This is a genomic window from Sphingomonas sp. BK580, assembly GCF_014194975.1.
Lineage (GTDB): Bacteria > Pseudomonadota > Alphaproteobacteria > Sphingomonadales > Sphingomonadaceae > Sphingomonas.
Map to the genome: position 1 here is coordinate 1 of NZ_JACIAY010000008.1, position 218549 is coordinate 218549.

A 218549-nucleotide genomic window follows, 5' to 3' on the forward strand; every position below is an offset into this window, starting at 1 on the left:
CTGCTCCGATCCTCCCCGCTCGCGGGGAGGATCGGGGAACCCGGCGCCGCCCGCCCCGGTTCTCGCTCGCGTCGCTGCAGGAGCGTGTGAGATGGCGAAGCAGAGCAAGGCGCAGCAGGAGACGGTCGAGCGCGTGATGCACGAGTTCGCCGAGGGTGAGCTGGAGACCAGCGCCGGGCGCAAGGTCACCAGCCGCAAACAGGCGATCGCGATCGGGCTGAGCGAGGCGGGTGCGTCGAACCAGCAGACTCCCGCGCAGAACGAGCGCCGCAAGGGAGAGTCGGAGCGGCGCGAGCGCGGGCAGCAGCCGAGCAAGGCCGAACTCTACGAGCGTGCGAAGAAGGCGGACGTGCCGGGCCGCTCGACCATGACCAAGGCCGAGCTGGAGAAGGCGCTGGGCTGAGGGCGCTGGGTTGAGGTGAGCTGCCCGGCCGCTTTCTCCCCCCGACACACACACCGCTATCATCCCGGACTTGTCCCGGGCTCCATTGCACCGCGGAAGCGGCCGCCCGAGGATGCGCGGTATCGTTGCTCCCGGAACGAGCCCGGGACGACGTCGAAGCGGCGCGGCTGTGTTCCGCTGATGTGCGCCGCCGCGCTAGAGCTGCGTCCGCCTCCTCAGTACGCCGCGGTGAAGCGCGCGCGCGCGTGGCGGTGCTGCTCCAGCTCGTCGACCATCGCGATCGCATAGTCCGCGAAGCTGATCCGGCTCTGCCCCTCGCCGTCGACCACCAGCGCGTCGCCGCCGAGCCGGAAGCGGCCGGTGCGCGGCCCCTCCTCGATCAGCGCGGCGGGCGAGAAGAAGGTCCAGTCGACGTCCTCCACCCCGCGCAGCGCCTCAAGGAAGCGCACCCCGCCCATCGCCATGTCGCGCCACGCCGCGGGGAAGTCGGGCGAGTCGATCAGCCGGCCGCCGTCGGCGGTGCGCAGGCTCGCCGCGCCCCCGGTGACCAGCAGCCGAGGCACCCCGGTGGCGCGGAGCGCGCCCAGCAGCGTCTCGGCGGTGACGTCGAAGTGGAGCGCGCTGATCACCGCGTCATGGCCGCGGACCAGCCCGGCCAGCGCGTCGGCGTCATGCGCGTCGCCCGCGACCGCGGTGACGCCCTCGGCCGCGGGGATCGCCTCCGGGTGGCGCGCGACCGCGGTGACCTGATGGCCGCGCCGCGCCAGCTCCTGCGTGATCTCCTTGCCCGCGCGACCGCTCGCGCCCAGCACCGCTACCCTCATCTCGTCCTCCGTAGGTGGTTTCCTACGGTGACCTACTTGGCTAGGGCGAGGCGCCATGCAAGACGGCACTTCCATCTCACCTGGTCACCCCGGCGATACCGCGCGGGGTGACGTCTATGCCGCCGACTGCCCGACGCGGCGCCTGCTCGATCGCGTCGGTGACAAATGGAGCGTGCTGATCCTGCTGCTGCTCGGTGACTCACCGCGGCGATTCAGCGAGCTCAAGCGCCGCATCGCGGGCGTGTCGCAGAAGATGCTGAGTCAGACGCTGCGCTCGCTCGAGCGCGACGGGCTGGTGACGCGCGAAGTCGAGGCCAGCGTGCCGATCAAGGTGGTGTATCGCGTCACGCCGCTCGGGCGCGAGCTGCTCGGCGCGCTGCGGCAGATGATCGACTGGGCGGAGACGCGGATGGGCGCGGTCGCCGCGGCGCAGGCGCGCTACGACGCGCGCACCGAGACCGCGGCGGAGATGGTAGCGCTCCCCGAATGATGCTGTTAACCCTCTGATCCACGGCGCCGAAAGCGTCGACAGGAGAGGGAGAGGGACATGCGCGAGGCCGACCGTCGCACGATCATCACCGGGCTGGGGATGGGGCTCGCCGTCGCCGCGAGCGGCGCCTGCGCCGCGCCGCCGCGCGACCGCAAGGTCGGCTATGCCGTGGTCGGACTGGGTCGCTACGCCGAGCTGATCATGTCCAAGTTCGCGGAGTGCGACCATTCGCGGCTGGTCGCGCTGGTCAGCGGCACGCCCGAGAAGCTCGAGAAGTTCGGGACGCAGTACAACATCCCCAAGACGCACCGCTACAGCTACGCCAACTTCGACACGATCCGCGACAATCCGGACATCGACGTCGTCTACGTGATCCTGCCCAATTCGATGCACGCCGAATATGTCGTGCGCGCCGCGAAGGCGGGCAAGCACGTGATGTGCGAGAAGCCGATGGCGGTCTCGGTGGCGGAGTGCGAGACGATGATCGCGGCCTGCCGCGCCGCCAAGCGCAAGCTGATGATCGGCTATCGCTCGCGCTTCCAGCCGCACAACATGCTCGCGATCCAGCTGGCGCAGAGCGGCTTCGTCGGGCCGACGCGGATCATCACCTCGGAGCACGGCTTCGACGCCAAGCCCAACCAGTGGCGGCTCAACCGGCCGCTGTCGGGCGGCGGCTCGCTGATGGACATCGGCATCTACAGCCTCAACGCAGCGCGCTATCTCGCCGGCGAGAACCCGGTGGAGGTCAGCGCGATCGAGTCGACGGACCGCTCCGACCCGCGCTTCCGCACGGTGGAGGACCGCATCTCGTTCCTGCTGCGCTTCCCCTCGGGGATCGAGGCGACCTGCGTGTCGAGCTACAGCTCGAACCACAACGCCTATCGCGTGATCGGCACCAAGGGCTGGATCGAGCTCGAGCCCGCCACCTCCTACGAGGGGCAGAAGATGCGGATCAACCGCGACGGCCGCACCGAGCCGCGCGACCCGCCCGCGGGCAAGCCGCAGCACGCGGCGCAGCTCGACCATCTCGCCGAGTGCATCTTCGACGACAAGCAGCCGTTGGTCGCGGGCGAGGAGGGGCTCGCCGACATGCGCGTGATCGAGGCGATCTATCGCTCGGCGCGCGAGGGCCAGCGCGTGCGGCTGGTATGACCGCGCTCACCCGGCGCGGCGCGCTCGCCGGGCTGGCGGGGCTGGGCGCGCTCGCCACCGGCGCCGCGCGCGCGGCCGAGCCGCCGCCGATGGGGGTGCTGCGGCTCGACCCGCGGCTCGACTCGATCATCCCGCCCGGCGCGACGATCGAGACGCTCGCCACCGGCTATCGCTGGGCCGAGGGGCCGGTGTGGGTTGCCGAGGGCGAGTATCTGCTCTTCTCCGACGTGCCCGCCAACGTCGTCCACCGCTGGTCGCGCCGCGGCGGCGCGCGACCGTTCCTCAATCCCTCGGGCCTGCAGACGCCGATCCCGCCCGCGATCCGCGAGGCCGGCGCCAACGGGCTCGCGCTCGATCGCCGGGGCCGGCTGATCGTCGCGGACAGCGGCACGCGCGCGATCGTGCGCGTCGACCTCGCCACCAGGAAGCGGACGGTGCTGGCCGAGCGTTACCAGGGCAAGCGCTTCAACAGCCCCAACGACGTGGTGGTGGCGCGCTCGGGCGCGATCTACTTCACCGACCCGACCTACGGCTTCGCCGCCGGCCCCGACTCGCCGCTGCGCGAGCTCGACGTGATGGGGCTCTACCGACTCGACCCCGACGGCACCGTCACGCTGCTCGACGGCGCGCGGCGCTTCCCCAACGGCGTCGGCCTCTCGCCCGACGAGCGCACCTTGTACTTGTCCTGCTCGGACGACGCCGCGCCGCTGGTCTGGGCCTATGCGCTCGACGCGCGGGGCCGGCCGACCGGCTCGCGCGTGTTCAGCGACATGCGCGCGGACAAGGCGAAGGGCTGGGCCGGCGCGCCCGACGGCATGGACGTCGCGGCGGCGGGCCATCTGTTCGTCAGCGGACCGGGCGGGATGCACGTGCTCAGCCCCGCGGGCGAGCCGCTCGGCATCATCGGCAATGGCAAGCCGATCGCCAACGCCTGCGTGGGCGAGGGCGGACGCAGCCTGTTCCTCACCGCGTCGGACCGGATCTGCCGCGTGGTGCTGGTGGGGTGATCCCGCCGCGTTCGTGCGCGCGGGGAAGTCGGACCTCACGCGCTGCCCATCGCCGCGGCAGGTAGCCTCAGCGTTCGGCGATCATGCCTATGATCGCGCCACCTGCGCGTCTGGATCCCCGCCTGCGCGGGGATGACGGAAGAGACAGGCGACGGATCTCACCACTTCGATCCGTCATCCCCGCGCATTTGATCCGTCATCCCCGCGAACGCGGGGATCCAGACGCGCTGTCGCGAGCGGGGGAGCGCGTCGCTCGCCGCACTGTGGCGCAGAAACAACCCTTCTCCAGCAATGCTCTACGTCGGCCCATGCCACGTCGACACGAGTCCGCGCGCGACTTACATTCGTGGTTAACGGCGCCGCCCGAGCGCCGCAGCAGAGGGAGAAGAAGCATGCGGTCCACCCACGCCACGCGGCTGCTCACCGGCGCCGCCACCGTCGCGCTGACGCTGCTCGCCGCGCCCGCGCTCGCCCAGACCGGCGCCGCGCCCGACCCCGCGCAGGACACCGCGCAGCGCTCGCAGCCCGACACCGGCATCGTCGACACCACCGCGCCGAGCGGGGACGACATCATCGTCGTCGGCACCGCGGGCGGCGGCACGCGGCGGCAGGACGCCGCCTTCGCGGTCACCACGCTCAGCGACGACGCGATCGAGCGCGCCGCGCCCAACAGCACCGCCGACCTGCTCCGCACCGTCCCCGGCGTGATGGCGGAGAGCTCGGGCGGGCAGAACGGCGCCAACATCTTCGTGCGCGGCTATCCCTCGGGCGGCGACGCGCAGTTCGTCACCTTCCAGCTCGGCGGCGTGCCGATCTTCCCGCCCTCGACGCTGTCGTTCCTCGAGAACTCGCAGCTGATCCGGCTCGACGAGACGGTGCAGCGGGTCGAGGCGGTGCGCGGCGGCACCGGCTCGCTCTTCTCCAACGGCCAGCCCGGCCTCACCGTCAACGTCGTGCCGCGCACCGGCGGCAGCGCGCTCCACGGCCTCGGCAAATTCTCCTACACCGACTACGACGAGGCGCGCGGCGACGCCTGGGTGTCGGGCCCGCTCGGCGAGAACACCGGCTTCATGATCGGCGGCTTCTACGCGCAGGGCAACGGCATCCGCGACCCAGGCTTCCGCGCCGAGAAGGGCGGTCAGGTCACCGCCAACATCCACCATGATTTCGAGGGGCGCGGCTCGGTCGAGGTCTACGCGCGCTACCTCAACGATCGCGGCCAGTGGCTGCTGCCGATCCCGGTGATCCAGGACGGGCGCAAGATCAGCGCGTATCCCGGCTTCGACGCGGGCACCGGCACCCTGCTCGGGCCGGAGACGCGGCTGACGCGCAACGTCCAGGGCAACACCGTCAACCTCGAGAACGGCCGCGGCGCCGACGTGATCAACACCGGCATCACCTTCGACTATGAGGTGGCCGACGGCCTGCGCGTGCGCGAGCGGATGAGCTATCTCGGCGGGCGCGCGGACACGGTCGGGCTCGTCCCCGACGGTCCGCCCACCGCCGCCTCGGCGATCGCGACCGCGCTCGGCGGCGCGGGCTCGACCGTCGCCTCGCTCAGCTACGTCAACGGCGGCGGCGCGGTCGCGTCGGGCGCGGAGACGCAGGTGATGCGCGCGGGCATCTGGAGTGTGCAGAAGAAGATCACCTCCTTCGTCGCCGACACCGCGCTCGAGTGGAAGGCCGGCGGCAACAAGCTGACCGGCGGCTTCTACTACGCCGATTACACCACGCGCGACCAGTGGGCGCTGGGCAACCAGGTGCTGCTCACCGCCGAACCGCGCGCGCGGCTGCTCGACCTGACGCTCAACGGCGGGCGCACCGCGACGCAGAACGGCTTCACCAGCGGCGACGGCTTCCTCGTCGACGCCTATTACAAGGGGTCGGACCTCGCCTTCTACGCGGTCGACGAGCTGCAGCTCACGTCGCAGCTGCGCGTCGACGGCGGGCTGCGCTATCAGAAGCATATCGTCGACGGGAACCTGCGCACCCCGGCGGCGACCCCGGTCAACCTCGACGGTAACCCGAACACGCTGTACGACAACGCGGTCAACGTGTTCGGCGACCGCCGCGCGCTCGACCCGTTCCGCGAGGGGCGCTGGTCGTGGACCGCGGGCGCCAACTACGACTTCACCTCGCAGGTCGGCGTGTTCGCGCGCTACAGCCGCGGCCACAGCTTCCCGCAGTTCGACAACCTGCGCGAGGGGCTGACGATCGTCGCCAAGGTCGACACCTACGAGGGCGGGCTCAAGGTCTCGATGCCGTGGCTCAACCTCTACGCCACCGTCTTCCACAACAAGTTCGACGGGCTGGCGACGACGCAGCTGATCAACAACGTCGCGCTGAGCCAGGTCGGCGGCGCCAAGGCGACCGGCGTCGAGCTGGAGGGCGCGATCCGTCCGTTCGCGGGCTTCAGCCTGGCGGCGGCGGGGACCTTCCTCGACGGCACCTACCAGGACTTCTTCACCGGCGGCGGCGCGATCGACAATACCGGGAACCGCGTCCAGCGCCAGCCGCGCTGGATGTGGCGCGTGACCCCGTCCTACGAGCTGCCGGTGGGGAGCCTGCGCCCGTCGCTGTTCGCGACGCTGCAATATACCGGCGACCGCTTCTCCGATCCCGAGAACCAGCAGCTGCTGCCGCGCTTCTACCAGCTCGACGCGGGCGTGTCGGTCGAGGTGGCGGAGCGTATCCGGCTCCAGGTGACGGGCAACAATCTCACGGACGAGATCGGGCTGACCGAGGGTAACCCGCGCATCATCGGCTCGCAGGGGACGGGACCGGTGCTGGCGCGCCCGATCCTGGGCCGCTCGCTCCGCTTCAGCGCGGCGCTGAGCTTCTGAGGGGGAGGCGGAGACCCTTCTTCCTACCGTCATCCCGGCCCCTTCGATGCCGCCTGCGGCGTCGCTCAGGACAGGCTTGAGCCGGGATCCATGGTGCCGCGAGAACAACGGTCCGGGTGTACGCTGCACGGTGGATCCCGGGTCAGGCCCGGGATGACGGTAGAAGGGTCAAGGTCGGCTCACGAGATCGGCCGACCCGTCCCGCCGGCCATACGTCAGCGCCGCTAACGTATCGGCTTGCCCCGCCCCCCGACGTGCCGCATACAATAAGATAATTGCTTTCGAATGGCGCGACTCCCGGTGCTCAGGCCGGAGCGCGGCACGACGGCGGTGAGCGCGCAAGCCTCTGCAACGACGCACGCGAAGGAGAGACGATGACGATCAGCGAGGGGATCAGCCGCCGCGCGTGGCTGGCCGGGGCTGCGGCCACGGCGATGGCAGGGGCGCTGCCGGGCGCCGCGCAGGCGGCGCGGCGCCGCAAGGCGGGCGACAAGATCAACATCGCGGTGATCGGCGCGGGCGGCATGGGCGCCGCCAACGCCTCGCGGCTGACCGGCGAGAATATCGTCGCCGCCTGCGACGTCGATTTCGACCATGTCGCCAAGTCGCTGCTCGGCCGTGACGGCAACACCAACCCCGAGCGCGTCGCGCTGCGCGCCGCCTATGACAAGGCCGAGCGCTTCAGCGACTATCGGAAGCTGTTCGACAAGCGCAAGGACATCGAGGCGGTCCTCATCGCCACCCCCGACCACCATCACGCGGTCGCGGCCAAGATGGCGATGGAGCGCGGGCTCCACGTCTATGTCCAGAAGCCGCTGACCTATACGGTCGCGGAGAGCCGCATGCTCGCCGAGCTGGCGCGCAAGAACCCCAAGCTCGTCACGCAGATGGGCAACCAGGGCCACTCGGGCGACGACGGTCGCCGCGTGGTGGAGCTGCTGCGCGGCGGCGCGATCGGGAACGTCCGCGAGGTCCATGCCTGGACCAACCGCCCGATCTGGCCGCAGGGCATCGCCCGCCCCGAGGCGGTGGCCAAACCCGCGAGCCTCGACTGGGACCTGTGGCTCGGGCCGGCGTCGGTCGACTGGGGCTACAACCCCGATTACGCCCACTTCAACTGGCGCGGCTGGACGCCGTTCGGCACCGGCGCGCTGGGCGACATGGGCGCGCACCTGCTCGACTTCCCAGTGTGGGCGCTCGAACCCGGCCTGCCGACCCGGGTCGAGACTCGCCACTCGCGCTGGGCGTCGCGCGACCAGCCGGCGCAGCCGGGCAGCTGGCCGCTGGCGGGGCTGACCTTCTTCGAGTTCGGCAACGCCAAGGGCGGGCCGATCAAGCTCACCTGGTACGACGGCGGGCTGATGCCGCCGACGCCGCACGATTTGCCCGCCGAGGTGACGATGACGCCCGACGGCGGCGTGCTCTACGTCGGCGACCAGGGCATGCTGATGCACGAGACCTATGGCGAGAAGCCGGTGGTGTTCGGCGCCGGCGCGGCCGAGCGCGCCGCGGCGGTGCCGCGCTCGCTGCCGCGGATCGAGGGCGGGCTGCAGGGCCACGAGCGCAACTGGCTCGCCGCGATCCGCGGCGAGACGCAGGCGTCGTGCCCGTTCGCCTATGCGACGACGCTCAACGAGACGATGCTGCTCGGCATGGTCGCGCTGCGTGCCGGTCGACCGATCAGCTACGACGGCAGCGCCGCGCGGATCACCGACGCGGCGGACGCGAACACGCTGCTGACGCGCGACTATCGGAGCGGGTGGACGATCTGAGGAAGGGGGCGCTCAGGTCCGGTGGACGAGCCTGGCGGTCCCAACCAGCAGCGGCCGATTGCATGTTAGGTGACTGTGTTCCGGCGAAAGCCGGAACCCAGAGCCAAGCAAAACGACATCTGACGATGCACGAGGCTCTGGGCTCCTGCCTGCGCAGGAGCACAGAAAGGAACGTCGCAACGATCCTCTCGGAGGAAGGACCTCTTCACTTCCTCACGACGCCCGCACCGCGCCGGGGACGAGATACCACGCCCCGTCCACCAGGATCACGCGCGACGCCGCGCCGTCGTGCCCGTCGGCCGCGCGCGGCGCGCCCGCCGCGGCCACGCGACGACGCGGCACGCGCTCGGTCAGGAGGATGTCGTACGACTTGATCAGGCGGTAGAGCGTCGTGCGCCCGATGCGCAGTCGCTGCGCCGCGTGGGTCAGATTGTTGTCAGTGGCGAGCAGCGCCGCCAGGATCGCGTCGCGCTGTGCCGCGGCCATCGTGCCGCTGATCTGCCAGTCCGGAACACTCATTCGAGCACCTGTCACCGCACCGGAACGGCCCCGCGGGGCGCGTCTATAGCCGGCCATCAGGGTAAGCCGTGCCATACGTCAGATCAACGCGCTATTAATCACCATTTCACGTAAAGTTCAGGTCGGGGGAGGGGAGGTGAGCCGCCGCTCAGCAGCAGCGCCCGGTCCCGCCGCGATAGCGCGCCGCCTCGCGCTCGCGGAAGAATTGCGCGCGGGTCATGGCCTCGCGCTCGGGATGATGCTCGGCGAGATGGCGGCGATAGGCGTCATAGTCGGGCTGGCCGACCATCAGCCGCGCCGTCTGCGCCAGCCGGCGCCACAGCGCGATCACGCCGCCGCTTCCATGCTCGCCGGGGGGATCTCGCTGACGCTGGGTCGGTCCAGCCGCCGCACCGCGAGGCAGGTGCGGACCGCGTAGACGAGGATCGCCGCCACCACCGCGAGGAACAGCGCGCACAGCGCCGCGTCGATCCGGTCGTTGAGCACGATCCGGTTCATCTCGGTGAGCGTCTTGGCGGGCTTGAGCGTTTCGCCGCGCGCGGCGGCGTCGGCGAAGCGGCGCGCGTGCGCGAGGAAGCCGATCGCTGGATCGGGATGCGCCAGTTTCATCACCCCCGCGGTGCCGGTGCACAGCACCAGCCAGGTCGCGGGCAGCACCGTCACCGCCGCGTAGCGCGCGCGCTTCATGCGGAACAGCACGACGGTGGCGAGCAGCAGCGCCACCGCGGCGAGCATCTGGTTGGAGATGCCGAACAGCGGCCACAAGGTGTTCACCCCGCCGAGCGGGTCGGTCACGCCCTGGTAGAGGAAGAAGCCCCAGGCGCCGACGCACAGCAGCGTCGCGACCAGCCCTGGCACGAAGCCGCCCGTGTCCTTGAAGCGCGGCACCGCGAGCGCGAGCAGGTCCTGCAGCATGAAGCGCCCCGCGCGCGTGCCCGCGTCGACCGCGGTGAGGATGAACAGGGCCTCGAACAGGATCGCGAAATGATACCAGAAGGCCTTCATCGCGGGGCCGCCGATCGCGTGCGAGAAGATCTCGGCCATCGCCACCGCCAGCGTCGGCGCGCCGCCGGCGCGGCTGATGATCGTGGTCTCGCCGACCTGGCGCGCGGTGTCGGTCAGCGTCTCGGGCGCGATCGGGAAGCCCATCGCGGTCACCGCCGCGGCGGCGGTGGCGGGATCGCCCGCGGTGATCGCGGCGGGGGCGTTCATCGCGAAATAGATGCCGGGATCGAGGATGCACGCCGCCACCAGCGCCATGATCGCCACCGCGCTCTCCATCAGCATCGCGCCGTAGCCGATGAAGGCGGCGTCGCCCTCGCTCGCGATCAGCTTGGGCGTGGTGCCGCTCGCGATCAGCGCGTGGAAGCCCGACACCGCGCCGCAGGCGATCGTGATGAACAGGAAGGGGAACAACGGCCCGGCCCAGACCGGCCCGCGCCCGGTCGCGGCGAAGTCGGTGAGCGCGGGCATGCGCAGCGGCGGCGCCAGCAGCACGATGCCGATCGCCAGCGCCGCGATCGCGCCGATCTTAAGGAACGTCGAGAGATAGTCGCGCGGGGCGAGCAGCAGCCACACCGGCAGCAGCGACGCCACCGCGCCGTACGCGATCAGCGCGACGCACAGCGCCACCGGCGTGAGCGTGAACCACGGCGCGAGCGTCGCGCTCGTCGCGACCGACTGGCCGAGCAGGATCGCGGCGACCAGCCCGACGACGCCGATCACCGACACCTCGCCGATCGCGCCCGGCCGCAGCCAGCGCGTGTAGCCGCCCATCACCAGCGCGAGCGGCACGGTCGCGACCACAGTGAACAGCCCCCAGGGGCTCTCCGCGAGCGCGCGCACGACGATCAGCGCGAGCACCGCGAGGATGATCACCATGATCATGAAGGCGCCGACCAGCGCGATCGTGCCCGGCACCGCGCCCATCTCCATCCGGATCAGCTCACCGAGCGAGCGCCCGTCGCGCCGCATCGAGATGAACAGCACCATGAAGTCCTGCACCGCGCCGGCGAGCACCACGCCGGCGAGGATCCACAGGGTCCCCGGGAGATAGCCCATCTGCGCGGCGAGCACCGGCCCGACCAGCGGCCCGGCGCCCGCGATCGCCGCGAAATGGTGGCCGAACAGCACGCGCCGGTCGGTCGCGACATAGTCGAGCCCGTCGGCGCGGCGCACTGCCGGGGTGGCGCGCGCCGGGTCGATCGCGACGACGACGCGCGCGATGTAGCGGGCGTAGTAGCGATAGGCGACGAGGTAGACCGACACCGCCGCGGCGACGATCCACAGCGCGTTGACCGGCTCGCCGCGCACCGATGCGACCACGCCGAGGCAGGCGGCGCCGGCGAGCGCGAGCAGGATCCACGGTAGGTGCCTGGTCATCGTCGCTCGCTCCCCGCCTGTCCGTCGCTTGTTCCCGCCGCTATGCGCGCTCAGGCCCGGCGCGATCAACGGGGCAAGCGTCAGAAGCGCAGCCCCAGCTCCAGCCCGATCGTGCGGCGCTCGTTGAAGAAGCCGCCGACCCCCACCAGCCTGGTATATTCGCGATAGAACAGGTGCTGCTCGTCGAACAGGTTGCGACTCCACAGCGCCAGCTCGACCGCGGCGCCGGGCGAGACGGCAAGGTCGGTCAGCGCGACGCGGCCGTTCACCACCACGTCGGCGGCGCCGCGCGGCTGGCGCACGTCGCGCTCCGGGTCGTTGTAATTGGCGTAGAAACCCGAATCGGCGTTGGCGTCGAGATGCGCGCGCAGCGTGCCGCCGGGCACGTCGGCGTGATAGTCGAGCGCGCCGCTGATCGCGTCGCGCGGGGTGTAGACCGGGTAGAGCCGCACCGGTGCCGTCATCACCAGGCCGTCGGTCTGGGGGAAGGGGTTGGCGGTCGACGGGACGCGCACGTCGGTCCGCGCGTAGGAGGCGGTGAGCGTCAGGCCCGCCACCGGCGCGAGCGTGAGATCGGCCTCGGCGCCGCGCAGCCGGCCGCGGCCGGGCGCGTTGAACGTCTCGGTGGTGGTGCGGGTCGACTCCAGCACGCGGCCGGCCTGGTCCTTCTGCAGGTACTTGGCGGTGAAATCGACCTGGATGTCGGCGTAGCTGCCGGCATAGACCGCGAGGTTGAGCCGCGCGCGGCGATCGAACCACTCGCTCTTGGTCCCGAGCTCCCACACCGACACGCTCTCGGGCGCGAACGGCGCGTAGGTGAGCGAGCGCGAGTTGGCGCCGCCCGAGCGATAACCGGTGCTCCACTTGGCATAGGCGTGGAGGTAGGGCCCGGCATCGGCGGCGAGCGTCGCCATGGGATCGACGCGCGACCAGTGCGCGTCCAGCCCGCGCGGCGCCACCACGCCGTCCACGCTCGGTGTCCTGTTGTTGACGATGTAGAGGCTGCCCGCCTTGGCGTCGCGCGACCAGCGCAGCCCGCCGGTGAGGTGGAGCCACTCGTCCGTCGACGCCGGCGTCCAGGTCGCCTGGCCGAAGGCGCCGAGGCTCTCGGTCGTCACCCGGCTCGCGCGATCGATCGGCTGCGCCGCTGGCGTCAGCGCGAGCACGGTGGCGGCGGTGCCTCCCTCGTTCCAGCGCATCGTGTTGAACGCCTGCGCCTGATCGCCCACCCGCTCGCGATAGTAGAGCGCGCCGGCGAGATAATGGAGCTGCGGTCCCGCACCGATCAGCTGCACTTCCTGGCTCCACTGGCGCTGGTCAAACGTCGCCAGGCTGTAGCGCGCGAAGGCGCCGCGCGGCGTGAACACCGACTTGGCGGCCGAGCCGTTGTCATATTGCGACTGGTCCATGGCGCGCAGCGCGGTGATCGACTTCAGCTCCAGCCCCGGCGCGGCCTGCCAGTCGAGCGTGAGCCGGTGACCATGGGTGTGGCCGACGCTGTCCTGCTGCGGCACGCCGACCGCGGCGACCCGCACCCGGCGGGGCGTGATCGGCTGCGCGGGGGCCTGCGGCCTCGTGTCGGTGGTGACGGTCTGATAGTAGAACGGCGAGGAGCCGTCATAGGCACTGTCGAACGCATACTCCGCGCTGAGCCCCACGGACGGGTGCCACAGCGCCGCCAGGTGCGCGCCGCGTCGATCGTAGGAGTCGAAAGGGATCTGGCCGGTCAGCGGGTTGCGGACCAGCCCGCCGCGCGCGGTGACGAGCCCGTCGAGCTTCACCGCCACCCCGGCGAGCGCGGGCAGGTCGAGGTGCACCTCGCCGCTGTAGGCGCCCGCGGTGCCGACCCCGGCGGCGGCGCGCAACCCGAGTTCGCCGCCGGGCGACCGCGTGACGACGTTGACCGCGCCGCCCTCGGTGTTGCGGCCGAACAGCGTCCCCTGCGGCCCCTTGAGCACCTCCAGACTGGCGACGTCGTAGAGCGCGGCGCCCAGCCCCTCCGCGCGACCGAGATAGACGCCGTCGACATAGACGCCGACGCCCTGGTCGCGCGCGGGCTGGTTGCTGTCGGCGAGCACGCCGACGCCGCGGATGTTCACGATCAGCGCCGAGTTGCGCGAGTAGAAGGGCGCCACCCGCAGCGACGGGATGGCGCCGTCGTGTAGGTCGCCCAGCGACTGGACGTGGCGGTCGCGTAGCGCGGCCGAGTCGAGCACCGACACCGCGATCGGCGTCTCCTGCAGGTCGGTGCGGCGACGCTGCGCGGTGACGATGACGTCGCTGAGTGCGGGTGCGGCGCTCGCGTCGGCCGTCTCGCCCGCGGGAGTCGGGGCGGTCGGGGGCGTCTGCGCCGCCGCAGGGGCGCACAGCAGCGCGCCGGCGATCGACAGGAGGAAGGCGTCGTTACGGTAGAAGATGGTCATGGTGCACACCCCAGTTGCGGGGCGGGAGCTAGGTCGGCTCGGCGACACATGGGTGACCGGGTTGGGCAGTTGGCCGGGGTGGGTTACCCACTTTGCTCGGGCCGACGCGGGGGCCCTGCATGGCTCGTGCCCCGGCGAAGGCCGGGGCCCAGGTGGGGAACGGCAGCGACCTGAACGCGACCACAGTCCAACTGGGCCCCGGCCTTCGCCGGGGCACGAGGATGTCGTCCTCAGGTCACCGGGGCTGCCGTACCCTCGCTCAGCACGCCACCCGCAGCGGCTCGGGCGCGCAGTCTGGGGCAGGGGCAGCGCGCGCCGGGCCGCGCGGGTCGGTGCCGTACCGATTGGCGCCGCGCGTACCCGGCAGCAACAGCAGCGGTGTCGCGACCGGGAGAAGCAGCCACCAGCCCGAGCGATCGGCGTCATGCAACCGGCGCGCGTGCACCGCGATGCCCGGGGCGGCGCCGAACAGCAGCACGAAGCCCAGCGCTGCGAGCAGCACGCCGCCTCGCGCCATCTCGGGGCGCAGGTCGAGCGCGGCGAGCCAGGGCGCGGCGAGATCGGGCGCGTGCCAGGCGAGCGCCAGCGCGGCGAGCAGCGTGAGGTCGAAGCCGGCGAGCTCGCGCCGGGTCGCGCGCCCGGCGAGCTCGCCGTAGAGCCGCCACGGCCGGGTGAGATGCTCCATCGCTCGCCTCCCTCGACGCGCCTGCGCCGTAAGGGAATCGTAGATGGCGAAGGGGAGGGGCGGCGTAGTCGAGCGGGGCGATGCCCCATTACGGCGAATGAATACGGTCGATCCTGGGAGGCTGATCCGTCCAGGTCGGCCCGTGCTCCCGCGCACGCGGGAGTCCAGAGCGACAGACGGCGACGTCGGTGGCCCTGGGTTCCCGCGTCCGCCGGAGCGCGCTGACGGTTCGGGGGAGGTGGATCAGCCCGCCGTGGGCCTCATCATCCGCGTTGCCCTCGCTCCCGCTTACCGCTGCTCAGTCGCGCCGCACCCCCACGTCGCGGAAGGCGCGCGGCTCGATCGGCGGGATCGCCGAGTCGTTGAGCGCGCACTGCCACAGGCCGACGTCGATCCAGCGCCCCTGCTTGTAGCCGACCTCGCGATACACGCCGGCGCGGCGGAAGCCGACCGCCTCGTGCAGCGTGATCGAGGCGTCGTTGGGCAGCGCGATCACGCCGATCGCCTGGGTGAAGCCCTGTGCGCGCAGCGTGTCGACCAGCGCCTCGTACAGCAGCCGCCCCACGCCCTGGCGCTGGGTCGCGCCGGCGGCGTAGATCGAGCTCTCGACGACGTAGCGATAGGCCGGGCGGTCGCGGAAGCGCGTCGCATAGGCGTAGGCGAGCACACCGCGCTCGCCGCCGTCCTCGCCGCGCGAGACCGCGACCAGCCAAGGGTAATAGCCGTCCGACTCCTCGATCCGCTCGCGCATCGCCGCGGCGTCGGGCGCCTCGCTCTCGAACGAGACCGTCCCCTGCAGCACGTAGGGCGCGTAGATCGCGGCGATCGCGGCGGCGTCGCCCGCGGTGGCGGCGCGGATCGCGATCGGGCCGGGGGGCATCAGAGCCCCACCTTGGCGAGCACGAGCTGGAGCAAGGTCCGGTCCGCCGCGCTGGCGCGCACCGGGCCGAGCCCGGCGCACTCGAGGCACTGCGCGCGCACGGTCGCGCCGGTCAGCATCCGCTGCGCGTCGCCGAGCGCGACCGCGAACGCCTGCTGGCGCTGCCACGCCAGCTGGCCGACCGCGTCGGCGGGGGCGCCGGCGTCGTCGTCGTCCTCCTGGCTGGCGAGCTGCTGCGCGATCTGCGCGGCGAAGCCCGGCTTCTTGTCGAGATAGACCACCGGCGGCTTGTCCTGGTCGAGCTTGGCGCGGCGCGCCGCCTCCTTCACCGCGGCGTCGAGCCCGCCGAAGCGGTCGACCAACTTCAGTTGGTGCGCGATCCCGCCGACCCAGACGCGGCCCTGGCCGATCTCGTTGACTCGCTCGACCGGCAGCTGGCGCGACTGCGACACGCGCGTCAGGAACTCGCGATAGCCGTGCTCGATGCCCGACTGCACCACCGCGTCGAGCTGCGGCGTGGTGCCGGCGAGCAGGTCGGGCTGGCCGGACAGCGGCGTGGTCTTCACCCCGTCGGCCGAGAGCCCGATCTTGCTCAGCGTGTTCTCGAAGGTGGGGATGATGCCGAAGATGCCGATCGAGCCGGTGATCGTGCCCGGCTCGGCGAAGATCACGTCGCCCGGGGTCGACACCCAATACCCGCCCGAGGCGGCGAGCCCGCCCATCGACACCACCACCGGCAGCCCGCGGCGCTTGGCCTCCATCACCGCCAGCCGGATCTTCTCCGACGCCAGCACCGAGCCGCCCGGCGAGTCGACGCGCAGCACCAGCGCCTTGAGCTTGTTGTCGATCATGCCCTGATAAAGGAGCTTGGCGATCGTGTCGCCGCCGGCCCGGCCGGGCTGGGCCTCGCCGTCGACGATCTCGCCCGCGACGGTGAGCACGCCGATCTGCCCGGTCTTGGGCAGCGGCGCGGCGTCGACATAGGGCTGGTATCGGATCGTGCGGAACCAGCCGGCGGGCTTGCCGTCGTCCCCGCCGGCGAGCTGCGCGACGCGGCGCCCGAAGGCGACTCGGTCGCCGAGCTTGTCGACCAGCCCGGTGGCGACGTTCGCCTGGGCGACGTCGCCCTGCGCCTGCTGGACGAGCTGCGCCGGCTGCGCCAGCCAGGGCGCCACCTGCGCCTTGGGCCGCGCGCTCGCGATCGACTCGCGCCACTGCTGGAACAAGGTGCCGTACAGCTCCTGGCTGGCGGCGCGCGCCTCCGGGCTCTGGTCGGTGCGGGTATAGGGCTCCACCGCCGACTTGAACTTGCCGACCCGGTAGACGTGCGCGTTGACCCCGATCTTGTCGAGCAGCCCCTTGTAATAGAGCTGGCTGCCGCCCGGCCCGGCGAAGATCGTGCCGCCCAGCGGGTTCATCCAGATCTCGCTCGCGGCCGAGGCGAGGCGATAGCCCGCGTCGGTATAGGCGGTGGCATAGGCCAGCACCGGCTTGCCCGCCTTGCGCGCGCGCAGCAGCGCGTCCTGCACCTCGCCGAGCGACGCCGGGTAGCCGCCGCCGAACTTGTCGAGATCGAGCACGATCGCCTTGACCCGGTCGTCGCTGGCGGCCGAGTCGATCGCGCGCAGCAGGTCGCGCAGGCGATATTGCTTGCCGATCTGCTGACCGCTGAGCAGCGCGGTGGGCTGGATCTCCTCGGGCTGCTCGACGATCGGGCCGTCGAGCGCGAGCAGCAGCGCGCCGTCCCTGATCGCGCCGGGGCGCGAGCGCGCGTTGAGCGCGGCGAACAGCAGGGCGAAGAACAGCAGCATCGCCGCGAGCACCAGCGCGTCCTTGATGCCCACCAGCAGCTTCCAGGCGCCGCGCACCAACTTCATCGTTCCAATCACCTTTTGCGGGAGAATCTCGCCAGTGGAGCGTAGCCCGGCGTGTATCAAGTGAGCAATACGCTTTGGGCGGGGCGAAGAGGCCAGGACGCCACGTCGCAGGTCAGTGGCGCGTCGGCCCGAACGGCGGCGACCCGCGCGCGACGTCTCGCCCCCGCTCGCGTCGGGGAGGGACCGGCCCGCCGAGCCCCGCCCCGGATCGCAGCCACGAGGCTGCCGCCGGCGTTCGTCGGCCGCCAGACCACGCCCCGCGTGCACCGCCGCGCAATCTCCTCTACGGCACGCCGCGATGCACGGCGCCGCCACCCTCCACCCGCTGACCGAGCGCGCGCCCGCCACCTGGCAGCGCGAGCTGCACGCGCTCGCCGCGCTGGCGGGGCCGCTGGTCGGCGCCAACCTGCTCCAGATGGCGGTGTTCGCGATCGACGTCGTGTTCGTCGCGCGGCTCGGCCCGGTCGAGTTCGCCGCCGCCACCTTGGGCGTGTTCCTGTTCAACCTGCTCGCCTTCGCGTTGGTCGGGCTGGTCGGCGCGGCCGAGCCGCTGATCGCCGCTGCGCTGGGGCGCCGCATCGGCGCGGTGCGGCAGGTGCGGCGCTCGTTCCGCATGGCGCTGTGGCTCGCCGCGGCGGGCTCGCTCGTCGTCATGGCGCTGCTCAACCTCGCGGAGCCGATCCTCCGCCTCGCCGGGCAGGACGTCGCGGTGGCGGCGCGCGCGGGCAGCTTCTGCCGGCTGCTGTCGCTCGCCGCCCCCTTCGCGGTGGCGGCGGCGCTGATGCGGCTCACCGCCGCGGCGCTGGGGCGGCCGGGCTGGGCGCTGGTGGTGACGCTGCTCGCGCTCGGCGTCGCGGTCACCGCCAACTGGTGCCTCGTCTTCGGCAACGCCGGCTTCCCCGCGCTGGGGCTGGAGGGCGCCGCGATCGCGAGCGTGCTCACCTCGCTCGCCACCTCGGCGAGCTACGCGGTGATCCTGTCCACCGATCGTCGGCTGCGCCGCTTCCACCTGTTCGGCAACTGGTGGCGCACCGAATGGCCGCGGATGGTCGAGATCGCCAGGCTGGGCGCGCCGATCGCGCTCGGCTGGATGGCGGAGGGCGGGCTGTTCGGCGGCGCCGCTTTGCTGATGGGGCTGATCTCGGTCACCGCGATCGACGCGCACGCGGTGGCGCTCAACATCGCCGCGATCGCCTTCCAGATCCCCTTCGGGCTGGCGCAGGCGGCGACGATCCGAGTCGGGCTCGCCTACGGCGCCGCCGACCCGCGCTGGGTCGGGCGCGCGGGCGGCGTCGCGATCGTGTCGGGCATCGCGGTGATGGTGGTCAGCGCCTCGATCCTGTGGGCGGTGCCCGGGCTGCTGGTGCGAGCCTATGTCGACCCGGCGCGCGAGGTCGCGGTGGCCGCGCTCGCGGTCGAGCTGCTCGGCGTCGCCGCGGTGTTCCAGCTGGTCGACGGCGCGCAGGCGGTCGCCGCCGGGGTGCTGCGCGGGGTGCAGGACACGCGCGTGCCGATGATGATCCAGGTGTTCGGCTATTGGGTGATCGGCTTCGGCATCACCGCGCTGCTCGGCTTCGGCGCGGGCTGGGGCGCCATCGGCATCTGGTGGGGGCTCGCCGCCGGCCTCGGCGTGGTCTCCGCGCTGCTGATCTGGCGCTGGTCGGCACGCGCGCGGCTCGGCCTTCTGCCTGACCCGGCCGCACGCACGGCCTGACGCACGGTTCCCGAAAAATCGCGCGCCCCCGGTTGACCGCCGCGGACACGCCCCACATATGCGGGGCGCTGGCACTCGCCCCTGGGGAGTGCCAAAAATCTGTCACATGCCTTCAGAGAGGTAAGAGCAATGAACTTTCGTCCGTTGCACGACCGCGTTCTCGTCCGCCGCGTCGAGGCGGAAGAGAAGACGGCCGGCGGGATCATCATCCCGGACACCGCCAAGGAGAAGCCGCAGGAGGGCGAGGTCGTCGCCGCCGGCACCGGTGTCAAGGCCGAGGACGGCAAGGTCACCCCGCTCGACGTCAAGGCCGGCGACCGCATCCTGTTCGGCAAGTGGTCGGGCACCGAGGTCAAGGTCAACGGCGAGGACCTGCTGATCATGAAGGAGTCGGACATCCTCGGCGTCATCGCCTGAGACCGTCCGGCCGACTCAACTTTCTCAACATTCGTTCATCTGAAAGGGTAGCCACATGGCAGCCAAGGACGTGAAATTCGGCCGCGACGCGCGCGAGCGCATCCTGCGCGGCGTCGACATCCTCGCCGACGCGGTGAAGGTCACTTTGGGGCCCAAGGGCCGCAACGTCGTGATCGACAAGAGCTTCGGCGCGCCGCGCATCACCAAGGACGGTGTGTCGGTCGCCAAGGAGATCGAGCTCAAGGACAAGTTCGAGAACATGGGCGCGCAGATGGTGCGCGAAGTGGCCTCGAAGACCAATGACATCGCGGGTGACGGCACCACCACCGCCACCGTGCTGGCGCAGGCGATCGTCCGCGAGGGCATGAAGTCGGTCGCGGCCGGCATGAACCCGATGGACCTGAAGCGCGGCATCGACCTGGCGGTGACCAAGGTCGTCGCCGACATCCAGGCGCGCTCCAAGCCCGTCTCGGGCTCGCAGGAAGTCGCGCAGGTCGGCATCATCTCGGCCAACGGCGACCGTGAGGTCGGCGAGAAGATCGCCGAGGCGATGGAGAAGGTCGGCAAGGAAGGCGTCATCACCGTCGAGGAGGCCAAGGGTCTCGAGTTCGAGCTGGACGTCGTCGAGGGCATGCAGTTCGACCGCGGCTACCTGTCGCCGTACTTCATCACCAATCCGGAGAAGATGCAGGTCGAGCTCAACGACCCGTACATCCTGATCCACGAGAAGAAGCTATCGTCGCTCCAGGCGATGCTGCCGATCCTCGAGGCGGTGGTGCAGTCGGGCCGTCCGCTGCTGATCATCGCCGAGGACATCGAGGGCGAGGCGCTCGCCACGCTCGTCGTGAACAAGCTGCGCGGTGGCCTCAAGGTGGCGGCCGTCAAGGCGCCGGGCTTCGGCGATCGCCGCAAGGCGATGCTCGAGGACATCGCGATCCTCACCAAGGGCGAGGTCGTCAGCGAGGATCTCGGCATCAAGCTCGAGAGCGTCACGCTCGGCATGCTCGGCACCGCCAAGCGCGTGACGATCGACAAGGACAACACCACCATCGTCGACGGTGCGGGTGATGCCGAGTCGATCAAGGGCCGCACCGAGGCGATCCGCCAGCAGATCGAGGTGACCACCTCCGACTACGACCGCGAGAAGCTCCAGGAGCGTCTGGCGAAGCTCGCGGGCGGCGTCGCGGTGATCAAGGTCGGCGGCTCGACCGAGGTCGAGGTGAAGGAGCGCAAGGATCGCGTCGACGACGCGCTGCACGCGACCCGCGCCGCGGTCGAAGAGGGCATCGTCCCGGGCGGCGGCACCGCGCTGCTGTACGCGTCGAAGGCGCTCGAGGGCCTCACCGGCGAGAACGACGACCAGACGCGCGGCGTCGACATCGTCCGCAAGTCGCTGACCTCGCTGGTCCGCCAGATCGCGCAGAACGCCGGTCACGACGGCGCGGTGGTGTCGGGCAAGCTGCTCGACGGCAACGACACCTCGCTCGGCTTCAACGCCGCGACCGACACCTACGAGAACCTGGTCCAGGCCGGCGTGATCGACCCGACCAAGGTGGTGCGCACCGCGCTCCAGAACGCCGCGAGCGTCGCGGGCCTGCTGATCACCACCGAGGCGACCGTCTCGGAGCTGCCCGAGGACAAGGCTCCGGCCATGCCCGCCGGCGGTGGCATGGGCGGCATGGGCGGCATGGACTTCTAAGCCGCTGACGGTCCCGCGCCGGCGCAGGCCGGTGCGGGGCAGTCACGGTCGGTCCGCCGATCCGTCTCGCACGAGACGAGCGACACCCGGGCAGCACGCGCTGCCCGGGTGTTGTTGTTTGGGGGTGGGGGCGGGATTCTCGAGCGCGGCGTCTGGCGCTTATCACCACCCCGGCGCACGCCGGGGTCCAGGTGGGAGGACCGCCGTGAGTCTCATCGACGTCCCCCAACTGGACCCCGGCGTGCGCCGGGGTGGTGCTGATCGGATCGGCGAGCGATGCGCCCGATCTGTCGCCTTCACGCCACCCCGAACGGCACCACCCGGTTCGCCTGCGTATGCCCCACCTCGGCGCGACCGAGATACGGCACGCCGAGCTCGCCGCACCAGCGCGTCATCATCGCGTCGAGCGGCTCGCCCCAGGCGGGGTCGTTCTCCTTCACCGCGGTCACCGCGCCGAGCCGTACGCCCGCCAGGCTGCGCAGCTGGGTGGCGTTGCCGAGCGTGAACAGCATGCGGTCGATCGCGTACAACGCCTCGGACACCTCCTCGACGATCAGCACATGGTCGGCGAGATCGGGGAGATACGGCGTGCCCACCAGCGCGGCGAGGATCGAGAGGTTGAACGCCGCCGCGGGGCGGCCGTCGAGCCCCGGCTCGAGCCCGGCGCGGTCGCGCCGCGCGAACCAGCCGAGCGCGCGCGCCACCGTCGCGTCGCCGCCGTGGCGCCGGATGTCGCTCGCCATCGGGCCGTGCACCGGGTGGCCGATCCGCCGCGCGTAGAGCGCGCCGAGCAGGAAGCCGACGTCGGAATAGCCGAGATAGGTCTTGCGCCGCGCCGCCTCGCCCAGCCGCGGCATGATCGTCGCGAGCAGCCGGTTCGAGCCATAGCCGCCGCGCAGGAACCAGATGCCGTCGAACGCGGGATCGTTGGCGTACTCGAGGAAGGCGGCGGCGCGCACCGCGTCCGATCCGGCGAAATGCCCCTCCTGCGCGTAGCATTGCGGGTGGAAGACGAGGTCGATCTCGGGGAAGGCGAGCGCGGCGAAGGCCGAGACCGGCGCGATCACGTCCGGGTTGGCGACGCTGCTCGCCGCCAGCACTCCGATCCGCATCGCACACACTCCCGCTTGCCACCCGCCCGGTGAAGGGGGATAGCCCGGCGCCATGCATGACGGCAACGTGGCGGACCAGCGTTTCTTCCTGGTGGGTATCGGCGGATCGGGGATGATGCCGCTGGCGATGATCCTGCGCGGGCGCGGCGCGACCGTCGCGGGCAGCGACCGCGGGCTCGACCAGGGCCGCGTGCCCGCCAAGTTCGAGGCGCTGCGCGCGCTCGGCATCGACCTTTTTCCGCAGGACGGCAGCGGCGTCACCGCGCCCGAGCAGATCGTGGTCGCCTCCGCCGCGGTGGAGGAGACCGTGGCCGACATGGTCGCGGCGGCGCGGCTCGGCTGCCGGCGGCTGTCGCGCGCCGAGCTCAACGCGCGGCTGTTCAACGCCAGCGCGCTGCCGATCGGCGTCGCGGGGACGAGCGGCAAGTCGACCGTCACCGGCATGATCGCCGCGATCCTCGGCGCCGCCGGGCGCGACCCGACGGTGATGAACGGCGCGGTGATGAAGCATGTCGCGCGCGCCGACCGGCCCTTCGCCAGCGCGCTGGTGGGGCAGGGCGACGCCTATGTCAGCGAGGTCGACGAGAGCGACGGCTCGATCGCGCTCTACGCGCCGCAGGTGGCGGTGCTCAACAACGTCAGCCTCGATCACAAGTCGCTCGACGAGCTCAACGCGCTGTTCGGCGACTTCCTCGCCAAGGCGCGTCACGCGGTGGTCAACGCCGACAATGCCGACGCCGCCACGCTGGCGCTGCGGCTGCCGCCCGCGCGCGTGACTCGCTTCTCGCTGCGCGACGCGGGCGCGGATCTGTATGCCGGCGGGATCGAGGAGGCGCCGTTCGCGGTCCGCTTCGCGCTCCACCATCGCGGCGAGCGCCGCGCCGTGGCGCTGCAGGTGCCGGGGCACCACAATGTCGCCAACGCGCTGGCGGCGATCGGCGCCGCGCTGGCGGCGGGGGTGTCGCTCGACGTCGCGGTGGCGGGGGTCGAGCAGTTCGCGGGCCTGCGCCGCCGCTTCGATCTCGTCGGCAGCGCCGCGGGCGTGACGGTGATCGACGACTTCGGGCACAACCCGGACAAGATCGCGGCGACGCTCGACACGCTCCACGCCTTCCCCGGGCGGCTGATCGTGCTGTTCCAGCCGCACGGCTATGGCCCGCTCAAGGTCATGCGCGCCGAGCTGGCGGCGATGTTCGCCGGCCGGCTGGCGCCGGACGACCTGCTGGTGCTGCCCGACCCCGTCTACCAGGGCGGCACGGTGACGCGCGAGGTGACCAGCGCCGACGTGGCGCGCGACGTGGGCGTGGCGGGGCGGCAGGCGATCCATATCCCCGATCGCGCGAGCGCGGCGGCGCACTGCGTCGCGGTGGCGCGGCCGGGTGACCGCCTCGTGGTGATGGGCGCGCGCGACGACACGCTGTCGCTGCTCGCGGCGGAGATGGTGGCGATGCTGGCGGGGAGAGAGCCCTAGATCCTCCCCGGCACGGGGAGGGCGGTCCGCCGCGCCTAGCGCGATGGTGGAGGGGGCTCTCCACCAAGCACAGCGCCGGTGGAAGCTCCCTTCCGCCAGCCTTCGGCTGTCGTGCCGGGGCTATCGGCCTCCGCCAGTTCCAGCCATGTCGGGGGATTGGCGACCCGCACGATCCTCCCCATGCCGGGGAGGATCTGACTCTCACTCCAGTGCCGCGCGCTCCACCATGCGCGCGTCGGCCATGTCGCCCGCGCTCGCCTCCGCCAGCGCCAGCTCCGCCGCCAGCTCGTGCTCGAGCGCCGCCCGGCGCGCCACGCGTGCCGCATTGTCGAAGGCCTGCGCCGGATTCTTCGAATAGGTCGCGAACAGCTCTCCCGCTGTCACCGCCTCCAGCCAATCGTCCGTCAGCGGCAGCGCCAGCTGCCGCGCCGCCGCCCTCAGCACCTCGCCGGGTGTGGCGAAGAAGCGCTCGGCGTCGAGCGAGCGCGCGTTCGGCCACGCGGCCAGCGCCGCGGCGAAGCACGTCATCTGCGCCGACCACAGCCGCGCCGCCCGCATCGCGTCGGGCGCGCCCGCGAGGTCGCCGAGGTGCGGCGCCAGGTCCGTCGTCACGCGGCGCAACCAGTCGCGGTGCGAGTCGCTGCGCAGGATCGCGAGCGCATAGTCGCGCAGCGGCAGGTAGAGCAGGATCGCGCGCGCGTCCGGTTGCGCGGCCGCGAGCGCGGGCAGCAGGAAGTTGACCGGCACGTTCGCCTTCACCAGCGTCGGTGCGTCGTCGCGGTAGCGCCGCCCCAGCATCGCGCCGACCAGCGCCAGCCGCGCCGGATCGGGCACGAGCGCGGTCTGGCGCAGCGCCTGCGGCTCGCGCAGCACCAGCGGACCTTCCAGCGAGTCGAGCGCGCGCGCCAGCAGCGTCGAGCCGCAATGCGCGACGTGGAAGATCCAGGCGGTCGCGCGCGGCGCGGGGGGCTCGCGCAGCATCGCCACGGGCAGCCGCAGCTCCTGCGGCGCCGCGGGGCTGATCCGCGCGTCGAGGAAGATCGAGCGGTGATAGGCGGCGCGGTCCATCGGCACGAACACCGCCGCGTCGCGCTCGAAACGCTGGAGATAATGATCGGGCGAGGCGTAGAGGGCGGCGAGCGTCAGGGCCATGGCGCGCTATAGCGCGCGCGGTCGCTCGTCGCTAATCCCGTGACTTATGCCGCATGTCACGCCGCCGGGGCCGGGCCGCCCCCATGTCCTGATCGAGGCCGAGGGCGCCGAGCGGCTCGCCGCGCTCGATCGCGACCGGATCATCGACCTCTATCGCACCCATGGCGCCCTGCTGTTGCGGGGCTTCGGCGCGGACGTCGACTCGTTCCGCGCGTTCGCCGAGCGCTTCTGTCGCACCGCCGTGGTCAACGAGAGCCCGGGGCGGCGCCCGATCGATCCCGCCGCCAACATCCACACCGTCGACGGCGGCACCGGCGCCTTCGCGCTCCACCCCGAACTGTCGCGCGAGCCGTGGAAGCCCGACGCCGCGTTCTTCGCCTGCCTCTCCGCGCCGACGCGCGGCGGGCAGACGACGATCTGCGACGGCGTCGCGCTGGCGCGCGAGCTGCCCGAACCGGTGCGCGCCGGCCTGCTGCATCGTCGCTTGTTGTACATCAAGCCGGTCTGGCCCTCGCTGCTGCGTTACTGGCTCGGCACCGAGACGCCGAGCGACGCGCAGCTCGCCGCGCCGCCGCCCGCCTGCCCCTATCAGTTCCGGCGCTTTCCCGACGGCACGATCGTGCGCTTCTTCAGCCGCCCGGCGCTGCACACACCGATGTTCGCCGACGCGCCCGCCTTCGGCAATTTCCTGCTGTTCGCGCGCTTCAACAACAACCGGCCCGATCACCCCGTGCTCGACGACGGGCATCCGGTGCCCGAGGCGTGGCTCCAGGCGATCAAGGCGGTCGGCGACCGGCTGATGGTACCGGTCGAGTGGCGGAACGGCGACGTGCTGATGCTCGACAACACGCGCTTCCTCCACGGCCGCACCGCGATCACCGATCCCGGCGAGCGGCTGATCGCGACCTATTTCGGCTACGTCGACTTCGCGCGGCCCGATCCCGAGGAGCCCGCCGACGCGATCTGGCGCCGCGAAGATTTCGCCCCGCCGCTTCCGCCCGATCACCCGCGGCTGCGCGAACAGGGGATGCGGTAGGTCGAAACGGCTTCAGCTAACGCGCCTTAGCTCCTCCCCCTGTAGGGGAGGGTCTCTTCCTGCCTGCCTCAGAACAGCCCCAGCGCCGCCACCTCCTCCTTCGCCAGGTCGATCCCGAACATCAGGCTGAGCCGCATGCGATAGACGCGCGGGTCGGTGATCTCGCCCTCGGCGATGTTGCCCGCGGCGCGGCGGCGGTAGCTGCGGTCGGTCAGCGCCGCGAAGCCGTGCGGCAGCACGACGCTCACCACCGCGCGCTGCGTGAAGCGGCTCGCCGGCGCGCTCATCGCCCAGTGGTTGGCCATCGCCAGGTCGCTGTCGTGCACCGCCTCGGTGGTGAAGCTGTACTGCGGCTGCCAGCTCGTGCCGTTCCACCCCGGCGCGGTGCGCCCGTCGGTGCTGACCGGATCGCCGTCGCGCAGCAGCAGCCAGCCGCCGTCCTCCTCGCGCGCCAGCCGGAAGCGCGCGCCGTCGGGCGCGGTCGCCTCCTGGTCGGCGACCAGCGGCATCACCGGCGCGTAGCTCGCGCCGAAGCCGGTGTCGGCGATCCACTCGGCGCCGTCGATCGTCACCAGCGACAGCGCGTGGTTGCGCGGCGGGGTCGCCTCGGCGCCGAGCCACACCCGCGCGAGCAGCGGGCGCGCCGGCATCTCCAGCGCGGCGAGCGCGTCGAGCAGCAGCCGGTTGTGCTCGAAGCAATAGCCGCCGCGGCGCGAGCCGACGAGCTTGGCCGCGACCGACTCGCCGTCGATCGCGATCGCCCGGCCGAGCCGCACGTCGAGATTCTCGAACGGGATGGTGAGCCGGTGCGCGAGCTGGAGCCGCGCCAGTCCCGCGGCGTCGCGGGTGGGGCGCGCGGGCAGCTCGATGCGGGCGAGATAGGCGTCGAGGTCGAACATGCCGCCGCGCTACCTCAGCCGAGCGCGGATGAGAACGGATTTGACCGCAAACCTTTGCACCGGCATCCCCGGCCTCTGACACGACAGGAGGCGAGGATGGACGAGGTGACCGGGCTGGAGCTGCGCTCGACCGTGGACGAGGGCGGCACGCTGACACTGTCGCTCGAGCCGGTGACGCTGTCGCCGCCGCAGGGCGACGAGCTGATCGTCCGGGTCGAGGCGGCGCCGATCAACCCCTCCGATCTCGGACTGCTGCTCGGGCCCGCGGACGTCGCCACGCTGGAGATGGGCGGCAGCGCCGACCGGCCCGAGCTGCGCTTCCAGGTGCCGCGCGAGCGGATCGGCGGGGTGCGCGCGCGGCTCGGCCAGTCGCTGCCGGTCGGCAACGAGGGCGCGGGCACGGTGATCGCCGCGGGTCCGGAGGCACAGGCGCTGATCGGGCGCACGGTCGGGATGATGGGCGGGGCGATGTACGCCCAGTATCGCAAGCTGCGCGCGCGAGACGTGGTGCCGCTGCCCGACGGCGCGAGCGCGGCGGACGGCGCGGCCATGTTCGTCAACCCGTTGACCGCGCTCAGCTTCGTCGAGACGGCGCGGCAGGAGGGGCATCACGCGATCGTCCACACCGCGGCGGCGTCGAACCTCGGGCAGATGCTGCAGAAGATCTGCCTCGCCGACGGCGTGCCGCTGGTCAACGTGGTCCGCAGCGAGGCGCAGGCGGCGCTGCTGCGCGACATCGGCGCGACCCACGTGGTGGACAGCCGCGCCGAGGACTTCCGCCGCCGGCTCACCGACGCGATCGCGGAGACCGGCGCGACGATCGCCTTCGACGCGATCGGCGGCGGCACGCTCGGCAGCGACATCGTCCAGGCGATGGAGCAGGCCGCCAACCGCCGCGCCACCGAGTACAGCCGCTACGGCTCGAACGTGTTCAAGCAGCTGTACATCTACGGCGCGCTCGACACCGCCCCGACCACGCTCAACCGGCTGGCGTTCGGCTTCCAGTGGGGCGTCGCGGGCTTCCTGCTGACGCCGTGGTTGCAGAAGGCGGGGCGCGAGACGGTGGCGCGGATGCGTCAGCGCGTGGTCGACGAGCTGACCACCACCTTCGCCAGCCGCTACACCCGCACGATCGGCCTCGCCGAGGCGCTCGATCCCGAGGTGCTGCGCGCCTATGAGCGCAAGGCGACCGGGGAGAAGTATCTGATCGACCCGACGCGGTGAGGCGGCGGGGCGCGGCGATAACGGCGCCATGCCGCACTTACTGCCGTCATCCCGAACTCGTTGCGGGATCCACCATGCCGCACACCCAGGTGTCGGGGCGTCTGCAGGACGGTGGATCCTGAGACGAGCTCAGGATGACGCCGGCTGGGGGCCAAGGCGTGACCTCAGGCTGGTTCATGATCGCCCCACCCCTTCAGGGGAGGAGTTGGGGTGGGGCCTTTCCGCGAGGGCGGCCCACGCGGAGGCGCCCCACCCCCGGCCCCTCCCCTACAGGGGAGGGGAGAGGACGCTCGCTTTTACCGAACGGATGAGCTTGCTCGTCCCTACCGCAGCAACTCGTCCCGCACCCGGATCGCGTGGATCGACAGCCGCACCTCCACCATGAAGGCGACGAAGGCGGCGATCAGCAGCGACATCGCCAGGATGAAGCTGAACGCCACCCACTGACCGATATGGTAATGCGTCAGCGCGCCGACGAAGAGCATTCCCACCACGGTGCAGGTCGCCACCGCGCTCGCCACCGCGAGGAACAGCGAGGCGTTGATCACCTTCATCCGCCGCGCGAGGCGGCGCAGTTCGTCGGCGGCGCGGGTACGGTCGTCGCGCTGGAGCGCGGGGTGGCGCTCCTCCAGCACGCGCGCGCGGTCGATCACGCGCGCGAGCCGCCCGGTCAGCACGTTGAGCAGCGCGCCGATGCCGGTGAGCATGAACACCGGGCTGAGCGAGGCCTGGATCGCCTCGGCGATGGTGGGCAGGGCGGGGGCGTAGGGCATCGCGCCCGACTGTGCCGCGCCGCCGCGGCGCGCACAACCGTCAGCACTGGCGTCCCACCGGAGTCGCCCGACGTCGTCCTGCCCCGCCGCCAGCAACATTGGCCGTATCGCCTGTGAGAAAACATTGCGCCCGCGGCCGGCTTCGTTGAAGCGGGCGCCCACGCCCTCATCTCGGTGATGCCACCGGGCAGCATGGCCCGGGGCAGCGCAAGGAGAAGACCATGTACGTTCCCCTCATCGCCGGGCTCGCCCTGGCGCTCACCGCGACCGAGCCGGTGCCCGCTGCCGCCCCCGACACCGCCCACCAGGTCCAGCTCGACCATCGCGGGCAGCGCGTCGACGTGACCTACCGCAGCGACGTCAGCGTGACTCACCGCCAGGTCGGCGCGGTCGGCGCGCCGGGCCGCCCCAGCGCGCTGCGCTGCGCCTGGCAGGCCTCGGTCGCGGTGCAGCGCGAGGCACGCCATCCCGCCGGCCACGTGCTGGCGCGCACCGTCAGCGCCGACAAGCCGCTGACCGGCTCTCGCCCCGGCTGGTGCGCGACGCAGAAGGACGCGATCGCGCAGGACGTCGCGGCGCGCAGCGGCGCGATCCGCGAGCATCTGCTCGCCGTGGCCGCGCGCGACCAGGACTCGCTGGTCGCCGAGCTCGACGCGGCGCATGACCGGGTGCGCGGCTGAGTGCGGCAGCATCCCTATCTGCTGGCGGCGCTGACCGGCGCTGCCCTCGTTTCCCCGGCGGCGGCGCAGCTCGCGCCGCACGCCGGCGTCGAGGTGGCCACCGACGAGCGACGCCGCGGGCTGAGCTGGAGCGACTCGCAGCTCGCTCCCGCCGCCTGGGCGCGGATCGACCTGCCCTCCGGTATCGACCTGGGCGCGCGGGTCACCGGCACGCGGGGCGACCCGCGCCACGGCGGCGCCGACGCGGTGATCGAGCCGACGCTCGGCTACAGCAGGCTGGCCGGCGGGTTCCGGCTCGACGGCTTCGTCACGGGGCATCTGTTCACCGGCGCGCGCGGGTCGCTCGACTATGGAGAGATCGGCGCCGGCGCCAGCTACACGCTCGGCCCGGTCGAGGCGGGCGCGGAGGCGCGCTACGCGCCGTCGCAGGGCGCGATCGGCGGCGACAATCTCTACCTCGGCGTGCGCGGGCGGGTCGGCATCCCGGTGACGCCCTGGTCGCTCACCGCCAGCCTGGGCCGCTCCTCGGGCAGCGTCGACGATCCGATCCGCGCGGCGCGGCTGCGGCCGACCGGCAGCTACCGCGACTGGTCGGTCGGGCTCGAGCATATTACCGGACCGCTGACCTTGGCGCTGGTCTACACCGGCACCGACATCAGCGACGACGCGGTGGTGATCTCGCCCTACGCCGCGCTCGACCACGCCGGCGACCGGATCGCGGCGCGGGCGTCGATCGGCTTCTGAGCGCCGCGCCGTTTCGCCGGCGGGCTCTTCGGCGCTAGGAAGCCGGGCGACAGATCGGATCGTTCCTTCCCTTCCCTTCCCTAAAGGGGGAGGATCGACTGCCGCGCCGGAGACTCGATGGACCTGCTCGCCCTCGCCGACTTCACGTTGGTCGCCCGCCACGGCGGCGTCGGCCGCGCCGCGCGCGCCGCGGGGCGGCCGAAGGCGACGCTGTCGCGCCGCGTCGCCGAGCTGGAGGCGGCGCTCGACCTGCGGTTGTTCGAGCGCGGCGCGCGCGTGCTCAGGCTGACCGAGGAGGGGCGGGCGCTGTACGAGCGCACCGCCGCGCTGCTCGCCGAGCTGGACGAGACCGCCGCGGCGGTGGCCGCGGGCGGCCGGTCACCGCGCGGCCGGCTCAGGGTGAGCGCGCCCCTGCTCTTCTCGCAGACCGCGATGGGGCGGCTGGCGGCCGGGTTCGCGCTGGCGCACCCCGAGGTGCGGCTCGAGGTGACCAGCGAGGACCGCGCGGTCGACATGATCGAGGAGGGCTATGACCTCGTCATCCGCGTCGACCCGGCCCCCGACGCGGCTCTGGTCGGCCGCCCGTTCCTGCGCGACCGGCTGGTGGCGGTCGCCGCGCCCACCATGGCGCCGCCTTCGCCGGGCGAGCGCGCGCCCGCGGTGGTGCGCGGCGGCGTGGGCGATGGAAGCGAGTGGCGGCTCCGCCCGGGCGGCGTGGCGGAAAGCGTCGCGGTGGCGCCGGTGCTCGGCCTGTCCTCGCTGGTGATGGTGCGCGACGCCGCGCTGGCGGGCGTCGGCGCGGCGCGGCTGCCGATCTCGCTGGTCGCGCGTGACCTCGCCGCGGGTCGGCTGGTGCGGTGGGGCGAGCTCGACGCCGCCCCGATCCAATTATGGGCGCTGTACCCGACGCGGCGCCTGCTGAGCGCGCGCGTCGCCGCCTTCCTCGACCACCTCCGCGCCGCTTTCCCGACCGGCAGCGCGGACGAGCTCGCCGCCTATCTCGCCGACTGAAGGCCGCTATCGCGCGGCAGGATAAGCCTCTACAGCCGACGCGGGGGAAGGGGAGGAGCAGGACCGATGGCGCGACCGCCGCAGCGCGACCTCACCGCCGGGCCGATCGGGCGCACGCTCCTGCTGTTCGCGCTGCCGACGCTCGGCTCGAGCGTGCTCCAGTCGCTCAACGGCTCGATCAACGCGATCTGGATCGGGCAATTCCTCGGCGAGCGCGCGCTGGCGGCGACCACCAACGCCAACATCATCATGTTCCTGCTGATCGCCGCGGTGTTCGGCTTCGGCATGGCGGCGACGATCCTGATCGGCCAGAACATGGGGCGGCGCGACCTCGACGCGGTGCGGCGCGTGCTCGGCACCTCGCTCGGGCTGTTCGCGGGCGTGTCGGTGGTGACTTTGCTGGTCGGCTGGTTCGCCGCGCCCGCGATCCTGCGCGCGCTCGCCACGCCGGCGGAGGTCTACCCGCTCGCGCTCGCCTATCTGCGCGTGATCTTCGTGGCGATGCCGCCGGGCTTCCTCTCGGTGCTGCTGACGATGGCGCTGCGCGGCACCGGCGACTCGGTCACGCCGCTCAAGTTCATGGCGCTCGGCTCGGCCATCGACGTCGCGCTCAACCCGCTGCTGATCCGGGGATGGGGGCCGCTGCCGGCGCTGGGGATCGAGGGCTCGGCGCTGGCGACCCTGCTGGCCAACACCGTCTCGCTGCTCGCGCTGCTCGGCTACATCTACCGCCGCGACCTGCCGGTGCGGCTGCGCGGGGCGGAGTGGCGCTACGTCGTGCCAGAGCCCGCGCTGCTGCGCACCATCGTCGCCAAGGGCGTGCCGATGGGGCTGCAGATGCTGGTGGTCTCCACCTCGGCGCTGGCGATGATCGGGCTGGTCAACCGCCACGGCACCGCCACGACCGCGGCGTACGGCGCCGCCAACCAGTTGTGGACCTACGTCCAGATGCCCGCGATGGCGGTCGGCGCGGCGGTGAGCGCGATGGCGGCGCAGAACATCGGCGCGGGGCGGTGGGACCGGGTCGGGCGGATCACGCGCACCGGGATCCTCACCAACCTGGCGCTGACCGGCGGCCTGGTCGCGCTGCTGACTCTGCTCGACCGCCACCTGCTCTGGCTGTTCCTCGGGCAGGACGGCGGCGCGGTCGACATCGCGGTGCGGATCAACCTCATCGCCGGGTGGAGCTTCGTGCTGTTCGGCGTGTCGATGGTGCTGTCGGCCACGGTGCGCGCCAACGGCGCGGTGATCGGGCCGCTGGTGATCCTGGCGGTGGCGATGTTCCCGCTGCGTCTGGGCCTGGCGGCGGGACTGTCGCCCCGGTGGGGCGCGGACGCGATCTGGTGGAGCTTCCCGGCCGGCTCGGTCGGCTCGATGCTGCTGATGATCGGCTTCTATCTCCGCGGCGGCTGGCGTCGCGGCCGGCTGCCCGCCACCCCGGACGAGGCTCAGGAGAGAGCGCTGGCGCACGCCGAGCCGACCGCCAAGTCGATGCCGGTGGGGTGAGGTGGCCTCTCTCGACTCACATCGGGTGACACCCCTCCGTCAGCTCTCCGGGCCGACCCTCCTCCTGCAGGGGAGAACCTTCTCTCATCCGCCCCTGCGAGGGGAGGGGCACCACCCGGCGCAGCCGACAACGAGGCTCAGGGAGGATTCCGCCCCGGTCGATCTCCGCTCAGGTCACGGCACCGCCGCACTCTCGCGCGCGAGCTGGCGACGGTCCGCGGCCCAGGCGCGCATCATCGACTGGGTGCAGCCCGTCTGCCCCCCGGTGCCCACCGCCGAGCAGGTGTCGGGCAGTCCGCCGGCGACGCGGCCGACCTCGTCCATGGTCGCGACACGATTGACCCAGCTCTGGTTCTTCGCCGCGATCTCGGCGTGGCGGAGCGGTTTGGGGATGCGATAGGGTTCGTCGAGCGGGGCGCAGACCACCACCTCGTCGCCGGCCGGCTTGGGGCAGGTCTCGCCGGGGGCGAGCGCGACGCTGCGCACGCGCTGCGGAGGCGATGCAGGCGCCGTCTCGGGCGCGGTGCCGGCGACAAGGACCGCGGCGAGCAGAAGGGTCATCATCGTCTCCTCCCCGCCGCGGTCGAGTAAGGCGCCGCCCGCCCACCGGGAGGAGAAGCGGGCGACGCGAGGCGGCGGACAGCACGGGAACGCCGCCGCCTCGGCCCCGTCATGACGGCGGCGGCGCACCGCGCGATTGCGGCATGTGTCGGCGCCGCAACGTTCGACCGGGCGACCGGGCGAGAGGAATCGACTCCACGACCAACCTGTGTCAGCCTCACGTCCGTACGAGGGCACTGCCGTCGGCGTGAGGGTGACGGTGTCGGCGGGCCGGGGGGCAAGCTGGGGGGCTGCACATGAATCGTCGTGATGTCCTATGCTCGTTGGGCGGCGCCGCGGCGTTGTCGTGGCCGCTGCGCGCGCTCGCCGCCGCCGACGCGCCGCCAGCGGCGAAGACGGTGGACGCGGTCGACCGCCGGCTCGGCTACACGCTGCGCGATCCGTATCGCTGGATGGAGGATCCGCGCGATCCCGACTGGGCGCCCTGGATGCGCGCCCAGGGCGAGTATGCGCGGCGCGCGCTGGACGCCTTGCCCGAGCATGACGCGCTGCTGCGCCGGATCGGCGAGCTGACCGGTGACCTGCCGGTCGCGACGCGGCTGCAACGCGCGGGTACCGTCACCTTCCTCGAGTTTCGCCCGAGCGGCGCGAACGTGCCCAAGCTGTACGTCGTCGAGCGGCCCGGCGCGGCGCAGCGGCTGCTGATCGATCCCGAGGCGATGACCGGGGCCGGGGGGGCGCACATGAGCCTCGACTGGTGGCGCGCCTCGGACGACGGGGCGCTCGTCGTCTACGGCCTGTCCGAGGCGGGTTCGGAGGAGTCGGTCGCCCGGGTGATGCGGGTGGCGGACCGCGGCCATTTCCCCGAGACGATCGACCGCGCGCGTTTCGCCAGCCCGCAATGGCTGCCCGACGGCTCCGCGTTCTTCTACACGCGCGGCCGCGAGGGCGCGGTGCGCGGCGCACCCGATTACCTGCTCAATCGCGTCGCCTGGCTCCACAAGGTGGGCACCGATCCGCGCGATGACGTGCGCATCGCCGCCGGTGGCGACACGATCGACGGCTACACGCTCCTGCCGATCGACTTCCCCTTCGTCGTCGTCACGCCCGGCTCGGACATGGCGCTGCTGCTGCCTTACGGTGGCGTGCGGCGTGAGAATGGGCTGTACGTGGCGCCGCTGGCGGAGGCGGTGACGGGGCGGGCGCGCTGGCGCACGGTGGCGCGGCTGGCGGACCAGATCACCAGCTTCGCGCTGCGCGGACGCGACATCTATCTCGTCTCGGAGCGCGACGCGCCGCTCGGCCGCATCCTGCGGGTCGATGCCGCCGCCCCCGACCTCGGCCGTGCCGCCGCGGTGGTGCCCGAGGCGGCGACGCCGATCGAGACGACCGACGCGGGTCTGGTCGCCGCGCGCGACGGGATCTACTTCGCGCGCCAGAACGGCGGGCCGATGACGCTCCATCGGCTCGCGCCCGACGGCGCCGTCAGCGACATCGCGATGCCCTATGACGCGGGCGTCTACGCGCTGTTCGGCTCGACCGACCAGGACGGCGTCGACGTGCGCCTCTCCGGCTGGGTCGAGCCGCTCGCGATCTACCGCTACCTGCCCGGCGGGCGGCTCACCGACACCGGGCTGAGCCCGCGCCCGAGGTTCTCCACCGCCGCCTACGAGTCGGTGCGGCTGATCGCCACCGCGCGCGACGGCACCAAGGTGCCGGTGTCGATCATCGCCAAGCGCGGGCTGCGGCGCGACGGCACGGCACCGGCGCTGGGGCAGTGTTACTCCAGCTATGGCATCTCCGCCTCGCCGGTCTTCTCGCCGCGCTCGATCGCCTTCCTCGAGCGCGGCGGCGTGCTCTTCGAGGTGCACGCGCGCGGCGGCGGCGAATATGGCGCGCCGTGGTGGCGTGCCGGGCAGAAGGCGAGCAAGGCCAACACCTGGCGCGACTTCATCGACGGCTGCGCGGCGGTGGTGAAGGCGGGCTGGACCGCGCCGACGCGGCTGACGATCATGGGCACGTCCGCGGGCGGGATCGCGGTCGGCAACGCCTTGGTCGAGCGGCCCGAGCTGTTCGCCGGCGCGATCGACAACGTCGGCTGGACCAACACGTCGCGCGCCGGCGTCGAACAGAACAGCGCGCCCAACTTCCCCGAGTTCGGCGACCCCTCGAACGAGGCCGAATATCGCGGCCTCGTCGCGATGGACGCCTATCAGAAGATCCGCGACGGCGTGCGCTACCCCGCCGTGCTGGCGATGACCGGCATCTCCGACCCGCGCGTCGCGCCGTGGCATCCCGCCAAGTTCGCGGCGCGGCTGCAGCGCGCCTCTACCGGCGGACCGGTGCTGCTCCGCGTCGACTTCGACGCGGGTCACGGTGTCGGCTCGACGCGGCAGCAGACCGACGCGCAATGGGCCGACGTCTTCGCCTTCGCTTACTCGCGCGGTAAGGTCGGCGGCTAGGCCCGCGGCGGGCGCCGCGCGACAAGGTGTTGGACAGCGCCCCGGCGCGCCGTACAACGGCGCGCGACACGCGACGCGCGGCGGATGGGGGAGAGACACGGGTGCAGCTTGCCACGATCGACGTGCTGGTGGTCGTCGCCTATGCCATCTTCATCTTCGCGCTGGCGCAATGGGTCAGCCGCGATAAGGCGGGCGCCGGGCCGAAGAACACCACCGACTATTTTCTCGCCTCCAAGAACCTCCCGTGGTGGGCGATCGGCGCGAGCCTGATCGCGGCCAATATCTCGGCCGAGCAGATCGTCGGCATGTCGGGCTCGGGCTATGCGATCGGTCTGGCGATCGCGTCCTACGAGTGGATGGCGGCGCTGACGCTGCTGATCGTCGGCAAGTTCTTCCTGCCGATCTTCCTGCGCAACGAGATCTACACGATGCCGCAGTTCCTCGAGCGGCGCTATGGCCCCTCGATCCGGACGCTGATGGCGCTGTTCTGGCTGGCGCTGTACGTCTTCGTGAATCTCACCAGCATCATCTGGCTCGGCTCGATCGCGGTGACCAAGGTGGCGGGCGTCGACCAGAACATCGCGCTCGTCGTGCTCGGCGCCTTCGCGCTGCTGTACCAGCTCAAGGGCGGGCTGAAGGCGGTGGCGCTGACCGACATCGTGCAGGTGACGCTGCTGGTGCTCGGCGGCCTGATCATCGCCTATCTCACGCTCGGCGAGCTGGGCCAGGGCGCCGGCCTCGCCGCGGGCTTCGCGCGGCTGACGCGCGAGCTGCCCGACCATTTCGAGATGATCCTGTCGCGCGACAACCCGCATTACATGGATCTGCCCGGCCTGTCGGTGCTGATCGGCGGGATGTGGATCGCCAACCTCAGCTACTGGGGCTTCAACCAATATATCATCCAGCGCGCGCTCGCGGCCAAGTCGCTGGCGGAGGCGCAGAAGGGCGTGCTGTTCGCGTCCTTCCTCAAGCTGCTGATGCCGATCATCATCGTGTTGCCGGGCATCGCCGCGGTGGTGCTCGCGCCCGGGCTGGCCAAGCCGGACGAGGCCTATCCGACGATGATGCGGCTGCTGCCGACCGGGCTGCTCGGGCTCGTCTTCGCCGCGCTGGTGGCGGCGATCGTCGCCTCCACCGCCTCCAAGATCAACTCGATCGCCACCATCTTCACGCTCGACGTCTGGGCCAAGTTCAAGCGCCGCCCGTCCGCGGCCGAGGACGGCGCGGCGGACGACTCGCGGCTGGTGCTGGTCGGCCGCGTCGCCGCGATGGTGGCGACGGTGATCGCGATCCTCACCGCGCGGCCGCTGGTGGGTTCGTCCGAGCAGGCGTTCCAGTTCATCCAGGAGTTCACCGGCTTCTTCACGCCGGGCATCACCGTCATCTTCCTGCTCGGTTTGTTCTGGAAGCGCGCCAACGAGGCCGGCGCGATCAGCGCCGCGGTCGCCTCGGTGCTGCTGTCCTGGGGGTTCAAGCTGCTGCTGCCTGGGCTGCCGTTCATGGACCGGATGGGGCTGGTGTTCCTGATCGCGCTGGCGCTGGCGGTGGGCGCCTCGCTGGCGACGCCGCGGCGCGACGACCGCGACACGATCGTCACCGGCGACGTCGGCTACGCCACCAGCGCGGCGTTCAACGTCGGCGCGCTGGCGCTCGTGCTGATCCTGGTGGCGCTGTACGCGACCTTCTGGTGAGGGGCTTGGGGGCGAGCCTGGGGGTGCCATCCCCGCGATAGCGTCATCCTGAACTCGTTTCAGGATCCACCCCGCCGCGCTCCCATGCGCCGGTGGTGCTCGCGGCACGGTGGATCCTGAGACGAGCTCAGGATGACGCCAACGAGGAGGGGACGGGCGACCGCGAGCGCGGTGCAGGCCACCCTCCGCTGGCGCCGCCGCGCGCGATCCGCCATGCTGCTTCGACGCGCCACACGGGAGCCGGCGCGGCAGGGAGCGCGCCGTGACCTTCTTCGAGAGCCTGCTCGCGCTGCTCGGCGTCGCGGTGCTGCTGCTCCAGCTCGCGCGCCGTACCAGCATACCGTACCCCGCGCTGCTCGCCGCCGCGGGCGTGGCGCTCGCCTGGCTGCCCGGCGCGCCGACGATCGCGCTCGACCCGCACACCGCGCTGGCGCTGTTCATCGCGCCGATCCTGATCGACGCCGCGTTCGACTTCCCGGTCGGCACGGTGATGCGGCTCTGGCGCCCGCTGACCGCGCTCGCGCTGGTGGCGGTGCTGCTGAGCGCGGGCGCGGTGACCTGGCTCGGCGTCGCGCTCGCGGGGCTGCCGGTCTATGCCGCGCTCGCGCTCGGCGCGATCGTCGCCCCGCCCGACGCCGCCGCGGCCACCGCGATCTCGGGCAGCGTGCGCATGCCGCGCCGCACCGTCGCGGTGCTCAAGGGCGAGAGCCTGCTCAACGACGCCTCCGCGCTGCTGCTCTACACCGCCGCGATCCTGGTGGAGAGCCACGGCGGGGTCGACGGCGGACTGGCGCTGCGCGTCGGCGTCGCGGTGCCCGGCGGGGTGCTGCTCGGCTATCTGCTCGCGCTGGCGATGAAGCGGATCCAGCCGCTGGTCTGGGGCACGCTGAGCGGCAACATCTTCCAGTTCGTCTCGGGCTTCGCCGCCTGGCTGGTGGCCGAGCGGCTGGGCCTCTCCGCGGTGCTGTGCCTCGTCACCTTCGCGATGACGATCGCGCGCTCGGCCGGGCTGGTGACGCCGCCGCGCGCGCGGCTGCACGACTTCGCGGTGTGGGAGACCGCGGTGTTCCTGCTCAACGTGCTGGCCTTCCTGCTGATGGGCTTCCAGGCGCGCACGATCGTGGGCAGCATGGTGCCCGAGCGGCTGCGCGAGGCGGCGGTGTTCGCCGCGGCGGTGGTGGCGTGCCTGATCGTCGTCCGCATGGCCTGGGTGCTGATCTACAACCGGCTCGCCTTCCACTTCCCCAAGCTGCGCGGCGATTACCCCGCCACCGGGCTCGCGCAGAGCGTGGTGGTGGGCTGGTGCGGCATGCGCGGCATCGTCACGCTCGCCACCGCCTTCGCCTTGCCCGGCCACTTCCCGCAGCGCGACCTGATCGTGCTCACCGCCTTCGCGGTCGTGCTGGCGACGCTGGTGGTGCAGGGGATGACGCTGGCGCCGCTGGTGCGCCGGCTCGGGCTCGACGGCGACGACGGGCTGGGCGAGGAGCTGGCGCGCGCGCGAGTCGAAATGGCCGAGGCGGCGTTGGCGCGGATCGGCGACACGCCCGGCGCGGCGGCGGACCATTGGCGCTACGGCCTCGCGACCAAGCGCGACGCGATGCGGGCGGGAAGCGACGCGCGCGCGGGCGAGGAGAAGCGTCAGCTCGGCCTCGCCGCGGTGGCGTGCCAGCGCGAGCGGCTCGAGGAACTGCGCGAGGCGCAGGAGGTGGGCGCGGACTCCTTCCTGGTGCTGCAGGAGGAGCTCGACTTCACCGAGATGAGCCTGCGCACCGAGGAGGAGCGCCGCATCGAGGAGGCCTGAGCGGGGCGCGACTCGCCCTGGCGCGAAAGCGACTCGGTTGGGCGCGAACCGCGGGCAGGCGGATCGTGCTGCCGTGGGCGCGGGCGCGGTCCGGGCGTACGCTCGGGGCGGGGACATAACAGAAGGGGCCCGACCGTGCGTTTCCAGCAGAGCGCGCCCGTCGCATCGATCACCGGGGCGCTGTTCATCGCCGCGTTGCTCGCGGGCTGCGCGCGACATGCCGCGCCGCCGCCGACCGCCGCGGCCGCGCCACCGCCGGTCGTCGCGATGGTGCCCGCGCCGCTGCCCGCGGGCGCGCGCCCGGGGATGAACGTCCCCGCGCGCCTGCCCGACGGCAGCTATCCCACGCCCAACCGCGCGCTCAGCGGCGCCGGCGCGTTGTGGCACCTGCGCAGCGCGCTCAACGTCGCCGCGCTCGCCTGCCGCGGCGCGCAGGAGGCGACGATCGTCGCGCAGTACAATGCGATGCTCGCGGCGCGGAAGGCGGAGCTCGCCAACGCGCAGGCGACGCTCCAGGCCGAGTATCGCGCCGGCGGCGGCGACTGGCAGGACCGGTTCGACGACCAGATGACGCGGCTCTACAATTTCTTCGCGCAGGACCTCGCGCGCGACGCCTTCTGCGCCGGCGCGGCGGACACGCTGGGCGCGATCGCGACGGTGCCGGCGGCGACGCTGCCGAGCTTCGCGGCGGAGCGGCTGGCGGCGCTGGAGCGGCCGTTCACCGACTTCTTCGCCGCCTATGATCGCTGGCGCGCGGGCCAGCTCGTCCCCGCCACCGTCGCCGCCGCGAGCGCGCCGCCGCCGCCGCCGCGGGCAGTCGCCGGGACGGCTGGGTAGGCGCAGGCTTCGCCGGTTGGGCGCGCGCCATCACGCTGCGGTCGCCGCCGGGAGGATTGGGGGCCGCGCCGGCGTCGCACTGGCAGCACTGGCCGATGAAGCGCCACCCTCTCACCGGCGTCATCCTGCACTCGTTTCACGATCCACCGTGCCGCGTAGGATCAGCCGCGGCATTCGCGGGTCGGTGGATCCTGAGACAAGCTCAGGATGACGGCAGGAAGTGGGGGAATGGCGCTCTAACCAGCCCTTTAATCGCCTCGCTGGCCGCCGTCCGTGCCACGCCACCGCTTGCGAAGCCGTCGCGTGCCTTCTACCCAGACAACCATAATACCAACATGATACCGGAGCGCGACATGACACGCACGCGGACCCTTCGCTCCCTGTGGCTCGCCGCCGCGCTCGCCGGCACCGCGGCGGCGCCCGCCGCGGCGCAGGTGCCGACGCTCCCCGCGATCTTCCCCGCACCCACGTCGATGGCGCTGACCGGCGGCCGCATCGCGCTCGGCCGCGCCGCGGTGCTCGTGGTCGCGCCCGGCACCGCACCCGAGACGGTGGCGCTGGTGCGCGCCGCTCTCGCCGCCGCGGGCGTCACCCAGGTCACCACCGCGAACCGGCTGCCCGCCGCGCTGGCGACGCTCCACGTCGTCGTCGGCACGAGCGACGTCGCGGCGGTGCGCGACTCGCTCGCGCGCGCCGGTGCCACCGCGGACGACCGGCCCGAGGGCTATACGCTCGCCGCGCGCCCCGACGCCGCGGGTGGCGGGCTGATCGCGCTGGCGGGACACGATGCCGACGGGCTGTTCCACGCCGCGCAGACCTTTCGCCAGCTCGCGCGGCGCGGCGAGGTGCCGGGGCTGGTGATCCAGGATCATCCTTCCATGCCGATCCGCGGCACGATCGAGGGCTTCTACGGCAAGCCCTGGACGCAGGAGGACCGGATCCGCCACCTCGACTTCCTCGCCAGCGTCAAGGCCAACACCTACGTCTACAGCCCGAAGGACGATCCGTACGCGCGCGACCGCTGGCGCGAGCCGTATCCGGCGGCGACGCTGGCCGAGCTGGGCACGCTGGCCGCGGCGGCGAAGCGCGACCACGTCAACTTCGTCTACGCCATCTCGCCGGGGCCGACGGTGTGTTTCTCCGAGCCCGCCGACGCCGCCGCGCTGGAGCGCAAGTTCGACGCGCTGCGCGGTATCGGCGTGCGCAGCTTCTACGTGGCGCTCGACGACATCGAGTATAAGAAGTGGAACTGCGCCAAGGACGAGGCGGCGTTCGGCGCCTCGGGCGCGGCGGCGGCCGGCACGGCGCAGGCGCGGCTGCTCAACGCGGTGCAGCGCGACCTCGTCGCGAAGGACCGCGCCGCGCCGCCGCTGATCATGGTGCCGACCGAATATTACGACGCCAAAGAGACGCCCTACAAGGCCGCGCTGCGGCGCGAGCTCGACCCGCGCGTGGTGGTGCAGTGGACCGGCACCGACGTGGTGCCGCCCGCGATCTCGATTGGCGACGCCAAGACCGCGACCACCGCGTTCGGGCGCAAGACGCTGCTGTGGGACAATTACCCGGTCAACGACTATGCCCAGACCACCGGCCGGCTGCTGCTGGCGCCCTATGCGCGGCGCGAGGCCGGGCTGGCGGGCGAGCTGAGCGGCATCCTCTCCAACCCGATGAACCAGGAGGCGCCGAGCCGCGTCGCGGTGGCGGGGGTCGCGGCCTTCGCGTGGAACGATCGCGGCTACGACCCGGCGCAGGGCTGGCGCTTCGCCGCCGACGCGCTGTCGGGCGGCGACGCGCGCACCGCGGCGGCGCTGCTCGACTTCTTCGACACGCAGCATCTCGCCCCCACCTTCGGCAGCCAGCCTTGGCAGGAGCAGGCGCCGCGGCTCAAGGCGCTGCTCGACGGCGTCCGCTTCGCGCTGGCGGACGGCGACGACGGCGCGCGGCGCGAGGCGATCGCGGCGCTGGCGGCGCGCGCCGACGCGCTGGCGGCGGCGCCCGACACGATCCGTGCCGGCGTGACCGACCCCGGCTTCGCGGCGCAGGCGGCACCGTGGCTCGAGGCGACCGCTCTGTGGGGTCGCGCGCTCCAGCTCACCGCGACCGGGCTGGGCGCGGCGCTCGATCGCAGCGCGGCGGCGTCGCGCGACTTCGCCGCGGCGGGGCAGCTCGCGGCACAGGCGGCGGCGGTGAAGACGATCCCCGGCGCGACGCGGTTCGACGGCACGGTGAGGGTGGCCGACGGCGTGCTCGACCGCTTCGTCGCCGACGCGCCGCGACTGGTGGGCGTGGCGCCGGCGGGGGAGTAAGGGTGTAGGGAGTTGGAGGGCTAGCTTCTCCCCTCCCCTGAAGGGGGAGGGGCTGGGGGTGGGGCATCGCCGCGGGCGCGATGTTGGTGGACAGGCCCCACCCCAACCGCTCCCCTGGAGGGGAGGGGCTTATACTTTCCCCTCCTCAGCCCCGCGCCACCTCCGCGTAGGGCATCACCAGTGTCCCGTCGGGCGCGGCGGTATAGGTGGTCTGCGTGGGGTAGGCGATGCCGATCTTCTCCGCGGCGAAGCGCCGGATGATCGCCACCATCAGCCGGTCGCGCGTGGCGTGCGCGGTCGCCCAGTCGTCGCCGGGCGTGTCGACCTGGAGCGCATAGTCGAGGCTCGACGCGCCGAACGTCTCGAAGCCGCAGCGCGCCACCTTGGCACCCTCCGCCTCGACCAGCTCGGTGAGGATCGCGGGCACGCGCGCGAGCGTGTCGGCCGGCGTCTCGTAGGTGACGCCGATCGTGTACGACACGCGAATGTGGTCGCGCAGCGAGGTGTTCTGGATTTCCTTGTCGAGCAGGTTACGGTTCGAGATGATGCGCAGCTCGCCGGTGAAGGAGCGGATGCGGGTCGACTTGAGCCCGATCGACTCGATCACGCCGCTGGTGGTGCCGTAGCTGACCTTGTCGCCGCGGCGGAACGGGCGGTCGAAGATGATCGCCAGCGCGGCGAACAGGTCGGCGAAGATACCCTGCGCGGCGAGGCCGATGGCGATGCCGCCGACGCCGAGACCCGCCACCAGGCCGGTGACGTTGACGCCGAGATTGTCGAGCACCACCACCAGGGCGATCGCGAACACCGCGACGCTGACGAGGAGGCGGATCAGCCCCATCGCGCTCATCAGCGCCTCGCCGGTATAATGTTCGCCGCGGGTGCGGTGCTCGATCGCGCCGAGGATCAGCTCGCGCGCCCAGATCGCGCCCTGGAAGGTGACCGCCACTTTGAACAGGAAGGCGATCGTCGCGTCGAGCTCGGGCGGGGTCGCGGCATAGCCGCTCACCAGCCGCGCCGAGAGCATGATGATGAAGAAGGCGTTGGTGCGCTCCACCGCGCGCCCCAGCACCGCCGACCAGCCCTTGCCCGAGGCACTGCGCCGTGCCAGCCGCGGGCCGAAGGCGCGCAGCCAGAACAGCAGCAGCGAGATCGCCACGCCGATGCCGAGCGCGATCAGGATCTGCAGCCAATGCTGCTGGAGCCAGGTGAGGCTCGCGCGGAGCAGCGCCTGAAGCTGGTCGCCGACGCGACCGGCGTCGATCGACACGGCCGGCTTGGCCGCCGCCTTGCTGTCGCTCATCTCAGGCCGCCTTCAACTCGCACGCACCGGTCTGCTCGAGGAAGGCGATCAGCCCGCGCTCGGTGCGGGTGAGATACTGGCTGGCGCGGGGCAGCCGCAGCGTCTGGCGGAACGCCGCCTGCGCGGCCTTGTCCTTGCCGAGCTCGATCAAGGCGGGATGGACATAGGATTTGCGCGCGATCGCGGGCGTGTTGCCGAGCCGCTCCACCACCGGCTCGAGCATCGTCTTGAGCCCGATCGGCGCGGGTGCCTCGACCAGCGCCTCGAACGCGACCACGCTGGCACCCCAGGTGCGGAAATGCTTGGCGGTGAAGCCATCGCCCATCGCCTCGCGGAGATACGCATTGACGTCGGACGAGGTCACCGCGTGCGGCGCGCCGTCGTCGCCGACGTATTGAAACAGCTTCTGCCCCGGCAGGTCCTGGCACTTCTTGACGAAGCGCGCGAGGCTGCCGTCGGTGATACGCAGTTTGCGGATCTTGCCCGACTTGGCCTTGTACTGGAGCGCCAGCGTGCTGCCCTTGATCTGCGCGTGGCGGTCGCGCAACGTGGTCAGGCCGTAGCTCTTGTTGGTCTTGGCGTAGGTCTCGTTGCCGATGCGCAGCGCCGCCATGTCGAGCAGCTTCACGATCGCGGCGACGGTGCGCTCCTTGCTGTGGGTGCGCTTGTCGAGATCGGCCTCGACGCGCGCGCGCAGCTTGGTCAGCGCGCGGCCGAAAGGAGCGCACAGGTCGTATTTCGCCGCTTCCTGCTGCGCGCGGTAGTCGAGATGGTAGCGATATTGCTTGCGCCCCTTCTCGTCCCAGCCGACCGCCTGGATATGGCCGGTCGGGTCGGGGCAGAACCAGGCGTCGGTATAGGCGGGAGGCAGGCCGATCGCGTTGAGCCGGTCGATCTCGTCGCGGTCAGTGATTCGCGCGCCGTCGGAGTCGTAATAAGCCCAGGCGCCGTGCCGCGTCTTCTTGCGCGTGATGCCTGGCTCGCCGTCGTCGAAATAGACGATATGGCAGCCGTTCCCGGTCGTGCGCTCCGCTTCTACGCTCATGTCGCGGGAAATGCGCGGGCTGCCGCATCGTTCCGGAACGGGCGCCCTGCGACGGGGTTGGGACCGCGTCGAACCGACACCTATCAGGAGATTTCCCATGGCCGACCTGTCGCAAGCCCGCGTGCTGATGCTCGCCGCCGACGGCTTCGAGACGGTGGAGCTGTTCGAGCCGCGCCAGGCGCTGGAGGCCGCCGGTGTCACCGTCACGCTGGCCTCGATCAAGCGCGACCCGATCCAGGGGATGAAGCAGGACATCAACCAGGCCGAGACCGCCACGCCCGACCTCACGCTCGACGAGGTCGAGGTCGACGATTACGACGCGCTGGTGCTGCCGGGCGGCGTCGCCAACCCCGACAAGCTGCGCGTCGAAGCGAAAGCGGTGCAGATCGTCCAGGACTTCATGGACGAGGACAAGATCGTCGCCGCGATCTGCCACGCGCCCTGGCTGCTCGCCGAGGCCGACGTGATCGACGGTCGCCGGCTCACCGGTTTCGAGTCGATCCGCACCGACCTAGAGAATGCCGGCGGCGAGGTGGTCGACGAGGAGGTCGTGATCGACGACAATCTCATCACCAGCCGCAAGCCCGACGACATCCCCGCCTTCAACAAGGCAATCATCGCCGCGCTGACCGAGGAGCTCGGTGCCGACGAGGAGGAGGAAGAGGAGGCGTAACGGAGGTAACTTCCTCCCTTGCAAGGGAGGTGGCAGCGCGTCAGCGCTGGCGGAGGGGTGACCCGGCGGGCGAATGTCGCTGAACTCACCACCGGCGGTATCCCTCCGGCGGCGCTTGGCGCCGCCACCTGCCCATGCACGGGAGGATCTTGGATTACGCCCCCACCGCGTCGGCCACGCTCGCGAATCCGTCACGCGCGAGGCACGCCGCGAGCTCGGCGACGATCCGTCGCGGCAGCCTCGGCCCGTCGTAGATCAGCGCGGTATAGACCTGCACCAGGCTCGCTCCCGCGCGGACGCGCGCATAGGCCTCCGCCCCGCTGTCGATCCCGCCGACCGCGATCAGCGGCAGCGCGCCGCCGGTGGCGCGGCGGAAGTCGGCGAGCCGCTCGGCCGCGAGCGACCGCAGCGGCGCGCCCGACAACCCGCCGGCCTCGCCCGCGTGCGCGCTGTGCAGCGCCGGGCGACTCACCGTGGTGTTGCTCACGATCAACGCGTCCACCCCCGCGTCGAGCGCGGCGCGAGCGATCGAGTCGACCAGCGCGGCGTCGAGGTCGGGTGCCACCTTGAGGAACAAGGGCGTGGTGCCGCGCGCGGCGACGCAGGCGGCGAGCAGCTCGGCCAGCGCGGCGCCGTGCTGGAGGTCGCGCAGCCCCGGCGTGTTGGGCGAGCTGACGTTGATCGTGACGTACTCCGCGACCGGCGCCGCCGCGCTCACCCCCGCGACATAGTCGGCGACGCGGTCGGCCGCGTCCTTGTTGGCGCCGACGTTGATGCCGAGCACGCCGCCGTGCCGCCGTGCCGCCGCGGCGCGCGCCACGCCCGCGGCGAGACCGCCGTTGTTGAAGCCCATGCGATTAATGATCGCACGGTCCTCGGTCAGCCGGAACAGCCGCGGCCGCGGGTTGCCGGGCTGCGCGCGCGGCGTGAGCGTGCCGACCTCGACCGAGCCGAAGCCGAGCCGCATCAGCCCGGCGACCGCGCGCGCGTCCTTGTCGAGTCCGGCGGCGAGCCCGACCGGGTTGGGGAAGTCGACGCCGGCGACCCGCGTCGTGAGTCGCGGCATCGCGCCGCCCAGCGGTCCGCCGAGCGCGCCCCAGCGCGCCAGCGCGCCGAGCGCGACGTCGTGTGCGCGCTCGGGCGGCAGCGCCAGTGCGGTGCGGTGGAAGAGGGAGGAGATCGCCATGTGGCGTCTGTCGTCGCGTCCCGAAGCGAGATCAAGTCGGTCGACTTGTAAAAAATCGACTTGAGCGAGATGAATCTATCCAATCCTTGCGCGACGAGTCGTGCGCATAACGCGACTGCGACCCGAAGGGCTTCCGAACGGAAGTTCTTTCCTCAAGGGCCCGGCAGCCACTGCCGGGCCCTTTTTTTACCTCGACCGCGGTTGATTTCGCCCGGCCGGGCGGCCACATGGCAATCGGAACGATCTACTCCGATTTGAGAGTCGATCGCAACTACCGAATGTGGGACGATGCGCCTCTCGAGCCTTACCGACTATGCCGTGGTGCTGCTCACCGCCGCCGCGCGCCACTGCGGCGGGCTGGCGCGAATGAACGCGACGCTGCTCGCCGAGGAGACCGGCGTGCCGCTGCCGACCGCGCAGAAGCTGGTCAGCCGGCTGGCGGCGGCCGGGCTGATCGACAGCACGCGCGGCACCGGCGGCGGGATCCGGCTGGCGCGCCCGCCCGCGACGATCACGCTGGCGGACGTGGTCGAGGCGGTGGAGGGGCGGATCGCGCTCACCGCCTGCGTCGACGCCGCCGAGCACGACTGCGCAATCGAGGGCAATTGCCGGGTCAAGCCGCACTGGAACGCGGTCAATGAGGCGGTCCGCGGCGCGCTCGCGGGGGTGACGCTCGCGTCGCTCGCCGCCGCGCCCGCGCGCGAACAGATGAAGGTTGAGGCATAACATGGCCACGAAGAACGCCGAGGCCCATGCGGCCGTCGCCAAGAAGTACGAGTGGGGCTTCGCCACCGACATCGAGCAGGACTTCGCGCCCAAGGGGCTGAGCGAGGACACGGTCCGCTACATCAGCGCCAAGAAGAACGAGCCCGAGTGGATGCTCGACTGGCGGCTCAAGGCGTTCCGGCTGTGGCAGACGATGCAGGCGCCCGACTGGGCCAAGCTCAACGTGCCGCCGATCGATTATCAGGACGCCTATTACTACGCCGAGCCCAAGCAGAAGAAGACGATCGCGTCGCTCGACGAGCTCGATCCCGAGATCCGTCGCACCTACGAGAAGCTCGGCATCCCGATCGCGGAGCAGGAAGTGCTCGCCGGTGTCGAGGGCGCGCGCAAGGTCGCCGTCGACGCGGTGTTCGACTCGGTCTCGGTGGCGACCACCTTCCGCGAGGAGCTCAAGGCGGCGGGGGTGATCTTCCTCTCGATCAGCGAGGCGATCCGCGAGTACCCCGACCTCGTCCGCAAGTGGCTCGGCAAGGTGGTGCCGCAGCGCGACAATTACTTCGCGACGCTCAACTCGGCGGTCTTCTCCGACGGCACCTTCGTCTACGTGCCCGAGGGCGTGCGCTGCCCGATGGAGCTCTCCACCTATTTCCGCATCAACGCCGAGAACACCGGCCAGTTCGAGCGCACGCTGATCGTCGCCGACAAGGGCGCGTACGTCAGCTACCTCGAGGGCTGCACCGCGCCGATGCGCGACGAGAACCAGCTCCACGCCGCGGTGGTCGAGCTGGTCGCGCTCGACGACGCCGAGATCAAATATTCGACCGTGCAGAACTGGTATCCGGGCGACGAGAACGGCGTCGGCGGTATCTACAATTTCGTCACCAAGCGCGCGCTCTGCCAGGGCCGCAACAGCAAGGTGAGCTGGACCCAGGTCGAGACCGGCTCGGCGATCACCTGGAAATATCCGAGCTGCGTGCTGGCGGGCGAGAACAGCGTCGGCGAGTTCTACTCGGTGGCGGTGACCAACAACCGCCAGCAGGCCGACACCGGCACCAAGATGATCCACCTCGGCAAGGGCTCGCGCTCGACGATCGTGTCGAAGGGCATCTCGGCGGGGCGGTCGGACAACACCTATCGCGGGCTGGTGCGCGTCGCGCCGACCGCGGAGGGCGTGCGCAACTTCACCCAATGCGACTCGCTGCTGCTGTCGGACCAGTGCGGCGCGCACACCGTGCCCTACATCGAGGTGCGCAACCCCTCGGCGCAGATCGAGCATGAGGCGACGACCTCGAAGATCAGCGAGGACCAGCTGTTCTACGCGATGTCGCGCGGGCTCGACGCCGAGGCGGCGGTGGCGCTGATCGTCAACGGCTTCGCGCGCGAGGTGCTGCAGCAGCTGCCGATGGAGTTCGCGGTCGAGGCGCAGAAGTTGCTGGGCATCTCGCTCGAGGGGAGCGTGGGGTGACGCCGAGGGACGAGAACCGGCGCCTCAACTCCCCTCCCCTTCAGGGGAGGGGGCGGGGGTGGGGCTTCTCCGCGAACGCTATCGCCGGCGTTCAGGCGAACGCCCCGGCCCTGCGCAACAACCCCACGGAGCCTGAGAAGCGCCTCTGGTCCGCGTTGGCCCGCGCGCAGCTCGGCGGCTTCAAGTTCCGGCGCCAGGCCGCGATCGGCCGCTACATCGCCGACTTCCTCTGCCCCGCGGCAAGGCTGATCGTCGAGGTCGACGGCGACACCCATGCTGACTCCGCCGCGGACATGGCGCGTGACGCCGACCTGCGCGCGCTCGGCTATCGCGTCGTCCGCTTCGCCGACGCGGACGTGATGCGCAACCTCGACGGCGTGCTCGCCACGCTGCTCGCCCAGCCTCAAGCCGTCCCCCCGCGGCGGCGACCCACCCCAACCCCTCCCCTGCAGGGGAGGGGCTTCAGGAACGACGATGCTCACGATTGAAAACCTTCACGCCGAGATCGACGGCAAGCCGATCCTCAAGGGTCTCACGCTCGAGGTGAACGCGGGCGAGATCCACGCGATCATGGGCCCCAACGGCGCGGGCAAGTCGACGCTCGGCTACGTTCTCGGCGGGCGGCCCGGCTATGAGGTGACCGCGGGCTCGGTCACGTTCAACGGCGAGGACCTGCTCGAGAAGGAGCCGCACGAGCGCGCCGCCGCCGGCGTGTTCCTCGGATTCCAGTATCCGGTCGAGATCCCGGGCGTGTCGAACGTCCAGTTCCTGCGCGAGAGCCTCAACGCGCAGCGCGCGGTCCGCGGCGAGAAGCCTCTGTCGGGGGCGGAGTTCCTCAAGGTCGCGCGCGCGCAGGCCGACGCGCTCGGGCTCCAGCAGGACATGCTCAAGCGCCCGGTCAACGTCGGCTTCTCGGGCGGCGAGAAGAAGCGCAACGAGATGGTGCAGATGGGCATCATCGATCCGCAGTTCGCGATCCTCGACGAGACCGACTCGGGCCTCGACATCGACGCGCTGCGCGTGGTCGGCGACGGCATCAACCGCATCATGCGCCGGCCCGACAAGGCGGTGCTGCTGATCACCCACTACCAGCGGCTGCTCGACTATGTCCGCCCCGACCGCGTCCACGTGCTGGCGGACGGGCGAATCACGCGCTCCGGTGGGCCGGAGCTGGCGCAGCAGCTCGAGCGCGAGGGCTATGCCGAGGTGGCGGCGTGATGACGGGGTTCACGCGGGGCCGGGCGAGGGCGATGGCGTGCTCCTGCGCACGCAGGAGCCAAGGGTCACGAGCGATGGCGTCTGCGGCCCTGGGTTCCTGCGAGCGCAGGAACACGGTGGCCAGCGTCCAGGAGGATGCCGCATGAGCGTGCTCGACCTCCCCTCCAACCGCGAGGAAGCGTGGCGCTGGGCCGATCTCGGCGGGATCGCCGCGGCCGCCGCGCTCGCCCCCGTCGCGCGCCCCGACGCGCAGTTCCTCGACCTGCCGGGCGCGAAGCTCCTGTTCGTCGACGGTGAGCTGGACGAAGGCGCGAGCGAGCTCCACCGCGTCAGCGTCGGCGCGATCGCCACGAGCGACCACCCGCTCGGCCGCCGCGCCGCGCGCGGCTGGACGCTCCGGCTCGACCCGCGGGCGGTCGCCGATCCGGTCCAGGTCGTCCACGTCGCCACCGGCGCGGAGAACCACCTCGGTGCCGTGATCGAGCTCGGCGACGACGCGGTCGCGCACCTGGTCGAGACCTTCGTCGGCGCGGGCTGGTCGAACCGCGCCACCAGTGTCCGGCTCGGGCGCGGCGCGCGGCTGTCGCGCGCGGTGCGGCTGACCCAGGCGGCGGGCTTCGTCTCGCTGCGCGACGAGATCGTGCTGGGCCAGGCGGCGAGCTTCACCGGGACCGTGCTCGCCGCGGGCGACCAGGGCGCGCGCGTCGACGCCGCGCTGACGCTGGCGGGCGAGGGCGGCTATGCCGAGTTCGGCGGCGCCTTGCTCACCCGCGACCGGCTCCAGCAGGAATGCGCGGTGCGCGTGCGCCACGCCGAGCCCAATGGCCAGTCGCACCAATTGTGGCGCGCGGTGGCGGCGGACCAGTCGCAGGCGAGCCTCGCCGCCGCGGTGGAGGTCGCGCGCCACGCGCAGAAGACCGACGGCGAGCAGTCGCTGCGCGGGCTGCTGCTCGACCGCACCGCGACGGTGAACCTGAAGCCCGAGCTGGAGATCTTCGCCGACGACGTGAAATGCGCGCACGGCGCGACCGTGGGCGAGCTCGACGCGCGCGCGCTCTTCTACATGCAGAGCCGCGGCATCCCGGCGGCGCGCGCCAAGGCGCTGCTGACGCATGCCTTCGTCGCCGACGCGCTCGACCGCATCGCCGACGAGACGGTGCGCGCGGCGTTCGCGGCGGATGCCGCGGCCTGGCTGGAGCGCGCGCTGTGACACTGTCCTACGCGCGCGTCCGGTGCGAAGGGGCGGGGGTGGCGACTCCCTTGTCCTCGAACGCCGGCGCGCGCGTGGGGCGCGGGCGACTCAACATTCACGAGGCGAGCGGGCCGTGCCTCACCTCCACCCGTCATCCCGGACTTGCCCCGGGATTCACTGGTCCGCGTCTCCATGGGACTGAGAGTGTGCGGAACGATAGGCCTCGGAACAGGTCCGGGGTGACGGGGAGGGCGCGTCGGGTGGCGGTTTCGCATCGCCCCGCACCGTCCTCCCGATATGACATTCGCAACATTCGCGAGGGCAGCGACGCTCATCCCACCCCCAACCGTCATCCCGGACTTGTTCCGGGATCCACCGGTCCGCGCCGCCAGCGGCCTGAGAGTGCAGGGCAGGGTGGGCGCCGGAACGAGTCCGGGGTGACGATCGTGGCGCGTCGGGCCGCGCGCCCCGCACCTTCCTCCCGACTCAACTTACTCAACATTGGGGAGCGCGCATGACCGTCCTGACCGCCGATCCCGCCGCGCGCCCGCTCGACGTCGTCGCGGATTTCCCCGCCATCCCCGCGGGCTGGGCCTATCTCGACACCGCCGCGACGGCGCAGAAGCCGCGCGCGGTGATCGACGCGATCACGCGCGGCTACGATACCGATTACGCCACCGTCCACCGCGGCGTGTACCAGCGCTCGGCCGACATGACGCTCGCCTATGAGGCCGCGCGCGAGACCGTCGCACGCTTCGTGAACGCCACAGCCGACGAGATCGTCTTCGTCCGCGGCGCGACCGAGGCGATCAACCTCGTCGCCCAGTCCTTCGCCGCCACGCGCCTCAAGGCCGGCGACCGCATCCTGCTCTCCACGCTCGAGCACCACAGCAACATCGTGCCGTGGCAGATGGTGGCCGAGCGGGTCGGCGCGGCGATCGACGTCGTCCCGCTCACCGCCGACCAGCGCATCGACCTCGACGCCATGGCGCGCATGCTCCGCCCCGAGCACAAGCTCGTCGCGCTCGCGCATGTCTCGAACGTGCTCGGCGCGACGCTCGACGTGCGCCGCGCCAGCGAGCTCGCGCACGCGGCCGGCGCGACGATCCTGATCGACGGCTGCCAGGCGGTGGCGCGGCTGCCGGTCGACGTGCGCGCGCTCGGCTGCGACTTCTACGTCTTCTCCGGGCACAAGCTCTACGGCCCGACCGGGATCGGCGTGCTGTGGGGCCGGCGGGAGCTGCTCGACGCGATGCCGCCCTACCAGGGCGGCGGCTCGATGATCGACCGCGTGTCGTTCGAGCGCACCACCTACGCGCCCGCGCCGACCCGCTTCGAGGCGGGGACGCCGCACATCGTCGGCGCGCTCGGGCTCGCCGCCGCGATCGACTATGTGCAGGGGATCGGGCTCGAGCGCATCCACGCGCACGAGACCGCGCTGGTGGCGCAGGCGCGCGAGGTGCTCGCGCGGATCAACTCGGTGCGCGTGCTCGGGCCGGCGGACAGCGCCGGGATCGTCTCCTTCGCGATGGAGGGGGTGCATCCGCACGACATCGGCACCATCTTGGACGAGTCGAAGGTGGCGATCCGCGCCGGCCATCACTGCGCGCAGCCGCTGATGGCGGCGCTGGGTGTCGAGGCGACCGCGCGCGCCAGCTTCGGCGTGTACAACGGCCCCGATGACGTCGCCGCGCTGGCCGCGGGGATCGAGCGCGTGGCCCGGATCTTCGGATGACGGTTTTGGATAGGGACGAGGGACGATGAGCGACCCGATCAAGGTCGAGGAAGTCGAGACGGTGCAGGCACCGCCGCGCGCCAAGGTGTCCGACGCGGTCGAGCCCGCGGGCGGCGAGGGGCGGCAGCGCGACTATCTCGCCGGCTTCCTGGCGCAGCAGCCCGCGGGCGGCGAGGCGCCGCACGAGCCCGGCGGCGCGCTGTACGAGGGGGTGATCGACGCGCTCAAGGAGATCTACGACCCCGAGATCCCGGTCAACATCTACGACCTGGGCCTGATCTACGCGGTCGAGGTTACCGACGCCGGGCAGGCGACGGTGACGATGACGCTGACCACGCCGCACTGCCCCGTCGCCGAGTCGATGCCGGGCGAGGTGGAGATGCGCGTCGCCGCGGTGCCGGGGATCGCCTTCGCCGATGTCAACCTGGTGTGGGACCCGCCGTGGGACCCGCAGAAGATGTCGGACGACGCCAAGCTCGAATTGGGGATGCTGTGATGGCCACCACCCTGCGCGCGCGCCCCGCCGCGCTGAACCTGACGGCGAGCGCCGAGGCGCGCATCGCCGAGCTGATGCGCAAGGCGCCTGACGGCGCGATCGGGGTGAAGCTGTCGACGCCGCGGCGCGGCTGCTCGGGGCTGGCCTATTCGGTCGACTATGTCGAGGCGGCGAGCGCGATGGACGAGCGGATCGAGACGCCGGGTGGCGTGCTGTTCGTCGACGGCGCGTCGCTGCTCTACCTGATCGGCTCGACGATGGACTGGGTCGAGGACGATTTCACCGCTGGATTCGTCTTCGCGAATCCCAACGCCAAGGGCGCGTGCGGGTGCGGGGAGAGCTTCACCGTGTGAGGGGGCGGGGGGCACGACAGTGATCGCTCCCGCTCCTCTTCCTCCGTCATTCCCGCGAAGGCGGGAATCCAGACACGCTGACGTCTCGTCATGAGGCGCGACGTTCGCGCGTCTGGATCCCCGCCTTCGCGGGGATGACGTACAAGGAAGAGGGGCCTAGGGTCGCCATCGGGTGCGGTCCCCAGGCGAGCGGCTCGAAGCGACAATCAGCCCCCTTCAACCGCTCTACCTCGCGCAACAATTCTCCACGGACCCTCCGCCGCGCTGCGGCGTTGCCCGGGATAATGCGAGTCGACCTCTCTTCCGCCGACCTGTGGCGCTCCTTCCGCGCCGACTGGTGGGGCCAGCTCAAGCGCGCGTACACCGCCTCCAACGACGATAATCTCGGTCTGATCGCGGCGGGTGCGGCCTTCTACATCATCTCCTCGATCGCGCCGATCCTGGCCGTGACGGTGCTGGGCTATGGCCTGTTCGCGGACGCCCAGACGGTGCAGGAGGATATCCGCGCGCTGTTCGCCGCTTTCCCGCGCGACGTCGCCGTCCTGATCGGCCAGCAGCTCGACACGGTGGTATCGGGCTCGCAGGGCAAGAAGGGGCTCGGCATCATCCTGGCGCTGGCGATCGCGCTGTACGGCGGCAGCAAGGCCGCCACCTCGATGATGACCGCGCTCAACGTCGCCTATGAGGTTAAGGACAAGCGCAGCTTCGTCACCTGGACGCTCACCTCCTTCGCGATCGTGCTCGCCGGCGTGGTGCTGGTGCTGACCGGCATCGCCGCGAGCGCGCTGGCCGCGTTCATCGGCACGCTGATCCCCTGGTTCCCGGCGGTGGTGCTGGTGGTGATCCGGATCGCGACCTATATCGCGCTCGCGGTGCTGGTCGTCACCGGCGCGTCACTGCTGTTCCGCTTCGGGCCGTATCGCCCCGGCGCGCGGCTGCGCTGGGCGACGCCCGGAACGGTGGTGGCGACCGCGGTGTGGCTGCTCGCCAACGTCGGGTTTAGTCTCTACGTCGCCAATTTCGGCAATTACGGCGCGACCTACGGCTCGCTCAGCGCGATCATCGTGGTGCTCACCTGGCTGTGGATCAGCGTCTACGCTTTCCTGCTCGGCGCCGCGCTCGACGTGCAGGCGTACCGCGGTCGGCCCGATCACGGCGCCATCTCGGACATAGCCACCGCGGCGCCGCGCGGTTAGGGTCCGCACCGACATCATCGCCCGGGGGCCAGACACTTGACCGCGACCACCGACGTCAGCGAGCGCGGGCCGCTCGCGCTCGCCATCATCGACACGCTCGTCCATCGCATCGGCAAGGACGAGCGCGCCGCGCGTCCGCACGACTGGCTCGAGGCGACGATCCTCACGCTGCGCAACGAGATCATCGAGCGCTGGATGGCCTCCACCAAGGAGGCGCACGCCGCGGGCGCCAAGCGGGTCTATTATCTCAGCCTAGAGTTCCTGATCGGCCGGCTGCTGCGCGACACGCTCGCCAACCTGCGCCACCGCGACGAGGTGGGGGAGGCGCTGCGCCAGCTGGGCGTCGACCTCGCCGCGATCGAGGAGCTGGAGCCCGACGCCGCGCTCGGCAACGGCGGCCTCGGCCGGCTCGCGGCCTGCTTCATGGAGAGCCTCGCGACCCTCGACCTGCCCGCCTACGGTTACGGCATCCGCTACGTGAACGGCATGTTCCGCCAGCGCATCGACGACGGCTGGCAGGTCGAGCTGCCCGAGACCTGGCTGGCGCACGGCAATCCCTGGGAGTTCGAGCGGCGCGAGAGCGCCTATTTCGTCGGCTTCGGCGGCGAGGTGACCGGCGACGAGGCCGGGCGGGTCCACTGGCAGCCCGGCGAGGCGGTCGAGGCGGTCGCGGTCGACACGCCCGTGGTCGGCTGGCGCGGCAGGCGCGTCAACACGCTCCGGCTGTGGACCGCGCGCAGCCTCGACCCGTTCAAGCTCGACGCCTTCAACCGCGGCGACTTCGAGGGCGCGATGGCGGACCAGCTCCGCGCCGAGAGCCTGGTGCGCGTGCTCTACCCCAACGACTCCACCGCGGCGGGGCAGGAGCTGCGGCTGCGCCAGGAATATTTCTTCTCCTCGGCGTCGATCCAGGACATCGTCCGCCGCCACATCCAGTACTTCGGTGACATCCGCACGCTGCCCGATCGCGCCGCGATCCAGCTCAACGACACCCATCCCGCGGTGGCGGTGGCCGAGCTGATGCGGCTGCTGGTCGATCACCACGAGCTCGACATGGACGCGGCCTGGGCGATCACCCGCGCCACCTTCGGCTACACCAACCACACTTTGCTGCCCGAGGCGCTGGAGAGCTGGCCACTGCCGCTGTTCGAGCGGTTGCTGCCGCGTCACATGCAGTTGGTCTACGCGATCAACGCCAAGCTGCTGCGCGAGGCGCGCGCGGCCGAGGGGATCGACGACCGCGCCATCGCCGCGATCAGCCTGATCGACGAGGGCGGCGAGCGCCGCGTGCGCATGGCCAACCTCGCCTTCGCCGGCGCGCACAGCGTCAACGGCGTGGCGGCGCTCCACACGCAGCTCATGAAGTCGACCGTCTTCGCCGACCTCCACCGCCTCTACCCCGACCGGATCAACAACAAGACCAACGGCATCACGCCGCGGCGCTGGCTGCAGGGCTGCAACCCCGCGCTGACGTCGCTGATCGCGGAGGCGATCGGGCCCGATTTCACCGACGACGCGCAGAAGCTGCCCGCGCTCGCCTCCTTCGCCGAGGACGCGGGCTTCCGCGAGAAGTTCGCCGCGGTGAAGCGCGCCAACAAGGTCGCGCTGGCCGAGCACGTCCGCGACACCGTCGGCCTGCGGCTCGACCCCGACGCGATCTTCGACGTCCAGATCAAGCGCATCCACGAGTATAAGCGTCAGCTGCTCAACCTGGTCGAGACGGTGGCGCTGTACGACCAGATCCGCAGCCATCCCGAGCGCGACTGGACCCCGCGCGTCAAGCTGTTCGCTGGCAAGGCGGCGTCGAGCTACGTCAACGCCAAGCTGATCATCAAGCTGGCCAATGACGTGGCGCGGCGGATCAACGGCGATCCCAGCATCGGCGGGCTGCTCAAGGTGGCGTTCCTGCCGAACTACAACGTCAGCCTCGCCGAACGGATGGTGCCCGCCGCGGATCTGTCGGAGCAGATCTCGACCGCGGGGATGGAGGCCTCGGGCACGGGCAACATGAAGTTCGCGCTCAACGGCGCGCTGACGATCGGCACGCTCGACGGCGCCAACATCGAGATCCGCGACCATGTCGGCGCCGACAATATCGTGATCTTCGGGATGACCGCGGAGGAGGTCGCGGCCAAGCGCGCCGGCGGGTACGCGCCGCGCGCGATGATCGAAAATTCGGCGGAGCTGGCGCAGGCGGTGAACGCGATCGCCTCTGGCGTGTTTTCCCCGGATGACCCGAACCGCTACCGCGATCTCATGAACGGCCTGTACGACCACGACTGGTTCATGGTCGCGGCCGACTTCGACGCCTATGCCGCCGCGCAGCGCGAGGTCGACCGCCGCTGGGGCGATCGCGACGGCTGGCAGCGCAGCGCGATCCGCAACACCGCCAACATGGGCTGGTTCTCGTCCGACCGCACGATCGGCGAGTATGCGCGCGAGATCTGGGGCGTGCTGTGAGACCGCCGGCGGCAGCGATCGACGCGCTGCTCGACGGCACCAGCGCCGATCCCTTCGCGTTGCTCGGCGCGCATGCCGGGCCGGGTGGCACGTTCGCGCGCGCCTGGATCCCGGGCGCGGAGAGCGCCGAGCCGCACACGCTCGCGGGGGCGCCGCTCGGCACGATCGAGCGCGTCGACGACCGCGGGCTGTTCGAGGGCGTGATCGCGGGCGATCCCCAGCCGCTGCGCTATCGCGCGCGCGGCGGCGGGGCGGAATGGTGGGTGACCGACCCGTACAGCTTCGGCCCCGTGCTCGGCCCGGTCGACGACCTGCTGATGAACGAGGGGACGCACTTCCGCCTCTACGACAAGCTCGGCGCGCACCTGCTCCACCACGAGGGTGCCGACGGCGTGCATTTCGCGGTCTGGGCGCCCAACGCGCGGCGCGTCGCGGTGGTGGGGGACTTCAACGACTGGGACGCGCGACGCCACGGCATGCGGTTGCGCGCCGACACCGGCGTGTGGGAGATCTTCCTCCCCGACATCGGCGCCGGCCGCGCCTACAAATATGCGATCACCGGCCCCGACGGCGTGAAGCAGCCGCTCAAGGCCGACCCGTACGCCTTCGCCGCCGAACTGCGCCCCAAGACCGCTTCGCTCACCACCGCGCCGCCGACGCACGAGTGGGGTGACGCGGCGCACCGCGACGCCTGGGCCTCGATCGATCCGCGTCGCGTGCCGATCAGCATCTACGAGGTCCACGCCGGCAGCTGGGACCGCGACGAGAACGGCTGGTATCTCAGCTGGGACCAGCTCGCCGAGCGGCTGATCCCCTATGCCGTGGCGATGGGCTTCACGCACATCGAGTTCATGCCGATCTCGGAACATCCCTATGATCCGAGCTGGGGCTATCAGACCACCGGCCTGTTCGCGCCGAGCGCGCGCTTCGGCGACCACGAGGGGTTCGCGCGCTTCGTCGACGGCGCGCACCGCGCCGGGCTGGGCGTGCTGCTCGACTGGGTGCCGGCGCACTTCCCGACCGACGCGCACGGGCTCGCGCACTTCGACGGCACCGCTTTGTACGAGCACCAGGACCCGCGGCTGGGCTACCACCCCGACTGGAACACCGCGATCTACAATTTCGGGCGGCGCGAGGTGTCCGCCTTCCTCGTCAACAACGCTCTGTTCTGGGCCGAGCGCTACCATGTCGACGGGCTGCGCGTGGATGCGGTGGCGTCGATGCTGTACCGCGACTATTCGCGCAAGGCCGGCGAGTGGATCCCCAACACCGAGGGCGGGCGCGAGAACTGGGAAGCGGTGAACTTCCTGCGCGCCACCAACAAGGCGGTCTACGCGCGCCACCCCGGCGTGATCACCGTGGCGGAGGAATCGACCAGCTGGCCCGGTGTCACCACGCCCGCCTATGACGAGGGCGCGGCCAGCGCGCTCGGCTTCGGCTTCAAGTGGAACATGGGCTGGATGCACGACACGCTCCAGTACATGGCGCGCGACCCGATCCACCGCCGCCACCACCACCACAACATCACTTTCGGGCTGGTCTACGCCTTCAGCGAGAATTTCGTCCTGCCGATCAGCCACGACGAGGTGGTGCACGGCAAGGGTTCGATGCTCACCAAGATGGCCGGCGACGACTGGCAGAAGTTTGCCAATCTGCGCGCCTATTACGCGATGATGTGGGGCTATCCCGGCAAGAAGCTGCTGTTCATGGGGCAGGAGTTCGCGCAGCGCCAGGAGTGGAGCGAGGAGCGCGCGCTCGACTGGGCGCTGACCAACTCGTCCGCGCACGACGGGGTGCGCAAGCTCGTGCGCGATCTCAACAAGGTCTACCGCGAGCGGCGGGCGTTGCACGCGCGCGACTGCGAGGTGGAGGGCTTCGAGTGGCTCATCGGCGATGACGCGGAGAACTCGGTCTTCGCCTGGCTGCGGCGCGCGCCGGGTGCGCCGCCCGTGGCGGTGATCGTGAACATGACCCCGGTGGCGCGGATGCCCTATCGCGTGCCGCTGCCGCTCGAGGGGCGCTGGCGCGAGCTGATCAACTCGGACGCGCAGGAATATTGGGGATCGGGTCTCGGCAATCTCGGTGGCGTCGTCGCGGCGGCGGGTTTCGCTGATGTGACCCTGCCGCCGCTGGCGACCGTGATGCTGGAGTTCGAAGGGTGAGCCGCGGTCAGAAGAGCCGCGTGAGCACCGCGATGATCATGGCCCAGGCCAGGATCGAGGGAATAATGGCCGTCATCAACCCGCGGATCAGACCGTCGGGCGAACGATACGGATATGCGCGATCCATTGCAGATCCTCTCTTATCATTGTCGTTCCTTGATACGCCATCACTGACTGAGCAACGCGGAATCTGCTCGAGCGTTCCGAACCTAACCGGCGGATGCGCGGCAGTAAAGACGATACAGAGAGGAGTCTGACGTGGACGAACGCAGAGGTCAGCCGCTGGCGCGCGACGCGATGGCCTATGTTCTGGCCGGCGGCCGTGGCAGCCGGCTCAAGGAACTTACCGATACGCGAGCGAAACCAGCCGTCTATTTCGGCGGCAAGAGCCGGATCATCGATTTCGCGCTCTCCAACGCGATCAATTCGGGTATCCGGCGGATCGGTGTTGCAACGCAATACAAGGCGCACTCGCTGATCCGCCACCTGCAGCGCGGCTGGAACTTCCTGCGCCCCGAGCGCAACGAGAGCTTCGACATCCTGCCCGCCTCGCAGCGCATCAGCGAGTTCCAATGGTATGAGGGCACCGCCGACGCGGTCTACCAGAACATCGACATCATCCAGGACATCGCGCCCGAGTTCATGGTGATCCTGGCGGGCGATCACATCTACAAGATGGACTATGAGATCATGCTGCGGCAGCACTGCGACAGCGGTGCCGACGTGACCGTGGCGTGCCTCGAGGTGCCGCGGCATGAGGCCAGCGCGTTCGGCGTGATGCACGTCGACGAGCAGGATCGTATCATCGACTTCGTCGAGAAGCCGGCCGACCCGCCCTCGATCCCCGGCCAGCCCGACCTGGCGCTCGCCAGCCTGGGCATCTACGTCTTCCACACGCGGCTGCTGATCGACCAGCTGCGCCGCGACGCCGCGACGGAAGGGTCGGCGCGCGACTTCGGCAAGGACATCATCCCGTACCTGGTGAAGAACGGGAACGCCTACGCGCACCGCTTCTCGGCCAGCTGCGTCCGCTCGCCCGAGGAGCCCGCCGCCTATTGGCGCGACGTCGGTACGGTGGACGCCTATTGGGAAGCGAGCATCGACCTCACCGACGTGGTGCCGCAGCTCGACCTGTACGATCGCGAGTGGCCGCTGTGGACGTACTCGGAGCTCACCCCGCCCGCCAAGTTCGTCCACGACATCGAGGGCCGGCGCGGCCAGGCGGTGTCGAGCCTGATCGCGGGCGACACGATCATCTCGGGCTCGAACGTGCATCGCAGCCTGGTGTCGACCGGGGTGCGCGCGCACAGCTTCTCGTCGCTCGACGAGGCGGTGGTGCTGCCCTACTGCCACATCGGCCGAGGTGCGAGGCTCAGCAAGGTCGTGCTCGACCGCGGCGTGATCATCCCCGACGGGCTGATCGTCGGCGAGGACCCAGAGGCGGACGCGCAGCGCTTCCGCCGCACCGACAAGGGCGTCTGCCTGATCACCCAGCCGATGATCGATCGCCTCGGCTGAGATGGCGCTCTCGGTCCTCTCGGTCGCGTCCGAGGCCTATCCGCTGGTGAAGACCGGGGGGCTGGGCGACGTGGTCGGCGCGCTGCCCGCCGCGCTCGCGCCGCACGGCGTCGAGGTCACCACCTTCCTGCCGGGCTACCCGCGCGTCCTCGCCGCGCTGGAGGCGGGTGCCGTCAAGCCTATTGGTGCTCCGGCGAACGCCGGAGCCCAGGGCCACGAGGGTGACGTGCGCGGCCCTGGGCTCCTGCGTGCGCGGGAGCACGCGGCATCGCGCGTACCGCTGCACCGCTGGCCCGATCTGCTCGGCGCGCCGGCGCAGCTGCTCGCGGGCGAGATCGCGGGGCATCGCCTGCTCGTGCTCGACGCGCCCGGCTATTTCGCGCGCGAGGGCGGCCCGTACGGCGACCCGGCCGGGCGCGACTGGGACGACAATTGGCGCCGCTTCGCCGCCTTCGCGCGGGCCGCGGCGGACGTGGCCGGCGGCGCGGTCGCGGGCGAGCGCTTCGACGTGCTCCACGCGCACGACTGGCAGTCGGGGCTGGCGCCGGCCTATCTCCGCTTCGCCCCGCCGGCGCCGGACGCGCCGCGCACGGTGATGACGATCCACAACATCGCCTTCCAGGGCCGCTACGACGCCGGCATCTTCGCCTCGCTGGCGCTGCCCGCGCACGCCTTCGCGGTCGACGGCGTCGAATATTACGGCGGGGTCGGCTATCTGAAGGCGGGGCTCGAGTCCGCCGACGCGATCACGACGGTGAGCCCGACCTACGCGCGCGAGATCCTCTCGCCCGACTTCGGCATGGGGCTGGAGGGGCTGATCCGCACGCGCCAGCGGCGCGTCAGCGGGATCGTCAACGGCATCGACACCGCCGTATGGTCGCCGTCCGCCGACACCTCGCTGCCGGCGCGCTACGACGCCGCGACACTGGCGCGTCGCGCCACCAACAAGCGGGCGGTAGAGCAGGCTTTCGACCTCGACCCCGGCGACGGCCCGATCTTCTGCGTCGTCAGCCGGCTGACGTGGCAGAAGGGGATGGACGTGCTCGCCGACGCCATCCCCGCCTTGGTCGAGCGCGGCGCGCGGCTGGCGCTGCTCGGCTCGGGCGACGCCTGGCTCGAACAGGCCTTCCGCGACGCCGCGGAGCGCTTCCTCGGCCAGATCGGCGTGCGGCTCGGCTACGACGAGGCGCTGTCGCACCTGCTCCAGGCGGGCAGCGACGCGATCCTGATCCCGTCGCGGTTTGAGCCGTGCGGGCTGACCCAGCTCTACGGGCTCGCCTACGGCTGCGTCCCCGTGGTGGCGCGCACCGGCGGGCTCGCCGACACCGTGATCCACGCCAATGCCGCCGCGCTGGCCGCGGGGGTTGCCACGGGTATTCAGTTCGATACCGTCACCTATGAGTTACTGGTGGGCGCGATCGCACTGGCGACCGACCTCTACGCCGATGCCGAGCGCTGGGAGCAGATGCAGCGCGCCGGCATGGCGGCCGATTTCTCATGGGCGACGAGCGGTCGCCGTTACGCGTCATTGTACAGGGAGCTGCTCGCCGCATGATCGTCACCACCGCCACCACGCCGTTCGACGACCAGAAGCCCGGCACCTCGGGGCTGCGCAAGAAGGTGCGCGTGTTCGAGCAGCCCAACTACGCCGAGAACTTCATCCAGTCGGTGTTCGACGTGGTCGAGGGCAAGCAGGGCGCCACGCTCGTGATCGGCGGCGACGGCCGCTATCTCAACCGGGTCGTGATCCAGAAGGCGATCCGCATGGCCGCGGCCGCCGGCTTCGCCCGCGTGGTGGTGGGGCAGGGCGGCATCCTCTCGACCCCCGCCGCGTCGAACGTGATCCGCCAGCGCGGCGCGCTCGGCGGGCTGGTGCTGTCGGCGAGCCACAATCCCGGCGGCCCCGACGAGGACTTCGGGATCAAGTACAATGTCGCGAACGGCGGCCCCGCGCCCGAGAAGGTGACCGAGGCGATCCACGCGCGCACGCTGTCGCTGAGCGAGTGGCACGCCGCCGACAGCGGCGACGTCGACCTCGACACGCTCGGCGAGGTGACGGTGGAGGGCATGACGGTCGAGGTGATCGATCCCGTCGCCGATTACGCCGCGCTGATGGGGCGCCTGTTCGACTTCGCCGCGATCCGCGCCGCCGGGCTGACCGTGGCGTTCGACGCGATGAGCGCGGTGACCGGGCCCTACGCGACCGAGATCCTCGAGCGCCGGCTCGGCTTCGCGCCGGGCACGGTGCGCAACGGCACGCCGCTGGAGGATTTCGGCGGGCATCATCCCGACCCCAACCTCGTCCACGCGCGTGAGCTGTACGAGCTGATGATGTCGGCCGACGCCCCCGATTTCGGCGCGGCCTCGGACGGCGACGGCGACCGCAACCTGATCATCGGGCGCGACCGCTTCGTCACGCCCTCGGACAGCCTCGCGATGCTCGCGGCCAATGCGCATCTCGCGCCGGGGTACAAGAGCGGGCTCAAGGGCATCGCGCGCTCGATGCCGACCAGCGCCGCGGCCGACCGCGTCGCCGAGAAGCTCGGCATCCCGGCGTATGAGACGCCGACCGGCTGGAAGTTCTTCGGCAACCTGCTCGACGCGGGTATGGCGACGATCTGCGGCGAGGAGAGCGCGGGTACCGGCAGCGACCACGTCCGCGAGAAGGACGGCCTGTGGGCGGTGCTGCTGTGGCTCAACATCCTGGCGGCGACGGGCAAGAGCGTCGACCAGGTCGCGCGCGAGCACTGGGCCACCTACGGCCGCAACTATTACGCGCGCCACGACTATGAGGGCGTCGACAGCGCCGCCGCGGACACGCTGATGCGCGAGCTGCGCGGCAGGCTGGCGACGCTGCCGGGAACGAGCGTCGCCGGGCTGACGATCGCCGAGGCCGACGACTTCGCCTATGAGGACCCGACCGACGGTTCGGTCAGCCGCAACCAGGGCGTGCGCGTGCTGTTCGAGGGCGGCAGCCGCGTCGTCTTCCGGCTCTCGGGCACGGGCACCAGCGGCGCGACGCTGCGCGTCTACCTCGAGCGCTACGAGCCCGCGGACGGCGATCTCGACGCCGAGACCGGCGCCATGCTCGCCGACATCGTCGCCGCGGCCGAGGAGCTCGCCGCGATCCGCCAGCACACCGGCCGCGAGCGCCCCGACGTCGTGACGTGACCGCGGTCATCGAGGCGGGCGGCGTCACCTTCGCGGTGCGCGCGCCCGCCGCGGCGGCGCTGTGGCTGTGCCTGTTCGACGGCGAGGTGGAGAACCGCGTCGCGATGGCGCGCGACGGCGATGGCTGGCGCGTCCATGTCGGCGGCGTGGGCGAGGGCGCGCGCTACGGCTTCCGCGCCGAGGGCGACGCGCCGTTCGACGTCGCCAAGCTGCTCGTCGATCCGCACGCGACCGAGCTCGACCGACCCTTCGCTTATGACCCGCGGCTGGCCGAGCGGTTCGCCGACACCGCCGCACTGGTGCCGAAGGCGATCGTGCGCGCGCCGCTGCCGCCGCTCGACCTGCCCCCGCTCCTGCGCGCGGGCGGGCTGATCTACGAGGTCAACGTCCGCGGCTTCACCATGCTGCACCCCGCGGTACCCGTAGCGCAGCGCGGCACCGTCGCCGCGCTGGCGCACCCCGCGGTGATCGCGCACCTGCGCAAGATCGGGGTCGACGCGGTCGAGCTGATGCCGATCACCGCCTGGATCGACGAGCGTCACCTGCCGCCGCTCGGGCTGCGCAACGCCTGGGGCTACAACCCGGCGGTGCCGATGGCGCTCGACCCGCGGCTGGTGCCCGGCGGCGTGCGCGAGCTGCGCGAGACCGTCGCGGCGCTGCGCGCGGCGGGGATCGGCACGATCCTCGACCTCGTCTTCAACCATACCGGCGAGAGCGACAGGCTCGGCCCGACGCTGTCGCTGCGCGGGCTCGACGACACTGCCTACGCGCGCGCGCCGGATGGCACGCTGATCAACGACACGGGCACGGGCAACACGCTCGACTTCTCGCGGGGCTGGGTGCGCGCGCTGGTGCGCGACTCGCTGCGCCACTTCGTCGCGCAGGCGGGCGTCGACGGCTTCCGCTTCGACCTCGCCACGGTGATGGCGCGCGGTCCCGGCTTCGCCGCCGACGCGCCGATCTTCGCGGAGATCGCCGCCGACCCGCTGCTGCGCGACCGCGTGATGATCGCCGAGCCGTGGGACACCGGGCCCGGCGGCTACCAGCTCGGCGCCTTCCCGGAGGGCTGGTGGGAGTGGAACGACCGCTACCGCGACGACGTGCGCCGCTTCTGGCGCGGCGACGGCGGCGCGGGCGCGCTCGCGACTCGGCTGGCGGGATCGAGCGACGTGTTCGGCGCCGAGCGGACGCGCGGGGTGAGCTTCGTCGCCGCGCATGACGGCTTCACGCTCGCCGACCTCGTCACTTATGCCGAGCGCCACAACCACGCCAACGGTGAGGACAATCGCGACGGGCACGGCGGCGAGATCGCGTGGAACAACGGTGTCGAGGGCGCCACCGACGATGAAGCGGTGACGGCCCGCCGCGGTGCCGACGCGCGCGCGCTGCTGGCCACGCTGTTCGCCACGCGCGGCACCATCATGCTCTGCGCCGGGGACGAGTTCGGCCGCACCCAGGGCGGCAACAACAACGCCTACGCGCAGGACAATGCCACCACCTGGCTCGACTGGGCGGCACGCGACGTCGCACGGGAGGACTTCGTCGCCGCGCTGGCGGCCGCTCGCCGCGCCGTGCCGGCGCTGCGTGACCCGGCACTCCGCCACGACGCGCGCTGGTACCGGCTGGATGGCATGCCGATGCGCGCTCCCGACTGGGGCGAGGCGGACGGCTTCGAGCTGCGGCTGCCCGAACTCACCGTCCGCGTCGATCGAGCGGCGCGGCAGGTAGAGGTGCGCGCGCTCAGCCGCTGATCGCGACCGGGGCGGCGTTGCTGCTCGCCTCGACGACGCGGCGCAGCTCGTGTGAGTTGAGCGTCTTCATGAACTCGCAGCCGAACACGTCGCCGTCGTGCCACGCGACGCGGGCGTGATGCTCGCTGCCCCCCGGCAGCGAGAATTTCAGCAAGGTACCGACCGCGAGCGGCAGCGAGATGCGCGCACGCAGCCCGTTGGCCGAGACGTCGAGGATCGTCACCGAGATCGCGACGCGCGCCATGGCGCGGCACTCGGTGGTGAAGCGCGGTTCGCGCCGGTGATCGATACTAGGCTGCGAGGCCACGCGGAACATCCCCCCTTGGTGTCAGCGCGGACGATAACATGCGCTGGTTAACGATCGGTAAGGCGGGATGAATGCGGCGGAAGGATTGACGTGGGCGATCTGACCGCCCGGCCGAGGTCGGTCGCGTCGGCTGCGCGAGCGCGCTCCGCGGCGCGGTCGCTGGTCTCGTCGTGGCCAGGCACCACCGACCATCGCGACGCCGAGCAGCGCCACCGCTCGGGCCGACGGGTCGGCAGGTTGTGGTCGGACGGGGCGACGAGCCATCATCGCAGCGGACAGCGGGTGAGCGTCGCGCCTTGCCACTGTCGTGCCGGCGAGCGCAGGGAGCAAGATGCCGTGATGGCATGGAGCGGGTGAAGGGAATCGAACCCTCGTCGTAAGCTTGGGAAGCTTCTGCTCTACCATTGAGCTACACCCGCGTCCCGGCGCGCCGGAAGGCCCAGCGCGCCTAACCGATTCGCGGCGCGCGGGCAAGCGCCATCCCCGCCGCCGCCGCACGAGCCTCGCCGCGCTGGACAGCGCCGCCGCACGCGGGCAGGCAGCGTGGCATGACCGAGATTCTCGCGGGACCCGATTGCCACACCATGACGGAGGTGCGCGCCGGCGTCGACTCACTCGACCGCGAGCTGGTCGCGCTGCTGCGACGGCGGTTCGACTACATGGACGCCGCCGCGCGCATCAAGGCGGAGCGCGGCCACGTTCGCGACGAGGCGCGCAAGGCGCAGGTGATCGCGCGGGCGCGCGCGGCGGCCGAGGCGCAGGGATTGCCCGGCGACGCGATCGCGGCGCTGTGGGAACAGCTCGTCGAGGCGTCGATCGCCTATGAACTGGCGGCGTTCGACCGGCGCGGCTGACGCCTCACACCTTGGCGGCGTAGATCATCCGGCCCGGCCCGAGCCGCTCGAACACCTCGGCCAGCTCGCTCTCGCCCACGGCGAAACAGCCCTGGCTGCGCCCCAGCATGCCGCGCTGGCGGATCATCTCCGGGTTGGCGTACCAGGCGGCGTGGACCACGATGGCGCGCGACAGCGCGTTGTCGTTGGTGCGGTCGAGACCGATCAGCCGCTGCGACTTGCCGTGCTTGCCGACATAATAATCGGCCGCGAGGAAGGCGCCCTCGCACGAGGCATTCGAGCCGTCGGTGTTCGAGAAGCGCTGCAGATACCCCGTGTGCGTCGGATCGGAGCCGCTGCCATGCGCGACCAGCTTGGAGACGGTGCGCCCGCTCTCCAGGTTGATCAGGTGGAAACGCGGCTCGCTCGAGCCGGCGCTGAAGTCCGCCACCGCGATGCGGTCGCGCTGCGCGACGCGGTCGCCGTGACGCTCCAGCGCGGCCATCGCGCGCTGCAGCAGCCGCGGGTTCACCCCGGGCGCCGAGATCGCGACCGGCCGCGCCGGCGCGGCCATCACCGGGCGCGGCGCGGGGGCATGCGGCGTCTGGAAGAAATCGTGCGGCACCAGGCTCTCCGGGGTGCCGCGCGCGCGATCGCGCATCCCGGCCGACACCGCGCCCGGGATCATCAGAGCACCCGCGAACAGTCCGCCGGTCTTCAACAAAGCACGGCGCGAATGCACCCGGTCGTGCGTGTCCATCATCACTTCGGTTAATCCCCGCTCCATTGGCTGGGATATAGCATGGACCTGGTTAACGATCGTCAACGTTTGCGGCACGTCGTGCGCTCGTTCCGATCACTTGCCGTGAAAGCGCAACGCTTCGTCGCTGGCACCAAAAAGCGGATGGCGCGTTTGTTGCAGCGAACGGCCGTGGCGTGGGTGCACGAGCGGCCAAGATACGACCGTGATGGAGGCCTTGATGCGGCGATTCGCTGCTCGTGGAGTCGTGCGTTCCGTAGCGTCGGTCGTCGGCGCGATCACGCTGGCCACCGCCCTTGTGCCGGCGGCGCAGGCGGAGGCGATGGACGACCTGGCGATCACCGAGGCGGCCGCGACGATGCCGCCGGGACGCTTCCTCTGGGCCGACGATCCTGCCGCGTCGGGGCCGGTGAGCGTGCTGATCTCGCTGCCTGACCAGCGCGCCTATGTGTTCCGCGGGAGCAAGATGATCGCCGCCTCGTCGGTGTCGACCGGCTCGGACGAGAAGCCGACGCCGCTCGGCCGCTTCACCATCCTCGAGAAGAAGGCGATGCACCGCTCCAACCTCTACGACGACGCGCCGATGCCGTACATGCAGCGGCTGACCTGGGACGGGGTGGCGCTGCATGCCGGACGGAACCCGGGCTTCCCCGCGTCACACGGCTGCGTGCGGCTGCCTGCCGCGTTCGCGAAGAAGCTGTTCGCCGCGACCGCGCTGGGCGCCACGGTGGAGGTGACCGACGAGGCTTATGTGGCGGGCGCGATGATGGAGCCGGCTGGCGGGCGCGAGATGGCGCGACGGTAGCGGTGGCGGGGCGACGAGCGGGTCGCCGATGTGCTCACCCGGCGGCGCGGACGATGGTCGGTCAGCGGCGCGGCCGCCCTCCAGCATCGGGTTAGCGCGCCCGCGGTACCGTGGCGCGACGAGGATCCGACGCTGACTGCTCAGCGCCACCGCGTCACCGCGCCTTGGCGGGAACAACGGCACCGATCGCGCTGGCCGCCGGCCGCCGCGGGTCGCTCGCGCGAGGACGCGCCGCAGGTGCGGGCAGGACGCCGCGATCTTATAAGGATGCCGCTCGTGCTGGCGCACGAGATTTCTCCGATCGGACACCTCTTCGCGTCGTCCCGTGAAGGATGACGCTCGAACTCAGCGCCGCGCCGCGTCCGCCTCGATCACCCACTCGTGGTTCTCCAATATCCACGCCGGCACCGGCCGGCCGCCCGCATCGCGCGAGGGATCGTAGCGGAAACGGCGCTGGATCAGTCGGCAGGTCGTCGAGTCGAGCGACGGGCTGCCGCTCGAGCGCATCACCTCGCAGTCGCGCACGCGCCCGTCGGTCCACACCAGGAACTTGACCGTGACGGTGCCCTGGAAGCCCGCCTCGCCGACCTCGGGCGGATAGTCGGCGTCGGTCAGCCGGCCGCGCTTCCACACCGGGGCGCGATCACCGCCGCCGCCACCACCATCACCGTCGCCCCATCCGCCGCTGCCGGTACCGTCGCCCGCGCCGCCCGCGCCGGTGCCGGGGCCGACCCGCTCGGTCGCGCCCTGGGTCGGCGCGCTGCCGGCGAACGGCTTGAGCGCGACGGTGATCGGCGGGGGCGGTACCGGCACGACCACGATCGGACGCGGCGCCGCCACCTGGGTCGCCTGGCTGCGGATGTTGGGTGGCGCGGCGCGGCCGGAGCGGCGCGGGCTCGTCGCGCGCTGCGGGGCCACTCTGGTCTCGGGGCGGGGCGGCGGCGGCGTGGGCTGGAACAGGGCAAGCCCCTGGTCGACCCGCTCGCGCACCGCGCCGCCGGCGAGCCCGACCAGCAGCGCCCAGCCGAGCAGCGCCGTCAGCGCCGCCGAGGCGAGCGCCGCACCGTACCGATCCTGCCGAGCCGCCGCGTACATGCGGGCTATATAAGGAGCGCGCGATGAATTGCGCGTGAGCGGGCGGGGACGCGCGATGATCGTGGCGGCGCCGCGCGACGCCGCTCGGCGCGCCGCCCTCTACTCCGCTGGCGCGGGGCAGGGCGGGTGGAGAGGTCGCGTCGGATCGCGACGGCCGCTCGCGCCCGACCTACCTGGCCGGCGCCGGCATCACCGCCGGATCGAGAAGGTGTAGGTCAGCGCGAGCCCCGCCGAGAGCTGGTCCTGCGAGTTGACCCGCCGGATCACCGGCGAGCGCGCCGCGTCGTCGATCAACCGCTGATACACCGCCTGCGCCTGCACGCCCCAGCGCGGCGTCAGCGCGTAGATCACGCGGCTGGTCGCGCCGAGCGACTGGATCCCGCCGCCCGGCGAGTAGGCCGCCAGCCCGGTCCGCGCCGCCGCCTCGGGCGAGACGCCGAACCAGGCGCGCTGGTAACGCGAGTCGGTCACCACCACGCGCGGGCCGAGCGAGACGAGCCAGGCGTCGCGGTCGCGGCGGACATAGTCGACGCCGAGCTGGCTGATCCAGCCCTCGTGCCCGCCCAGGCCCTTGCGCACCTCGCCGTGCCAGCGCCAGCGGTCGTCGGTCCAGGTCTGCGCGTAGCCGCCCAGCTCCACCGTGCGGCCGACCGCCGGCAGGCCGGGAACGATGTCGTCGGTGCGGCGCCGCCCCTGCAACTCCACCGTCGGGCCGAACTCGGTGCGGCCGCGTCGGATCAGCGCGATCGTGGTGCCGTCGTCGGGCGCGCCATAGCCGAACGGCGCGTCGCCGCGCGCGCGCGCGACGCTGATCATGGGGGTGAGCCGCAGCGCGTCGTTGCCGGGGAAGCCGGGCACCAGCTGCGGCCCGAGCCCGACGCGCACGCGCAGCGGCTCGCGGCGCTTCTCCTGCCCCGGCTCGGTCGGGATCAGCGGCTGGTCGGCGAGTACGTCGGGGGCGGCCTGCTTGGGCCCGGCACCGTCCGGCGGGCCGGCGGGCTGCTGCGCCATCGCGGACGGTGCCGCGGCGGCGACGACGGGGGCGGCGGCGATGAGCACGGCCAGAATGCGGTACGACATGCGACTCCCCTCAGCGCCGCGGTTGACCCGGATCAACGCGCGATCGATGCGCCGGCTCCGACGCACGTCGCGCCGGCCTATCATAGAGGATTTCCCACGTCCGCCCCCGCGTTCTACAAGCCGAGCGCATGAAGCCCGTCATCTTCGGCCTGTCCGGCCTCGAGCTCAGCGCGTCCGAGCGCGACTTCTTCCGCGCCGCGCGCCCCGCGGGATATATCCTGTTCAAGCGCAACGTCGCGGACCGCGCGCAGCTGCGCGCGCTGACCGACTCGCTGCGTGCGCTCGAGGGGCGCGACGTGCCGATCCTCGTCGACCAGGAGGGCGGGCGCGTGGCGCGGCTCGGGCCGCCCGAGTGGCCCGCTTTCCCGGCCGGTCCCGCGTTCGACCGGCTGTACGATCTCGCTCCCGTCTCCGCGATCGAGGCGGCGCGCGCCAACGCGCACGCGCTGGGGCTGATGCTCGCCGAGGTGGGGATCACGGTGGACTGTCACCCGATCCTCGACGTCGCGCGCGCCGACACGACCGAGGCGATCGCGTCGCGCGCCTTCGGGGGCGAGCCGATGCGGGTGGCCGCGCTCGGCCGCGCCACGCTGGAGGGACTGGCCGCGGGCGGCGTCGTCGGCGTGGTCAAGCACATGCCGGGGCACGGCCGCGCGCTGCTCGACACGCACTACCATCTGCCGACCGTCACCGCGTCGGCGGAGGAACTGGAGGAGGACCTCGCCCCCTTCCGCGCGCTGGCGCACGCGCCGATGGGGATGACGAGCCACATCGTCTTCCAGGCATGGGATCGCGAGCGCCCGGCGACGCTGTCGCCGGTGGTGATCGAGCAGGTCATCCGGGGGGCGATCGGCTTCGACGGGCTGCTGATGACCGACGACATCGACATGAAGGCGCTGTCGGGCACCGCGGGCGAGAAGGCCGCGGGCGCGATCGCGGCGGGATGCGACCTGGTGCTCGACTGCTGGGCGCGCATGCCCGAGATGGAGGAGATCGTCGCGCGGCTCGACGACATTGCGCCGGCGTCGCTGGCGCGGCTGGAGCGCGCGATGGCGACGCTGACCCCGCCGGCGGGCGACCTGGCGGCGCTGCTGGACACGCGCGACCGGTTGCTGGCGCTGGTGTAGGGGCCGGGTACGGGTAGGCCACCGAAACAAGCCTGTTCCCCGGCGGAAGCCGGGGTCCAGTTGGGAACGCCGTCGTGACGCTCACCAGCGTCCCCCAACTGGGCCCCGGCTTTCGCCGGGGAACAGGAATGTGTGGGGGAAGGGCAGCGCCAACGCTCCGGCTCCGCCCCAACGCCTCCCTCTAGCCCCGCCCCGAGTCACGTGCCACGGTATGTCGCATGTGCCGCGTCAGCACCTTGCCCTCTCGTCCCGGTGCCACCCGGTGAGCGACGCGCCCGAGCAGCTGACGCTCGATCTCGAGGGCTGGGAAGGTCCGCTCGACCTGCTGCTGTCGCTCGCGCGTGCGCAGAAGGTCGACCTGCGCGAGATCTCGATCCTCGCGCTCGTCGAGCAATATCTCCGCTACGTCGAGCGCGCGCGCGTGCTCCAGCTCGAGCTCGCCGCCGACTATCTCGTGATGGCGGCGTGGCTGGCCTATCTCAAATCGGCGCTGCTGCTGCCGCGCGACCCCGAGGTGGAGCCCGACCCGGACGAGCTGGCACTGCGGCTGCAGCTTCGGCTCGAGCGGCTCGACGCGATGCGCGACGCCGGCGCGCGGCTGATGGCGCGCGACCGGCTGGGGCGCGACGTGTTCCGCCGCGCCGCCCCCGAGGGTCTGCGCACCGTCCGCAAGGCGCAGTGGACCGCCGACCTCTACGAGCTGATGACCGCCTATGGCCGAGTCTCGGCGCGCTCGCGCCCGGTGATGCACGTCGTCCACGATCGCGAGGTGATGACGCTGGAGGCGGCGATCGCGCGCGTCGCGGCGCTGGTCGGCAGCGCGATCGACTGGCGCGCGATCGAGGCCTTCCTGCCCGAGCAGGCCAGTGTCGCGCTGCGCCGCTCGGCGCTGGCGTCGAGCTTCCTCGCCGCGCTGGAGCTGGCGCGTCAGGGGCGGGTGGAGCTGCGTCAGGCGGCACCGTTCGCGCCGCTCTACCTGCGGCGGCCGGCGGCGTGAGCGCCGCGATCGATCGCGCGGTGGAGGCGGTGCTGTTCGCCAGCGCCGAGCCGCTCTCGGTCGACTCGCTGCGGGCCTATGTCGGTGACGGCGACGTCCGCGCCGCGCTCGCCGCCGTCGCCGAGCGCTACCGCGGCGGCGGCGTCGAGCTGGTCGAGCGCGGCGGGCGCTGGCATTTCCAGACCGCGCCCGATCTCGCCCACCTGCTGCGGCGCGACCGCGAGGAGGTGCGCCGGCTCAGCCGAGCCGGGATCGAGACGCTCGCGATCATCGCCTATCACGAGCCGGTCAGCCGCGCCGAGATCGAGGCGATCCGCGGCGTCCAGGTCGCCAAGGGAACGCTCGACGTGCTGATGGAGGCGGGCTGGGTGCGCCCCGCCGGGCGGCGCGAGGTGCCGGGGCGCCCGCTCACCTACGCGACCACCCCCGAGTTCCTGTCCCATTTCGGGCTGGCGAGCCGGCGCGACCTGCCGGGGCTGGACGATCTGCGCGCCGCCGGGCTGCTCGACCCGGTCGATCTCGCCTTCGAGCAACTCGCGGTAGAAAAAGACGCCGACGACGACTAGATGACACGCAATTAGGAGATTCCGTGATGGGCAGCTTCAGTCTTCCGCATATCCTCATCCTCGCGATCGTGGCGGTCCTGCTGCTCGGTGGCGGGCGCTTCTCGAACCTGATGGGCGACGTCGCCAAGGGCGTGAAGAACTTCAAGAAGGGCATGGCCGAGGAGGACGCCGAGGATCGCGCGCCCAAGCCGCGCATCGAGGCGCAGTCGAGCGCCGAGCCCGCGTTCGATCGCGACGCCGACCGAGTCCGCGAGGAGCGGCGCTGATCCCTCGCACCCGGCCGGCACGCTGAATGTTCAACATCGATTCGTCCGAGTTCCTGCTGGTCGCGCTGGTCGCGCTGGTGGTGATCGGCCCCAAGGACCTGCCCAAGGCGATGCGGGTGGTCGGCTATTGGGTCGGCCGCGCGCGCGCGGTCGGGCGCCAGTTCCGCGCCGGCTTCGACGAGATGGTGCGCGAGGCCGAGCTGGAGGAGATGGAGAAGAAGTGGAAGGCGGAGAACGAGCGGATCATGCGTGAGCACCCGATGATCCCGCCGCCCCCGCCCGAGCCGGCATCGGGTGAGCACACGCCCGCGCAGATCGAGCACTCACCCACTGATGCCTCGCTGACGTCGCCGCACGATCATCCGCACGAGGATCACCCGCCGGTGATGGTGGAGCAGCCGCGCGTCGTCCCGGGGGCGCCGCACGAGATCCCGGCGGCCGACACCAAGGCACCGTCGTGAGCGAGGTCGTCGACGAGCTGGAGGATAGCCGCGCGCCGCTGCTCGACCATCTGCTCGAGCTGCGCCGTCGCCTGCTGTACTGCATCGCCGCGGTCGTCCTGTCGTTCGGCGTGTGCTGGTATTTCGCCGAGGACATCTTCGCCTTCCTCGTCCAGCCGCTGCTCAGCGCGGGGCAGAAGACGCTGATCTACACGCAGCTGTTCGAGGCCTTCTTCGTCCAGGTGAAGGTGGCGTTCTTCGCCGCCATGATGATCTCCTTCCCGGTGATCGCGATGCAGCTGTGGCAGTTCGTCGCGCCCGGCCTGTACCGCAAGGAGAAGCGCGCGCTGCTGCCGTTCCTGCTGGCCACGCCGGTGCTCTTCCTGCTCGGCGCGTCGATGGCCTATTATGTCGCCATCCCGATGGCGCTGCACTTCCTGCTCGGCTTCTCCGGCACGGTCGGTGGCGTGCACCAGCAGGCGCTGCCGGCGATGGGCTATTATCTCAGCTTCGTCATGCAGTTCCTGTTCGGCTTCGGCGCCGCCTTCCTGCTGCCGGTGCTGCTGATGCTGTTGGAGCGCGCCGGGATCGTCACCCGCAAGCAGCTGATCGGCGCGCGGCGCTACGCGATCGTCGGCGCCTTCGCCATCGCCGCGGTGCTGACGCCGCCCGACGTCGGGTCGCAGCTGCTGCTCGCGATCCCGCTGGTGATCCTCTACGAGCTGGCGATCGTCGGTATCTGGTTCACCGAGCGCAAACGCGCGCGCGAGACGGCGGCCGCGCTCGAGGCGGAGTAGGGGGATGGCGATCGATCCTCCCGTGTAGCAGGAGGATCTGTGCGGGCGCTCCACGCCACGCCACGCCGCCCCATAGCAAAAGGCGGGCCGCGTCGCCGCGACCCGCCTCCCGTGCGACCCCGAAGGGATCCCGTTACTTCGACTTGTCCGCCGCGGTGCTCACCGCGTCGCCCGCGGACGACACGTCCTTGCCGACGCCGCCGACCGTGTTGCACGCCGCCACCAGCATCGCGCCGGCCAGTACCGCGACCGTCATCACCTTACGCATCGAACCGCCTCCTAGAAGATCAAGGCAACAATGCGCGGCACGCCTGATCGTTCCGCCGCTGCAATAGCTTGCGGGGCGGGATCAGCGATGTCGGTGAGATGATAAAGGCCCGGAAGCGTCACCGGGGGGGGGGAGGGGTGGACGCTTCCGGGCCTATGTCGCGGACAGCGAGAGCGGGGGGGCATAAGGTCGCTGTCCGGCTTGCTGAACGGGCCTCCCCACGATCGGTTCCGCTGCGACGGCATTATTTTCCAAAGCGATCGACGGCGCGGACTCACTCGCTCCCGGTCACGGCCACGGCGATCTCATAGGCGCCCGAGAGCGGATCGTGCTGCAGCGACGAGCGCAGCTGGCGGGTCAGCCCCTCGATCACGCGGCCGTAGCGATGCCCCAGTCCGTCGCGCAGGAGGTCACTGTCGACCAGCGCGCGCGATGACAGCCGCAACAAGGCCTTCTCCGCCGTCCCCGCGACCGGCTTGAGCGAGATGCGCAGCTGTGCCTCGGGGGCGCAGGTCATCGCCAGCTCGACCAACTCGGTGACGAGGAAGGCGACCGCGACCGCGACGTCCTGCGTCACGTAGAAGGGGTCGATGTCGAGCACGATGCCGATCCGTGTCCCCTCGGGCGCGGTGGCGCGGATGCTTGAGGCCAGCTCGCCCAGCACCGAGCGCAGCCCCACGCCGCGATTCTCCTCCATCTCGGCGAAATGGTAGCGGTGGACCACGGCGAGCGCGTCGACGCGGCGCTGAATCGAGGCATAGGCCTGGGTCGCCTCCGCGCTGCGCGCGCCGCGCGCGTGGAAGTTGATCAGGCTCGAGATCACCTGGAGGTTGTTCTTGACGCGGTGGTGAACCTCGCGCGTCAGCTTGGTCTGGCGCACCAACCCCTCGGCGAGGCCGGCCTCGTGCAAGGCGACGGTGCGGCTGAGCGCGCGGAACGTGTCGCCGAGGTCGCGGATCTCCTGCGCGGGCAGCGCCCGCAGCATCGCCGGGTCGGGCTGGTCGCCGGGAGAATAAGCGGCGATGCTGCCGCGCAGCGCGCGTAGCGGCCCGATCAGCAGGCGGTCGACCACGAACCAGCTGATCGCCGCGGCGAGGAACCACATCAGCAGCGGCAGCGCCAGCGCGATCAGCAGCGGCGAGCTGATCGGCGCGCTGCGCACCTGCATCTCCAGCGCCAGCCCGGCGATGGCGAGATCGTTGCGCGCGGCCTCTCGGCGCTCGAACGCGCTCTCGCGCGCCAGCGGGTCGAGCTCCAACCGCTGGTTGCCGAGGGTGAGGGTGGAGCCGTAATCGAGCGCGAAGCCGCTCGGGCGGCTGAGCTGCTGGAGAAAGGCGGCGGGGAAGAAGGCGGCCGCGCTCACGCCGTTGCTACGACCGGCGATCCGCAGCATCAGCCCGCGCCGGCCGCCAGCGGCGCCGTCGACGAGACGCGCGCTGACGACCGCGGAGTCGGACTGGCGGGCGAAGGCGGCGGCGCCGGGGAAGGGCTCGCCGCAGATCGGGCGCCCGCTGCGATCGAGGATGACGAAACTGGTGCCCGCCGCCGACTGTTGCGCGAACACGCCCTGCGCGCGCGCGCAGCTGGGCGCGTCGCCGCGGTCGGCGGTGAGCGCGTCGACCGCCACCCGGAGCGCGGTCATGTCACCGACCAGTTCGATCGCGATCGCGCGGCTCGACTCGGCCGCGGCGACGCGCAGGTGCGAGCGCAGTTCGGTGTCGGCGATCTGAGTGACCCGCAAGGTCGCGAAGATCGCGATCAGCGCCAACGGCAGCAGTGCGATGCTGAGGATCAGGAACAGCTTGGCGCCGGTCGGCCAGTGGCCGACGAACTCCTCCCGTCCCGCGGGCGGGCGCGGGACGTCAGCGGCCGGAGACGCCGCCACCTCGGTCAGTCAAGCTTGCCGAGCAGGGAAAGCAGATCGTCCGGCACGGCTTCCTCGACGGTCTTCTGATAGACGGAGCGCAACGCCGAACCCATGTCCCGATTCTTCGAGTGCGCGACGGTGCCCTTCTTCGGCTTTTCCGGCGCTTTCTTGTCCGACGTCAACGCTTACCCCCCAAGACAACCCGGCCCCAGCGACCGCTGGGCGGGTCGAGCGGAACACGATGGAACATCCATATGCTGCTGGCACGGTTGGCCGCGCTCGGCGGATGAAACCAAATAGCCTCTCGATGGTTCCCCCGCCGTGCGACGAAAATCGCCGGCCGGGGGGAACTTATTGCCACGGTTGCGCCACGTCCACGATCGGTTTCACGACGCACGGCGGCGCGCCCGCGCCACGCCGTGAGGGAGGGCTTTCTACACATGTCGCTCGGACAACAACTCGCGCCGCATCTTCCGTTCCTGCGCCGCTACGGCCGCGCGCTGACCGGGAGCCAGGCGCAGGGCGACCGCTACGTCCGCGCGACGCTGGAGGCGATCGTCGCGGCACCCGATCAGTTCCCGCGCGACGTCGACCCGCGGCTCGGTCTCTACCGCACGTTTCAGGCGATCTGGAACTCGGCCAATTTCGACGAGGTCGAGAGCGCCGAGCCGGCCGAGGAGCAGGAGGCGGTGGCGCGCGCGCGGCTGTCGCGCATGACGCCGCTGTCGCGCCAGGCGCTGCTGCTCACCGCGATGGAAGGCTTCACGCCGGAGGACGCGGCCTATCTGATCGAGGTCGAGCCGTCCGAGGTCGACTCGCTCGTCGCCGAGGCGCTCGCCGAGATCGAGAAGCAGACGCGCGCGCGAGTCCTGATCATCGAGGACGAGCCGATCATCGCGATGGACATCGAGTCGATCGTGCGCGACCTCGGCCATGAGGTCACCGGCGTGGCGGTGACTCGTGACGAGGCGGTGGCGCTGGCGATGGAGGATCGCCCCGGCCTGGTGTTGGCGGACATCCAGCTCGCCGACGACAGCTCGGGCATCGACGCGGTGAAGGACATCCTCGCCGAGTTCAACGTGCCGGTGATCTTCATCACTGCCTTCCCCGAGCGGCTGCTCACCGGCGAGCGGCCGGAACCGACCTTCCTGATCACCAAGCCGTTCCAGCGCTCGACGGTGAAGGCGGCGATCAGCCAGGCGCTGTTCTTCGACGAGACGACCGTCCCGGCGTGAGGGTGCGCGCGGCGGGGCGCGTGTAGACGCGTCCTCCGCCGCGCTCGCGGGCCACGCGCTGGTGCCCGTGACGTCATCGTGTATCGGGCGCCACCGCCGCATCACCCGTCCGGCGCCACACCTTGGGAACGAATGGCGGTGTTGACGGTGCGGAGGCGGGTCGGCGGCCGCGTCGAGAGGCACCGCCGCCATCCCCTCCGCAGAAACCCTATCGCTCCCCGTGACTTGTTCCCGTCCTTACGGACCCAAAACGGTCGAGGCGCGTTGCAGCCCCATGGCAGACGACAACGATCGAGTTCATCTCGAGACCGACGAGGCACGCGCCGGCAGCACGCCCGGTATGACTCGCTACATCCTCGCGGCGTCGCTGGTGCTGATCGTCGTCGCCTTCGCCGCTATCCTGCTGTCCTGACGCGATGCTGGAACAAGTGGTGCGTGACGGGCTGGCCAACCGGCCGGCCGATACCTATCTTCCAGCATCGGACGAGCGCCAAGATGGCGCCGCGCCAGCACGACGGAGCGGCATGACCCAATCACCCTCGCACGCGGACGAGGCGTCGGCCCCGGCGCCGACGGAATATGTCGCGCTGTCGGATCCCGAGTTCAAGAAACAGCTCGCGCTCGTGATCCCGCACCTGCGCGCGTTCGGGCGCTCGCTCTCGGGCAATCGCGACCTCGCCGACGATCTCGTGCAAGAGACGCTGCTCAAGGCCTGGGCGGCGCGCAAGCGCTTCCAGGCCGGCACCAACATGCGCGCCTGGACCTTCATCATCCTGCGCAACCTGTTCCTCAGCCAGATGCGCCGCGCGCGCTTCAAGGGCGAGTGGGACGATCTGGTCGCCGACCGCGTGCTCGCCGCGCCCGCCAGCCAGGACAAGCACGTCGAGCTCGCCGACATGCAGCGCGCGCTGATGCACCTGCCGCAGCCGCAGCGCGAGGCGCTGATCCTCGTCGGTGCGGGCGGCTTCGCCTATGAGGAAGCCGCCGAGATCTGCGGCGTGGCGGTGGGCACGATCAAGAGCCGCGTCGCGCGCGGGCGAGTCGCGCTCGAGGCGCTGATGACCGACGGCGCGCTGTCGTCGCGCCGCGACCATGAGGTGAGCGGCGACCGTACGACGCTCGACTCGATCATGAACGAGGTCGACGAGCTGAGCCGCGATCGCGACGCCTGAGGGAAAGGTTCGGCTATCCGCTTCTGACGTCCTCCTGAACGTGTGTCAGGATCTGTCGAGTTGCGTGCCGCTGCCACCGGCCATCCGGGCAGGTCTCGCTCCGGTAGGTGCGACGCTCCGATTGAAAAGGTCGGCGTAAGCTTCGACCCACCTCCCGACGGCGCTCACGGGGGACGCGGATCCGAGCTGTCGTTCATGATGACGTCGTCGGTCAGGCAACGTGTCGCCGCCTGACCGCAGGCTTAGTGCCCGCTGCTACCCAGCTTCGACAGCAGACACGCCATGTCGCTCGGCAGCGCCTTGTCGCGTCGATAGGCCGCGCGCAGCGATCCCGCGAGCATGTCACCCACCTGCGGCGCGCGCACGACGTAGTCGCCGCTCTTGCCGCCGCCGGACGAGGAAGGGTGATCAGCTACCATATTGCGGCAACGTGCGACCTCGGCTTAGGTTTCGCCATGATGACTCTCCGGTTCGACGAGGCGCGCCGGCGGGCGGAACGATATGCGCCGTTCCTGAACACCCTGCTTCAGCGTGAGACAGATACCGCGGCTGCCCTGTCGCTCGCCGACCTGCCGCTCGCGCGGCGGCTGCGGCTGGAACGCCGCGCGCTCGCGCTCGAGGTGGCGCTCGGCGACCTCGCCGGCGCGCTCGACCTCACCGCCGTCACCGCGCGGCTCACCGACTTCGCGGACAGCGCGCTCGACCGCGCGATCGCCGGCGCGATCGCCGAACGCACGCCGGAGGGCGCGCCGCGCGGCTTCGTCGCGATCGCACTCGGCAAGCAGGGCAGCCGCGAGCTCAACTACTCGTCGGACATCGACCCGATCTTCCTCTACGACCCCGCGACCCTGCCGTGCCGCGCGCGCGAGGACGTCGCCGACGCGGCGGTGCGGGTCGGCCGGCGCGTGCTCGAGCTGCTCCAGGCGCGCGACGCGGACGGCTATGTCCTGCGCGTCGACCTGCGGCTGCGCCCCTCGCCGGAGGCGACGCCGATCGCGATCCCGATCGACGCCGCGATCAGCTACTATGAGTCGCAGGCGCTGCCGTGGGAGCGCGCCGCCTTCATCCGGGCGCGCGTGGCCGCGGGCGACCGCGCGCTGGGCGCACGGTTCCTCGAGGCGGTCCGGCCCTTCGTGTGGCGCCGCAGCCTCGACTTCGGCGCGGTCGGCGAGATCCTCGACATCACCCGCCGCATCCGCGACCATCACGCGCAGGGCCAGGCATTCGGCCCCGGCTTCGACCTCAAGCGCGGCCGCGGCGGCATCCGCGAGATCGAGTTCTTCGCGCAGATCCATCAGCTGATCCACGGCGGTCGGGACCCGTCGCTGCGTGCCCCCGCCACCCGCGACGCGCTCGCCGCGCTCGCCGCGGCGGGGCGGATCGACGCCGCCGACGCCGCCGCGCTGGCGGACGCCTACGCGCTGCTACGCACGATCGAACATCGCGTGCAGATGATCGACGACCGCCAGACTCATGCGCTTCCCGCGGGCGAGCCGCTCGACCGGGTCGCCCGCCTGCACGGGCTCGACGACGGCGCCGCGCTGCTCGCGCTGCTCGCGCCGCACGTGGCGCGGGTGGCGGCGGCGTTCGACCGGCTCGCCCCTGCCGCCGCCGTCGGCCTTCCGTTCGATCCCGCGCGGCTGGGCGAGACTCTGTCAGCGGCGGGTTTCGCCGACGCCCAGGACGCGGTGCGCCGCGTCGCTGCCTGGCGCGAGGGGCGGTACCCCGCGCTGCGCTCCGCGGCGGCACAGAGCGCGCTCGAGGCGGTGCTGCCCGCCCTGGTCGGTGCGCTGGCGCAGGCGCCGGTGCCTGCCGTGGCGCTCAACCGCCTCGACCGGCTGTTCGAGCGACTGCCGAGCGCCGTCAACGTCTTCCGACTGCTTGAGGCACGGCCGGCGCTCACTGCGCTGCTGGCCGAGCTGCTCAGCCACGCGCCGACGCTGGCCGACGAGCTGGCGCGACGGCCCGACCTGCTCGATGGGCTGATCGACGCGAGCGCCTTCGCGCCCGTCGGCGGGATCGCGGCGCTGGGGGCGGAGATGCGCGCGGTGGAGGAGGGGGCAGACTATCAGGCGCTGCTCGATCACGTGCGGCGGGTCGTCGGCGACAAGCGCTTCGCGCTCGGCGCGCAGATCGTCGCCGGCGCGGCCGACCCGCTCGACGTGGCGGCCGGCTACGCGCGCGTCGCCGAGGCCGCGATAGAGACGCTGGCGACCGCCGCCGCCGCCGAGTTCGAGCGCGCGCACGGCCGCGTGCCCGGCGGCGAGCTGGTGATCCTCGCCCTCGGCCGGATGGGCGGGATGGCGCTGACCCACGCCTCCGACCTCGACCTGATCTACCTCTTTACCGGGAGTTTCACCGCTGAGTCGGACGGCGCCAAGCCGCTCGGCGCGACGCTCTACTTCACGCGACTGGCGCAGCGGGTCACCGCGGCGCTGTCGGTACCGACGGCGGCGGGCCCGCTCTACCCGGTCGATACCCGGTTGCGACCGTCGGGTGCGCAGGGGCCGCTGGTGGTCAGCGTCGACAGTTTCGCGCGCTACCAGCGCGAGGAAGCGTGGACGTGGGAGCATATGGCGCTGACTCGCGCGCGCGCCGTCTTCGGCTCGCCCGCGGCGCGGGCCGCGGTGGAGGCGATCGTCTCCGCGGTGCTGGCGGGCGAGCGGCCGGTGCGCGACGTGCCCGCCGAGGCGGCGGAGATGCGGGCCGAGATGGCGCGGCACAAGCCGCCGCAGGGGCCGCTCGACGCCAAGCTGCTGCCGGGCGGGCTGGTCGACCTCGAGTTCGCGGTGCACGTCACCCAGCTGACGCGGCGGTGCGGCTTCGACCCGCGGCTGGGCGTCGCGATCGACGCGCTGGTGGCGGAGGGCGCGCTCGCGCCGGCGATGCGCGACACCTATGCGCTGCTCGCCCGGCTGCTGGTGACCGGCCGGCTGGTCGCGCCCGACGCGCAGGAGCCCGGCGCGGCGGCGACCCGCGCGCTGATCGCGCGCGCGGTGATGCTGCCCGACTGGGAAACGCTGCTTGCCACGCTGGACCGGGTGCGCGAGAGCGTCGCCGCCCAGTGGCAGGAGAGTATCGCGTGGACACCATCCCCGACGTCACCGTGACCGGTACCGACGGCGCGCCGCTGCGGCTGCACGACCTGCCGCGGCCGCTGATCGTCTATTTCTATCCCAAGGACGACACGCCCGGCTGCACCCATGAGGCGCTCGACTTCTCCGCGCTGGCGAGCCGCTTCGTCGCCGCGGGCGCGTCGATCATCGGCATCTCGCGCGATACGGTCGCCAAGCACAACAAGTTCATCGCGCGCCACGGCCTCGCCATCCCGCTCGGCAGCGACCTCGACGGCAGCGTCACCGAGGCGTTCGGCGTGTGGGGCGAGCGGCAGATGTACGGCCGCACCTACATGGGGATCGAGCGCGCGACCTTCCTCTACGGCGCCGACGGGCGGCTGGTGCGCGCGTGGCGCAAGGTGAAGGTGCCGGGCCACGCCGAGGAGGTGCTGGAGGCGGCGCGCGCGCTGGGGTGACGCGCGCGGCGGAGCGGACGAGCTTTCGCGCAGGCCCATCGTCATCCCGGCCCTGAGCCGGGATCCATCCTCTCGCAAGGGCCACGCCATCGGCGCTCACGGCATCATGGATAACGCGTCGAGCCCGGCAGGATGAGATGGGGTTCGACGACCCGTCTGCGTCAAAGGAACCGCTTCGCGTTCACGAGCGCCGTCCGTCTCCCTTATCGAGCCGTGCTGGCGCCGGACACATCCGGGATAACAATCTGAATTGTTATGCGGCTATTGTCCCCATTCATCGCAGACGTGGCACCCGCTTCTTCGCTCCACATCGGAGCAAACGCCGTCGCGCGTGCCAGTCACTCGCGCCGATCTGCCACCAGGAATCACTCGCAACCCACGTAAATCACGCGATCCCGAGCTACTCGACTCGGCGAATTACAACGACTCGCCGCGTCTCTCCGTCGACCGGGCGCGCTGCCGCGCCGCTGCTCTTGCCCGATTAACCCTGCTCGGGTCACAAACCTTTGTGCCTGGGAGGCTTCGTCTCCGGGGCGGCAGTACGAGAAAAGGGGAAGGCCGCGCGGCAGCCCGCCGACCGGTCGCAGTCTTTGATCTGGGGTTCGATGAACGACACCGCTCTCACGCCGGCCGCGCGCCCGCTCGATCGCCTGCGCGCCGCTGACGGCACGCGCCGCCTGATCGCACGCGGTGGCGCCGCGATGGTCCTGGGTCTCGCCGGTTACGGCGCGGTCGCCGCCAGCCAGCAGGTCGCGGTCGCGACCGGGCTGAAGCCGGTACCGACCAGCGAGCGCAAGCTGGCCAAGATGGAGCAGAAGGTCACCCAGCTCCAGACCCGCGTCGCCACCATCCGTCGCACCGCCGAGCTGCACGCCAGCCGCATCGAGCAGCGCCAGGCGCTGCTCGCCGCCGCGCTGACCGGCGAGGGCGAGAGCCGCGAGCTGGCGCGCGCGACGCTGGCGATCGATCCCGACGCCACCCGCCTCGCCGCCAACACGATCAAGCCCTTCCTCCGCGTCGAGACGCGCCAGGCCGAGCTCGCCGCGCTGGCGCAGCGCGAGCTCGACCAGCGCTATGCCGCGACCGCCAAGACGGTGCGCAAGCTGGGCATCTCCACCGCGCGGCTCGCCAAGGGTGGCAGCGCGATGGGCGGCCCGCTGGTCGAGGCCAACAGCGCCGAGGCGCGCGCCGATCTCGCCGCCGACCAGCAGTTCCGCTCGCTGTTCATGAGCTGGAAGAAGCTCGATCGGCTCGAGCAGGGCGTGATCGCGATCCCCTCGGTGCAGCCGGTGCAGAAGCTGCAGTTCACCAGCAATTTCGGCATCCGCAGCGACCCGTTCCGCGGCACCGCGGCGATGCACGCCGGCGTCGACATCCCCGGCCCGAGCGGCACGCCGATCTACGCCACCGCCGACGGCGTGATCAGCCACGCCGGCCGCCAGGGCGGTTATGGCAACATGGTCGAGATCAACCACGGCAAGGGCATCGCGACGCGCTACGGCCACCTGTCGAAGATCCTCGTCTCGGACAACACGCGCGTGAAGCGTGGCCAGCTGATCGCGTTGATGGGCTCGACCGGCCGCTCGACCGGCCCCCACCTCCATTACGAGGTGCGGATCGACGGCCACGCGGTGAACCCCGTGCCGTTCCTGACCACCGCCGATTACCTGATGGCCGCGCAGGATCGCGCCGTCGGTCAGATCCCGGTGTCGACCTCGGGCCCGGTGCCGCAGGACTGATCACCCCGATTTGGGAGGGAGGGCCGGCGCCGCGCCAAGCGGGCCGGCCCTTTCTCATTGCGGGGCGCACGGCGATCCGCTCTGCCTCCTATCCGTCACCTCGGCCCGCGCGGGGGCGACGTGGGAAGGCGAGGCCGCCTTACCGCCAGAGGCATCCGTCCGCCGCGCGTCGCACCGTGCCTCGACTATCAGCGCGCCCCTTTCCCCCGCCGCTCCCCACGCCTATCTTACCCGCATGGCCACGCTCGCACCCGACATCGCGCTCACCCCCGCCGCCGCCGCGCGCGTCGCGGCGATCGCGGCGCGGCAGAACAAGCCCGCCATCCTGCGCCTCGCGGTCGAGGGCGGCGGCTGCTCAGGGTTTCAGTACCGCTTCGGCTTCGCCGACGTGCCCGAGGCGACAGACCTCGTGGTGGAGACCGACGGCGTGCGGCTGGTGGTCGACGACGTCAGCCTCGATCTCGTCCGCGGCGCCAGCGTCGACTATGTCGAATCGCTCGGCGGCGCCTCGTTCAAGGTGGAGAACCCGCAGGCCGCCAGCGGCTGTGGCTGCGGCACGAGCTTCTCGGTCTGAGGCGCGCGCGGGGCGAGACAAAGCCCGCGCGGCGCGATAGATCGTCGCGGGTGAAGATCGTCACTTACAACGTCAATGGCATCAAGGCACGGCTGCCGCGGCTGCTCGAGTATCTCGAGGAGGCGCAGCCCGACGTGGTGTGCCTCCAGGAGCTCAAGTCGAGCGACGAGACCTTCCCCGAGGCGGAGGTGCGCGGCGCCGGCTATGGTGCGGTCTGGCACGGCCAGAAAGGCTTCAACGGTGTCGCGGTGCTCGCGCGCGGTGCCGATCCGGTCGAGTGCCAGCGCGGGCTGGAGGGCGAGCCCGATGACGAGCACAGCCGCTACCTCGAGTGCGACGTCGCCGGGCTGACAGTGGCGTCGATCTACCTGCCCAACGGCAATCCCCAGCCCGGCCCCAAGTTCGACTACAAGCTGCGCTGGATCGAGCGACTGCGCGCGCGCGCGGCGCAGCTTCTCGCCAGCGAAGTGCCCGCGGTGCTGGCGGGCGACTATAATGTCATACCCAATGACGACGACGTCTTCTCCGTGCGCGCGATGGCGAGCGACGCGCTGATGCAGCCCGAGAGCCGCCAGGGCTATCGCGCGCTGGTCGCGCAGGGCTGGACCGACGCGCTGCGCGCCCGCCACCCGCGCGGCGGCGTCTGGACCTTCTGGGACTATCAGGCGGGTGCGTGGCAGCGCGACGCGGGCTTCCGCATCGATCACCTGCTGCTCAGCCCGGCGGTGGCCGACCGGCTGGTCGAGGCCGGCGTCGACAAGGAGTATCGCGGGCGCGAGAAGGCGAGCGACCACGCCCCGACCTGGGTGCGGCTGCGATGATCCGCGGCGCGCTGCTCGCCGCGATGCTGCTGCTCGCGGCCGCCCCCGCCGCGGCCGAGGAGGAGGACGGCAAGCGCTTCTGCCCCAATCGCCCGTCGCTCGGGGCGAGCGGCTGCGTGACGCTGCCGGGGCAGGTGCAGGTCGAAGTGTCGGGGGTGGACTGGCAGCGCGACGACAGCGGCGACTCGCGCGAGGATCTGACGCTCTTCGGCGACGTCACCGCGCGCATCGGGCTCACCGCCAACAGCGAACTGCAGGTGGAGTTCACCCCGCTCGGTACGCTGCGGACGCGCGACAAGGCCACCGGCGCCGTGTCGCGGAAGTGGGGCGTCGGCGACACGGTGATCGGCTATCGCTATGCGCTGAGCCATCCCGACGGCAACGCGGTCTCCTCCGCGATCCAACCCTATGTCGCGCTGCCGACCGGGCGCGCCGGGATCGGCGACGGCGACTGGGCGGCGGGCGTGATCGCCCCGGTCTACTGGCAGATCGACGAGCGCTGGAGCCTCGATTTCACCGGCCAGGCCGCGGCGGCGGTCGATGACGATGGCCACGGTCGCCATTTCGACGCGAGCGGCGTGGTCGGGCTCGGCTACGCGCTGACCGACAGCCTCACCGCGGTGGCCGAAGTGTCGCTGGAGCGCGACGACGACCCGTCGGGCCACGTCACGCGCACGCTCGCGGCGGGGTCGCTGGCATGGCAGCCGACCAAGCACACCCAGATCGACCTGCTCGCGGTGGCGGGGCTCAACCGCGACGCACCCGACGCGCGGCTGGTGCTGGGCGGGGCGTTCATGTTCTGAGCGGGAGCCGAGCCGTCGGTCATCCCTCGGCGTCATGCTGAGCTTGCCGCAGGATCACCGGTCCGCACACGTGGTCGCCGCCGATCGAGCGGCACGGCGACACCCTCGAACGAGTTCAGCGGGTCGCCGCACTGGACGTCGTGCTCGGACTATGCGTCGCCGCCGGGTTCCTGCACCGCGATCAGGTCGAGCACTTGCCGAGCGCCATCCTCGCTCGCCGCGGCGAGCTTGAGTGGACGGGCGCCCAACCCGACGTCGGCGTTGAGGAAAGCCATCGCGCCCGCGAGGCCGAGGCGCTCGGTCGCCGCGCGCACCACCTGGCTCTCCCGCGCGGCGCTCTCGGGCGAGAGCTTGGGGACGCTGCTGGCGGGACGGAAATAGGGGCGGCGCGGCGGGCGCGCGGCGGGCTGCGGTTCGTCGCTCACGCGCCGATCACCACGGTGGGGTGCACGACACCGGCGAGCGACTGCAGGTCGGCGATGCGCTCGGCATAGTCACGCGCGCGGCGCCGAAACGTGTCACGGACCGTCGGGCTGGAACGGTCCGCCGCGCGCGCGACCGATATCTGGTGCCGTGAGTAGAGTTCGTTGAGGTCCATGTCGGTCTCCTGCGTGCAAGCGGGAGCGCGTTCGGTCTCTCAGCTATCCAGGCTCGCGTGGTCAGATCTGGACAGTGGCTCCTAGATGGGGGTCGCGCCCCCGACCACAAGAGCTCGCCATCTTCTGGCGAATTACGCCGGATGTCGGCGAGTGCGCTCGCGATCCCCTGCGCGCGGACGGGCTAAGCCATTGCTAATTAACAGAAAACGCAGATTGGCACGGCGCCTGCAATGCATGTGGCGTCCCCGATCAGCGGGGCAGGGAGACACTGCCATGAACGTCACGATCGTCGCCGCGCTCACCAGCCTGGTCCTCGTCGCCCCGGCGCAGGCCGAGCCGACCAGCCCGCCGGCCGCTGCCACCATCGCCGCCGACTCCTCTGCCGCGACCCAGGCGGAGGGCGTCAAGGCGCGCAATCCCAACACGCGCTACTGCTACAACACCGAGGCGACCGGTTCGCACATCATCCAGCGCGTCTGCCACACGCGCGCCGAGTGGAAGGACCTGGGCGTCAAGGTCCCCGAGAAGCTGTGACGCCCGCCAGCGGGCGGACGGGAGGGAGCGGCGCCGCGCCGGCCGAGGCGCGCGGCGCCGCCGGCTCCCCCCGGATCAGAGCGTCCGCTCGTAGACCTGATAGACCTTGTTGACCTGGCTCTCGATCGCGGTGGCGATCGAGTTCATCCCCTGGTTGTCGTCGAGGATCCAGCCGATCTCGCCGCGCGAGGCGCCGTAGTTCGCCACCGACGCCTTGCGGATCGCCTCGATCATCATGAAGGCGAGCTGGCTGGCCAGCCGCGAGGACTGCAGCTCCTTGCGCACCCCCATCAGCGGCACGCGCATCGTGCGCACGCGCGGCTTGCGCAGCCACAGCAGCAGCTTGGCCCAGCCGAACGGGAGCAGGCTGCCGTTGAGCGGGCGGATCGCCTCGTTGAGGTCGGGCAGGGTGATCATGAACGCGACCGGCCGGCCATCGACCTCGGCGATGCGGATCAGGTCGTTGAACACGATCGGCTTGAGCTTGACGCCGACGTCCTTGATCTCCGGCGGGGTGAGCGGGACGAACCCCCAATTGTCGGACCAGGCGTCGTTGAGGATCTCGAGGATGATTGCGGCTTCCTCGTCGAAGCGCTTCTTGTTCACCTCGCGTACGACGATGCTCTTGTTGTTCTCGCCCGAGCGGATGATCCGCTTCACGATGGGCGGGAACTCCTGCGTGATGTCGAGCTCGTAGGTGATCAGCTGCTTGACCGGCCGGTAGCCGGCGCGCTCGATCCACGCGCGGTAGATCGGCTTGTGATGGCCCATCATCACCGTGGGCGCCTGGTCGAAACCCTCGATCAGCAGGCCGGGCTCCTCCCAGATCGACATGCTGATCGGGCCGAGCGCGCGCACCATGCCCTGCTCGCGCAGCCACGCCTCGGCGCGCGCCAGCAGCGCACGGAAGATGTCCTCGTCCTCGGCGTCCATCAGCCCCCACTGTCCGACACCGGGGCCGAAGCCCTGCGCGGCGGGCATCTCGAGCGCGAGCGTGTCGATATGCGCCGAGATGCGCCCGACCACGCGGCCGTCGCGCCGCGCCAGGAAGAGCTGCGCCTTGGCATGGCTGAACCAGCCGTTCTTCTCGGGCGTGATCAGCCCGAGCGCCTCACCCTTCAGCGGCGGGACCCAGTACGGGTCGTCCTGGTAGAGCCGGAACGGCAGGTCGACGAACGCCTTGCGCTCGCCCTTGGTGGTCACCGGCGTGATGGAGAGATCGGACATGGCGCTCGCCCGTAAACGGAGAAACCGATCATAGCGAGCGAGCTTTTACTGGCAACGGGGAGCGCGCGCGTCCTGTAAAGGTCACGCTGTCGCCACTATGTTGGGGCAATGACCAGCGCCATGAACACGATGACCTTCGAGAGCACGGGCGACGGCGCGGCGATCACACCGGTCGCGACGCGTACGCCGATCGCCGACGACAAGGCGATGCTGCGCGCCGCCGCCGAACTCACCCGCGACCTCGTGCAGCCGCGCCCCGCGCTCTACTGGGCCGACCTGGTCGGCTCGGCGCTGGTAGGCTATGCCGCGCTGGCCTTCGCGGTGACCGTCGCCTCGACCGGCTGGGCGGTGCTCGCCGGGGTCGTTGCGGTGCTGGCTCTGTATCGCGGCATGAGCATGATCCACGAGATCAGCCATATCAAGCACGCCGCGGTGCCGGGCTTCCGCGCCGGCTGGAACGCGCTGATCGGCGTGCCGATGATGATCCCCTCGTTCATGTACGAGGGCGTCCACAATCTGCATCACGCCAAGACCCGCTACGGTACCTCGGAGGATCCCGAGTATCTTCCGCTGGCGCTGATGCGGCCGTGGACCCTGCCGGTGTTCATCCTGGTGTCGGCGCTCGCGCCGGTCGGGCTGCTGATCCGCTACGCGCTGCTCGCGCCGCTGTCGGCGCTGTCGCCGCGCCTGCGCGACGCGGTGGTGGCGCGCTACTCGGCGCTGTCGATCAACCCGCACTTCCGTCGCCGCGCGCCGCAGGGCGAGGAGAAGGCGCGCTGGACTCGCTGGGAGATCGTCACCTCCCTGTGGTCCATCGCTCTGCTCGCGCTCACCGCCACGGGAGCGGTGTCGCTCAAGGCGTTCGCGATCTTCCTGGCGGTCGGCTCGGGCGTCGCGCTGATCAACCAGGTGCGGACGCTCGTGGCGCATCTGTGGGAGAATGAGGGCGAGCAGATGAGCGTCACCGCCCAGTATCTCGACACCGTCAACGTCCCGCCGCCCGCGCTCCTGCCGGTGCTGTGGGCGCCGGTGGGGCTGCGCTACCACGCGTTGCACCATCTGCTGCCGGGCCTGCCGTACCACGCGCTCGCCGAGGCGCACCGGCGGATCTCCAAGGTGCTCGAGCATGACTCGCCGTATCACAAGGCGAACTATGCCGGCCTGCCGGGGCTGGTCGGCAAGCTCGCCGCCGCGACGATGCGGCCGCGCTGAGCGGGGGCGGGTTCGCCATCCTGGTTCTTCCTGCAGCGTCGTCCTGAACTCGTCGAGCCGCGGGCCACGCCGTCCCGAACGCCCGCGCGGGTCTCACGTATCGGGCCGCCGGGAACGAGGTGTAGCGCGGCATAGGGCGCTGACGCGCTGCACCGCTACGTCGCGGGCAGTCCGCGTCACGGGCCGCGACGAGACGGCCGCGCCACGCCGGGGCCGGCGGCACTGCAATGCGTCGCTCGCGCGGACGGGTGGTACCGCGGAACGCGGCCGCCTCGCCCCACGAGCATCGCAGCGTCATTCGCACTCTCGTACGTCGCCGTGGACCGCATCGGGTGGCCACGAGCCGGTGGCCGGCGCGCGACGGGCGACCCGCCGACCACACGAAGCACTGAAGGTTCGCCGGAGCTTGCGTCCAAGGCGCCACGCGCATCGCGCCCTCGCCAAAAAGCTCGCGCGATCATATGGCGATCGTATGTACCGCCGCTTGCTCCCGCGCCTGCTCGGCGCCGCCGTCGCGACCTGCTACCTCGCGGCCGCGAGCGCGGCCGCGGGCGACGCGCTGATCGACAATGTCACCGGCCTCACGCTCGACCGCGACCAGCGCGTCGTCCGCTTCAAGGCCATGGTGATCGACTCGCAGGGGAAGGTGGTCCGGCTGATCGCGCCGGACGAGCAGCCGCCGAAGCCGACCAAGAAGAACCCGGGCCCGCGCTACGACTGGCGCGCCGACATGAAGGGGCGCGTGCTCGTGCCCGGCATGATCGACGCGCACGGCCATGTCGTCCAGCTCGGCATCGCCGCGCTGACGCTCGATCTCTCCGACACGGCGACGCTCGATGCGGCCAAGGCCAAGATCGCCGCTTACGCGAGCGAGAATCCGGAGCGGCCGTGGATCGTCGGCCGCGGCTGGAACCAGGAAGTGTGGGGGCTCGGCCGCTTCCCCACCGCCGCCGACCTCGACGCCGCGGTGGCCGACCGGCCGGTGGTGATGACTCGCGCCGACGGTCATGCCGTGTGGGCCAACTCGGCGGCGCTCAAGGCCGCGGGCGTCACCGCGACGACGCCCGACCCGGCGGGGGGGCGGATCGAGAAGCCGCTCGGCACCCTGGTCGATCGCGCCACCGACCTGATGGAGAAGGTGGTCCCCAAGGTCAGCCCGAAGGACCGCACCGCCGCCTTCCTCAAGGCGCAGCAGATCCTGCTCGGCTACGGCGTCACCGCGATCGCGGACATGGGGACGAGCCTCGACGACTGGATGACCTACCGCCGCATGGGCGACACCGGCGCGCTGCGCGTGCGGATCATGTCCTACGCGCTCGGCATCGACACCGCGGTGACGATCGGCGGCACCGGGCCGACGCCGTGGCTGTACGACGACCGGCTGCGGCTGGAGGGGGTGAAGCTCTACGCCGACGGCGCGCTCGGCTCGCGCGGGGCGTGGCTCAAGGCCGATTACGCCGACGCGCCGGGGCAGCGCGGGCTCGGCTTCTTCAGCGACGACCAGTTGCAGAACATCATGAGCCGCGCCGCGATGGACCGCTACCAGGTCGCGGTCCACGCCATCGGCGATCGCGCCGACTCGCAGGTGATCGACTCGATCGCCGAGCTGTCGCAGACCTATAAGGGCGACCGACGCTGGCGGATCGAGCATGCGCAGGTGGTCGACCCGGCCGACTTCAAGTCGTTCGGCCGCTACGGCATCATCGCCTCGATGCAGCCGACGCACCAGACCAGCGACCGGCTGATGGCGGAGGCGCGGCTCGGCCCGGCGCGGCTGGGGGGCGCCTATGCGTGGAAGTCGCTGCTCGACAGCGGCGCGAAGCTGGCGTTCGGCTCGGACGTGCCGGTGGAGCGGCCCGACCCCTGGGCCGGCTGGGCGGCGGCGTTCACCCGCACCGACGCGAACGGCGAGCCCGCGGGCGGCTGGCACCCCGAGCAGGCGGTGACGCGGGAGCAGGCGTGGTGGGCCTATACCGGCGGCGCGAGCTACGCGGGGTTCGCGGAGGATCGCTTCGGCGTGCTGGCGCCGGGCCAGCGCGCCGATTTCCTGATCCTCGACCGCGACCCGATGCTCGCGGGCGCGTCGGAGCTGCGCCAGACCAAGGTGCTGGAGACGTGGATCGGCGGCCAGCGCGCGTGGGAGGCGGGGAAGTAGGTAGGAGAGGCGAGGCCGCGCCCCCTCGAACCTACATTCGTCATTAAGTGTGACCCCCTAGCTGAACCGCCAGCGTGCTCCGGCGAACGCCGGAGCCCAGGGCCACCAACGTGACGGCTCCCCGCTCTGGGCTCCCGCGTGCGCGGGAGCACGGTTCGGCACAGACGGATCAGCCTCTAGCCGCCCTCAACTCTGCGTCATCCCGGACTTTTTCCGGGATCCACCCGTCGGCGCGAGCAACGCTGCTCGCCTGTGCGGGACATTGGATCCCGGAACAAGTCCGGGATGACGGATGCGAGTGATAGCGGTTCAGCCGTCGCGTGACCTCAGCTTGGGGGGCCGAAACATCATCTCGCGACCCTCCCCGAATGGATCCCGCGCCCAGCTCAGCGCGCGCCCGACATCGTCCCGTTCGACAGGTCGCCGAGCGTGTCGCTGTTCTCCATCGTCATGCCGTTGCCGCTCATGGCATTGTCCGTCGCCATCAGGTCGCCCGCCGCCCCCGAGGCGGTGAGGCCGTTGGCCTGGCTCTCGTTGGCGACGACATTGTTGTTCTCGTCGACCGTGATCGTCTGATCGCCCTTGCCGCAGGCACCGAGCGCGAGCGCGAGCGGGAGGGCGGTGAGGAAGGCGGCGCGGGGCAGGGCACGGGTCATGACAGTCTCCGTCGGCTGAAGCGCGCCAACGTCGCGCGCCCCCGCCGCGTTCCGCCACGCGCGAGAGTCGTCGTGCGCTCCATACGCCTATAATCATGGGTGACGCGTGAACAGCGAGGCCGCCGGTGCTCTTCCCGACCGATCTGCGGTGCGCTGCGGATGACATAGAGTGCCGCGGCATCGGCATCCATCTCGGTCACCGGCAGGTGTTCGCCGCGGATGGCGAGTGGCGCAAGGTCCCGCGGCATCGCATCGTCTCCCGCGTCGGCATCATGGCATCGCTCTACTTCGAATGCGGCTGCGACGTGGACAAGCGGCGCGCCGCCCTCGCCTGTCTGGAGGAGTATCTCAGCCTGTGTCCCGACGGGATAACGCACTACGATCTGGGCGACGGCGGCTGGCCGCGACGGTGGCGCGACGGCGGTCTGCCGCCGCCCTATCGCGAGCCGAGGCGCCTCATCGAACCGAGCTTCTACCTGTCCGTGAAGCGCTACAAACGCGCCGAGCACGACGACCCCGCTTTGTATCGCTTCATCTTGCTGGCGAGTGATGGATCTGCCGGGGCGCGGCTCTCGAACATCAAAGTTCATTTCCCACCCAGCATCGTTTTCGCCGATCCCGACCGATTCATCGCGATGATCGCGCGCTGGTCGTCGCTGCTCGCTGTCGTTCATGGGACCGCGGGTCTGGGCGCCTTATCTGTTCCCGGCACCGAGATGGACGAACCCTATCATTACCCCTGGCTGCTCAATTACCCCGCACTGGAGTATGATGCGGTCGGCGCTTATTTCAGTGAAGTCCGCCTCACTCGTGCGCATCGGCGGCCGCGGTCGTCCAACTGGCTGACGATCCTAGGATCGACCAATGTCGCTGCGCTCGGCGGTACCGCGACGATGGCAGCGTCGCTCACCCCCGAGATGGCGATGATCGATCAAGGCAGCGTCGTCATCGTTCGCGCCGCTGCGCTGCCATCGCTGGGCGACGCGGCGAACGGTGGCGTTCCGCGCGGCTATCGCCGTGTCGCCCGTCTCATTCGACCGATACGGTTCGAAGAGTATCGACACGACGTCATTCGCACGCCGTTCACCATGGAAACGCACGGCGCCGAGGTGACGTTGAACTGGATCCGCCGCTTCGACTGAGCCGCTGTGTCCGACGCGCCACAGCCCGCGCGGAGGCGGCTGAATACGTATGTGGCTTTCTTGTGACGCGGTCCGGCGCGGGCCTAATCGGCGGCATCAACCCAGGCACGGTCGCACCAACGCGACCGCCGGGACAGGGGAGGATCGTCTTGGACCGCTCGTCATCCATATCGTCGGCGCGCACGCGCCTCGTCTCGCACGCAAGCGGCGGCGCGCTCGCCGCCGCGCTGCTGCTCGTCGCCGCCGCCGCGCAGGCGCAGGAGGCGCCGCCGCAGGCGAACGCGCCCACCGCCAACCCGACCGCCGAGGCGACGGTCGACCAGCCCGCGCCGCCGGCCGATCCCACGCCCGACGCCAACGCCAACCCCGATCCCACCGCGACCGACGCGGGCGCGGACGAGATCGTCGTCACCGGCATCCGCGCCAGCCTCGCCAAATCGGCCGAGATCAAGCGCAACTCGACGATCATCGTCGACTCGGTCTCGGCCGAGGACATCGGCAAGCTGCCCGACGTGTCGGTCGCCGACTCGCTCGCGCGTCTGCCGGGCGTCACCGCGCAGCGCGTCGAGGGCCGCGACCAGAGCCTGTCGATCCGCGGCCTCGGCCCCGATTTCTCGACCACGTTGCTCAACGGGCGCGAGCAGGTCACCACCGGCGACAACCGCGGCGTCGAGTTCGACCAATATCCCTCGGAGTTCTTCAGCAACGTCAACGTCTACAAGTCGGCCGACGCGTCGCTGATCGCGGCCGGCGTGTCGGGCACGGTGGACCTGCGCATGCTGCGCCCGCTCGACCAGAAGGAGCGGCTGTTCGTCGTCTCGGCGCGCGGCCAGATGAACGGCATCGGCAAGCGCAACCCCGACGGCCAGCGCTACGGCTATCGCGCCACCGCCACCTTCGTCGACAAGTTCGCGGGCGACACGCTCGGCATCTCGATCGGCCTCGCCGCGCAGGAATCGCCGACCAACTACGACAAGTACGAGGCGTGGGGCTATCCCGGGCTCAACGACCGCAACGTCAACTGCGATGCGGCCGGCAACCCGTGCCTGCTCGGCGGCGCCAAGCCCTATGTCCAGTCGAACCTGCTCAAGCGCTACGGTGGCGTCGGTACGATCGAGTGGCAGCCGAGCGACTCGTTCCACTCGACCTTCGACGCGCTGTACACGCACTTCGAGGAGACGCAGCACCTGCGCGGGATCGAGTTCCCGCTGGGCTACAACGTCGCGCCCAACCCCGGCTCGGTGACGGTGCAGGACGGCTACGTCCAGACCGCGACTTTCTCGCCGCAATACACCGTGCAGCGCAACGACCTCAACGAGCGCCGCGCCGACATGTACTCGTTCGGCTGGAACAACGATCTCAAACTGTCCGACTCGGTCCACCTCAACGTCGACGCGAGCTGGTCGCACGCCAACCGCCAGGACGAGCTGATCGAGACCTATTCGGGCACCGGCTACGGCGGCACCGGGCAGCGCGACACCATCACGATCACGCGCCAGAACACCGGCATCTACTCGATCGTGCCGACGCTCGACTATACCAACACCGACGTGATCCGGATCACCGACCCGGGCGGCTGGGGCTATAACGGCACCAACGCGGTGGTGCAGGCGGGCTTCCAGAACCGGCCCAAGTTCAGCGACGACCTCAAGTCGCTGCGCGCCAGCCTGGCGGGCGACTTCGCCGACCTGGGCGTGATCCGCGGCTGGGAGGTCGGCGCCAACTACTCGCAGCGCGAGAAGAAGGCGCAGTACACCTCCTATTTCTACTGCCCGTCGGGCATGGGCACCGGCTGCACCGTCGCCAGCGGTACGACCCAGTCGATCGCGGTGCCGAGCGACGTGGTGCTCGATCCGGTCTCGCTCGGCTTCATCGGCGTGCCCAACATCCTCGCGCTCGACTCGCGCGGCGTGCTGGACCTGCTCACCCCGGTGTTCGACAACCGCCCGGAGAGCCTCGCCAAGGTATGGGGCGTGAAGGAGAAGGTGGCGACCGGCTATGCCAAACTGGTGTTCGACGGCACCGCCGGCGGCAAGGCGATGAAGGGCTCGCTCGGCGTCCAGGTGGTGCACACCGACCAGAGCTCGGACGGCCGCATCGCCGGGCTCAACGCCGGCGCGGTGACCTTGTCCGAGGTGTCGGGCGGCGCGAAATACACCAACGTGCTGCCGAGCGCGACGCTGTCGGTGGAGCTGATCCCGAGCGGCTTCGTCAAGGTGGGCGCGTCGCAGACGATGGTGCGCCCGCGGCTCGACCAGGAGCGGATCTCGCAGAACGTCGCGATCACGCCGGGCAACGTCGGGCGCGGCTCGGACCCGCTCAACAGCCCCTTCTCGTCGGACGGCGGCAACTTCCAGCTGCGCCCGTACAAGTCGACCAACATCGACATGTCGTTCGAGAAGTACTTCCCCGGCGGCGGCTATGTCGCGCTGACCGGCTATTACAAGCGGCTGACCGACTACGTCGATCCGAACAACAACGTGCTGTACGACTTCTCGCCGCTGCTCAGCTCGCTGACGCCCGAGCAGCAGGCGATCGTGCGCGCGCAGAACGCGCAGAACGGCCTGTTCAAGCTGCCTGCCAACTCGGGCCGCGGCGAGATCCTCGGCGCCGAGGCGACGCTGTCGCTGCCGCTGCGCATGCTGACCCGCTCGCTCGACGGCTTCGGCCTGTTCGGCAGCGGCAGCTACACCAGCTCGGCGGTGCGCTACGACAGCGCGCCGGCGGACACGCAGACCGTGCCGGGCCTGTCGAAGTGGGTGCTCAACGGCACCGCCTATTTCGAGAAATGGGGCTTCCAGGCGCGCACGACCTACCGCTATCGCTCGAGCTTCCTCGCCGAGGTGCGCGGCCTGTCGGCGACGCCGGAGCTGAACACCGCGAAGGCGGAGGGCATCCTCGACGCGCAGATCGGCTATGAATTCCAGAGCGGTCCGCTGCAGGGGCTGGCCATCCTGGCGCAGGCGAAGAACCTGACCGATCAGGAATTCTACCAGTACACCAACGGCGACCCGCGCCAGGTGCGGCGCTACCAGCGCTACGGCACCGACTACTACGTCGGGCTGACGTATCGGTTCTGAGGAAATCCTCCCCGGCAAGGGGAGGGGGCGTGCGGGCGAGATCGTGCCGCCGGACACGATCTCGGCGTGCCGGGGGCACACCGAAGCCCGCACGCCGGCCAAAGGCCGGTGGTGGAGGGGGAGCGTCCGCGAGCGGTGCGCTTCGTGGCGAGCCCCCTCCACCACGCCGCTGCGCGACGCGGTCCTCCTTCCCGCCATGCGGGGAGGATGTACTCAGAACTCCGCGCGCGCGCCGAACAGGATCGTGCGCCCGTAGTAATTCACCTCGCCGAAGCGCAGCTCCTTGTCATTGTACGTGTTCTGCCGTGCGCCGGCGAGGTTGATCCCCTCCAGGCTCAGCGTCAGCTGCGGCGTCACCCTGATCGAGAAATTGCCGTCGAGTGATCCGAACGGCGCGACATAGCTCGGCGCCTGTACCGTGCTGCCGGTGCCGTTGAGGTAGCGGTCGCGCCACACGTAGGAGAGCCGCGTCGAGACCGGCCCCATGTCGTAGAAGCCGACCAGGTTGAAGCTGTTCTTCGACAGGCCGATCAGCTGGTCGCGGATCTCGCGGTCGCCGGCCTTATAGTCCGCCTGCACCGACGTATGCGTGTACGAGGCCTGCACGCCCAGCCCGTCGAGCGGCTTGGGCAGGAAGCTGAACACCTGGCTGTAGGCGAACTCGGCGCCGTACACCTTGGCGTCGCCGCCGTTGATCTGCGTCGACAGCCGGACGACGCCGCGTCCCGGGATCGTGATGTCGACGTTGTTCTGCGTGATGTAATTGTCCAGCGCCTTGTAGAAGACAGCGCCCGACAGCAGCCCCGACGGTGCGAAATACCATTCGAGCGAGCCGTCGAACTGCGTCGCCAGGAAAGGCACCAGCTGCGGGTTGCCGCCGCTCGCGGTGGGCGCGTCGGTCGAGACGGTGATGCGCGGCGCCACGTCGGTGACGTTGGGGCGGGTCAGCACCCGGCTCGCGGCGAGGCGGCCGACCAGCTTGGTGGTGAGGTCGGCGCGCAGGTTGAAGCTGGGCAGCCAGTTGTTGAAGGTCTTGGGGAAGCTCGCCGGTGTCGCGACCGAGCCGGCGGTGAGCGTGCCGCTCGCGACCTGGTCGGTGTGGACGTAGCGCACGCCGGCGTTGCCGCTCACCGCCACCGCACCGAGCGGAAACTGATAGTCGGCGCGGACGTAGCCGCCCGCGATCCGCTCGGTGACGGTGAAGCTCGAGCGCTGGTCGGCGAGCGACAGCGGCGCATTCTCCACCGACGGCGTGAAGAAGGCGTCGAGGTAGGCGCTCGTCACCGGCACGAGGAAGCTGCGCGGCGCATTGCCGGGAACGCCCTTGAGGAAGTCGTCGAACGGCAGCTGCTCATAGGCGCCGCTGCCGAGCACGCTCAGCGGCGTGCCCGCGGGCGGGTTGACCAGGAAGTCGCGGCGGAAATAGTCGCGGCGGCGCCGGTGATATTCCCCGCCCGCGGCCAGCTTGGAGACGAAGCCGTCGAGGTCGCGCGCGACGTCGGCGCGCGCGTAGAGATCCCAGTCCTTGCTGTCCTTGGGCGCGATGTTGAAGGTGTAGAGGCTGTAGTTCGCCGGGTCGGTGGCGTCGACCGGCGTGGTGAGGCCGGGCAGCACCTTGTAGCCGCCGGTCGCGTCATAGCTGAGCGGGGCGATGAAGATCGCGCGGCTGCGCACCGTGCCCTCGCGATAGTCGGGGTGATAGCTGTGCGCCGCCGACCAGTTGACGTCGGCCGAGAGATGCCAGCGGTCGGGGTTCCAGCGCTGCTTGAGCCCGACCGTCACCAGGTCGTGACGGTTGAGGCTGTATTCGCGCGACGCCATGAAGCGGACGTTGTTGATCGTCGCCTTGGTGATCGTGTCGCCGTCGGTGACGACCGAGCCCGGCACGATCGACGATCCCGCGGGATTGTAGGTGCTCCTGCCGTCGTCTGGATAGATGTCGAGGCCGAACTCGTCGTAGGCGACGTCGAGCCGGGTCGCGACCACGTCCAGGACGGTCTCCAGCTCGGCGGTCGGGCGCCACTGCGCCGAGATCATCCCCGACACGCGCTCGCGATCCTCGGTCTCCACCGTCGGCCGCGTGCGCGTCGGCGAGTAGAGCCCCTTGGGCAGCCCTCCGGTCGCGGCGGTGGCGTAGCGGTCCGCGATCCACCCGAAGCCCAGGAAGCGATCGTTGCGCACTGACTTGGCCCAATATTGCGCGCCCGCGAGCAGCCCGAAGGTGCCGTCGTCGGTGGTCGCGCTGGTCAACAGCGTCGCGTTGGGGCGCACCTTGTCGGTCTGCGTCGTATAGGTGCCGCGCAGGTTGAGCGTGGTCTTGTTGCCCACCTCGAGCGGGCGGAAGGTGGTGACGTCGATGTTGCCGCCCAGCGCGCCCTCGCTCATGTCGGCGGTGGGCGTCTTCACCACGTCGATGCGCGCGGTGAACTCGGCCGGCAGCATCTCGAAGCGGAACTGGCGGCCGTTGGCGCCGCCGTTCTCGATCAGGTCGTTGAGCGCGACGGTGCGCCCGTTCATCAGCGTGTTCTGGAACTGCGGGCCGAGCCCGCGGACGCTGACGTAGAGGCCCTCGCCGCGCGGCCGCGTGATCGCCACGCCCGGGATCAGCTGGAGCGCCTCGGCGACGTTCTGGGTGGGGAACTTGCCGATGTCGGTCGAGCTGATCGAGTCGACGCCATAGGCGGCGCGGCGCTTGGTCTCCACCGCGGCGTCGATGCTGCGCGCGTAGGTGCCGTTGACGACGATGTCCTCGCCGGGCTGGTCGCTCGCCGCGGCGGCGGAGTCGCTCGCCTGCGCGGCAGGGGCAGTTGGCGCGACGGTCTGCGCGCGCGCGGTCCCGGCCAGCGCGGCGATGGTGACGAGCGCGGCCGACGCCCGCAGCAGGCCGACATACGATAGCATGATCTATACCCCCAAGCGGCATGAGTGCCGTCTTGGCGCGGGCCGCTAGTGGGGCAGGATGTAAACGACGCGACATTTCCGCGACGTTTTCGTTACGGCGTCGCAATCTGATCGCGAGATCGCTGTTCTGGGTAGGTCGGTGCACCGAACGGCGCCGTCTCGCTCTTGCTCGCGCTAGCGCGGGAACACGGCGGGTACGTCGAGGTGATCGCCTAGCGGTCGCGCCACCAGACCCACAGCGCGACGGCCACCCCCAGCGCCAGGCCGACGAGGAAGCCGATCGTCGGCTCGCCGGCCATTAGGCCGAGGATCGTGCCGCCGAGGATCAGCGCGGCGATGGGGAAGCCGCCGGCGAGCGGGGAGCGGGAAGGAGGCATCCGTGCGCTCTGCCACGCCGTCGTCGCGCACGCCAGTCGCGACCGGCCGTGCCGGGGGCGCGATCCCAACCTCGATCGGTCGGTTTTCCCCCCTTCTTCTCTCCACCTGCGGCGGCTAGACCGAGGGCATGAGGCCGGACGTGGGGCGGCGCGGCGCGCTGGTCTGCGCCGTGGTCGGCGTGATAACAGGAGCAGTACCGGCGCGCGCCCAGCGGGCGCCGGCGGGCGACGCGGCGTCGCCCGCCTCGATCCCGCCGTCGTCCGGCCGCACAGATGCCGCATCGCCCACGCTCGACGACGTCGACCCGAGCGCGCCGCTCGCCGCGCTGCCCGACATCGGCGTCGACTGGCCCGATCTCAGCGCCGCCCCCGCCGCACCGTCGGCCGAGCGCGCGCAGATCGGCGCGACCACGCGCTACGCGTGGCGCATCGACGGCCTCGACGCCGCGGGCACGCCGCTGCTGCGCCAGCGCTTCCAGGAGCTCTCGGTGCTCGCCGGCAACGACGGGAAGGAGGCCAACCCGGCCCAGCTCGATCGCCGCGCGCGGCAGGACGCCGAGCTGCTCCTCACCCTGCTCAAGGGCGAGGGCTATTATGACGCCACCGTCGCGACGCGGTTCGAGCGCGCCGAGAAACGCCCCGTGGTGGTGCTGGTGGCGACGCCGGGGACGCTCTACCGCTTCGCCGGGGTGACGCTCGCGGGCGTCGAGGCGGCGGGAGCGAAGGCCCAGAAGCTGCGCGACGCCTTCGCGGTGCACCCCGAGGATCCGGTCAACAGCGACGCGATCGCCGCGGCCGGGGTCAACCTGCGCACCCGCGCGGGCGAGGAGGGTTTCGCCTTCGCGCAGATCGGCGACCCGCAGGTGGTGGTCGATCGCGCCGCGCAGAGCGCGACCGTGTCGGTAGAGGTCGCGCCGGGCACCGCGCGGCGCTTCGGGCGGATCACCGCCAACGCCGACAATCACGTGTTCGACGCGGATCACGTCGCCGACATCGCGCGCTTCAAGACCGGCGATCCGTACGAGGCGTCGCAGCTCGACGACCTGCGCCGCGCCTTGGTGCAGACCGGCCTGGTCTCCACCGCCGAGGTGCGCGCGGTCGCCGCGGGCGATCCGTCGGAGGTGGACGTGGCGGTACGGCTCGAGCCGGCGCCGCCGCGCACCGTGGCGGTCGAGCTCGGCTATGGCACCGGCGAGGGTGCGCGCTCCGAGGTCAGCTGGACCCACCGCAACCTGTTACCGCCCGAGGGCGCGGTGACGCTGCGCGGCGTCGCCGGCACGCGCGAGCAGCTCGGCCAGGTCACGTTCCGCCGCAACAACTTCCACGCGCGCGACCGCGTCCTCACCGCGCAGTTCGCCGCCGCGCACCTGCTGCGCGACGCGTACGAGGCCAACACGCTGTCGCTGTCCGCGGCGCTGGAGCGGCAGACCAACATCTTCTTCCAGAAGACCTGGACCTGGTCGCTCGGCGCCGAGCTGGTCGCCTCGGACGAGCGCGACGTGATCCTCTCCACCGGCGAGCCGCGCCGTCGCACCTTCCTGATCGGCGCGCTGCCGACCAGCCTGGGCTATGACGGCTCGGACGACCTGCTCAACCCGACGCGCGGCTTCCGCCTCGCCGGCCGGGTGAGCCCCGAGCTGTCTTTGCAGAACCGCGCCTTCGGCTACACCCGCGTCCAGCTCGACGCGAGCGCGTACCAGCCGGTCACCAAGGGCACCGTGCTGGCGGGGCGGGTGCGCGCGGGGACGATCCTGGGCGCCCCGCGCGACCAGATCGCGCCGTCGCGGCGCTTCTACGCCGGCGGCGGCGCCTCGGTGCGCGGTTACGGTTTCCAGTCGATCGGCCCGCGCGACCCTAACAATGACCCGATCGGCGGTCGCAGCCTGGCCGAGTTCGCGGTCGAGGCACGGATCCGGGCGTTCGGCAATTTCGGCGTGGTGCCCTTCTTCGACGGCGGCAACATCTACACCGGCGGGCTGCCCGACCTCACCGGCTTCCGCTACGGCGCCGGCATCGGCGTGCGCTATTACTCGAACTTCGGCCCGATCCGCGTCGACCTCGGCACCCCGATCAACCCGCAGAAGGGCGACAGCCGGCTCGCGGTCTACGTCTCGCTGGGGCAGGCGTTTTGAGCCGGGTGCTGCGCTACGTCGGGCTGGCGCTCGCGGCGCTGGTCGCGCTGGCGCTGCTCGTCGTCTTCGTGCTCGACACCGGCGTCGGGCACCGCTTCGTCGCGGACCGAGTGAACGCGCTGCGCCCCGACAACGGACTGCGCTTCCGCATCGGACGGATCGACGGCTCGCTCTACGGGCGCGCCGAGCTGGTCGACTTTCGGCTGTACGATCCCCACGGGCTCGTGCTGTCGGTGCCGCGCGCGCGGCTCGACTGGTCGCCGCTCGCCTGGTGGCACAACCGCCTCGACATCGCCTCGCTCGACATCGCCACCGCGACGCTCGCCAAGCTGCCCGAGCCGCGCGACACCGGCCGCAGCGGGCCGCTGCTGCCCAAGTTCGACATCGCGATCGGGCGGCTCGCGGTCGACCGGCTGGTCGTCGCGCCGCGGGTCACCGGCGTGGTGCGCTACGGCCGGCTGCGCGGGCGCGCCGATATCCGCGACGGCCACGCGCTGGTCGACCTCGCCGCGCTGGTGCAGGGCAGCGACTCGCTCGACCTGCGGCTCGACTCGCGCCCCGACGCGGGCCGCTTCGACCTGGAAGCGCGCGCGCGCGGCACCGCGCGGGGCGTGCTGGCGAGGCTCACCGGACTGAACCGCGCGCTCGCGCTCGACGTCGCGGGCGACGGCGACTGGCACCGCTGGGACGGGCGCGCGGTGGCGCAGGCCGGCGCGGCGCGCGTGATCGACCTCGCGCTCGCCAACCGCGACGGGCGCTACCGGCTGATCGGCACGGCGGCGCCGAGCGCGGTGACCGGCGGCAAGCTCCAGTCGCTCACCGCGCCGCGCGTGGCGGTCGACGGCAACGCCACCTTCGACAATCGCCGACTCGACGGCGCGCTGTCGCTGCGCTCGCCCGCGATCGCCGCCGAGGTGCAGGGGATGGTCGACCTCGCCGCCAGCGCGTTCCGCAACGTGCGCGTCAGCGCGCGGCTGCTGCGCCCGGCGGCGCTGTTCCGCAACATGACCGCGCGCGACATGCGCCTGCGCGCCATCCTCGACGGCAATTTCCGCACCTTCTCCTTCGACTACCGCCTCACCGCCGACCGGTTCGCGTTCGACGACACCGGCTTCGAGCAGGCGCGCGCGGCCGGGCGTGGACGCTGGTCGAGGACGCCGGTGCTGGTGCCCGCGCGCTTCACCGCGGCGCGCGTCACCGGGGTCGGCGAAGTCGCCGGCGGCATCCTGCGCAATCTCAGCGTCGACGGCGTGCTCAAGGTCACCGCCACCCAGGTCACCGGCGACCGGCTGCGGCTGCGCTCGGACCAGCTCGCCGGCGAGATCGGGCTCCGGCTCGACCTGCGTACCGGGCGCTACGACGTCGCGCTGAGCGGCGGGCTGGGGCGCTACCTCATCCCCGGCATCGGGCTGGTGCAGGTCGACTCGCGGCTCCAGGCGGTGCCCGGTCCCAACGGCCACGGCACGCGCGTGGTCGGGCGCGGCACCGCGCGCGTGCTGCGGCTCGACAACGCCTTCTTCCGCTCGCTCACCGGCGGGCTGCCGCGGATCGAGACCGAGCTGGAGCGCACCCCGGACGGCATCCTCCATTTCACCCGGCTGGTGCTCACCGCGCCGACGCTGCGGCTGGCCGGGAACGGCTACCGCCGCCGCGACGGCACCTTCTTCTTCGAGGGTGCGGGCACGCAGGGCACCTACGGCCCGGTGACGCTGCGGCTCGACGGCAGGATCGAGCGGCCGACGCTCGATCTCGTCTTCGCGCGCCCCAACGCCACCTTGGGGCTCACCGCGGTGCGCGCGCATCTCGACCCCAGCGCGCAGGGGTTCGCCTTCTCCGCCGCGGGTGGATCGCGGCTCGGCGACTTCACGGGCGCGGGACAGATCGTGCTGCCGCCGGGCGACGGCCAGTCGCGCATCCTGGTCGAGCGGCTCGACGTCAGCGGCACGCGCGCGACCGGCGCGCTCGACATCGTCGACGGCGGCTTCCGCGGGCGGCTGAACGTGAACGGCGGCGGCTGGAGCGGCGCGCTCGACCTCGCCCCCGTCGGCGAAGTGCAGCGCATCGCCGCCCAGCTCCAGGCGCGCAACGCCCGGATCGGCGGCGTCGCCTCCGTGCGCGTGGCGCAGCTGCAGTTCACCGCCCTGCTCGACCCCGCCGGCACCAAGCTCGACGCCACCGCACGCGGCGCGGGGCTGCGCCACGGCGCGCTGTCGGTGTCGCGCTTCGACGGCAGCGTGGCGCTGGCGGGCGAGACCGGCGAGATCCGCGCCGCGATCGCGGGCTCGCGCGGGGTCGGCTTCCGCGTCCAGACCGTCACGGCCGTCACGCCCGACGGCTACACCGTGCGCGCCAGCGGCAGCATCGGCCAGCGCCCGATCCGGCTCGACACGCCCGCGGTGCTGCGCCGCGATGGCGGCGCCTGGACGCTCGCGCCGACCAGGCTGAGCTTCGCGGGGGGCTCGGCCGAGGTGTCGGGGCGGCTCGGCGACGGCGACACGAGCGTCCGCGCCACGCTCGCCGACCTGCCGCTGGCGGTGCTCGACATCGGCTATAGCGGGCTCGGCCTCGGCGGCAGCGCGAGCGGCGCGATCCGGCTCGATGCGCGCGCGGGCGCGGCGCCGACCGGGCGCGCCGACCTCACCGTTCGCGGGCTGACCCGATCGGGGCTGGTGACCTCGTCCACGCCGGTCGACATGGGGCTGGCCGCGGTGCTCGCGCCCGATCACGCCGGCGCGCGCGTGGTGATGCAGTCGGCGGGCAAGATCGTCGGCCGCGCGCAGGCGCAGCTCAAGCCGCTCGGCAGCGGCAGCCTGGTCGAGCGGCTGTCGCGCGCCGGGCTGTTCGCGCAGGTGCGCTACAGCGGCCCCGCCGACACGCTGTGGCGGCTCACGCGGATCGAGCTGTTCGACCTGACCGGGCCGGTCGCCTTCGCCGCCGACGTCACCGGCACCACGCAGGCGCCGCAGCTGCGCGGCGTGGTGCGCGCATCGGGCGCGCGGATCCAGAGCGCGACCACGGGCACCTCGATCACCAACCTCGCGGCGAGCGGGCGCTTCAGCGGCTCGCGGCTCCAGCTCGACCGCTTCACCGGCGACACCGCCCGCGGCGGCAAGGTGTCGGGCAGCGGCTGGTTCGACCTGCGCCCGACCGGCGTCGCGCTCGACCTGCGGGTCGACGCGGATCACGCCGTGCTGATCGATCGCGACGACATCGGCGCCACCGTCACCGGCCCGATCACCTTCCGCTCCGACGGCGACGGCGGCGTGATCGGCGGCGACGTGCGGCTCGACACCAGCCGCTACAAGTTCGGTCAGGCCACGGTCGCGAGCGCGCTGCCGCAGGTGTCGGTACGCGAGATCAACGTGCCCGGCGGCGACAATGCCGACGACGAGGTGGCGGCACCGTGGCGGCTCGACGTTCGCGCCCGCGCGCGCAACGGGCTGATGGTCACGGGTCTCGGCCTGTCGAGCGAGTGGACCGCCCAGGTACAGATCGCGGGCACGCCGACCGACCCGGCGCTGACCGGCCGCGCCGACCTGGTGCGCGGCGACTATGAGTTCGCCGGGCGCGAGTTCGAGCTGTCGCGCGGGATCATCCGCTTCGCCGGCGAGGTGCCCGCCAACCCCGCGCTCGACATCGAGGCGAGCGCCAACACCACCGGGCTCAACGCGACGATCCGGGTCACGGGTGTCGCGCTCAAGCCCGAGATCAGCTTCACCAGCACGCCCGCGCTGCCGCAGGACGAGCTGCTGTCGCGGCTGCTGTTCGGTACCTCGATCACCAATCTCTCCGCGCCCGAGGCGCTCCAGCTGGCCGCCGCGGTGGCGGCGCTGCAGGACGGCGGCGGCGGGCTCAACCCGATCAACGCGGTGCGCCGCGCCGCCGGGCTCGACCGCCTGCGCATCCTGCCCGCCGACCCGCAGACCGGGCAGGGCACCTCGATCGCCGCGGGCAAGTACGTGACGCGGCGGATCTACGCCGAGATCATCACCGACGGCGCCGGCTATTCGGCGACGCGGGTCGAGTTTCAGGTAACGCGCTGGCTGTCGCTGCTGTCGTCGATCTCGACGCTGGGGCGGCAGAGTGCCAACGTGCGGGTGTCGCGCGATTACTGACGTAGGATTGGCCGATCCGAGCCGACCCGTGCTCATGCGGGAGCCCGGAGCGGCGAGCGGGAGCGGCCATGGCCCTGGGCTCCGGCGTTCGCCGGAGCACGCTGACGATTCGGATGGGGCAGACCTCAGGTCGGGTTGCAGAGCCGGAACGGTCCGGCGAACACAGGGATCGGGGCGCTGCGGCGCGAGTGAGCGTGAGGGGGTAAGGATGCGAGTGGGATGGTGCGCGGCGGCGGTCGCCGCGCTGGTGATCGGCGGAGGTGCGGCGGCACAGTCGCCGGCCGCGCTCAACGACGCACCGCCTCCGTCGACCACCGCGGCGGCGATCCCGACGGCGGTGGTGGCGGACGACATGAAGTCGGTACTCGAGCAGCTGCCGCTGCTCGGCGCGCGGCCGATCGCGACCCTCACCCCGGTCGAGGCGCGGCTCGAGCCCACGGCGGCGGACGCGTACAACGCCGCGATCCGCAAGTCGGGCATGTCGGTCGCGCCCGACGCGACGGTGACGACGCAGGACCTCGCCTACGGTACCGACCCGATGCAGTACGCGCGGATCTATCGGCCGGGTGCGGCCGCAGGAACGGGCGCGCCGCTGCCGCTGCTGGTCTACTACCATGGTGGCGGCTGGGTGCTGGCCGGTGTCACCGCCTATGACGCGACGCCGCGGCTGCTCGCCAAGCAGCTCAACGCGATCGTGGTGTCGGTGGAGTATCGCCACGCGCCCGAGTTCCGCTTCCCGGCGCAGCACGACGACGCCGCCGCTGCCTATGGCTGGGCGGTGCAGAACGCCGCCGCCTGGGGTGCCGACCCGACGCGGGTGGCGCTCGCGGGCGAGAGCGCTGGCGGCAACCTCGCGCTCAACGTCGCGATCTACGCGCGCGACCATGCGCTGGCGCGACCGGCGCACGTGCTCGCGATCTACCCGATCGCCAACAGCGATCCCGCGCTACCGTCGCGGCGCGACTCCGCGGGCGCGACGCCGCTCGACGCCGCGATGCTCGGCTGGTTCTCGCATTATCACGCCGCCACCGCCGGCGACTCCGCCGACCCGCGGCTCAACCTGGTGCGCGCCGACCTGCGCGGGCTGCCGCCGGTGACGATCGTCAACGCGCAGATCGACCCGCTGCGCTCGGACGGGGAGACGCTCGCCCACGCGCTGCGCGGCGCGGGCGTGAGCGTGCAGCAGCGAACGTACAGCGGCGTGACGCACGAGTTCTTCGGCATGGGCCGGCTGGTGCGCGGCGCCTATGACGCCGAGCTCTACGCCGTGGCGCGGCTCAAGTCGGCGTTCGGCCTGTGAGGAGAGGGACGATGCGCGCGCTCGCGGGGCTGACGATACTCGCCGGGGCGGTCGTGGCCGTCCCCGTGGGGGCGCAGGCGATGTCGCCCGCGCGCTACCTCGAGGCAGCGGGCGCGGCCGACCTGTACGAGCGCGCCGCGAGCCAGATGGTGCTCGAATCCACCACCGACGCGAAGGTGCGCGACCTCGCCCGGATGATGCTCGCCGACCACGCGCGTGGCAGCGCGACGCTGCGCGCGGCGGCGGCCCGCGCCAGGGTGCGCGTGTCCGCGGCGGCGCTGTCCCCGCTTCAGACCGAGTGGGTCGCCGAGCTCCGCGCCGAGACCGGCCTGGCGCGCGATGCCACCTATGTGGCGCAGCAGCGCGCCGCGCACGCGCGCGCGCTGGCGCTGCACCAGGCCTATGCCGCGGGCGGCGGCGCGGCGACGCTGAGGGCGGCGGCGGCACGGATCGCGGCGGTGGTCGCGCGCCACGCGGAGGCGCTCAAAGCGATGTAAGGCGCGGCGCGAAGGATCGCCGATAAACATCGCTGCCTCCGCACGGGCGAGCGGTACCGCGCTCTACAAGGATCGTACGTCATCACGCGATCCGGGGCGCCCATGTACACCAGCTTCGCACGTCCTGCCCGATGCCTGCTCGCGCTGTCCGGCGCGGTGCTGCTCGTCACCCCTGCGCAGGCGCAGGGGCCGGCCCAGTCCCCCAAGCCCGGTACCGTCACCGAGGGCAAGGACGGTGAGGTCATCGTCACCACCACCGCGCAGAAGCGCTTCGAGAACATCCAGGACGTGCCGCTGGCGGTGCAGGTCGTCACCCCGGCCCAGCTCGAGGCACAGGGCGTGCACCACTTCCAGGATCTGGAGCGGGTCATGCCCTCGCTCGTCATCCGCCCGGCCGACCATCCGGTGAACACCAACGTGTCGATGCGCGGCGTCGGCACGTTCGCTTATGCGATCGGCGTGGAGTCGAGCGTGGCGGTGACGGTCGACGGCGCCCCGGTCGCGTTCCTCGCGCGCGCGATCAACGACCTGCCCGATGTCGCGATGATCGAGGCGCTGCGCGGGCCGCAGAGCACGCTCTACGGCAAGGCGGCCTCGGCGGGCCTCATCAAGATCATGACGACGCAGCCGACCAACGAGCTGCACATCCGCGCCAACGCGCGCCTCACCGCCGATCACGAGTTCGCCGAGCAGCTCAGCCTCACCGGTCCGCTGACCGACACGCTCGGCTATGTCGTCACCGGCGGCTACACGTACTGGGACGGCAACGTCCGCAACCGCTTCGACGGCCGGCGCCTGGGCGGCCGCGACACGTTCACGACGCGCGGCAAGCTCCGCTGGCGGCCCCGCCCCGAGCTCACCTTCACGCTGTCCGGCAATTACATCGACGGCAGCACCGCGGCGGCGCGGCCGTTCGTCCGCCTCGCGCCGACCGCCCGGCTGCACAACGAGCCCGACCTCACCGCCGCGGTCGTCCTGCCCGGCGTCACCGCCGGGCCGGGCAACCAGACGGTGGCGTACAACGCGCGATCGGGCACCGACTATCACGGCAGCGGCGCGCTGCTGCGGAGCGAGATCGATCTCGGCGCGGTCAGCCTGCTCGGCCTGACCAACTACGATCGCTTCAAGCTCTACGATTACCTCGATTTCGACGACACCGCGGCGCGCCCGCGACGCGGCAACGTGCGCGAGGTCGGCGCCTTCGACTCGCGGCTGTTCACGCAGGAGGTCCGACTGCTGTCGCGCGACGACGCGGCGTTCCGCTACGCGCTCGGGCTCTATTATGCCGACACCGGCTTCGACCGGCCGTTCCAGCGCGGGCCCGCCTTCGCGCTGTCGCATCTCCACGCCACCGCCGGTTCGCGCCAGCTCGCCGGCTTCGGGCAGATCGACTGGCAAGTCGTGCCGAAGCTGACCGCCACTGCCGGCGGTCGAGTCCAGAACGAGCGGGTCCGCTACACCTTCGCCGACCTGCTCGCCGCGGAGCGCCATCCGGAGGCGACGAGCCGCTTCGCCGGCCACGACAGCGACGATGCGGCCACTTACCGGCTGGGGCTGAGCTACCAGGCGGCGCGTGACCTGATGGCCTTCGCCAGCTACGCCACCGGGTACAAGGGACAGGCCTATGACCTGTCCACCGGCTTCGACCAGAAGCGCGCCGACGGCGGGCCGATCCGCCCCGAGCGGTCGCGCGACGAGGAGGTCGGCATCCGCAGCCAGTGGCTCGAGCGCCACCTGACGCTGAACACCACCTTCTTCGACACGCAGTATCGCGACCTGCAGGCCCAGACCGTCGAGTTCTTCCCCGATGGTTCCTACCTCAACCGGCTGACCAACGTCGGCAAGCTCGTCACGCGCGGAGTCGAGGTGGAGGCGTCGGCGCGGCCGAGCGGCGCTGTCACGCTCAGCGCCAACGCCACCTATCTGAACGCCCGCTATCTGTCCTTCCCCGCCGCCCCCTGTTTTCCTTTGCAGACCGCGGCGCAGGGTTGCGTCGGCACGCCGCGGCGGCAGGACCTGGCGGGCGAGCGGTTGGCACAGGCGCCGACGTGGCGGTTCGATGCCAGCGGCGAATATGCCCCAGCGCTCGGCCACGATCGCCGCGGCGTGATCCAGGCCGCATGGCGGTATCAGGGGGCGATGTCCTACGCGCCGCGCGACCCGCAGTTGTTCCAGCGCGCCTACCATGTCGCCGACGTCAGCCTGGGCCTGCGCGACGAGACGCGCCACTGGGAGGGCGCCGTCTTCCTGGATAATGTCTTCGACCAGCGGCACTATGCGTCGCTGGTCAACGTCGCGAACAACTTCGGCAACCAGACCGCCACCGCCGCCCTGCTGCCGCGCGACTTCCGCCGCTACGGCGGGGTGCGGATCGGGCTGAGCTTCTAGGACGCGGGCTTATGGAGCCCGGCTCGATGCCGGGACGCCGCGCAGAACCTGGGGGGCCGGTTTCGTCGGTGGTCATCGGGATGGCGTTCCCTGCGAGCCTTCCTCGGCGGCGGGTTCGTTGCTGCTCGACCCTCCGCGATTTCACCGCGAGCGCGGTGCAGAGCCAAGCAGAACGACGGTCCTTGACGTGGGAGAGTCCTCGGCGCCCGCGGGCGCGGGAGCACCAGGGGGCGTCTCTCAACAATATCCGGCAGCAGGAATCCCCCCGCCGCCTTGCTGAAGGCGGACGCGAGATAGACGCGCCCCAGACGCAGCAGGCCGGAGCACCCCGCTTGCCCGCGGCGCTCCGTCCGCGCACCATCGCCGCGAGAAGTCGGATCAGGAGAGAGCGGCGCATGCGCACGATCGTCATCGCCGGGGGCGGCAGCGCGGGGTGGATGTGCGCCGCCGCTCTCGCGCACCTGCTCGGCCCGGACTGGCGCGTGCGACTGGTCGAGTCGGACGCGATCGGTACGGTCGGCGTCGGCGAGGCGACGATCCCGCAGATCCGCACCTTCAACCAGGCGCTCGGGCTCGACGAGCGCGCCTTCCTCGACGCCACCGAGGGCACGTACAAGCTGGGCATCGAGTTCGCGGGCTGGGGCGCGCCGGGCGAGCGCTATCTCCACGCGTTCGGCGACGTCGGCCGTGACTCGGGGCTGGTGCCGTTCCATCAGCGCTGGCTGCGCGCGCGGGCGGCGGGGACAGCGGCGCCGCTCGGCGCCTATTCGCTCAACGAGGTCGCCGCGCGCGAGGGGCGGATGCAGCTCGGCCGCGCGCGCACCGCCGCGCTGCTGCCCGAGATGCCCTATGCCTTCCACTTCGACGCGGCGCTCTACGCCGCGCTGCTGCGCCGCTTCGCGGAGGCACGAGGGGTGGAGCGGGTGGAGGGACGCATCCTCGGCGTCGAGCGCGCCGGCGAGGCGCTCACCGCCTTGCGGCTGGACGGCGACCGGCGCGTCGCGGGCGAGCTGTTCGTCGACTGTACCGGCTTCGCCGCGCTGCTGATCGGCGGCGCGATGGCGGTGCCGTACGACGACTGGTCACGCTACCTGCCGTGCGACCGCGCGCTCGCGCTGCCCTGCGCGCGGGTCGCGCCGCCGGTCCCGTACACGCGCGCCACCGCGCACGACGCCGGCTGGCAGTGGCGCATCCCGCTGCGCCACCGCACCGGCAACGGTGTGGTCTACAGCAGCGCGCACCTCGACGACGCCGCGGCCGAGCAGGTGCTGCGCGCGGGGCTCGACGGCGGCACCGAGGCAACGCCGCGCGCGATCCGCTTCACCACGGGGCGACGGCGCGACGCGTGGCGCGGCAACGTCGTCGCGATCGGGCTGGCGGCCGGGTTCATGGAGCCGCTCGAGTCGACCAGCCTCCACCTCGTCCAGTCGGCGATCGCGCGGCTGATCGCGCTGCTGCCCGGCGCCGCGAGCGGGCCGGCGACGCGCGACGCCTTCAACCGCCAGAGCGCGACCGAGTGGGAGCGGATCCGCGACTTCCTCGTGCTCCACTATCATGCCAACCGGCGCGACGGCGCTTTCTGGCGCGACTGCCGGGAGCTGCCGCTGCCCGGGACGCTCGCGGCCAAGCTGGCGCTGTGGCGCGAGCAGGGCGTGGTGCTGCGCGAGCAGGACGAATTGTTCACCGAGGTGGCGTGGGTGCAGGTGCTGGTCGGGCAGGGGATGCTGCCGGGTGGCCACCACCCGCTCGCCGACACCGAGCCGCTGGATGCGGCGCGCGAGTTCCTCTCGCTATGGGCGCAGCTGGTGCGGCGCGAGGTGGCGCAGATGCCGTCGCACTCGGCGCTGGTGGGGGGCTAGTCGGAGAGAGCACGCGTCGCTGCGCGCCTTCTCAGCTGCCGCCCGCTGGTCCGCCCATGCCATCCCCTCTTCGCGTGAATGACGGAGGGAGACGGGCACGGGCAAATAAGACAAGGCTCGCGCATAGGTTCGACGAGCGATCTCTTACCCGCCTGCCGCCTCACGTCGACGCGCGTACCACCAGGGTCGCGGGCAGCGTGAGATGGTCGGTCGGCTCGCCCGCGATCTGGCGCACGAGCGTGTCGACCAGCACCGCGCCCGCGCGCGCGTAATCCTGCGCCACCGTGGTGAGCGGCGGCCGCGTCAGGCTCGCCGCCGGGATGTCGTCGAAGCCGACCACCGACACCGCGCGCGGCACCACCAGCCCCGCCTCGTCGAGCGCGCGCAGCGCGCCGAGCGCGATCAGATCGGAGGCGGCGAACAGCGAGTCAAAGCCGATGCCGCGCGCGATCAGCCGCTGCGTCGCCTCATAGCCGGCCTGCTCGGACGACAGAGCGTCGACGTGCAGCCCCGGATCCGCCGCCAGCCCGGCCTCGCGCAGCGCGTAGGCGAGGCCGCGATACCGGTCGCGGAACTCGGGGTAATGGTCGCTCGCCTCGCCGATGAAGGCGACGCGGCGGCGCCTGCGCTCGATCAGGTGGCGTCCGACCGCGGCGCCGCCGGCGCGATTGTCGCAGCCGATCACCGTGCCCAGGCCGCCGCTCGCGGCGACCGAACCGTAGCGCACGAAGCGGGTCTTCTGCCCGACCAGCTGCTCGACCCGCGCGCGGTACAGCTGCCAGTCGCCGTAGCCGAGCAGGATCAGCCCGTCGGCCTTGCGCGAGTCGGCATAGTCGACGTGCCAGTCGGCGGAGAGCTGCTGGAAGGAGGTGAGCAGGTCGTAGCCGCGCAGCGCGCAGGTCTTGAGGATCGATCCCAGCATCGACAGGAAGAAGGGGTTGATGTGCGAATCGTCGGGCAGCGGGTCCTCGAAGAAGAGCAGCGCCAGCGTGCGCGCCTCGCCCTTGCGCAGCGACGAGGCGGCGCGGTCGACCTTGTAGTTGAGCTGGCGCGCGATCGCCTCGATGCGGAGCCGCGTCGCCGCGCTCACCGTCTTGTCGCCGCGCAGCGCGCGCGACACGGTGGGCTGCGAGACGCCGGCCAGCGCCGCGATGTCGAACGAGGTGACTTTGTCGGACAGCGCCATGGCGGCGGATCGGTCTCTCCTGCGGGAGCATCTTCTACCGCGCGCACGCGGCGCTGTGAATACGTATGCCCTGCGCTGGCCAAGCGCGGCGCGGCGCCGCATCAGGCGGCGAACCGCGCGGGGCGTCCCGACACGGCACGGGGGAGGGTGAGCGGATGGTGATGTCGAGGTCTGCCCCAGTGGTGCGCTCCCGCGGCAGCGGGAGCCAGGTGCCAGTGCGCGGCGCGACCGGGGCCCCGGGTTCCCGCGCGCGCGAGAACCCGGTTGAGGGGCGTGACGCCCCCCCGCACCGCGAGACGCTGCCGGAGGAGGACGCCGCCGCTCCTCCCACCCTGCCGTCGTCCCGAACACGCTGCGGGATCCACCGTGCCGCGCACTCAGCCGCCGCGGCGCTCGCGGGACGGTGGATCCTGACACGAGTTCAGGACGACGCCAGAAGAAGGAGCGTTCGCGCCCGCCCGCTCATCCTCGCGGCCGCCCTCGCCGCGCTGCTCACCAGCGCCACGCCCGCGCTCGCCGACCCGCTGACCGAGCTGCGCGCGCGCCCGCCGCAGGACGAGGTGATCTACTTCGCGCTGCCCGACCGCTTCGACAACGCGGACCCGAGCAACGACCGCGGCGGGCTCAGCGGCGACCGGCTCGTCACCGGCTACGACCCGACCGCCAAGGGCTTCTACCACGGCGGCGACCTCGAGGGGCTGACGCGCCGCCTCGACTATGTCCAGGCGCTCGGCGCGACCGCGATCTGGGTCGGGCCGATCTTCCGCAACAAGCCGGTGCAGGGGCCCAAGGGGCAGGAGAGCGCGGGCTATCACGGCTATTGGATCACCGACTTCGAGCATGTCGACCCGCATCTCGGCACCGACGCCGAGTTCAAGGCGCTGGTCGACGCCGCGCACGCGCGCGGGATCAAGGTCTACATGGACATCATCGTCAACCACACCGCGGACGTGATCCAGTATCGCGAGTGCGGCGACTGTGCCTATCGCGGCCGCGCCGACTATCCGTACCAACGCCGCGGCGGCGTCGCCGGCGCCGCGATCAACCCCGGCTTCGCGGGCGACCAGGACCAACGCGCGGCCAATTTCGCGCGCCTGACCGATCCCCGCTACGCCTACACCCCGTTCATTCCAAAGGGCGAGGAGAAGGCCAAGTCGCCGGCCTGGCTCAACGACGTCACGCTCTACCACAATCGCGGCAACACGACCTTCACCGACGAGAGCTCGACCATGGGCGATTTCGTCGGTTTGGACGATCTGATGACGGAGAACCCGCGCGTCGTCAGCGGCATGATCGAGATCTTCGGCGGCTGGATCGACCGCTTCGGCGTGGACGGCTTCCGCATCGACACCGCGCGCCACGTCAACCCCGAGTTCTGGCAGCAGTTCGTCCCCGCGATCCTGGCGCGTGCGAGGGCGCGCGGCATCCCCAACTTTCACGTCTTCGGCGAGGTGGCGGCCGACCAGCTCGATCCCGGCCCGCTCGCGATCCACACGCGCATCGACAAGCTGCCGGCGGTGCTCGACTTCGCCTTTCGCCGCGCGGTGCTCGACACGGTCGCGGGCACGCGCGGCACCGACGCCTTCGAGACGCTGATCCGCGGCGATTCGCTGTACGAGGGCGGCGGGGCGACCGCGCGCACGCTCCCCACCTTCGTCAGCAACCACGACAACGGCCGCTTCGCCTTCTACGTGCGACAGGCGCTGCCGCGGGCGAGCGACGACGAGGTGCTGCGGCGGGTCGAGCTCGCCAACGCGATGCTGCTGACCCTGCGCGGCGTGCCGACGATCTACTCGGGTGACGAGCAGGGCTTCACCGGCGACGGCAACGACCAGGACGCCCGCGAGGACATGTTCGCCAGCCGCGTCGCCAGCTACAACGACAACCGCCTGCTCGGCACCACCACGACCACCGCCACGGCGCATTTCGGGCGTGACAACCCGTTGTTCCGCCAGATCGCGACGCTCGCGCGCGTGCGCCGGGCCGAGCCCGCGCTGCGGGAGGGGCGGACGCTGCTGCGCGCGCGCGGCGATTCGCCCGGACTGCTCGCGGTGTCGCGCGTCGATGCGGCGAGCGGGCGCGAGATCCTGCTCGCCTTCAACACCTCGGCCCGGCCGATCGAGCGGCTGGTCGAGATCGGCGTGCGCGGTGCCACCGCCGCCACGCTCGCCGGCGAGGGCTGCGCCGCGCGCGCGGTCGCGCCCGGATCGCTGCGTGTGACCTTGCCGCCGCTCGGCTATGCCGTGTGCGCTATCGGAGAGACAGAATGACCGACCCGTGGTGGAAGGGCGCCGCCGTCTACCAGATCTACCCGCGCAGCTTCGCCGACGCGAACGGCGACGGCGTGGGCGACCTGCGCGGGATCACCGCGCATCTCGACCATGTCGCCTCGCTCGGGGTCGACGCGATCTGGATCTCGCCCTTCTACACCTCGCCGATGCGCGACTTCGGCTATGACGTGGCCGATTACTGCGACGTCGACCCGACCTTCGGCACGCTCGCCGACTTCGACGCGCTGGTCGCGCGCGCGCACGCGCTGGGGCTGAGGGTGATCACCGACCAGGTGTGGTCGCACACCTCGGACCAGCATGCCTGGTTTCGCCAGAGCCGCCAGCGGCGCGACGGCGACAAGCACGACTGGTACGTCTGGGCCGACGCGAAGGATGACGGCGCGCCGCCCAACAACTGGCAGTCGGTGTTCGGCGGCCCGGCCTGGACCTGGGACGCGCGGCGCCAGCAATATTACCTCCACACCTTCCTGCGCGAGCAGCCCCAGCTCAACGTACGGAACCCGGCGGTGCAGGAGGCGCTGCTGGCGGTGGGACGGTTCTGGCTGGAGCGCGGCGTCGACGGCTTCCGCCTCGACGCAATCAACCACGCGATGGGCAGCGCGGCGCTGACCGACAACCCGCCCGCGCCGCCCTCGAACAAGCCGCGCACGCGCTCGTTCGACTTCCAGCTCAAGCAGCACAGCCAGGACCAGCCCGACATGCTGCCCTTCGTCGAGCGCATCCGCGCGCTGACCGACGAATACCCCGACCGCTTCACCGTGGCCGAGATCGGCGGCGAGGAGAGCGACTGGGTGCGCAAGGACTATACCGCGCCGCGCCGGCTCGACACCGCCTACGGCTTCGACTTCCTCTACGCCGAGCAGCTCACCCCTGCGCTGGTGCGCGCCGCGCTGGCGCAATGGCCCGGCGCGGCGGGCGAGGGCTGGCCGAGCTGGGCGTTCGAGAACCACGACGCGCCGCGCGCGGTGTCGCGCTGGGCGCTGCCCGAGCATCGCGACGCCTTCGCGCGGGCCAAGATGGTGCTGCTGGCGGCGCTGCGCGGCAACATCTTCCTCTACCAGGGCGAGGAGCTCGGGCTGACGCAGGTGGCGGTGCCGTTCGAGCTGCTCCAGGACCCGGAGGCGATCGCCAACTGGCCGCTGACACTCAGCCGCGACGGCGCGCGCACGCCGATGCCGTGGCAGGCGGAGGGGCCGGGGCACGGCTTCACCGCGGGCACGCCGTGGCTGCCGTTCGGCGCGGACCACGGCGCGATGGCGGTGGACGCGCAGGAGGCCGACGCGGGCTCGCTGCTGCACTGGACGCGGCGGCTGCTGGCGCTGCGGCGCGCGCATGCGGCGCTGCGGGTCGGGACGATCGCCTTCGTCGACCTCGGGCCAGGGGTGGTGGCGTTCGAGCGCGTCGCCGGCGACGAGCGGCTGTTGTGCGTGGTGAACCTGACGCCCGAGCCGCGCGAGCTGGCGCTGCCGGAGGGCGTGACGCTGGTGGCGAGCGGGGTGAGCGGGGCGCGGTTCGACGGCTATGGCGCGCTGCTGGCGCTGCGTGCTGCGGCGGAGAACGGGATCCAGTCGGGGGATGGCTCCGCATCTCACGTGCCGCCCGCTACTGGGCCCCGGACTTCGCCGGGGCACGCGGGTGATGCGGGGTGGGACCCTTCCTCCAACGGTGCCCCGGCGAAGGCCGGGGCCCAGCTGGGGGACGGTTCCGCACCTCGCGTGCCGCGCGCAGCTGGGCTCCGGCCTGCGCCGGAGCACGCGGGTGGGGAGGGGAGGGACACTCCCTCCGACGCCCCGGCGGACGCCGGGGTCCAGTTGGGGGACGTTTCCGCATCTCGCGCGCCGCTCGCAACTGGACCCCGGCGTTCGCCGGGGTGGACGGCGGAGGAGGAGAGGTCGTCACCGCTCGCCGACGCCGACGCCGACGCCGACGCCGACCCTACCGCAAACGCCGGCACCGACACCGACCCCACCCCTACCAACAGTCCCCTCACGACCCCCCGCGCATGACCCAGCCGCGCCGCCGCCATCAGTCGCTCGCCGGGCTGGCCAACATCAGCTTCGGCTTTTTCGGCATCCAGATCGGCTTCGCGCTGCAGAACGCGAACATGAGCCGCATCTTCCAGTCGCTCGGCACGCGGCTCGACGATCTGCCCGCTCTGTGGGTCGCCGCGCCGCTCACCGGGCTGCTCGTCCAGCCCGTGATCGGTCACCTCAGCGACCGCACCTGGCTCGGCCGCTTCGGGCGGCGGCGGCCCTATTTCCTCGCCGGCGCGCTGCTCGCCGCGCTGTCGCTGCTGATCATGCCGCTCAGCCCCGGGCTGCTCGTCGCGGCGCTGATGCTGTGGGTGCTCGACGCCTCGCTCAACGTCTCGATGGAGCCGTTCCGCGCCTTCGTCGGCGACATGCTCGACCGTGACCAGCACGCCGCCGGCTATGGCGTGCAGACCGCCTTCATCGGCGCGGGGGCGGTGGTGGGATCGATCTTCCCCTGGCTGCTCGAGCAGGCGGGCGTGTCGAACGTCGCGCCGCCGGGCGTCATCCCCGCATCGGTCCGCGTCGCTTTCTGGGTCGGCGGCGCCGCGCTGCTGCTGAGCGTGCTGTGGACGGTGCTGACCACGCGCGAATATGCGCCCGAGGAGATGGCCGCGTTCGACGGCGCGCCCGCCGCCGACGAGGCCGAGGGCCATGCCGCGCTCGCCGCGCGGAGCGACGGCGCGCCGCTCGCCTGGATCGGGGCCGGCGCGGCGGTGGTGGCGCTCGTCGCCGCGCTCGGGCTCGAGAAGGAGATGTACCTGCTCGGCGCTTTGCTCGCCGGCTACGGCCTCGCCAGCCTCGTCGCGATCCGCCGCGCGCGGCGCGGGCGCGGCGCGGGGATGCTCGGCCATCTCGTCGGCGATTTCGCGGGCATGCCACCGCTGATGAAGCGGCTCGCGCTCGTCCAGTTCTTCAGCTGGTCGGCGCTGTTCATCATGTGGATCAACACGACCCCGGTCGTCACCGGTGCCTTCTACGGCGCGCCCGACGCGGCCAGCCCGGCCTACCAAGAGGGCGCCAACTGGGTCGACGTGCTGTTCGCCGCCTACAATGGCGTGGCGGCGCTCTCCGCGCTGCTGCTGCTGCCGTGGCTGGCGCGGCGCGTCGGCAAGGCGCGCACCCACGCGATCGGGCTCGGCTGCGGCGCGCTCGGCTTCGCCAGCGTGTTCGTGGTGCCCGACGCGCGCTGGCTGCTGCTGAGCGAGGTGGCGATCGGCGTCGCCTGGTCGACCATCCTGGCGATGCCCTATGCGATCCTCGCCTCGGCGCTGCCGCAGCGCAAGCTCGGGGTCTACATGGGGCTGTTCAACGTCTTCGTCGTGCTGCCGCAGCTGCTGGTGGCGACGGTGATGGGGTCGATCACCAAGCATTTCTTCCCGACCGCGCCGATCTGGACGATGGCCTTCGCCGCGGCGACGATGCTGGCCGCGGCCGCGGCGATGCTGCGCGTGCGGGTGGAGTGAGCCCGAGCTCCCGCGCACGCGGGCGCCTAGGACACGGACGCAGTGCTTCCCGTCCTGGGCTCCCGCGTGCGCGGGAGCTCGCGCGCGCTACGGCCGCTCGGGCGCCGTCTCGCCGCCCTGCGCCGCCAGCGCCATCGCGCGCGCGGTGCCGGTGGCGGGCTTGAGCCGCGTCGCCGACGCGTCGCGGCCGTAGTTGAGGTACAGCACCGTCGCGATCAGCAGCGCGATCGCCAGCAGCGCGGGCCAGCCGGCGAAGCTGCGGTAGGAGAAGCCGTGCTTGTTCGTGTCCATGGCAGTCCTCGTCGTCGGGTCTCGCCGCTGGCAATGACATAGCGGACGGACACGTTCCCGCTGATCGAGGTTACATTTTCTTGCTGTCAGGCAGCGCGGGGATGCGCCGCCAGCGCGGCCTCGGCCTGGTCGAGCGCGCGCGGGTCGTCGACGTCGAGCCACCAGGCGTCACCGACGTCCACGACCCGTGCCTCGCCGCGCGCCGCCAGCGCCGCGACTCCCGCGGAGATCGAGCCGCTGCCACCGGCAGCGATCGAGTCGCGCAGCGCGTCATGGAAGCGCGCGTCGACCGCGAACACGCCGGTGTCGAAGCAGTCATAGTCCGGGAGGTGCTTGCCGATCGCGACGATGCGGTCGCCCTCGGTGCGCACGCGCGTGACGTCGTCCAGGTCGATCAGCGGATTGTCGAGCCGGCGGTCGACGCCGAGCGTGAGCGCCGCCTCGGGCGCCGCGACGACGCGCGCGATCAGCGCCGGGTCGAGCAGATGGTCCGCCATCATCAGCAGGTGGCGGCACGGGCCGATCGCCGTCGCGCCGGTCAGCACCGAATGGCCGTTGGCGAGCGACCAGTCGGGCGTGCGCACGCAGCGCAGCGGCACGTGGAGCGTCGCGGCGACCGAGGCGAGGTGGCGCTCGAGCCGCTCGCCCTCGTGGCCGGTGACGACGGTGACGTCGGTGACGCCACCGTCGAGCGCGGCCCGGAGCACGCGCTCGATCAGCGGCACGCCCTGCACGAGCGTCAGCGGCTTCGAGGGAGAGACCGCGCGCAGCCGGCTGCCATAGCCGGCCGCGACGATGAGCGCGTGCAAGGGGAGGACCTTACTCGGCGGCGAGGCGGGCGTCGGCGTGGATGAACTCGTTGGTCATCGCGGCCGCCACGTCGTCGGTCACCTGCTGCGGCGGGTGCTTGCAGAAGAACGCCGACGGACCCTCGAGCGCGCCGGCGATGCCGCGCTCCAGGCCGAGCTTCACGCAGCGGATCGCGTCCACCACCACCGCGGCCGAGTTGGGCGAGTCCTCGACCGACAGGCGCAGCTCGAGGTTCATCGGCACGCCGCCGAACAGGTCACCCTCGAGCCGGAGGAAGCACAGCTTGTTGTCGCCGAGCCAGGGGATGTAGTCCGACGGGCCGACGTGGATGTTCTCGTCCGCGAGCCGCTCGGCGATCACCGCCTGCACCGCCTCGGTCTTCGACTCCTTCTTGCTCGCCAGCCGGTTGCGGTCGAGCATGTTCATGAAGTCGGTGTTGCCGCCGGTGTTGAGCTGGTAGGTGTGATCGATCGTCACGCCGCGCTGGCCGAACAGGTTCGACAGCACGCGGTGGACGATCGTCGCGCCGACCTGCGCCTTCACGTCGTCGCCGATGATCGGCAGGCCGGCGTCGGCGAACTTCTTCTCCCACTCGGGGCGCGAGGCGATGAACACCGGCATGCAGTTGACCACGCCGAGGCCTGCCTCGAGCGCGCACTCCATGTAGAATTCGGTCGCCTCCTGGCTGCCGACCGGCAGGAAGTTGACCAGGATCTCGGCGCCCGAGCGCTTCAGCTCGGCGATAATCTCCGCCTTCTCGGCGTCGCGCGTGTCGTCGATCTCGAAGCCGCGGTCGTTGGCGGCGGTGAGCATGTGCGGCGCGACGCCGTCGAGCTTGGCACCCATCTTCACGATCGTCCCGGTCTTGGGCACGTCCGCGTGGAATACCTTGGTGCAGTTCGGCTTGGCGAAGATCGCCTCGCCCAGGTCGAGCCCGACCTTGCGCGAGTCGACGTCGAACGCCGCGACGAAATCGAGGTCGCCGACCTTGTAGCCGCCGATCTCCTCATGGATCAGACCGGCGGCGGTGTTGCTGCCGGCATAGTGGTATTTGCCCTGCACGAGGCTGCTCGCGCAGTTCCCAACCCCGATGACCGCCACCTTGATCGAAGCCATTCTACCCCACTTGTCGGCCCCTAGCCGAGCTGAAGACATATACGTTGCCGCTTCGTGACAGATACGTGGCAACTGTCAAGCGGACCGAACGCCTGTATAGGCGCGCCGGGGCAAATGCACGAGGAACGCGTGAACGATTCCGAACCGGCTGTGGCGGGGAAGCCGCGCGAGCTACAAGGCTTTCTGAACAGGACGATCTATCACCCGCTCGCGCACGTGCTGGCGCGCGCGCTGGTGCCCACGCCGGTGACGCCGAACATGGTCTCGATCACCGGTGCGCTGATGGTGATGGCGGCGGCGGTGCTCTACGCGCGGGTGGGGACGCCCGCGGCGATGGCGCTCGGTTTCCTGCTCCATTGCCTGTGGCACGTGGTGGACGGCGCCGACGGTGCGCTGGCGCGAATGTCGGGTCGCGCCTCGCCCTCGGGCGAGATCGTCGACGGGCTGTGCGACTATGCCGGGCACGCGGTGATGTACACGCTGCTGGGCGCGGCGATGGACGACCGGATCGGCTGGGTCGCCTGGCCGATCGTCGTGCTCGCGGGGGTGAGCCGCGCGGTCCAGTCGGTCTTCGCCGAGAGCCAGCGTCGGACCTATCAGTGGTGGGCCTATGACGTGCCGTGGCTGCAGACCGCCAAGTCGGGCGGCGACGGCATCGGCGTGCGGCTCTCCGCTCTGTACCTCTGGGCGTGGCACAAGATGTCGGGGCCGACCCAGGTGGTGAACGCGCTGGTGGCGAGCGCGGCGGCGGACCCGCCCGAGCGCCGCCGCATCGCGCAGATCGCGCGCGAGGAGGGGCGCAAGCTGCTGCCCGCCGCCGCGGTGCTCGGCGCCAACCCGCGCACGATCCTGCTCGGGCTCAGCATGATCGCGGGGACGCCCCTGTGGTTCTTCCTGATCGAGATCGTGGTGCTCAACGTGGTGCTGGTGCTCGCGATCGTGCAGGCTGCCTATGTCGGGCGGCGGATGACCCAGCTGATCGCGCACGGGCACCGGTGAACCGTGCCGGTCGGGCGCGGGAACCGCGCGCGCGGCCCGCGGGTTGCCTGCGGCAAGAACATGGATCAGTGACAACAGGGAGCGAGCGATGCGGCGGATCACGGCGATGACGGGTGTGGGGCTGGCGGCGCTGGCGCTCGCGGCGTGCAACGATCAGGCGAAGATGGACACGGGGGCGCCGATGCCCGGCGGCGCCAGCGCCACCGCGCAGCTCGCCACCGGGACGGGCGCGCCGGTCGGCCGCGCCACCGTCACCGAGGTGGCGGGGGGGCTGCGCTTCACCGTGGACGCCAGCGGGATGCCGCCGGGCACGCACGGCGCGCACGTCCATATGGTCGGTCGCTGCGACCCGCCGGGCTTCGAGAGCGCGGGCGGTCACTGGAACCCGACTCAGATGAAGCACGGCGCGATGAACCCGCAGGGGCCGCACCAGGGCGACCTGCCCAACCTCGTCATCGGCAACGACGGCCGCGGCACGATCGGGGCGACGATCCCGGGCGCGACCATGGCCGGGCTGCTCGACGCGGACGGCGCCGCGATGGTGATCCACGCGGGGCAGGACGACCTCAAGACCGATCCCAGCGGCAACTCGGGCGCGCGCATCGCCTGCGGTGTGTTCCAGGCGGGGTGAGGGGAGGGGCCGGCAGCGCCGGTCTCTCATTGCTACCGTCATCCTGAGCTCGTCTCAGGGTCGACCGTGCCGCAGTCTCAGACGCCGAGGCGCTCGCGGGACGGTGGATCCTGAAACAAGGTCAGGATGACGCCAGCGCTTGAGGGGGCGCCGGAGGGCGAGGAGAGGCGCGCGTCTCTCCCAGCCGCCTCACCCCAGCTCCCCCGCCGCCTGCGCGCGGTTCTCGCGCGTCCGCTCCGCCTCGGGCACCAGCCGGTAGGCCGCCACGCCCGCCGCCAGGCCGAGCGGCACGACCGCGAGCAGCGCCAGCATCCCGGTCGACAGGCTGCCGCTCAGCGTCGAGATCCGCCCCGCCAGGTACGGGCCGAGCGCCAGCCCGAGCAGCGTCGTGCCGATGAAGAAGGTCGCCGTCGCCGTACCGCGCATCCGGGGCAGCACCAGGTCCTGCGTCGCCGCCGCGGCCGAGCCCAGCCCCCAGCTCGCCAGATATTGCGACGCGAACAGGCACAGGTAGAGCGTCAGCGGCGCGCTCGCGGTGAAGCCGATCACGAGGAAGGGCACCGGCAGCACCGCCCCGCACAGTACCGGCACCAGTCGCCCGGAAGGGTTGGTCCGCCGCAGCCGGTCCGCGATCAGCCCGCCGCTCGTCACCCCGAGGAAGCCCGACAGCGCCGCACCGCCGCCCAGGATCAGCCCGGCCTGCGCCGGCGACACCGCGAGCGCGCGCATCGCGTAAGGCGCCGCCCAGAAGGAGGCGGCGTAGCTCAGGAAAGCGTTGAGCCCGTACGCCACGACGACGCACAGGAACGCGGGCGTGCCGACGATCAGCGCGAAGGTCGGCGGGTCACGGCGGCGCAGCGCGCTCGCCCAGGAGAAGACCGCGTAGACGCCGGTGCCGACCGCGACCCACTGCGGCAGCGGCTCGCCGAGCACGCGTAGCAGCGCCACCGCCGCGACCACCGCCGCCAGCGCGACGAGGTTGACGGCCAGCGCGCCGACCCCGCGCCGCGCCGCCGCGATCAGGGTGAGCGGGGGCAGGATCGTCAGCAGCTCGCTGCCGAAGGCGCGGAACGGCGCGGGATGCGGCGGTGGCGCGGGCAGCCCCTCGACCGCGCCGCGCACCGGCTCGCGCAGCGTCGCCACCAGCGCGGCGAGCAGCAGCCCGGGCAGCCCGACCGCGAGGAAGGCGGCCTGCCAGCCGGCGAGGCCGAGCGGCGGATCGACCGGGAAGGCGCGCTGCCAATGCTGCACCACCAGCCCGCCGACCAGCAGCGAGCAGCCCCCGCCGACATAGATGCCCGCCGAGTAGATCGACAGCGCGGTGGCGCGCAGCTTGCGCGGGAAATAGTCCGAGATCAGCGAGTAGGCCGAGGGCGACGCGGTCGCCTCGCCGACCCCGACGCCGACGCGCGCGGCGGCGAGCTGCGCGCCCCCGCCCGCCAGGCCGGAGAGCGCGGTCATGGTCGACCACAGCGCCAGTCCCACCGTCATCAGCCGCACGCGGTGCCAGCTGTCGGCGAGGCGGCCGAGCGGGATGCCGAACAGCGCGTAGAAGACGCCGAAGGCGGTGCCGTAGAGGAAGCCCAGGTCCTCGTCGCGCAGGTGGAGGTCGCGCTTGATGTCCTCGGCGAGGATCGAGATCACCTGCCGGTCGACGAAGTTGAGGATGTAGACGACGAACAGGACCGCGAGCACGTACCACGCATAGCCGCTCGCGCGCTGGTCGCCGTCCGGGGTCATGCCCGTTCCCTCCCGATGTTCGTCGTTGCGGGGAGCGTAACAGAGGCGGGCCGGGAAGGAAGGGGGCCCCGCCGATATGGGAGGGGCGGGGCGCGGGAGGTCGCGCCGCCCGCTCGGGCCACAACTGGACTCGTTTCATGATCTACCGCAGCGCATGTGCGGCCGTCCGTCGGGAGCGTTCGCCATCGCGGGCGCGTGCCCCGGCGGAGGCCGGGGCCCAGTCGGGAAGACGGTGCGAGAGCCACCCACGTCCCCACCTGGGCCCCGGGCCCCGCCGGGGCACGCTCGCGCTCGGGGTAGGACACCACTCCTTGTACGAGGGCTCTTCCTCGCGCCCTTCACTTCGCCCCAAACCTCACCCTCTCGCCTCATTGCGCCGCCGATACTTTCGTCCATGATCGCGCGCGTCCCACCTTCCGCGGAGTCGTCCCCATCGTGCGTCCAGCGCTCTCCCGTCTCGCCCTCTGCCTCGCCCTGCTCGCCGCCCCCGCCGTCGCGCAGCAGCCGCCCGCCGCCGCGGACGGTCCCACCCGCCTCTTCACCGGTGCCGACCTGTTCGGTCTGTCGGTCGCGAGCGACCCGCAGATCAGCCCGGACGGCAAGACGATCGTCTACGTCCGACGCGCGGGCGACATCATGACCGACCGCATGGGCTCCTCGCTCTGGCTGATCGACGTGGCCAGCGGGCGCCAGACCCCGTTCGCCACCTCGGGCAGCGCGCCGCGCTGGTCGCCCGACGGGACGCGGGTCGCCTATGTCGCGGGCGACGGCGAGCAGTCGCAGCTGTTCGTGCGCTGGATCGCCAGCGGCAGCAGCGCGCGCGTCACCTCGCTGCCCGGCGACCCGAGCGCGCTCGCCTGGTCGCCCGACGGCACCCGCCTCGCCTATGTCGCCACCGTCGCGGGCGAGGGCACGACGCTCGGCAAGGCGCCCGCCAAGCCCGAGGGCGCCAAATGGGCGCCGGGTCTCGAGGTGATCGATCGCGTCACCTATCGCAACGACGGCCCCGGCTATCGCAAGCCCGGCTACGCGCACGTGTTCGTCGTCGCGGCGGACGGCGGCGCGGCGCGCCAGCTCACCTTCGGTCGCTTCGACGACGACGGCCCGCTGGCGTGGAGCCCCGACGGGCGTCGTCTCCTCTTCGCCGCGATCCGCGCCGGCGACACCGAGCGCGAGGTGCTCAACACCGACGTCCAGTCGGTCGACGTCGCCACCGGTTCGGTCACCGCCCTGACCACCCGCCAGGGACCGGACGCCAACGCGCGCGTCTCGCCCGACGGCCAGCGGGTCGCGTGGATCGGCTTCGACGACCATCGCCGCGGCTATGAGGACGCGCAGCTCTACGTCGGCGGCGCCGACGGCGGCGCGCCGCGCTCGCTCACCGGCGCGCTCGATCGCAGCGTCGAGGACGTGCAATGGGCGCGCGACGGGCGCAGCCTCTACGCCAGCTACGACGACCGCGGCCAGCGCAAGCTCGCGCGCATCGGCACCGACGGCAGGCTCAGCGTGATCGCCGACAATCTCCAGGGCAGCGGGCTCGACCGGCCCTATACCGGCGGCGACTTCTCGGTCGCGCGCGACGGTACGGTCGCCTACACCGGCGGCGACGCGGGCGCGCCGGCCGACGTCTGGGTGCTCGCCGGCGGCAAGCCGCGCCGGCTGACCCAGCTCAACGCGGTGATGACCGCCGCCAAAACGCTCGCCCCCGTCCGCAAGCTGAGCGTCACCGCGCCCGACGGCCGCGCGATCGACGCCTGGCTCGCCACCCCGCCGACGCGCGCCGCGGGACAGCGCGTGCCGCTGATCCTCGAGATCCACGGCGGCCCGCACTCGGCCTATGGCCCGACCTTCGCCAGCGACGTCCAGCTCTACGCCGCGGCGGGCTATGCCGTGCTGTGGGTCAACCCGCGCGGCTCGACCTCTTACGGCGCCGAGTTCGCCAACCTGATCGACAAGAACTATCCCTCCGCCGACTATGACGACCTGATGGCCGCGGTCGACGCCGCGATCGCCGACGGCACCGCCGACGGGGATAACCTGTTCGTCACCGGCGGCTCGGGCGGCGGGGTGCTGACCGCCTGGATCGTCGGCAAGACGCACCGCTTCAAGGCGGCGGCGACGCAGAAGCCGGTGATCAACTGGCTCAGCGAGGCGCTGACGATGGACAACACCACCTTCACCTCGCGCTACTGGTTCAGCAAGCTGCCGTGGGAGGATCCGATGAGCTATTGGGTGCGCTCGCCGCTCAGCCTCGTCGGCAACGTGACGACGCCGACGCTCGTGGTGGTGGGCAGCGAGGATTACCGCACCCCGGTGAGCGAGTCGGAGCAATATTACGCCGCGCTCCAGATCGCCAAGGTGCCGACCGCGCTGGTGAAGGTACCGGGCGCGAGCCACGGCGGCTTCACGTCGCGGCCGTCGCAGTCGGCGGCCAAGGCGGCGGCGATCCTGGCCTGGTTCGACCGTTACCGCGGTCGCGGCGCGGCGGCGCCGACGACGGCGGGGGCGCGCTGAACTCGGTGACGCGACCCCGCGCTTCACGCTGCCACTCGTGTCATCCCGGCCTGAGCGCCTTCGCGAACGTCTCGCTGTTCCCCCGCGAACGCGGGGGCTCGGGATGGTCACGCCTCGCGTGTCGTCGTTGGGCTTGGCCCTGGGATCCCGCGTCCGTGCGGTAAACGGCGTCTCGATCGACGGTTGGCGGTGGTATCCTTCCCGCACAGGTTTCCGCCTGAGCCGGCGCCGCGAGGTGTCGCCGCTGCGCGCCGATTACCCTCGTGCGGCTGCGCGAAGACATAAGTTAAGGTGTTTAATTTGAGCCAATTTTGCCGGGAGGCGTTGGCCCGCCAGGGATGAGAGCGATGAGGATGGAGCCGCGCGACGAGACCAGCCTGATGGCGACGCTCGCGCGCAAGAACGCGGTGCTGGAAGGCATCAACGGGATCTTTCACGAGGCGCTCACCGCTCCCTCGCTGGAGGCGCTCGGGCGCGTCTGCCTCCGCGTCGCCGAGGACGTCACGGGCGCTGGCTTCAGCTTCATGGGCGAGGTCGATCGCACCACCGATCTGCTCGACGAGATCGCGATCAGCGCGCGCGGCTGGGCCGCGTTCGAGGCCGCGAAGAGCGACTGGCCGCACGGCAAGGTGCCCACCGGCCTACCTATCCACGGTCTCTACGGGCGCGTGCTGCGCGAGGGAAAGGGGCTCATCTTCAACGACGCCGCCACCCATGACGATCGAATCGGCACGCCCGCCGGCCACCCGCCGCTGGAGAGCTTCCTCGGCGTGCCGCTGCGCCAGAACGGCGCGGTGATCGGCATGGTGGGCCTGGGGAACCGCCCCGGCGGCTTCCGCGAGGAGGATCTCGCCGCGGCGGAGGAACTGGCACCGGCGATCGTGCAGGCGCTGCACAGCAAGCGCGCCGAGATGGCGCTGCGCGACAGCGAGGAGCAGCGCCGCCTCACGCTCGAGCTGGTGCCCGCCATGCTGTGGCGCGTCGATCTCGACGGCCTGCGCATCGCCTCGAACCGACAGTGGCACGCGATCACCGGCCAGACCGACGAGCAGGCCTCAGGCAGCGGCTGGATGGAGCTGATCCATCCGAGCGAGGCCGGCAAGGTGACGCGCGCGTTCCGCCGCGCTTACGCCGCGGGCGAGCCGGTCACGGTGCAGTGCCGCGTCCGCCAGGCCGAGGGCGGCTATCGCGCGCTGCTGATCCGCCAGGTGCCGGTGCGCGACGGCGCCGGTCAGATCACGCACTGGCTCGGCGCCGCGACCGATATCAGCGACATGCAGCTGCTCGAGGAGCGGCAGCGCGTGCTCGTCGCCGAGCTGCAGCACCGCGTGCGCAACATCCTCACCGTGGTGCGATCGGTGTTCGCGCGCACGGTCGAGGGAAGCGAGTCGCTCGACGACGTCGCCGACCATTTCCGCGGCCGGCTCGACGCGCTGGCGCGCACGCAGGTGAGCGCGACGCTCAACGCCAGCGGCACCGTGGATCTGGAGAACCTGATCCGCGACGAACTGCTGAGCGTCGGTGTCAGCGATGGGCCCGGGCTCACCATGGCGGGTCCGGACGTGGCGCTGCCGGTCGACGCCGTCGAGCTGCTCGGCCTCGCGATCCACGAGCTCGCGACCAACGCCTTAAAATTCGGCGCCTTTCGCGCGCCAGGAGGGTCGCTCTCGATCACCTGGAATGTTAATGTAGATGGAAGATCGGCGCGCCGACTTGACCTTAGTTGGGTCGAGCGGGGCGTGCCAGCGGTCCCGGTAGGCCCCGCGCGGCAGGGGTTCGGGACCGAGTTGATCGAGGAGGCTCTACCGTATCGGCTCGGTGCCGAGACCCGGCTCGAGTTCCGCGGTGGCGGCGTTCGCTGCACGATCGCGCTGCCGCTGGGCGGCGACGAGGAAGGAGCGTGACGATGCCGGGGCGACTCGCGGGCAAACAGATCCTGGTCGTGGAGGATGAGTATTTCATCGCCTCCGACCTGCGTCGCGCGCTCGCCGCCGAGGAAGCGCTGGTGATCGGCCCGGTGAGCAGTCTCGCCGCCGGGCTGGATCTCGCCGAGCGCGAGGATATCGCCGCCGCGCTGCTGGACGTGAACCTCGAGGGCGACTCGTCGCTCGCCATCGCCGACCGGCTCGCCGCGCGCGGCGTGCCCTTCGTGTTCGTCACCGGCTATGACGACTGGGCCTTGCCCGACGCCTACCGCCACGTGCCGCGTGTGCCCAAGCCGTTCGCGGTGCCGACGGTGCTCGCCGCGCTCGACCAACTACTCGCATCGGAGGACGTGCCATGATCCGCGCCGCCACCATCATCGACGATCGTCAACCCGCGTTGCAGCGGCTCGCCGCGCTCGCGCCGCTCGATGCCGAGGTGATCGAGACGATCGTCGCCGCCTCCGCGCAGGCGCAGACGATCCGCGCCCGGCGCGAGCTGGTGAGCGAGGGGCGCGAGATCGCCGAGCCGCTGCTGCTGCTGCGCGGCTGGGCGGCGCGGGTTCGGCTGCTGCCCGACGGTCGGCGCCAGTTCCTCAGCTTCCTCCTGCCCGGCGACGTGGTGGGCCATTGCCCGCAGCCGCGTCCGGTGGCGGTGGCGACGATCGTCGCGCTCACCGACGTGCTGGTCTGCGCGGCGCCGCCCGCCGCTGCCGGCTCGGCGCTGCGCACCGTCTACGCGGTGGGCGACGCGCTCGACCAGGCCTATGTGCTGGCGCAGGTGACCCGGCTCGGTCGGCTCAACGCGCAGGAGCGGATCGGCGATCTTCTGCTCGAGCTCCACGAGCGGCTCACCCTCAACGGCATGGCGCGCGGCACCAGCTTCGACCTGCCGTTGACGCAGGAGACGTTGGCGGACGCGCTGGGCCTGACCTCGGTTCACGTCAACCGCATGGTGCAGCAGGCCCGGCGTGAGAACGACCTGCAGTGGAAGGGCGGTCGAGTGACGCTGATCGACCCGCCGGCGCTGGCGCGCAAGATCGGCCGCGTGCCGGTGCGCGTGTCCGCCACCGTGGGGCCGCAGCCAGCGCGGGTGCGGTGACGGGCTGGCCTCTCCCTTGCAGGGGAGGATCAGTTGATCCTGCGATCGCCTCCGGCTACGCCTCCACTCGCCGGGCGCCCGCCTCGCGCACCGCGGCGAGCGTGGGCCAGCCGTTGACCGCCATCAGCAGGTCGGCCTCGGCGAGCAGGCACTTGAGCACGTGCGCGCAGCCCGCCGCGCCGCCCAGCGCGAGGCCGTAGCTGTACGGTCGCCCGACGCCGACGAGGTCGGCGCCGAGCGCCACCGCCTTGACGATGTCGGTGCCGCTGCGCACCCCGCCGTCGAACCACACCGGGACGCGCCCCGCCACCGCCGCCGCCATGTCGGGCAGCAGGTCGATCGCGGCGATCCCGCCGTTCGCCTGGCGTCCGCCGTGGTTGGAGACGTAGACCGCGTCGGCGCCGCCGTCGATCGCGCGCCGCGCGTCATCGGGATGGCACAGGCCCTTGAGCACGATCGGCAGTGCGGTGAGCGAGCGCAACCACGGCAGGTCGTCCCAGGTGAGCACCTGACCGAACGTCGCCGCCCAGGTCATCACCGCGGCGCGGCGGTCCTCCTCGGGCGGCCGCGCGAGAAGGCTTCGGAACACCGGGTCGCTGAAGTAATTGGCCAGCACGTGGCCGCGCAGCTGCGGGAAGTTGGCGGTGTTGAGGTCGCGCGGGCGCCAGCCGGTGACCCAGGTGTCGAGCGTCACCACGATGGCGCGGTAGCCGGCCGCCTCGGCGCGGCGCACCAGGCTGGCGGCGAGGTCGCGGTCGCGCGGCGTGTAGAGCTGGAAGAGCGCGGGGGTGTCGCCGGTGGCGGCGATCACGTCCTCGAGCCGGTCGTTGGCGAGCGTCGAGGCGCAGAGCGGCACGCCGGTCCCGGCCGCGGCCCCGGCGGCGGCGAGGTCGCCGTGCGAGTCAGGCGTGCACAGGCCGGTGACGCCGATCGGCGCCATGAAGAGCGGCGAGGCGAGCCGCGTCCCGAACAGGTCGGCGGAGAGGTCCCGCTGCGCGCTGTCGACCATCATCCGCGGCACCATGCCCCAGTGCGCGAAGGCGCTGGCGTTGCGGCGCTGGGTCAGCTCGTCGCCGCAGCCGCCCTGGACATAGGTGAGCAGCGACGGCGGCATCGCCGCCTCGGCGCGCTGTTCGAGCGTGGCGAAATCGACCGGCCATTCCGGCACGATCCCCTCCAAGCCGGCGAGATAGATCGCCAGCTGATAGTCGCCGAACTGCGGCATCCCGCTTTCCCTTCGTTCGCGCCGACGTACGCTAAAGCCGGCGGCGGCTCCACGTCGTTGCGACGGGGTGCGGACGCGAGAAGGGCCGGGATCGCTCCCGGCCCTTCCGCTGTTCGTTCGTCGCGACGCCCCGGCGTGCCGTGGCGTGCGTTCGAGGCGCCCCGGCGAGCCGGGGCGGGGGGCGTCAGGCGCCCGCGACCTCGGCGACGTCGACCTTGATCCCCGGGCCCATCGTCGAGCTGACCGCGATCTTCTTGACGTACTTGCCCTTGGCGCCCGACGGCTTGGCCTTCACCACCGCGTCGACCAACGCGTCGAAGTTGCGGCGCAGGTCCTCGGCGCCGAAGCTCGCCTTGCCGATCCCCGAGTGGATGATGCCGGCCTTCTCGACGCGATATTCGACCTGACCGCCCTTGGCGGCCTTCACCGCCTCGGCCACGTTCATCGTCACCGTGCCCAGCTTCGGGTTCGGCATCAGGCCCTTGGGGCCGAGCACCTTACCCAGGCGGCCGACCACGCCCATCATGTCCGGGGTCGCGATGCAGCGATCGAAGTCGATCGTGCCGCCCTGGACCGTCTCCATCAGGTCCTCGGCGCCGACCACGTCCGCACCCGCGGCACGCGCCTCGTCGGCCTTGGCGCCGCGCGCGAACACGCCGACGCGGACGGTCTTGCCGGTGCCGGCCGGCAGCGTGACGACGCCGCGGACCATCTGGTCGGCGTGGCGCGGATCGACGCCGAGGTTCAGCGCGATCTCGATCGTCTCGTCGAACTTCGACGACGCGTTCTGCTTCGCCAGCGCGATCGCCTCGTCGACGCCGTGCAGCTTCTCACGGTCGATCGTCCAGGCCTTCTGCTTCTTGCTCACCTTCGCCACGGCCTCAGCCCTCCACCACTTCGAGGCCCATCGCGCGGGCCGAGCCTTCGATGATGCGGGTCGCCGCCTCGAGATCGTTCGCGTTCAGGTCCTTCATCTTGACCTGCGCGACCTCGGCCAGCGCCGAGCGGGTGATCTTGCCCGCGGACACCTTGCCCGGCTCCTTGGAGCCCGACTTCAGGTTGGCCGCCTTCTTGATCAGGAAGGTCGCCGGCGGCGTCTTCGTGATGAAGGAGAAGCTGCGATCGGCGTAGACGGTGATCACGGTGGGCAGCGGCGAGCCCTTCTCCATGTCAGCGGTCTGCGCGTTGAACGCCTTGCAGAATTCCATGATGTTGACGCCGCGCTGACCCAGCGCCGGGCCGATCGGCGGCGACGGGTTGGCAGCGCCCGCGGGCACCTGCAGCTTGATATAGCCTGTGATCTTCTTTGCCATTCGTCTCACTCTGTTACTGGCCGCTCCCGGGGAGAGCGTCCGGTTCAAGTCTAGCGGTCCATCCGGGCGCGGCCGCAGCCCCGCCCTCCCGCGGCGTTCCATCCAATGATGCGGTGGAAGCCGGCGCGCTTAGCCGAAGCGCCGCGTCCTGGCAAGGTCCCGACGCGGTCGCCGCGAGCGGGCGGTACCGGCGAGTGGCCGAGACGGCCGCCGAATTGTACGTAATTTAGCGCCTGGATCGGTGGGCAAGGTCGATGCGATTGTTGCCGCGGCGAGCCTCAAGTCGTAATCGCCAAATCATGGGCGGCTTCATCCCACGTACAGGAACTTCGCGGGATGGCGCTCCGCTCTCGCTGAGTCGGACGCCGCCCGACGATCTTGCTCCCTTTGTCGCGCGCTTCTTCGTCACGATCTTCGATCGGCCGAGTGACGCGGTGCTCGAAGATTTCCTTCTACATGAAACAGCTTACGTCCGCGTGCCCGTGATCGGCCGGTGGTCGACGATGGTCGAGGGAGCGTGGCGGGACTATGAGGGGCCGATGCTGTTCGGCGCGCAGCAGCGCCGCTTCCCGGTGCGCTGTGTCGGTCCGATCGTCGCCGCCGGATTCGCGATCAGGCCGGGCGGCTGGTACGGCTTCAGCGACGCCCCCGCCGACGCGCTCGCGGATCGGCTCGTGCCGATCGCGCCCGGGCGGTGGAACGAGGCGCTGCGTTGGGCCTGCGACGACGTGTTCGACCACGAACAGACCTTCGCCCGGCTCCATCAGGTGGTGCGCGAGCATCTCGTCGTCCGCGCCGCGGCGGCCGACATCGTCAGCGCGCGCTTCGAGCGGATCGCGCGGGTCGATCCGACTCGCCCCGTGACGGAGATCGCGGCGGAGTTCGGCATCTCGGGGCGCCGGCTGGACCGCGCCGTGCGACAGCATTTCGGCCACCTTCCCAAGACGGTGATGCGACGCAGCCGCTTCCTCGACATGGCCGCGGTGATGCGCGGGCTCGCGGTGCCGAGTGCCGATGAACTCGCCGAGCTGCGCTTCTACGACGCCTCGCACCTCAACCGCGAGTTCCGCGAGTTCGTTGGCATGACCCCGGCCCAGTTCCGCCGCACGCCGACGCCGCTGCTCACGCCGGGGCTGGAGGTGCGCCAGCAGCGCAAGCGCGCCGATCTCGCGCCGCACGCGCCCGCGCCATGGCTGGCCGACGCGCAGCCGGTGGTATCTGTCGTGGAGGTGCCGTCGGGTGAGTTGGTGCTGCCGCGCCTCAGCGTGTCCGACAACCCCGCCGGCGCGCAGGGCAGCGCGCCACAGCGGTAGCGCTCACGCGGCCCGTTCCCCGCCGCGGCGCGGCTCAGCCCGTCGCCCCCGCGGGGGCGGTGGCGGGGGCGGCATCGCTCACTTGCTGCGCTCGACCTGCTCGAAGTCGAGCTCGACCGGCGTGGCGCGACCGAAGATGCTGACCGAGACCTTGACCTTGGACTTGTCGAAATCGAGCTCTTCCACGGTGCCGTTGAAGCTCGCGAACGGGCCCTCGAGCACCTTGACCGCGTCGCCGATCTCGTAATCGACCTTGACCTTGGTCTTGGGGGCGACCGCCGCCTCCTCCTTGGAGTTGAGCATGCGCGCCGCCTCGGCGTCCGAGATCGCCTGCGGCTTGCCCGAGGAGCCGAGGAAGCCCGTCACCTTGGGGGTGTTCTTGACGAGGTGGTAGACGTCGTCGTTCATGTTGAGCTTGGCCAGCACGTAGCCGGGCATGAACTTCCGCTCGACCGCGATCTTCTTGCCGCGGCGCGCCTCCGTCACCGTCTCGGTCGGCACCTCGATCTGCTCGACCAGCTGCTCGAGCCCCATGCGGGTCGCCTCGGCCATGATCGAGTCGCGGACCTTGCCCTCGAACCCCGAATAGGCGTGGATGATGTACCAGCGCGCCATCGTCGTGCTTCCCGTCCTTACTTCGCCAGGCTCAGCAGCGCCTTGACCACGGCGTTGAAGAACGAGTCCACCGCCAGGAAGAACAGCGCCAGGACCGTGGTCATCACCACGACCATCACCCCCGTCATGATCGTCTCGCGGCCGGTCGGCCACACGATCTTGGCGGTCTCGGTGCGGACCTGGCGGATGAACTCGAGCGGGGTCGTCTTCGCCACGATACTGAGCCCTTGTTGAGCCGTGATAGAATGTCCCGCCAGCTACCGGCATGGGCCCGCTACCGCTTCCCCGTCTCGGGGAAAGCGATGGTAGACCGTCCGTGCTGTCGGAAGTGCGAGCGGACATATGGTGGCCGCGGCGAAAAGGCAAGCGCGGCGGCGGCACAGGCCCGTTGGCGCTGCCACGAAGAAGGGGCCGGCGCATCGGCGCCGACCCCTCCCGTCGTTCGTCATTCCTGACCGCCGGTCGCCGGGGCGACCGGGCCTGATCAGTTGCTGTCCGAATCGTCGTCATTGTCGTTGACGATCGCGATCACGCCGATCGCGGCAATGCCGGCGGCGATGATCGCGCCGAAGACGCCGGCGCCGGCCAGCTTGCTGTCCTTCGCGGTCGAGGTCGACGCGCGCGCGCCGGCGACCGACAGGCTAGCGGCGGGGTTGGCGGTGGTGGCGGCGAGCGCCGGGGTGGCGACGAGGCTCAGCGCAGCGGCGCCGGCGAGAATGGAACGCATGTGGCTACTCCCTTGGTGGTTGACGTATGTCAGCGATGAAGAGCTAATACGTCGCAGCCGCGAACGCGCAAGCCGGATAATCTATCCATCGACACCGATCCGGGTTGGCAGGAGTGGAGGGACTCGAACCCACGGCCCTCGGTTTTGGAGACCGATGCTCTACCAACTGAGCTACACTCCTGTGCCGCGGCGCTGTTGGACGCCGCGCGCGCGTTCGTCAAGGGGCGAGCGCGTCGGGCGCCTCAGGCCGCGCGCGTGGCGGCGGGCGACGCGTCGGGTCGGCGCACCGCGATGGCGAGCGCGCGCGCCTCGGTCACCGGCAGCGGGCGACCGAAGTAGAAGCCCTGGATGCTGCCGCAGCCCAGCTCCTGCGCCAGCCGCAGCTCGGCCTCGGTCTCGACTCCCTCGGCGGTGGTGGCCATGCCCATGCTCTGCGCCATCGCGACCACGGCGCGGATGATCGCGATCGCCTCGAGCGTGCCGCGCGACGCCGCCTGGACGAAGCTGCGGTCGATCTTGATCGAGGAGAAGCGGGTGGCGCTCAGATAGCCGAGCGAGGAGTAGCCGGTGCCGAAATCGTCGAGGCTGAGCCCGACGCCGAGATCGAGGATCTGCTTGAGCAGCTTCACCGCGCCGGTGCCCTCGCGCAGGAACACGCTCTCGGTCACCTCCAGCTCGAGCCGGCGCGCGGGCAGGCCGGTGCGCGCCAGCGTGTCGGTGATCACTCCGACGAACTGCGGATTGTGGAGCTGCTCGGGCGAGACGTTCACGGCGACGCGCACGTCGTCGGGCCAGCCCGCCGCCTCGGCGCAGGCGGTGCGCAGCACCCACTCGCCGATCGGCGCGATCAGCCGCGCTTCCTCGGCGATCGGCACGAATTTGGCCGGCGGGATGTCGCCCAGCTCGGGATGGCTCCAGCGCAGCAGCGCCTCGAACCCGCGCACCGCGCCGCTGCGCGAGTCGACCACCGGCTGATAGGCGAGGTGAAGCTCGTCGTTGTCGAGCGCGCGGCGCAGCGCCAGCTCGATCACGCGACGCTCCTCCGCCTCGAGATGCAGCTGGGGCACGTAGGCGTGGTAGACGCCGCCGCCCCGGTCCTTGGAGCGATACAGCGCGAGGTCGGCCGAGCGGATCAGCGTCTCCGCCGTGCGGCCGTCGCGCGGCCCCGTGGCGACGCCGACCGAGGCGCCGATATAGAGCGTGTGCTGATCCACCTCATAGGGGCGCGACAGCGTCTCGATGATGGTGTGTGCCAGCCGCTCGAGCCGCCCGGCGTCGCCCGCGTCGCGCACCACCACCGCGAACTCGTCGCCGCCCAGTCGGCCGATCAGCTCGTTCTCGGTGACCAGCTCGGCGAGCCGTTCCGACACGCGACGCAGCAGCCGGTCGCCGACGGGGTGGCCGAGCGTGTCGTTGACCGCCTTGAAGCGGTCGAGGTCGATCATCATGAAGGCGCAGCGCGCGCGCCAGCGCTCCGCCTCGCTCAGCGCCCGGGTGAGCTCCTCGTTCACCGAGAGGCGGTTGGGAAGGCCGGTGAGCGCGTCGAAGCGCGCCATCCGGTTGATCCGCTCGGCCGAGGCGCGCTGCTCGGTGATGTCGGACACCACGCCGCGATAGCCGGCGAAGCGACCCGCCGCGTCGAGCCGCGGCGCCGCGGCGATCTGCCACCAGCGCGCCGCGTCACCGACCGTGACCGGCAGCGCGACGTCGCTGAACGGCTCGCGCCGGGTCATCTTGTCCGCGATCAGGCGCAGCTCGTCCGAGGCCGTGGCACTCTCCCAGTCGGCGCCGGCGAGCAGCCGCAGCAGCGGCATACCCTCCAGCTCGGCCGCGGTGATGCCGCAGGCGCGCGCGAAGCGCTCGCTGGCGCCGATGATCCGACGCGCGGCGTCGGTCTGCCACAGCCAGTCGGCGCCCTCCTCGAAGTCGCGCAGCAGCAGCTGCACCGTCGCCTCGCGCTCGCGCAGCGCGCTCTCCGCGGCGCCGAGTCGCGCGACCCCGCGCGCGCGGACGCACACCGCTCCCGCCAACAGCAGCGCGAGCGCGACGACGATGGCGGCCACGACGGGCCGACCGGCGAGCGCGAGCGGCGCGGCCGTCGCCGCGGCGGTGCCGGTGAGGAAGACCAGCGCCGCCGGCGGGAACGTCGCCAGGGTCAGCGCGGAGGCGGTCATCACGGTGGCGAGCAGCAGGTCCAGCGCGTAGGCGGCCGCGGGATCGGCGGCGACGGCGAGGCGCAGCGGCACCGCCGCCCAGGCGGCGGCGAGTGTGGCGGCCGCGGCACTCGCCGCGGCGAGCGGCAGCGGCGCCTCGGGCTCGGCACGCGCGACGATCAGCCGCGTCAGCACCGCCGCCGCGGTCGCCACCGCCGCACCCCAGCCGATCAGCCACGGTAGCGCCACCGAGTCGCGCAGCAGCGCCGCCGCGGCGCCCGCACCGAGCGCGTGCGCGGCGAGCAGCGCGGGCGCGAGTCGCCGCGCCACCGTCCGCTCCGCCGCCCGCTCCACCGTGATCTCGCGGTGGCCGGCGGCGCGCTCGGCGCTACGACGCAGCCCGAGGCGCGCGCGGATCGGCACAGATGCCGGCGGGGAGGTGGGATCGCGTGTCACGCCCGAGCCTTAGCTCCCTCGTCGTTGACGAAGCGTTGCCGCCGGCACGAACCTGCCGGCTTATCGGCATCGGGTTGCCGGTAACAAGGCAGGGCCTGTCAAGCACTTGCGTGCCCGAACGAGATCCGAGCCGAAGACCGCCTCCGGAATGGACGAAGAATCACCGCCCGTCGTCCGGCGCGGGCGGCGCCGGCCTCAGGCGGCGAGGTCGTAGGGCTTGATCTCGCCGGCGAGATAGAGATTGCGCGCCTTGGCGCGGCTGAGCTTGCCCGAGCTGGTGCGCGGCAGCGTGCGCGGCGGGATCAGCTCGACGACGCAGTTCATGCCGGTCACCGAGCGGACGCGGTCGCGGATCTCGTCGCGCAACCGCACGCGCTCGACCTCGTCCGAGCTGCGGCACTGCACCAGCACTGCCGGAGTCTCCTCGCCGCCGGGCGTGGTGATCGCGAAGGCCGCGATGTCGCCGGCCTTGAAGCCGGGGAGCTGCTCCACCGCCCACTCGATGTCCTGCGGCCAGTGGTTGCGCCCGTTGATGATGATCATGTCCTTGGCGCGGCCGACGATGAAGATATAGCCGCCGGACATGTAGCCCATGTCACCGGTGTCGAGCCAACCGTCGATCAGGCACGCCTCGGTCGCGCCGGGGTCGCGGAAATAGCCGACCATCACGCTCGGCCCGCGGCACCACACCTTGCCGATCGCGCCGTCGGGGAGCGGCGTGCCGTCCTCCTCGCGCACCTCGACTTCCATGTCGCGCACCGGCTTGCCGCAATTGACGATCGCGCGGTAGCGCTGCGGCCGGTCCTCGCCGTGCTGCATGCCCGAGAGCTCGGTCTCCTCGACCAGCTCGACGCGGATGCCCTCGCCCGGCGGCATCAGCGACACCGCCAGCGTCGCCTCGGCGAGGCCGTAGCTCGGCAGGAAGGCGGTCGCCTGGAAGCCCGCGTCGGCGAAGGCGTCGACGAAGGCCTGCATCACGTCGGGCCGGATCATGTCGGCGCCATTGCCCGCGACGCGCCAGCGCGACAGGTCGAAGCGATCCGACGCCTTGGTCTGGCTGGAGATGCGGCGCGCGCAGATGTCATAGCCGAAGGTCGGCGAGTAGCTCAGCGACGTGCCCGGGTTGCGGCTGATCAGGTCCAGCCAGGACAGCGGGCGGCGCGCGAAATCCTCGGTCTTGAGGTAATCGGTCGAGACCTGGTTGGCGACCGGCGAGAGGAAGCAGCCGACCAGCCCCATGTCGTGATACCACGGCAGCCACGAGACGCAGCGGTCGGTCTCGATGATCTGCACGCCGTGCGCGTGCGCGGCGAGGTTGCTCAGCAGCGCGCGGTGCGTGATCGCCACGCCGTGCGGGAAGCGGGTGGAGCCGCTGGAATATTGCAGATAGCAGACATCGTCCGACGTGCTCGCGGGCAGCGCCGCCTCCGGCCCGGGATGGGTGGCGAACTCGACCCAGTCGACCCCGCGGACGCCCGCCGCCTCGGCCGCGGCGCCGGCCATCTGCGCCAGCTCGGGCGGGAAGACGAGCATCACCGGATCGCAGCTGGCGAGCTGGACGCGGAGCTGGTCGATGTAGGAATCGCGCCCGCCGAACGAGGTCGGCAGTGGGAGCGGTACCGGCCAGGCGCCGGCGAGCACCGCACCGAAGAAGAGCGCCGCGAACTCGGCGCTGGTCTCGGCCACCAGGGCGACACGGTCGCCCGGCGTCACGCCCGCCGCGATCAGGCGATAGGCGCAGGCGCGCGCGTCGTCGCGCAGCGCGGTGAAGCCATAGGCGCGCACCAGCGTGCCGCGCGCGTCGTGAAAGTTGAGGCCGCGGCCGCCCCGCGCGGCATAGTCGAGCGCCTCGCCCAGCGTCGCGAAATCGGCGAAGCGGCGCGGCAGCGGGTCGGCCGTCGGCGTCGGTCGCGTCTGGGAGGCAGTCGGGGCGATGTCGGTCGTCATCCTGTGTTCCTGTCGCAGCGGTCACGCCGGTGCAATAGTTAAGCGGTTAAAGGCGTACTTTGGCCGAGCGTTCAAAATCGGATGCCAGTGTGGCACAAACATGGCCGTGTCGCTGCCCCCTTCCCCCGAGGCCTCCTCGCGCCGCCGGCCGCCGCCGCTCGACCAGGCGGCGCTCGAGCGGCTCGCGCTCCGCTACGTCGAGCGGTTCGCGACCACCCGCGGCAAGCTCAGCGCCTACCTCGCGCGCAAGATCCGCGAGCGCGGCTGGGACGGTGCGCCGGTGGATCCGGCAGCGGTGGCGGAGCGGATGGCGGCGCTGGGCTATGTCGACGATCGCGGTTTCGCCGAGCAGAAGGGCGCCGCGCTGGGTCGGCGCGGCTATGGCGCGCGACGCGTCGCCGAGACGCTGCGCGCCGCCGGGCTCGACCCGGACGACGCCGCCCCCGTGCTGGCACAGGCGCGCGCGGGTGCGCTGGCGAGCGCGCTGCGGCTCGCGCGGCGCAAGCGGATCGGTCCGTTCGCCGACGCGCCGGCCGACGCGGCACAGCGCGCGCGTCAGCTCGGCCAGCTGCTGCGCGCCGGTCACGCCCCGTCATTGGCGCGTCGCATCGTCGAGGCCGAACCCGGCGCGATTCTGGACGAGGAATGATGCATCGGCGCTTGCCAAGGATCATTGTGCAGTGCACCGATAGGCGAGCGTTAACGCTGCGACACGGCGAAGAAGGGGACGACGACGCGACGTGCGAGACGAGGCTTCCGCTACCGCCGGCGATCCGCTCGATCCGGCCGGACTGCCGACGGCTGACGCCGTCTCGGTAGCGGTATCGGGCGTTCTCAAGTGGTTCGACGCGACGCGCGGGTTCGGCTTCATCGTATCCGACGATCCCGCGATGGGCGATATCCTGCTCCACTTCAGCGTGCTCCAGGCGTTCGGCCGGCGGACCCTGCCCGAGGGCGCGCGGGTCAGCGGCACCGCGGTACAGGGCCAGCGCGGATGGCAGGCGGTGACGATCGCGGACATCGATCTGACGGTCGCGCTGGAGACGATGCGTGACCGCGATCGCGCCCGCGTCGATCCAGGCGCACTGGCCGCCGAGGCCGGCGAGTGGGAGGAAGTCACGGTCAAATGGTTCAATCGCATCAAAGGCTACGGCTTCCTGGTCGCGGTCGAGCGGCCGGGCGACATCTTCGTCCACATGGAGACGCTGCGGCGTGCCGGGATCGCGGAGGCGCAGCCCGACCAGCGGCTGCGCGCGCGCATCGTCCAGGGCCGCAAGGGGCCGCTGGCCGTCGCGGTGGCGGTGATCGAGTGAGCCGCACCGCGCTGCTCGCGTCCGCGCTGCTGCTCGCCGCGTGCGGGCGCGGCACCCCCGCGACCGAGCCGTCGCCCTCGTCCTCCGCCATGACCAGCGAGACGCCCAACCCGCAGCGCCGCACGGTGCCGGTGACGATCGAGAGCGGTGGCAAGCGCCACACCTTCCGCGCCGAGGTGGCCGAGACCGCGGCGCAGCAGGCGCAGGGGCTGATGTTCCGCACCGACCTGCAGCCCGACGACGCGATGCTGTTCGCACCCTATCCCGCCGGCGGCGGCGCGCCGCAGGTGGCGGACTTCTGGATGAAGAATACGCCGATGTCGCTCGACATCCTGTTCATCCGCGCCGACCACAGCATCGCCGCGATCGCGCCGAGCACCACGCCTTTGTCGGAGGCGAAGGTGAGCTCGGGCGAGCCGGTGGCGGCGGTGCTCGAACTGGTCGGCGGCCGCGCCGCCGCGCTCGGCATCGGCGCGGGCGACCGGGTGAGCTGGTGAGTTGCTCCCATCCTCCCCGCCATGCAGGGAGGATTAGCTCCTCGACCGCCGCCAGGCATTGAACCGCGCCCGCGGGCCGGGTAAGCGCGGGGCACCATGGGCATCAACCTCAATCCTTTCACCTGGTGGAACGGCGCCAGCTGGGGCACCATCCTCGGGCTGCGCGGCAAGCGCCAGGTCGGCGAGGACTCGCTCGGCAACACGTACTGGGAAGGCGGCCGCGACACCGCGGGCAACCCGCGACGCTGGGTGATCTACTCCGGCGCCAACGACGCCAGCCGCGTGCCGCCCGAGTGGTTCAGCTGGCTGCACCATCAGGTCGACGGCACACCCGACCAGAACCTGCCGCCGCCGCGGCAGTGGCAGAAGCCGGCGGTGCCCAATCTCACCGGCACCGCGCTGGCCTATCGCCCGCAGGGTGCGCTGGAGAAGGGCGGTCAACGCGCCTCGGCTACCGGCGACTATGAGGCGTGGAGCCCCGACGCGTGAGGCGCGGGCTCGCGCTCGGCGGGCTGTTAGTGGTGGCGGCGGCGGCGACCTGGGCGGGCCTGGGCTGGCGCGGCGCACGCCACGGCGCCTCACCGGCCGTGAGCACCGCGCTGCCCGCGCCCGCGGGCGCCCCCGCACCGCGCGCCTCGGACGAGGTGTCGCTCGACTCGCAGGACGATCCGGTCGATCTCGGCGCCACCCCGATGGCGCAGCGCGTCGCGGTGCTGGGCCTGCTCAACAAGCGCAACGGGGTCAGCCGCGACCTCACGCTCAAGCCAGGGCAGGCGGTCCGCGCAGGCGACGTGATCGTGCGGCTGCGCGCGTGCGAGCAGACCGCGCCATGGGAGCCCGAGCCGCTCACCGGCGCCTTCGTCCAGCTCGACGTCCGCGCCGCGGAGGGCGGCTGGCGCCGCGCCTTCTCGGGCTGGCTCTACAAGGAGCGGCCCGCCGCCAACGTCGTGATCCACCCGGTCTACGACGTCTGGACCAAGAGCTGCGCGATGACCTTCCCGGGCACCGCGCCGTCGGCGCCGGCGGCCGCATCCAGGGCGCCGAAGATCCCGGCGCCCGCCGCCTCGGCCAGTGCGGCAGGGGATGAACCGGCTCCCGCCGACGAGGCGGTCGAAGAGAGCGCCGCGCCCAGCAACGTCATGTAGTCGGCGCGCGGCACCTCGACCGCGCCGAGCGAGGCGAGGTGCTCGGTCATGAATTGGCAGTCGAGCAGGGTGAAGCCGCCCGCGCGCAGCCGCGCCACCAGCGCCGCGATCGCCACCTTGGAGGCGTTCGGCCTCCGGCTCACCATGCTCTCGCCGAAGAAGGCCCGGCCGAGCGCGAGCCCGTAGAGCCCCCCGACCAGCACGTCGCCGTCCCAGCACTCGATCGAATGCGCGTGCCCGAGCCCGTGCAGGCGGACGAACGCCTGCTCGATCGAGGCGTTGATCCAGGTGTCGGGGCGATCCACGGCGCTCTCGGCACAGAGCGCGATGATCTCGGCGAAGGCGCGGTCGGCGGTGACGCGGAACCGGTCGGCGACGATCACCTTGCGCAGCGAACGCGAGAGATGGAAGCCGTCGAGCGGCAGGATCGCGCGGCGGCGCGGCTCGACCCAGTAGACGTCGGCCGCGTCGCGGCTGTCCGCCATCGGGAAGACGCCGACCGAATAGGCGCCCAGCAGCAGCGACGGGTCGAGCGGCTCGGCGCTCAACCGCAGCGCTGTTCCACCGCGCGCCACAGCTGCGCGAACGCGCTGGCCGCGATGCTCTTCGGGGCGGCGACGCCGACCGGCAGCCGTTTGGCGCTGGCCGCCTCGATCGCGCTAGCCGCGGGGATGGCCGGCCAGTCCGCGTGCTGCTCGACGGCGGCGACGTGGAGCGCGCGGCGGCGGTCGACCATGTTGTGCACCGGCAGGATCGCGACCTGGCCGCCGAACTGGCGCTCGATCGTGGCATAAGCGCGCTGCGAGAAGGCCGAGGGCACCACCGGCACCACGATCAGGTCGGCGGCGCGCGCGACCTGGTCCGCGGTCTCGGTCAGCCCGGGAGGGCAGTCGAGGATGACGTGGTCGTGGTCGCCCAGATCCGCGATCAGCTTGCGCAGCCGCTTCTTCTTGTCGAGCTCGCGGAACAGGTGGTTGAGGTCGCGCAGCGAGGCGTCGGCGGGGAGCAGCTCGAGCCGGTCGAAGCGCGTGCGCGTGATCAGTCGCTCGGGATCGACATCGCGCGAGAACAGCGCCTGCGCCCGGTCGTGCGCGCCGCCGTCGCCGAGCACCCAGCTGGACGCGGCCTGAGGATCGAGGTCCCACAGTAACGTGCGCCGCGCCGACAGCGTCGCGGCGCACCACGCGAGATTGACGGCCAGCGTCGACTTACCGACGCCGCCCTTCAGGCTGTAGATCGCGATGGTTGCCATAAGCGCTGGACGCTAGGGGCGGCCGCGACGTGCGGCAAGGATTGATCGAGGTGAGGCGCCGGCGCTCTCCGCGAGACGCGCCGGCACGACTCAGCTCAGGCGTGGCAGGAAAGCGCGCCCTTGCCCGGGCGGGTCAGGGTGATCTCGGTCGGGGTGCCGGTCATCTTCCAGCCGCCCTCGGCGCTGAGCGGCGCCTCGCCGCCCTCACCCTTGAGCATGGTGGGCGTACCGTTCTTCTCGGTACGCACCACCGCCTGCTTGTCGCCGGTGAAGAAGGTCACGTAGACGAGGCTACCGTCCTTGCAGCGCATCGTCTTGTCGGCCTTGATCGCGGGCGGCAGCTCGACGGGCGCGGCATTGGCCAGCTGTGACGCCATCGGATCGGGGTTGGAGTCGATCACCTGCGGCTTGGACGGCTCGGAATTGCACGCTGCGAGCGCGAACAAGGAGGCGGCGAGGGGGAGGAAAGCAAGCTTTTGCATAGGCCCGCACGCTTCGCGCATGCGGAAAAGGTCGTCAACCCTGTCATACCAGAGTCATTGTTCCAACGACCCATTTCGGTAGCGCTCACTCGTGGAACTCGGACAGCTCCGGGATGCGGCCGAACGCGATCTTCGAGCCCACCCGATCGAGCCGCCCGCCGTTGAGCGGTCCGACCGAGACCGCGTTGCGCCCGAACCGCTCGTTGATCCGGTCCATCGCGCGACTGAGCGCCAGGGTGCGGGTCTCGCGCGCGAGTGGGTCGTCGGGATCCAGCGCGGCGAACAGCGAGCCCTGCTCGCCCGCGACCGGTTCGATCTCGGCCAGCGTCACCCCGATCATGCGGCAGCCGCTGCGATGCGCTTCGCCCGCCGCCCGCAGCCGCGGGAAGAGCGAGTCGAGCCGCGCCAGCATCACGAAACTGTCCTGCGTGGCCGGCAGTTTGACGCTCGCGCGCCACTTGCTCTTGTCGTCCTCGAAGCGCGCGTGGAGCACCAGCAGCCGGGCGCGATAGCCCTTGCGGCGCAACCGGCTGGCGGCCTTGAGCGCGAGCCGGCGCGACGTCAGCCGCACCGATTCATAGCCGCGGTGGCGCGGGGAGAGCACGTGGCTGTGCCCGATCGTGCGGCTCCGCGTCGGCTTCTCGGGCAGGTCGACGCCGTGGAGCAGGTACCACAGCCGGTCGCCGTCGCTGCCGCCCCAGGCGTGGCCGGCGTCGCGCGGGCGGCGCGCGAGCAGCTGGCGAATGTCGTTGACGCCGTCGCGCGCCAGCCGCCGTTCCATGTTGGGGCCGATGCCGGCGATGTCGCGCAGCTTGAGCGGGTACAGCGCGTCGGGCAGCGCGGCCGCCTCGAACACCACGAGGCCGTCGGGCTTCTGCAGGTCGGAGGCGAGCTTGGCGAGCAGCCGGTTCGGCGCGATCCCGATCGAGCAGGTGAGATAGTCGCCGACCGCGACGGCGAGCCCGCGCTTGATGCGGCGGGCCAGCGCGATCGCGGCGTCGCGGCCGTTCTCATTGTCGAGCAGCCGGCACGCTACCTCGTCGATCGAGCAGACCCGCGTCACCGGCACGTGGCGCTCGACCTCGGCGACGATGCGGTGGTGATAGGCGACGTACAGCTCGTGTCGCGCCGGCGTGACGACCAGCTCCCGGCACTTGCGCTTGGCTTCCCACACGGGCGTGCCGGTGGAGATGCCGTAGCGCTTGGCCTCGCGTGACGCCGCGATCGCCACCGTGGTGTCGCTGCCGACCGGCGCGACGATCACCGGGCGCCCGCGCAGCGCGGGCTGCACCTGCTGCTCGACGCTGGCGAAATAGCTGTTCAGGTCGAGGAACAGCCAGCGCAGCGGGCGCGGGGGCAGAGTGAGATCCGCGCTGGGCACCGGCGGCGACTCGCATGAGGGAACGGAGGGAGAACATGGCACGGCGTAGCCGCGCTGACCAGTCCCGCGGACGGTACTCGCGGCACCATGGATGCGGGCCCGAGGCCGGGATGGCGGGGGCGCGACCGGCTGCCGCGTCGCGCGCCTCGGATCCAGGCTCGTCAGCGCGCGACCGCCGAGGCGCGTCGCCGCCTCGTCCGGCGCCTCCCGCTCTGCTAGGATCGAGTGCCCGCTCGGAGCCGACCCCATGCCGCCACGCACCTTCGCCGCCTTCTGGCCCCATTACCTCCGCGAGCACGCGTGCCCTGCCACCCGCGCGCTCCATTATGCCGGCACCGCGCTCAGCTTCGCCGCCGCGGCGCCCGCGCTGGCGTTCGGCGGCTGGTGGTGGGCGGCCGTCCCGGTGGCGGGCTATGCCTTCGCCTGGGGCGCGCATGTCGCGGTCGAGCGCAACCGGCCGGCGACCTTCCGCCACCCTTTCTGGTCGCTGCTGGCCGACTATCGCATGTTCTTCCTGTGGCTCGCGGGGCGCCTCGCGCCGCACCTCGCCAAGGCCGGAGTGGCGGCGCGATAGTTCTGCTCGCTTGCGCATTGCCCCCGGGCTCCGCATCTAGCGCGCCATGCATACCACAAGCGACACGCTGGCGCTGATCGGCAACACGCCGCTCGTGCGGCTCAAGGGGCCGAGCGAGGCGACCGGCTGCGACATCTTCGGCAAGTGCGAGTTCACCAACCCGGGCGCGAGCGTGAAGGACCGCGCCGCCTTGTTCATCGTCGAGGATGCCGAGGCGCGGGGGCAACTCCAGCCCGGCGGCACGATCGTCGAGGGCACCGCGGGCAACACCGGGATCGGGCTGGCGCTGGTCGCCAACGCCAAGGGCTATCGCACGATCATCGTGATGCCCGACACCCAGTCCAAGGAGAAGATGGACACGCTGCGCGCGCTCGGCGCCGAGCTGGTGACCGTTCCCGCCGCACCCTATTCGAGCCAGTACCATTTCGTCCACACCTCGCGCCGCATCGCCGAGGAGACGCCCGGCGCGATCTGGGCCAACCAGTTCGACAATATCGCCAATCGGCGCGCGCATATCGTCGGCACGGCCGAGGAGATCTGGGCGCAGATGGAGGGCCGGATCGACGGCTTCACCTGCGCGGTCGGCACCGGCGGCACCTTCGCCGGGGTGGGGCTGGGGCTCAAGGCCAAGGACGAGCGCGTCTGCGTCGCGCTGAGCGACCCGCAAGGCGCGGCGCTCTACGACTATTACGCCTGCGGCGAGCTGCGCGCGGAGGGTTCGTCGGTCGCCGAGGGGATCGGCCAGGGGCGGATCACCGCCAATCTCGAGGGCGCGCCGGTCGACGCGCAGTTCCGCATCGCCGACCAGGAAGGCTTCGACTGGACCGAGCGGCTGCTGGCGGAGGAGGGGCTGTGCCTCGGCCTCTCCTCGGGGATCAACGTCGCGGGCGCGGTGCGTCTCGCGCGCCAGCTCGGGCCGGGCAAGCGGATCGCGACGATCCTGTGCGACACCGGCTTCCGCTATCTCTCGACGCTGTATGACCCGGCGTGGCTGGCGGCGAAGGGGCTGGTGCGGCAGCGCCGTGACGGGGCGTGATCGACAGCGCCGCGACGATCGGTTAACGTCGCACGACGAGATGAAGGGTTCGCAGCGAAAGAAGGTGGCGGTCGAGCGCCAGCAGTCGGAACAGGCGCGCCAGCGCGTGCGGGTCGGCATGGTCGGGCTCGCCATGGTGGTGCTGCTGATCGGCGTGGCCAGCGCGATCTTCTCGACCGTCGATCAGGAGCGCCCGGTCGCGGTCGCCGGCGCGGCGCAGCCAGCGGTCGTGGTCAACATGAGCGTGCCGGGTCCGATCCCCACCGTCACGCCGACCAACGAGCCGCTCGCCGAGTTGGGCGTGACCCCCAGCGCCGCCAACACCCCGCCGGCCGAGAAGCCCGCGCCGCACGCGCAGTGACGATCGGCGCGCCCGGCTGCGGGCGTCGTGCGCGGGATCGCGGTGGTGCGTCTCGGCCGCTACCTACAGCGGAGTCCTCGTGGCCTGAGAGCAAGCGCTGTCGTCATGCCGGGCTTGAGCCGGCTTCCATCGTGCCGCGAGCGCGGCGATCGTCATGTCCGCGACACGGTGGATGCCGGCTCGGGGCCGGGGTGACGGTCGTAGCGGGCGCGGCGGCGTCGCCGAGACGAGCGCTCTCTCGTGCCGAGGGGTGGTACCATCCGTCGGTCGGCGCTCGCGAGCCGGTGCACCTCGTAGCTGCTCCCGTTCCCACCCGCACGACGCCGCTCGACCGTGTTCCCCGAATCTCCCGGGGAAAAGCGGGGAAACGCTGCCTGCGCCCCTTCCACGCGCCCGCTTTCGCCCGCGCGCGTGCCCACCCGCGCCCGCCACCCCCGACCTAGCACGCGGATCGACCGAGAAAATCCGCCGCTTCCCCGGCTCTCCCCGAATTTCCCTTCTCATCCCCAAGTAACCCTGATACGTGTCGATCACGACATTGGGGGCAGGACCACTGTTGTTTGCTGACGGGCAACGTCGGCGGGCGGTGATGGCCGTTCGCCGGAACAGGAGGTCGTGCGCTCCGGGTGTGAGGTGGGCGTGGCAGACAGGGTGGACTATCAGGGAAAGGGGCTCGGTCTTGTCGACGACAAGGGCCGGGTCGCGATTCCGAACACCCTCCGCGCGATGCTCGCCAAGAACGCCCCCCGTGACGACGGCAAGGACGGCGGCACCGTCATCATCGCGCCGCATCCGGAGCATCGCTGCCTGATCGCCTACGACCCCGGCTTCGTGCCGTTCTGGAAATCGCGGCTGGAGGCGCTCGACGCGGCGCAGTTCGAGCGCACCGGCAAGGTCGACTACAACATCCTCGATCGCGCCGGCGGTGCGGAGCCGCTGCCCTTCGACGGCTCGGGCCGCTTCATCATGCCCGCGTTCGAGCGCCGCTACGCGCGGATCGCGGGCGCGGCGGTGTTCCTCGGGGCGTTCAACTGGATCACGATCTGGGCGCCAACCATCCTGCTCGAGACCCCCGACATCGATCCCTTCCTGAAGGAATATGTCGAGTTCACCTGCGAGGAGAAGGGGATCGCGCTATGATGAGCGGGACCGCCCTGTCCGCCGGTCCGTCCGCCGCGCCGCACGTCCCCGTGCTGCTCGCGCCCGTGCTCGCCGCGCTCGCCCCCGCCCCCGGCGAGCGCCATGTCGACGCCACCTTCGGCGCCGGCGGCTACACGCGCGCGCTGCTCGCCGCGGGCGCCGAGGTGATCGCGTTCGACCGCGATCCCGACGCGGTCGCCACCGGCCGCGCGCTGGCGGCTGAGGAGACCCGGCTGACGATGGTCGCCGCCACCTTCTCGGCCCTCGCCGAGGAGCTGGACGCGCGTGGCCTCGCCCCGGTCGACGGCGTGACGATGGACATCGGCGTCTCGTCGATGCAGCTCGACCAGCCCGAGCGCGGCTTCTCCTTCCAGGGCGACGGCCCGCTGGACATGCGGATGAGCCAGGAAGGGCCGTCCGCCGCCGATTTCCTCAACACCGCCGACGAGGAGGCGATCGCCGACGTGCTCTACCGCTACGGCGAGGAGTCCAAGTCGCGCCGGATCGCGCGCGCGGTGGTGGCGGCGCGGCCGCTGACCACGACCGCGCAGTTCGCGACCGTGGTGCGCCGCGCGCTCGGCCACCGCCCGCACGACAAGAAGGATCCCGCGACGCGCGCCTTCCAGGCGGTGCGGATCCACGTCAACGGCGAGCTCGACGAGCTGGAGCGCGGCCTCGTCGCGGCGGAGCGCGTGCTCAAGCCGGGCGGACGGCTCGCGGTGGTCAGCTTCCACTCGCTCGAGGACCGCATCGTGAAGCGCTTCCTGCGCGACCGCGCGGGCGCGGCACCGGGCGGCTCGCGCCACCTGCCGGCGGCGGCGCCGGCGCGCGCGGCGACCTTCGAGATGATCGGGCGCGCGCAGCGCGCCGACGAGACCGAGCTGGCGGCGAACCCGCGCGCCCGTTCGGCGACACTACGCGCGGCACGGCGGACGGCGGCGGCGGCTTGGGTAAGGGAGGCTTGAGGATGGCGGCGGTGTATCGGTTGAAGGGGCTGGGCTGGCTCACCAGCTGCGCGATGGTCGCGATCGGCTTCTACCTCGTCTCCTCGCAGGTGGCCGCCGAGCGCAAGCGCGTGGAGCAGCTCGACCGCAAGATCGTCGGCGCCGAGCGCGACATCCGCGCGCTCGAGACCGAGTTCGACGTGCGCGCCAACCTCGCCCAGCTCGAGCGCTGGAACGGCGACACGCTGGCGCTGACGGTGCCGACCGCCGCGCAGTTCGTCCGCGACGAGGCGGCGCTCGCCTCGCTGTCGCCCAACCAGCCGGTGCCCGCGCCGCTGCCGGGCGCCGCCGCGCCGGTGCAGACCGCGCAGCTGATCGTCCCCGCCGCCGCGGCCGCCGTCACCGCCTCTGCCGCTCCCACTCCCGCCGTTCCCGCCGCCGTCCGGACCGCGGCCGCCGCGCCGGTCACGACGGTGAAGGTCGCGGCGGCCAAGCCGGTCGCCGCTCCCCGCCTGACGCCGGCGGTGGTGGCGGCGGCCGCACCCGCCCCGAACGGCGCTGCCGCGCGCGCCGCCAAGGTGGCGATGCTCGATCGCGCGCTGCTGAGCGAGACCACCGTCGGCGACCTGCTCAGCCGCGCCCGCACCGAGCGCGGTCGCCTGCGGTGACCGCACTCGTCGCCCGTCCGGTCCGCGGCGCGCGCGCGGGCGACCAGCGCCAGCAGCTGCTCGCCACCCAGCACCTGCGGCTGATGGTGCTGATGCTGCTGTTCGTGGCGGGCGTGCTGGTGGTGATCGGGCGGCTGACGCTGCTCGGCGTCGTCGCCGGCAGCGAGCGCGGCGGCAGCGTCGCGGCGGCGGTGCCGCGCGGCGATATCGTCGATCGCAACGGCGCCCCGCTGGCGCGCACGATCGACGCCTGGACGATCGGCGTCCATCCCAAGAAGCTGATCGGCGATCCGTCAGAGATCGCGCGCAAGCTCGCCGAGCTGATGCCCGAGAAGGGCGACCAGTCGTGGTTCTACGCGCAGATCACCAAGCCGGTGAGCTTCACCTACCTCCAGCGCCGCGCCAGCCCGGCGCTGGTCGAGGCGGTCAACGCGATCGGCGAGCCCGGCATCGTGTTCGAGCGCGAGACGCAGCGGCTCTACCCGCAGAGCACGCTGGCCGCGCACGCGCTCGGCTTCATCAGCGGCGGACATGGCATGAGCGGGATCGAGCGCGCGCTCGACGAGCGCCTGACCAACCCGGCCACGATCGGCCAGCCGGTCGCGCTGTCGCTCGACACGCGCGTCCAGGCCGCGTTGGAGAGCGAGCTGGGGCGCGCGATGACCACCTTCTCGGCGCGCGGCGGCGGCGGCATCGTGCTCGACGTCCACACCGGCGAGGTGCTGGCGATGGTGTCGCTGCCGACCTTCAACCCCAATCGCGTCGGCATGTCGGGGACCGACCAGCTGCGCAACCTGACGACGCAGAGCGTCTTCGAGCTGGGCTCGACCTTCAAGCCGATCACCATGGCGACCGCGATCGACACCGGCGTGGTCACCTCGATGGAGGCGCGCTTCGACGCCACCCACCCGCTCCAGGTCGGCCGCTACACGATCCACGACGAGCGCGGCGACCCGAAGCGCTGGCTCAACATGGCGGAGACTCTGATCTACTCGTCGAACGTCGCCACCGCGCGCGTGGCCGATGAGGTAGGGCAGCAGCGCATGGAGACGATGTTCCGCAAGCTGGGCTTCGACACCCGCCCCGACATCGAGATCCGCGAGAAGGGTCGGCCACTCTGGCCGCGATATTGGGCGCGCACGACGACGATGACGACCGCGTTCGGTCACGGTATCGCGGTGACCCCGCTCCATCTCGCCAACGCCTATGCCGCGCTGGTCAACGGCGGCACCTGGCGGCCAGCGACGCTGCTCAAGCTGCAGCCCGGCCGCGCGCCGGTCGGCCGCCGCGTGATCAGCGAGGCGACCAGCGCGCGGATGCGGCAGATGCTGCGGCTGGTGGTGATGCGCGGCACCGGGCGCAAGGGCGACGCACCGGGCTATCGCGTCGGCGGCAAGACCGGGACCGCGGAGGCGGCGGTGGCGGGCGGCTACGACCGGTCTCGCAACGTCGCCACCTTCGTCGCCGCCTTCCCGATGGACGAGCCGCGCTACGTCGTGCTGGCGATGCTCGACTCGCCGCAGGGCACCAAGGAGACGGGCGGGTGGAAGACCGCGGCGTGGAACGCCGCCCCGGTGGTGGGGCGCACGATCGCGCGCGTCGGCTCGCTGCTCGGCGTGGTGCCCGACGACCATCGCGACGTCGACGTCTCGGACATCCTGCCGACGTTGTGGCAGGGCGACGACGTGCCCAAGAGCGGCGGCCAGTGAGGCGCGCGCGATGAGGCTCTCCGCGCTCCTCGGCCACGACGCGCCTGTCGCCGCCGACGCGACCGTCACCGGCTTCGCGATCGACCACCGCAAGGTCGCGCCGGGCAACGTCTTCGGCGCCTTCGCGGGGCAGCGCGTCAACGGCGAGGACTATGTCGACGCGGCGATCGAGGCCGGCGCGGTCGCGGTGGTGGCGCGGCCCGGCGCGCACGTCGATGGGGCGATCCACGTCGCCGACGACAACCCGCGTGAGGCCTTCGCCCGCCTCGCCGCGCGCTTCTACGCGCCCTTTCCGCCCACGGCGGTGGCGGTGACGGGGACGAACGGCAAGACCTCGACCGTCGAGATGACGCGCCAGCTGTGGCGCATGGCGGGCGAGCACGCCGCCTCGATCGGTACGCTCGGCGTCACCACCGCCGATGAGCGGGTCGTCACCGGACTGACCACGCCCGACGTGGTCACCTTCCTGTCGAACGTCGCCGGGCTGGCTCGCGAGGGCGTCACCCACCTCGCCTTCGAGGCGTCGAGCCACGGGCTGAGCCAGTATCGCACCGAGGGCCTGCCGGTGCGCGCCGCCGCCTTCACCAATCTCGGCCGCGACCACCTCGACTATCACGGCGACATGGCGGCCTATTTCACCGCCAAGCTGCGGCTGTTCGCGCAGGTGCTGAGCGACGACGGCAGCGCCGTGGTCTGGGCCGACGACCCTCAGTCCGAGCGCGTCATCGACATCGCGCGCGAGCGCGGCAACCGCGTCGTCACCGTCGGGGAGCACGGCGACAACCTGCGGCTGATCGAGCGCGTGCCCACCCTGCTCGGGCAGGGGCTGGTGATCCGCGCCGGGGGCGTCGATCACCGTGTCCAGCTCCCGCTGATCGGCGGCTATCAGGCGGCCAACGCGCTGATCGCGGCGGGGCTGGTGATCGCCACCGGCGGCGACGTGGCGGCCACGCTCGCGGGCCTGGCGCGGCTCCAGCCGGTGCGCGGTCGACTCGAGCGCGCCGCGATCACCGCGAGCGGGGCGCCGGTCTATGTCGACTATGCGCATACGCCCGACGCGATCGAGGCGGCCTGCGCGGCGCTGCGCCCGCACGTCGCGGGGCGGCTGATCCTGGTGGTGGGCGCGGGCGGCGACCGCGACCGCGGCAAGCGCGAGCCGATGGGCCAGGTGGCGGCGGCGGCGGCGGACGTGGTGATCGTCACCGACGACAACCCGCGCTCGGAGGATCCCGCGGCGATCCGCGCCGAGCTGCTCCAGGGCGCGCCCGGCGCGCGCGAGATCGGCGACCGCCGCGCCGCGATCGCCGCCGCGCTGCGCGAGGCGGCGGCGGGCGATATCGTGCTGATCGCGGGCAAGGGCCACGAGCAGGGCCAGATCGTCGGCGACCTGGTGCTGCCGTTCGACGACGTCGCGGTCGCGCGCGAGATGGCGGCGTGAGCGCGGTGGCGGACAAAATTTTCCCCGAAAAGGGGAGGGGGACCATGCCGCAGGCATGGTGCAGGGGAGGCGCCGCGCGCGCCGCCGCTCGTGTCGGTAGCGCATCTGCCGCGCTTCCTGACTCTCACCCGCGTCACCCGCTCGAAGCGCCCCGTATGCCGCTCGTCCCCTCCGCCACGCCCTCGGCGCGGTCCCCAGCGGAAGGTCGGATCGTCTGCCGGACGATCCTCGGCCATGCGGGGCATGGCCGACCTTCCGCTCCGTACCGGGGAGGATCCCGATGAGTCTCTGGACCTCGTCCGACATCGCCGCCGCGACGGGCGGCACCGCCACCGCCGGCTTCGCCGCCGACGGGGTCGCCTTCGACTCGCGCGAGGTGGGCGAGGGTGACCTGTTCGTCGCGCTCGCGGGCGAGCAGAGCGACGGTCACCGTTTCCTCGACCAGGCGTTCGCACAGGGGGCCGCCGGCGCGATCGTCTCGAGCGAGACCGCGCATCCGGCCGTGCGCGTCCCGGACACCTTCGCCGCGCTCGAGGCGCTCGCCCGTGCCGCGCGCGCCCGGGTGAAGGGCAGGGTGATCGGCGTCACCGGCTCGGTCGGCAAGACCTCGACCAAGGAGGCGCTGTTCGCCGCGCTCGACCGCTCGCCCAGTCGGCGCGCGCATCGCTCGGTGAAGAGCTACAACAATCACACCGGCGTCCCGCTCAGCCTCGCGCGCATGCCCGCCGCCAGTGACTATGCGGTGCTGGAGATGGGGATGAACCACCCCGGCGAGCTGGCGCATCTCACCACGCTCGTCCGCCCACACGTCGCCATCGTCACCGCGATCGCGCCGGCGCATACCGAGTTCTTCCCCGACGAGAGCGCGATCGCCGACGCCAAGGGCGAGATCTTCCGCGGGTTGGAGCCCGGCGGCATCGCGATCGTCCCCTTTGACAGCCCGCACCGCGACCGGCTGATCGCGGCGGCGCACCCGTATGCGGGCAAGATCGTCACCTTCGGGCTGGACAAGCGCGCCGACGTCCACGCCGCCGAGGTGATGCCCTCGCCGCGCGGCGGCACCTTCGTCGGCGCCAAGGTCGGCGCGCGCGAGCTGAGCATGACGATCGCGCAGCCGGGCCAGCATTGGGTGTCGAACGCGATGGCGGTGCTCGCCGCGGTCGACGCGGTCGGCGCCGATCTCGCGCTCGCCGGCCTCGCGCTGGGCGAGCTCGGTGGGCTGGCGGGGCGCGGCGCGCGGCGCGACGTCGCGGTCGGCGACGGTCGCGCGCTGCTGATCGACGAGAGCTACAACGCCAACCCGGCCTCGATGCGCGCGACGCTGGCTGTGCTGGCGCAGGAGCCCGGCCGGCACGTCGCGGTGCTGGGCGAGATGCGCGAGCTCGGCGCGGGCTCGGCCGCGTACCACGAGGCGCTCGCCCCCGCGGTGATCGCGGCGCGCGTCGAAACGGCCGTGCTGGTCGGCGAGGCGATGGCGCCGCTCGCGCAGGCGCTTGAGGGGCAGGTCGATTTCGTCCATGTGCGCGATGCCGCCGCGGCGCTGGACCAGGTCCGCGCCCTGCTCCGTCCGGGAGACGCGGTGCTCGTCAAGGGATCGAACGGGGTCGGGCTGTCGCGGCTGGTCGCCGCGCTCGCCGACAAGGTGGGTTGAGTGCTGTACTGGATCGCGGAGCATCTGGGTTTTCCCGGCGGGCTCAACCTCATCCGTTACCTCTCCTTCCGCGCCGGCGCGGCGGTGGCGACCGCTCTGTTCATCGGCCTGATCATCGGCCCGCGCTTCATCGGCTGGCTGCGCGTGCGCCAGGGCAAGGGCCAGCCGATCCGCGCCGACGGGCCGCAGACGCACCTCGCCAAGCGCGGCACGCCGACGATGGGCGGGCTGATGATCCTCACCGCGCTGACGCTGTCGATCCTGCTGTGGATGAACCTCGCCAACCCGTTCGTCTGGGCGTGCCTGTGCGTCACGCTCGGCTTCGGCGCGATCGGTTTCCTCGACGACTATGACAAGGTGCGCAAGGCGAGCACCGCGGGCGTGTCGGGGCGGACACGGTTGCTGCTCGAGTTCCTGATCGCGGGGATCGCCGCCTGGATCATCATGCAGGAGAACGGGTCGGCGCTCTATCTGCCGTTCACCAACCGCTATTTCATCGACCTCGGCTATGCCTATCCGCTGTTCGCCGCCTTCACGATCGTGGCCTTCGGCAATTCGGTGAACCTCACCGACGGGCTCGACGGGCTCGCCACCATGCCGGTGATCATCGCCGCGGTGGCGTTCATGATCATCGCCTATCTCGTCGGCAACGTGAAGTTCGCCGACTATCTCGGCATCCCGCACGTGCCGCGCGCGGGCGACATGGCGATCTTCTGCGGCGCGATGGTCGGTGCGGGGCTCGCTTTCCTGTGGTACAATGCCCCGCCCGCGGCGGTGTTCATGGGCGACACCGGCAGCCTCGCGCTCGGCGGCGCGCTGGGGACGATCGCGGTGGTGGCGCACCACGAGATCGTGCTCGGCATCATCGGCGGGCTGTTCGTGGTGGAGGCGCTGAGCGTCATCGTCCAGGTGTTCTGGTACAAGCGCACCGGCAAGCGCATCTTCCGCATGGCGCCGATTCACCACCATTTCGAGCAACTCGGCTGGAGCGAGCCGACCGTGGTGATCCGCTTCTGGATCATCGCGCTGGTGCTGGCGCTCGCCGGCCTGTCGACGTTGAAGCTGCGGTGATCACCTCCGGCGCCTGGGCGGGGAGACATTATGCGGTGCTCGGGCTGGCACGCTCGGGCGCCGCGACCGTGCGCGCGCTGCTCGCCGCCGGCGCGCGCGTGACGGCGTGGGACTCGGACGAGGCGAAGCGCCACTCACTCCTTCCCGGCACGGGGAAGGGGACCGCCGGCGAAGCCGGTGGTGGCGGGGGCTCGCCGCGCAGCGCAGCGCTCGCGGAGGGTCCCCTCCACCACCAGCCTTCGGCTGGCGGTCCCCCTCCCCCTGCCGGGGAGGAACTGCGGATCGCCGACCTGGCCACCCTCGATCTCACCGACTTCGACGCTGTCGTCGTCTCCCCGGGCGTGCCGCTCAACACGCACCCGCTCGCCGCGGCGGCGCGCGCGTCGGGCGTGCCGATCGTCGGCGACATCGAGCTGTTCGCGCAGGCGCGCGCCGGGCTGCCCCCGCACAAGGTCGTCGGCATTACCGGCACCAACGGCAAGTCGACCACCACCGCGCTGGTCCACCATCTGCTCGACGCCGCCGGCGTGCCCGCGCGCATGGGCGGCAACATCGGCCTGCCGATCCTCGCGCAGGCGCCGCTGCCCGCGGGCGGCGTCTACGTGCTCGAGCTGTCGAGCTACCAGATCGACCTGACGCAGACGCTCGACTGCGAGGTCGCGGTGCTGCTCAACGTCACCCCCGACCATCTCGACCGCTACGCGGGATTCGAGGACTATGCCGCCAGCAAGGCGCGGCTGTTCGCGATGCAGTCGCCGCACCACCGCGCCGTGATCGGCATCGGCGACGCTCCCTCGGCCGCGATCGCGCAGGGCTTCGCGCACCGCGGCGAGACGATCACCACGATCGCGCCGGGCACGCCGCTCGACCAGTCGCGCTGGCCATCGCTGCAGGGGCCCCACAACGCGCAGAACGCGCTCGCCGCGATCGCGGTGGCGGCGGCGCTCGGCCTGGAGCGCGCCGCGATCGAGGCCGGGCTGGAGACCTTCAACGGCCTGCCGCACCGGATGGAGCGGGTGGCGACGCTGGGCGGGGTCACCTGGATCGACGACAGCAAGGCGACCAATCCCGAGAGCGTCGCCCCCGCGCTCGCCGCCTTCCCGCGCGTTCACTGGATCCTCGGCGGGCGCGCCAAGGGCGACGACCTCGACGCCTGCGCCCCGCATCTCGGCAACGTGGTGCGCGCCTATACGATCGGCGAGGCCGGCCCGCGCTTCGCCGCGCTGCTGCGCGACCGCGTCCCCGTCGCCGAGGCGGAGACGCTGGAGCGCGCGGTGCGGATCGCCGCGGCCGAGGCGCGGCGCGGCGAAGTGGTGCTGCTGTCGCCCGCCGCCGCCTCGTTCGACCAGTTCCGCGACTACGAGCATCGCGGTACCGTGTTCCGCGCGGCAGTGGAGGCGCTGGCATGACCGACGTGAGCAGGGCACAGCGGGCGGGGCTCAAGGGGCGCGGCGGGCGCGGCGACCCGTCGCCGCTCGGCACCTGGTTCTGGGACATCGACCGCGTGCTGCTGCTGCTCGCCTTGTTCCTGATCGCGATCGGGCTGATCGCGGTCGCGGCGGGCTCACCGGCGAGCGCCTCGCGCTACTCGGGCGAGCATCTCAAATTCGCGCCGCTGCATTATTTCTGGCGCCAGCTGCTATGGGCGGGGGTGTCGCTGCCGGTGCTGTTCGGCGTGTCGATGCTGCCGGTGACGGCGGCCCGGCGCATGTCGCTGATCGGCGCGGCGGTGTGCGTGGCACTGCTGATGATCGTGCCCTTCGCGGGGGTGATGGTGAACGGCGCGCGGCGCTGGATCGGCTTCGGTATCGCGCAGTTCCAGCCGTCCGAGTTCCTCAAGCCCTTCTTCGTCGTCGCGGTGGCGTGGCTGCTGTCGCTCAAGTCGCGCGACGAGGAACTGCCGGTGACGATGATCACCGCCGGGCTCACCGGGCTGATCGCTTTGCTGCTGATGCTCCAGCCCGATTTCGGCCAGACCGTGATCTTCTGCTGCATCTGGCTCGCGCTCGTCACGATCGCGGGCACGCCGACGCGCGTGATCATGGGCTTCGTGGCGATGGTGCCCGCGGCGCTGGTGGCGGCCTATCTCTTCTACAGCACCGCGCGCGCCCGCATCGATGCCTTCCTGTTCCCCGGCGTGGAAGGCGAGGGCGCGGCGGACCATTTCCAGACCGACGCGGCGCACCGCACGCTCACCTCGGGCGGCTGGTTCGGCACCGGGCCGGGCGGCGGCACGGTGAAATACGGCCTGCCCGAGGCGCACACCGACTATATCTTCTCGGTGATCGGCGAGGAGTTCGGGCTGCTCGCCTGCATGGTGGTGGCGCTGGTGTTCCTCGCGCTCGTCATCCGCGTCTTCGTCAAGCTGCTCGACGAGCAGGACCCGTTCAAATTGCTCGCCGCCTCGGGGCTGGCGGTGCAGTTCGGCGCTCAGGCGCTGATCTCGATGGCGGTCAACACCGGGCTGGCGCCCTCCAAGGGGATGACGCTGCCGTTCATCAGCTACGGCGGCTCGTCGATGGTGGCGCTGTCGCTCGGCATGGGGCTGCTGCTCGCGTTCACGCGGCGCAACCCGTTCCTGCTGCGCAGCCCCTATATCACGCGATGGAACGCCGAATGACGCCCGTGCAGGACTTCCGCCCGCGCCACTTCGTGCTCGCCGCGGGCGGCACCGGCGGCCATATGGTGCCCGCCGCCGCGCTCGCGACCGAGCTGACCAAGCGCGGCCACCGGGTCGCGCTGGTGAGCGACGCGCGCGGGGTGCGCTTCCCCGGGCTGTTCGAGGACGTGCAGACCCACGTCATCCCCGCCGGGCGCTTCGCCGGCGGGCCGCTCGGCTGGGCCAAGGCGGCGCGGCTGATGATGCAGGGCCGCGCCATGGCGGCCGAGCTGTACCGGACGTTCAAGCCGGCCGCGGTGATCGGCTTCGGCGGCTATCCCGCTTATCCCGCGCTGTCGGCGGCGTTCGCGGCGGGGATCCGCACCGCGGTGCACGAGCAGAACGCGGTGCTCGGCCGAGTCAACCGGCTGGTGGCGGGCAAGGTCGACGCGATCGCGACCAGCTACGCCGAGACCGAGCGGCTGCGCCCGCGCCACCGCGCCAAGGCGCACCACGTCGGCAACCCGGTGCGCGAGAGCGTGCTCGCGCTGCGCGCCAAGCCCTATCCCTTGCTCGACGAGGACAGCATCTTCCGCGTGCTCGTCACCGGCGGCAGCCAGGGCGCCTCGGTGCTCAGCCAGGTGGTGCCCGAGGGGCTGGCGATGCTGCCGGTCGCGTTCCGCCGCCGGCTCCAGGTGACGCACCAGGCCCGGATCGAGGACATCGACGTCGCGCGCGAGACCTATGCGCGGCTCGAGATCGCGGCCGACCTCGCCACCTATCTGCCCGATCTGCCCGAGCAGCTCGGCTGGGCGCATGTGGTGATCGCGCGCGCGGGCGCCTCGACCATTGCGGAGCTGACCGCGGCGGGCCGCCCCGCCATCCTGGTGCCGCTGCCCAGCGCCACCGACGACCACCAGACCGCCAACGCGCGCGAGATCACCCGCGCCGGCGGCGCGCGCACGATCGCGCAATCGGCCTTCACCCCCAGCGAGCTCGCCAAGCAGATGCAGAAACTCGGGCTCGACCCGGAAGCGCTCCAGAACGCCGCGGCGCGCGCCCGCGCCTGCGGCACGCCCGAGGCGGCGAGCGACCTCGCCGACCTGGTCGAGAGCCTCGACTCGCCCGAGTCGCGGCTGCCGGTCGGTCGCGTCCAGCAGCGGAAGGCGTTCGCGTGAGGGGGGTCGCCACGGACATCGGGACGATCCACTTCGTCGGCATCGGCGGGATCGGCATGTCCGGCATCGCCGAGGTGATGCACAATCTCGGCTACACCGTGCAGGGCTCGGACGTCGCCGAGGGCTACGTCGTCGAGGGCCTGCGCGCGCGCGGCATCACCGTGACGATCGGGCACGACGCCGCCAACGTGGCGGGCGCGGCGGTGGTGGTCACCTCCACCGCGGTGAAGCGCGGCAACCCCGAGGTGGAGGCGGCGCTGCAGAACCGCGTCCCCGTGGTGCGCCGCGCCGAGATGCTCGCCGAGCTCATGCGGCTGAAGTCGACCGTCGCGGTCGCGGGCACGCACGGCAAGACCACCACCACCTCGATGGTGGCGGCGCTGCTGGACGCGGGCGGGGTCGACCCCACCGTGATCAACGGCGGCATCATCAACAGCTACGGCTCGAACGCCCGGCTCGGCGCGAGCGACTGGATGGTGGTCGAGGCGGACGAGAGCGACGGCAGCTTCCTGCGGCTCGACGGCACGATCGCGGTGGTCACCAACATCGATCCCGAGCACCTCGACCATTACGGCAGCTTCGATCGCGCCAAGGACGCCTATGTCGAGTTCGTCGAGAACGTGCCCTTCTACGGCGCGGCGCTGCTGTGCCTCGACCATCCCGAGGTGCAGGCGCTGATCCCGCGCGTGCGCGACCGGCGCATCGTCACCTATGGTTTCGCCGCCTCGGCCGACGTGCGCGGCGTCAACGTGACGCCCTATCCCGGCGGCAACCGCTTCGAGGCGCAGGTGCGCGCGCGCGACGGCGCGGTGCGCTCGATCGAGGGGATCGACCTGCCGATGCCGGGGCGCCACAACGTCCAGAACGCGCTCGCCGCGATCGGCGTGGCGCTCGAGCTCGGCATCGACGACGCGACGATCCAGAAGGGGTTCGAGCGCTTCTCCGGGGTCAAGCGGCGCTTCACCAAGGTGGGCGAGGTGGCGCTCGACGGCGGCGCGGCGACGATCGTCGACGATTACGGCCACCACCCGGTCGAGATCCGCGCGGTGCTCGCCGCCGCGCGCGAGTCCGCGCAGGGGCGGGTGATCGCGGTGGTGCAGCCGCACCGCTACTCGCGTCTGGGCAACCTGATGGAGGAGTTCCGCGGCGCCTTCAACGACGCCGACCTCGTCTACGTCACCCCCGTCTATGCCGCGGGCGAGGCGCCGGTGCCGGGCGTCGACTCGGCCGCGCTGGTGGCGGGGCTGCGCGATCGCGGCCATCGCCAGGCCGAGCTGATCGAGGACGCCGCCGCGCTCGCCGCCGCGCTGGCGGGCGAGCTGCGCGCGGGCGACCAGGTGATCTGCCTCGGCGCGGGCGACATCACCAAATGGGCCGCCGGCCTCGCCGCCGCGATCACGGCGCAGCGGCGGTGAGCGTCGCGACGCTCCCTCCGGTGCGCGGGCGGCTCACCGCCGGGGCCGCGCTGGCCCCGCTCGTCTGGTTCAAGAGCGGCGGCGCGGCCGAGTGGTTGTTCGAGCCCGCCGACGCGGACGATCTCGCCGCCTTCCTCGCCGCGCTCGACCCGGGCGTGCCGGTGCTGCCGCTCGGGCTCGGCTCCAACCTGATCGTGCGCGACGGCGGCGTGCGGGGCGTGACGATCCGGCTCGGCAAGGCCTTCGCCCAGGTGGAGCCGATCGGCGACTCGCTCCTGCGCTGCGGCGGCGGGGCGAGCGGCATCCTCGTGTCCTCCACCGCGCGCGATGCCGGCGTGGCCGGGGTGGAGTTCCTGCGCTCCATCCCCGGGACGGTCGGCGGCTTCGTGCGGATGAACGGCGGCGCCTATGGCCGCGAGACCGCCGACGTGCTGGTCGAGGCCGAGGTGGTGCTGCGCGACGGCACGCGGCGGACGCTCTCGCGCGACGCGCTGGGCTACAGCTACCGCCACTCGGCGCTGCCCGAGGGGGCGGTGGTGGTGGGCGCGACGTTCCGCGGCGTACCGGGCGCACCCGCCGCGATCCAGGCCGAGATGGACCGCATCGCCGCCGCGCGCGAGGCGAGCCAGCCGCTGCGCTCGCGCACCGGCGGCTCCACCTTCAAGAACCCGCCGGGCGCGAAGGCATGGGAGTTGGTCGACGCCGCGGGCTGCCGCGGCCTGCGCCGCGGCGACGCGCAGGTGAGCGAGAAGCATACCAACTTCCTGCTCAACCTCGGCGCCGCGAGCAGCGCCGAGATCGAGGCGCTGGGCGAGGACGTGCGCGCGCGGGTCAGGGCCGCGAGCGGCGTCGAACTGGAATGGGAGATACAGCGCGTGGGCGACGGACAGAATCCTCCCCGGGACGGGGAGGGGGGCCGCCGTGCGGAGCACGGTGGTGGAGGGGGGCTTCCGCGGGCGGAGCACTCGCGGACAGTCCCCTCCACCACCGACCTGCGGTCGGCGATCCCCCTGTCCGCGGACGGGGAGGGATCTCGTCGTCTCCACGTCGCCGTCCTCATGGGCGGCTGGTCGGCCGAGCGCGAGGTGTCGCTCAACTCGGGCGCCGGGGTGGCCGAGGCGCTCGAGTCGCTCGGCCACCGCGTCACCCGCGTCGACCTCACCCCGACCGTCGCCGCCGATCTGGCCGCGGCGGCGCCCGACCTCGTCTTCAACGCGCTCCACGGTACGCCGGGCGAGGACGGCAGCGTCCAGGGCCTGCTCGAGCTCATGGGACTGCGCTACACGCACTCGGGGCTCGCCACCTCGGTGATCGCGATCGACAAGGTGTTGACCAAGCAGGTGCTCGTCCCCGCCGGCGTGCCGATGCCGGGCGGGCGCATCGTCCGCTCCGCCGAGATCCACGAGGCCGATCCGCTGCCGCGCCCCTATGTCCTCAAGCCGGTCAACGAGGGCTCCTCGGTCGGCGTCGCGATCGTCACCATGGGCGGCAATTACGGCAGCCCGATCGGGCGCGACACCGCGGGCCCCTGGCAGGAGTTCGACGAACTGCTCGCCGAGCCTTATGTCCGCGGACGCGAGCTGACCACCGCGGTGCTCGACGGCGCCGACGGCCCGCGCGCGCTCGGCGTCACCGAGCTGCGGCCGAAGTCGGGCTGGTACGACTACGACGCCAAATATACCGACGGCATGACCGAGCATCTCTTCCCCGCGCCCGTGCCCGACGAGATCGCCGAGGCGTGCCGCGACCTCGCGCTCCAGGCACATCGCGTGCTCGGCTGCCGCGGGTGCAGCCGCTCCGACTTCCGCTGGGACGACGAGCGCGGCGTCGACGGGCTGTTCCTGCTGGAGGTCAACACCCAGCCGGGGATGACCGCGCTGAGCCTCGTCCCCGAGCAGGCGCGCCACACCGGCATGAGCTACGCCGAGCTGGTCCAGGCGATCGTCGACGCGGCGATGCGCGCGCCGGCACCGAAGGCGGCCGCGCGCGCGAAGGACGCGGCGCGGTGAGCCGCACGATCAAGCGCGGTGGGCCGCCGCCGCGGCGCGCGGTCAGCAACCGGCGGCGCGCGCCCAAGGCGTCGCTCGGCGACCGGCTGATCGCGCGCCTGCCGGTCAGCGAGGAGACGCTGCGGCGCGCGGTGACCTGGACGCTGCTCGGCGGCGTCGGCGCGGCGGCGCTGGCGCTCGCCACCGTGCTGGGCGTGCCGCAGGCGATCGGTGTCGGCATCGCCGAGGCGGCCGGCCGCGCCGGGCTGGAGGTCGAGCAGGTCGACATCACCGGGCTCAAGCGGATGGACCGCGAGACGGTCTACGCGATCGCGCTGGAGGACCAGCCGAGCCGCGCGATGCTGCGCGTCGACCTGGAGCGCGTGCGCGAGCGGCTGCTCGCCTACGGCTGGATCGCCGACGCCTATGTCGCGCGGCGGCTGCCCGACCGGCTGCTGATCCACATCACCGAGCGCGAGCCGGCCGCGATCTGGCAGGATAACGGCCAGCTCACGCTGATCGACTCGACCGGCCGGCTGCTCGCCCCGGTCGATCCCGCGCGCATGCCCGACCTGCCGCTGGTGATCGGCCCGGGCGCGGACCGGCAGGAGGGGGGCTACCAGGCGCTGCTCGCCGCCGCGCCCGCGCTCAAGCCACGCATCCGCGCCGCCACGTGGATCGGTAACCGCCGCTGGGACCTCACCTTCGACACCGGCGAGACGCTGGCGCTGCCGCAGGACGGCGCCGCGCAGGCGTTGATCAAGTTCGCGCAGCTCGACGGCGCGCGCTCGCTGCTCGGCAAGGGCTGGGTGCGCTTCGACCTGCGCGATCCCGCCAAGCTGGTGGCGCGCCGGCCGGGGCAGGACCTGCACCAACGCTTGCAGGACGACGGCAGCGCCGACGCGGTGGCGGGCAACGCCACCGACGGCGGCGGCGGCAACGAGACGACGGCGACGCGCGCGCGGGAAACGACGCGCGTCGGCGAGGCATGACACAGGCGTGGTACAGACAGGCGCAGTACAGGGCGTGACGAGGGGGACAGCATGGCCAAGGCAGCACCGGACGGGTTGATCACCGCGCTCGACATCGGCTCGTCCAAGGTGTCGGCGATGATCGCGCAGAAGGGCGACGGCGGCGAGCTGGTGGTGCTCGGCACCGGCCAGCGCGAGAGCCGCGGCGTCAAGCGCGGCTATATCGCCGACATGGACTCGACCGAGGTCGCGGTGCGCGAGGCGGTGGAACAGGCCGAGCGGATCGCCGGCTTCAACATCGAGAACGTCTGGGCCGGCTTCTCCGCCGGCGGGCTGGTGAGCGACGAGGCCTTCATCGAGGCCGAGCTGGGCGGCATGCGGATCGAGCAGGCCGACATCGACGCTTTGCTCCAGGAGGGCCGCCAGTCGATCGACCCGGCCGGGCGCATGGTGCTCCACGCCCAGCCCGCGCTGTACACGCTCGACGGCCTCACGGGCGTGAAGAAGCCGCTCGGGCTCCACGCCGACCGGCTCGGCGTCCACATCCATGTCATCGCCGCCGACGGCTCGCCGGTGCGCAACCTCGACCTGTGCGTGCGCTCGGCGCACCTCGAGGTGAAGTCGATCATCGCCGCGCCCGTCGCCACCGGACTGGCCTGCCTCAGCGCCGAGGAGCGCGACCTCGGCGTCGCGCTGGTCGAGATCGGCGCGGGGATCACCAACGTCTCCCTGTTCGCGGGCTCGATGCTCGTCGGGCTCAAGTCGATCCCCTACGGCGGCGCGGACATCACCGACGACATCGCCTCGGCGTTCGGCACGACGCGGCTCCAGGCCGAGCGGATCAAGTGCTTCCACGGCTCGGCCAACGCCTCCCCGCGCGACAACCACGAGATGGTGACGATCCGGGAGCGGACCGACGATGAGGACTCGGAGGCGCTGCAGATCACCAAAGCGGCGCTGATCGCGGTGATCCGGCAGCGGCTCGAGCATCTCACCAGCGAGATCCAGGCGGCGCTCAAGGAGCTGAAGTTCGAGGGGCCGGTCGGGCGCCAGGTGGTGCTCACCGGCGGCGGGGCGGAGCTCAAGGGCATCGCCGATTACGCCCAGCAGGCGCTCGGCCGCTCGGTCCGGGTCGGCCGGCCCAAGGGACTGACCGGTCTGCCCGAGGCACACTCGGGTCCTGGCTTCGCCACGCTGGCGGGGCTGGCCTTCTTCGCGGCGAGCGATCCGATCGACCTGCGCGGGCTCGTGCCGTCGCAGCAGATGGTCCATCGCCAGCGCGGCCTGCGCGGTTTCTGGAAGCTCGTGCAGGCGGCCAAGGCAAATTATTGACGCGGTGACAGGGCGTTTCGCGGTGTTTCCTCTTCCACCCGGCGTCTCGTTGTTGCACATCGGTAGAAATTAACCGCGCGAGTGACGGCGGCGCGGAGCGGACGGAGTAAGCACGCGATGAGCATCGAATTCATCACCCCGGATCTCGACGATCTCACCCCGCGCATCACCGTCGTGGGCGTCGGCGGCGCCGGCGGCAACGCCATCGCCAACATGATGCGCGCCGACGTTCAGGGCGTGCAGTTCCTCGTCGCCAACACCGACGCGCAGGCGCTGAAACAGTCCGAGGCGGAGCAGAAGATCCAGCTCGGCGCCAAGATCACCCAGGGCCTGGGCGCGGGCAGCCGCCCCGAGATCGGTCGCGCCGCCGCGGAAGAGACGATCGACGAGCTGTCGCGCCTGCTCGAGGGCAGCCACATGTGCTTCATCGCCGCGGGCATGGGCGGCGGCACCGGCACGGGCGCCGCCCCGGTGATCGCCAAGGCCGCGCGCGACATGGGCATCCTGACCGTCGGCGTCGTCACCAAGCCGTTCAGCTTCGAGGGCAACCGTCGCGCCAAATCGGCCGACGCGGGGATCGAGGAGCTGCAGAAGTTCGTCGACACGCTGATCGTGATCCCGAACCAGAACCTGTTCCTGGTCGCCAACGCCAACACCACCTTCAAACAGGCCTTCGAGATGGCCGACGAGGTGCTCCAGCAGGGCGTGCGCGGCATCACCGATCTGATGGTGATGCCCGGCCTCATCAACCTCGACTTCGCCGACGTCCGCTCGGTGATGCAGGAGATGGGCAAGGCGATGATGGGGACCGGCGAGGCCGAGGGCGACGATCGCGCGCTGATCGCGGCGCAGAAGGCGATCGCCAACCCGCTGCTCGACGGCGTGTCGATGCAGGGCGCCAAGGGCGTCATCGTCTCGATCACCGGCGGCGACGACATGCGCCTGCTCGAGGTCGACGAGGCCGCCAACCACATCCGCGAGCTGGTCGACCCCGACGCCAACATCATCTGGGGGTCGGCGTTCAATCCCGAGCTGGAGGGCAAGATCCGCGTCTCGGTGGTCGCGACCGGCATCGAGAACAATGCCGCCGCCTCGGCACCGGCCAGCGCCGCCCCGGCCGAGCCGACGCGCACCTTCAGCTTCTCGGCACCGCGCCGCAGCGACGCCGCGCCGACCGCGGCCGCGCCCGCGCCGCAGCCGACTCCGGCTCCTGCCCCGTCGCCCGCGCCGATCCCGAGCGCGTATCAGCCGACCCCCGAGGTGCCGCCGCAGCAGCCGAGCGGCGCCGCCGCGGGCGCGATGGCGCAGGGCGTGCCGCCGACCACCTCGGGTCCGGTGGTCGATCCCGCGCCCGCCCCGGCGCCCGCCGCGCCGGCCGACGACGAGCTGCTGCTCGGCGCTGACTCGATGATGCCCGCGCCGACGCCGCAGGCGCCCGCGGGCGACGCCGCGCGCCGCCGCTTCCTCGCGCCGGGCGGCGAGGGCGAGGAGGCGCCGCCGCAGCCGCGCGTCAAGCTGGGCGGGACCCTGTTCGAGCGGATGCAGAACGCCACCCGCAACGCCGGTGGGCGCAGCGACGAGGGCGAGGGCGGCGACCTGCCGCGCTTCCTGCACCGCCAGAACAACCAGTGAGCTGACTCGCGGCCGGGGTGGCCCCGGTCTGACACGCGTCGCAGGCGAGGGTGCCTGCTGCCCCGCTCGTCATCCCCGCGTGAGCGGGGATGACGATCGGTCGATCGAGCGAGGCGAGCCAGCGACGGCGTGCCCCCCGCGGCGATCGCGTGCCATTCGTCCCATCCCGGTCACCGCGCGACTGTCTTTCCCCCGCGCGCCGTGCCAAGACTCGTCGCCCGGCCCCTCCGCACGAGTGACGCGACATGACCGCCATCGGCATCTACGGCAGCAGCGGCCGCATGGGGCGCGCGATCGCGACGATCGCCGAGGGGGAGGGCTGCGCCGTCGCCGGCGGCATCGACGCGCAGGGGGACCCGCTGCCGCTCGCCCGGGCCGCCGACGTGCTGGTCGACTTCTCCACCCCGGCCGCCCTGGAGCCGCACCTCGCCGCGGCGGTCGCGGCGCGCACCCCGATCGTGATCGGCACCACCGGGCTGAGCGCGACGCACCACGCGCTGATCGAGCAGGCCGCCGCGCTCATCCCCGTGCTGCAGACCGGCAACACCTCGCTCGGGGTGACGCTGCTGCAGACGCTGGTGCGCGAGGCGGCGGCGCGGCTCGGTGCCGAGTGGGACATCGAGATCGTCGAGATGCACCACCGCCACAAGGTCGACGCTCCCTCGGGCACCGCGCTGCTGCTCGGCGAGGCCGCCGCGGCGGGGCGGGCGACTCGGCTGGCCGAGGTGCGCGTCGACAGCCGCGCCGGGCTGGTCGGCGCGCGCACCGAGGGCACGATCGGCTTCGCCTCGCTGCGCGGCGGCTCGGTGGTGGGCGATCACTCGGTCGTCTTCGCCGGCGAGGGCGAGCGGGTCGAGCTCGGCCATCGCGGCGAGGACCGCAGCATCTTCGCGCGCGGCGCGGTGAAGGCGGCGCTGTGGCTCGCCGGGCGCGCGCCGGGGCGTTACGCCATGGCGGAGGTGCTCGGGCTGTGACCCGGCGCGAGGTCGTCGAATTCTATCGACGGCTGGCCGAGGCCAACCCGCATCCCGAGACCGAGCTCGAGTCGGTCAACGTCTACACCTTGCTCGTCGCTGTGGTGCTGTCAGCGCAGGCGACCGACGCCGGGGTGAACCGCGCCACGCGCGCCTTGTTCGCGGAGGTCGACACGCCCGCGAAGATGGTCGCGCTCGGCCTCGACGGGCTCAAGCAGCATATCCGCACGATCGGCCTGTTCAACACCAAGGCCAAGAACGTGATCGCGCTGAGCCAGGCGCTGCTCGACCAGCACGGCGGGGAGGTCCCGCGCGACCGCGCCGCGCTGGAGGCGCTGCCCGGGGTCGGGCGCAAGACCGCCAATGTCGTGCTCAACGTGGCGTTCGGCGCGGAGACGTTCGCGGTCGACACGCATATCTTCCGAGTCGGCAACCGCACCGGGCTGGCGCGCGGCGGGACCGTGCTGGCGGTGGAGAAGAAGCTCGACGCGGTGACGCCCGCGCCGTTCCGAGTCCACGCGCACCACTGGCTGATCCTGCACGGCCGCTACGTCTGCAAGGCGCGACGGCCCGAGTGCTGGCGCTGCATCGAGCACGACCTCTGCGCGTTCACACCCAAGACGCCGCCGCCGCCCGAGCGGGCCGCGGCGCGCGCGGGCTGAGGAGGCGACGATGCGCGGCTGGGTGGCGATGACGCTGGTGCTGGTGTCGGGCGCGGCGGTGGCGCGCGACCGCGGGCCGGCGGTGCCGGAGGCGGTTCCCGCTGGCGAGGCGCGCAACTGCGTGCCGATCACCGCGCTGCGCGAGAGCCTGGTGCGCAGCGACCGCGTGATCGACTTCCACACCGCCGGCGACCGTTACTACCGCGTGACCCTGCCCCAGGCCTGCCCCGGGCTCGGCTTCGAGCGGCGCTTCGGCTACGCCACGTCGATCGGGCAGTTGTGCGCGCAGGACATCATCACCGTGCTGTACGCGACGGGCGGGATGCGCGGCGCGAGCTGCGGCCTGGCGCCGTTCCAGCCGGTGACGATCGCGCGCCGGGCCGCGAAAAGCGGGTAGCGCCGCGCCGCACACCCTGCTAGTCGCAGCCGACCGGCACCCGTAGCTCAGCTGGATAGAGCGCTGCCCTCCGAAGGCAGAGGCCACAGGTTCGAATCCTGTCGGGTGCGCCAGCTCTGCTCTCCTCTCCTCTCCTCACGTCACCCGTAGCGCTCGGCCTTCCACGGGTCGCCGCGCAGGTGATAGCCGTTGACCTTCCAGAAGCCCGGCGTGTCGCGCGCGATCAGCTCGATCCGGCGAATCCACTTGGCGCTCTTCCAGAAGTACAGGTGCGGGATGATCAGCCGCGCCGGGCCGCCGTGGTCGCGCGTCAGCGGTCGGCCCTGCCAGGCGTGCGCCACCAGCGAGTCCGCCGCGGCGAAGTCGGCGAGCAGCACGTTGGTGGTGTAGCCGTCATAGCCGTGCAGCATGACCGCCTGCGCCTCGGCGCGCGGCTGCACCACATCGAGCAGGTCGCGCGTGCTCACCCCCGTCCAGTCGTTGTCGTAGCGCGACCACGTGGTGACGCAGTGGATGTCCGAGCGCGAGCGGGTCTCCGGCAGCGCGGTGAAGCCGGCCCAGTCGAGCGTGACGGGCCGCTCGACCAGCCCGCCGAGCTCGAGCCGCCAGCGCGCGGTCGCGATGTCCGGCGTCCGGCCGAGGTCGAGCACCGGCCAGTTGGTGACGAGATGCTGGCCGGGCGGCAGCCGCTCGCGGTCCGCCGACGGCGCGGTGTCGGCGAACTTATGCTCCTCGGCCCAGCGCCGCTTCGAGCGGGTGAGCTTGGTGTCGGGGGGTAGGTCATCCATCGCGCGTCTCCGCAGCGCAAGATGGCGCGCGCGACGGCCGCGGCCAAGCCCCCTCCTTGCGCGGCGATCCGGCAGCCTTACCTCCGCCGCGGTGGAGACGTTCGACCAACTCGTGGCGCGGGTGCGCGCCTGCACCGCCTGCGGCGCGGAGCTGCCGCTCGGCGCGCGGCCGGTGATCCAGGTCTCGCCGAGCGCGCGGCTGCTGATCGCGAGCCAGGCGCCGGGCAGCAAGGTCCACGCCAGCGGCCGCCCGTTCGACGATGCCTCGGGCGACCGGCTGCGCGCGTGGATGGGGATCGACGCCGCCACCTTCTACGACGCGGCGCGGGTCGCGACGCTGCCGATGGCCTTCTGCTACCCCGGCCGCGCCGCGGGCGGGGACCGCCCGCCGCCGCGCGCCTGCGCGGCGCGGTGGCGCGACTCGCTGCTGGCGGCGATGCCCGAGGTGCGGCTGACGCTGCTGGTCGGCAGCTACGCGCAGGCGCACGTGCTCGGTGCGGGGGCGCTGACCCCGCGCGTGGCGGACTATCGCGCGTATGGGCCGGCGCTGTTCCCGCTGCCGCACCCGTCGTGGCGCTCGCAGCTGTGGATGCGGGGCAACCCGTGGTTCGAGGCCGAGGTGCTGCCGGCGCTCCGCACCGCGGTGGCGGCAGCGCTGGGGTAGCGCGCTGACAGGCGATCGGGCGGGAGAGCGATGTTCGTGCGGGAGCGTCCCTGCCGCGCCGGCGCGGGGATGCCGCGTGTTGGTCTCGATCGCCGCGCCACCGCCCCGGGCAACGGAACCTTCCCCCGCTCCCGCGCGGTTGCGGCGTTCCTCGAATGAACGCAGCGGAGACAGGCATGAGCATCGCGTCGGCACTGGGGCTCGGCGGGCGCAAGGTGCGCTACGCCATCGTCGGTCTGGGCGACATCGCGCAGGAAGCGCTGATGCCCGGCGTCAAGCACACCGGCAATTCGGAGATCACTGCCCTCGTCTCGGGTGATCCGGTCAAGCTCAGCAAGCTCGGCAAGAAGTACGGCGTCAAGCACCTCTTCGGCTACGAGAGCTTCGCCGGCCTGCTCAAGTCGGGCGAGATCGACGCCCTCTACCTGGCCACCCCCAACTGGCGCCACGCCGAGTTCGCGGTACCCGCGCTCGAGGCGGGCATCCACGTGCTGTGCGAGAAGCCGCTCGAGGTGTCGAGCGAGCAGGCGCAGCGGATCGCCGACGCGGCCAAGCGCGGCAAGGCCAAGCTGATGACGGCCTATCGGCTCCACTTCGAGCCCGCCACGCTCGACGCGATCCGCCGCATCCGCGCGGGCGAGATCGGCGAGCTGATCGCCTTCACCTCGCTCTTCTCGCAGCCGCTCGACCCCGCCAACCACCGCGCGCACCACGGCATCGAGGCCGGGCCGCTGTTCGACATGGGGCCCTATCCGATCAACGCGATCCGCTACCTGTTCGGCGCCGAGCCGGTCGAGGTGGTGTCCGCGGTCGGCGTGCGCCACGCCGCCGCGGGGCTGGGCGACCTCGACGACACGGTCGCCGTCACGCTGCGGCTGCCCGGCGGCAAGCTGGCGCAGTTCACCGTCAGCTACGCCGCCGACGCGGTCGACAGCCTGATCGTCGTCGGCACCAAGGGCTCGATCGAGATGAACCCGGCCTATGGCTTCGGCCAGGGGCTGGAGCAGTTCCGCAGCGTCGCCGGCAAGGAGTCGCACGAGACCTTCGCCGCGACCGATCAGTTCGGCGGCGAGCTGCGCTACTTCAGCGACTGCATCCTCGAGGACCGCGACCCCGAGCCCGACGCCGAGGAGGGGTTGGCCGACCTCGCGGTGATCGAGGCGGTGGTCGCATCGATGCGCAGCGGCAAGGCCGAGCCGGTCAAGGTGAAGCAGCGCACGCGCCGGATCGATCCGGAGACGCAGGTGCAGAGCTTGCGCGCGGTGTCGGCGCCCGAGCCGGTCAACGCCTCCTCGCCGACGCGCGACTGAGATGGCGACGAGGTCCGACCCGGCGCGGCCGCTCGCCGGCCATAGCGCGATCGTCACGGGCGCGAGCTCGGGCATCGGCCTCGCGGTCGCCGAGGCGCTCGCGGGCGCCGGCGCCGCGGTGGCGGTGAACTATCGCTCGCAGCGCGAGCCCGCCGACGCGCTGGTCGAGCGGATCGAGCGCGCGGGCGGGCGCGCCGTCGCGATCGGGGCCGACGTCTCGCACGAGGAGGAGGTCGTTCGCCTGTTCGACGAGACCGCCGCCGCCTTCGGCCGGGTCGACGTGCTCGTCGCCAACTCGGGCGTGCAGCAGGACGCGGCCATCGCCGACCTCTCGCTCGAGCAGTGGAACACCGTGATCGGGGTCAACCTGACCGGCCATTTCCTCTGCGCGCGCGAGGCAGTGCGCCGCTTCCGCGCGCAGCCGAGCGACGCGCGCCCGGCGCGCAGCGCGGGGACGATCATCGCGATGAGCTCCGTCCACGAGGTCATCCCCTGGGCGGGACACGTCAACTATGCCTCGGCCAAGGGCGGGGTGCGAATGCTCACGCGCTCGCTCGCGCAGGAAGTCGCTGCCGACGGCATCCGGGTCAACGCCATCGCCCCGGGCGCCATTCGGACGCCGATCAACAAGGACGCGTGGGAGACCGACGAGGCGCTGGCGAAGCTGCTGCGGCTGATCCCCTACGGTCGGATCGGCGAGCCCGAGGACGTCGCGCGCGCGGCGGTGTGGCTCGCCTCCGACGACGCCGACTACGTCACCGGCACCACCTTGTTCGTCGACGGCGGCATGACGCTCTACCCCGAATTCCGCGACAATGGCTGACGGCAGCGGGGCCGCGGGGGAGAAGGCAGCGGGCGACACGGCCGAGCGGGTGAGGGCCGCTCGGCGCGTTCCGCCGCGCACGATCGGCGACCGCGGCATCATCGGCGACCTCGAGACCGCCGCACTGGTCGCGCGCGACGGCACGATCGACTATCTGTGCTGGCCCGCGCTCGACAGCCCGACGATCTTCGCCGACCTGCTCGACGACGAGAAGGGCGGCGCCTTCTGGCTCGCGCCGCGCCTCGCCGACCCGCGCCTGCTGCAGCTCTATGTTCCCGACACCAACGTGCTGGTGACTCGCTGGATGGCGGAGGAGGGCAGCGCCGAGGTGGTCGACCTCATGCCCCACCCCGAGGCGGCCGGGGCGCTCGGCGCGCGCTGTCTGCTCCGCCGCGTCACCGTCACGCAGGGGACGGTCGGCTTCGACGCGCGCTGCGCGCCGCGCTTCGACTATGCGCGCGAGGTGCCGCGGGTGGAGGGCGAGGATCGCAGCGCGCGCTTCGTCGGCGCGGACCTCGCGCTGCGGCTCCACGCCTCGATGCCGCTCGTCGTCGGCAGGGGAGAGGACGAGGCGACCGCCGACTTCACGCTGGCGGCGGGCGACAGCGCCTGGTTCGTGCTCGGCGACGACTCGCTCGCCCGCCCCGACGCGGCGTCGATAGAGGCTGCGATCGAGGCGACCGCGGGGGCGTGGCGTGGCTGGCTCGGCCACGCCAGCTACAAGGGGCGGTGGCGCGAGCAGGTGCTGCGCTCGGCGCTGGCGCTCAAGCTGCTGACGTCGGCGCGGCACGGCTCGATCGCCGCGGCGGCGACCTTCGCGCTGCCCGAGGCGACCGGGGCGGGGCGCAACTGGGACTATCGCGCCACCTGGATCCGCGACGCCTCCTTCACCGTCTATGCCTTCATGCGGCTGGGCTTCGTCGACGAGGCCGAGCATTTTCGCCGTTGGGCGGGCGAGCGCGTGATGCAGGCCGATCAGGAGCATCCGATCCGCGTGATGTACGCGATCGACGGGTCGGAGGCGGCCGACGAGCGCGCGCTCGACCATCTCGCCGGCCACGCCGGCAGCCGGCCGGTGCGGATCGGCAACGCCGCGCACGCGCAGACCCAGCTCGATATCTTCGGCGAGCTGCTCGACAGCACCTATCTCTCGAACAAATACGGTGCGGCGATCAGCCACGCCGGCTGGCAGCACGTCCGCGGCATCGTCGATTTCGTCATCGCGCACTGGCAGGAGCCCGACGCCGGCATCTGGGAGATGCGTGGGCCGCCGCGCCACTTCCTCCACTCGCGCGTGATGTGCTGGGTCGCGCTCGATCGCGCCATCCGGCTCGCCAAGAAGCGCTCGCTGCCCGCGCCGCTGGTCGCCTGGGCCGAGGCGCGCGACGCGATCGTGGCGGACGTGTGGACGCACTTTCGCCACCCCGTGCACGGCTATTTCGTGCAGGAGCGCGGCGGCACGGCGCTGGACGCCGCGCTGCTGATGATGCCGCTGGTGCGCTTCGTCTCCTCGACCGATCCGGTGTGGCTGAAGACGCTCGACGCGATCGGCGCGCAGCTGCGCGACGACGGGCTGGTCTATCGCTACCGCGACGACGATGGACTGGAGGGCGGCGAGGGAGCCTTCACCACCTGCACCTTCTGGTACGCCGAGTGCCTCGCCCGGGCCGGTCGCCTGCGCGAGGCACAGCTGATGCTCGAGAAGGGCATCGCCTACGGCAACCACCTCGGCCTGTTCGCCGAGGAGCTCGACCGCCACGGCGAGGCGCTCGGCAACTTTCCCCAGGCGTTGACGCACCTCGCCTTCATCAGCGCGGCCTATTTTCTCGATCGCCGGCTCGATCCCGGGTACCGGCCCAACTGGCAGCCGTGAGGGTCGTCGCGGAGGTGCCCGGCGGGTGAGGTCGCGCTGAAGCGTTCGGGCAAGTGGATCGCGCGCTGCCCGGTGGCGGAGTCGCGAGGGCGCGGGGCGGCGGGATCGCCGGACTGCCCTCAAGTCGTCGTCCGGCATCTCCGCGAAGAGGGGGGTGACGGAGGGAACGTCGGAAGGAGCGTTCGGCAGCGCCGCCGCGCGCCACCCCGGCTCACGCCCGCACGTAGAACAGGTGCGTCCCCACCCGGGCCACCTTCACCAGCGAGTTGCGCCAATAGGGCACCATCCAGTCGGTATGGTAGTGCGTCGCACGACCGACATCGGCGTCGACCTCGCCCGCCAGCGCGCGCCGTGCCATGCGCCGCGCGCCCGTCCAGCCGGCGCGGACGGGGCGGCGCGCCACCGACCCGTCGCAGGTGAAGGAGAATTGGCATCCGGTGTCGCGGGTCGAGCCCTGGAACACCACCCCGCACACCGTCTTGGGATAACCCGGCGCGCGCACGCGGTTGAGCACCACCTGCATCACCGCCCGCTGCCCGCGGCGGTCGTCGCCGGCCTCGTACAGCGCGGCGGTGGCGAGACACTCCACCGCCTGCGCGCGCTCCGCCTCGCCGCCGCGGAAGCGATAGCGCGGCGCGGTGCGGCGGCGCTCGGCGTGGAGCGGGAAGGCCTGGTTGGAGGCGCGCGCGGCCTCGGCGCTCATCCGCACCGCCGCGGGTCGCGGCGCGCGCGGGTGCCAGCTGTCGAGCCAGCCGAGCGTCACCGCCGCCAGTGCGAAGGCGCCGACGATCAGCGGCCACGTCAGCCGCGGGCGCGCGCCGCGCCGGCCGTGCCGACGCGCCGGCCGTCGCCGCGCGGGAGAACGGGAGCGTCGCTGCGCCATCGCCGCGCTGTACCGCGCCGCGCCGCGCCCGGGAAGTCGTGCCGGGCGTGCTAGCGACGCGCGAGATGCGCGACGAAGGCGTCGGCGGCGGCGCGATCGCGCCCGAAGCAGATCAGCGACCGGCGCGCCGCCTCATGCGGATCAAGGCGATAGAGCAGCGCCACGGACCAGCCGCGCCAGCCGCGCCGCGCCCGCACCCCGACGATCTGCTCGTCGGTGAGCCTCACGGTCTGACAGGCGGTGGTGCGATCGACGAGCCACACGAGCGGCCCCTCCGCGATCGCGATCGCGCCGGGCCCGGCGCGGCGCCAGCGGTACGTGATCGCCGTTCCGGGAAGCTCCGCCAGCCGCGCCGCAAGCGCGGCCGCGCGGTGCCGCTCGACCCGATCCGTCAGGTAGAACAGCGCGCCGGCGAGCGCGGCCACGACCGCGGCGGCGAGCAGGAGGCCGCGCCACGGCGCCACCAGGCACGCGCCGGTCGCGACCGCGGCAGCGGCGCGGCACCGACGCGGCAGCCGGCGGACCCGCTGGTCCGCGATCAGGGGAACCAGCGCGGCGTCCTGATCGGAGGGAGGCGCGGCGGGGCGGAGCATCATCCTCCATCCTAGCCGCGCCGCGGGCCGGCGCGGACGCGCGCTCGCCTGATCGGGTCGCGCGCCGCACCTCGCCGACCGTCGCTGGCCGGCACCGGGCCGGATCAGGCCTTGACGTGCTGCGAGATGTACTTGTTCATCTCGAACATCGTGACCTTGTCGCGGCCGAAGACCTTCTTGAGCTTCTCGTCGGCGACGATCTCGCGCTTGTTCTCGGGATTCTGCAGGTTGTTCGACTTGATATAGTCCCACACCTTGCTGATCACCTGGCTGCGCGGCAGCTTCTCGTTGCCGACGATCGCGCCGAGCTCGGCCGAGGGCTGGACCGGCGCGTGGATGCCGCCGGTCTTGCCGGTGGTGGTGGTGGTCGCCATGTTCTTCCTTCCTGTTCGTGCCGGCCGATCGGGCCGGGCTTGTGGAGATGTCGCCGCCACGACGATGCGCGAGCGTAACGGTGCGCCGCGCACTGGATCGGCGCCGCCGCGCCGTCTAGGGGAAAAAGCATGAGCGACGACACGCGACACACGCCCGACGACGGTGACCTGGTGGCCGCCTCGGGCAAGATCCCCGTCCCGGAGGACGTGGCCGAGGCGGTCCGCACCCTCCTGCGCTGGGCCGGCGACGACCCCACGCGCGAGGGCCTGCGCGACACGCCGCAGCGCGTCGCGCGCGCCTGGAAGGAATATTGCGCCGGCTACGCCGAGCACCCCGAGGTGCATCTCGCGCGCGTGTTCGAGGAGGTCGGCGGCTACGACGAGATCGTGCTGCTCAAGGACATCCCGTTCCAGTCGCACTGCGAGCACCACATGGCGCCGATCATCGGCAAGGCGCACATCGCCTATCTGCCGCGCGACCATGTCGTCGGCATTTCCAAGCTGGCGCGCGTGCTGCACGGCTTCGCGCGGCGGCTCCAGGTGCAGGAGCGGCTCACCGCCGAGGTGGCGGACTGTATCTGGCACAACCTGCGCCCGCAGGGCGTGGCGGTGGTGATCGAGGCGAGTCACGCCTGCATGACCGCGCGCGGCGTGCGCACCCCCGGCGTGGCGATGGTGACGAGCCGGATGATGGGCGTGTTCCGCGAGGACGACCGCAGCCGCAAGGAAGTGCTGGCGCTGATGGGCCTGTCGTGACCGCGCGGCGCGTGCTGGTGACCGGCGGCGCGAGGCGGCTGGGCGCCGCGATCGCGCGCGCGGTCGCTGCCGCGGGGCACGTGCCGGTGATCCACTACGGCCGCTCGGGCGACGAGGCCGAGGCGCTCGCCGCCGAGCTGGGCGGCGCCACGGTGCAGGGCGACCTCGCCGACACCGCCGGCCTGCGCGGCCTGCTCGACCGCGCGGGCGACGTCGACTCGCTCGTCAACAGCGCGTCGCAGTTCGACTATGACTCGCCCGCGGCGATCGATCCGGCGCTGGCGGCGCGGCTCCACGCGGTCAACGCGGTGGCGCCCGCGGTGCTCGCCGCCGCGCTGGCAGAGCGGGACGGGGCGCGCGCGGTGGTCAACCTGCTCGACCAGAAGCTCGCCAACCCCAACCCCGATTTCTTCAGCTACACGCTCTCCAAGGCGGCACTGGCGAGCGCGACCGAGCTGATGGCGCAGGCGTTCGCACCGCGCGTGCGCGTCAACGCGGTGGCGCCCGGGCTGACTCTGCCGAGCGGCGACCAGAGCGACGCCGCCTTCGACGCGGTCGCGCGCGCCAACCTGCTGCGCCGCCCGGTGGGTGCCGAGAACGTCGCCGCGGCGGTGGTCTATCTGCTCGAAGCGGAGAGCGTCACCGGGCAGACTCTCTACGTCGACGCGGGCCAGCGTTTCTGCCGCAGCGACCGCGACGTCATGTTCACCGAGGGCGATAGGAGCCGGCACCAGCATGGCTGAGTTCACCACGCTGATCGAGGACATGGCGGTGGCGATGCGGCTCGGCATCCACCCGCACGAGGCCGCGCCGCAGCGCGTGCTGCTGTCGGTGTGGCTGACGGTCGATTACCCCGGCGTGCCGGCCGACACGATCGCGGCCGTGCTCGACTATGACCGCGTGCACGACGGCATCCGCGCGCTGGCCGACGAGGGCTTCGCGCTGCAGGAGACGCTGGTCGAGCGCGTGGCCGCGCTGTGCCTGGCGGACGCGCGCGTGCGACAGGTGCGCGTCCGCTCGGTCAAGGCCGACGTTTACCCGGACGCGCGCGTCGGCTGCGAGATCGTGCGCGGGCGCTGAGCGTCTGCGGCAAGGACGGTCGGCGGCGTACTCATCCTCTCAGCACCTGACGTTTGCCCGCCGTCATCTCCGCCTCGCGCCGGGATCCACGGTGCCGCGCACGGCTCGGCCGCTGGGTCCGCTAAGACATGGATCCCGGCGCAGGGCCGGGATGACGGCGGGCGATCGCGCAAACGCCCCGCCTCAGAACACCGGTCCGTCCTGCCCCGCCAGCAGCTCGAACTCGACCACGTCGTGCGCGCAGAACATGCGCACCTCGCCGGCGTGATCGAGCGACAGCCGCCGCAGTCGGCGCTGGTTGGCGAGCCGCGCGTTTCGGTCGACCTCCATCAGCTTCTGGTAGCCGCGCAGCCCCGGCGGGCAGTGATAGTCCTCGCTGCCGACCTCGCCGCGGAAGAAATAGGCGTCGCCGGCGTGGAGCAGCCATTGCCCGTCGTCCTCCTGGATCGCGACGCCGGCATGGCCCCAGCTGTGGCCCGCCAGCGGTACCAGCAGCAGCTCGGGCGGCAGACCCTCGAGCTGGCGCACCGCGTCGAAGCCGAACCACGGCTCGCCGCCGCCCGCGGCGTAGAGCCGCCAGTTCTCCGCCTCGTCCCACTGCTGCGGGCGGTAGCGCCGGCGACCGACGAAGGCGCCGCCGGCGCGCGCGTCCGCCACCTCGCGCTCGCGCGACAGCAGGTGGACCGCGGCGTTGGGGAAGTCCTCGATCCCGCCCGCATGGTCGAAGTCGAGATGGGTCAGCACGATGTGCCGTACGTCGGCGGGATCGAAGCCGCGCGCGATCACCTGGGCGCGCGCGGTCTCCTCGCCGCGCAGCTGCGGGTTGCACAGTTCGATGAAGAACTCGGCGAGGCGCTGCCGCGGCCGCGCCACGTCGCGCGTGCCATAGCCGGTATCGACCAGCACCAGCCCCGCCTCGCTCTCGATCAGCAGGCAGTGGCAGACGAGATGCGCGCGCGCGCCCGAGCTGGTGCCGTCGAACAGCGCGCCGCCGGCGGGGCAGCAGGTGCCGCAGTTGAGATGATGGATCCGCATCAGGCGACCTCGATCTCGGCCGCGCTCGGGTGCGCGAGGGCGCGCGCGTGCGGCGCGAGGCGGCGGCGGGTGCGCTCGTCGATCGCGGGGCGCGCGATGCGCCAGGCCCGCGCGGTCAGGAACGCGCCGCCGGCGAGCGCCAGTACGGCGGCGGCGCTCCAGCGGGTGGTGGTGAGGGGTGACGCCATCGTCTCGCTCGCTGCTGCGGAGGGGTGGGCGATCAACGGCGGGGCAGGGGAGGCGTTGCGATCGAGGGCGGGTAAAGTGGCTGATTTGGGTTTGTCTTCAGCGGGTTGAGCGAGAAATTCTGCCCGGCACGGGGAGGGGGACTGCCGACCGCAGGTCGGTGGTGGAGCGGGGGCTCGATCAGCGCCTCGCCCGTGGAAGCCCCCTCCACCACGCGCTGCGCGGTGCGGTCCTTCTCTTCGTGCCGCGGAGCAATCAGGAAGCCCTGTCCTACACACCGTCGTTCCCGCTATGTTCCGATCTCCACCCGATCAGGAGGACGCATGATCGACGAGCTCATCGACGCGGTGATCGACCGCGAGGGCGGCTATGTCCGCCATCCCGCCGACCGCGGCGGCGCGACCCGCTACGGCATCACCGAGGCGGTCGCGCGTGCCAACGGCTATGTCGGCGACATGCGCCAGTTCGCGCGCCCCGCCGCGGCGGCGATCTATCGCCGCGCCTATTGGCAGCAGCCCGGCCTCGACCGAGTCGCGACGCGCGCGCCCACGCTCGCCGCCGAGCTGTTCGACACCGGCGTCAACATGGGGCCCGCGACCGCGGTGACCTTCCTCCAGCGCGCGCTCAACGCGCTCAACCGCGGTGCCCGCGACTATCCCGACGTGCCGCTCGACGGCCGCGTCGGCCCGGCGACGCTCGCCGCGTTGGATCGCTTCCTCGCCACCCGCGGCGCGGCGGCGCAGGCGGTGCTGGTCAAGGCGATCGACTCGCTGCAGGGCGAGCGCTACCTGTCGCTCGCCGAGAAGCGCCCCGCCGACGAGGCGTTCCTGTACGGCTGGCTCGCCCAGCGTGTCGGCTGAGGGGGAGGGCGACATGGCACTTCTCGACGGACTGGTCGCGCCGGTCGCTGGCCTGCTCGACAAGCTGATCCCGGACCCGCGCGCGCGCGAGGCGGCGAAGCTGGAGCTGCTGCGGCTCCAGGGCACGCAGGAGCTCGAGCAGGTCAAGGCGCAGCTCGCCGCGGTGGTGGCGGAGGCGCAGTCGGCCGATCCTTGGACCAGCCGGGCGCGGCCGAGCTTCCTCTACGTGATGTACGCGCTGCTGCTGTGGAGCATCCCGATGGGCCTGATCGCGGCGACCCGGCCCGACATGGCGAGCGCGATCGCGCGCGGCATGAACGCCTATCTCGCCGGGCTGCCCGAGCCGCTCTACACGCTCTTCGCCACGGGCTATCTCGGCTACACCGTGGCGCGCGAGTGGGGCAAGGCGAAGGGACGGTGACCTTCTAATCCTCCCCGGTACGGGGAGGGGGCCGCCGGCGTAGCCGGTGGTGGAGGGGGGCCTCCGCAGACGCCGCGCTGCGAGGAGAGCCCTCTCCACCACCGCTCCGCGGCGGTCCCCCTCCCCGCAAGGCAGGGAGGATCTATTCACCCGTGTCGCATCAGCCGCTGGGGGTCGGGTGGCAGGCGCATGTGCGCGCCGTGCGCCGCCTCGAGATACTGGGTCGCCATCTGGTAATGCGCCTGGCAGACCGCGTGGCTCTGGGCCTCGGCGGCCAGCTTGAGTTCGGCTTCGGCGCGGCTCTGGAAGTACAGCCGGTCCCTGTCGGTAATCATCGCTACTCACTCTCCGGCACCCGCTATGCCGCGGTTCGCGCCGTCCTGCCACAGCGTGGGTTACCGATTTCGTCCTTTCCGGGCACACTTGCCGACACCCCGCCACGGTCCCCATATCGCGCGCATGAGCGGGAACGATCCACACGCCGCGCCGGTCTGGCACGGCACTACCATCCTATCGGTTCGACGCGGCGGCAAGGTCGTCGTGGTCGGCGACGGCCAGGTCTCGATGGGGCAGACCGTCATGAAGCCCAACGCGCGCAAGGTCCGCACCCTGGGCGACGGCAAGGTGATCGGCGGTTTCGCCGGCGCCACCGCCGACGCCTTCACCTTGTTCGAGCGGCTCGAGGCCAAGCTGGAGCGCCACGGCGGCCACCTGATGCGCGCCGCGGTCGAGCTGGCCAAGGACTGGCGCACCGACAAATACCTGCGCAACCTGGAGGCGATGATGATCGTCGCCGACAAGGACGTGACGCTGATCCTCACCGGCAACGGCGACGTGCTCGAGCCCGAGGCGGGGATCGCCGCGATCGGATCGGGCGGCAATTACGCGCTCGCCGCGGCGCGCGCACTGGTCGACTACGAGCAGGACGCCGAGATGATCTGCCGCCGCGCGATGGCGATCGCCGCGGAGGTGTGCGTCTACACCAACGACCGGCTGACGATCGAGACGCTCGACAGCGCGAACTGAGCCGCGCGCGACAGTGCGCAGCGACTCAACTTACTCAACATTCGCCGACGAAGGCTTTGAATCTACATGAACGATAATCTGACCCCCAAGGCGATCGTCGCCGCGCTCGACGCGCACATCATCGGCCAGAAGGAGGCCAAGCGCGCGGTCGCGGTGGCGCTGCGCAACCGCTGGCGGCGGCAGAAGCTGTCGCCCGACCTGCGCGACGAGGTCACGCCCAAGAACATCCTGATGATCGGGCCGACCGGCTGCGGCAAGACCGAGATCAGCCGCCGCCTTGCCAAGCTGGCCGACGCGCCCTTCGTCAAGGTCGAGGCGACCAAGTTCACCGAGGTCGGCTATGTCGGTCGCGACGTCGAGCAGATCGCGCGCGACCTCGTCGAGGAGGCGGTTCGCCTCGAGAAGGAACGCCGCCGACTCGCGGTGAAGGACAAGGCCGAGGCCGCGGCGATGGACCGGCTGCTCGACGCGCTGGTGGGCAAGGACTCGAGCCAGGCGACGCGCGAGAGCTTCAAGCAGCGCTTCCGCGACGGGCATCTGTCCGAGACCGAGATCGAGCTGGAGCTCCAGCAGGCGCCGCAGATGCCGTTCGAGCTGCCCGGCGGGCAGGGCTCGGTGGGCATGATCAACCTGTCCGAGATGATGGGCAAGGCGTTCGGCGGCGGGCCGAAGCAGCGGCGCAAACTGCTGGTGCCCGCGGCGTGGGAGAAGCTCGTCGAGGAGGAGGCGGACAAGCGCCTCGACCAGGACGAGGTCAGCCGGGTCGCACTGGCCGACGCCGAGGCCAACGGCATCGTCTTCCTCGACGAGATCGACAAGATCGCGGTGAGCGACGTGCGCGGCGGCTCGGTCAGCCGCGAGGGCGTGCAGCGCGACCTGCTGCCGCTGATCGAGGGCACGACGGTGTCGACGAAGTACGGCCCGATGAAGACCGACCATATCCTCTTCATCGCGTCGGGCGCCTTCCACGTCGCCAAGCCGAGCGACCTGCTGCCCGAGCTGCAGGGCCGGCTGCCGATCCGGGTCGAGCTCAAGGGGCTGACGGAGGACGATTTCGTCGCGATCCTGTCGGACACCAAGGCGTCGCTGCCGGCGCAGTATCGCGCGCTGATCGCGACCGAGGGCGTCGACGTGAGCTTCACCGAGGACGGCATCCGCGCGGTGGCGCGGATCGCGGCGGAGGTGAACGGCGAGATCGAGAATATCGGCGCGCGCCGGCTCCAGACCGTGATGGAGAAACTGCTCGAGGAGGTGAGCTTCGACGCCGAGGACCGCTCGGGCGAGGCGCTGGTGGTCGACGCCGCCTATGTCGACAGGCAGCTGGCGAGCGTGGCGCGCAACTCGGACCTCAGCCGCTTCGTGCTGTGAGGCGCGGGGAAGCGTTGGGGCGGGGGGCGTGGGGTGCGGGGACGTTGAAGGTGCCCTACACTACGCACCCCCCCGGCGAACGCCGGAGTCCAGCTGGGAAGGCCGTAGTGGGACTCATCGACGTCCCCTACCTGGACCCAGGCGTCCGCCGGGGTGACGCTCGGGGAGGGGCTAGGGAGCCCCCCAGCACTCAGCCCACCGCGATGATCGCGATCTGGCGGCCGTAGCCCGGCTCGCCGCGATGCGTCGAGCGGCGGTAACTGAAGAAGCGGCGCTCGTCGGCGTAGGTGTCGAGGCCCAGCGTCTCGACCCGCACCACCCCCGCCGCGGCGAGCCGGTGCGCGACATAGCCCTCGAGGTCGAAGCGCGCGTGCCCCGCGCCGCCGTCGGCGAAGAAGCGCTCGTTGGCGGCGTCGTCGTCGAGGAAGCGCGCGCGGAAGCCCGCGTCCACCTCGTAGCTGGCGCGCGCGATGCACGGGCCGACCGCGGCGACGATCCGCTCGCGCGCGGCGCCCAGCGCCTCCATCGCCGCGACGGTGACGTCGGTCACGCCCGCCAGCGCCCCCTTCCACCCCGCGTGCGCGGCGCCGACCACGCCGGCGGCCGGATCGGCGAGCAGCACCGGGGCGCAGTCGGCGGTGACCACGCCGAGCGCCAGGCCGCGCGTCGCGGTGGCGAGCGCGTCGGCGCGCGGCCGCTCGGCGAAGGGTGCGTCGACCGTCACGCAGTCGGCGGAATGCACCTGATAGGGCGTCAGCAGACACGTCCCCGGCGCTACTGTCGCCAGCGCCGCCGCCCGGTTGGCCAGGACCGCGGCGGGATCGTCGTCCGAGCCGAGCCCGCAGTTGAGCCCGGCGTACCGCCCTTCCGACACGCCGTCGGCGCGGCCGAGGAAGCCGTGCGGCACCGCGCCGAGCAGCCGCGCGCGGAAGGGCTGAGGCGCGGTCACAGCGCGCGGCGCATCACGACGTCCTCGTCGGCGTGGTCGCCGACCATGAACTGGTACGGGCCGACGTCCTCGAAGCCGTATTTGGCGTAGAAGCGTCGCGCGCGGTGGTTGTCGGTGAACACCGACAGGTAGATCGCCTGGTGCCCGCGCCGGCGCGCCTCCGCCAGTGCCCATTCCATCATCTCGGGCCCGAGCCCCGAGCCCTGCCACGGCTGGAGCAGGTAGAATTGCCGCAGCTCGATCGCGCCCTCGGGCGGGGTGAAGGGCAACTTGGGCGGCCCGAGCTTGATGTAGCCCACCGCGACATGTCCCATCTCGACGATCTGCACCGCATAGGCCGGGTCGGCGACCTCGCGCGCCCAGTCCTCGGGCGTGTGCTGCTCGAGGAAGGTGGCGAGGTCGGCGGCCGAGTAGAGCGTGCCGAACGTCTCGGTGAAGGTGGCGCGCGCCACGCCGGCGAGGCTGGCGGCATCGTCGACCGTCGCGGGACGGAGCGTCGGACGCGGCATCATGCGAAGCCCGCCGGGCGCGGCCATTGGTCGTGAGTCACGGCGATCACCTTGAACAACTCCCCCATCTGCTCGACCAACCGGTCGCGATCCTGTGTCACCCGTGCGCCGAGCGCCGCGGCGCGCTGGTCGATGCCGAGCGCGCGCAGGAAGCCGCCCTGGCCGACCGGCCCGTCGAGCCGCGCGCCCGAGGCGGTCGCGACCAGCCCCAAGGTCGCCAGGTCGACGTGCGCGGTGAGGTCCTGCTCGCCCGGCGCCTCGAACGGGTTGGCGAAGGCGTGCGCGCGCACCGCCTGGAGCGTGTCGCCGATCGCCGGGCCCTCGTAGCCATAGTCGATCACCAGCGCGGCGCCACCCTGCGCGACGATCCGTGCGGCGAGGTCGGCCATCACCGCGACGCCGGCGGGCGAGGTCTCGATCACCGCGCCCGGCGCGGCGTCGCGCAACGCCGGCGGCACGATCGTGTCGGGCACCGCGGCACCCGCGATCGGCACGAACAGCGTGTCCTGGCACGCCACCAGCCGCTCGTGCCAGGCGTCGGCGCGGCGCACGAGCTGGCGGATCGGCAGCGCGTCGAAGAACTCGTTGGCCACCACGAGCAGCGGCACGTCCTCGGGCAGCGTGTTGAGCGAGTCGTGCCACGTCGCGCCGGGCAGCCGCTCCGCCTGGGCGGCGCGCAGCGTCGCGCTGGTCTCGACCAGGTGGATCGAGGGCGTCAGCCCGGCCCGCGCCATCACGCGCAGCGCGTCGGCGCTGAGCGTGCCGCGGCCGGGGCCGAGCTCGACCCAGGCGACGGCGGGGCGACCCGCGCGGTCCCACAGGTCGGCCGCCCAGGCGCCGATCAGCTCGCCGAACATCTGGCTGATCTCGGGCGCGGTGGTGAAGTCGCCCGCCGTGCCGAGCGGGTCGCGCGTCGCGTAATAATGCGCGTTGGCGGCGGCCATGAACTGGCTGACCGGGATCGGTCCGCCCAGCGTGATCGCGCGCGCCAGCCGCTCGGCGAGCAGCGGCTCGCTCACGCCACGCTGTCCAGCCCGACGGTGGGCTCGACGCGCTGGCGGCGGCGCGGCGCGGTGACGATCAGCGCGACGCCGGCGAGGATCATCGGCACGCACAGCCACTGGCCCATGTGCAGCCCGGTGTGCTCGGCGAAGGCGCGCAGCTGTGCGTCGGGCTCGCGGAAGAACTCGACGGTGAAGCGCGCCACGCCGTAGCCGGCGAGGAACAGGCCGACCAACTTGCCCGGCTGGTAGCGCGCGTCGGTCCGCCAGAAGAAGAACCCCAGCAGCAGGAACAAGGCGATGCCCTCGAGCCCCGCCTCGTAGAGCTGGCTGGGGTGACGCGCCGGCTCGGGCACGCCATAGGGGACGGTGCGCTCGAACACGATCGCCCAGGGCACGTTCGCGGGCTTGCCCCACAGCTCGCCGTTGACGAAGTTGGCGAGCCGCCCGAAGAACAGGCCGAAGGGCACCGCGCAGGCGACATAGTCGTGGACGCGCAGCCAGTTGAGCCCGTTCTTCCGGGCGAACCAGATGAGGCCGAGCGAGGTGCCGATCACGCCGCCGTGGAACGACATGCCGCCGTCCCACAGCCGCAGGATCGACAGCGGCCGCGTCAGCATCTCGGGCGCGTAGAACAGGACGTAGCCGATCCGCCCGCCCAGGATGATCCCGAGCGTGGCGTAGAAGACGAGGTCGTCGGCGTGGCGGCGCGCCATCGGCGCGCCGGGCTGGGCCAGCAATTTGAGCAGATACCACCAGCCGACGACGATGCCCGCGATATAAGCCAGACTGTACCAGCGGAGCGTGAAGACGCCGATCGAGAAGACGTCGGGGTGCAGCCCGAGATCGGCGAAACGGACGTGGCCGGTGGCGGCGCCGGCACCCGGAACGGCAGCGGCGAGGGCGGACAGGATCAAGGCTTTCCCCTTCTCAATGGCGCCTGCATAAGGGGAGGAAAGCATAGAACCAAGCGGAGAGAGTGATGGCTTCCGAGCTCGACCGGCGGATGGACGCGGTGATGGCGGCGCTGACCGGCGAGGGTGGCCAGCTACCGCTCGGACAAGTCGAGCGTTTCGGCCTTACGCTGCCGATGATCGCCGCCGCGCCGCCGACGCTGCCCGCCTATTTCGCGCATTTCTGCCAGCAGCACCGCGAGGTCGAGTTCCTGATCGCCGGCGACGAGCGGCTGAGCTTCGGCACCGTCCACGATCTCGCGACTCGCACCGCGCGCGCGCTGGTCGCTGGCTACGGCGTGCGCCGCGGTGACCGGGTGGCGATCGCGGCGCGCAACTCGCCGTCGTGGATCGTGCTCTACATGGCGATCATCATGGCCGGCGGCGTGGCGACGCTGCTCAACGGCTGGTGGCAGGCCGAGGAGATGGCCGCCGCGCTCGACGAGGTCGAGGTCGCGCTGGTGTTCGCCGACGCACCGCGCGCGCGCCGGCTCGCCGCCATACCGGGCGGGGCGGCGGTGCGGGTCGAGATGTTCGACGATCTCCAGCCGATCGAGACCGCGCTCGCCGAGGTGCTGGCGCACGCCGAGGACGATCTCGGCGACGGCGCCGGCGCGGTTCTCCCCGCGCTGAGCGGAGACGATCACGCCACGATCCTGTTCACCTCGGGCTCGACCGGGCGCTCGAAGGGAGCGCTGTCGACGCACCGCCAGGTGCTGCAGGGCACGTTCAATTTCCTCGCCTCGGCGCTGATGATGATGGGGATCGCGGCGCAGGACGGGGCGCTGACGGGGCTGCAACCGGCGACCCTGCTCAACCTGCCGCTGTTCCATGTCACCGCGATGGTGCCGACGTTGCTCCAGAGCTTCGCGATGGGGCGCAAGCTGGTGCTGATGCCCAAATGGGACGCCGAGGAGGCGATGCGGCTGATCGAGCGCGAGAAGGTGACCTATTTCGTCGGCGTGCCGCTGATGAGCTACGAGATGGTCAACCACCCCGAGCGCGCGCGCTACGATCTCTCGACCGTCACCGACTTCGCCGCGGGTGGCGCCCCCCGCCCGGTCGAGCATGTCCGCCGGCTCGACGCCGAGCTGACCGGGGCGCCGCTGATCGGCTACGGCCTCACCGAGACCAACGCGATCGGCACCGGCAACTGGCGCAGCAACTATCTGGCCAAGCCGGACAGCGCCGGCCGCGCCTCGGCGCCGCTGGTCGAGCTGGCGATCCTGGCCGAGGACGGCACCGCGCTCGCCCAGGGCGTGACGGGCGAGATCGGCATCCGCTCGGCCGCCAACTTCCAGGAATATTGGGGCCGACCCGACGACACCGCGGCGGCCTTCACCGGCGACGGCTTCTTCCGCACCGGCGACCTCGGCTATCTCGATGAGGACGGCTATCTCTTCATCGTCGACCGCAAAAAGGACATCATCATCCGCGGTGGCGAGAACATCAGCTGCCAGGAGGTCGAGGCCGCGCTCTACGCGCACCCGCTGGTCGCCGAGGCGGCGGTGTTCGGGCTCCCGGACGCGCGCTACGGCGAGGTGCCGGGCGCGGTGGTGCATCTCGGCGAGCCGGGCGGTGTGGCGTGCGAGGACCTTCTCGCCTTCCTCGCGCAGCACGTCGCGGCTTTCAAGGTGCCCGCCCGACTGTGGATCGAGGATGCGCCGCTGCCGCGGCTGGGGACGGAGAAGATCGATAAGATCGCGCTGCGCCGCCGCTATCGCGCGGTCGCCGAGACCGAGGCGGCGGCGGCGGCGTGACGTACTGATCCTCCCCGCTCGCGACGAGGGGCGCGCGGGCGAGATCGTGTCCCCCGGACACGATCTTGACGGGCTGGGAGCACGCCGAAGCTCACACGCCCGCCGCAGGCCGGTGATGGAGGAGGGCTATCACCGGCCTGCGCTCGCGGAGAGCTTCCTCCGTCAGCGCCGACGCGCTGCCACCTCCCCGCGAGCGAGGAGGATGTACGGACGCCCTCACGCCCCCAGCGCGCGCTCGGTATCGAGCCCGGCCTGCGCGATCAGCCGCTCCGTCACGCCGCGCGCCGCACCCGCGTCGCCGTTGGCGATCGCCTCGAACAGTGCGCGGTGGAGCGGGATCGGGTCACGATACTGGAGCGGCACGCGATATTTGAAGAAGGTGGTCCAGCGTACCGCGGCGGCGATGCTGCTCGACAGGCTCACCAGCAGCTCGTTCCCGGTCGCCTCCAGGATCGCGGCGTGGAAGCGCTGGTCGGCGGCCTGCCCGTCCTGCGTGCGCAGGCCCTGCTGCGCCATGACTTCCACCGCATGGCCCATGCGCGACAGCTGCGCCGCGCTGCGCTGGACCGCGGCGAGCTCGGCCGCGGCGGGCTCGACGATCATCCGCAGCTGGAACAGGCTGCGCACGAAGCCGAGTGACGGCGCGCCCTCGAACATCCAGGCGAGCAACTCGGGGTCGAGCAGGTTCCACTGCGCGCGCTCGCGCACCCGCGTCCCCGCCTTGGGCCGGCTCTCCACCAGCCCCTTGGCGCTCAGCATGCGCAGCGACTCGCGGATGACGCTGCGTGACACGCCGAACTGGCCGGCAAGCTCCAGCTCTCCCGGCAGCACGGTACCAGTGGGATAGTGGCCCGTGACGATCGCGACCCCGAGCGTGCGCGCGAGCGTGACATGCGCGGGCCCTCGACGCTCTCCGTTCGCCACTGCTCGTCTCCCTCCCGGAACGACAGTCTAGGCGGTCCCAAACCTGCGGCAAGCTAATTGTCTAACAATTTCTATCGGCGGCGCGATGGGGATGCGCGCGCGCCGCGCGTTCGCCCGCTCGTCCGAGAGAGCGGGGCATCACCGATGCCGCTCAGCGTCGACCGTCATCCCGGCAGCGTCGACGCCGCCCCGGCGCTTGCCGAGGAGAGGCGTGAACCGGGATTCATCGCAGCGTAATCCCTCGACGTTGCCTGCGCGCGATCATCGATCCCGGCGCACGCCCGCGATGACGGCCTTCCCGCAACGACTCCCGGAGCAGAGGATCGACCGTTCAGGCCGCCGCGCGCGCGGCCTCGGTCTCGGCGATCCAGCCACCGCCCAGCACGCGGTCACCGTCGTACAGCACCGCCGCCTGGCCCGGCGCGACGCCATATTCGGGTGAGTCGAACAGCAGGCGTTCGCCCACGAGCCGCGCCGGCACCGGCTTGGCCATCGAGCGCACCTTGGCGGTGAGCGCACCGCCGAGCGGACCCAGCACGTTCATGCGTTCGAGCCGCGCCGCCGCGACCGCGAGCGCCGCGCGCGGGCCGACCACGACCCGCTGCGACGCGGGCTCCAGCCGCACGACGTAGAGCGGCTCGGCGCTGCCGCCGATCTCGAGCCCGCGGCGCTGGCCGACCGTGTAATGAACCAGCCCGCGATGCTCGCCCAGCTTGCGCCCGGCGAGGTCGACGATGTCGCCGCCGGTCGCCGCCGCGGGGCGCAGCGTCTTGACCAGGCCGGCATAGTCGCCGTCGGGGACGAAGCAGATGTCCTGGCTGTCGGGCTTGTCGGCGACGAGCAGCCCCATCTCGGCGGCGATCGCGCGCACCCGCTGCTTGGGCAGGCCGCCGAGCGGGAAGCGCAGGTAGTCGAGCTGCGCCCGGGTCGTGGCGAAGAGGAAATAGCTCTGATCGCGCGCCGGGTCGGCGCCGCGGTGCAGCTCGGCGCCCGCCGCGCCGGCGACGCGGCGAACATAGTGACCGGTGGCGAGGCAGTCGGCCCCGAGATCGCGCGCGAGCGCGAGCAGGTCGGTGAACTTCGGCCCCATGTTGCACTGGACGCACGGGATCGGCGTGCGGCCGGCGAGATAATCGTCGGCGAACTGGTCGATCACGCCGGCGCGAAAGCTGCTCTCATGATCGAACACGTAGTGCGCGATGCCGAGCCGGTCGGCGACCGCGCGCGCGTCGCGGATGTCGCGACCGGCGCAGCAGGCGCCCGCCCGCTTGGTCGCCTCGCCGTGGTCGTAGAGCTGGAGCGTCACGCCGATCACCTCGGCACCGCTGCGTGCGGCGAGCGCCGCGACGACCGAGCTGTCGACCCCGCCCGACATCGCGACGACGATGCGCCGCGCGCCGGGCGCGAGCTGGAAATCCACGCTGTCCATGATGTGCCGGTGGATACTCCGTTCGGGCGCGGCGCGTAAACCGAAATGAACGAAGCGTTGCGGCGCACTTTACGCGCCCTTCAGACCATCGCGGCTACAGCGGCCAGCATGTCACTCGAACCCACTCAGAACGACCCGCCGCTGCTCACCGCGCTGCGCCAGCGCCAGCTCGCGTCGCGCACCGCCCAGGTCGCGCGCGCGCTCGACACGGCGCAGGGCGAGCGCGGCGTGAGCGGCACCTTCAACGCTACCGCCGCGGCCGTTCTGAGTGACTGGAGCAGACGTGAATAGCTCGTTTACCGGTCCACTTTAGGACCCGTTCAACCAGCGTCCGTTACGGAAGAGACACAACAAGGGTCCAACGTGGCGAGGGGGAATACCCCCGGAACCGAGGTAAGGAATGATCGAGAACCAGAAAATCCGTCCGGCCAAGGTGATCGGCCCGCTCGGCGAGCCGCTCACGCTTGATTCGCTGCCGCCGGCGGACACCACCCGCTGGGTGGTGCGGCGCAAGGCCGAGGTCGTGGCTGCGGTCAACGGGGGGCTGCTGACCGTCGATGAGGTGTGCCAGCGCTACGGCCTGACGGTGGAGGAGTTCGCCGGCTGGCAGCGCGCGATCGATCGCTCGGGCATGCCGGGGCTCCGCGTGACGCGGATCCAGCACTATAAGACGCTTTACGAACGGCAGCAGAACTTCTAACGCGGGCGTCCCATTTTCAGAATTACGGGGCCGGAACAATGCGCCGGCCTCGTGAGTATTCCCCGGCAGAGCCCGTCACCGTGTGGGCGTATCGCAGGGGAGTAACATCATGGGTATCATCATCTGGCTCGTCATCGGCGGTGTCATCGGCTGGCTCGCCAGCATCATCATGCGCACCGACGCGCAGCAGGGCATCTTCCTGAACATCGTGGTCGGCGTGGTCGGTGCGTTCCTCGGCGGCCTGCTGTTCACCGGCGGCTCGATCAACAACGCGCCGCTGACGATCTACTCGTTCCTGGTCTCGCTGGTCGGCGCGATCGTGCTGCTCGCGATCGTCAACCTGGTCCGTCGCGGCCGGGTGCGCTGAGCGCCTGAGCGCTGAGCCGGCGTCGCACCTGCGGCGCGCGCTGAGCTGATCGAGGCGGTCGCCCCTCGCGGGGCGGCCGCCTTTCTCGTTGTCGGGCGAACAAGGTCCTCCCCGTGCCGGGGAGATCGTATGGCGCCGGCCGGGTCAGCCCTTTTACCCACCCCTCACTTCAGCAGGAAGCGCACGTTGAGCGTCGCGCTCAGCTCGCTCTCGCCCGGTAGCACCGCGCTGTCGGCGGCCGCGGGCGCGGCCGCCATGCGCATCTGCGCGAACGGGCGCGGCGGCTCACCCTCGCTCTCGCCGGCCTCGCCGATCGACACGATCCGCGCCACGGTCAGCCCCGCCGCCTTGGCGTAGAGCGTCGCCCGCGCCCGCGCGCGCGCCACCGCGTCGGCGCGCGCCTCGTCGAGCGCGCCCGCGGCATCGGCGAGCGACAGCGTCGGCCCGTCGATCTGGTTGGCACCGGCGCGCACCAGCGCGTCGAGCACCGGCCCCGCCTTGGCGACGTCGCGGAAGCGCACCGTCACCGCGTTGCTCGCCTGATAGCCGGTGACAGCGGGCGGCTGGTTCTCGGCGTAGCGATACTGCGGCGCGAGCGCGACGCGGCTGGTGGCGATGTCGCGCGGCGCGACCCCGGCCTTCGTGAGCGCGGCCACCACGGCGGCCATGCGGTCCGCGTTCTGCTGCATCGCGGTCGCGGCGACCGCGTCCTGCGTCACCACGCCCGCGCGCACGGTGGCGAGATCGGGCACGCGCGATACCTTGCCCACCGCGGTGACGTCGAGGATCGTGCCCTCGGGCACCACCGTGGCCATCGGCAGCGGCGTCTGCGCCATCGTCGATCCGGGTAAGGCGACGAGTGCCAGCGCCATGCCCACCGATGCCCGTTTCATCGCTTCGATCTCCCGTCGTTCAACAACTTGCGCTGTGTTGGACCGCGATGAAACGCAAGCTGAACGCGATAACCTACGTTGTCGCTTGCACAAAATGTCGCGCTCGGGCAGCGCCGGACTTGTACGCGGTGATGTATGCGGGTAATACACGCCGGCCGGAGGGGGATGGATGACGTACGAGGCTGGTACTCTGCAGGGCGAGCAGCTGATGATAGAGGACGGCACGCCGCGGCGTCGGCGTCGCTGGATCCTGATCGCGGGCATCGCGCTGCTCGTCGCCGCGCTCGCCGGCTATTTCCTCACCCGCCACAAGGACGCGCCGCACGCCGCGCCGGCCGACCAGGCGCCCACCGTCACCGTGCTGGTGCCCGGCGCGGCGGCGGTGGCGCGCCAGGTCAGCGCGACCGGCTCGCTCGCCGCCAAGCGTGAGATGCCGGTCGGCGTCGCGGGCGAGGGCGGTATGGTCAGCCGCGTGCTGGTCGAGCCGGGCCAGTGGGTCCGCGCCGGCCAGGTGCTCGCTACCATCGATCGGTCGGTGCAGGTGCAGACCGCCGAGTCGCTCGCCTCGCAGATCGCGGTGGCGCGCTCCGACCTGGTGCTGGCCCAGGCCGAGCTGGAACGCGCCCAGAGCCTGGTCGACCGCGGCTTCATCTCCAAGGCGGACGTGCAGCGCCGCATCGCCACCCGCGACGCCGCGGCGGCGCGGCTCAAGGTGGCGGGCGCGACCTATTCGGAGCAGCGCGCGCGCAACGCCCGGCTCGACATCCGCGCGCCCGCGGCGGGGCTGATCCTCACCCGCGGCGTCGAGCCGGGGCAGATCGTCAGCTCGGCCTCGGGCACGTTGTTCCGCATGGCGCGCGACGGCGAGATGGAGATGCGCGCGCAGCTCGCCGAGAACGACCTGCAGGGCGTTCGCGTCGGTTCGGCGGCGAAGGTGACGCCGGTCGGCGACACGCGCTCCTTCGCGGGACAGGTCTGGCAGATCGCGCCGGTGATCGACACGCAGACGCGCCAGGGCATCGCGCGCATCCAGCTCAGCTACGACCCGGCGCTGCGTCCCGGCGGCTTCGCCTCGGCGACGATCACCGCCGGGGCGGAGAGCGAGCCCTCGCTGCCGCAGTCCGCTTTGCTAAGCGACGACCGCGGCAATTACGTGTACATCGTCGACGCCGAGGATCGCGCGCAGCGTCGCGACGTGAAGCTCGGCACGGTGACCGAGGACCGGGTCGCGATCGCCAGCGGGCTCACGGGTGACGAGCGCGTGGTGCAGTCGGCGGGCGCGTTCCTCAACCCGGGCCAGAAGGTCAAGCCGGTGCGGGCGCGAGTCGCAGGCCAGTAGAGCGGGATCAGATCCATGGGCTTTCGCAACATCTCCGCCTGGTCGATCCGCAACCCGGTGCCGGCGATCGTCCTCTTCGTGATGCTGACGGTCGCGGGGATCGTCAGCTTCATCCGGATGGACATCAACGACTCGCCGGACATCGACTTCCCGGCGGTGATGATCACCATCACCCAGCCCGGCGCCGCGCCGAGCGAGCTCGAGACGCAGGTGACCCAGCGGATCGAGGCCGCGGTGCGCACGCTGGAGGGCGTCGACGAGATCCAGTCGTTCGTGTCCGAGGGCAATTCGACGACGATGGTGCAGATGGCGATCGGCCAGTCGGTCGATCGCGCCGTCAACGAGGCGCGCGACGCGGTCACGCAGATCCGCGGCAACCTGCCCGAGGGGATCCTCGAGCCCCAGGTCAGCCGCGTGAAGATCAACGACAATGATCTCGGCAGCTACAGCGCGATCGCCACCGACATGACGATCGAGCAGCTCAGCTGGTACATCGACAATACGGTGACCAAGGAGCTGCTCTCGGTCCCGGGCATGGGCGGCGTTGAGCGCAACGGCGGCGTCAGCCGCGAGATCCGCGTGATCCTCGATCCCGCGCGGCTGGCGGCGCAGGGGCTGACCGCGAGCCAGATCAACCAGCAGCTGCGCCAGGTGAACCTCGATGCGCCGGGCGGCCGCGCCGAGATCGCGGGCGCCGAACAGTCGGTCCGCGTGCTCGGCAACGCGCGCACCGCCTACGACCTCGGTCAGACGCAGATCAACGTCGGCGACGGCCGCACCATCCGGCTCGCCGACGTCGCCACGGTGCGCGACCTCTACGCCGAGCAGCGCTCCGCCGCGGCGGTCGACGGCAAGCCGGTGCTGAGCTTCGACTTCAAGCGCGCCAAGGGCTCGTCCGACGTGACCGTCTTCCGCGAGGGCAAGAAGAAGCTGGAGGAGCTCGAGAAGCGCAATCCCAAGGTCAAGTTCCGGCTCCGCGTCGACGGCTCGAAGTATCCGCTGGAGCAGTACAAGTCGGCGATCCACGCGATGCTGGAGGGCGCCATCCTCGCGGTCGTCGTCGTGTTCCTGTTCCTGCGCGACTGGCGCGCCACGGTGATCTCGGCGCTGGCGATCCCGCTCTCGGCGATCCCGACCTTCTGGTTCATGGAGCTGATGGGCTTCACGCTCAACGAGATGACGATGCTCGCGCTGAGCCTGGTGGCGGGCGTGCTGGTCGACGACGCGATCGTCGAGATCGAGAACATCGTCCGCCACATGCGCATGGGCAAGACGGCCTATCAGGCGGCGATCGACGCCGCCGACGAGATCGGTCTCGCGGTGCTGGCGACGACGATGGCGATCGTCGCGGTGTTCCTGCCGGTCGGCCTCATGCCGGGCATCTCGGGGCAGTTCTTCAAGAATTTCGGGCTCACCGTGGTGGTGGCGGTGCTGATGAGCCTCGCCGTGGCGCGGCTGATCACGCCGATGATCGCGGCCTATTTCCTGCGCGCCGGCGGCCATGTCGAGCACGGCGGCGGGCCGGTGATGAACTTCTACCAGCGCGTGCTCGCCTGGACCCTCGACGAGGGCGGTGCGCCCGCGGCGCGCGCCAAGGGCGGGGTGCATCGCGCGCTCGGCTACTGGCGCGACCATCGCCTGTGGGTGGTGATGATGGGGGTGGGCGCGTTCCTGTTCACGCTCTTCCTGTTCACGCAGATCCCGATGTCGTTCCAGCCCGCGTCGGACCAGCCACGCAGCACGGTGACGATCACCATGCCGCCGGGCAGCACGCTGGAGACGACGCAGGGCGTGGTCGACCAGGTCTATGACCTGATCCGCAGGCAGCCCGAGGTGGAGAGCGTCTATACCCGCACGCTCGTTGGCTCGGGCCGCGTCACCGCGCAGCTGCGCGAGAAGCGCGACAAGACGTCGACCGAGTTCGAGCGCGGTCTGGCGCCGCAGCTCGCCAAGATCGCCGACGCGCGCGTTAACTTCCAGTCGCAGTTCGGCTTCGGCGACAACAACCGCGACATCTCGGTGACGCTCGGCGGCGACGATCCGGTCGTGCTGCGCCAGGCCGCGGACCGCGTCGTGCAGGACATGGCGAAGATGCCGGGGCTGATCGCGCCGCGCATCGCGGGTGACCTCAACCGGCCCGAGATCATCATCAAGCCGCGCTCCGACCTCGCCGCCAACCTGGGGGTGACCACCGCGGCGCTGTCCAACGCGATCCGCATCGCGACGATCGGCGACATCGACCAGAACAGCGCGCGCTTCTCGCTCAGCGACCGGCAGATCCCGATCCGGGTCGCGCTCGAGCAGAGCTCGCGCTCGCGGCTGGCAACGATCCAGAACCTGCCGGTGCAGACGCAGAGTGGCGGCTCGGTGCCGCTCAGCCTCGTCGCCGACATCGGCTTCGGCTCGGGCCCGACGCGCATCCAGCGCATCAACCAGCAGCGCCAGCTCACCATCGGCGCCGATCTCCAGCCCGGCGTGGCGACCAGCGTCGCGCTGCCCAAGATCAAGCAGCTGCCCGCGATGAAGTCGCTGCCGGTGGGCGTGCAGGAGCTCAACGTCGGCCAGGCCAAGTGGCAGCTCGAGATGCTGATGAACTTCGTCACCGCCGTGGTGTCGGGCGTGTTCCTCGTCTTCTCGGTGCTGGTGCTGCTGTACCGCCGGCTGCTGCCGCCGCTGGTCAACATGGGCTCGCTGCTGTTGGCGCCGCTGGGCGGACTGCTCGCGCTGCTGATCTCGGGCGACGCGTTGTCGATGCCGGTGTTCATCGGGCTGCTGATGCTGCTCGGCATCGTCGCCAAGAACTCGATCCTGCTGATCGACTTCGCGCTGGAGGAGATGGCCGCGGGCGTGGCGCCCTACGCGGCGATCGTCGACGCCGGCCGCAAGCGCGCGCAGCCGATCGTGATGACGACGGTGGCGATGGTGGCGGGCATGGTGCCCACCGCGCTGTCGCTGTCGGGCGACGGGGCGTGGCGCGCGCCGATGGGAATCGTCGTGATCGGCGGGCTGACCGTCTCGACCATGCTGACGCTGCTGATCGTGCCGGCGGCCTTCTCGCTGGCGATCGGGGTGGAGCGCCGCGTCGGGCCGTGGCTCGGCCGCCGCCTGCTCACCTATCGCCCCGGCGACGAGGGCACGCTGATCGAGCATGCGCCGCACCCGGCGATACCGGCGCCGCCGGGGCGGATCGGCTTCCACGAGGACGGCACCAGCCCGGCGGAGTGAGGGGAGCGGAAGGCCGATCGCGATCCGTGGATCCCCGTTCCCCGGCGAAGGCCGGGGTCCAGTCGGGGAACGTTGGTGAGACCCACGACGGCCTTCCCATCTGGGCCCCGGCCTTCGCCGGGGAACGAGAGGCACGGATCGAGCGGGGCGTCGGATCGGGTTGCCGGTGCGAAGGCGGCGTGAGCCGAGATCCCGTCCGCTTTCCACGCCGGCGTACGCCGACGTCCAGTCAGGTGACGTCCGTGCTCTCACGACGACCTTCCCGCCTGGGCCCCGGCGCACGCCGGGGTGGGAGTGACGTGAGGCGAGGAGCGCTCCGCCGGGGCGTCATCGCGAGGAAGGCGTCAGCGTGCCCCTCATCGCGAACGACCTTGAACATTCACGCCGGTCACGGATTGTCCCGCTGATGCCAGCGCTCGCCCGATCCACCGCGCCGCCGCCCGCCCTGGTGCGGATGCGGCTGGTCGCGACCGGGCTGCTCGTCCTGATGGCGGGCGTCTTCCTCGCCTCGCGCGCGCTCGAGCCGCGGCACGCCGCCTGGGGCTTCGTCCGCGCCTTCGCCGAGGCGGCGATGGTGGGTGGACTCGCCGACTGGTTCGCGGTGACCGCGCTGTTCCGCCACCCGCTCGCACTGCCGATCCCGCACACCGCGATCATCCCGCGCAACAAGGACCGGATCGGCGACCAGCTCGCCCAGTTCCTGCGCGAATATTTCCTCGTGCCCGCGGTCGTGGCGCGACGGATGGGGCGGGTCGACGTGGCCGGAGCGGCGGGGCGCTGGCTCGCCAACCCGCCGGGCGAGGGGAGCCGGCTCACGCGCGGCGTGTCGCGCCTGTCGGTCGAGGTGCTCCAGTCGCTCGACCAGGAGCGGCTCGGCGGCATGGTGCGCGCGATGCTGGTGGCGCGCGTACGCGAGGCGCGGCTGGCACCGATGCTCGGCCGCGCGCTCGCCGCCGCGTTGGCGGAGGGGCGTCACCTCGCGGTGATCGACAACCTGATCCTCTGGGCGCGCGACGCGCTGGCCAGCAACGAGCACCTCGTCCGCGCGATGGTCCACGACCGCGCCGGCTCGATCCTGCGCTGGACCGGGCTCGACGAGACGCTCGCGAACAAGATCATCGACGGGCTCGACAAGATGGTCGCGGAGATGGCGGAGAACCGCGAGCACCCGCTCCGGCTCAAGGCCGAGGAGGGGCTGGCACAGCTCGCCGAGCGGCTCCAGCACGATCCGGCGATGCACGCGCGGGTCGAGACACTCAAGCTCGAGCTGCTTGAGAATCCCGCGATGCAGGACTGGATCAACGGCCTGTGGGAGCAGGCGCGCGCCGCGATGCTGCGTGCCGCGCGCGATCCCGAGGCGATCCTGCGCGGCGGGCTGGGCGACGCGCTGCGCCAGCTCGGCGCGACGCTGCGCGACGAGCCGCGGCTGGGGCGGACGATCAACCGCTTCGTGCGCCGCGCCGCCGTGGGGGCGGCCGCGGACTATGGCGACTCAATCGTGCGGCTTGTGTCGGAGACGGTGCGCGGCTGGGACTCGCGCACGATCACCGCGCGACTGGAACATGCGGTGGGCAAGGATCTCCAGTTCATCCGCGTCAACGGCACGCTGGTGGGCGGTCTGGTCGGGGTGCTGATCCACGCGGTCGACGTGGTGTTGTGAAGGCGAAGAAGGGGCGCCGGTCCCCGGCGGAGGCCGGGGCCCAGTTTGGTGACGTCCGCGGGTCTCATCGCCGCCTTCCCACCTGGGCCCCGGCCTGCGCCGGGGAACGATGAGAAAGGACGGGCGTCACTCACTTCCGCAGCACCGAGAGATACGCCCGCGGAACGAACAGCGCGCCGGAACGCTTGTGGCGACATGAGCTTTGCCGCATGGGATAACAGATGACCGCGGCAGCTGATTTCAGCGAGGTGAGAGACGGCCAGGCGCCGGTGCTGCGCTTCACCGGCGACCTGTCGCTGGCGCGGCTCGGCAACCTGCCCGACCGGCTCGGCAAGGTACAGGGCGAGGTCGCCACCGTCGACCTCTCCAACGTCGACCGGATCGACACGATCGGCGCCTGGGTGATCCACCGCTTCGCGCGGCAACATCAAGCCGAGATCAAGGGGCTGGACGAGGACGCGCGGCACCTGTTCGAGCAGGTCGAGGCCGCCGACCAGCCGGTGCAGATGCGGCCGCAGTCGGGCTCGTCGTTCCGTCGCGTGCTCAGCGAGATCGGCGAGGCCACCAGCAACGCCGCGCGCACCTCGCTCGGACTGCTCGGCTTCATGGGCGCGACGATCGCGGCGTTCGGCGGCGTGATCCGCCACCCCAGCCGCTTCCGCTTCAACGCGACGGTGCAGCGCTTCGAGGTGGTGGGTGTCTCCGCGCTCGGCATCGTCGGGCTGATGAGCTTCCTGATCGGCATCGTCATCGCGCAGCAGGGCGCGGTGCAGCTCCGTCAGTTCGGTGCCGAGGCCTTCACGATCAATCTCGTCGGTCGCATCACGCTGCGCGAGCTCGGCGTGCTCATGACCGCGATCATGGTCGCCGGTCGCTCGGGCTCCGCCTTCGCGGCGCAGCTCGGCACGATGCAGCTGACGGAGGAGATCGACGCGATGCGCACGATCGGCGTCTCGCCGATGGAGGCGCTGGTGCTGCCGCGCACGCTCGCCGCGATCGTGCTGATGCCGCTGCTCGGCTTCTACTCCTCGGTGATCGCGATCATCGGGGGCGGGCTGCTGTGCTGGTTCGCGCTCGATATCCCGCCCGTCGCCTATGTCGCGCGGATCCGCGAGGTGGTGCCGATCACCGACCTCTTCGTCGGGCTGATCAAGGCGCCGGTGTTCGGCGCGATCATCGCGATCGCGGGCTGTTTCCAGGGGATGCAGGTGAAGGGCGATGCCGAGCAGGTCGGCCTCAAGACGACCTCGGCGGTGGTGCAGGCAATCTTCATGGTGATCGTGGTCGACGCCTTCTTCGCGGTCTTCTTCGAACAGATCGGCTGGATCTGATGGCGCGGCGCGACACCCACCGGCGCGACGAGCCGATCATCCGGGTGAAGGGGCTGCGCAACAGCTTCGGCGACGCGGTGATCCACGACAACCTCGACCTGGAGGTGCGTCGCGGCGAGATCCTGGGCGTGGTCGGCGGGTCGGGTACGGGCAAGTCGGTGCTGATGCGCTCGATCATCGGGCTGCAGTCGCCCGATCACGGCGAGGTCGAGGTGTTCGGCGAGCCGACGCTCGGTCGCTCCGAGCATGAGACGGTCGAGATCCGCAAGCGCTGGGGCGTGCTATTCCAGGGCGGTGCTCTGTTCTCGACGCTGACGGTCGCCGAGAACGTGCAGGTGCCGCTGCGCGAATTCTACCCCGAACTCGACCTCGCGCTGCTCGACGAGATCGCCTCGTACAAGGTGGTGATGACGGGCCTGCCCGCCGACGCCGGCCCGAAATATCCGGCCGAGCTCTCGGGCGGGATGAAGAAGCGCGCCGGCCTCGCGCGCGCGCTCGCGCTCGATCCCGAGCTGCTGTTCCTCGACGAGCCCACCGCCGGGCTCGATCCGATCGGCGCCGCGGGGTTCGACGAGCTGACGCGCGCGTTGCAGAAGACGCTGGGGCTCACCGTCTTCCTGATCACGCACGACCTCGACACCTTGTACGCGATCTGCGACCGCGTGGCGGTGCTCGCCGACAAGAAGGTGATCGCGGTCGGCACGATCGACGAGCTGCTCGCGCTCGATCACCCCTGGATCCAGGAATATTTCAACGGGCCGCGCGGGCGCGCCGCGGTCGCCTCCCAGAGCGCGGCGGCGGAGCGGGTCGACGCCGCCGACGCCGACGCGCGCGCGCACCCGACCGACGTGAGCGAGCGAGTCACCGGGCAGCACAGCCAGGGCGGCCTCGCCGACAACAGGGCCCGCGGGGCCGCAGGGGCAGAGTGATGGAAACGCGATCGAACCACGTCCTCGTCGGCGCCGTCGTGCTGATCCTGCTGGCGATGGTCGCCATCTTCACGGTGTGGATCGCGCGCATCGGCGGTACCGAGGAGCGCGAGTACGACATCTTCTTCCGCCAGGCGGTCGACGGACTCGCCAAGGGCTCGTCAGTCACCTTCTCGGGCGTGCCCTCGGGGCAGGTGAAGTCGATCTCGCTGTGGCAGCCCGACCCGCAGTTCGTCCGCGTCCGCATCAGCGTCAACGGCGACACGCCGATCCTGCGCGGCACCACCGCGACGATCCAGGGCAGCTTCACCGGGACCAGCACGGTCAGCCTCGACGGCGCGATCAAGGGCGCGCCGCCGATCAGCTGCCCGGAGAACAACGCGGCCAACATCTGTCCGCTCGGCAAGCCGGTGATCCCCACCAAGACCGGTGGCATCGGGGCGATCCTGAACTCGGCGCCGCAGCTGCTCGAGCGGCTCTCGACGCTGACCGAGCGGCTCACCGGGATGCTGAGCGATCGCAACCAGGCCTCGATCGCGGGCATCCTCGACAACACCAACCGGCTGACCGACGCGCTCGCCGACCGTGGCCCCGAGATCGCCGCGACGCTGGCGCAGACCCGCGTCGCGATCGCGCAGGCGGGCAACGCGGCCGAGCAGATCGGCCAGCTGGCGCAGACCACCAACGGCGTGCTCGCCAACGACGTGCAGCCGGCGATGGCGAACCTCAACAAGGCGATCACCTCGGCCCAGGCGAGCGCGGACACGCTCAACAGCGCGATCGGCGACGCGCGGCCGGGCCTGACCACCTTCAGCAAGCAGACGATCCCGCAGATCAACCAGCTGGTGCGCGACCTGCGCGTCACCACCGCGTCGCTGTCGGCGATCTCCGAGCGAGTCGAGCAGGGCGGCGCCGGCTCCCTGATCGGCCAACAGAAGCTGCCGGACTACAAGGGGAAATGATCGTGCGATCGGTGGCCAAGACATTTCTCGTGGCGGCGGTGCCGGTGCTGCTGGCGGGCTGCGTGCGGTTCGGCGCGGAGCCGCCGCCCTCGCTGCTGACGATCGCGGCGCAGTCGCAGCCGCAGCCGGGTGCGGCGCAGAACTCCGCCACCGCGCGCTCGATCGTGGTGCAGGTACCCGCGGTGCCGACCGCGATCGCGACGACGCGCGTGCCGGTGCAGGAGACCGACACGACGATCGCCTACGTCAAGGACGCGCAATGGGCCGAGCCGCCCGCGCGCCTCTTCGCGCGGCTGCTCGCCGACACGGTGACCGCGCGCGCGAACATGGTGGTGCTCTCGCCGGCGCAGTCGTTCAGCGACCCGAGCGCCAATCTGGCGGGCGAGCTGCGCTGGTTCGGGCTCGACGCGACGCAGCGCCAGGCTCTGGTGGTGTACGATGCAGCGCTGACACCGGCCGGCGCGACCAACGTCGAGAAGCGACGCTTCGAGGCGCGCGTGCCCGTGGCGGCGATCGACGCCCCCTCGGCCGGCGCCGCGCTGAGCCAGGCCGCCAACCAGGTCGCGCAGCAGGTCGCCGACTGGGTGGCGGGACAGCGCTGACGCGCTCGCCCGTTCGCGATGCGGCTTGCGCGCGGGCGCGCGAGCCTCTAGGCGGGCGGGCTTCCGGGTATGCGGAGCGGTGGCCGAGTGGTCGAAGGCGCTCGCCTGGAAAGTGAGTATACGCCAAAAGCGTATCGAGGGTTCGAATCCCTCCCGCTCCGCCACTTACTTGTATCAGGCTGTCTCGCCCCGTCTCACAGTGAGACGTAAGTGTCTCAAGCGAAGGGAGATTTGCAGAAATCTCAGCGATAGCTGTCGCATGGTGTCGCATCCAAGCGCAGACAGCTTGGGGGCATTGCGCAGGCACCTAACCTCTGCATAGTGGGGCATCATGCTCACCGATCCGCAGGTTCGGAAGGCGGTCGCGCAGGACCGCGACTACAAGCTGCCCGACTCCGGAGGGCTGCACCTCTACGTCATCAAGACGGGGCACCGGTCGTGGTGCCTCTGTCAAAGCTAATGCACCTGCGACGCTCGCCGGGGTGGGGAATGGCCATGCCCCGCCCGCGCAAGCCAGCCAGCCCGTTCCGCTACTTCAACTCGTCACCCGAGGTGATCCGGCTGGTAGTGCTATGTACGTCCGCTTCCCGCTGTGGCTGCGAAACGTGGAAGACCTGCTGTTCGAGCGCGGGATCGATATCTGCCATGAGACGGTGAGGCTGTGGTGGAACAGGTTCGGTCCGCTGTTCGCGGGCGAGGTGCGGCGCCAGCCGGTGAGCCATATGCGCGGCTTTAGCCACTGGCGCTGGCACCTGGACGAGTTGTACGTGAAGCTGAACGGCGAGATGGTCTACCTGTGGCGAGCGGTGGATCATGAGGGCGAGATCCTCGAGAGTTTCGTCACCAGGACACGCGACAAGAAGGCAGCGCTCACTTGCATGAAGAAAGCGCTCAAGCGGCACGGCTCACCTGAGGCGATCACCACCGACGGTCTGCGCTCCCACGGTGCGGCGCTGACGGAGCTCGGTAGCCGTGAGAAGCAGGAGGTGGGTCGCTGGGCAAACAACCGGGTCGAGAACTCGCACCTGCCGTTCAGGCGACGAGAACGAGCGATGCTGCGGTTCCGGCAGATGCGCACCTTACAGAAGTTCGCCTCGGTTCACGCCAACGTCCACAATCATTTCAACCACGAACGCCACCGCGTCGACCGCCGACCTACAAGCAGCGCCGCTCCGCGGCGCTGGCCGAGTGGCAGGCGCTCGTCAGCTGATCCGACGCGAGCCGGGGGCAAGGTGCATCGTGTAGCGACGAGTTCGCATCAGACTGACAGCACCTCGGCGGCAGGTGACAGCAGGAAGCTGACCAGTGTCGCGACGTCGTCGGGGCGCCCCGCGCGACCCCAAGGGATCGCTGCCTCTTTGGCTTTCAGTTCTTGGGGGTCGTCGAGCGCCGACTGGTTCATCGGCGTCGGGATCATGCGGCGCGACGCCGTTGACCGCGATGCCCTTGGGCGCAAGTTCCAGCGCTAGCGTCGCGGTAAGCTGCGACAGGCCGCCCTTTGCCGCATCATAGTCGACCCCGCCGGGGCGCGGCGCCTTCTCGTGGATCGAGGAAATCTTGACCACGCGGCCCTTCAAGGCCTTTCCTTCCAGCGCGCGGACCATGCGGCGGCAGGTGAGGAACGGCCCGTAGAGGTCGGATCGCATCACCCGGTCGAACTGCGCCAGCTCCATGTCGACCAGGTTCACCCCGGTCACGATGGCCAAAAGGTAACGATCGGCGGCGTCGTCGATATCGGGACCAACTCACGCTGCTTATATGACTCTCTGCTGGCAGCGCGAGGGAAAAGCGGCGCTGGGCCACAGGTGATTACGCTATCTGGCGGCGCCAATCTGCTTCGGAGGCGGAAGGAACTAAACCACCGCTTCGCCATCGCGACGGGAACCTTCAGAAAAGTTTTCAATGGGCCGGACGTAGTCGACCTCTATCAATGCAATGCCGCAGGCATCGAGCAGGATACAATCCAGCTCTTTCGCCGCTGAACGGCTCTACCAGCCTCCCCAATCCCGAGAGCGGCCCTTCGGCTTTCGTGCTGGCTTGACCAGCCAGACAGCTGCGCGAAGGGCCGGATTCCCGGTGCGGCGGCATGAATGAGCGTCCAGAGTTGGCGGTCGGGCAGGGCGCCGCGAATGGCCGATTTTGGGTCGGCTTACCCGCCGGGGCGCTTGGGCCTACAAGCCGTCTCAGCGCAATTTTCATGCGCCGGACGGCCATCATTTGATCCTAGTTTGCGTTGGGCGCAACGATTGCGCAGCAAGCGGTCCATTGAACGGCGGTGTAAGCCGCTGCAACCTCTCTCCTCGGAGAAGCGACCGCGGGAGATGGTCGCCCCGCGACCTACTCGAGTTGACCCGGACGCCGGCGGTCGATCCACGATCGTCTAAGATACCGCGGCGACCCGAGTTGAGCGGATAGGTACGGCGCCGCCGGTCTCGCCGCTGGTCGCTCGGCTAACGGACGGGAGGCGTAAGCGCGATGGCGTCGTGTCCTCCCAGCGGCATCATAAGGGGGTTGGTATGAGAAAGCGCTACTTCGGGGCAAGCGCCCTAGCCGCGATAGCGATCGCGCTCGCCGCCGGACCGGCACAGGCGCAGGAAGCCAGTGGAGGCGATCAGCAGCCGCTCGCCACGCCGACCTCGGCGGGCGTCGACAACGACGTCGTCGTGACCGCGCGCAAGCGCAGCGAGACGGTGCAGACGATGGCCGATCCGGTCAGCGTCATCTCCGAGGCAGCGATCCAGAACGCGGACCTGCGCACGCTGCAAGACGCGGTGCGCCTGACACCGAACCTGGTGGTGCTCGATGGCCTGTACCCGGGCTATAAGACGGTGTCGTTCCGCGGATTCACCACGCTGGGGCGCGACGGCGAGTTCCCGTTCGCGACGATCGTCGACGGCGTGGTGCAGCCCGGCCAGATGTTCTTTCAGCAGGAGCTCGTCAACGTCCAGCAGATCGAGGTGCTGCGCGGCCCGCAGGGCACGCTCTATGGCGGCGGCGCGATCGCGGGGGCGATCAACATTGTCACCAAGCAGCCTACCAATGAGTTCGAGGGCAGCGCCAGCGCGGCTTGGCTGAGCGGCAACGAGAAGCGCGTCAACCTCAACCTGTCCGGCCCCCTCATCGCTGACAAATTGTACTTCCAGGCGGGTGCCACCGCGTATGATTTCGACGGTCTGATCGACAATATCGCGATCGACCAGAAAGCGGACTTCGCGCGCGCGCTCACGAGCCGCTCGTCGCTGGTGTGGGCGGGCACGCCCGACTTCCGGGCAGCGCTAACTCTATCGACGACCGACAGCAAGGTGGGCGGGCTGTGGCTCGCGCCGGTGGCCGACGAGCTGTTCGACGACATCGTCGCGCCGGTCAGCGAGAACCAGCCCGGCATCGTGCGTACCAAGCTCCGCGCGCTGTCGCTCAAGATGGACTACACGATCAGCGACTTCGCGACGCTGACGTCGATCACCGCCAAATCCTACGGTCGCGATTACACGACCGCCGACGGCGACTTCTCCGCGGCCGACACCTATACCCAGAACGTCCGCTTCATCGACAAGGCCTGGTCGCAGGAGGTGCGGCTGACCTCCGATGGGACAGCGCCGTTCAAGTGGAACGTCGGCGCCTTCTACCAGGACGAGACGCGCAACCAGGTCAGCAATTACGGCAGCGTCGGCAATCCGCCGGACTTCTTCTCGCGGAACGACGACGAGCGCGAATATCGCACCTTCGCGCTGTTCGGTCAGTCCTCCTACGCCCTCACCGATCGCCTCGAGTTCACCGGCGGGTTCCGCTACGACTGGGAGCGGCAGCGGCTCACCGACCAGCTCGCGAACCAGACCTTTCGCCAGACCTTCAGCGAGCCGCAGGGGAAGGCATCGCTGTCCTACAAGGTCTCGCCCAGCCTGTTCACCTACGCGAGCTACTCGCGGGGCTATCGCAAGGGCGGGTTCAACCCGCGCAGCATCGCGGCACTGCTGAGCTACGATCCCGAGACCGCGGACAACTACGAGCTAGGCTTCAAGAGCGACTTCGCCGATCGACGGGTCACGTTCAACGGCGCGGTCTTCTACACCGACTTCAACGGCCAGCTGCTCCAGACCTCGCGCGTGCTGCCAGGTCAAGGCATCTACATCGCCATCTCGAACATCGAGAAGACCAAGGTGTTCGGCTTCGAGGCGGAGACCTCGATCCGGCCGCTCGACGGCTTCAGCATCAGCGGCTCGGCCGGTTACTCGGACGTCAAGATCAAGCAGTTCCTCCCCGAGGACCGCGACGCCTTCCGCGACAATCGCACGCCGCAGATCTACGGCCTGACGCTGCAGGGCTCGCTGGATATCGACCGGCCGCTCGGCGGCGGCTTCAGCCTGGTCGCGCACGGGGATCTCACCCATCGCGGCGACGTCTACTGGGACGTGGAGAACAGCCTGCGCACCTCGCCGCGCACCTTCCTCAACGCCAAGATCGGCATCCGCCGCGACAATTGGACGCTGTCGTTCGTGGGCCGCAACATCACGGACGAGCGCACGCCCGCCGCGGTCGGCCCCCACGCGCTCGGCACCACCAGCCTGGTCAGCTACAACGAACCCGCGCAATATGGCGCGCAGCTGGGCGTCCAGTTCTGAGTGACATGCTTGCCGGTGGCCGAGCCTCGGCAGCTCGGCCACCTGCCATGGCGTGAGCGGATGCTCGATCGAGCAGTCGATCCATATAAGTGAGGAGAATGGCCATGCCGAACGCGATCGATCGACGCGCTGTGCTGGGCGGCGCGGCGGCGCTGGCGCTGTCCACCCAGCTAGTCGCGCGACCGCGCCGCCGCCCGCTCGGCATCCAGCTTTACACGCTCATGGCGGCGTTGGACGCCGACTTCGACGGCACGATCGGCAAGGTCGCGGCGATGGGTTACCGCGAGGTGGAGACACTCGGCAGCTTCGGCCGCGACCCCGCCGAGGTGCGCGCGATCCTCGACAAGCACGGGCTGGTCTCGCCGTCGCAGCACATCATGCCGCCCGGCCTCTACAAGGTCTTCGACGACGGCGTGGCCAAGCGGATCGACATGCCGACGTTCGAGCGCAAGTTCATCGAGGCCTTCTCGTTCGATCGGGTCGAGGGCCTGATCGAGGCGTGCGTCGCGCAGGCGCGGCCGCTCGGGCAGAAATACATCGTGTGGCAGATCAGCTGGCCGTCCCAGCTGCGTACCCGCGCGCAGATCGATCAGCTGATCAAGGCGTTGAACCGCGCCGCCGATGCGGCGCATGCGGCCGGGTTCACGCTGGCCTATCACAACCACAGCCAGGAGTTCACGAAGGTCGGTAGCGACGTACCTTATGATCTGATCCTGCAGGGCACCGATCCCGCCAAGCTGAAGTTCGAGATGGATCTCGCCTGGGCGGTCAACGCGCGGGTCGATCCGGTCGCTTATTTCCGGCGCTTCCCGGGGCGTTTCCGCATGCTGCACATGAAGGACATCGCGCGCGACGGCTCGGTCCGCGATCCCGGTGAGGGCATCGTGCCGTTCAAGACGATCATCCCCGCCGCCGAGGCCGCCGGGGTCGAGCATTTCTACGTCGAATATGACGTGCCGACCGACCCGCTGGCGACCTTGGGGGCGGCTCGCCGCTATCTCGCGCCCCTGATGTGACGTCCGCGGCGGCAGCGGCGCGGCCCATCTCGTTCACCGCTGCCGGCTGATCACCTCGAAGGAAGCGAGCCGTCCGTTGCTGATCGTCGCGACCGCGAGACACTCCTCCGCGCCGACACCCTCCGCGCCCTCGAAGGTGGCCGCGTAGCGGGCGAAGGCGAGCCGGTCGTCGGCCAGTGTCGCCTGTACTGGAGTCTCCACCGTCACCGCGTCGGTCTTCGCGCGGATCCGCTGGAAATGCGCGCAGATCGCCTCGGGTCCGGTGCCGCGAACGGCACCGTCCACGATGAACGGCGCGTCCGCGGTGAAGAAGCGCGCGAAGCCGTCCGGCGTGAAGTCGCGCTCGCGATAAGCCTGGTTCCACCAGGAGAAGAAGCGGGTAATGGGGTTGTCGGTCATGGCAGCTCCGTCGATGGCGAGAGGGCGGGCAGCGGGCGCGCCGCGGGACGCGAGAACCGCTTGGCGACAAACAGAAAGGCCATGGCGGCGAGCAGCGCGTCGACGGTCGGCGCGCGGGTCAGCTCGAGCAGGCCGAGCCCCAGATTGGCGCGCGGCAGCGTGGCGAGCCCGACGGCGATCCCGAACCCCCAGGCGAACAGCGGCACCGTCCGGAAGGTGGCAGGCGCTGGCGCGGCCGCCGCGTAGCGCCCGCGGTCGAGGAAGAAGTCCGCGACGTACACGCCCGACATCGGCGCGATCAGCAGCCCCATGAAGGTCAGCCAGACGATAAAGTGACCGAGGATGTCGGCCGCGGCGAGGCACGTGCCCAACACCCCCGCGATGGCAGCGAGCAGCCATCGCTCTACCTGGGGGAAGAGCGCCGACAGCGACAGCGCCGAGGCGTACAGATTCTTGTCGTTGCTGGTCCAGGTGGCGAGGATGATGACGAGGAGACCGGGCAGCGCGATCCCGGCCGCCAGCATGGTCGCGACCAGATCGGCGTTGCCGTACAGGATGCCCAACGTGGCCGCGAGGATCAGCAGCAGCGGGAAGGCGACGCCGTAGTTGATGTACATCGCCGTGGCATTGTCGCGCGGCGTCCGCAGAAAGCGGCTGAGATCGGGGTTGATCGAGCAGCCGAACACTTCCGCGCCGACGACGATCGAGACGATCATGCCGAGCCCCAGCGGCTCGGTCAGCGCGCGCGGTGCGAACAGACCCGCGGTGCCGTGGCGATCGAGCCCGATGGCGAGCGGCACCAGTGTCGCGAGCAGCAGCAGCGGCACGCTGACCACCGCCACCTTGCCCATCGCCTTGACGCCGATCACCGCGGTGGACGCGATCAGCGCGCCGACCAGCGCGATGCCGACCCGCTGGTCCAGCGTGTAGCCGAGCTGGGTATCGAGGATCGCCGCGACGCTCTTCACCAGGATCTGGGTCTGGAGGCCGAACCAGCAGAACGACGTGACCACCATCAGCGCGACGATCGCCAGCGAGCCGCGCGTGCCGAAGGTGCGTCGTAGCACCATCGCGGTAGGCAGCCGCGCGGTCACGCCGACATAGCCGGTGGCGATGCCCCAGAAGCCGAGCAGCAGGCTTCCCAGAAGGATCCCGGCCGTGACCGTGGTGAGGTCGGCGCGCTGGCCGAGTTGCCCGCCGAAGGCGAAGAACGGCACCGAGATCGAGACGCCGACCAGCACCATGGTGAGGAAGGGCCAGCTGCGCATATCCTGCTCGCCGGGTGGTCGCTCGGGATGGCGCTCGATCATGCCGGCGATGCGCTTGACGATGGCCACGGTACGACGTCCCCTTGCTTCAGCGCATCTGCGCGTGCAGCGCGCGGACCCACTCGCTGTCTCCGCGCGCGTGATCGAGGTGGATCCAGAAGTGATCGAGATCCGGCGTGTCCGCGGTGACCTGATTGCCGGCGGCGACGAGTTCGTCGGCGAAGGCGCGACCCTGGTCCTGGAAGACAATGATCTCCTGCTGGCCCCACGAGATGTGGAAGGCGGTGTCGACCTCTCTCACCGCCAGTAGCGGCGAGGCGTCGGCTTCTTCGCCTGCGTCGGCCAGCATCGGCACGGGCGAGACCCCCGGCATCACCGCGCGCCCGTGCGCGCCGCGCAGATCATACAGCCCGCTGTAGCAGAAGCAGCTGCGGATCACGTCCGGCGGCACATCGAATGCCGCATGGAGATCGGTGCGCAGGCTCGCCAGCGCGGCGAGGTGCGCGCCTGCTGAGTGGCCGCCGACATGGATGCGGCTCGCATCGCCGCCGATCTCCTCGGCGTGGCGGACCAGCCAAGCGATCGCGGCGAGACAATCCTGCAGCTGTGCCGGGTGCTTCGCCGCGGGCGCGAGCCGGTAGCCCAGCGACACGAAGATCGCGGGGCAGGAGGTGATCTCCGGAGCCGCCAGCGCCATCCACTCCTTGTAGCCGTGCGTCCAGCCACCGCCGTGTATGTCGAGGAAGATCGGCAGCGGGGCGGCGGCGGCCTGCGCCGGAAAGAAGAGATCGAGGCGTTGCTCCTCGTGCGCGCCATATGCCACGTCGAGGCGATGGGGCAGCGCGGCCACGGCATGCCGCCACAGGGCCATCGCCACGCCATGATAGCTGTCGCACGTCGCGTTGATCGAGGATTGCGGTCGCAGCATGTGAGGCGCGATCCTGTCACCGGCGCTTTCTTCTCACCAGCAGCGATCCACTGCTTTGCGCCTCGCGCAACAAACTCGCCAAGATTTGGGTCAAGAATGGAATATCAATGCGGCGTGAGGCGGATTGGGGGTTGTTCTGAATGAAGCGGTATCGCGTCGCGGTGGATATCGGCGGTACGTTCGTCGACTCGATCCTGTTCGACGCAGCGACCGGGCGAACGCACCTCGCGAAGGCGTCGACCACGCCCGACGAGCCGGCGCGCGGGGTGCTGGAGGCCTTGTCGCGGCTGGGGATCGACCTGGCCGACACCGAGCTGTTCGTTCATGGCACCACCCTGGGCCTCAACGCGGTGATCCAGCGGCGCGGCGTGGCCACCGGCATCATCACCAACGCCGGCTTCCGCGACATCTTCGAGATCGGCCGGGGCGACGTCCCTGCCGCCTCCATGTACGACTTCCGCTACCAGCGGCCCCCCTCGATCGTGCCGCGGCGTTATCGCAAGGGTGTCGCCGGGCGCATCGCGGCGGACGGCAGCGAGCTCGAGCCGCTCGACGAGGCGGGCGTGGTCGCGGCGGCGGGCGAGCTGGTCGAGGCGGGCCTGCGCTCGATCGCTTTGTGCTTCCTCCACAGCTATCGCAACCCGTCGCACGAGGAGCGCGCCGCCGCGCTCATCCGTGCCGCCTTCCCGTCGGTCGCCGTGTCCGCGTCGAGCGCGATCACGCGCGAGTATCGCGAATATGAGCGCACGGCCACGGCAGTGGTAGACGCCTATATCAATCCGATCTTCAACGATTATGTCGGCCAGCTCGAGAGCGGACTCGTCGCTGCCGGCTTCGCCGGCAAGTTGCTCATCATGCGCTCGGCCGGCGGCGCGATGACGGCGCAGACGGCGCGCCGGGCGCCGATCTACACGGTGCTGTCGGGGCCCGCCGGCGGTTTGATCGGGGCGAGCTATCTCGCGCGCGAGATCGGTCGCGACCGCGTGCTGACGCTCGATTACGGCGGCACCAGCCTCGACGCCGCGGTGATCGAGGACGGCGAGCCGCTGGTGATGCACGAGGCCCCGCTGGCCGACCTGCCAGCGCTGATCCCGATCTTCGATATCCGCTGCATCGGCGCCGGCGGCGGCTCGATTGCCTGGGTGCAGGAAGGCCTGCTTCAGGTCGGTCCGCATAGCGCCGGGTCGCAGCCGGGGCCGATCGCCTACGGACGGGGCGGCACCGAGCCGACGACCACGGACGCGGCCTTCATCCTCGGCTTCCTGGATGCCGCCCATTTCCTCGGTGGCAGCGTGGAGCTGGACGTGTCGGCGGCGCGGGCGGGCATGGCGGCGAAGGTGGCGGAACCGCTCGGCATCGACCCGACGCGCGCGGCCGCAGGCATCTTCGACGTGTTGGTGGCGCGCACCGCCGGGGCGATCCGCGAGATCACGGTCGAGCGCGGGCGTGACCCGCGCGACTTCTCGATGCTCGCCTTCGGCGGCGCCGGCCCGATGATCGCGCCGCTGATCGCGCGCGAGGTCGAGAACGCGGAGTTGATCGTGCCTCAGTCGCCGGCGGTCTTCTCCGCCTGGGGCATGCTGATGTCGGACGTCGTCACCGACGTCGCCCGCACCGAGCTGCGGCCGCTCGACCAGACGGCCGAGGCGCCCGTGATGGGCGCGTTCGACGAGCTGGTCGCGCAGGCCTGCGCGGCGCTCGCCGACCAGGCGAGCGGCAGCATCGGGGAACGCATCGTGCGGCTGGTGGAGTGCCGCTATGTCGGGCAGGAGCATGCGCTCGAGGTCGAACTGTCGGACGAGCAGCCGTTCGACACGATCCGCGCGCGCTTCCACGCGCTGCACAAGCAGCGCTACGGCCACGCCATCGATACCGCCATACAGGTAGTGACATTACGCGTGCGCGCCAGCGCCGTGCTGCCCAAGCCGACCCTGCCGCGGGCGGCCGTGGCGACGGGCCCGGTCTCGGCCGCCATGCGCGGACAGCGCGAGGCGTTCTGCTTCGCGCGGCGCGAGCGGACGGCCTTCGCGGTCTATGATCGCTCCGGCCTCGCAGCAGGCCATGCCTTGGACGGGCCCGCCATCGTCGAGGAAGGCACCGCCACGACGGTGATCCACTCTGATCAGACCATCACGGTCGACGAATATGGTCATCTTATCATCCGCAGGAGGGTCGCATGACGCTGGACGGCGCCACGGTCGAGGTCATCCGCAGCTATCTCGTCTCCGCGGCGGAGGAGATGCGGCGCACGCTGATCCGCACCGCGTTCAACCCGGTGATCTACGAGGTGCTCGACTTCGGCATCTCGATCTTCGACGCCGAGCTGGAGCTGATCGCCGACGCGCCCGGTCTCGCCTTCTTCCTCGGCGCGAACGACTATGCGATCCGCAAGGGCGTGGCGCATGCCGGATGGGAGACGCTGAGGCCCGGCGACATCCTGATCATGAACTATCCTTATTGGAACTCCGCGCATGCGGCCGACGCGACGCTGTTCGCGCCGGTGTTCGCGCCAGATGCCGATCGGCCGTTCGCCTTCACCTGCATCCGCGCGCACTGGATGGACCTTGGCGCCAAGGACCCGGGCTACGTGCTCGATTCGACCGACATGCACCAGGAAGGGCTGATCTTTCCCGGCACGCGCATCTATCGCGACGGCGAGCCGGTAGGCGACATCATCGACATCATCCGCTTCAACTCGCGCATGCCCGGTCCGGTGCTGGGCGACCTAGAGGCGCAGGTCGCCGCGACCCGAACCGGCATCGTGCGGCTCAACGCGATCCTGGCGAAGTTCGGCGCCGACGCATTCGGTGAGGCAGTGACGCGGATCAAGGATCACAGCGACGCCCTCGTCCGCAAGGCGCTTGCCGAGCTGCCGCGCGGCAGCTGGGAGGCGGACGATCTGGTCGACGACGACGGCGTCAGCGACGATCCCGTGCCGATCCACGTCCGCGTCACGATCGACGACGACGGCATGACCTGCGACTTCTCGGGATCGTCGGCGGCGGTGCGCGGACCGATCAACATCCCGATCGGGCTGACCGAGACGATCTGCAAGTTCGCGCTCAAGTCCCTCACCACGCCGATGCAGCGCAACAACGCGGGCTCGTTCCGCGCGCTCACGGTGGTCGCGCCCGAGGGCAACCTGTTCCACGCCGCCTATCCCTCCGCGACCTACACGCAATGGCCCGCGCACCTCGCGCTGGAGCTGGTCTACAAGGCCCTGGCGCAGGGCATGCCGGAGCGGGTAGCGGCCTGCTCGGGCGGGGACACTTTGGGGTTCATGATGATCGGGCGCAGCAAGGCGACCGGCGAGATGTACGCGGTGTCGAACAACGAGCCGGTCGGCTGGGGCGGGAGTGCCACGCACGACGGGATCAACGCCACCAACCACATCTCCGGCAGCCTCGTCCGCAACACGCCGATCGAGGTCATCGAGATGAAGACGGGCATGCGGATGGAGACGTTCGGTATCCGGCCCGACACCGGCGGCGCCGGGCGCACGCGCGGCGGCGTCGGCACCGAGCGTTCCATCCGCTTCGTCGAGGACGGAGAGTTCCTGTCGATCACCAAGCGCAGCAAGGAGCGGCCGTGGTCGCTGCTCGGCGGGGCGCGACCCGAGACCAACGAGCTGCTGGTCCGCGCCGGGACTCCCGAGCAGAAGCGGGTGGGAACTTACCGCCTGCCCGTCCGCGCGGGCGATCGCGCGGTCGCGCGCGCCGCCGGAGGCGCCGGCTATGGGTCACCGTATGAGCGCGATCCCGCCGCGGTCCTGGAAGACGTGCTGGACGGTTATGTTACGGTCGAGGCGGCCGAGCGCGAGTATAAGGTGGCGATCAGCGGCGCGCGGGTGGACGAGGTCCGCACCGCACGGCTGCGCGCGCCAGTGGCGTGAGCGAGACAGCGAGCGTCGGACCGTCGGCGCCGCTGTTCCCCTCCCTTCCGACCCGATCAGTTGATCGGTGACGTCGCTGCCTCAGCGAGCGGCAGCGACGAGGCGCGCTCTCACCCCGTGACTCGCCCGATCGGGTAGAGGAGGTGGTCGCGATCCTGGTAGGGGGAGCGGCTGTAGAACCACCTCAGGCGCGCGAGCGGGTCGGCCGCGAAGACCGGGTCGGCCGCCAGCGCGGCGGCGAACGCTTCGGCGAGCGCTGAATCGGCGGCCAGCATCTCGTCCGCCATGGGCGCGACGACATAGGCCTCCATATAGTCGACCGCGTCGAGGCACCCGGCGACGAAACCCTTGGCGAAGAGGGAGTCGGCACAGGCCGGCTCGAGCATATGGATGGCCAGCTCGCCGAGTGGCTGATCCGTCGTCACGAAGGCCGAGCCGGCGGCGAAGGTCCGCCGCTGTCGCTCGACCAGCGCGCAGTCGGCGGCCACCGCCGGACGCCGCTCCGAGATCGCTGATGCCACCGTGACCTCGCGGAGGCGGATCATGTCGACCTCCGCCTCCACCGCCTCGGCGGCGATCTCCATCGCGATGCCGTGACGCCCCAGCCGCTCGATCACGTCGGGCTCGGAGACGGGCACCCAATAGCCACGCGGGCGAGAGATGGTGCTTCCGGGCCGTGATCCGTGGAGGGGCACCTCGACCTCGGGCAGCGGCACGCCCAGCCAGCGCACCTCGCGCGCGCCGGACGCGGGCGAGTCGTAGAAGTCGGAGGCGATCGCACGAAAGGCGATCTCGCGCGCCGGCTCTGGCGCCATATCCCATGTCAGTATGGGGCTGGGCGCTCGGCCGGCGCGATCGCGCGCACTCGCGTCGCGCAACGCGTCGATCTGCTCGGCAGCAATCTTCAGGGTCGCCTCCAGCAACGCATAGGTGCCGAGCACGCGCTGCCTGACGGGCTTGAGCGAGTGGTTCTCGACCAGCACGGTGGCGAGATGGCGCATGTCGCCGTAGCTGTGCGAGAAGCGCGGCGGGAAGGCGGGCAGCACCAGCCCCAGCTCGGGACGGCGATCGTCCAGCGCCAAGATCAAGGGGCCGGGAACGTGCCCCCTCGCCTCCATCGACGCCGTCACGGCGGGTCGATACTGGTGGTGGAGCCAGGCGCTGATCGCGGGCGAGGTGGCGTATGGCTCGTCCTGGAAGCCGAAGCAGATGTCGTATTGGTAGTCGAGCCCGTCAGTCACGTGCAGGTCGACGAACAGGTCCGGTTCGATCGCGTCGATCAGCGCGATCAGCGACTGGATCTCGGGTGCCTCCGCCTTGATGAAGTCGCGGTTCAGATTGAGTCCCTGCGCCGAGGCGCGCCACCCTTGTACCGCGGGACCGCGCTGGTTCGGACGACTGAACGCCGAGCGCCGCTCATGGCCGTCCGGGTTGAGCACTGGGACAAAATACCAGTCGGCGCGGTCGAGCAGGTCATCGCAGCCGTTGAAAGCGATGTCGCGCAGCAGCATGAGGCCGGCGTCCTTGCCGTCGATCTCGCCGGGATGGATGCCGCACTGGACCAGCACGCGCGCCCGGCTGGTCGCCGACGCGGGCGCCCGCGCGGCCGCCTGATCACGCGACGCGGTGACCAGTGTCAGCGACCGTCCCTCGACCGACCGCCCGAAGGTGCCGAGCGTCACCAGCGGGGTGGCGGCGGCGAGGTCGTCGAGGAAGGCGAGCGTCTCGGCGTAGGTCGGCGTCGTGGCGAAGTCGTCCGCCTCGGCGGGGGTGCGCCAGTTGGCACCGGCGGGCGCGATCAACTTCTCGCTCGCGCCCGACCACGCGGGCACGGGGGGCAGCGGGGCGCGGCGATCTTCGGGCCACGGAGCGATGGGCATGAGGCTCTCCTGAAAGGACGCAGGAACGGCGCGTGACGCGGGGTCAGTGCGCC

Annotated in this window: 192 protein-coding genes, 4 tRNA genes and 4 pseudogenes; 132 read left to right on the top strand and 68 right to left on the bottom strand. The window is 71.4% G+C overall.

All coding sequences use genetic code 11. The features are described from left to right. Positions 1-91: 91 nt before the first annotated feature. A complete protein-coding gene (locus tag FHY05_RS14370; RefSeq protein ID WP_183945150.1) occupies positions 92-403 on the top strand; it encodes a DUF6496 domain-containing protein in 312 nt (103 codons plus the stop codon). A gap of 215 nt (positions 404-618) precedes the next feature. Here the strand turns inward: FHY05_RS14370 and FHY05_RS14375 are convergent, their stop codons facing one another. Next, positions 619-1227, bottom strand: coding sequence for an NAD(P)-dependent oxidoreductase (locus tag FHY05_RS14375; protein ID WP_183945151.1), 609 nt, complete (start codon positions 1225-1227; stop codon positions 619-621). Positions 1228-1282: 55 nt separating this feature from the next. Between FHY05_RS14375 and FHY05_RS14380 the strand changes: the two genes are divergently transcribed. From FHY05_RS14380 to FHY05_RS14400, 5 genes are all read left to right on the top strand, one after another. Beyond that, entirely contained in the window at positions 1283-1717 is a 435-nt protein-coding gene (locus tag FHY05_RS14380; protein ID WP_183945152.1) for a helix-turn-helix domain-containing protein, read from the top strand. A 57-nt stretch (positions 1718-1774) separates the two neighbouring features. Continuing rightward, positions 1775-2869: a Gfo/Idh/MocA family protein gene (locus FHY05_RS14385; protein ID WP_260181584.1), complete on the top strand. Its 1095-nt coding sequence runs from the start codon at positions 1775-1777 to the stop codon at positions 2867-2869. After that, complete coding sequence (locus FHY05_RS14390) at positions 2866-3876, top strand: SMP-30/gluconolactonase/LRE family protein (protein ID WP_183945153.1); 1011 nt, start codon at positions 2866-2868, stop codon at positions 3874-3876. Before FHY05_RS14385 ends, FHY05_RS14390 begins: the two co-directional genes overlap by 4 nt. A gap of 392 nt (positions 3877-4268) precedes the next feature. Continuing rightward, positions 4269-6719, top strand: coding sequence for a TonB-dependent receptor (locus tag FHY05_RS14395; protein ID WP_183945154.1), 2451 nt, complete (start codon positions 4269-4271; stop codon positions 6717-6719). Positions 6720-7093: 374 nt separating this feature from the next. Continuing rightward, positions 7094-8491 carry a Gfo/Idh/MocA family protein gene (locus FHY05_RS14400; RefSeq protein WP_183945155.1) on the top strand — a complete coding sequence of 466 codons (1398 nt, stop codon included), beginning with the start codon at positions 7094-7096 and terminating at the stop codon, positions 8489-8491. Between the two features lie 213 nt (positions 8492-8704). On the opposite strand, the gene FHY05_RS14405 is transcribed toward FHY05_RS14400, so the two are convergent. The 7 genes from FHY05_RS14405 to sppA all read right to left on the bottom strand — a co-directional run bounded on the left by FHY05_RS14405 (position 8705) and on the right by sppA (position 17257). After that, a complete protein-coding gene (locus tag FHY05_RS14405) occupies positions 8705-9010 on the bottom strand; it encodes a helix-turn-helix domain-containing protein (protein WP_183945156.1) in 306 nt (101 codons plus the stop codon). 148 nt (positions 9011-9158) lie between these two features. Then, a complete protein-coding gene (locus tag FHY05_RS14410; RefSeq protein WP_183945157.1) occupies positions 9159-9341 on the bottom strand; it encodes a YbdD/YjiX family protein in 183 nt (60 codons plus the stop codon). Continuing rightward, entirely contained in the window at positions 9338-11392 is a 2055-nt protein-coding gene (locus tag FHY05_RS14415; protein ID WP_183945158.1) for a carbon starvation CstA family protein, read from the bottom strand. Before FHY05_RS14415 ends, FHY05_RS14410 begins: the two co-directional genes overlap by 4 nt. Positions 11393-11472: 80 nt before the next feature. Continuing rightward, positions 11473-13815 (bottom strand): TonB-dependent receptor, encoded by a 2343-nt coding sequence (locus FHY05_RS14420; RefSeq protein WP_183945159.1) that lies wholly within the window; start codon positions 13813-13815, stop codon positions 11473-11475. Positions 13816-14074: 259 nt separating this feature from the next. Next, positions 14075-14500: a DUF805 domain-containing protein gene (locus FHY05_RS14425; protein WP_183945160.1), complete on the bottom strand. Its 426-nt coding sequence runs from the start codon at positions 14498-14500 to the stop codon at positions 14075-14077. 298 nt (positions 14501-14798) lie between these two features. Beyond that, entirely contained in the window at positions 14799-15380 is a 582-nt protein-coding gene (locus FHY05_RS14430; protein WP_183945161.1) for a GNAT family N-acetyltransferase, read from the bottom strand. Beyond that, positions 15380-17257 carry a signal peptide peptidase SppA gene (sppA, locus tag FHY05_RS14435; RefSeq protein WP_183945162.1) on the bottom strand — a complete coding sequence of 626 codons (1878 nt, stop codon included), beginning with the start codon at positions 17255-17257 and terminating at the stop codon, positions 15380-15382. Before sppA ends, FHY05_RS14430 begins: the two co-directional genes overlap by 1 nt. Positions 17258-17555: 298 nt before the next feature. On the opposite strand from sppA, the gene FHY05_RS14440 reads away from it, so the two are divergent. The 3 genes from FHY05_RS14440 (at position 17556) to groL (ending at position 21087) form a co-directional block, all read left to right on the top strand. Further along, the gene (locus tag FHY05_RS14440) at positions 17556-18971 is read left to right on the top strand and encodes an MATE family efflux transporter (RefSeq protein WP_183945163.1); all 1416 of its coding nucleotides are present in this window, start codon (positions 17556-17558) and stop codon (positions 18969-18971) included. A 129-nt stretch (positions 18972-19100) separates the two neighbouring features. Next, positions 19101-19388, top strand: a complete 288-nt coding sequence (groES, locus tag FHY05_RS14445) for a co-chaperone GroES (RefSeq protein WP_132909544.1) — start codon at positions 19101-19103, stop codon at positions 19386-19388. Between the two features lie 55 nt (positions 19389-19443). Continuing rightward, positions 19444-21087, top strand: coding sequence for a chaperonin GroEL (groL, locus tag FHY05_RS14450; RefSeq protein WP_183945164.1), 1644 nt, complete (start codon positions 19444-19446; stop codon positions 21085-21087). Positions 21088-21383: 296 nt separating this feature from the next. Here groL and FHY05_RS14455 read toward each other — a convergent pair whose 3' ends face one another. After that, positions 21384-22199, bottom strand: coding sequence for an LD-carboxypeptidase (locus FHY05_RS14455; protein ID WP_183945165.1), 816 nt, complete (start codon positions 22197-22199; stop codon positions 21384-21386). Positions 22200-22251: 52 nt separating this feature from the next. Between FHY05_RS14455 and FHY05_RS14460 the strand changes: the two genes are divergently transcribed. Next, positions 22252-23670: a glutamate ligase domain-containing protein gene (locus tag FHY05_RS14460; RefSeq protein ID WP_183945166.1), complete on the top strand. Its 1419-nt coding sequence runs from the start codon at positions 22252-22254 to the stop codon at positions 23668-23670. 201 nt (positions 23671-23871) lie between these two features. Here FHY05_RS14460 and FHY05_RS14465 read toward each other — a convergent pair whose 3' ends face one another. Beyond that, positions 23872-24822, bottom strand: coding sequence for a hypothetical protein (locus FHY05_RS14465; protein WP_183945167.1), 951 nt, complete (start codon positions 24820-24822; stop codon positions 23872-23874). Between the two features lie 46 nt (positions 24823-24868). Here FHY05_RS14465 and FHY05_RS14470 point away from each other — a divergent pair, with 46 nt between their 5' ends. After that, positions 24869-25858: a TauD/TfdA family dioxygenase gene (locus tag FHY05_RS14470; RefSeq protein WP_183945168.1), complete on the top strand. Its 990-nt coding sequence runs from the start codon at positions 24869-24871 to the stop codon at positions 25856-25858. 68 nt (positions 25859-25926) lie between these two features. Here FHY05_RS14470 and FHY05_RS14475 read toward each other — a convergent pair whose 3' ends face one another. Further along, a complete protein-coding gene (locus FHY05_RS14475) occupies positions 25927-26757 on the bottom strand; it encodes an arylamine N-acetyltransferase (RefSeq protein WP_183945169.1) in 831 nt (276 codons plus the stop codon). Between the two features lie 96 nt (positions 26758-26853). Between FHY05_RS14475 and FHY05_RS14480 the strand changes: the two genes are divergently transcribed. After that, positions 26854-27981, top strand: a complete 1128-nt coding sequence (locus FHY05_RS14480; RefSeq protein WP_183945170.1) for a zinc-binding dehydrogenase — start codon at positions 26854-26856, stop codon at positions 27979-27981. 323 nt (positions 27982-28304) lie between these two features. On the opposite strand, the gene FHY05_RS14485 is transcribed toward FHY05_RS14480, so the two are convergent. Continuing rightward, positions 28305-28853 carry a DUF2721 domain-containing protein gene (locus FHY05_RS14485; protein WP_311732487.1) on the bottom strand — a complete coding sequence of 183 codons (549 nt, stop codon included), beginning with the start codon at positions 28851-28853 and terminating at the stop codon, positions 28305-28307. Positions 28854-28975: 122 nt separating this feature from the next. Here FHY05_RS14485 and FHY05_RS14490 point away from each other — a divergent pair, with 122 nt between their 5' ends. The 4 genes from FHY05_RS14490 (at position 28976) to FHY05_RS14505 (ending at position 32695) form a co-directional block, all read left to right on the top strand. Then, positions 28976-29434 (top strand): hypothetical protein, encoded by a 459-nt coding sequence (locus FHY05_RS14490; RefSeq protein WP_183945171.1) that lies wholly within the window; start codon positions 28976-28978, stop codon positions 29432-29434. Next, positions 29435-30178, top strand: a complete 744-nt coding sequence (locus FHY05_RS14495; RefSeq protein WP_183945172.1) for a TorF family putative porin — start codon at positions 29435-29437, stop codon at positions 30176-30178. A 117-nt stretch (positions 30179-30295) separates the two neighbouring features. Beyond that, positions 30296-31189 carry a LysR family transcriptional regulator gene (locus FHY05_RS14500; protein ID WP_183945173.1) on the top strand — a complete coding sequence of 298 codons (894 nt, stop codon included), beginning with the start codon at positions 30296-30298 and terminating at the stop codon, positions 31187-31189. A 66-nt stretch (positions 31190-31255) separates the two neighbouring features. Next, positions 31256-32695, top strand: a complete 1440-nt coding sequence (locus FHY05_RS14505) for an MATE family efflux transporter (protein ID WP_183945174.1) — start codon at positions 31256-31258, stop codon at positions 32693-32695. Between the two features lie 174 nt (positions 32696-32869). Here the strand turns inward: FHY05_RS14505 and FHY05_RS14510 are convergent, their stop codons facing one another. Then, on the bottom strand, positions 32870-33259 hold the full coding sequence (locus FHY05_RS14510) for a hypothetical protein (RefSeq protein ID WP_183945175.1): 390 nt from the start codon (positions 33257-33259) through the stop codon (positions 32870-32872). A gap of 293 nt (positions 33260-33552) precedes the next feature. Between FHY05_RS14510 and FHY05_RS14515 the strand changes: the two genes are divergently transcribed. The 5 genes from FHY05_RS14515 (at position 33553) to FHY05_RS14535 (ending at position 42356) form a co-directional block, all read left to right on the top strand. Then, complete coding sequence (locus tag FHY05_RS14515) at positions 33553-35718, top strand: prolyl oligopeptidase family serine peptidase (RefSeq protein ID WP_183945176.1); 2166 nt, start codon at positions 33553-33555, stop codon at positions 35716-35718. Between the two features lie 101 nt (positions 35719-35819). Further along, positions 35820-37409: a sodium/sugar symporter gene (locus FHY05_RS14520; RefSeq protein ID WP_183945177.1), complete on the top strand. Its 1590-nt coding sequence runs from the start codon at positions 35820-35822 to the stop codon at positions 37407-37409. A 262-nt stretch (positions 37410-37671) separates the two neighbouring features. Beyond that, complete coding sequence (locus FHY05_RS14525) at positions 37672-39213, top strand: sodium:proton antiporter (protein WP_183945178.1); 1542 nt, start codon at positions 37672-37674, stop codon at positions 39211-39213. A gap of 135 nt (positions 39214-39348) precedes the next feature. Further along, the gene (locus FHY05_RS14530; protein WP_183945179.1) at positions 39349-40050 is read left to right on the top strand and encodes a hypothetical protein; all 702 of its coding nucleotides are present in this window, start codon (positions 39349-39351) and stop codon (positions 40048-40050) included. Positions 40051-40403: 353 nt separating this feature from the next. After that, a complete protein-coding gene (locus FHY05_RS14535; RefSeq protein ID WP_183945180.1) occupies positions 40404-42356 on the top strand; it encodes a beta-N-acetylglucosaminidase domain-containing protein in 1953 nt (650 codons plus the stop codon). 145 nt (positions 42357-42501) lie between these two features. Here the strand turns inward: FHY05_RS14535 and FHY05_RS14540 are convergent, their stop codons facing one another. After that, positions 42502-43659 carry a mechanosensitive ion channel family protein gene (locus FHY05_RS14540; protein WP_183945181.1) on the bottom strand — a complete coding sequence of 386 codons (1158 nt, stop codon included), beginning with the start codon at positions 43657-43659 and terminating at the stop codon, positions 42502-42504. Position 43660: 1 nt separating this feature from the next. Further along, complete coding sequence (locus tag FHY05_RS14545) at positions 43661-44704, bottom strand: DNA topoisomerase IB (RefSeq protein ID WP_183945182.1); 1044 nt, start codon at positions 44702-44704, stop codon at positions 43661-43663. A gap of 97 nt (positions 44705-44801) precedes the next feature. On the opposite strand from FHY05_RS14545, the gene FHY05_RS14550 reads away from it, so the two are divergent. Further along, the gene (locus FHY05_RS14550; RefSeq protein ID WP_183945183.1) at positions 44802-45377 is read left to right on the top strand and encodes a type 1 glutamine amidotransferase domain-containing protein; all 576 of its coding nucleotides are present in this window, start codon (positions 44802-44804) and stop codon (positions 45375-45377) included. 154 nt (positions 45378-45531) lie between these two features. Here FHY05_RS14550 and FHY05_RS14555 read toward each other — a convergent pair whose 3' ends face one another. Further along, positions 45532-46563: a quinone-dependent dihydroorotate dehydrogenase gene (locus tag FHY05_RS14555; RefSeq protein ID WP_183945184.1), complete on the bottom strand. Its 1032-nt coding sequence runs from the start codon at positions 46561-46563 to the stop codon at positions 45532-45534. A 288-nt stretch (positions 46564-46851) separates the two neighbouring features. Between FHY05_RS14555 and FHY05_RS14560 the strand changes: the two genes are divergently transcribed. The 15 genes from FHY05_RS14560 to FHY05_RS14630 all read left to right on the top strand — a co-directional run bounded on the left by FHY05_RS14560 (position 46852) and on the right by FHY05_RS14630 (position 66006). Beyond that, positions 46852-47289 carry an SUF system Fe-S cluster assembly regulator gene (locus FHY05_RS14560; RefSeq protein WP_183945185.1) on the top strand — a complete coding sequence of 146 codons (438 nt, stop codon included), beginning with the start codon at positions 46852-46854 and terminating at the stop codon, positions 47287-47289. A gap of 1 nt (position 47290) precedes the next feature. Continuing rightward, the gene (sufB, locus tag FHY05_RS14565) at positions 47291-48754 is read left to right on the top strand and encodes a Fe-S cluster assembly protein SufB (RefSeq protein ID WP_132909706.1); all 1464 of its coding nucleotides are present in this window, start codon (positions 47291-47293) and stop codon (positions 48752-48754) included. Continuing rightward, positions 48751-49242, top strand: a complete 492-nt coding sequence (locus FHY05_RS14570; RefSeq protein ID WP_311732488.1) for an endonuclease domain-containing protein — start codon at positions 48751-48753, stop codon at positions 49240-49242. The genes sufB and FHY05_RS14570 overlap by 4 nt, the downstream gene beginning before the upstream one ends. After that, entirely contained in the window at positions 49229-49972 is a 744-nt protein-coding gene (gene sufC / locus FHY05_RS14575; RefSeq protein ID WP_183945186.1) for a Fe-S cluster assembly ATPase SufC, read from the top strand. The genes FHY05_RS14570 and sufC overlap by 14 nt, the downstream gene beginning before the upstream one ends. A 142-nt stretch (positions 49973-50114) precedes the next feature. Beyond that, positions 50115-51182, top strand: a complete 1068-nt coding sequence (locus tag FHY05_RS14580; RefSeq protein WP_183945187.1) for a SufD family Fe-S cluster assembly protein — start codon at positions 50115-50117, stop codon at positions 51180-51182. A 496-nt stretch (positions 51183-51678) separates the two neighbouring features. Continuing rightward, positions 51679-52899, top strand: coding sequence for an aminotransferase class V-fold PLP-dependent enzyme (locus FHY05_RS14585; RefSeq protein ID WP_183945188.1), 1221 nt, complete (start codon positions 51679-51681; stop codon positions 52897-52899). Between the two features lie 25 nt (positions 52900-52924). Then, entirely contained in the window at positions 52925-53395 is a 471-nt protein-coding gene (locus FHY05_RS14590; protein WP_183945189.1) for an SUF system Fe-S cluster assembly protein, read from the top strand. After that, positions 53395-53748, top strand: a complete 354-nt coding sequence (locus tag FHY05_RS14595) for an iron-sulfur cluster assembly accessory protein (RefSeq protein ID WP_183945190.1) — start codon at positions 53395-53397, stop codon at positions 53746-53748. Before FHY05_RS14590 ends, FHY05_RS14595 begins: the two co-directional genes overlap by 1 nt. Positions 53749-54032: 284 nt before the next feature. Next, positions 54033-54944: a YihY/virulence factor BrkB family protein gene (locus FHY05_RS14600; protein ID WP_183945191.1), complete on the top strand. Its 912-nt coding sequence runs from the start codon at positions 54033-54035 to the stop codon at positions 54942-54944. Between the two features lie 36 nt (positions 54945-54980). Next, entirely contained in the window at positions 54981-57404 is a 2424-nt protein-coding gene (locus FHY05_RS14605) for a glycogen/starch/alpha-glucan phosphorylase (protein ID WP_183945192.1), read from the top strand. After that, complete coding sequence (gene glgB, locus FHY05_RS14610; RefSeq protein ID WP_183945193.1) at positions 57401-59566, top strand: 1,4-alpha-glucan branching protein GlgB; 2166 nt, start codon at positions 57401-57403, stop codon at positions 59564-59566. Before FHY05_RS14605 ends, glgB begins: the two co-directional genes overlap by 4 nt. 258 nt (positions 59567-59824) lie before the next feature. Continuing rightward, on the top strand, positions 59825-61084 hold the full coding sequence (gene glgC, locus FHY05_RS14615) for a glucose-1-phosphate adenylyltransferase (RefSeq protein ID WP_183945194.1): 1260 nt from the start codon (positions 59825-59827) through the stop codon (positions 61082-61084). Position 61085: 1 nt separating this feature from the next. Next, positions 61086-62639 (top strand): glycogen synthase GlgA, encoded by a 1554-nt coding sequence (glgA, locus tag FHY05_RS14620; protein ID WP_183945195.1) that lies wholly within the window; start codon positions 61086-61088, stop codon positions 62637-62639. Further along, positions 62636-64255: an alpha-D-glucose phosphate-specific phosphoglucomutase gene (locus FHY05_RS14625; RefSeq protein ID WP_183945196.1), complete on the top strand. Its 1620-nt coding sequence runs from the start codon at positions 62636-62638 to the stop codon at positions 64253-64255. The genes glgA and FHY05_RS14625 overlap by 4 nt, the downstream gene beginning before the upstream one ends. Next, complete coding sequence (locus tag FHY05_RS14630) at positions 64252-66006, top strand: glycogen debranching enzyme (protein WP_311732489.1); 1755 nt, start codon at positions 64252-64254, stop codon at positions 66004-66006. Before FHY05_RS14625 ends, FHY05_RS14630 begins: the two co-directional genes overlap by 4 nt. On the opposite strand, the gene FHY05_RS14635 is transcribed toward FHY05_RS14630, so the two are convergent. Further along, a complete protein-coding gene (locus FHY05_RS14635; RefSeq protein ID WP_183945197.1) occupies positions 65996-66322 on the bottom strand; it encodes a PilZ domain-containing protein in 327 nt (108 codons plus the stop codon). The genes FHY05_RS14630 and FHY05_RS14635 overlap by 11 nt on opposite strands. A gap of 336 nt (positions 66323-66658) precedes the next feature. Then, a tRNA-Gly gene (locus FHY05_RS14640) sits at positions 66659-66732 on the bottom strand. A 129-nt stretch (positions 66733-66861) separates the two neighbouring features. Here FHY05_RS14640 and FHY05_RS14645 point away from each other — a divergent pair. Then, on the top strand, positions 66862-67167 hold the full coding sequence (locus FHY05_RS14645; RefSeq protein ID WP_183945198.1) for a chorismate mutase: 306 nt from the start codon (positions 66862-66864) through the stop codon (positions 67165-67167). Between the two features lie 4 nt (positions 67168-67171). Here the strand turns inward: FHY05_RS14645 and FHY05_RS14650 are convergent, their stop codons facing one another. Then, positions 67172-67933: a murein L,D-transpeptidase catalytic domain family protein gene (locus FHY05_RS14650; RefSeq protein WP_260181585.1), complete on the bottom strand. Its 762-nt coding sequence runs from the start codon at positions 67931-67933 to the stop codon at positions 67172-67174. A gap of 220 nt (positions 67934-68153) precedes the next feature. Here FHY05_RS14650 and FHY05_RS14655 point away from each other — a divergent pair, with 220 nt between their 5' ends. Next, positions 68154-68711 carry a L,D-transpeptidase family protein gene (locus FHY05_RS14655; RefSeq protein ID WP_311732490.1) on the top strand — a complete coding sequence of 186 codons (558 nt, stop codon included), beginning with the start codon at positions 68154-68156 and terminating at the stop codon, positions 68709-68711. Between the two features lie 345 nt (positions 68712-69056). Here the strand turns inward: FHY05_RS14655 and FHY05_RS14660 are convergent, their stop codons facing one another. Next, positions 69057-69806 carry an energy transducer TonB gene (locus FHY05_RS14660; protein WP_183945200.1) on the bottom strand — a complete coding sequence of 250 codons (750 nt, stop codon included), beginning with the start codon at positions 69804-69806 and terminating at the stop codon, positions 69057-69059. 189 nt (positions 69807-69995) lie between these two features. After that, complete coding sequence (locus FHY05_RS14665; RefSeq protein ID WP_183945201.1) at positions 69996-70886, bottom strand: MipA/OmpV family protein; 891 nt, start codon at positions 70884-70886, stop codon at positions 69996-69998. 128 nt (positions 70887-71014) lie between these two features. Here FHY05_RS14665 and nagZ point away from each other — a divergent pair, with 128 nt between their 5' ends. The 6 genes from nagZ to tatC all read left to right on the top strand — a co-directional run bounded on the left by nagZ (position 71015) and on the right by tatC (position 75079). Then, the gene (nagZ, locus tag FHY05_RS14670) at positions 71015-72013 is read left to right on the top strand and encodes a beta-N-acetylhexosaminidase (protein ID WP_183945202.1); all 999 of its coding nucleotides are present in this window, start codon (positions 71015-71017) and stop codon (positions 72011-72013) included. A 262-nt stretch (positions 72014-72275) separates the two neighbouring features. Continuing rightward, the gene (locus FHY05_RS14675) at positions 72276-73010 is read left to right on the top strand and encodes a ScpA family protein (RefSeq protein ID WP_311732491.1); all 735 of its coding nucleotides are present in this window, start codon (positions 72276-72278) and stop codon (positions 73008-73010) included. After that, positions 73007-73576 (top strand): SMC-Scp complex subunit ScpB, encoded by a 570-nt coding sequence (scpB, locus tag FHY05_RS14680; RefSeq protein ID WP_183945204.1) that lies wholly within the window; start codon positions 73007-73009, stop codon positions 73574-73576. Before FHY05_RS14675 ends, scpB begins: the two co-directional genes overlap by 4 nt. 26 nt (positions 73577-73602) lie before the next feature. After that, the gene (locus FHY05_RS14685; protein ID WP_132910323.1) at positions 73603-73842 is read left to right on the top strand and encodes a twin-arginine translocase TatA/TatE family subunit; all 240 of its coding nucleotides are present in this window, start codon (positions 73603-73605) and stop codon (positions 73840-73842) included. Positions 73843-73868: 26 nt separating this feature from the next. After that, the gene (tatB, locus tag FHY05_RS14690; RefSeq protein ID WP_183945205.1) at positions 73869-74303 is read left to right on the top strand and encodes a Sec-independent protein translocase protein TatB; all 435 of its coding nucleotides are present in this window, start codon (positions 73869-73871) and stop codon (positions 74301-74303) included. Beyond that, entirely contained in the window at positions 74300-75079 is a 780-nt protein-coding gene (tatC, locus tag FHY05_RS14695) for a twin-arginine translocase subunit TatC (protein WP_183945206.1), read from the top strand. Before tatB ends, tatC begins: the two co-directional genes overlap by 4 nt. Before the next feature lie 133 nt (positions 75080-75212). On the opposite strand, the gene FHY05_RS14700 is transcribed toward tatC, so the two are convergent. From FHY05_RS14700 to FHY05_RS22565, 3 genes are all read right to left on the bottom strand, one after another. After that, on the bottom strand, positions 75213-75347 hold the full coding sequence (locus FHY05_RS14700) for an entericidin A/B family lipoprotein (RefSeq protein ID WP_183945207.1): 135 nt from the start codon (positions 75345-75347) through the stop codon (positions 75213-75215). Positions 75348-75621: 274 nt separating this feature from the next. Next, a complete protein-coding gene (locus tag FHY05_RS14705) occupies positions 75622-77232 on the bottom strand; it encodes a sensor histidine kinase (RefSeq protein ID WP_183945208.1) in 1611 nt (536 codons plus the stop codon). 5 nt (positions 77233-77237) lie between these two features. Next, a complete protein-coding gene (locus FHY05_RS22565; RefSeq protein ID WP_260181586.1) occupies positions 77238-77396 on the bottom strand; it encodes a NepR family anti-sigma factor in 159 nt (52 codons plus the stop codon). Positions 77397-77654: 258 nt separating this feature from the next. Between FHY05_RS22565 and FHY05_RS14715 the strand changes: the two genes are divergently transcribed. From FHY05_RS14715 to FHY05_RS14725, 3 genes are all read left to right on the top strand, one after another. Continuing rightward, entirely contained in the window at positions 77655-78449 is a 795-nt protein-coding gene (locus FHY05_RS14715; RefSeq protein ID WP_183945209.1) for a response regulator, read from the top strand. Between the two features lie 274 nt (positions 78450-78723). Then, positions 78724-78861, top strand: a complete 138-nt coding sequence (locus FHY05_RS14720) for a hypothetical protein (protein ID WP_183945210.1) — start codon at positions 78724-78726, stop codon at positions 78859-78861. Between the two features lie 112 nt (positions 78862-78973). Beyond that, on the top strand, positions 78974-79621 hold the full coding sequence (locus tag FHY05_RS14725; RefSeq protein WP_183945211.1) for a sigma-70 family RNA polymerase sigma factor: 648 nt from the start codon (positions 78974-78976) through the stop codon (positions 79619-79621). A gap of 242 nt (positions 79622-79863) precedes the next feature. Here the strand turns inward: FHY05_RS14725 and FHY05_RS14730 are convergent, their stop codons facing one another. Continuing rightward, positions 79864-80040 carry a hypothetical protein gene (locus tag FHY05_RS14730; protein WP_183945212.1) on the bottom strand — a complete coding sequence of 59 codons (177 nt, stop codon included), beginning with the start codon at positions 80038-80040 and terminating at the stop codon, positions 79864-79866. A 39-nt stretch (positions 80041-80079) separates the two neighbouring features. Here FHY05_RS14730 and FHY05_RS14735 point away from each other — a divergent pair, with 39 nt between their 5' ends. The 6 genes from FHY05_RS14735 (at position 80080) to FHY05_RS14760 (ending at position 87090) form a co-directional block, all read left to right on the top strand. Next, entirely contained in the window at positions 80080-82731 is a 2652-nt protein-coding gene (locus FHY05_RS14735; protein WP_183945213.1) for a bifunctional [glutamine synthetase] adenylyltransferase/[glutamine synthetase]-adenylyl-L-tyrosine phosphorylase, read from the top strand. Continuing rightward, positions 82704-83153 (top strand): peroxiredoxin, encoded by a 450-nt coding sequence (locus FHY05_RS14740; RefSeq protein ID WP_409321792.1) that lies wholly within the window; start codon positions 82704-82706, stop codon positions 83151-83153. The genes FHY05_RS14735 and FHY05_RS14740 overlap by 28 nt, the downstream gene beginning before the upstream one ends. 605 nt (positions 83154-83758) lie before the next feature. Continuing rightward, entirely contained in the window at positions 83759-84892 is a 1134-nt protein-coding gene (locus tag FHY05_RS14745) for a M23 family metallopeptidase (RefSeq protein WP_183945215.1), read from the top strand. A gap of 235 nt (positions 84893-85127) precedes the next feature. Continuing rightward, positions 85128-85466 carry an iron-sulfur cluster insertion protein ErpA gene (gene erpA / locus FHY05_RS14750; RefSeq protein WP_183945216.1) on the top strand — a complete coding sequence of 113 codons (339 nt, stop codon included), beginning with the start codon at positions 85128-85130 and terminating at the stop codon, positions 85464-85466. A 50-nt stretch (positions 85467-85516) separates the two neighbouring features. Further along, the gene (xth, locus tag FHY05_RS14755; protein WP_183945217.1) at positions 85517-86287 is read left to right on the top strand and encodes an exodeoxyribonuclease III; all 771 of its coding nucleotides are present in this window, start codon (positions 85517-85519) and stop codon (positions 86285-86287) included. Continuing rightward, positions 86284-87090, top strand: a complete 807-nt coding sequence (locus FHY05_RS14760; protein WP_183945218.1) for a transporter — start codon at positions 86284-86286, stop codon at positions 87088-87090. Before xth ends, FHY05_RS14760 begins: the two co-directional genes overlap by 4 nt. Positions 87091-87239: 149 nt before the next feature. Here the strand turns inward: FHY05_RS14760 and FHY05_RS14765 are convergent, their stop codons facing one another. Further along, positions 87240-87515 (bottom strand): hypothetical protein, encoded by a 276-nt coding sequence (locus FHY05_RS14765; protein WP_183945219.1) that lies wholly within the window; start codon positions 87513-87515, stop codon positions 87240-87242. Continuing rightward, the gene (locus FHY05_RS14770; protein WP_183945220.1) at positions 87512-87688 is read right to left on the bottom strand and encodes a hypothetical protein; all 177 of its coding nucleotides are present in this window, start codon (positions 87686-87688) and stop codon (positions 87512-87514) included. Before FHY05_RS14770 ends, FHY05_RS14765 begins: the two co-directional genes overlap by 4 nt. A 274-nt stretch (positions 87689-87962) precedes the next feature. Between FHY05_RS14770 and FHY05_RS14775 the strand changes: the two genes are divergently transcribed. Then, positions 87963-88223, top strand: a complete 261-nt coding sequence (locus FHY05_RS14775) for a hypothetical protein (RefSeq protein ID WP_183945221.1) — start codon at positions 87963-87965, stop codon at positions 88221-88223. Positions 88224-88298: 75 nt separating this feature from the next. Here the strand turns inward: FHY05_RS14775 and FHY05_RS14780 are convergent, their stop codons facing one another. Beyond that, positions 88299-89450 (bottom strand): N-acetyltransferase, encoded by a 1152-nt coding sequence (locus FHY05_RS14780; protein ID WP_183945222.1) that lies wholly within the window; start codon positions 89448-89450, stop codon positions 88299-88301. A gap of 108 nt (positions 89451-89558) precedes the next feature. On the opposite strand from FHY05_RS14780, the gene FHY05_RS14785 reads away from it, so the two are divergent. Together FHY05_RS14785 and FHY05_RS14790 are read left to right on the top strand one after the other, a co-directional pair. Then, positions 89559-90662, top strand: coding sequence for a fatty acid desaturase family protein (locus FHY05_RS14785; protein ID WP_409321794.1), 1104 nt, complete (start codon positions 89559-89561; stop codon positions 90660-90662). A 472-nt stretch (positions 90663-91134) separates the two neighbouring features. Further along, complete coding sequence (locus tag FHY05_RS14790) at positions 91135-92817, top strand: amidohydrolase (RefSeq protein WP_183945223.1); 1683 nt, start codon at positions 91135-91137, stop codon at positions 92815-92817. A gap of 386 nt (positions 92818-93203) precedes the next feature. Here FHY05_RS14790 and FHY05_RS14795 read toward each other — a convergent pair whose 3' ends face one another. Beyond that, entirely contained in the window at positions 93204-93473 is a 270-nt protein-coding gene (locus tag FHY05_RS14795) for a hypothetical protein (protein ID WP_183945224.1), read from the bottom strand. A gap of 125 nt (positions 93474-93598) precedes the next feature. Between FHY05_RS14795 and FHY05_RS14800 the strand changes: the two genes are divergently transcribed. Further along, positions 93599-94615, top strand: coding sequence for a type VI immunity family protein (locus tag FHY05_RS14800; protein WP_183945225.1), 1017 nt, complete (start codon positions 93599-93601; stop codon positions 94613-94615). 149 nt (positions 94616-94764) lie between these two features. Then, complete coding sequence (locus FHY05_RS14805) at positions 94765-97695, top strand: TonB-dependent receptor (RefSeq protein ID WP_260181587.1); 2931 nt, start codon at positions 94765-94767, stop codon at positions 97693-97695. Between the two features lie 213 nt (positions 97696-97908). Here FHY05_RS14805 and FHY05_RS14810 read toward each other — a convergent pair whose 3' ends face one another. Continuing rightward, on the bottom strand, positions 97909-100596 hold the full coding sequence (locus tag FHY05_RS14810; protein WP_183945226.1) for a TonB-dependent receptor: 2688 nt from the start codon (positions 100594-100596) through the stop codon (positions 97909-97911). 212 nt (positions 100597-100808) lie between these two features. Next, positions 100809-100973, bottom strand: a complete 165-nt coding sequence (locus FHY05_RS14815) for a hypothetical protein (RefSeq protein ID WP_183945227.1) — start codon at positions 100971-100973, stop codon at positions 100809-100811. A 128-nt stretch (positions 100974-101101) separates the two neighbouring features. Here FHY05_RS14815 and FHY05_RS14820 point away from each other — a divergent pair, with 128 nt between their 5' ends. From FHY05_RS14820 to FHY05_RS14845, 6 genes are all read left to right on the top strand, one after another. Next, positions 101102-103105, top strand: coding sequence for an autotransporter assembly complex family protein (locus FHY05_RS14820; RefSeq protein ID WP_183945228.1), 2004 nt, complete (start codon positions 101102-101104; stop codon positions 103103-103105). 5 nt (positions 103106-103110) lie between these two features. Further along, a complete protein-coding gene (locus FHY05_RS14825) occupies positions 103111-107220 on the top strand; it encodes a translocation/assembly module TamB domain-containing protein (RefSeq protein WP_311732497.1) in 4110 nt (1369 codons plus the stop codon). Between the two features lie 208 nt (positions 107221-107428). Continuing rightward, entirely contained in the window at positions 107429-108520 is a 1092-nt protein-coding gene (locus FHY05_RS14830) for an alpha/beta hydrolase (RefSeq protein ID WP_183945229.1), read from the top strand. An 11-nt stretch (positions 108521-108531) separates the two neighbouring features. Continuing rightward, positions 108532-109017 carry a DUF4142 domain-containing protein gene (locus tag FHY05_RS14835; RefSeq protein ID WP_183945230.1) on the top strand — a complete coding sequence of 162 codons (486 nt, stop codon included), beginning with the start codon at positions 108532-108534 and terminating at the stop codon, positions 109015-109017. Positions 109018-109119: 102 nt separating this feature from the next. Beyond that, positions 109120-111405, top strand: a complete 2286-nt coding sequence (locus FHY05_RS14840) for a TonB-dependent receptor (RefSeq protein ID WP_183945231.1) — start codon at positions 109120-109122, stop codon at positions 111403-111405. Between the two features lie 395 nt (positions 111406-111800). Beyond that, positions 111801-113264 carry a tryptophan halogenase family protein gene (locus FHY05_RS14845; protein ID WP_183945232.1) on the top strand — a complete coding sequence of 488 codons (1464 nt, stop codon included), beginning with the start codon at positions 111801-111803 and terminating at the stop codon, positions 113262-113264. A gap of 160 nt (positions 113265-113424) precedes the next feature. Here FHY05_RS14845 and FHY05_RS14850 read toward each other — a convergent pair whose 3' ends face one another. Further along, entirely contained in the window at positions 113425-114450 is a 1026-nt protein-coding gene (locus FHY05_RS14850) for a LacI family DNA-binding transcriptional regulator (RefSeq protein ID WP_183945233.1), read from the bottom strand. A gap of 464 nt (positions 114451-114914) precedes the next feature. Between FHY05_RS14850 and FHY05_RS14855 the strand changes: the two genes are divergently transcribed. The 3 genes from FHY05_RS14855 to FHY05_RS14865 are packed head-to-tail and all read left to right on the top strand — an operon-like array spanning position 114915 to position 120237. Further along, positions 114915-116720, top strand: coding sequence for an alpha-amylase family glycosyl hydrolase (locus FHY05_RS14855; RefSeq protein WP_183945321.1), 1806 nt, complete (start codon positions 114915-114917; stop codon positions 116718-116720). Further along, entirely contained in the window at positions 116717-118747 is a 2031-nt protein-coding gene (locus FHY05_RS14860; RefSeq protein ID WP_183945234.1) for an alpha-glucosidase family protein, read from the top strand. The genes FHY05_RS14855 and FHY05_RS14860 overlap by 4 nt, the downstream gene beginning before the upstream one ends. After that, on the top strand, positions 118744-120237 hold the full coding sequence (locus FHY05_RS14865) for an MFS transporter (RefSeq protein ID WP_183945235.1): 1494 nt from the start codon (positions 118744-118746) through the stop codon (positions 120235-120237). Before FHY05_RS14860 ends, FHY05_RS14865 begins: the two co-directional genes overlap by 4 nt. Before the next feature lie 87 nt (positions 120238-120324). Here the strand turns inward: FHY05_RS14865 and FHY05_RS14870 are convergent, their stop codons facing one another. The 3 genes from FHY05_RS14870 to FHY05_RS14880 all read right to left on the bottom strand — a co-directional run bounded on the left by FHY05_RS14870 (position 120325) and on the right by FHY05_RS14880 (position 122454). Continuing rightward, positions 120325-120528 (bottom strand): hypothetical protein, encoded by a 204-nt coding sequence (locus tag FHY05_RS14870; protein WP_183945236.1) that lies wholly within the window; start codon positions 120526-120528, stop codon positions 120325-120327. Positions 120529-120614: 86 nt separating this feature from the next. Beyond that, positions 120615-121337, bottom strand: a complete 723-nt coding sequence (locus FHY05_RS14875) for an NTP transferase domain-containing protein (protein WP_183945237.1) — start codon at positions 121335-121337, stop codon at positions 120615-120617. A 10-nt stretch (positions 121338-121347) separates the two neighbouring features. Further along, entirely contained in the window at positions 121348-122454 is a 1107-nt protein-coding gene (locus tag FHY05_RS14880) for an inositol-3-phosphate synthase (protein ID WP_183945238.1), read from the bottom strand. A gap of 129 nt (positions 122455-122583) precedes the next feature. Here FHY05_RS14880 and FHY05_RS14885 point away from each other — a divergent pair, with 129 nt between their 5' ends. Then, a complete protein-coding gene (locus tag FHY05_RS14885; RefSeq protein WP_183945239.1) occupies positions 122584-123453 on the top strand; it encodes a CDP-alcohol phosphatidyltransferase family protein in 870 nt (289 codons plus the stop codon). A gap of 88 nt (positions 123454-123541) precedes the next feature. Next, complete coding sequence (locus FHY05_RS14890; RefSeq protein WP_260181589.1) at positions 123542-124084, top strand: superoxide dismutase family protein; 543 nt, start codon at positions 123542-123544, stop codon at positions 124082-124084. Between the two features lie 189 nt (positions 124085-124273). Here the strand turns inward: FHY05_RS14890 and FHY05_RS14895 are convergent, their stop codons facing one another. Beyond that, entirely contained in the window at positions 124274-125824 is a 1551-nt protein-coding gene (locus tag FHY05_RS14895) for an MFS transporter (protein WP_183945240.1), read from the bottom strand. A gap of 432 nt (positions 125825-126256) precedes the next feature. Here FHY05_RS14895 and FHY05_RS14900 point away from each other — a divergent pair, with 432 nt between their 5' ends. The 4 genes from FHY05_RS14900 to FHY05_RS14915 all read left to right on the top strand — a co-directional run bounded on the left by FHY05_RS14900 (position 126257) and on the right by FHY05_RS14915 (position 131362). Next, positions 126257-128338: a S9 family peptidase gene (locus FHY05_RS14900; RefSeq protein ID WP_183945323.1), complete on the top strand. Its 2082-nt coding sequence runs from the start codon at positions 126257-126259 to the stop codon at positions 128336-128338. Between the two features lie 347 nt (positions 128339-128685). Next, the gene (locus FHY05_RS14905) at positions 128686-130242 is read left to right on the top strand and encodes a sensor histidine kinase (protein WP_183945241.1); all 1557 of its coding nucleotides are present in this window, start codon (positions 128686-128688) and stop codon (positions 130240-130242) included. Positions 130243-130244: 2 nt separating this feature from the next. Continuing rightward, complete coding sequence (locus FHY05_RS14910; RefSeq protein WP_183945242.1) at positions 130245-130622, top strand: response regulator; 378 nt, start codon at positions 130245-130247, stop codon at positions 130620-130622. Further along, entirely contained in the window at positions 130619-131362 is a 744-nt protein-coding gene (locus tag FHY05_RS14915; protein ID WP_183945243.1) for a Crp/Fnr family transcriptional regulator, read from the top strand. Before FHY05_RS14910 ends, FHY05_RS14915 begins: the two co-directional genes overlap by 4 nt. Positions 131363-131417: 55 nt before the next feature. Here the strand turns inward: FHY05_RS14915 and FHY05_RS14920 are convergent, their stop codons facing one another. The 3 genes from FHY05_RS14920 to rplK all read right to left on the bottom strand — a co-directional run bounded on the left by FHY05_RS14920 (position 131418) and on the right by rplK (position 133900). Continuing rightward, the gene (locus FHY05_RS14920; protein ID WP_183945244.1) at positions 131418-132587 is read right to left on the bottom strand and encodes an alpha-hydroxy-acid oxidizing protein; all 1170 of its coding nucleotides are present in this window, start codon (positions 132585-132587) and stop codon (positions 131418-131420) included. 184 nt (positions 132588-132771) lie between these two features. Continuing rightward, positions 132772-133464 carry a 50S ribosomal protein L1 gene (gene rplA / locus FHY05_RS14925; protein ID WP_132908955.1) on the bottom strand — a complete coding sequence of 231 codons (693 nt, stop codon included), beginning with the start codon at positions 133462-133464 and terminating at the stop codon, positions 132772-132774. A 4-nt stretch (positions 133465-133468) separates the two neighbouring features. Further along, a complete protein-coding gene (gene rplK / locus FHY05_RS14930) occupies positions 133469-133900 on the bottom strand; it encodes a 50S ribosomal protein L11 (protein WP_183945324.1) in 432 nt (143 codons plus the stop codon). Between the two features lie 482 nt (positions 133901-134382). On the opposite strand from rplK, the gene FHY05_RS14935 reads away from it, so the two are divergent. Continuing rightward, complete coding sequence (locus FHY05_RS14935; RefSeq protein ID WP_183945245.1) at positions 134383-135213, top strand: helix-turn-helix domain-containing protein; 831 nt, start codon at positions 134383-134385, stop codon at positions 135211-135213. Between the two features lie 78 nt (positions 135214-135291). Here the strand turns inward: FHY05_RS14935 and nusG are convergent, their stop codons facing one another. The 6 genes from nusG to FHY05_RS14965 form a co-directional block, all read right to left on the bottom strand. After that, positions 135292-135828: a transcription termination/antitermination protein NusG gene (nusG, locus tag FHY05_RS14940; protein WP_183945246.1), complete on the bottom strand. Its 537-nt coding sequence runs from the start codon at positions 135826-135828 to the stop codon at positions 135292-135294. A gap of 17 nt (positions 135829-135845) precedes the next feature. Continuing rightward, positions 135846-136043 carry a preprotein translocase subunit SecE gene (secE, locus tag FHY05_RS14945; RefSeq protein WP_183945247.1) on the bottom strand — a complete coding sequence of 66 codons (198 nt, stop codon included), beginning with the start codon at positions 136041-136043 and terminating at the stop codon, positions 135846-135848. A 269-nt stretch (positions 136044-136312) separates the two neighbouring features. Continuing rightward, positions 136313-136555 (bottom strand): hypothetical protein, encoded by a 243-nt coding sequence (locus FHY05_RS14950; RefSeq protein WP_183945248.1) that lies wholly within the window; start codon positions 136553-136555, stop codon positions 136313-136315. A 105-nt stretch (positions 136556-136660) separates the two neighbouring features. After that, positions 136661-136736, bottom strand: a tRNA-Trp gene (locus FHY05_RS14955). Positions 136737-136797: 61 nt separating this feature from the next. Further along, positions 136798-139164: an EAL domain-containing protein gene (locus tag FHY05_RS14960; protein ID WP_311732492.1), complete on the bottom strand. Its 2367-nt coding sequence runs from the start codon at positions 139162-139164 to the stop codon at positions 136798-136800. 195 nt (positions 139165-139359) lie between these two features. Then, positions 139360-141111, bottom strand: coding sequence for a fatty acyl-AMP ligase (locus FHY05_RS14965; RefSeq protein ID WP_183945249.1), 1752 nt, complete (start codon positions 141109-141111; stop codon positions 139360-139362). A gap of 100 nt (positions 141112-141211) precedes the next feature. Here FHY05_RS14965 and FHY05_RS14970 point away from each other — a divergent pair, with 100 nt between their 5' ends. The 5 genes and pseudogenes from FHY05_RS14970 to FHY05_RS14990 all read left to right on the top strand — a co-directional run. Further along, the gene (locus FHY05_RS14970) at positions 141212-141760 is read left to right on the top strand and encodes a regulatory protein RecX (RefSeq protein WP_183945250.1); all 549 of its coding nucleotides are present in this window, start codon (positions 141212-141214) and stop codon (positions 141758-141760) included. Between the two features lie 91 nt (positions 141761-141851). Then, complete coding sequence (locus FHY05_RS14975) at positions 141852-142424, top strand: cold shock domain-containing protein (RefSeq protein WP_311732493.1); 573 nt, start codon at positions 141852-141854, stop codon at positions 142422-142424. Then, positions 142421-142921 (top strand): DUF192 domain-containing protein, encoded by a 501-nt coding sequence (locus FHY05_RS14980; RefSeq protein ID WP_311732494.1) that lies wholly within the window; start codon positions 142421-142423, stop codon positions 142919-142921. The genes FHY05_RS14975 and FHY05_RS14980 overlap by 4 nt, the downstream gene beginning before the upstream one ends. A 96-nt stretch (positions 142922-143017) precedes the next feature. Next, positions 143018-143410, top strand: a complete 393-nt coding sequence (locus FHY05_RS14985) for an NADH:ubiquinone oxidoreductase subunit NDUFA12 (protein WP_183945251.1) — start codon at positions 143018-143020, stop codon at positions 143408-143410. A 203-nt stretch (positions 143411-143613) separates the two neighbouring features. Then, positions 143614-143847 (top strand): annotated as a pseudogene (locus FHY05_RS14990) (DUF2155 domain-containing protein); the annotation flags it as partial. Between the two features lie 35 nt (positions 143848-143882). Here the strand turns inward: FHY05_RS14990 and aat are convergent. The 4 genes from aat to FHY05_RS15010 form a co-directional block, all read right to left on the bottom strand. Continuing rightward, positions 143883-144551: a leucyl/phenylalanyl-tRNA--protein transferase gene (aat, locus tag FHY05_RS14995; RefSeq protein WP_221191234.1), complete on the bottom strand. Its 669-nt coding sequence runs from the start codon at positions 144549-144551 to the stop codon at positions 143883-143885. Between the two features lie 59 nt (positions 144552-144610). Continuing rightward, positions 144611-145318 (bottom strand): ParA family protein, encoded by a 708-nt coding sequence (locus FHY05_RS15000; RefSeq protein WP_183945253.1) that lies wholly within the window; start codon positions 145316-145318, stop codon positions 144611-144613. Positions 145319-145413: 95 nt separating this feature from the next. Further along, complete coding sequence (locus FHY05_RS15005) at positions 145414-145800, bottom strand: hypothetical protein (protein ID WP_183945254.1); 387 nt, start codon at positions 145798-145800, stop codon at positions 145414-145416. A gap of 85 nt (positions 145801-145885) precedes the next feature. Then, entirely contained in the window at positions 145886-147181 is a 1296-nt protein-coding gene (locus FHY05_RS15010) for a type VI secretion protein ImpB (protein WP_311732495.1), read from the bottom strand. Between the two features lie 247 nt (positions 147182-147428). Here FHY05_RS15010 and FHY05_RS15015 point away from each other — a divergent pair, with 247 nt between their 5' ends. From FHY05_RS15015 to FHY05_RS15125, 23 genes and pseudogenes are all read left to right on the top strand, one after another. Continuing rightward, the gene (locus FHY05_RS15015) at positions 147429-147755 is read left to right on the top strand and encodes a DUF962 domain-containing protein (protein WP_183945256.1); all 327 of its coding nucleotides are present in this window, start codon (positions 147429-147431) and stop codon (positions 147753-147755) included. A gap of 46 nt (positions 147756-147801) precedes the next feature. Beyond that, on the top strand, positions 147802-148791 hold the full coding sequence (locus tag FHY05_RS15020; protein ID WP_183945257.1) for a cysteine synthase A: 990 nt from the start codon (positions 147802-147804) through the stop codon (positions 148789-148791). A 40-nt stretch (positions 148792-148831) separates the two neighbouring features. After that, entirely contained in the window at positions 148832-149152 is a 321-nt protein-coding gene (locus FHY05_RS15025; protein ID WP_258048001.1) for a hypothetical protein, read from the top strand. Positions 149153-149791: 639 nt separating this feature from the next. Continuing rightward, complete coding sequence (locus FHY05_RS15030) at positions 149792-150292, top strand: division/cell wall cluster transcriptional repressor MraZ (protein ID WP_183945258.1); 501 nt, start codon at positions 149792-149794, stop codon at positions 150290-150292. Beyond that, a complete protein-coding gene (rsmH, locus tag FHY05_RS15035) occupies positions 150292-151257 on the top strand; it encodes a 16S rRNA (cytosine(1402)-N(4))-methyltransferase RsmH (RefSeq protein ID WP_183945259.1) in 966 nt (321 codons plus the stop codon). The genes FHY05_RS15030 and rsmH overlap by 1 nt, the downstream gene beginning before the upstream one ends. Before the next feature lie 2 nt (positions 151258-151259). Next, complete coding sequence (locus tag FHY05_RS15040) at positions 151260-151904, top strand: hypothetical protein (protein WP_183945260.1); 645 nt, start codon at positions 151260-151262, stop codon at positions 151902-151904. Then, positions 151901-153613 carry a penicillin-binding protein 2 gene (locus FHY05_RS15045; RefSeq protein ID WP_183945261.1) on the top strand — a complete coding sequence of 571 codons (1713 nt, stop codon included), beginning with the start codon at positions 151901-151903 and terminating at the stop codon, positions 153611-153613. Before FHY05_RS15040 ends, FHY05_RS15045 begins: the two co-directional genes overlap by 4 nt. A gap of 10 nt (positions 153614-153623) precedes the next feature. Continuing rightward, entirely contained in the window at positions 153624-155051 is a 1428-nt protein-coding gene (locus tag FHY05_RS15050) for a UDP-N-acetylmuramoyl-L-alanyl-D-glutamate--2,6-diaminopimelate ligase (protein WP_183945262.1), read from the top strand. Between the two features lie 280 nt (positions 155052-155331). Beyond that, the gene (murF, locus tag FHY05_RS15055) at positions 155332-156702 is read left to right on the top strand and encodes a UDP-N-acetylmuramoyl-tripeptide--D-alanyl-D-alanine ligase (protein WP_183945263.1); all 1371 of its coding nucleotides are present in this window, start codon (positions 155332-155334) and stop codon (positions 156700-156702) included. After that, positions 156703-157773, top strand: a complete 1071-nt coding sequence (mraY, locus tag FHY05_RS15060; protein ID WP_183945264.1) for a phospho-N-acetylmuramoyl-pentapeptide-transferase — start codon at positions 156703-156705, stop codon at positions 157771-157773. Continuing rightward, on the top strand, positions 157770-159182 hold the full coding sequence (gene murD, locus FHY05_RS15065) for a UDP-N-acetylmuramoyl-L-alanine--D-glutamate ligase (RefSeq protein WP_183945265.1): 1413 nt from the start codon (positions 157770-157772) through the stop codon (positions 159180-159182). The genes mraY and murD overlap by 4 nt, the downstream gene beginning before the upstream one ends. Beyond that, a complete protein-coding gene (locus tag FHY05_RS15070) occupies positions 159179-160393 on the top strand; it encodes an FtsW/RodA/SpoVE family cell cycle protein (protein ID WP_183945266.1) in 1215 nt (404 codons plus the stop codon). Before murD ends, FHY05_RS15070 begins: the two co-directional genes overlap by 4 nt. Further along, on the top strand, positions 160390-161550 hold the full coding sequence (gene murG / locus FHY05_RS15075) for an undecaprenyldiphospho-muramoylpentapeptide beta-N-acetylglucosaminyltransferase (protein WP_260181590.1): 1161 nt from the start codon (positions 160390-160392) through the stop codon (positions 161548-161550). Before FHY05_RS15070 ends, murG begins: the two co-directional genes overlap by 4 nt. Then, on the top strand, positions 161547-162965 hold the full coding sequence (murC, locus tag FHY05_RS15080; protein WP_183945268.1) for a UDP-N-acetylmuramate--L-alanine ligase: 1419 nt from the start codon (positions 161547-161549) through the stop codon (positions 162963-162965). The genes murG and murC overlap by 4 nt, the downstream gene beginning before the upstream one ends. Further along, positions 162920-163846, top strand: a pseudogene (murB, locus tag FHY05_RS15085) (UDP-N-acetylmuramate dehydrogenase); the annotation flags it as partial. The gene murC and the pseudogene murB, both read left to right, overlap by 46 nt. Positions 163847-163975: 129 nt before the next feature. Further along, on the top strand, positions 163976-164974 hold the full coding sequence (locus FHY05_RS15090; RefSeq protein WP_260181608.1) for a D-alanine--D-alanine ligase: 999 nt from the start codon (positions 163976-163978) through the stop codon (positions 164972-164974). Next, positions 164971-165945 carry a cell division protein FtsQ/DivIB gene (locus FHY05_RS15095; protein WP_183945269.1) on the top strand — a complete coding sequence of 325 codons (975 nt, stop codon included), beginning with the start codon at positions 164971-164973 and terminating at the stop codon, positions 165943-165945. The genes FHY05_RS15090 and FHY05_RS15095 overlap by 4 nt, the downstream gene beginning before the upstream one ends. A gap of 51 nt (positions 165946-165996) precedes the next feature. Next, positions 165997-167256, top strand: a complete 1260-nt coding sequence (gene ftsA, locus FHY05_RS15100) for a cell division protein FtsA (protein ID WP_183945270.1) — start codon at positions 165997-165999, stop codon at positions 167254-167256. Between the two features lie 117 nt (positions 167257-167373). Continuing rightward, positions 167374-168888 carry a cell division protein FtsZ gene (gene ftsZ / locus FHY05_RS15105; protein ID WP_183945271.1) on the top strand — a complete coding sequence of 505 codons (1515 nt, stop codon included), beginning with the start codon at positions 167374-167376 and terminating at the stop codon, positions 168886-168888. A gap of 245 nt (positions 168889-169133) precedes the next feature. Continuing rightward, positions 169134-169862, top strand: a complete 729-nt coding sequence (dapB, locus tag FHY05_RS15110; RefSeq protein WP_183945272.1) for a 4-hydroxy-tetrahydrodipicolinate reductase — start codon at positions 169134-169136, stop codon at positions 169860-169862. Continuing rightward, a complete protein-coding gene (gene nth / locus FHY05_RS15115) occupies positions 169859-170524 on the top strand; it encodes an endonuclease III (RefSeq protein WP_183945273.1) in 666 nt (221 codons plus the stop codon). Before dapB ends, nth begins: the two co-directional genes overlap by 4 nt. 10 nt (positions 170525-170534) lie before the next feature. Beyond that, entirely contained in the window at positions 170535-170921 is a 387-nt protein-coding gene (locus FHY05_RS15120; protein WP_183945274.1) for a hypothetical protein, read from the top strand. A 36-nt stretch (positions 170922-170957) separates the two neighbouring features. Further along, positions 170958-171034 (top strand) — tRNA-Arg (locus tag FHY05_RS15125). A gap of 27 nt (positions 171035-171061) precedes the next feature. Here FHY05_RS15125 and FHY05_RS15130 read toward each other — a convergent pair. Further along, positions 171062-171709, bottom strand: a complete 648-nt coding sequence (locus tag FHY05_RS15130; protein ID WP_183945275.1) for a sulfite oxidase-like oxidoreductase — start codon at positions 171707-171709, stop codon at positions 171062-171064. Between the two features lie 91 nt (positions 171710-171800). On the opposite strand from FHY05_RS15130, the gene FHY05_RS15135 reads away from it, so the two are divergent. The 4 genes from FHY05_RS15135 (at position 171801) to FHY05_RS15150 (ending at position 176379) form a co-directional block, all read left to right on the top strand. Continuing rightward, positions 171801-172373, top strand: a complete 573-nt coding sequence (locus FHY05_RS15135) for a uracil-DNA glycosylase family protein (RefSeq protein WP_183945276.1) — start codon at positions 171801-171803, stop codon at positions 172371-172373. Between the two features lie 176 nt (positions 172374-172549). Continuing rightward, on the top strand, positions 172550-173683 hold the full coding sequence (locus tag FHY05_RS15140; protein WP_183945277.1) for a Gfo/Idh/MocA family protein: 1134 nt from the start codon (positions 172550-172552) through the stop codon (positions 173681-173683). 1 nt (position 173684) lies between these two features. Next, positions 173685-174506 (top strand): glucose 1-dehydrogenase, encoded by an 822-nt coding sequence (locus FHY05_RS15145; protein WP_183945278.1) that lies wholly within the window; start codon positions 173685-173687, stop codon positions 174504-174506. After that, complete coding sequence (locus tag FHY05_RS15150) at positions 174499-176379, top strand: glycoside hydrolase family 15 protein (protein WP_183945279.1); 1881 nt, start codon at positions 174499-174501, stop codon at positions 176377-176379. The genes FHY05_RS15145 and FHY05_RS15150 overlap by 8 nt, the downstream gene beginning before the upstream one ends. 211 nt (positions 176380-176590) lie before the next feature. Here FHY05_RS15150 and FHY05_RS15155 read toward each other — a convergent pair whose 3' ends face one another. The 3 genes from FHY05_RS15155 to FHY05_RS15165 form a co-directional block, all read right to left on the bottom strand. Further along, positions 176591-177262 carry a cell wall hydrolase gene (locus tag FHY05_RS15155; protein ID WP_183945280.1) on the bottom strand — a complete coding sequence of 224 codons (672 nt, stop codon included), beginning with the start codon at positions 177260-177262 and terminating at the stop codon, positions 176591-176593. A 50-nt stretch (positions 177263-177312) separates the two neighbouring features. Further along, complete coding sequence (locus FHY05_RS15160; RefSeq protein ID WP_183945281.1) at positions 177313-177858, bottom strand: hypothetical protein; 546 nt, start codon at positions 177856-177858, stop codon at positions 177313-177315. A gap of 101 nt (positions 177859-177959) precedes the next feature. Then, positions 177960-178229: an SWIB/MDM2 domain-containing protein gene (locus FHY05_RS15165; protein ID WP_183921626.1), complete on the bottom strand. Its 270-nt coding sequence runs from the start codon at positions 178227-178229 to the stop codon at positions 177960-177962. Positions 178230-178358: 129 nt separating this feature from the next. Between FHY05_RS15165 and folE the strand changes: the two genes are divergently transcribed. Genes folE through FHY05_RS15180 form a run of 3 tightly spaced genes read left to right on the top strand, consistent with a single transcriptional unit; the run spans position 178359 to position 180065 of the window. After that, positions 178359-178985 (top strand): GTP cyclohydrolase I FolE, encoded by a 627-nt coding sequence (gene folE / locus FHY05_RS15170; RefSeq protein ID WP_183945282.1) that lies wholly within the window; start codon positions 178359-178361, stop codon positions 178983-178985. After that, positions 178982-179728, top strand: coding sequence for an SDR family oxidoreductase (locus FHY05_RS15175; RefSeq protein ID WP_183945283.1), 747 nt, complete (start codon positions 178982-178984; stop codon positions 179726-179728). The genes folE and FHY05_RS15175 overlap by 4 nt, the downstream gene beginning before the upstream one ends. After that, complete coding sequence (locus FHY05_RS15180) at positions 179721-180065, top strand: dihydroneopterin aldolase (protein ID WP_183945284.1); 345 nt, start codon at positions 179721-179723, stop codon at positions 180063-180065. Before FHY05_RS15175 ends, FHY05_RS15180 begins: the two co-directional genes overlap by 8 nt. A gap of 183 nt (positions 180066-180248) precedes the next feature. On the opposite strand, the gene FHY05_RS15185 is transcribed toward FHY05_RS15180, so the two are convergent. Both FHY05_RS15185 and FHY05_RS15190 read right to left on the bottom strand, forming a co-directional pair. Beyond that, complete coding sequence (locus tag FHY05_RS15185) at positions 180249-181100, bottom strand: MBL fold metallo-hydrolase (RefSeq protein WP_183945285.1); 852 nt, start codon at positions 181098-181100, stop codon at positions 180249-180251. Then, complete coding sequence (locus tag FHY05_RS15190; protein WP_183945286.1) at positions 181100-181288, bottom strand: hypothetical protein; 189 nt, start codon at positions 181286-181288, stop codon at positions 181100-181102. The genes FHY05_RS15185 and FHY05_RS15190 overlap by 1 nt, the downstream gene beginning before the upstream one ends. A gap of 321 nt (positions 181289-181609) precedes the next feature. On the opposite strand from FHY05_RS15190, the gene FHY05_RS15195 reads away from it, so the two are divergent. Further along, complete coding sequence (locus FHY05_RS15195) at positions 181610-182146, top strand: glycoside hydrolase family 108 protein (protein ID WP_183945287.1); 537 nt, start codon at positions 181610-181612, stop codon at positions 182144-182146. Between the two features lie 13 nt (positions 182147-182159). Then, complete coding sequence (locus FHY05_RS15200) at positions 182160-182567, top strand: holin family protein (protein WP_183945288.1); 408 nt, start codon at positions 182160-182162, stop codon at positions 182565-182567. Positions 182568-182713: 146 nt separating this feature from the next. Here FHY05_RS15200 and FHY05_RS15205 read toward each other — a convergent pair whose 3' ends face one another. Then, on the bottom strand, positions 182714-182902 hold the full coding sequence (locus FHY05_RS15205; RefSeq protein WP_183945289.1) for a hypothetical protein: 189 nt from the start codon (positions 182900-182902) through the stop codon (positions 182714-182716). A 124-nt stretch (positions 182903-183026) separates the two neighbouring features. On the opposite strand from FHY05_RS15205, the gene hslV reads away from it, so the two are divergent. Further along, positions 183027-183593: an ATP-dependent protease subunit HslV gene (hslV, locus tag FHY05_RS15210; protein ID WP_183945290.1), complete on the top strand. Its 567-nt coding sequence runs from the start codon at positions 183027-183029 to the stop codon at positions 183591-183593. A gap of 66 nt (positions 183594-183659) precedes the next feature. Then, complete coding sequence (hslU, locus tag FHY05_RS15215; RefSeq protein WP_183945291.1) at positions 183660-184961, top strand: ATP-dependent protease ATPase subunit HslU; 1302 nt, start codon at positions 183660-183662, stop codon at positions 184959-184961. A 190-nt stretch (positions 184962-185151) separates the two neighbouring features. Here the strand turns inward: hslU and pgeF are convergent, their stop codons facing one another. From pgeF to lgt, 4 genes are read right to left on the bottom strand one after another with little or no spacing between them, the layout of a single operon-like run. Then, positions 185152-185910 (bottom strand): peptidoglycan editing factor PgeF, encoded by a 759-nt coding sequence (gene pgeF / locus FHY05_RS15220; protein ID WP_183945292.1) that lies wholly within the window; start codon positions 185908-185910, stop codon positions 185152-185154. Further along, positions 185907-186422, bottom strand: a complete 516-nt coding sequence (locus FHY05_RS15225) for a GNAT family N-acetyltransferase (RefSeq protein WP_260181591.1) — start codon at positions 186420-186422, stop codon at positions 185907-185909. The genes pgeF and FHY05_RS15225 overlap by 4 nt, the downstream gene beginning before the upstream one ends. Continuing rightward, complete coding sequence (locus FHY05_RS15230) at positions 186419-187438, bottom strand: class I SAM-dependent methyltransferase (protein ID WP_409321805.1); 1020 nt, start codon at positions 187436-187438, stop codon at positions 186419-186421. The genes FHY05_RS15225 and FHY05_RS15230 overlap by 4 nt, the downstream gene beginning before the upstream one ends. Further along, positions 187435-188337, bottom strand: coding sequence for a prolipoprotein diacylglyceryl transferase (gene lgt, locus FHY05_RS15235; protein WP_260181592.1), 903 nt, complete (start codon positions 188335-188337; stop codon positions 187435-187437). The genes FHY05_RS15230 and lgt overlap by 4 nt, the downstream gene beginning before the upstream one ends. A 65-nt stretch (positions 188338-188402) precedes the next feature. Between lgt and FHY05_RS15240 the strand changes: the two genes are divergently transcribed. Continuing rightward, positions 188403-190133, top strand: a complete 1731-nt coding sequence (locus FHY05_RS15240) for a class I adenylate-forming enzyme family protein (protein ID WP_183945294.1) — start codon at positions 188403-188405, stop codon at positions 190131-190133. A 216-nt stretch (positions 190134-190349) separates the two neighbouring features. Here FHY05_RS15240 and FHY05_RS22815 read toward each other — a convergent pair whose 3' ends face one another. Continuing rightward, on the bottom strand, positions 190350-191057 hold the full coding sequence (locus tag FHY05_RS22815; protein ID WP_183945295.1) for a FadR/GntR family transcriptional regulator: 708 nt from the start codon (positions 191055-191057) through the stop codon (positions 190350-190352). 331 nt (positions 191058-191388) lie between these two features. After that, complete coding sequence (gene mnmA, locus FHY05_RS15250) at positions 191389-192486, bottom strand: tRNA 2-thiouridine(34) synthase MnmA (RefSeq protein WP_183945296.1); 1098 nt, start codon at positions 192484-192486, stop codon at positions 191389-191391. A 108-nt stretch (positions 192487-192594) separates the two neighbouring features. Here mnmA and FHY05_RS15255 point away from each other — a divergent pair, with 108 nt between their 5' ends. The 3 genes from FHY05_RS15255 (at position 192595) to FHY05_RS15265 (ending at position 193553) form a co-directional block, all read left to right on the top strand. Beyond that, positions 192595-192777, top strand: a complete 183-nt coding sequence (locus FHY05_RS15255) for a hypothetical protein (RefSeq protein ID WP_183945297.1) — start codon at positions 192595-192597, stop codon at positions 192775-192777. A 109-nt stretch (positions 192778-192886) separates the two neighbouring features. Next, a complete protein-coding gene (locus FHY05_RS15260; protein WP_183945298.1) occupies positions 192887-193186 on the top strand; it encodes a DUF1153 domain-containing protein in 300 nt (99 codons plus the stop codon). A gap of 109 nt (positions 193187-193295) precedes the next feature. Continuing rightward, positions 193296-193553 carry a GlsB/YeaQ/YmgE family stress response membrane protein gene (locus tag FHY05_RS15265; RefSeq protein ID WP_183921614.1) on the top strand — a complete coding sequence of 86 codons (258 nt, stop codon included), beginning with the start codon at positions 193296-193298 and terminating at the stop codon, positions 193551-193553. 164 nt (positions 193554-193717) lie between these two features. Here the strand turns inward: FHY05_RS15265 and FHY05_RS15270 are convergent, their stop codons facing one another. Further along, entirely contained in the window at positions 193718-194446 is a 729-nt protein-coding gene (locus tag FHY05_RS15270) for an SIMPL domain-containing protein (RefSeq protein WP_183945299.1), read from the bottom strand. Positions 194447-194615: 169 nt separating this feature from the next. On the opposite strand from FHY05_RS15270, the gene FHY05_RS15275 reads away from it, so the two are divergent. From FHY05_RS15275 to FHY05_RS15315, 9 genes and pseudogenes are all read left to right on the top strand, one after another. Next, a complete protein-coding gene (locus FHY05_RS15275; RefSeq protein ID WP_183945300.1) occupies positions 194616-195785 on the top strand; it encodes an efflux RND transporter periplasmic adaptor subunit in 1170 nt (389 codons plus the stop codon). Between the two features lie 15 nt (positions 195786-195800). Further along, on the top strand, positions 195801-199010 hold the full coding sequence (locus FHY05_RS15280; RefSeq protein ID WP_183945301.1) for an efflux RND transporter permease subunit: 3210 nt from the start codon (positions 195801-195803) through the stop codon (positions 199008-199010). Between the two features lie 406 nt (positions 199011-199416). Continuing rightward, positions 199417-200670 (top strand): DUF445 domain-containing protein, encoded by a 1254-nt coding sequence (locus FHY05_RS15285; RefSeq protein ID WP_260181593.1) that lies wholly within the window; start codon positions 199417-199419, stop codon positions 200668-200670. 221 nt (positions 200671-200891) lie between these two features. Beyond that, on the top strand, positions 200892-202001 hold the full coding sequence (locus tag FHY05_RS15290) for an ABC transporter permease (protein WP_183945302.1): 1110 nt from the start codon (positions 200892-200894) through the stop codon (positions 201999-202001). Further along, the gene (locus tag FHY05_RS15295) at positions 202001-202930 is read left to right on the top strand and encodes an ABC transporter ATP-binding protein (protein ID WP_183945303.1); all 930 of its coding nucleotides are present in this window, start codon (positions 202001-202003) and stop codon (positions 202928-202930) included. The genes FHY05_RS15290 and FHY05_RS15295 overlap by 1 nt, the downstream gene beginning before the upstream one ends. Beyond that, a complete protein-coding gene (locus tag FHY05_RS15300) occupies positions 202930-203892 on the top strand; it encodes an MlaD family protein (RefSeq protein WP_183945304.1) in 963 nt (320 codons plus the stop codon). The genes FHY05_RS15295 and FHY05_RS15300 overlap by 1 nt, the downstream gene beginning before the upstream one ends. After that, positions 203889-204494 (top strand): ABC-type transport auxiliary lipoprotein family protein, encoded by a 606-nt coding sequence (locus FHY05_RS15305; protein ID WP_183945305.1) that lies wholly within the window; start codon positions 203889-203891, stop codon positions 204492-204494. The genes FHY05_RS15300 and FHY05_RS15305 overlap by 4 nt, the downstream gene beginning before the upstream one ends. Before the next feature lie 73 nt (positions 204495-204567). Continuing rightward, positions 204568-204658 (top strand) — tRNA-Ser (locus tag FHY05_RS15310). 408 nt (positions 204659-205066) lie between these two features. Next, positions 205067-205564: pseudogene (locus FHY05_RS15315) on the top strand (IS6 family transposase); the annotation flags it as partial. Between the two features lie 188 nt (positions 205565-205752). Here the strand turns inward: FHY05_RS15315 and FHY05_RS22880 are convergent. Further along, a pseudogene (locus tag FHY05_RS22880) lies at positions 205753-206140 on the bottom strand (SDR family oxidoreductase). Here FHY05_RS22880 and FHY05_RS22885 point away from each other — a divergent pair. From FHY05_RS22885 to FHY05_RS15330, 3 genes are all read left to right on the top strand, one after another. After that, on the top strand, positions 206036-206476 hold the full coding sequence (locus tag FHY05_RS22885) for a hypothetical protein (protein WP_409321810.1): 441 nt from the start codon (positions 206036-206038) through the stop codon (positions 206474-206476). The pseudogene FHY05_RS22880 and the gene FHY05_RS22885 overlap by 105 nt on opposite strands. A 534-nt stretch (positions 206477-207010) precedes the next feature. After that, complete coding sequence (locus tag FHY05_RS15325; RefSeq protein ID WP_183945306.1) at positions 207011-209113, top strand: TonB-dependent receptor; 2103 nt, start codon at positions 207011-207013, stop codon at positions 209111-209113. 104 nt (positions 209114-209217) lie between these two features. Beyond that, the gene (locus FHY05_RS15330; protein ID WP_183945307.1) at positions 209218-210129 is read left to right on the top strand and encodes a sugar phosphate isomerase/epimerase; all 912 of its coding nucleotides are present in this window, start codon (positions 209218-209220) and stop codon (positions 210127-210129) included. A 33-nt stretch (positions 210130-210162) separates the two neighbouring features. On the opposite strand, the gene FHY05_RS15335 is transcribed toward FHY05_RS15330, so the two are convergent. The 3 genes from FHY05_RS15335 to FHY05_RS15345 are packed head-to-tail and all read right to left on the bottom strand — an operon-like array spanning position 210163 to position 212724. Continuing rightward, positions 210163-210528 (bottom strand): nuclear transport factor 2 family protein, encoded by a 366-nt coding sequence (locus tag FHY05_RS15335; RefSeq protein WP_183945308.1) that lies wholly within the window; start codon positions 210526-210528, stop codon positions 210163-210165. Continuing rightward, positions 210525-211865 (bottom strand): cytosine permease, encoded by a 1341-nt coding sequence (locus FHY05_RS15340; RefSeq protein WP_183945309.1) that lies wholly within the window; start codon positions 211863-211865, stop codon positions 210525-210527. The genes FHY05_RS15335 and FHY05_RS15340 overlap by 4 nt, the downstream gene beginning before the upstream one ends. 19 nt (positions 211866-211884) lie before the next feature. After that, positions 211885-212724, bottom strand: a complete 840-nt coding sequence (locus FHY05_RS15345; RefSeq protein WP_183945310.1) for an alpha/beta hydrolase — start codon at positions 212722-212724, stop codon at positions 211885-211887. A gap of 140 nt (positions 212725-212864) precedes the next feature. On the opposite strand from FHY05_RS15345, the gene FHY05_RS15350 reads away from it, so the two are divergent. Both FHY05_RS15350 and FHY05_RS15355 read left to right on the top strand, forming a co-directional pair. Further along, positions 212865-214904, top strand: coding sequence for a hydantoinase/oxoprolinase family protein (locus tag FHY05_RS15350; protein ID WP_183945311.1), 2040 nt, complete (start codon positions 212865-212867; stop codon positions 214902-214904). Further along, positions 214901-216616, top strand: coding sequence for a hydantoinase B/oxoprolinase family protein (locus FHY05_RS15355; protein ID WP_183945312.1), 1716 nt, complete (start codon positions 214901-214903; stop codon positions 216614-216616). The genes FHY05_RS15350 and FHY05_RS15355 overlap by 4 nt, the downstream gene beginning before the upstream one ends. A 110-nt stretch (positions 216617-216726) precedes the next feature. On the opposite strand, the gene FHY05_RS15360 is transcribed toward FHY05_RS15355, so the two are convergent. Then, entirely contained in the window at positions 216727-218496 is a 1770-nt protein-coding gene (locus tag FHY05_RS15360) for a M14 family metallopeptidase (RefSeq protein ID WP_183945313.1), read from the bottom strand. Positions 218497-218549 lie beyond the last annotated feature (53 nt).

Bases quoted from the DNA above. Each gene is read 5' to 3' on its own strand.
- FHY05_RS14400 (WP_183945155.1), top strand. From the start codon at position 7,094: ATGACGATCAGCGAGGGGATCAGCCGCCGCGCGTGGCTGGCCGGGGCT.
- FHY05_RS15025 (WP_258048001.1), top strand. From the start codon at position 148,832: ATGAAGGGTTCGCAGCGAAAGAAGGTGGCGGTCGAGCGCCAGCAGTCG.
- FHY05_RS14845 (WP_183945232.1), top strand. From the start codon at position 111,801: ATGCGCACGATCGTCATCGCCGGGGGCGGCAGCGCGGGGTGGATGTGC.
- FHY05_RS14385 (WP_260181584.1), top strand. From the start codon at position 1,775: ATGCGCGAGGCCGACCGTCGCACGATCATCACCGGGCTGGGGATGGGG.
- FHY05_RS15335 (WP_183945308.1), bottom strand. From the start codon at position 210,528: ATGACCGACAACCCCATTACCCGCTTCTTCTCCTGGTGGAACCAGGCT.
- FHY05_RS15225 (WP_260181591.1), bottom strand. From the start codon at position 186,422: ATGATGCCGCGTCCGACGCTCCGTCCCGCGACGGTCGACGATGCCGCC.
- FHY05_RS14790 (WP_183945223.1), top strand. From the start codon at position 91,135: ATGTACCGCCGCTTGCTCCCGCGCCTGCTCGGCGCCGCCGTCGCGACC.
- FHY05_RS15190 (WP_183945286.1), bottom strand. From the start codon at position 181,288: ATGGCGTCACCCCTCACCACCACCCGCTGGAGCGCCGCCGCCGTACTG.
- FHY05_RS15150 (WP_183945279.1), top strand. From the start codon at position 174,499: ATGGCTGACGGCAGCGGGGCCGCGGGGGAGAAGGCAGCGGGCGACACG.
- FHY05_RS14860 (WP_183945234.1), top strand. From the start codon at position 116,717: ATGACCGACCCGTGGTGGAAGGGCGCCGCCGTCTACCAGATCTACCCG.
- FHY05_RS15305 (WP_183945305.1), top strand. From the start codon at position 203,889: ATGATCGTGCGATCGGTGGCCAAGACATTTCTCGTGGCGGCGGTGCCG.
- FHY05_RS15160 (WP_183945281.1), bottom strand. From the start codon at position 177,858: ATGATGCTCCGCCCCGCCGCGCCTCCCTCCGATCAGGACGCCGCGCTG.
- FHY05_RS14890 (WP_260181589.1), top strand. From the start codon at position 123,542: ATGCGGCGGATCACGGCGATGACGGGTGTGGGGCTGGCGGCGCTGGCG.
- FHY05_RS15350 (WP_183945311.1), top strand. From the start codon at position 212,865: ATGAAGCGGTATCGCGTCGCGGTGGATATCGGCGGTACGTTCGTCGAC.
- FHY05_RS14490 (WP_183945171.1), top strand. From the start codon at position 28,976: ATGTACGTTCCCCTCATCGCCGGGCTCGCCCTGGCGCTCACCGCGACC.
- FHY05_RS14835 (WP_183945230.1), top strand. From the start codon at position 108,532: ATGCGCGCGCTCGCGGGGCTGACGATACTCGCCGGGGCGGTCGTGGCC.
- FHY05_RS14745 (WP_183945215.1), top strand. From the start codon at position 83,759: ATGAACGACACCGCTCTCACGCCGGCCGCGCGCCCGCTCGATCGCCTG.
- groES (WP_132909544.1), top strand. From the start codon at position 19,101: ATGAACTTTCGTCCGTTGCACGACCGCGTTCTCGTCCGCCGCGTCGAG.
- FHY05_RS14985 (WP_183945251.1), top strand. From the start codon at position 143,018: ATGGGCATCAACCTCAATCCTTTCACCTGGTGGAACGGCGCCAGCTGG.
- FHY05_RS15005 (WP_183945254.1), bottom strand. From the start codon at position 145,800: ATGCAAAAGCTTGCTTTCCTCCCCCTCGCCGCCTCCTTGTTCGCGCTC.
- FHY05_RS14515 (WP_183945176.1), top strand. From the start codon at position 33,553: ATGAATCGTCGTGATGTCCTATGCTCGTTGGGCGGCGCCGCGGCGTTG.
- aat (WP_221191234.1), bottom strand. From the start codon at position 144,551: ATGGCGGACAGCCGCGACGCGGCCGACGTCTACTGGGTCGAGCCGCGC.
- FHY05_RS14905 (WP_183945241.1), top strand. From the start codon at position 128,686: ATGAGGATGGAGCCGCGCGACGAGACCAGCCTGATGGCGACGCTCGCG.
- FHY05_RS14370 (WP_183945150.1), top strand. From the start codon at position 92: ATGGCGAAGCAGAGCAAGGCGCAGCAGGAGACGGTCGAGCGCGTGATG.
- FHY05_RS14420 (WP_183945159.1), bottom strand. From the start codon at position 13,815: ATGACCATCTTCTACCGTAACGACGCCTTCCTCCTGTCGATCGCCGGC.
- FHY05_RS15275 (WP_183945300.1), top strand. From the start codon at position 194,616: ATGACGTACGAGGCTGGTACTCTGCAGGGCGAGCAGCTGATGATAGAG.
- FHY05_RS14375 (WP_183945151.1), bottom strand. From the start codon at position 1,227: ATGAGGGTAGCGGTGCTGGGCGCGAGCGGTCGCGCGGGCAAGGAGATC.
- FHY05_RS15195 (WP_183945287.1), top strand. From the start codon at position 181,610: ATGATCGACGAGCTCATCGACGCGGTGATCGACCGCGAGGGCGGCTAT.
- FHY05_RS14430 (WP_183945161.1), bottom strand. From the start codon at position 15,380: ATGCCCCCCGGCCCGATCGCGATCCGCGCCGCCACCGCGGGCGACGCC.
- FHY05_RS14580 (WP_183945187.1), top strand. From the start codon at position 50,115: ATGAGCGTGCTCGACCTCCCCTCCAACCGCGAGGAAGCGTGGCGCTGG.
- FHY05_RS14780 (WP_183945222.1), bottom strand. From the start codon at position 89,450: ATGTCCGATCTCTCCATCACGCCGGTGACCACCAAGGGCGAGCGCAAG.
- FHY05_RS15130 (WP_183945275.1), bottom strand. From the start codon at position 171,709: ATGGATGACCTACCCCCCGACACCAAGCTCACCCGCTCGAAGCGGCGC.
- FHY05_RS14725 (WP_183945211.1), top strand. From the start codon at position 78,974: ATGACCCAATCACCCTCGCACGCGGACGAGGCGTCGGCCCCGGCGCCG.
- FHY05_RS14665 (WP_183945201.1), bottom strand. From the start codon at position 70,886: ATGTCGTACCGCATTCTGGCCGTGCTCATCGCCGCCGCCCCCGTCGTC.
- FHY05_RS15255 (WP_183945297.1), top strand. From the start codon at position 192,595: ATGTCACTCGAACCCACTCAGAACGACCCGCCGCTGCTCACCGCGCTG.
- FHY05_RS15070 (WP_183945266.1), top strand. From the start codon at position 159,179: ATGACCGACGTGAGCAGGGCACAGCGGGCGGGGCTCAAGGGGCGCGGC.
- FHY05_RS14590 (WP_183945189.1), top strand. From the start codon at position 52,925: ATGAGCGACCCGATCAAGGTCGAGGAAGTCGAGACGGTGCAGGCACCG.
- FHY05_RS14815 (WP_183945227.1), bottom strand. From the start codon at position 100,973: ATGCCTCCTTCCCGCTCCCCGCTCGCCGGCGGCTTCCCCATCGCCGCG.
- FHY05_RS14850 (WP_183945233.1), bottom strand. From the start codon at position 114,450: ATGGCGCTGTCCGACAAAGTCACCTCGTTCGACATCGCGGCGCTGGCC.
- FHY05_RS15265 (WP_183921614.1), top strand. From the start codon at position 193,296: ATGGGTATCATCATCTGGCTCGTCATCGGCGGTGTCATCGGCTGGCTC.
- FHY05_RS14700 (WP_183945207.1), bottom strand. From the start codon at position 75,347: ATGCGTAAGGTGATGACGGTCGCGGTACTGGCCGGCGCGATGCTGGTG.
- FHY05_RS15205 (WP_183945289.1), bottom strand. From the start codon at position 182,902: ATGATTACCGACAGGGACCGGCTGTACTTCCAGAGCCGCGCCGAAGCC.
- FHY05_RS15050 (WP_183945262.1), top strand. From the start codon at position 153,624: ATGAGGCTCTCCGCGCTCCTCGGCCACGACGCGCCTGTCGCCGCCGAC.
- FHY05_RS14500 (WP_183945173.1), top strand. From the start codon at position 30,296: ATGGACCTGCTCGCCCTCGCCGACTTCACGTTGGTCGCCCGCCACGGC.
- FHY05_RS14760 (WP_183945218.1), top strand. From the start codon at position 86,284: ATGATCCGCGGCGCGCTGCTCGCCGCGATGCTGCTGCTCGCGGCCGCC.
- groL (WP_183945164.1), top strand. From the start codon at position 19,444: ATGGCAGCCAAGGACGTGAAATTCGGCCGCGACGCGCGCGAGCGCATC.
- FHY05_RS15185 (WP_183945285.1), bottom strand. From the start codon at position 181,100: ATGCGGATCCATCATCTCAACTGCGGCACCTGCTGCCCCGCCGGCGGC.
- FHY05_RS14820 (WP_183945228.1), top strand. From the start codon at position 101,102: ATGAGGCCGGACGTGGGGCGGCGCGGCGCGCTGGTCTGCGCCGTGGTC.
- FHY05_RS15270 (WP_183945299.1), bottom strand. From the start codon at position 194,446: ATGAAACGGGCATCGGTGGGCATGGCGCTGGCACTCGTCGCCTTACCC.
- FHY05_RS14460 (WP_183945166.1), top strand. From the start codon at position 22,252: ATGCATGACGGCAACGTGGCGGACCAGCGTTTCTTCCTGGTGGGTATC.
- FHY05_RS15120 (WP_183945274.1), top strand. From the start codon at position 170,535: ATGCGCGGCTGGGTGGCGATGACGCTGGTGCTGGTGTCGGGCGCGGCG.
- FHY05_RS14965 (WP_183945249.1), bottom strand. From the start codon at position 141,111: ATGACGACCGACATCGCCCCGACTGCCTCCCAGACGCGACCGACGCCG.
- FHY05_RS14970 (WP_183945250.1), top strand. From the start codon at position 141,212: ATGGCCGTGTCGCTGCCCCCTTCCCCCGAGGCCTCCTCGCGCCGCCGG.
- FHY05_RS14685 (WP_132910323.1), top strand. From the start codon at position 73,603: ATGGGCAGCTTCAGTCTTCCGCATATCCTCATCCTCGCGATCGTGGCG.
- FHY05_RS15155 (WP_183945280.1), bottom strand. From the start codon at position 177,262: ATGGCGCAGCGACGCTCCCGTTCTCCCGCGCGGCGACGGCCGGCGCGT.
- FHY05_RS15020 (WP_183945257.1), top strand. From the start codon at position 147,802: ATGCATACCACAAGCGACACGCTGGCGCTGATCGGCAACACGCCGCTC.
- FHY05_RS14545 (WP_183945182.1), bottom strand. From the start codon at position 44,704: ATGAGCGTAGAAGCGGAGCGCACGACCGGGAACGGCTGCCATATCGTC.
- FHY05_RS14540 (WP_183945181.1), bottom strand. From the start codon at position 43,659: ATGAGCGACAGCAAGGCGGCGGCCAAGCCGGCCGTGTCGATCGACGCC.
- FHY05_RS14485 (WP_311732487.1), bottom strand. From the start codon at position 28,853: ATGTTGCTGGCGGCGGGGCAGGACGACGTCGGGCGACTCCGGTGGGAC.
- FHY05_RS14560 (WP_183945185.1), top strand. From the start codon at position 46,852: ATGCGCCTCTCGAGCCTTACCGACTATGCCGTGGTGCTGCTCACCGCC.
- FHY05_RS14405 (WP_183945156.1), bottom strand. From the start codon at position 9,010: ATGAGTGTTCCGGACTGGCAGATCAGCGGCACGATGGCCGCGGCACAG.
- FHY05_RS15280 (WP_183945301.1), top strand. From the start codon at position 195,801: ATGGGCTTTCGCAACATCTCCGCCTGGTCGATCCGCAACCCGGTGCCG.
- FHY05_RS14775 (WP_183945221.1), top strand. From the start codon at position 87,963: ATGAACGTCACGATCGTCGCCGCGCTCACCAGCCTGGTCCTCGTCGCC.
- FHY05_RS14870 (WP_183945236.1), bottom strand. From the start codon at position 120,528: ATGGACACGAACAAGCACGGCTTCTCCTACCGCAGCTTCGCCGGCTGG.
- nagZ (WP_183945202.1), top strand. From the start codon at position 71,015: ATGAAGCCCGTCATCTTCGGCCTGTCCGGCCTCGAGCTCAGCGCGTCC.
- rplK (WP_183945324.1), bottom strand. From the start codon at position 133,900: ATGGCAAAGAAGATCACAGGCTATATCAAGCTGCAGGTGCCCGCGGGC.
- FHY05_RS14480 (WP_183945170.1), top strand. From the start codon at position 26,854: ATGGACGAGGTGACCGGGCTGGAGCTGCGCTCGACCGTGGACGAGGGC.
- FHY05_RS14395 (WP_183945154.1), top strand. From the start codon at position 4,269: ATGCGGTCCACCCACGCCACGCGGCTGCTCACCGGCGCCGCCACCGTC.
- sufC (WP_183945186.1), top strand. From the start codon at position 49,229: ATGCTCACGATTGAAAACCTTCACGCCGAGATCGACGGCAAGCCGATC.
- FHY05_RS14440 (WP_183945163.1), top strand. From the start codon at position 17,556: ATGCACGGCGCCGCCACCCTCCACCCGCTGACCGAGCGCGCGCCCGCC.
- FHY05_RS14720 (WP_183945210.1), top strand. From the start codon at position 78,724: ATGGCAGACGACAACGATCGAGTTCATCTCGAGACCGACGAGGCACGC.
- hslU (WP_183945291.1), top strand. From the start codon at position 183,660: ATGAACGATAATCTGACCCCCAAGGCGATCGTCGCCGCGCTCGACGCG.
- FHY05_RS14600 (WP_183945191.1), top strand. From the start codon at position 54,033: ATGCGAGTCGACCTCTCTTCCGCCGACCTGTGGCGCTCCTTCCGCGCC.
- sppA (WP_183945162.1), bottom strand. From the start codon at position 17,257: ATGAAGTTGGTGCGCGGCGCCTGGAAGCTGCTGGTGGGCATCAAGGAC.
- murF (WP_183945263.1), top strand. From the start codon at position 155,332: ATGAGTCTCTGGACCTCGTCCGACATCGCCGCCGCGACGGGCGGCACC.
- tatB (WP_183945205.1), top strand. From the start codon at position 73,869: ATGTTCAACATCGATTCGTCCGAGTTCCTGCTGGTCGCGCTGGTCGCG.
- FHY05_RS14715 (WP_183945209.1), top strand. From the start codon at position 77,655: ATGTCGCTCGGACAACAACTCGCGCCGCATCTTCCGTTCCTGCGCCGC.
- nusG (WP_183945246.1), bottom strand. From the start codon at position 135,828: ATGGCGCGCTGGTACATCATCCACGCCTATTCGGGGTTCGAGGGCAAG.
- FHY05_RS14595 (WP_183945190.1), top strand. From the start codon at position 53,395: ATGGCCACCACCCTGCGCGCGCGCCCCGCCGCGCTGAACCTGACGGCG.
- FHY05_RS14920 (WP_183945244.1), bottom strand. From the start codon at position 132,587: ATGCCGCAGTTCGGCGACTATCAGCTGGCGATCTATCTCGCCGGCTTG.
- FHY05_RS14550 (WP_183945183.1), top strand. From the start codon at position 44,802: ATGGCCGACCTGTCGCAAGCCCGCGTGCTGATGCTCGCCGCCGACGGC.
- glgA (WP_183945195.1), top strand. From the start codon at position 61,086: ATGGCGCTCTCGGTCCTCTCGGTCGCGTCCGAGGCCTATCCGCTGGTG.
- FHY05_RS14770 (WP_183945220.1), bottom strand. From the start codon at position 87,688: ATGGACCTCAACGAACTCTACTCACGGCACCAGATATCGGTCGCGCGC.
- FHY05_RS15285 (WP_260181593.1), top strand. From the start codon at position 199,417: ATGCCAGCGCTCGCCCGATCCACCGCGCCGCCGCCCGCCCTGGTGCGG.
- FHY05_RS14645 (WP_183945198.1), top strand. From the start codon at position 66,862: ATGACCGAGATTCTCGCGGGACCCGATTGCCACACCATGACGGAGGTG.
- FHY05_RS14730 (WP_183945212.1), bottom strand. From the start codon at position 80,040: ATGGTAGCTGATCACCCTTCCTCGTCCGGCGGCGGCAAGAGCGGCGAC.
- FHY05_RS15000 (WP_183945253.1), bottom strand. From the start codon at position 145,318: ATGGCAACCATCGCGATCTACAGCCTGAAGGGCGGCGTCGGTAAGTCG.
- FHY05_RS14910 (WP_183945242.1), top strand. From the start codon at position 130,245: ATGCCGGGGCGACTCGCGGGCAAACAGATCCTGGTCGTGGAGGATGAG.
- mnmA (WP_183945296.1), bottom strand. From the start codon at position 192,486: ATGGACAGCGTGGATTTCCAGCTCGCGCCCGGCGCGCGGCGCATCGTC.
- erpA (WP_183945216.1), top strand. From the start codon at position 85,128: ATGGCCACGCTCGCACCCGACATCGCGCTCACCCCCGCCGCCGCCGCG.
- FHY05_RS14475 (WP_183945169.1), bottom strand. From the start codon at position 26,757: ATGTTCGACCTCGACGCCTATCTCGCCCGCATCGAGCTGCCCGCGCGC.
- FHY05_RS14650 (WP_260181585.1), bottom strand. From the start codon at position 67,933: ATGGAGCGGGGATTAACCGAAGTGATGATGGACACGCACGACCGGGTG.
- FHY05_RS14455 (WP_183945165.1), bottom strand. From the start codon at position 22,199: ATGCGGATCGGAGTGCTGGCGGCGAGCAGCGTCGCCAACCCGGACGTG.
- FHY05_RS14895 (WP_183945240.1), bottom strand. From the start codon at position 125,824: ATGACCCCGGACGGCGACCAGCGCGCGAGCGGCTATGCGTGGTACGTG.
- FHY05_RS14635 (WP_183945197.1), bottom strand. From the start codon at position 66,322: ATGTTCCGCGTGGCCTCGCAGCCTAGTATCGATCACCGGCGCGAACCG.
- FHY05_RS14880 (WP_183945238.1), bottom strand. From the start codon at position 122,454: ATGGCTTCGATCAAGGTGGCGGTCATCGGGGTTGGGAACTGCGCGAGC.
- FHY05_RS14785 (WP_409321794.1), top strand. From the start codon at position 89,559: ATGACCAGCGCCATGAACACGATGACCTTCGAGAGCACGGGCGACGGC.
- sufB (WP_132909706.1), top strand. From the start codon at position 47,291: ATGGCCACGAAGAACGCCGAGGCCCATGCGGCCGTCGCCAAGAAGTAC.
- FHY05_RS14915 (WP_183945243.1), top strand. From the start codon at position 130,619: ATGATCCGCGCCGCCACCATCATCGACGATCGTCAACCCGCGTTGCAG.
- FHY05_RS15260 (WP_183945298.1), top strand. From the start codon at position 192,887: ATGATCGAGAACCAGAAAATCCGTCCGGCCAAGGTGATCGGCCCGCTC.
- ftsA (WP_183945270.1), top strand. From the start codon at position 165,997: ATGGCCAAGGCAGCACCGGACGGGTTGATCACCGCGCTCGACATCGGC.
- FHY05_RS15145 (WP_183945278.1), top strand. From the start codon at position 173,685: ATGGCGACGAGGTCCGACCCGGCGCGGCCGCTCGCCGGCCATAGCGCG.
- FHY05_RS15040 (WP_183945260.1), top strand. From the start codon at position 151,260: ATGGCGGCGGTGTATCGGTTGAAGGGGCTGGGCTGGCTCACCAGCTGC.
- FHY05_RS15200 (WP_183945288.1), top strand. From the start codon at position 182,160: ATGGCACTTCTCGACGGACTGGTCGCGCCGGTCGCTGGCCTGCTCGAC.
- FHY05_RS14840 (WP_183945231.1), top strand. From the start codon at position 109,120: ATGTACACCAGCTTCGCACGTCCTGCCCGATGCCTGCTCGCGCTGTCC.
- FHY05_RS14735 (WP_183945213.1), top strand. From the start codon at position 80,080: ATGACTCTCCGGTTCGACGAGGCGCGCCGGCGGGCGGAACGATATGCG.
- FHY05_RS15180 (WP_183945284.1), top strand. From the start codon at position 179,721: ATGGCTGAGTTCACCACGCTGATCGAGGACATGGCGGTGGCGATGCGG.
- FHY05_RS14865 (WP_183945235.1), top strand. From the start codon at position 118,744: ATGACCCAGCCGCGCCGCCGCCATCAGTCGCTCGCCGGGCTGGCCAAC.
- FHY05_RS15290 (WP_183945302.1), top strand. From the start codon at position 200,892: ATGACCGCGGCAGCTGATTTCAGCGAGGTGAGAGACGGCCAGGCGCCG.
- FHY05_RS14585 (WP_183945188.1), top strand. From the start codon at position 51,679: ATGACCGTCCTGACCGCCGATCCCGCCGCGCGCCCGCTCGACGTCGTC.
- FHY05_RS15295 (WP_183945303.1), top strand. From the start codon at position 202,001: ATGGCGCGGCGCGACACCCACCGGCGCGACGAGCCGATCATCCGGGTG.
- FHY05_RS15140 (WP_183945277.1), top strand. From the start codon at position 172,550: ATGAGCATCGCGTCGGCACTGGGGCTCGGCGGGCGCAAGGTGCGCTAC.
- FHY05_RS14465 (WP_183945167.1), bottom strand. From the start codon at position 24,822: ATGGCCCTGACGCTCGCCGCCCTCTACGCCTCGCCCGATCATTATCTC.
- FHY05_RS15015 (WP_183945256.1), top strand. From the start codon at position 147,429: ATGCCGCCACGCACCTTCGCCGCCTTCTGGCCCCATTACCTCCGCGAG.
- FHY05_RS14795 (WP_183945224.1), bottom strand. From the start codon at position 93,473: ATGACCCGTGCCCTGCCCCGCGCCGCCTTCCTCACCGCCCTCCCGCTC.
- FHY05_RS15345 (WP_183945310.1), bottom strand. From the start codon at position 212,724: ATGCTGCGACCGCAATCCTCGATCAACGCGACGTGCGACAGCTATCAT.
- FHY05_RS14810 (WP_183945226.1), bottom strand. From the start codon at position 100,596: ATGCTATCGTATGTCGGCCTGCTGCGGGCGTCGGCCGCGCTCGTCACC.
- FHY05_RS14380 (WP_183945152.1), top strand. From the start codon at position 1,283: ATGCAAGACGGCACTTCCATCTCACCTGGTCACCCCGGCGATACCGCG.
- FHY05_RS14950 (WP_183945248.1), bottom strand. From the start codon at position 136,555: ATGCGTTCCATTCTCGCCGGCGCCGCTGCGCTGAGCCTCGTCGCCACC.
- FHY05_RS14555 (WP_183945184.1), bottom strand. From the start codon at position 46,563: ATGGCGATCTCCTCCCTCTTCCACCGCACCGCACTGGCGCTGCCGCCC.
- FHY05_RS14415 (WP_183945158.1), bottom strand. From the start codon at position 11,392: ATGACCAGGCACCTACCGTGGATCCTGCTCGCGCTCGCCGGCGCCGCC.
- ftsZ (WP_183945271.1), top strand. From the start codon at position 167,374: ATGAGCATCGAATTCATCACCCCGGATCTCGACGATCTCACCCCGCGC.
- FHY05_RS15355 (WP_183945312.1), top strand. From the start codon at position 214,901: ATGACGCTGGACGGCGCCACGGTCGAGGTCATCCGCAGCTATCTCGTC.
- FHY05_RS15330 (WP_183945307.1), top strand. From the start codon at position 209,218: ATGCCGAACGCGATCGATCGACGCGCTGTGCTGGGCGGCGCGGCGGCG.
- FHY05_RS14470 (WP_183945168.1), top strand. From the start codon at position 24,869: ATGCCGCATGTCACGCCGCCGGGGCCGGGCCGCCCCCATGTCCTGATC.
- FHY05_RS14505 (WP_183945174.1), top strand. From the start codon at position 31,256: ATGGCGCGACCGCCGCAGCGCGACCTCACCGCCGGGCCGATCGGGCGC.
- dapB (WP_183945272.1), top strand. From the start codon at position 169,134: ATGACCGCCATCGGCATCTACGGCAGCAGCGGCCGCATGGGGCGCGCG.
- FHY05_RS15165 (WP_183921626.1), bottom strand. From the start codon at position 178,229: ATGGCGACCACCACCACCACCGGCAAGACCGGCGGCATCCACGCGCCG.
- murG (WP_260181590.1), top strand. From the start codon at position 160,390: ATGACGCCCGTGCAGGACTTCCGCCCGCGCCACTTCGTGCTCGCCGCG.
- rsmH (WP_183945259.1), top strand. From the start codon at position 150,292: ATGAGCGGGACCGCCCTGTCCGCCGGTCCGTCCGCCGCGCCGCACGTC.
- FHY05_RS14535 (WP_183945180.1), top strand. From the start codon at position 40,404: ATGACACGCACGCGGACCCTTCGCTCCCTGTGGCTCGCCGCCGCGCTC.
- FHY05_RS14625 (WP_183945196.1), top strand. From the start codon at position 62,636: ATGATCGTCACCACCGCCACCACGCCGTTCGACGACCAGAAGCCCGGC.
- hslV (WP_183945290.1), top strand. From the start codon at position 183,027: ATGAGCGGGAACGATCCACACGCCGCGCCGGTCTGGCACGGCACTACC.
- FHY05_RS14830 (WP_183945229.1), top strand. From the start codon at position 107,429: ATGCGAGTGGGATGGTGCGCGGCGGCGGTCGCCGCGCTGGTGATCGGC.
- FHY05_RS14425 (WP_183945160.1), bottom strand. From the start codon at position 14,500: ATGGAGCATCTCACCCGGCCGTGGCGGCTCTACGGCGAGCTCGCCGGG.
- FHY05_RS15360 (WP_183945313.1), bottom strand. From the start codon at position 218,496: ATGCCCATCGCTCCGTGGCCCGAAGATCGCCGCGCCCCGCTGCCCCCC.
- FHY05_RS15300 (WP_183945304.1), top strand. From the start codon at position 202,930: ATGGAAACGCGATCGAACCACGTCCTCGTCGGCGCCGTCGTGCTGATC.
- folE (WP_183945282.1), top strand. From the start codon at position 178,359: ATGAGCGACGACACGCGACACACGCCCGACGACGGTGACCTGGTGGCC.
- FHY05_RS15325 (WP_183945306.1), top strand. From the start codon at position 207,011: ATGAGAAAGCGCTACTTCGGGGCAAGCGCCCTAGCCGCGATAGCGATC.
- FHY05_RS15240 (WP_183945294.1), top strand. From the start codon at position 188,403: ATGGCTTCCGAGCTCGACCGGCGGATGGACGCGGTGATGGCGGCGCTG.
- FHY05_RS14390 (WP_183945153.1), top strand. From the start codon at position 2,866: ATGACCGCGCTCACCCGGCGCGGCGCGCTCGCCGGGCTGGCGGGGCTG.
- FHY05_RS14660 (WP_183945200.1), bottom strand. From the start codon at position 69,806: ATGTACGCGGCGGCTCGGCAGGATCGGTACGGTGCGGCGCTCGCCTCG.
- FHY05_RS14510 (WP_183945175.1), bottom strand. From the start codon at position 33,259: ATGATGACCCTTCTGCTCGCCGCGGTCCTTGTCGCCGGCACCGCGCCC.